The 230,686-nt window shown below is 31.0% G+C and carries 188 protein-coding genes, 3 pseudogenes, 4 riboswitches and 2 other annotated features (2 of these 197 running past the window's edge); of the genes and pseudogenes, 94 read left to right on the forward strand and 97 right to left on the reverse strand.

Going from position 1 to position 230,686, the window contains the following annotated elements; translation table 11 throughout:
• From CKL_RS07415 to CKL_RS07530, 23 genes and pseudogenes are all read left to right on the forward strand, one after another.
• On the forward strand, positions 1-279 hold the final stretch of the coding sequence (locus tag CKL_RS07415; RefSeq protein ID WP_012101896.1) for a (2,3-dihydroxybenzoyl)adenylate synthase. 1,317 nt of this gene lie to the left of the window's left edge; the window shows 279 of its 1,596 coding nt (coding positions 1,318-1,596); its start codon lies off the left edge, out of view; its stop codon occupies positions 277-279.
• 19 nt (positions 280-298) lie between these two features.
• Positions 299-6,517 (forward strand): non-ribosomal peptide synthetase, encoded by a 6,219-nt coding sequence (locus tag CKL_RS07420; protein WP_012101897.1) that lies wholly within the window; start codon positions 299-301, stop codon positions 6,515-6,517.
• A 17-nt stretch (positions 6,518-6,534) separates the two neighbouring features.
• Positions 6,535-7,587 (forward strand): Gfo/Idh/MocA family oxidoreductase, encoded by a 1,053-nt coding sequence (locus tag CKL_RS07425; RefSeq protein ID WP_242649459.1) that lies wholly within the window; start codon positions 6,535-6,537, stop codon positions 7,585-7,587.
• Between the two features lie 7 nt (positions 7,588-7,594).
• Positions 7,595-9,040 carry a condensation domain-containing protein gene (locus CKL_RS07430; protein WP_012101899.1) on the forward strand — a complete coding sequence of 482 codons (1,446 nt, stop codon included), beginning with the start codon at positions 7,595-7,597 and terminating at the stop codon, positions 9,038-9,040.
• 40 nt (positions 9,041-9,080) lie between these two features.
• Positions 9,081-10,568, forward strand: coding sequence for a phosphopantetheine-binding protein (locus CKL_RS07435; protein WP_012101900.1), 1,488 nt, complete (start codon positions 9,081-9,083; stop codon positions 10,566-10,568).
• On the forward strand, positions 10,565-11,641 hold the full coding sequence (locus CKL_RS07440) for a saccharopine dehydrogenase family protein (RefSeq protein ID WP_012101901.1): 1,077 nt from the start codon (positions 10,565-10,567) through the stop codon (positions 11,639-11,641). The genes CKL_RS07435 and CKL_RS07440 overlap by 4 nt, the downstream gene beginning before the upstream one ends.
• A complete protein-coding gene (locus CKL_RS07445) occupies positions 11,642-12,718 on the forward strand; it encodes a Gfo/Idh/MocA family oxidoreductase (RefSeq protein WP_012101902.1) in 1,077 nt (358 codons plus the stop codon).
• Complete coding sequence (locus CKL_RS07450; protein WP_012101903.1) at positions 12,711-18,086, forward strand: non-ribosomal peptide synthetase; 5,376 nt, start codon at positions 12,711-12,713, stop codon at positions 18,084-18,086. The genes CKL_RS07445 and CKL_RS07450 overlap by 8 nt, the downstream gene beginning before the upstream one ends.
• Before the next feature lie 120 nt (positions 18,087-18,206).
• Positions 18,207-19,949, forward strand: coding sequence for an ABC transporter ATP-binding protein (locus tag CKL_RS07455; protein ID WP_012101904.1), 1,743 nt, complete (start codon positions 18,207-18,209; stop codon positions 19,947-19,949).
• Positions 19,946-21,688, forward strand: a complete 1,743-nt coding sequence (locus CKL_RS07460; RefSeq protein WP_012101905.1) for an ABC transporter ATP-binding protein — start codon at positions 19,946-19,948, stop codon at positions 21,686-21,688. Before CKL_RS07455 ends, CKL_RS07460 begins: the two co-directional genes overlap by 4 nt.
• Positions 21,689-21,743: 55 nt before the next feature.
• Positions 21,744-22,327 (forward strand): annotated as a pseudogene (locus CKL_RS21215) (MptD family putative ECF transporter S component).
• The gene (locus CKL_RS07475; RefSeq protein ID WP_012101908.1) at positions 22,327-23,055 is read left to right on the forward strand and encodes an energy-coupling factor transporter transmembrane component T; all 729 of its coding nucleotides are present in this window, start codon (positions 22,327-22,329) and stop codon (positions 23,053-23,055) included. Before CKL_RS21215 ends, CKL_RS07475 begins: the two are co-directional and overlap by 1 nt.
• 15 nt (positions 23,056-23,070) lie before the next feature.
• Positions 23,071-24,537, forward strand: a complete 1,467-nt coding sequence (locus CKL_RS07480) for an ABC transporter ATP-binding protein (protein WP_012101909.1) — start codon at positions 23,071-23,073, stop codon at positions 24,535-24,537.
• Positions 24,538-24,730: 193 nt separating this feature from the next.
• Complete coding sequence (locus CKL_RS07485) at positions 24,731-26,083, forward strand: MATE family efflux transporter (RefSeq protein WP_012101910.1); 1,353 nt, start codon at positions 24,731-24,733, stop codon at positions 26,081-26,083.
• Between the two features lie 60 nt (positions 26,084-26,143).
• Positions 26,144-26,488, forward strand: a complete 345-nt coding sequence (locus CKL_RS21790; protein ID WP_012101911.1) for a glycosyltransferase — start codon at positions 26,144-26,146, stop codon at positions 26,486-26,488.
• A gap of 399 nt (positions 26,489-26,887) precedes the next feature.
• Entirely contained in the window at positions 26,888-27,676 is a 789-nt protein-coding gene (locus CKL_RS07495) for an ABC transporter ATP-binding protein (protein ID WP_012101913.1), read from the forward strand.
• Between the two features lie 5 nt (positions 27,677-27,681).
• Positions 27,682-29,307 (forward strand): hypothetical protein, encoded by a 1,626-nt coding sequence (locus CKL_RS07500; protein ID WP_012101914.1) that lies wholly within the window; start codon positions 27,682-27,684, stop codon positions 29,305-29,307.
• A gap of 321 nt (positions 29,308-29,628) precedes the next feature.
• Positions 29,629-30,327: a 4'-phosphopantetheinyl transferase family protein gene (locus tag CKL_RS07505; RefSeq protein WP_012101915.1), complete on the forward strand. Its 699-nt coding sequence runs from the start codon at positions 29,629-29,631 to the stop codon at positions 30,325-30,327.
• A 4-nt stretch (positions 30,328-30,331) separates the two neighbouring features.
• A complete protein-coding gene (locus CKL_RS07510) occupies positions 30,332-31,039 on the forward strand; it encodes a thioesterase II family protein (protein WP_012101916.1) in 708 nt (235 codons plus the stop codon).
• Between the two features lie 284 nt (positions 31,040-31,323).
• Positions 31,324-37,011 (forward strand): non-ribosomal peptide synthetase, encoded by a 5,688-nt coding sequence (locus tag CKL_RS07515; protein ID WP_012101917.1) that lies wholly within the window; start codon positions 31,324-31,326, stop codon positions 37,009-37,011.
• Positions 37,012-37,017: 6 nt separating this feature from the next.
• On the forward strand, positions 37,018-38,193 hold the full coding sequence (locus CKL_RS07520) for an MFS transporter (protein WP_012101918.1): 1,176 nt from the start codon (positions 37,018-37,020) through the stop codon (positions 38,191-38,193).
• An 80-nt stretch (positions 38,194-38,273) separates the two neighbouring features.
• Positions 38,274-47,492, forward strand: coding sequence for a type I polyketide synthase (locus tag CKL_RS07525; RefSeq protein ID WP_012101919.1), 9,219 nt, complete (start codon positions 38,274-38,276; stop codon positions 47,490-47,492).
• Between the two features lie 53 nt (positions 47,493-47,545).
• On the forward strand, positions 47,546-47,947 hold the full coding sequence (locus tag CKL_RS07530; RefSeq protein WP_012101920.1) for an FMN-binding protein: 402 nt from the start codon (positions 47,546-47,548) through the stop codon (positions 47,945-47,947).
• Between the two features lie 1,145 nt (positions 47,948-49,092).
• Here CKL_RS07530 and CKL_RS21225 read toward each other — a convergent pair.
• Complete coding sequence (locus tag CKL_RS21225) at positions 49,093-49,365, reverse strand: hypothetical protein (RefSeq protein WP_242649460.1); 273 nt, start codon at positions 49,363-49,365, stop codon at positions 49,093-49,095.
• 384 nt (positions 49,366-49,749) lie between these two features.
• On the opposite strand from CKL_RS21225, the gene CKL_RS07535 reads away from it, so the two are divergent.
• The 3 genes from CKL_RS07535 to CKL_RS07545 all read left to right on the forward strand — a co-directional run bounded on the left by CKL_RS07535 (position 49,750) and on the right by CKL_RS07545 (position 52,636).
• Positions 49,750-50,229, forward strand: coding sequence for a flavodoxin (locus CKL_RS07535; RefSeq protein WP_012101924.1), 480 nt, complete (start codon positions 49,750-49,752; stop codon positions 50,227-50,229).
• Positions 50,230-50,347: 118 nt separating this feature from the next.
• A complete protein-coding gene (locus CKL_RS07540; protein ID WP_012101925.1) occupies positions 50,348-51,478 on the forward strand; it encodes a DUF362 domain-containing protein in 1,131 nt (376 codons plus the stop codon).
• A gap of 315 nt (positions 51,479-51,793) precedes the next feature.
• A complete protein-coding gene (locus tag CKL_RS07545; protein ID WP_012101926.1) occupies positions 51,794-52,636 on the forward strand; it encodes a polysaccharide deacetylase family protein in 843 nt (280 codons plus the stop codon).
• 131 nt (positions 52,637-52,767) lie between these two features.
• On the opposite strand, the gene CKL_RS07550 is transcribed toward CKL_RS07545, so the two are convergent.
• Positions 52,768-53,379 carry a TetR/AcrR family transcriptional regulator gene (locus CKL_RS07550; protein ID WP_012101927.1) on the reverse strand — a complete coding sequence of 204 codons (612 nt, stop codon included), beginning with the start codon at positions 53,377-53,379 and terminating at the stop codon, positions 52,768-52,770.
• A gap of 159 nt (positions 53,380-53,538) precedes the next feature.
• On the opposite strand from CKL_RS07550, the gene CKL_RS07555 reads away from it, so the two are divergent.
• The 5 genes from CKL_RS07555 (at position 53,539) to CKL_RS07570 (ending at position 59,315) form a co-directional block, all read left to right on the forward strand.
• The gene (locus CKL_RS07555; protein ID WP_012101928.1) at positions 53,539-54,957 is read left to right on the forward strand and encodes an MDR family MFS transporter; all 1,419 of its coding nucleotides are present in this window, start codon (positions 53,539-53,541) and stop codon (positions 54,955-54,957) included.
• Positions 54,958-55,174: 217 nt separating this feature from the next.
• The gene (locus CKL_RS19775; protein WP_148204832.1) at positions 55,175-55,306 is read left to right on the forward strand and encodes a recombinase family protein; all 132 of its coding nucleotides are present in this window, start codon (positions 55,175-55,177) and stop codon (positions 55,304-55,306) included.
• Positions 55,307-55,354: 48 nt separating this feature from the next.
• Entirely contained in the window at positions 55,355-56,713 is a 1,359-nt protein-coding gene (locus tag CKL_RS07560) for a sensor domain-containing diguanylate cyclase (protein WP_242649480.1), read from the forward strand.
• Positions 56,714-56,852: 139 nt separating this feature from the next.
• Positions 56,853-57,791 (forward strand): magnesium transporter CorA family protein, encoded by a 939-nt coding sequence (locus tag CKL_RS07565; protein WP_012101930.1) that lies wholly within the window; start codon positions 56,853-56,855, stop codon positions 57,789-57,791.
• Between the two features lie 123 nt (positions 57,792-57,914).
• Positions 57,915-59,315: an aminopeptidase gene (locus CKL_RS07570; RefSeq protein WP_012101931.1), complete on the forward strand. Its 1,401-nt coding sequence runs from the start codon at positions 57,915-57,917 to the stop codon at positions 59,313-59,315.
• Positions 59,316-59,384: 69 nt separating this feature from the next.
• Here the strand turns inward: CKL_RS07570 and CKL_RS07575 are convergent, their stop codons facing one another.
• Positions 59,385-60,233, reverse strand: coding sequence for a PHP domain-containing protein (locus CKL_RS07575; RefSeq protein WP_012101932.1), 849 nt, complete (start codon positions 60,231-60,233; stop codon positions 59,385-59,387).
• A 238-nt stretch (positions 60,234-60,471) separates the two neighbouring features.
• On the opposite strand from CKL_RS07575, the gene CKL_RS07580 reads away from it, so the two are divergent.
• Positions 60,472-60,672, forward strand: a complete 201-nt coding sequence (locus CKL_RS07580) for an alpha/beta-type small acid-soluble spore protein (protein WP_012620447.1) — start codon at positions 60,472-60,474, stop codon at positions 60,670-60,672.
• Between the two features lie 109 nt (positions 60,673-60,781).
• On the opposite strand, the gene CKL_RS07585 is transcribed toward CKL_RS07580, so the two are convergent.
• Positions 60,782-61,108 (reverse strand): hypothetical protein, encoded by a 327-nt coding sequence (locus tag CKL_RS07585; protein WP_012101934.1) that lies wholly within the window; start codon positions 61,106-61,108, stop codon positions 60,782-60,784.
• 286 nt (positions 61,109-61,394) lie between these two features.
• Between CKL_RS07585 and CKL_RS07590 the strand changes: the two genes are divergently transcribed.
• The 16 genes from CKL_RS07590 (at position 61,395) to CKL_RS07665 (ending at position 78,638) form a co-directional block, all read left to right on the forward strand.
• Complete coding sequence (locus tag CKL_RS07590) at positions 61,395-61,757, forward strand: phage holin family protein (protein ID WP_012101935.1); 363 nt, start codon at positions 61,395-61,397, stop codon at positions 61,755-61,757.
• A 331-nt stretch (positions 61,758-62,088) separates the two neighbouring features.
• Positions 62,089-62,520 (forward strand): bacteriohemerythrin, encoded by a 432-nt coding sequence (locus CKL_RS07595; RefSeq protein WP_012101936.1) that lies wholly within the window; start codon positions 62,089-62,091, stop codon positions 62,518-62,520.
• Positions 62,521-62,621: 101 nt separating this feature from the next.
• Positions 62,622-62,798, forward strand: a riboswitch (Lysine riboswitch).
• 119 nt (positions 62,799-62,917) lie between these two features.
• Complete coding sequence (locus CKL_RS07600; RefSeq protein WP_012101937.1) at positions 62,918-64,375, forward strand: amino acid permease; 1,458 nt, start codon at positions 62,918-62,920, stop codon at positions 64,373-64,375.
• Between the two features lie 261 nt (positions 64,376-64,636).
• The gene (locus CKL_RS07605) at positions 64,637-66,049 is read left to right on the forward strand and encodes an aspartate ammonia-lyase (protein WP_012101938.1); all 1,413 of its coding nucleotides are present in this window, start codon (positions 64,637-64,639) and stop codon (positions 66,047-66,049) included.
• Positions 66,050-66,168: 119 nt separating this feature from the next.
• Entirely contained in the window at positions 66,169-67,155 is a 987-nt protein-coding gene (gene galE, locus CKL_RS07610; protein WP_012101939.1) for a UDP-glucose 4-epimerase GalE, read from the forward strand.
• A 442-nt stretch (positions 67,156-67,597) separates the two neighbouring features.
• Positions 67,598-69,298 carry an arginine--tRNA ligase gene (argS, locus tag CKL_RS07615; RefSeq protein WP_012101940.1) on the forward strand — a complete coding sequence of 567 codons (1,701 nt, stop codon included), beginning with the start codon at positions 67,598-67,600 and terminating at the stop codon, positions 69,296-69,298.
• Between the two features lie 141 nt (positions 69,299-69,439).
• Positions 69,440-70,237, forward strand: a complete 798-nt coding sequence (locus CKL_RS07620; RefSeq protein ID WP_012101941.1) for a ribonuclease H-like domain-containing protein — start codon at positions 69,440-69,442, stop codon at positions 70,235-70,237.
• A gap of 98 nt (positions 70,238-70,335) precedes the next feature.
• Positions 70,336-70,713: a CBS domain-containing protein gene (locus tag CKL_RS07625; RefSeq protein ID WP_012101942.1), complete on the forward strand. Its 378-nt coding sequence runs from the start codon at positions 70,336-70,338 to the stop codon at positions 70,711-70,713.
• A gap of 129 nt (positions 70,714-70,842) precedes the next feature.
• The gene (locus CKL_RS07630; RefSeq protein ID WP_012101943.1) at positions 70,843-71,568 is read left to right on the forward strand and encodes an HAD-IB family hydrolase; all 726 of its coding nucleotides are present in this window, start codon (positions 70,843-70,845) and stop codon (positions 71,566-71,568) included.
• Between the two features lie 63 nt (positions 71,569-71,631).
• Entirely contained in the window at positions 71,632-72,288 is a 657-nt protein-coding gene (locus CKL_RS07635; protein WP_012101944.1) for a ribonuclease H-like domain-containing protein, read from the forward strand.
• A 294-nt stretch (positions 72,289-72,582) separates the two neighbouring features.
• Positions 72,583-73,617: an N-acetyl-gamma-glutamyl-phosphate reductase gene (gene argC / locus CKL_RS07640; protein WP_012101945.1), complete on the forward strand. Its 1,035-nt coding sequence runs from the start codon at positions 72,583-72,585 to the stop codon at positions 73,615-73,617.
• 25 nt (positions 73,618-73,642) lie between these two features.
• Positions 73,643-74,863, forward strand: coding sequence for a bifunctional glutamate N-acetyltransferase/amino-acid acetyltransferase ArgJ (argJ, locus tag CKL_RS07645; RefSeq protein ID WP_012101946.1), 1,221 nt, complete (start codon positions 73,643-73,645; stop codon positions 74,861-74,863).
• 17 nt (positions 74,864-74,880) lie between these two features.
• Positions 74,881-75,732, forward strand: coding sequence for an acetylglutamate kinase (gene argB / locus CKL_RS07650; RefSeq protein WP_012101947.1), 852 nt, complete (start codon positions 74,881-74,883; stop codon positions 75,730-75,732).
• A gap of 12 nt (positions 75,733-75,744) precedes the next feature.
• Complete coding sequence (locus CKL_RS07655) at positions 75,745-76,917, forward strand: aspartate aminotransferase family protein (RefSeq protein WP_012101948.1); 1,173 nt, start codon at positions 75,745-75,747, stop codon at positions 76,915-76,917.
• Between the two features lie 143 nt (positions 76,918-77,060).
• Positions 77,061-77,960 (forward strand): potassium channel family protein, encoded by a 900-nt coding sequence (locus CKL_RS07660; RefSeq protein WP_012101949.1) that lies wholly within the window; start codon positions 77,061-77,063, stop codon positions 77,958-77,960.
• 180 nt (positions 77,961-78,140) lie between these two features.
• Positions 78,141-78,638 (forward strand): S-ribosylhomocysteine lyase, encoded by a 498-nt coding sequence (locus CKL_RS07665; protein ID WP_012101950.1) that lies wholly within the window; start codon positions 78,141-78,143, stop codon positions 78,636-78,638.
• Between the two features lie 197 nt (positions 78,639-78,835).
• Here the strand turns inward: CKL_RS07665 and CKL_RS07670 are convergent, their stop codons facing one another.
• Positions 78,836-79,594, reverse strand: coding sequence for a tRNA threonylcarbamoyladenosine dehydratase (locus tag CKL_RS07670; protein ID WP_012101951.1), 759 nt, complete (start codon positions 79,592-79,594; stop codon positions 78,836-78,838).
• A gap of 305 nt (positions 79,595-79,899) precedes the next feature.
• Between CKL_RS07670 and CKL_RS07675 the strand changes: the two genes are divergently transcribed.
• The 10 genes from CKL_RS07675 (at position 79,900) to CKL_RS07715 (ending at position 89,801) form a co-directional block, all read left to right on the forward strand.
• Positions 79,900-80,727 (forward strand): carbon-nitrogen hydrolase family protein, encoded by an 828-nt coding sequence (locus tag CKL_RS07675; RefSeq protein ID WP_012101952.1) that lies wholly within the window; start codon positions 79,900-79,902, stop codon positions 80,725-80,727.
• Between the two features lie 146 nt (positions 80,728-80,873).
• Positions 80,874-82,265, forward strand: a complete 1,392-nt coding sequence (locus CKL_RS07680) for a glycosyltransferase family 2 protein (protein WP_012101953.1) — start codon at positions 80,874-80,876, stop codon at positions 82,263-82,265.
• Between the two features lie 88 nt (positions 82,266-82,353).
• On the forward strand, positions 82,354-83,073 hold the full coding sequence (locus tag CKL_RS07685; RefSeq protein ID WP_012101954.1) for a pseudouridine synthase: 720 nt from the start codon (positions 82,354-82,356) through the stop codon (positions 83,071-83,073).
• Positions 83,070-83,234 carry a YpmA family protein gene (locus CKL_RS19780; protein WP_012101955.1) on the forward strand — a complete coding sequence of 55 codons (165 nt, stop codon included), beginning with the start codon at positions 83,070-83,072 and terminating at the stop codon, positions 83,232-83,234. The genes CKL_RS07685 and CKL_RS19780 overlap by 4 nt, the downstream gene beginning before the upstream one ends.
• 111 nt (positions 83,235-83,345) lie before the next feature.
• Positions 83,346-84,221, forward strand: a complete 876-nt coding sequence (locus tag CKL_RS07690; RefSeq protein WP_012101956.1) for a MurR/RpiR family transcriptional regulator — start codon at positions 83,346-83,348, stop codon at positions 84,219-84,221.
• 23 nt (positions 84,222-84,244) lie between these two features.
• Positions 84,245-85,483, forward strand: coding sequence for a BaiN/RdsA family NAD(P)/FAD-dependent oxidoreductase (locus tag CKL_RS07695; protein WP_012101957.1), 1,239 nt, complete (start codon positions 84,245-84,247; stop codon positions 85,481-85,483).
• A gap of 132 nt (positions 85,484-85,615) precedes the next feature.
• Positions 85,616-86,281, forward strand: coding sequence for a (d)CMP kinase (cmk, locus tag CKL_RS07700; protein ID WP_012101958.1), 666 nt, complete (start codon positions 85,616-85,618; stop codon positions 86,279-86,281).
• 11 nt (positions 86,282-86,292) lie between these two features.
• Positions 86,293-88,206, forward strand: a complete 1,914-nt coding sequence (locus CKL_RS07705) for a bifunctional 4-hydroxy-3-methylbut-2-enyl diphosphate reductase/30S ribosomal protein S1 (RefSeq protein WP_012101959.1) — start codon at positions 86,293-86,295, stop codon at positions 88,204-88,206.
• A gap of 260 nt (positions 88,207-88,466) precedes the next feature.
• Positions 88,467-88,847 (forward strand): adenosylmethionine decarboxylase, encoded by a 381-nt coding sequence (gene speD, locus CKL_RS07710; RefSeq protein ID WP_012101961.1) that lies wholly within the window; start codon positions 88,467-88,469, stop codon positions 88,845-88,847.
• A 78-nt stretch (positions 88,848-88,925) separates the two neighbouring features.
• Positions 88,926-89,801, forward strand: coding sequence for a GNAT family N-acetyltransferase (locus CKL_RS07715; protein ID WP_012101963.1), 876 nt, complete (start codon positions 88,926-88,928; stop codon positions 89,799-89,801).
• A 115-nt stretch (positions 89,802-89,916) separates the two neighbouring features.
• On the opposite strand, the gene CKL_RS07720 is transcribed toward CKL_RS07715, so the two are convergent.
• A complete protein-coding gene (locus CKL_RS07720) occupies positions 89,917-91,113 on the reverse strand; it encodes a pyridoxal phosphate-dependent aminotransferase (protein ID WP_012101965.1) in 1,197 nt (398 codons plus the stop codon).
• Between the two features lie 258 nt (positions 91,114-91,371).
• Between CKL_RS07720 and wsfD the strand changes: the two genes are divergently transcribed.
• Positions 91,372-92,853, forward strand: coding sequence for a glycan biosynthesis hexose transferase WsfD (gene wsfD, locus CKL_RS07725; protein WP_012620460.1), 1,482 nt, complete (start codon positions 91,372-91,374; stop codon positions 92,851-92,853).
• A gap of 220 nt (positions 92,854-93,073) precedes the next feature.
• On the opposite strand, the gene CKL_RS07730 is transcribed toward wsfD, so the two are convergent.
• On the reverse strand, positions 93,074-93,736 hold the full coding sequence (locus tag CKL_RS07730; protein WP_012101967.1) for a class I SAM-dependent methyltransferase: 663 nt from the start codon (positions 93,734-93,736) through the stop codon (positions 93,074-93,076).
• A gap of 195 nt (positions 93,737-93,931) precedes the next feature.
• On the opposite strand from CKL_RS07730, the gene miaB reads away from it, so the two are divergent.
• The 6 genes from miaB (at position 93,932) to CKL_RS07760 (ending at position 102,457) form a co-directional block, all read left to right on the forward strand.
• The gene (gene miaB, locus CKL_RS07735; RefSeq protein ID WP_012101968.1) at positions 93,932-95,266 is read left to right on the forward strand and encodes a tRNA (N6-isopentenyl adenosine(37)-C2)-methylthiotransferase MiaB; all 1,335 of its coding nucleotides are present in this window, start codon (positions 93,932-93,934) and stop codon (positions 95,264-95,266) included.
• Between the two features lie 18 nt (positions 95,267-95,284).
• Entirely contained in the window at positions 95,285-97,900 is a 2,616-nt protein-coding gene (gene mutS, locus CKL_RS07740) for a DNA mismatch repair protein MutS (protein WP_012101969.1), read from the forward strand.
• Positions 97,901-97,940: 40 nt separating this feature from the next.
• Positions 97,941-99,770, forward strand: coding sequence for a DNA mismatch repair endonuclease MutL (mutL, locus tag CKL_RS07745; RefSeq protein WP_012101970.1), 1,830 nt, complete (start codon positions 97,941-97,943; stop codon positions 99,768-99,770).
• Positions 99,771-99,783: 13 nt separating this feature from the next.
• Positions 99,784-100,713, forward strand: a complete 930-nt coding sequence (gene miaA / locus CKL_RS07750; RefSeq protein ID WP_012101971.1) for a tRNA (adenosine(37)-N6)-dimethylallyltransferase MiaA — start codon at positions 99,784-99,786, stop codon at positions 100,711-100,713.
• A 126-nt stretch (positions 100,714-100,839) separates the two neighbouring features.
• Positions 100,840-101,088, forward strand: coding sequence for an RNA chaperone Hfq (hfq, locus tag CKL_RS07755; protein WP_012101972.1), 249 nt, complete (start codon positions 100,840-100,842; stop codon positions 101,086-101,088).
• An 88-nt stretch (positions 101,089-101,176) separates the two neighbouring features.
• Entirely contained in the window at positions 101,177-102,457 is a 1,281-nt protein-coding gene (locus CKL_RS07760; protein WP_012101973.1) for a methionine gamma-lyase family protein, read from the forward strand.
• 32 nt (positions 102,458-102,489) lie between these two features.
• On the opposite strand, the gene lexA is transcribed toward CKL_RS07760, so the two are convergent.
• Complete coding sequence (gene lexA / locus CKL_RS07765) at positions 102,490-103,098, reverse strand: transcriptional repressor LexA (RefSeq protein ID WP_012101974.1); 609 nt, start codon at positions 103,096-103,098, stop codon at positions 102,490-102,492.
• Positions 103,099-103,280: 182 nt separating this feature from the next.
• Between lexA and CKL_RS07770 the strand changes: the two genes are divergently transcribed.
• Both CKL_RS07770 and CKL_RS07775 read left to right on the forward strand, forming a co-directional pair.
• Entirely contained in the window at positions 103,281-103,667 is a 387-nt protein-coding gene (locus tag CKL_RS07770) for a hypothetical protein (RefSeq protein ID WP_012101975.1), read from the forward strand.
• Positions 103,668-103,745: 78 nt separating this feature from the next.
• The gene (locus tag CKL_RS07775) at positions 103,746-104,081 is read left to right on the forward strand and encodes a hypothetical protein (RefSeq protein ID WP_012101976.1); all 336 of its coding nucleotides are present in this window, start codon (positions 103,746-103,748) and stop codon (positions 104,079-104,081) included.
• Positions 104,082-104,212: 131 nt separating this feature from the next.
• Here the strand turns inward: CKL_RS07775 and CKL_RS07780 are convergent, their stop codons facing one another.
• Entirely contained in the window at positions 104,213-105,199 is a 987-nt protein-coding gene (locus tag CKL_RS07780; RefSeq protein WP_012101977.1) for a tyrosine recombinase XerC, read from the reverse strand.
• A gap of 294 nt (positions 105,200-105,493) precedes the next feature.
• On the opposite strand from CKL_RS07780, the gene CKL_RS07785 reads away from it, so the two are divergent.
• The 4 genes from CKL_RS07785 (at position 105,494) to CKL_RS07800 (ending at position 109,505) form a co-directional block, all read left to right on the forward strand.
• Positions 105,494-106,402 (forward strand): acyl-CoA dehydratase activase-related protein, encoded by a 909-nt coding sequence (locus tag CKL_RS07785; protein ID WP_012101978.1) that lies wholly within the window; start codon positions 105,494-105,496, stop codon positions 106,400-106,402.
• Positions 106,399-107,496 carry a 2-hydroxyacyl-CoA dehydratase gene (locus CKL_RS07790; RefSeq protein ID WP_012101979.1) on the forward strand — a complete coding sequence of 366 codons (1,098 nt, stop codon included), beginning with the start codon at positions 106,399-106,401 and terminating at the stop codon, positions 107,494-107,496. The genes CKL_RS07785 and CKL_RS07790 overlap by 4 nt, the downstream gene beginning before the upstream one ends.
• Entirely contained in the window at positions 107,477-108,436 is a 960-nt protein-coding gene (locus tag CKL_RS07795) for an acyl-CoA dehydratase activase (RefSeq protein WP_012101980.1), read from the forward strand. Before CKL_RS07790 ends, CKL_RS07795 begins: the two co-directional genes overlap by 20 nt.
• Positions 108,437-108,647: 211 nt before the next feature.
• Positions 108,648-109,505, forward strand: a complete 858-nt coding sequence (locus tag CKL_RS07800) for a YitT family protein (RefSeq protein ID WP_012101981.1) — start codon at positions 108,648-108,650, stop codon at positions 109,503-109,505.
• A gap of 61 nt (positions 109,506-109,566) precedes the next feature.
• Here CKL_RS07800 and CKL_RS07805 read toward each other — a convergent pair whose 3' ends face one another.
• The 9 genes from CKL_RS07805 to CKL_RS07845 form a co-directional block, all read right to left on the reverse strand.
• Positions 109,567-109,788: a DUF3006 domain-containing protein gene (locus CKL_RS07805; RefSeq protein WP_012101982.1), complete on the reverse strand. Its 222-nt coding sequence runs from the start codon at positions 109,786-109,788 to the stop codon at positions 109,567-109,569.
• A gap of 79 nt (positions 109,789-109,867) precedes the next feature.
• Complete coding sequence (locus CKL_RS07810; RefSeq protein WP_012101983.1) at positions 109,868-110,416, reverse strand: hypothetical protein; 549 nt, start codon at positions 110,414-110,416, stop codon at positions 109,868-109,870.
• A 176-nt stretch (positions 110,417-110,592) separates the two neighbouring features.
• A complete protein-coding gene (locus CKL_RS07815; RefSeq protein ID WP_012101984.1) occupies positions 110,593-110,799 on the reverse strand; it encodes a DUF1657 domain-containing protein in 207 nt (68 codons plus the stop codon).
• Positions 110,800-110,824: 25 nt separating this feature from the next.
• Positions 110,825-111,178 (reverse strand): stage V sporulation protein AE, encoded by a 354-nt coding sequence (gene spoVAE / locus CKL_RS20255; protein ID WP_012101985.1) that lies wholly within the window; start codon positions 111,176-111,178, stop codon positions 110,825-110,827.
• A gap of 21 nt (positions 111,179-111,199) precedes the next feature.
• A complete protein-coding gene (gene spoVAD / locus CKL_RS07825; protein WP_012101986.1) occupies positions 111,200-112,201 on the reverse strand; it encodes a stage V sporulation protein AD in 1,002 nt (333 codons plus the stop codon).
• Entirely contained in the window at positions 112,202-112,681 is a 480-nt protein-coding gene (gene spoVAC, locus CKL_RS07830; protein WP_012101987.1) for a stage V sporulation protein AC, read from the reverse strand.
• Positions 112,682-112,692: 11 nt separating this feature from the next.
• Entirely contained in the window at positions 112,693-113,553 is an 861-nt protein-coding gene (locus CKL_RS07835; RefSeq protein ID WP_012101988.1) for a DUF421 domain-containing protein, read from the reverse strand.
• Positions 113,554-113,571: 18 nt separating this feature from the next.
• Positions 113,572-113,778: a DUF1657 domain-containing protein gene (locus CKL_RS07840; protein WP_012101989.1), complete on the reverse strand. Its 207-nt coding sequence runs from the start codon at positions 113,776-113,778 to the stop codon at positions 113,572-113,574.
• A gap of 204 nt (positions 113,779-113,982) precedes the next feature.
• Positions 113,983-114,903 carry a patatin-like phospholipase family protein gene (locus CKL_RS07845; protein WP_012101990.1) on the reverse strand — a complete coding sequence of 307 codons (921 nt, stop codon included), beginning with the start codon at positions 114,901-114,903 and terminating at the stop codon, positions 113,983-113,985.
• 119 nt (positions 114,904-115,022) lie between these two features.
• Between CKL_RS07845 and CKL_RS07850 the strand changes: the two genes are divergently transcribed.
• The gene (locus tag CKL_RS07850) at positions 115,023-115,430 is read left to right on the forward strand and encodes a hypothetical protein (RefSeq protein WP_012101991.1); all 408 of its coding nucleotides are present in this window, start codon (positions 115,023-115,025) and stop codon (positions 115,428-115,430) included.
• 31 nt (positions 115,431-115,461) lie between these two features.
• Here CKL_RS07850 and CKL_RS07855 read toward each other — a convergent pair whose 3' ends face one another.
• The 10 genes from CKL_RS07855 to CKL_RS07895 all read right to left on the reverse strand — a co-directional run bounded on the left by CKL_RS07855 (position 115,462) and on the right by CKL_RS07895 (position 125,678).
• On the reverse strand, positions 115,462-116,415 hold the full coding sequence (locus CKL_RS07855) for an ROK family protein (protein ID WP_012101992.1): 954 nt from the start codon (positions 116,413-116,415) through the stop codon (positions 115,462-115,464).
• A complete protein-coding gene (locus CKL_RS07860; protein WP_012101993.1) occupies positions 116,397-118,094 on the reverse strand; it encodes a glycoside hydrolase family 13 protein in 1,698 nt (565 codons plus the stop codon). The genes CKL_RS07855 and CKL_RS07860 overlap by 19 nt, the downstream gene beginning before the upstream one ends.
• Positions 118,095-118,394: 300 nt before the next feature.
• Positions 118,395-118,616, reverse strand: coding sequence for a FeoA family protein (locus CKL_RS07865; protein WP_012101994.1), 222 nt, complete (start codon positions 118,614-118,616; stop codon positions 118,395-118,397).
• Positions 118,617-119,024: 408 nt separating this feature from the next.
• Entirely contained in the window at positions 119,025-119,159 is a 135-nt protein-coding gene (locus CKL_RS19785) for a FeoB-associated Cys-rich membrane protein (RefSeq protein WP_081427970.1), read from the reverse strand.
• Between the two features lies 1 nt (position 119,160).
• Positions 119,161-121,308, reverse strand: coding sequence for a ferrous iron transport protein B (gene feoB / locus CKL_RS07870; RefSeq protein WP_012101996.1), 2,148 nt, complete (start codon positions 121,306-121,308; stop codon positions 119,161-119,163).
• Between the two features lie 61 nt (positions 121,309-121,369).
• The gene (locus CKL_RS07875) at positions 121,370-121,591 is read right to left on the reverse strand and encodes a FeoA family protein (RefSeq protein WP_012101997.1); all 222 of its coding nucleotides are present in this window, start codon (positions 121,589-121,591) and stop codon (positions 121,370-121,372) included.
• 29 nt (positions 121,592-121,620) lie between these two features.
• Positions 121,621-121,833: a FeoA family protein gene (locus CKL_RS07880; protein ID WP_012101998.1), complete on the reverse strand. Its 213-nt coding sequence runs from the start codon at positions 121,831-121,833 to the stop codon at positions 121,621-121,623.
• A gap of 320 nt (positions 121,834-122,153) precedes the next feature.
• Entirely contained in the window at positions 122,154-122,666 is a 513-nt protein-coding gene (infC, locus tag CKL_RS07885) for a translation initiation factor IF-3 (protein WP_012101999.1), read from the reverse strand.
• A 115-nt stretch (positions 122,667-122,781) separates the two neighbouring features.
• Positions 122,782-124,167, reverse strand: coding sequence for a Na+/H+ antiporter NhaC family protein (locus tag CKL_RS07890; RefSeq protein ID WP_012102000.1), 1,386 nt, complete (start codon positions 124,165-124,167; stop codon positions 122,782-122,784).
• Positions 124,168-124,313: 146 nt separating this feature from the next.
• The gene (locus CKL_RS07895) at positions 124,314-125,678 is read right to left on the reverse strand and encodes an NRAMP family divalent metal transporter (protein ID WP_012102001.1); all 1,365 of its coding nucleotides are present in this window, start codon (positions 125,676-125,678) and stop codon (positions 124,314-124,316) included.
• A 180-nt stretch (positions 125,679-125,858) separates the two neighbouring features.
• Between CKL_RS07895 and CKL_RS07900 the strand changes: the two genes are divergently transcribed.
• Complete coding sequence (locus tag CKL_RS07900; RefSeq protein WP_012102002.1) at positions 125,859-126,539, forward strand: DUF1232 domain-containing protein; 681 nt, start codon at positions 125,859-125,861, stop codon at positions 126,537-126,539.
• Positions 126,540-126,600: 61 nt separating this feature from the next.
• Here CKL_RS07900 and CKL_RS07905 read toward each other — a convergent pair whose 3' ends face one another.
• Positions 126,601-127,419 (reverse strand): purine-nucleoside phosphorylase, encoded by an 819-nt coding sequence (locus CKL_RS07905; protein ID WP_012102003.1) that lies wholly within the window; start codon positions 127,417-127,419, stop codon positions 126,601-126,603.
• Positions 127,420-127,458: 39 nt separating this feature from the next.
• Positions 127,459-128,388 (reverse strand): homoserine O-acetyltransferase MetA, encoded by a 930-nt coding sequence (metA, locus tag CKL_RS07910; protein WP_012102004.1) that lies wholly within the window; start codon positions 128,386-128,388, stop codon positions 127,459-127,461.
• Positions 128,389-129,305: 917 nt separating this feature from the next.
• Here metA (CKL_RS07910) and CKL_RS07915 point away from each other — a divergent pair.
• The 6 genes from CKL_RS07915 (at position 129,306) to CKL_RS07940 (ending at position 136,184) form a co-directional block, all read left to right on the forward strand.
• Positions 129,306-129,833, forward strand: coding sequence for an RNA polymerase sigma factor (locus tag CKL_RS07915; protein ID WP_012102006.1), 528 nt, complete (start codon positions 129,306-129,308; stop codon positions 129,831-129,833).
• 19 nt (positions 129,834-129,852) lie between these two features.
• The gene (locus CKL_RS21230; RefSeq protein ID WP_012102007.1) at positions 129,853-130,101 is read left to right on the forward strand and encodes a hypothetical protein; all 249 of its coding nucleotides are present in this window, start codon (positions 129,853-129,855) and stop codon (positions 130,099-130,101) included.
• A gap of 5 nt (positions 130,102-130,106) precedes the next feature.
• Positions 130,107-131,276 carry a sigma-E factor regulatory protein RseB domain-containing protein gene (locus tag CKL_RS07925; protein WP_012102008.1) on the forward strand — a complete coding sequence of 390 codons (1,170 nt, stop codon included), beginning with the start codon at positions 130,107-130,109 and terminating at the stop codon, positions 131,274-131,276.
• A gap of 112 nt (positions 131,277-131,388) precedes the next feature.
• Positions 131,389-134,019, forward strand: coding sequence for a bifunctional acetaldehyde-CoA/alcohol dehydrogenase (gene adhE, locus CKL_RS07930; RefSeq protein ID WP_012102009.1), 2,631 nt, complete (start codon positions 131,389-131,391; stop codon positions 134,017-134,019).
• A gap of 163 nt (positions 134,020-134,182) precedes the next feature.
• Positions 134,183-134,563: a BlaI/MecI/CopY family transcriptional regulator gene (locus tag CKL_RS07935; RefSeq protein ID WP_012102010.1), complete on the forward strand. Its 381-nt coding sequence runs from the start codon at positions 134,183-134,185 to the stop codon at positions 134,561-134,563.
• A 13-nt stretch (positions 134,564-134,576) separates the two neighbouring features.
• Positions 134,577-136,184, forward strand: coding sequence for a M56 family metallopeptidase (locus CKL_RS07940; RefSeq protein WP_012102011.1), 1,608 nt, complete (start codon positions 134,577-134,579; stop codon positions 136,182-136,184).
• A 54-nt stretch (positions 136,185-136,238) separates the two neighbouring features.
• Here the strand turns inward: CKL_RS07940 and ilvN are convergent, their stop codons facing one another.
• The 4 genes from ilvN to gltB form a co-directional block, all read right to left on the reverse strand.
• Positions 136,239-136,727: an acetolactate synthase small subunit gene (gene ilvN / locus CKL_RS07945; protein WP_041700946.1), complete on the reverse strand. Its 489-nt coding sequence runs from the start codon at positions 136,725-136,727 to the stop codon at positions 136,239-136,241.
• 15 nt (positions 136,728-136,742) lie between these two features.
• Entirely contained in the window at positions 136,743-138,353 is a 1,611-nt protein-coding gene (gene ilvB, locus CKL_RS07950; protein WP_012102013.1) for a biosynthetic-type acetolactate synthase large subunit, read from the reverse strand.
• Positions 138,354-138,463: 110 nt separating this feature from the next.
• Positions 138,464-138,658: a binding site (T-box leader), on the reverse strand.
• A gap of 86 nt (positions 138,659-138,744) precedes the next feature.
• Positions 138,745-138,941: a binding site (T-box leader), on the reverse strand.
• A gap of 240 nt (positions 138,942-139,181) precedes the next feature.
• Positions 139,182-140,615: a glutamate synthase subunit beta gene (locus CKL_RS07955; RefSeq protein ID WP_012102014.1), complete on the reverse strand. Its 1,434-nt coding sequence runs from the start codon at positions 140,613-140,615 to the stop codon at positions 139,182-139,184.
• Between the two features lie 10 nt (positions 140,616-140,625).
• Complete coding sequence (gene gltB, locus CKL_RS07960; protein ID WP_012102015.1) at positions 140,626-145,155, reverse strand: glutamate synthase large subunit; 4,530 nt, start codon at positions 145,153-145,155, stop codon at positions 140,626-140,628.
• A 489-nt stretch (positions 145,156-145,644) separates the two neighbouring features.
• Here gltB and CKL_RS07965 point away from each other — a divergent pair, with 489 nt between their 5' ends.
• Both CKL_RS07965 and CKL_RS07970 read left to right on the forward strand, forming a co-directional pair.
• Positions 145,645-146,142, forward strand: coding sequence for a hypothetical protein (locus tag CKL_RS07965; protein WP_012102016.1), 498 nt, complete (start codon positions 145,645-145,647; stop codon positions 146,140-146,142).
• Between the two features lie 96 nt (positions 146,143-146,238).
• Entirely contained in the window at positions 146,239-146,817 is a 579-nt protein-coding gene (locus CKL_RS07970; RefSeq protein ID WP_012102017.1) for an LOG family protein, read from the forward strand.
• 61 nt (positions 146,818-146,878) lie between these two features.
• Here CKL_RS07970 and panD read toward each other — a convergent pair whose 3' ends face one another.
• Positions 146,879-147,262, reverse strand: a complete 384-nt coding sequence (panD, locus tag CKL_RS07975) for an aspartate 1-decarboxylase (protein ID WP_012102018.1) — start codon at positions 147,260-147,262, stop codon at positions 146,879-146,881.
• Positions 147,263-147,532: 270 nt separating this feature from the next.
• Here panD and CKL_RS07980 point away from each other — a divergent pair, with 270 nt between their 5' ends.
• Positions 147,533-148,324, forward strand: coding sequence for a GDSL-type esterase/lipase family protein (locus tag CKL_RS07980; protein ID WP_012102019.1), 792 nt, complete (start codon positions 147,533-147,535; stop codon positions 148,322-148,324).
• A 26-nt stretch (positions 148,325-148,350) separates the two neighbouring features.
• On the opposite strand, the gene ndk is transcribed toward CKL_RS07980, so the two are convergent.
• From ndk to CKL_RS08000, 4 genes are all read right to left on the reverse strand, one after another.
• Positions 148,351-148,758 carry a nucleoside-diphosphate kinase gene (gene ndk, locus CKL_RS07985; RefSeq protein WP_012102020.1) on the reverse strand — a complete coding sequence of 136 codons (408 nt, stop codon included), beginning with the start codon at positions 148,756-148,758 and terminating at the stop codon, positions 148,351-148,353.
• 132 nt (positions 148,759-148,890) lie between these two features.
• Positions 148,891-149,136 (reverse strand): hypothetical protein, encoded by a 246-nt coding sequence (locus CKL_RS07990; RefSeq protein WP_012102021.1) that lies wholly within the window; start codon positions 149,134-149,136, stop codon positions 148,891-148,893.
• 150 nt (positions 149,137-149,286) lie between these two features.
• Positions 149,287-149,679 (reverse strand): hypothetical protein, encoded by a 393-nt coding sequence (locus CKL_RS07995; protein ID WP_012102022.1) that lies wholly within the window; start codon positions 149,677-149,679, stop codon positions 149,287-149,289.
• A gap of 150 nt (positions 149,680-149,829) precedes the next feature.
• Positions 149,830-150,318 carry a hypothetical protein gene (locus tag CKL_RS08000; protein WP_012102023.1) on the reverse strand — a complete coding sequence of 163 codons (489 nt, stop codon included), beginning with the start codon at positions 150,316-150,318 and terminating at the stop codon, positions 149,830-149,832.
• Between the two features lie 642 nt (positions 150,319-150,960).
• On the opposite strand from CKL_RS08000, the gene CKL_RS08005 reads away from it, so the two are divergent.
• The 3 genes from CKL_RS08005 to metA (CKL_RS08015) all read left to right on the forward strand — a co-directional run bounded on the left by CKL_RS08005 (position 150,961) and on the right by metA (CKL_RS08015) (position 156,558).
• Positions 150,961-153,129 carry a YhgE/Pip domain-containing protein gene (locus CKL_RS08005; protein WP_012102024.1) on the forward strand — a complete coding sequence of 723 codons (2,169 nt, stop codon included), beginning with the start codon at positions 150,961-150,963 and terminating at the stop codon, positions 153,127-153,129.
• Positions 153,130-153,149: 20 nt separating this feature from the next.
• On the forward strand, positions 153,150-155,315 hold the full coding sequence (locus tag CKL_RS08010; protein WP_012102025.1) for a YhgE/Pip domain-containing protein: 2,166 nt from the start codon (positions 153,150-153,152) through the stop codon (positions 155,313-155,315).
• 78 nt (positions 155,316-155,393) lie between these two features.
• Positions 155,394-155,499: riboswitch (SAM riboswitch) on the forward strand.
• Between the two features lie 144 nt (positions 155,500-155,643).
• On the forward strand, positions 155,644-156,558 hold the full coding sequence (gene metA, locus CKL_RS08015) for a homoserine O-acetyltransferase MetA (protein WP_012102026.1): 915 nt from the start codon (positions 155,644-155,646) through the stop codon (positions 156,556-156,558).
• A gap of 82 nt (positions 156,559-156,640) precedes the next feature.
• Here metA (CKL_RS08015) and CKL_RS08020 read toward each other — a convergent pair whose 3' ends face one another.
• Complete coding sequence (locus CKL_RS08020; protein WP_012102027.1) at positions 156,641-157,822, reverse strand: trans-sulfuration enzyme family protein; 1,182 nt, start codon at positions 157,820-157,822, stop codon at positions 156,641-156,643.
• 99 nt (positions 157,823-157,921) lie between these two features.
• Complete coding sequence (gene metK, locus CKL_RS08025; protein WP_012102028.1) at positions 157,922-159,133, reverse strand: methionine adenosyltransferase; 1,212 nt, start codon at positions 159,131-159,133, stop codon at positions 157,922-157,924.
• 141 nt (positions 159,134-159,274) lie between these two features.
• A riboswitch (SAM riboswitch) is annotated at positions 159,275-159,388 on the reverse strand.
• A gap of 605 nt (positions 159,389-159,993) precedes the next feature.
• Between metK and CKL_RS08030 the strand changes: the two genes are divergently transcribed.
• A complete protein-coding gene (locus CKL_RS08030; protein ID WP_012102029.1) occupies positions 159,994-160,758 on the forward strand; it encodes a CAP domain-containing protein in 765 nt (254 codons plus the stop codon).
• Between the two features lie 347 nt (positions 160,759-161,105).
• Here CKL_RS08030 and CKL_RS08035 read toward each other — a convergent pair whose 3' ends face one another.
• The 11 genes from CKL_RS08035 to CKL_RS08085 all read right to left on the reverse strand — a co-directional run bounded on the left by CKL_RS08035 (position 161,106) and on the right by CKL_RS08085 (position 172,516).
• Positions 161,106-161,708, reverse strand: coding sequence for a thiamine phosphate synthase (locus tag CKL_RS08035; protein WP_012102030.1), 603 nt, complete (start codon positions 161,706-161,708; stop codon positions 161,106-161,108).
• Positions 161,705-162,811: a 2-iminoacetate synthase ThiH gene (gene thiH / locus CKL_RS08040; protein WP_012102031.1), complete on the reverse strand. Its 1,107-nt coding sequence runs from the start codon at positions 162,809-162,811 to the stop codon at positions 161,705-161,707. The genes CKL_RS08035 and thiH overlap by 4 nt, the downstream gene beginning before the upstream one ends.
• A gap of 11 nt (positions 162,812-162,822) precedes the next feature.
• Positions 162,823-163,587 carry a thiazole synthase gene (locus CKL_RS08045; RefSeq protein ID WP_012102032.1) on the reverse strand — a complete coding sequence of 255 codons (765 nt, stop codon included), beginning with the start codon at positions 163,585-163,587 and terminating at the stop codon, positions 162,823-162,825.
• Between the two features lie 55 nt (positions 163,588-163,642).
• Positions 163,643-164,443, reverse strand: a complete 801-nt coding sequence (thiF, locus tag CKL_RS08050; RefSeq protein WP_012102033.1) for a sulfur carrier protein ThiS adenylyltransferase ThiF — start codon at positions 164,441-164,443, stop codon at positions 163,643-163,645.
• Between the two features lies 1 nt (position 164,444).
• On the reverse strand, positions 164,445-164,645 hold the full coding sequence (gene thiS / locus CKL_RS08055) for a sulfur carrier protein ThiS (protein ID WP_012102034.1): 201 nt from the start codon (positions 164,643-164,645) through the stop codon (positions 164,445-164,447).
• A 208-nt stretch (positions 164,646-164,853) separates the two neighbouring features.
• Positions 164,854-164,962: riboswitch (TPP riboswitch) on the reverse strand.
• 701 nt (positions 164,963-165,663) lie between these two features.
• A complete protein-coding gene (locus CKL_RS08060) occupies positions 165,664-166,635 on the reverse strand; it encodes a permease prefix domain 1-containing protein (RefSeq protein ID WP_012102035.1) in 972 nt (323 codons plus the stop codon).
• Positions 166,636-166,639: 4 nt separating this feature from the next.
• The gene (locus CKL_RS08065) at positions 166,640-166,975 is read right to left on the reverse strand and encodes a PadR family transcriptional regulator (protein ID WP_012620482.1); all 336 of its coding nucleotides are present in this window, start codon (positions 166,973-166,975) and stop codon (positions 166,640-166,642) included.
• Positions 166,976-167,256: 281 nt separating this feature from the next.
• Entirely contained in the window at positions 167,257-168,507 is a 1,251-nt protein-coding gene (locus CKL_RS08070) for a sensor histidine kinase (RefSeq protein ID WP_012102037.1), read from the reverse strand.
• A gap of 6 nt (positions 168,508-168,513) precedes the next feature.
• Positions 168,514-169,209 carry a response regulator transcription factor gene (locus CKL_RS08075; protein ID WP_012102038.1) on the reverse strand — a complete coding sequence of 232 codons (696 nt, stop codon included), beginning with the start codon at positions 169,207-169,209 and terminating at the stop codon, positions 168,514-168,516.
• Positions 169,210-169,276: 67 nt separating this feature from the next.
• Positions 169,277-171,817 carry an ABC transporter permease gene (locus CKL_RS08080; protein ID WP_012102039.1) on the reverse strand — a complete coding sequence of 847 codons (2,541 nt, stop codon included), beginning with the start codon at positions 171,815-171,817 and terminating at the stop codon, positions 169,277-169,279.
• Positions 171,818-171,841: 24 nt separating this feature from the next.
• Entirely contained in the window at positions 171,842-172,516 is a 675-nt protein-coding gene (locus tag CKL_RS08085; protein WP_012102040.1) for an ABC transporter ATP-binding protein, read from the reverse strand.
• A gap of 398 nt (positions 172,517-172,914) precedes the next feature.
• Here CKL_RS08085 and CKL_RS08090 point away from each other — a divergent pair, with 398 nt between their 5' ends.
• Entirely contained in the window at positions 172,915-173,538 is a 624-nt protein-coding gene (locus tag CKL_RS08090; RefSeq protein ID WP_012102041.1) for a helix-turn-helix domain-containing protein, read from the forward strand.
• A 32-nt stretch (positions 173,539-173,570) separates the two neighbouring features.
• Here CKL_RS08090 and CKL_RS08095 read toward each other — a convergent pair whose 3' ends face one another.
• From CKL_RS08095 to CKL_RS08115, 5 genes are all read right to left on the reverse strand, one after another.
• Positions 173,571-173,954 (reverse strand): hypothetical protein, encoded by a 384-nt coding sequence (locus tag CKL_RS08095; protein WP_012102042.1) that lies wholly within the window; start codon positions 173,952-173,954, stop codon positions 173,571-173,573.
• A complete protein-coding gene (locus CKL_RS08100) occupies positions 173,951-175,030 on the reverse strand; it encodes a radical SAM/SPASM domain-containing protein (protein WP_012102043.1) in 1,080 nt (359 codons plus the stop codon). The genes CKL_RS08095 and CKL_RS08100 overlap by 4 nt, the downstream gene beginning before the upstream one ends.
• 288 nt (positions 175,031-175,318) lie before the next feature.
• The gene (locus CKL_RS08105) at positions 175,319-176,014 is read right to left on the reverse strand and encodes an RsiV family protein (RefSeq protein WP_012102044.1); all 696 of its coding nucleotides are present in this window, start codon (positions 176,012-176,014) and stop codon (positions 175,319-175,321) included.
• Positions 176,015-176,077: 63 nt separating this feature from the next.
• Positions 176,078-177,550, reverse strand: coding sequence for an MFS transporter (locus tag CKL_RS08110; RefSeq protein ID WP_012102045.1), 1,473 nt, complete (start codon positions 177,548-177,550; stop codon positions 176,078-176,080).
• Entirely contained in the window at positions 177,547-178,008 is a 462-nt protein-coding gene (locus CKL_RS08115; protein ID WP_012102046.1) for a MarR family winged helix-turn-helix transcriptional regulator, read from the reverse strand. The genes CKL_RS08110 and CKL_RS08115 overlap by 4 nt, the downstream gene beginning before the upstream one ends.
• Before the next feature lie 145 nt (positions 178,009-178,153).
• Between CKL_RS08115 and CKL_RS08120 the strand changes: the two genes are divergently transcribed.
• Positions 178,154-179,239, forward strand: a complete 1,086-nt coding sequence (locus CKL_RS08120; RefSeq protein ID WP_012102047.1) for a UvrB/UvrC motif-containing protein — start codon at positions 178,154-178,156, stop codon at positions 179,237-179,239.
• A gap of 276 nt (positions 179,240-179,515) precedes the next feature.
• On the opposite strand, the gene CKL_RS08125 is transcribed toward CKL_RS08120, so the two are convergent.
• The 9 genes and pseudogenes from CKL_RS08125 to CKL_RS08160 form a co-directional block, all read right to left on the reverse strand.
• A complete protein-coding gene (locus CKL_RS08125) occupies positions 179,516-179,704 on the reverse strand; it encodes a helix-turn-helix domain-containing protein (RefSeq protein WP_012102048.1) in 189 nt (62 codons plus the stop codon).
• A gap of 303 nt (positions 179,705-180,007) precedes the next feature.
• A pseudogene (locus tag CKL_RS19790) lies at positions 180,008-180,274 on the reverse strand (ATP-binding protein); the annotation flags it as partial.
• 37 nt (positions 180,275-180,311) lie between these two features.
• Complete coding sequence (locus CKL_RS21505; RefSeq protein WP_278184436.1) at positions 180,312-180,437, reverse strand: hypothetical protein; 126 nt, start codon at positions 180,435-180,437, stop codon at positions 180,312-180,314.
• A 209-nt stretch (positions 180,438-180,646) separates the two neighbouring features.
• Complete coding sequence (locus CKL_RS08135; RefSeq protein WP_012102049.1) at positions 180,647-182,965, reverse strand: PEP/pyruvate-binding domain-containing protein; 2,319 nt, start codon at positions 182,963-182,965, stop codon at positions 180,647-180,649.
• A 44-nt stretch (positions 182,966-183,009) separates the two neighbouring features.
• Positions 183,010-183,657 (reverse strand): TetR/AcrR family transcriptional regulator, encoded by a 648-nt coding sequence (locus CKL_RS08140; protein ID WP_341271435.1) that lies wholly within the window; start codon positions 183,655-183,657, stop codon positions 183,010-183,012.
• Positions 183,658-183,724: 67 nt separating this feature from the next.
• Positions 183,725-184,063 (reverse strand): arsenate reductase family protein, encoded by a 339-nt coding sequence (locus CKL_RS08145; protein ID WP_012102051.1) that lies wholly within the window; start codon positions 184,061-184,063, stop codon positions 183,725-183,727.
• A 14-nt stretch (positions 184,064-184,077) separates the two neighbouring features.
• Positions 184,078-185,400, reverse strand: coding sequence for an ABC transporter permease (locus CKL_RS08150; protein ID WP_012102052.1), 1,323 nt, complete (start codon positions 185,398-185,400; stop codon positions 184,078-184,080).
• 12 nt (positions 185,401-185,412) lie between these two features.
• Positions 185,413-186,732: an ABC transporter permease gene (locus CKL_RS08155; RefSeq protein ID WP_012102053.1), complete on the reverse strand. Its 1,320-nt coding sequence runs from the start codon at positions 186,730-186,732 to the stop codon at positions 185,413-185,415.
• Between the two features lie 158 nt (positions 186,733-186,890).
• Complete coding sequence (locus CKL_RS08160; RefSeq protein ID WP_012102054.1) at positions 186,891-188,075, reverse strand: RNA-guided endonuclease InsQ/TnpB family protein; 1,185 nt, start codon at positions 188,073-188,075, stop codon at positions 186,891-186,893.
• An 86-nt stretch (positions 188,076-188,161) separates the two neighbouring features.
• On the opposite strand from CKL_RS08160, the gene CKL_RS19795 reads away from it, so the two are divergent.
• On the forward strand, positions 188,162-188,320 hold the full coding sequence (locus CKL_RS19795) for a ribbon-helix-helix domain-containing protein (RefSeq protein WP_012102055.1): 159 nt from the start codon (positions 188,162-188,164) through the stop codon (positions 188,318-188,320).
• Positions 188,321-188,365: 45 nt separating this feature from the next.
• On the opposite strand, the gene CKL_RS08165 is transcribed toward CKL_RS19795, so the two are convergent.
• The 16 genes from CKL_RS08165 to CKL_RS08240 all read right to left on the reverse strand — a co-directional run bounded on the left by CKL_RS08165 (position 188,366) and on the right by CKL_RS08240 (position 208,672).
• A complete protein-coding gene (locus CKL_RS08165) occupies positions 188,366-189,043 on the reverse strand; it encodes an ABC transporter ATP-binding protein (RefSeq protein ID WP_012102056.1) in 678 nt (225 codons plus the stop codon).
• 414 nt (positions 189,044-189,457) lie between these two features.
• Positions 189,458-190,519, reverse strand: a complete 1,062-nt coding sequence (locus CKL_RS08170; protein ID WP_012102057.1) for a GAP1-N2 domain-containing protein — start codon at positions 190,517-190,519, stop codon at positions 189,458-189,460.
• Position 190,520: 1 nt separating this feature from the next.
• Positions 190,521-191,798, reverse strand: coding sequence for a TRAFAC clade GTPase domain-containing protein (locus tag CKL_RS08175; RefSeq protein ID WP_012102058.1), 1,278 nt, complete (start codon positions 191,796-191,798; stop codon positions 190,521-190,523).
• Between the two features lie 50 nt (positions 191,799-191,848).
• On the reverse strand, positions 191,849-192,496 hold the full coding sequence (locus CKL_RS08180; RefSeq protein WP_012102059.1) for a hypothetical protein: 648 nt from the start codon (positions 192,494-192,496) through the stop codon (positions 191,849-191,851).
• A gap of 29 nt (positions 192,497-192,525) precedes the next feature.
• Positions 192,526-194,853, reverse strand: coding sequence for a hypothetical protein (locus tag CKL_RS08185; protein WP_012102060.1), 2,328 nt, complete (start codon positions 194,851-194,853; stop codon positions 192,526-192,528).
• Positions 194,854-194,904: 51 nt separating this feature from the next.
• Entirely contained in the window at positions 194,905-198,315 is a 3,411-nt protein-coding gene (locus CKL_RS08190; protein WP_012102061.1) for a tubulin-like doman-containing protein, read from the reverse strand.
• 36 nt (positions 198,316-198,351) lie between these two features.
• Positions 198,352-200,094 (reverse strand): vWA domain-containing protein, encoded by a 1,743-nt coding sequence (locus tag CKL_RS08195; RefSeq protein ID WP_012102062.1) that lies wholly within the window; start codon positions 200,092-200,094, stop codon positions 198,352-198,354.
• 2 nt (positions 200,095-200,096) lie between these two features.
• Positions 200,097-201,548: a hypothetical protein gene (locus CKL_RS08200; protein ID WP_012102063.1), complete on the reverse strand. Its 1,452-nt coding sequence runs from the start codon at positions 201,546-201,548 to the stop codon at positions 200,097-200,099.
• Between the two features lie 45 nt (positions 201,549-201,593).
• Entirely contained in the window at positions 201,594-204,254 is a 2,661-nt protein-coding gene (locus CKL_RS08205) for a GAP1-N2 domain-containing protein (protein WP_012102064.1), read from the reverse strand.
• Positions 204,255-204,263: 9 nt separating this feature from the next.
• Positions 204,264-205,442 (reverse strand): hypothetical protein, encoded by a 1,179-nt coding sequence (locus CKL_RS08210; protein WP_012102065.1) that lies wholly within the window; start codon positions 205,440-205,442, stop codon positions 204,264-204,266.
• A gap of 36 nt (positions 205,443-205,478) precedes the next feature.
• A complete protein-coding gene (locus CKL_RS08215; protein ID WP_012102066.1) occupies positions 205,479-206,483 on the reverse strand; it encodes a hypothetical protein in 1,005 nt (334 codons plus the stop codon).
• Between the two features lie 38 nt (positions 206,484-206,521).
• Positions 206,522-206,707, reverse strand: coding sequence for a tautomerase family protein (locus CKL_RS08220; RefSeq protein WP_012102067.1), 186 nt, complete (start codon positions 206,705-206,707; stop codon positions 206,522-206,524).
• Between the two features lie 168 nt (positions 206,708-206,875).
• A complete protein-coding gene (locus tag CKL_RS08225; protein WP_012102068.1) occupies positions 206,876-207,136 on the reverse strand; it encodes a spore coat protein in 261 nt (86 codons plus the stop codon).
• Between the two features lie 20 nt (positions 207,137-207,156).
• Positions 207,157-207,363, reverse strand: a complete 207-nt coding sequence (locus tag CKL_RS08230; protein ID WP_012102069.1) for a hypothetical protein — start codon at positions 207,361-207,363, stop codon at positions 207,157-207,159.
• Between the two features lie 132 nt (positions 207,364-207,495).
• Entirely contained in the window at positions 207,496-208,341 is an 846-nt protein-coding gene (locus tag CKL_RS08235) for a DUF1129 family protein (protein ID WP_012102070.1), read from the reverse strand.
• Positions 208,334-208,672 carry a PadR family transcriptional regulator gene (locus CKL_RS08240; protein WP_012102071.1) on the reverse strand — a complete coding sequence of 113 codons (339 nt, stop codon included), beginning with the start codon at positions 208,670-208,672 and terminating at the stop codon, positions 208,334-208,336. The genes CKL_RS08235 and CKL_RS08240 overlap by 8 nt, the downstream gene beginning before the upstream one ends.
• A gap of 202 nt (positions 208,673-208,874) precedes the next feature.
• Here CKL_RS08240 and CKL_RS08245 point away from each other — a divergent pair, with 202 nt between their 5' ends.
• From CKL_RS08245 to CKL_RS08260, 4 genes are all read left to right on the forward strand, one after another.
• Positions 208,875-209,252, forward strand: coding sequence for a PH domain-containing protein (locus CKL_RS08245; RefSeq protein WP_012102072.1), 378 nt, complete (start codon positions 208,875-208,877; stop codon positions 209,250-209,252).
• 206 nt (positions 209,253-209,458) lie between these two features.
• Complete coding sequence (locus CKL_RS08250; protein WP_242649485.1) at positions 209,459-210,037, forward strand: VanZ family protein; 579 nt, start codon at positions 209,459-209,461, stop codon at positions 210,035-210,037.
• 387 nt (positions 210,038-210,424) lie between these two features.
• On the forward strand, positions 210,425-210,967 hold the full coding sequence (locus CKL_RS08255; protein ID WP_012102074.1) for a sigma-70 family RNA polymerase sigma factor: 543 nt from the start codon (positions 210,425-210,427) through the stop codon (positions 210,965-210,967).
• Positions 210,968-212,185, forward strand: coding sequence for a DUF4179 domain-containing protein (locus tag CKL_RS08260; protein ID WP_012102075.1), 1,218 nt, complete (start codon positions 210,968-210,970; stop codon positions 212,183-212,185). It begins immediately after the preceding gene.
• 148 nt (positions 212,186-212,333) lie between these two features.
• Here the strand turns inward: CKL_RS08260 and CKL_RS08265 are convergent, their stop codons facing one another.
• The 6 genes from CKL_RS08265 to CKL_RS08290 form a co-directional block, all read right to left on the reverse strand.
• Positions 212,334-213,701: a HAMP domain-containing sensor histidine kinase gene (locus CKL_RS08265; protein WP_012102076.1), complete on the reverse strand. Its 1,368-nt coding sequence runs from the start codon at positions 213,699-213,701 to the stop codon at positions 212,334-212,336.
• Positions 213,685-214,374, reverse strand: a complete 690-nt coding sequence (locus tag CKL_RS08270) for a response regulator transcription factor (protein ID WP_012102077.1) — start codon at positions 214,372-214,374, stop codon at positions 213,685-213,687. Before CKL_RS08270 ends, CKL_RS08265 begins: the two co-directional genes overlap by 17 nt.
• A 54-nt stretch (positions 214,375-214,428) precedes the next feature.
• The gene (locus CKL_RS08275; protein ID WP_012102078.1) at positions 214,429-215,589 is read right to left on the reverse strand and encodes an ABC transporter permease subunit; all 1,161 of its coding nucleotides are present in this window, start codon (positions 215,587-215,589) and stop codon (positions 214,429-214,431) included.
• Positions 215,582-216,511: an ABC transporter ATP-binding protein gene (locus CKL_RS08280; protein WP_012102079.1), complete on the reverse strand. Its 930-nt coding sequence runs from the start codon at positions 216,509-216,511 to the stop codon at positions 215,582-215,584. Before CKL_RS08280 ends, CKL_RS08275 begins: the two co-directional genes overlap by 8 nt.
• 151 nt (positions 216,512-216,662) lie before the next feature.
• Positions 216,663-217,241 (reverse strand): hypothetical protein, encoded by a 579-nt coding sequence (locus CKL_RS08285; protein WP_012102080.1) that lies wholly within the window; start codon positions 217,239-217,241, stop codon positions 216,663-216,665.
• A 135-nt stretch (positions 217,242-217,376) separates the two neighbouring features.
• Positions 217,377-218,735: an MATE family efflux transporter gene (locus CKL_RS08290; protein ID WP_012102081.1), complete on the reverse strand. Its 1,359-nt coding sequence runs from the start codon at positions 218,733-218,735 to the stop codon at positions 217,377-217,379.
• A 573-nt stretch (positions 218,736-219,308) separates the two neighbouring features.
• Here CKL_RS08290 and CKL_RS21240 point away from each other — a divergent pair.
• Positions 219,309-219,974: pseudogene (locus CKL_RS21240) on the forward strand (histidine phosphatase family protein).
• A gap of 278 nt (positions 219,975-220,252) precedes the next feature.
• On the opposite strand, the gene CKL_RS08300 reads toward CKL_RS21240, so the two are convergent.
• The 9 genes from CKL_RS08300 to CKL_RS08340 all read right to left on the reverse strand — a co-directional run.
• A complete protein-coding gene (locus tag CKL_RS08300; protein WP_012102085.1) occupies positions 220,253-222,277 on the reverse strand; it encodes an oxidoreductase in 2,025 nt (674 codons plus the stop codon).
• Positions 222,278-222,301: 24 nt separating this feature from the next.
• Positions 222,302-222,727, reverse strand: a complete 426-nt coding sequence (locus CKL_RS08305; protein WP_012102086.1) for an oxidoreductase — start codon at positions 222,725-222,727, stop codon at positions 222,302-222,304.
• 232 nt (positions 222,728-222,959) lie between these two features.
• Positions 222,960-223,451 carry a GNAT family N-acetyltransferase gene (locus CKL_RS08310; protein WP_012102087.1) on the reverse strand — a complete coding sequence of 164 codons (492 nt, stop codon included), beginning with the start codon at positions 223,449-223,451 and terminating at the stop codon, positions 222,960-222,962.
• 80 nt (positions 223,452-223,531) lie between these two features.
• Positions 223,532-225,121 carry an ABC-F family ATP-binding cassette domain-containing protein gene (locus CKL_RS08315; RefSeq protein ID WP_012102088.1) on the reverse strand — a complete coding sequence of 530 codons (1,590 nt, stop codon included), beginning with the start codon at positions 225,119-225,121 and terminating at the stop codon, positions 223,532-223,534.
• A gap of 303 nt (positions 225,122-225,424) precedes the next feature.
• Positions 225,425-227,095: a dihydroxy-acid dehydratase gene (ilvD, locus tag CKL_RS08320; RefSeq protein WP_012102089.1), complete on the reverse strand. Its 1,671-nt coding sequence runs from the start codon at positions 227,093-227,095 to the stop codon at positions 225,425-225,427.
• A 137-nt stretch (positions 227,096-227,232) separates the two neighbouring features.
• Positions 227,233-227,919, reverse strand: coding sequence for a FadR/GntR family transcriptional regulator (locus CKL_RS08325; protein WP_012102090.1), 687 nt, complete (start codon positions 227,917-227,919; stop codon positions 227,233-227,235).
• A 219-nt stretch (positions 227,920-228,138) separates the two neighbouring features.
• Positions 228,139-228,957, reverse strand: a complete 819-nt coding sequence (locus CKL_RS21510; RefSeq protein ID WP_012102091.1) for a methyl-accepting chemotaxis protein — start codon at positions 228,955-228,957, stop codon at positions 228,139-228,141.
• An 80-nt stretch (positions 228,958-229,037) separates the two neighbouring features.
• Positions 229,038-230,042, reverse strand: a complete 1,005-nt coding sequence (bioB, locus tag CKL_RS08335) for a biotin synthase BioB (protein ID WP_012102092.1) — start codon at positions 230,040-230,042, stop codon at positions 229,038-229,040.
• An 81-nt stretch (positions 230,043-230,123) separates the two neighbouring features.
• Positions 230,124-230,686, reverse strand: the 3' portion of a protein-coding gene (locus CKL_RS08340; RefSeq protein WP_012102093.1) for a YibE/F family protein. 610 nt of this gene lie beyond the right edge of the window; only the last 563 of its 1,173 coding nucleotides appear in the window; its start codon lies off the right edge, out of view; the stop codon is at positions 230,124-230,126.

The raw sequence follows: 230,686 nt of genomic DNA on the forward strand, positions 1-230,686 counted from the left end.
AAAATTATACCATCTGAAATAGAAGAAGTTTTGCTTCAAAATAAAGACATTATAGAGGTTCAAGTTGTAGGAGTCCCTGACGAAATTTTAGGTGAAAAGATTGGAGTTTTTATATTAAAAAACGATAAAGAAATTGATTTAAATAAAATAAGAACGTATTTGAAAGAAAAGGGACTTGCATATTTTAAATTACCGGATTTGGTAAGATATGTAGATAGTTGGCCGCTGACGAGTGTTGGAAAAATAAATAAAGATAAACTTAGAAATTTAGTTTTGTAATAATGGAGGTCAGTTAAAGATGAAACAAAATATCATAAGTGATCAAGTAATGGATTCTATTAAAAATCAAGTAAAAGGAGAATTGAATGTTTCTGATGTAAATAACAAAGATAATCTTATTGAAAAAGGATTAAGTTCAATTATGATAATGAAAATTTCAAATGCATTAAGAAAGTTTGGAATTGGAGTATCTTTTGCAAAACTTATGGAAAACCCTACCATTGAGAAGTGGGAAGATTTGGTGATGAACGCAGCGGTGAGAATAAGAAAAAATAAAGATATTTTCACTATTAAGGACAATGCTGATGAAGAATTCCCATTAACTGACGTTCAATATGCCTATTGGATCGGAAGAGAAGACGATCAGGTTCTTGGTGGTGTAGGCTGTCATGCTTATTTAGAGATAGATGGAGAGAACATTGATGTTCACAAACTAAAAGAGTCATGGAATATATTACAAAATACAAACCCAATGTTAAGGGTGAAATTTAATAAAAACGGAACACAGCAAATTATGAAAGCTCCGTTTTCAGAAGAAATAGGTATATACGACTTTCGCTTATTTAAACAAGATGACATAGACACTGAGCTTGTGAATATGAGAAATAAGCTATCGCACAGAAAGTTACAAGTAGAAGATGGCCAAGTATCAGGGCTAAATATTGTACTACTTCCTGATAATAAATACAGAATATTTTTAGATGTAGATTTACTTATTGCTGATGTTATGAGTTTAAGTATTTTAATTGATGAACTTTCTAAAATTTATAATAGAGAGATTGAAACTTCAGCACCTGAATACACGTTTAAAGATTATATTAGAGATAACTATATTGATAAAAAGACAATAAAAGAGGATGAAATCTTTTGGAAAAATAAAATATTGTCATTTCCAAAAGAATCTCCGAATTTACCTTTAAAGAAAAAACCTGAACTTATAGGACAAACTTTGTTTTCAAGAAGAAAGAAAGTAATAGACAATTTCTTGTGGACAAATATAAAAAGGAAATCTGCAAAATATAAAGTAACACCAGCTATGGTGCTTTTAGCTTGCTATTCATTAATTATTGAAAGATGGACTAATCAAGACAAATTTGCAATAAATATGCCTTTATTTAATCGTGATACAGAAAATGGAAATGCAAAGAATATGATTGCTGATTTTACAAATTTACTTTTGGTTGAGTGTGTAAGAAAAGAAAATGAAACAGTGCTTGGAAGAATTAAAAGGCTTGGTGATGTTTTTTTAGAAAATGTTTCACATAGCTCTTATTCTGGTGTGCAAGTTCAAAGGGACATTTATAAGGAAGTAGGGAAAAATAATAATGTTGCCCCTATCATCTTTGCGTGCAATATTGATTACCCTTTAGAAACGGAGAAGTCTAAAGAAATTTTAGGAAAAATTACTTATATGCTTTCTCAAACTCCACAAGTATGGCTTGATTTTCAGACATATATAGTAGATGGAAATCTTGTAATGTGCTGGGATGCTGTAGATGAGCTGTATCCCGAAGGAATGATTGATGACATGTTTACAGCATTACAAGAATTACTTGAATTTTTAGTTGATAATAATAATTGGGATATATTATATGATGTTTTGCCTAAAAAACAAAGAGTTATTAGAGAGAGGGAACTAAAGGATATATTACCTTTAAAATATACTAATAAAACCTTATATACAGATTTTATAAATATGGCAAAATTAAACCCTAATTATGTAGCTATTATAGATGCAGAAACAGGGGACAAAATAACTTATAAAGAATTATGCGATAAATCTTTAAAACTTGCAGCCCAACTTATTCAAAATGGAGTAAAAAAAGGCGATTATGTGGGGATAACATTGCCAAGAGGCTATGTGCAGATTATAGGGTTGCTTGGGATTTTGTTCGCAGGGGCAGTATATGTTCCTATAGGAATAAATCAACCTAAAGAAAGAAGAAAGAAGATTTGTGAACAAATAGGAATTGAATATGTAATTTCAGATAAAGACACTATTAATAGAGTATCTATTAATAGTGAAAATGTCATATATGTTAGTATGGATGACATAGGTGATAAAATAGCGTTGAATTCTCCTGTAGAAATTAAGTCTTCGGATTCAGCATATGTAATTATGACATCTGGAACAACGGGTGTTCCTAAAGGGGTAGAAATATGTCATTATAGTGCTATAAACACAATAATTGATATTAATGAGAAATATAATATTGTGAATAGAGATACTATTATTATGGTTTCAGCAATTGATTTTGATTTATCTGTTTATGATATATTTGGTTTGTTGTCAGTGGGTGGAACAATCATTGCATTAAATGAAGATAATTTTAAAAATCCTGATTTATGGATTGAATTAATAGAAAAATATAATGTAACATTGTGGAATTCCGTACCTATACTATTTGATATGTTAATAACTATGGCAGAAGGTAAAGATGTAAGCCTTCCACTCAGAACAGTATTACTTTCAGGGGATTGGATAGCAACAAATTTACCAAGGAGATTTTATGATAGGAGTAAGAATTCTGTAGTTTTAGCTATGGGTGGAGCAACCGAAGCGTCTATTTGGTCAAATTATATCAATGTTCCCAAAGAAATACCGAAAGACTGGATTTCTATCCCATATGGAAAAGCATTAAAGAATCAAGTTTATAGAGTAGTAGATGACTTTGGGAGAACTTGCCCCAACTATGTACGAGGGGAACTTTTAATAGGTGGTATAGGAGTCGCTAAATGTTATAGAGGTGATGAAGAATTAACTAGAAAGAAATTCATTTATAAAGATGGCATCAGATGGTATAAGACAGGAGATACTGGAAGAACTTGGAACGATGGGACGATTGAATTTTTGGGAAGAAAAGATAATCAGGTGAAAATAAAGGGACATAGAATTGAGCTTGGAGAAATTGAAGATGCCATTACAAAATATCCTGATATAAAGAATGTTGTTGTTGATGTCACAAGAGTGGGAGTAAATGAACAGTTAACTGCTTTTTTGGAACATAATGAATATATGTATGAAACTGTATCGGAGTTTGAAGAAAAATTAAAAGAACGAATCGTTAACACCAGCATTAAATATAATGATTTTTCCATTTATTTAAGGAAACTGAACAATTCCATTATAACATTTATTTTTGATTTATTTAAATCTTGGGATATATTTAACGACCATAGAAAATATACATTTTCTGAAATTATGGAAAAGGGAGAATTCAAAAATGATTATGAACAATTAATTTTACGTTGGCTATCTATTTTAACCAAATATAATATTTTAAACGTAAAAGATGGGAAATATTCACTGAATAGGAAGGACGAATTAACAGTTCAGTTATTTTCAGAAAACGAAAAAGAAACTCATGTTTTAAAAACACTTAAGCCTGAAATAATACAAGTATTACAAGGGAAGAAAAATGCAATTGAGGTGTTTTATAATGAAGAATTAAAATTAAGTCCTACAAACTTTTTGAGAGGATTAAAAAACTATAATGAAAATATACAAAGGATAGCAGAGATAATAAAAGAGATATCTAACAGTCAGAGTGATAAATTTAAAATATTAGAAATAGGAGGAAGAGATGCTAAATTTACTAATGCAATATTAGAAATTATGAAAGGCTCTATAGATGAGTATGTGTATTGCGATAGTTCAAAATTCTTTGAATATGATTTCGAAAGAATTGAATCTGAATATAAATATTTTGAATATAGAAAAGTGAATTTAGAAAATGATTCATCTTACATTTTTAAGGCAAATGAATTTGATTTGGTAATATTATATAATTCACTACATCGTTTTAAAGATATTTCTGAAGAAATGGTGAAAATAAAACATATTGTAAATGATGGAGGGTTTATAGTTGGAACAGAGATTAATGACAGAAACCTTTTATCAGAAATAAGTGCTTCTGTACTTGAAAAAGGATTTAACAATTATGATTTAGAAAAAGTAAGTAACAATATTATTCCTAATATTCAGACAATTAGAGATATCTTTAAAAATAATTATTTGAAAGAAATTTATACTTCCAAATGTGAAGAGATTGAAAATACAGGGAATATGTTATTTGTGGCAAGGAAAGAAAATATATTATTTTCGCCACATAAGTTAAAAGAATTCTTAAAAGAAAGATTACCTGAGTATATGATTCCTATTTCCTTTGTTCAGGTTGAGCGGATGCCGTTGAACCAAAATGGTAAAGTAGATAGAAAAAAATTAAAAGAAATTACTAATAAGGGCAGTAAAGATAAAGAAGCTGTCTTAATAGAAAATACCATTATAGAGCAGAACGATGAAATAACAATAGCTTTGATAGACATTTGGAAAGAAATATTAGACGAAAAGAATCTGGGAATAAATTCAAACTATTTTCATGTAGGCGGAGACTCGTTACTTGCTACACGATTGGTATCTAAGATAAAAGAAGATTTTGGTATAGAGCTTTCAATAGGAGATGTTTTTGAACATCCGATATTAAGTGATTTATCAGTTTACATACAAAAAAAAGAAAAAGGGAAAGAAAAATCTGAAACCATAAAGATTATAGAAACAAATCCTAAAAATGAAAATGATCCTTTTGATCTTACTGATGTGCAATTTGCTTATTGGGTTGGAAGAAGTGGGGCTTATTCTTTAGGGAGAGTATCAACTCATTGTTATTTTGAACTGGATTGCTTTGACATTGACATAGGAAAGTTACAAAGAGTTATTAATCATATGATAAAAGAACATGGAATGCTTAGAGCAATTATTTTAAATAATGGAAAGCAACAGATATTGAAATATACTCCTCCGTATATATTAAATATTAATGATATTTCAAGTTTTGATGAAGATATACAAAAAGAAATATTGTTAAATATTCGTAAGGAAATGTCCCATGAAGTATTAAAAACAAATCAATGGCCATTGTTTAATTTTAGAGGAACATTTATAAGTAAAAATAAGCTGAGATTTCATGTGAGTTTTGATAATCTTATTTTGGATGGCTGGAGTATGTTCCATATTTTAGAAGAAATAAAACGAAGATATGATGATGAAAGTTTTACTTTATTCAATATAGACGTTTCATTTAGAGATTATGTACTAGCACTTAGTAAGATGAAAAAATCTTTAAAATATGAAAAAGATAAAACATATTGGCTTAATCGTTTGGATGGTTTTTTGGAAGCACCGAAGTTTAAAGCTATAAAATCTGAATTTGAAATAGAAAACCAGTCTTTTAATAGAAGAGAAAAGTATATTGAATCAAATGAGTGGGCAAGTTTAAAACAATTAGCAAGGAAAAACAACATTACACCTACTATACTATTAATTACAATGTTTTCTGAAGTTTTAAGAAAGTATAGCATAAATAAAGAATTTGTTTTAAATATTACACAGTTTAACCGAGAACAAGTTCATCCAAAAATTAATGAAATTGTTGGAGATTTTACAACTTTAACCTTGCTAGAAGTTAGAATATCAAAAGAAAATACAATACTGAAACGTGCAGAAATTTTGCAAAAACAATTAGCAGAAGATATTAATCATAGTCTATATAGTGCAATAGAATTTGGGCGAGAACTTCGTTTAAAAACAAATAATGAGAAAAGGTCCTTAATGCCAATAGTTTTTACAAGTGGTTTAGGGATTAATCAAAATACTTCAAAAGGTTGGTTAGGCAAATTGATTTATAATATTTCTCAAACTCCACAAGTATGGCTTGATCATCAAGTGCTTGAAGAAGATGAAAAGCTTAAATTGATATGGGACTCTGTTGAAGAAATATTTCCACATGGTTTACTAGACAATATGTTTAATGATTACATAGAAAGCATTGAAAATTTAGCGAGGAATCAAGATGTTATTTTTGAAGAAATTGAGATAAAAGACAGTAATAAATATTTGTATGATTTAGACAACAAAGACAAGAATACTTCAAAATCAATTAATAAAAAAACAAAAGAGTGTGATATAAAAAACTTGGTCAAAATATGCAAAACAAAAGAATTTAGAGTTTTATTAAACGAAATAAGTGGAATTTGGGAAGAACTTTTAGGTATTAAATCGATAGAAAAAGATGACAATTTCTTTTCGCTAGGAGGGAACTCTTTAAATATGATTCAATTATCTAATCTTTTAATAGAGAGATATAACTATCAAATGGATATGACTGAATTTATGGAAAATTCAAATATTGAATATATTGTAGAAAGCTTGATGAATCATGAAGCAAATACAAGGAGTTAGGAGAGGGAGTGTTAGCAGTGTTAAAGGCTATTGTATGCGGAACTATATTTGGACAATCATATATGAATGCACTTAAAATGGTAAACGATATTGAATTAGTGGGTATTTTTTCACATGGAAGTGAACGTTCAAAAAAATGTGCTAGACAATATGGTGTGCCTTTATATACAGATATTGAAAATATTCCTAAAAATATTGATATTGCATTTGTCATAATAAAATCTTCTGTACTTGGAGGCATAGGGACAGAATTATCTAAGCATCTATTAACAAGAGGAATTTATGTTATGCAAGAACATCCTGTTAATTATAAAGAAGTGGAAGAGTGTTATAAAATAGCAAAGAAAAATAACATAAACTATCGAATTGGAAATTTATATAATTCTTTGGAATCTGTGAGTAAATTTATTCGGTCATCATATTATCTCAATAAAACCGATAAACTTGAATATGTGGATGTACTTTCATCTTCTCAAGGATTATATACATTGATGAGTATTTTAAGTGAATCTTTGCCTAAGTTTAGAAATTTAAACATGGTTTCAAACAACCAAGAAAAGAGATATCCTTTTAATGCATTTATTATGACAAATGGCGATATTGATGTTGATTTTCGAGTTCACAATGAGGTGTCTGACATTGATGGAAACAATCATATGCATCTTTTGCATAAAATAACCTTTTTTTATGAAAGTGGAAGATTAGAACTTGAAGACACTTTTGGCTCTGTAATTTGGAGATCTCGAATGGATATTGCTGATTCTTTAATATTTGAGGAGGGTAAAAAAGATATTAATACAGATAAATTGATGAATTTAAAAATATTTGACGAGAAAGAGATAAGTTTTTCTTTATTAATATCTGATGTTTTTTCTAAGGCAATTGAGAAAGAAATAGAATTTTTTTTGGAGGAAATAAAATCTTTGAAAACTAATATTTCAAACGTACAAAAAGAAATTTTAGTTTCTAAAAAATGGAGTTTAATAACTGAAGAAATTGGATTTCCTAAAGCTATTACTTTTAAAGGAAATTACCTTGATCATGCCAATAATTTGAGAAGGATAAGGTGATGTCTATATGGAGTTTAAAGAAAATATAACAGATTTAGATATATTTAATAAGATAAAAAAATTAGAGCAACAAGGAGTTCAACTCTATCTTGATGGAAGTAAATTAAAATATAGAGCTTTGAAAAAATATTTTGATAAAAACATATTACATGAAGTGCGAAATCAGAAAGATATCATAATACAATATTTAGATACAATTAAAAAGAATACAGTTGAATTAAGCTCATTACAATTAGCTTATATGACAGGGCAATCTGAAGGGCAGATTCTTAATGGAGTGAATGCTCATTACTATATTGAATATGAGAAAGAAGATATAGATATAGAGAGATTACAAAATGTTATAAATTTATTAATTTCAAATAATGATGCGTTGAGATTGGTTTTATTATCAAGTGGAAAAGGGCTTATTTTAAAAAATATTCCAAAGTATGTAGTTAAATCATACATTTATGAAAATAAAGAAGATAGGCTTAATATAAGAAGAGAATTTTCACACAAAAAATATAGTTTTGAAACTTGGCCGATGTTTAGTTTTATTGTTGGAAAAAGTATTAAAGTAAAAGATGTTCTTCATATAAGCTTTGATTGCTCAATACTAGATGCATGGAGTGCTAGTAATATGATTGATAAACTTTTCAAATTGTATGATGGTAAAACAATAGAATTTTCAAAGTATACTTATAAATCTTATATGGAAGATTTGGAAAGGTATAAGAAAAAAGATGTAAATAAGAGAACATTGAATAAAGCGAATGAATATTGGAAACAACAAGTTGAATTTATTCCAAAAGTACCAAGCTTAAAGATGAAAAAGAAAATAGAAGAACTAAATACGACAACTTTTACAAGGCAGGAACACATGTTTTCTGCTGATATTACCGTTGCTTTGGAAAAATTAGCTAAGGAGCAAAAAGTTACATTATCATCAATTATAATGACAGTTTATATGAAAGTGCTTTCGTATTTTAGTGGTGGTGAAAATATAACAATAAATGCCACGTTGTTTGGAAAACTTCCAGTTAATGAAGAAGTTGGAAATTTACTGGGGGAATTTACAAATATCGGATTGATTCAGTACAAGGATGAAAATAAATCTTTTTTAGAAAGTATAAAAGAAATACAGAAACAAATTTTTAAATTATTGGAGTTTAGAATTTATGATGGAGTAAATATTATTAAAAAAGTTTATGACAAAAACCATGATAGTACAGGCTTTCCGGTTGTTGTTACTTGTATGATTGGAGAAATATATAAATCAAAACAAAGTGGATTTTTAGAAACATATTCTTTAAGTCAGACACCGCAAGTAATTGTTGATCATCATATTAGAATTATTGATGAGAGAATAAAAATATCTTTTGATTATATTGAAGAATTATTTGAAGAAAATTATATAAAAAAAATTATTCAAAAATATGTTGAAATAATAGAGAACATTAGTAAAGCGTAGAATTAGAAAAAGGTGAATTCATATATGGGAGGTTAAAATAATGCCAGATACTCAGGTAGTAAGTAAAGTTTATAAAATTGAAGAAAATGGTGAAATCTATAAAAGCAGATATAAAGTGATAAATTTTACAGATGATTTTAATGTATTGGCAGTATCGCCAGAGTTACATGAATTTGATGAAGATAAAATGTCATATTATGTAGCAGAAGATGAGATAATTGATGATGCCCAAAAAAGAGAATATATTGTGAAAAAATTTATATTTGAACTTATAGAAGAGATAGAATATGGAGGTTTAATTGTTGATCCAACAAATGAAAAAATAATTTCTTTTTGGAAGGACTATATAAGTGATTTTTCAGTAGATGACCAAATGGATAGTTTAGTAAAAGAACATACTTTAAATAAAGGCTTATCAATAAAAAAACAATTATTTCGAGATATTATTAAGGATAACCATAACAAGAATAGTTTATTGTTAGATAAAGATTTATCTCCAGAAGTTTTAGGTTTAAAAAGCGAAGGAACACAGGTTTTGTTAAATAAAATGATTGAGGAAATTTGCAATTGTTCTAAAAAAGGTATAGATGTTGCTATCATTCAGTCGGGTCAAGGACATATGGTAGACTATTTAAAATCTAAGTTGGATAATTTGAAAAATATAACCTTATTTGATAGTTCTATTAGTATGTTAAATCAATCTAGAGAAAAATATGGTGAGGATGGCTTTTTATATGAATTATATAATTATGACTTTCTTGATGAAACGCATGTGGGCAACTATGATCATGTAGTTATAATTAATACTATACATCAGTTTGAGCATCCCCAAGAAGTTATTAGATATGCCAATATAATGTTAAAAAAGGGTGGTAGATTGCATCTTATTGATTTTACTAAGACAGATGCAGTGTCTATCCTTGTAGCGATATTTTTTCAAGAAAGATATTTGAATGTAGAAAACGAAATTCGACATATGTTTTTCTATAAAACGGGTTATTTAAAACAGATAGTAGGCAAATACTTTAAATCAAAAAAGATAACATCTCTTAAAAATAATGATGCGTATTATATTATATCTGAGAATGTCGAAGATTACAAGAATATTGTAAATGAAATGATAAAAGCATTAAATTTGAAGATTGAAAAAGTTATCATACTTCCTAAGAAGTTAGATATCAACGGTAAAAATTTATATTTTGAAAAATTGAAAAAATTTATATTAGAAGGAAATAATGAAATAAGAAGCAAGCAATCATTTGTAGAGAATGATAAATTTTATATTGAAAATATATTAAAAGCCATATGGAAAGAAAATTTAGAAATAGATACATTATCAGATGAATCTAATTATTTTAAATTAGGGGGAAATAGTTTGTCAGCAACAAAAATGGTTGTTGAAATAAACAAACAATTGAATTGTAAGATAAACCTAAAGGAAATATTTGAGAATCCATCATTTAAGGCTTTATTGAATTTGATACAGGAAAAGCAACTTAATCCTGAAGTAATAGAAGGTGAGATATGATTGGAATTGTTGGAGGAAAAGGTGAAATAGGACTAGAGTGTGTCAATCTGTTAAATGATTACGAAAGAGAACCTATTAAAATTGGAATAAGAAATAGTAATGCAATAGTTGATGAAAAAAATAAGTTATATGAATTTATTGATATCAAAAATAGAAAGTCTTGTTTTGAATTTGCAAAAGACTGTGATTGTATTATAAATTGTACAAATGTTAGAGGATCCGATATTTACAATTTAATAGATGCAGCAGGTAAGTATAAGGCAAAGTTTGTTGACGTGAATTATCATAATTCACAAGAAAAGATAGAGATTTATAACACAACAATATACCATGGTGTAGGAGCTTCTCCTGGATTAACAGAGGTTTTACCCAAAATAATTGCTAATAAATTTGAACAAATAACAGAGTTGAAATTATATTATACAACTGTCGGAAGATTTACTTTTTCTGCTGCAAAAGAATACTTAAGATATATAGAAAGCGGAGAAGTTTACTCTGCAACTGTACTTAAAAATGGCGATATTATTCCGTGTGCAAATGATAGACCAGTAATTAGTCTTCCGATTGGAAATGAAAAATGGAATACACTTCCATATATCGATGAGAGAACAGTGGCTATGTGCAAACAATTAAATTTAGAAAATGCTGGATTTTATATGTGTATTCAAGATGGGTATACTTACGAATTTTTAAAAAACATTTGGTTAAAATACAAGGATGACAAGGATAAGACAGCCCAAGAATTGGTAAAAGCATCAGAAATTGATTGCTTACATCAAGAAACATATAGTGGCTTTGTGTTGGAAGCAGAAGGGATTATAGACCAGTGTAAATGTAATATGAATTTGATTATGAAAAGTCCATCTGCGTCTAAATTAACAGCTTTGGCTGTTACTGCAACTGCTTTGTTATCTTTAGATAGCAAAGAGGAGTTTTGTGTATTAGATATGAGTGCTGTACCGTTTGTAGATTTATTACTTGATAAAATGTCGGAAGTCGATCCATTGTTTTTCCATAAAATTTATAAGAATAAAACACTAAGCTCAATTAATACCTTTGAAGGAGAGATATAAATGAGTAAAAAAATAAATGCAATAGTATGTGGAACGACTTTCGGGAAATATTATTTAAAAGCACTTAAAAGAGCAAATAAAGATTTTAACGTTGTTGGAATACTTGGAAAAGGGAGCAAGAGATCAAAACGAGTAGCTTTAAGTTATAAAGTACCATTATATAGCAGCGTAGAAGAGTTACCTGAAGGTATAGAACTTGCTTGTGTCATTGTTCGCTCAGAAGGTGTTGGTGGTGAGGGAACTGATTTATGTGTAAATCTTTTAAATAGAAATATTAATATTATCCAAGAACAACCGGTTCATCAAAGGCATTTAGAAAAGTGTTACAAATTGGCAAAAGAAAGAAATTTATTATATATGACAGCCAATCTATATTCATATTTACCAAATATAAAAAGCTTTATAGCATATGCAAGAAAGTTAAATTTATTATCAAAGTTAGAATACATTAACATATCTTTTTCAACGCAAGTATCGTATACTGCTTTAGATTTATTGATTTTGGCTGGAGTATCAGGTTCTCTAAAATTAAATAAAGATATAATAAAGCATCTTGGACCTTTTGATATTATATATGGAGAAATAGGCCGTGTACCTATATTAATTGAATTTAATAACAAAATTAATCCTGAATTTCCAGATTACAATATGCACCTAATGCATAATTATCATTTTTATTATAATGATGGAGTTTTATCATTGGAAGATACTTTTGGTTCAGTTATTTGGAGGCCTAGAACGTATATTAAACCCACAAAGAATAACCTTGGAATTTTTAATGAACCTATTTATTCAATTTTAGATGGATTAAGAACAATAAACATTAATGATTTTTTTAGTTCTTATTGGATTGATGCAATTAAGGGAGAATTAATAGAAGCAAAAACATATATTGAAAATAAGGAACTTAATTACTGTCGAGTTAATAGAGAATTGAGTGCTTCTAGAAATTGGAGAAAATTACATGATATAGCGGGATATTCGGAATTTACAAATGAAAACAAAGAAAAATTTCTTTTGCTCAAAGAAATAGAAAATTTTAAAAGTAATCTAAGGAGGGATTGTAGAGATGATTAAGGATTATAAAGCAATCGTAGAAAATTGTTATAGCCAAGGTATTGAATTATATGTAGAGGATGGGAAATTAAAATACAAATCAATAAGTGGAGCATTATCCAATGATATATTAAATGAATTGAAATCAAGTCGAGAAGGCTTGATTGAGTTTATTAGTATTAAACAAGAAAAACACAATGACAAAAATTTATATTCTCCATTTCCGTTATCTCCTGTACAATCATCTTATTTGTTTGGAAGAGGTGATTTATATTCTTATGGAAATGTTTCTTGTCATATCTATCAGGAATTTTCTTATAATGAATTAGATGTCGAAAAAGTACAAAAAATCTGGAATCATCTGATAAACAAACATGATATGCTTAGGGCAGTAATCTATCAGGAAAATTATCAAGAAATATTAGAAAAAGTGTCTGAATATAAATTAAAAACAGATGACAAGATGACAATTAGAAAAGAACTGGAAGAAAAAATATATCCATTAGGTGAATGGCCAATGTTTGATATTGGGATTTCTAAAGATGATGGAGAATCAATTTTACATTTTTCAATGGATTTTTTAATAGCAGATTGGTCGAGTATTTGGCTATTATTAACTGAGTTTGAAGATATGTATTTTGATGATTTTTATAATAATGAGTCCTCAAGTTTATCTTTTAAAGATTATAGAATTTATGAGGAAAGAAAAAAAGAATCCCTAGAGTATGAAAAAGCTAAGGAATATTGGAAAGAAAAAACTGTGAGTCTAAAATCTGCTCCTACACTGCCAATAAAAAATATTAGAGAAAATGAAATTCCTAAATTCAAAAGAATTTCTATGACACTTAATAAAAAATATTGGCAAAAGTTTAAAGAAATTGCCCAACAGAAAGAAATTACACCTACAGCAGCGGTATTAACAGTATATAGTGAGATATTAAAAAAATGGAGTACAAATAAAGACTTCAGTTTGAACTTAACATTATTCAATAAAAAACAGATTGGTAAAAATATAGGTAGTTTAGTTGGAGATTTTACAAATACCTCTATAATCTCTGCGAAAGATAAACAGATTCCTTTTAAAAAGTTGGCATCGGAATTTAATGAAGAAATATTTAGTAATTTGGATCACAGCATTTACTCAGGAGTGGAAGTATTAAGAGATCTTGCAAAAATAAATGGTAATAAAGAATTTCTTCTCCCATATGTATTTACGAGTGCAATTGGACTTATTCAGAAAAAATTAAGAGGTAAATACAGATATGGTATTTCTCAAACACCACAGGTGTTTATTGACTGTCAAGCTATGGATACAGATTTGGGACTACAAATAAATTGGGATATTCGTGATAAATTATTTGAAGAAGGCCTTGTTGAAGATATGTTTAAAGTCTTTGAAGATACGCTTAACCAATTAGCAAAGTCTGAAGACATATGGGATAAAAAATTGACGATTTCTATTCCAAACTGGCAAAAAGAGGAAAGAATGAATGTTAATGATACAGAAAAAGTATTTTTAAAAAACACACTAATTTTTGACTTTTTAAAAAATGTTATAAATGATCCTGAGAAAATAGCAATAATTGATTCTAAAAAGAGTCTATCGTATAATGAAGTTTACAAAAAAGCGGTCGAAATAGCGATTACATTAAGAGAGAAATCAATTAATAAGGGTGATTATGTAGTTGTAAAACTTCCACATAATGCAGATCAAGTTTCTTGCATATTAGGGATTTTAATGATTGGGGCAGCCTATGTTCCTGTTGATATTGACACAAGTAAAAAGCGATTTGAGAGCATTGTTAAACAGTGTAATAGTAAGGTAGTTATAACTGATAAAGAGTTCAATGAGAAGTTTGCTGAGATAATAAACGTTAAAAATATAGAAGTTGAAAAAGATATGATTGAGACTTTTAAAGTTGAAGATATAGATCCATATAGCATAGCATATGTAATATTTACTTCAGGGACAACAGGAGTTCCAAAAGGTGTCTTAATTAGTCATTCTGCTGCATTAAATACTATATGTGACATCAATGAAAGATTTGGAGTAACAAAAAAAGATTCAATATTAGCTATATCAAAACTTAATTTTGATTTATCAGTTTACGATATTTTCGGAATGCTTTCAGTTGGTGGGACAATTGTATATCCAAATGAAGAAGATTATTTGAATCCAATTCACTGGGATGAATTGGTAAAAGAGTATTCTATCAGCGTCTGGAATACAGTTCCGGCGTTAATGGAATTATATGTTAGTTTTTTAAAAGAAAAATCAAAGAGCAGAGAGTCAATGCAGTTGATTTTATTATCTGGAGATTGGGTGCCACTTAAGATGCCTGACACTTTAAAAAAAGCATTTCCAAAATCAAAAATTATAGCATTAGGTGGAGCGACTGAAGCATCAATATGGTCAAATTATCATGAATATAAAGAACTTGAAGATTGGTGGAACAGTATTCCTTATGGTAAACCCTTAAGTAATCAGCAGTTTTATGTATTGGATGAGAGATTAGAAGATTGTCCAGTATACTGCGAAGGAAACTTATATATTTCGGGCAGTGGGTTAGCAGAAGGATATTTAGGAGATGAAAAACTAACTAAAGAGAAATTTTTTATACATCCAAAAATAAACTTAAGATTATATTCAACAGGGGATTTAGGCAGATATCTACCGGGTGGAGAGATTGAGTTTCTTGGACGAAAAGATAATCAAGTAAAGATAAGAGGATATAGAATAGAACTTGGTGAAATAAAGAATGCATTAATTGAACAAGACGAAATCAGTGATGCTCTGGTAAGAGTAAATAAGCAGAAGCAAGATTTACCAATTGAAGCGATAGTAACTCTTAGTGTAGAAAAAGATAATATTCATAATATATTTAATGAAAAAATTAAGGATTTAAATGCTGTTACTAGCTTATATGAAAAAGTTTTAAGTAGTTCTAAATATAACGAAATTTGTAAAACAAGAGATGAGATTTGTTTACATGCATTATTAAATGCCTTGTTAGAATTAGGTATTTTTACAAAAGTGGATGATGCTAAGTATAATTATGATGAAGAAAATATTAAGAATTTAAGTTCAAAGTATACATGGCTGCTAAACAGATGGATAAATCAATTGGAAGAATCAAATATTATATATAATGAAAAAGATAATTGTTATACTATTCCTAAAACTTTAGAGAAAAATATTATTAATCAGAAGTGGGATGGGATTTTTTCTAAATGGGAAAATGCTTATGGAGATATAAATTTATTTCATTACATTAAAAACAATATAGATAATCTCATAGGTTTATTGCAAGGAAAAATTGATCCTGTTGGAATACTGTATCCTGAAGGTTCAGATATATACACTAAGGCACTTTATGAAACTAGTATAAATTCAATTTTAATAAATGAGTATTATTGTAAATTTTTAGAAAAATATATCAAAGAACAAAAAGGTAGAAAGATTAGAATTCTAGAAATAGGAGCGGGTACAGGTGCTACAGCAAAGAAACTGATAGATATATTAGGTGATGAAGATTATGAGTATCACTTTACAGATTCTCAGAAATATTTTTTACCTGCTGCAAGAAATTATTTCAACAATAATAAAAAGGTATTGGTATATAAATTTAATGTTGATGAAGACCCTATTGAACAAGGCCTTGAATATAATTATTTTGATATAATAGTTGCGGCCTATGTCTTGGAAAATGCAAAAAACATACCGAAGAGCTTAAAACATATAAGAAATTTAGCAGCACCCAAAGGATATTTACTATTTTCTGAACCAGTGAAAAATGAACCATGGATACTTGTATCGCAAGCGTTTATGATGCAAGAACCGTTGGATGATTTTAGAGAAAATATATTTTTCTTAACACCCGAACAATGGTTAAAATTATTGTCTTTAGAAGATGATAGTTCTAAGAGTTATATTTTCCCGGAAGAAACATTTTTGCTGTATAATTTAGGAGCGATTTTGTTTATAAAACAATTTAAAAAGAATTATACATTAATAGATAGAGAAAAAATATACGATAAATTAAATATATATTTGCCGCAATATATGATTCCTTCCAGTATATTATTTACAGAATCATTTAAGTTGAACCGTAATGGCAAGGTAGATATACTTAAAAACTTTGAACTAATGCCGAAATTAGATAAAGATACTTTTGTTAAAATCGAAAAAATTGAAGAAAAGTTAGATTCATTAGAAGAAGAAATTATGATAATTTGTTCAAAATTATTTGGTAATCAGCAGTTGAACCGAACTTCTAATTTCTATGATTATGGAGCGGATTCATTAATTTTGGCGAAGGTTGCAACAGAATTAAAAAATAGTTTAAAGTTGTCTATTCCATTTGAGGTATTATTAAGAGGACTTATTAATAATCCGACTGTAGCGGACACATCATTGTTTATAAAAGGATATGTGCATCCTATAAACAATGATATAAAGTATAAAACAGATGAGTTTATATACACAAAAATCTACAAAATGTCTGGCACAAATCAGGAACAAAGAATAAGAATATTAATACATGGAGCATTTGGGAATTTAGAAAATTTCAATAGCCTGGCGACTGAGCTAGCTCAACAGAATCAAGGAGATATTTTAGTAGTAGGTGTGTCCGATGTTGATAAATATTTGGATATGAAACCAATAGATATAGTTCCTAAGTTATCTGATATTTATTATGAGAAGATAATGAAGCATGGATTTAAAAATGTGCAGATAATAGGATATAGTTTTAGTGGCGTTGTTGCAATAGAAATAGCTAGAAGTTTACTAGAATCTGGAATAGAAATAGATAATTTATCTATTATTGAAGGAGGCAGTATATCTGAAATTAATTATGATGAGTTGATTTTAGAATTTGTCTTTTTGAAGGCTTTTAAAATAAGTGTTTCTGATTTAAAATTGCAACAAATTAGTATATTAGATGACATATTTAAAGACTCGTATAGTTATGAAAATGTCTTAACAGTTACTAGTGTTTTGAGTAAATTAAGATTAGAAAGTGATCGAGAAATAATTAAGAATCTAAATCATAAAATTCAGGAGGAGAGATTTGACACATACTTTAGAGTTCTAGAAGAAAAAAAAGAAAAAATACTGTCAAGAAGATCTTTTTCAGAGTTGTATAAAATATTTAAAAAATCTTTTGAGGCTCAAATGTATATTCCTGATATGTATTTTGGAGATATTGATTACTATATTGCACAGGATAATACAGGAGCGTATAAGCATTTTAATTTGCTATTAGACAACTGGAGAGATAATGTGATTGGAAATATCAATAAATACTATATACCGGGAGATCATTATAGTGCGGTACAAGATACTGAGAATGCAAAAATTTTGGCGGAGCTTCTAAAAATAAAATAGTGAAGTCAAGTGTGTTAAAGTAGTGCATAAAGTATAGAGAAGATATTTATATGTATTTCAGTAAAAAATTATTTTTAATGAAGGGTTAGCCTAAGCAAACTTCAAAGGAGGGGAATTATCATGAATGAAAAGAGCCCATTGTTAAGACTTTGGGAGTTAGGAAATAGTGAACATACTCCATTGAAAAAATCAATTTTTTTAGCTGTAATTGGTGTACTGTTTGGTATGCTTCCGTACTTTGCAGCTGCACAAATTATTATTTCACTAATGAAGGACAGGCATGATTACAAATTTTATGTTGTAGGGGCTATTGTTGCTATATTGGGATATTTATTAAGAGCTGTACTTTATGCTTTGGCTCTCTCCGTATCACATAAAGCCACTTTTTCAGTATTGAAAAGTATTCGTGAGAGCATACTTGAAAAGTTACCTAAATTACCTTTAGGGACAATTATAGATACTTCAAGCGGCGAAATGAAGCAAATCATTGTAGATCAAGTGGAAAGCATGGAACGCCCGCTTGCCCATCTTCTGCCCGAAATGATAGCAAATATATTGGGGCCGGTATGTATTTTAATCTATCTGCTTATTTTGGATTGGAGAATGGCATTACTTTCTATCATATCAATACCTCTTGGCAGCATTTTTATGGGGGTTGTTATGAAAAACTATGCTGCTCAATATGAAGGCTCGGTAAAAACAAATAGCGAGATGAATACAGCGATTGTGGAATATATTAGCGGAATTGAGGTTATAAAGGCTTTTAATCAAGGAAAACAATCTTACGCTAAATTTTCAAAAAAAATAAAAGCAAATGCTTTCTATTTTTATCACTGGATGAAAAGCTGCCAGTTTTTTGTATCACTTTCTAAGTCAATTGTTCCGACTACATTGATTACAATACTTCCTGTTGGATTTTTGCTTTATCAAAAAGGAAGTATTGGAGTGGATGTTTTCATTACTACAATTATTCTTTCTCTTGGTATAGCGGGGCCAATTATTGCGGCAATGAATTTTGTGGATAGCCTTGCGAAGGTGGGAACGATAGTAGGCTCAATTGATGTGATCCTCAAAAGCGAGGAGCAGCAACATGGAAAGGAAAAGGTGGAGTTGCCGGATGCAAGCATATATATGGATAATGTTTCGTTTGGATACCATGAAGATAAGGAAATATTGCATCAAGTCAGTTTGCAGATACCGTCGGGAAGCTTAACCGCATTTGTCGGACCCAGTGGAAGTGGAAAATCAACTATTGCAAAACTAATTGCCGGCTTTTGGGACATAAAGCAGGGGTACATAAAAATAGGTGGAACTGATATAAAAGATATACCCTTATCACAACTTTATAGTGAAGTATCCTTTGTTTCTCAAGATAATTACTTATTTGATGAAACCATTCTGGAAAACATTCGTATGGGTGATACAAATGCCAGCGATGAAGATGTGATTAGGGTGTCAATAGCTTCCGGTTGTGATGATTTTATTAGGAAGCTTGACCAGGGCTATAATACGGTTGCCGGAAGTAAAGGAACGCATTTATCAGGAGGAGAGCGACAACGTATTTCAATAGCAAGAGCTATGCTAAAGGATGCACCGATTATTATTTTTGACGAGGCAACTGCATATATTGATCCGGAAAATGAAGCAATCATTCAGCAGGCGGTAGGAAATCTGATAAAAGATAAAACGGTTATTATTATTGCTCATAGACTTTCTACTATCATTGATGCAGATCAAATCTTTCTTATTTCTGACGGAATAGTAGATGACCATGGAAAACATGATGAATTGCTGCAAAGAAATTTTTTATATAAAACGATGTGGCAGGCACATATAGGAGTAAAGGATGGTGATGAACTATGATCAGTGCATTGAAAAAAATATGGGAGTTTTCCGGTACGGAAAAGCACAATATCAATAAGTCTATCCTTGTAGGGTTTATATTTGCAGTTTTCTATATGTTTCAAGTTGCTGCAATATATTTTATCATTGTTGCATTGGTAAATAAGGAAAGTTCAAATAATGTCATTTGGATTTCACTATGGCTTCTTATTGTCAGCATTTTAGGGCGAACCGTTACAAATTATTTTGCACAGTTACAGCAAACACACGCAGGATATTTTATGGTTGCGAATAAAAGAATCGCTATCGGAAATCAGCTAAAAAAGGTACCGATGGGATACTTTAATAACAACAATATTGGAGAAATAACAGGTATCACCACTACCGTATTAGATGATGTTGAAAATACAGCTCCGATGGTACTTGTAAATATGTTAAGTGGATTTATCAATGCTGTCATTTTTACACTTATGGTGTTGTTTTTTGATATTAGGTTGGGAATAATAGTCATCATAGGAAGTGCAATCTATCTTTGGATTACATCATCTATGGAACGAAAATCCGCCAAGTTAGCACCGAAACGTCAACAATCTGAAGCCAAATTAGTTGAAGCAGTCATTGAACAGGTACAAGGAATGCACATTGTTAAATCTTTTAACCTTACAGGGAAAGGAGATAAAAAAGTGCGTGATGCCTTAGAGTATAACCGTAGTTCTAATCTGAAGCTGGAAAGGCTTTTTACCCCGTATACGATTGCCCAAGAAATGGTATTACGCTTATTCAGTGTTTTGATAATGGTTATTTCAGTATTGTTATATTTAAATGGGCAAATGGCATTGGCAGATGCTTTAATGGGTGTGGTTATATCCTTTATGATATTTGCTCAAATAGAATCTGCTGGAAGTACTATGTCGGTTTTAAGAGTGGTAAGCAGTTCTATTGATCATGCAAATCAAACGGACTCTATTCCGGAAATGGATAATGAAGGGAAAGAAATTGTTCCTAAAACACATGAAATAGAATTTGAAAATGTCTGTTTTTCTTATGATAAAAAAAGGATTTTAGAAGATATTTCTATTACTTTTCCAGATAAGGCTATGACTGCCATTGTGGGACCCAGCGGAAGTGGAAAGACAACGATATGCAATTTAATTGCAAGATTTTGGGATGTGGATAGCGGAAGGATAAGCATAGGTGGAAAAGATGTTAAGTATTATACATTAGAGGTTCTAATGGATCAGATTAGTATGGTCTTTCAAAATGTGTACCTTTTTGCTGATACCATCGAAAACAATATCAAATTCGGACGACCTGATGCCAGCTATGAAGAAGTCGTACAAGCAGCAAAGAAGGCTTGTTGCCATGACTTTATTACATCACTGCCGGATGGCTACAATACTTTCATAGGAGAAGGGGGAAATTCATTATCTGGAGGAGAAAAACAACGAATCTCAATAGCGAGGGCTATGCTGAAAGATGCACCTATCGTTATTTTCGATGAAGCTACAGCAAATGTTGATCCTGAAAATGAGGATAAGTTGCAGTCTGCAATAGAGGAACTTACAAAGAACAAAACGATTATTATGATTGCACACAGATTAAAAACAGTAAAAAATGCGGATCAGATTTTGGTAATGAATCATGGGAAGGTAGAACAACAGGGGAAACATGAAGAATTGCTCATACAAAATGGTGTTTATTCCCAATTTATCAATGCAAGACAGGAGGCAATAAGCTGGAAGGTTGGAGTAAGTAAATAAAATAGATTTATACTTTTTATGAGTCAAATATAAAAAATTAAAGGAGGCATAGAACATGCAAAAAAAAGGTTTAACAGCGAGGGATTTAATTAATGTAGGAATTTACACTGCTATTTATTTGGTAATTTTTTTTGTAACAGGAATGTTGGGTGCGATACCATTTCTGTACCCTGCACTCTATATATTGGTACCAATCGTTACTGGAATTCCATTTATGTTATTTCTAACAAAAGTTAAGAAATTTGGAATGGTATCAATTATGTCAGTTATAGCAGGTGTTTTTGGTATTTTATGGGATATACATGGTTACCAATTGTTGTATTTATTCCTTGTGGAGTTATTGCAGATTTAGTATTGAAATCAGGAAATTACAAGAGTTTTAGGAAAAATGTTATTGGATTTTGGTTGTTTTCTTGTGGAATGATAGGTTGTCAAGCACCTATGTGGGTAATGGCAGATACCTATATGGCAGGTGTTAGTCAATCAATGGGAGAACAATATGCAGCAGGTCTAGCAAAATATATGCCTCCTTGGATGGGAATTGCAGCAGTGGCAATTTTATTGGTAGGATCAATTTTGGGCGCTTTGTTAGGTAGAAAGATGTTGAAAAAGCATTTTGAGAGAGCAGGTATAGTTTAATGGAGGTATGTGAGGCATATATGCCTCATAAAAATAAAGGATTTTATCTTGATCCCCGCACAAAGATATTATTTATGGCTTTTATTACAACATTAATGTTCTTTGTGCACGAGAATATTTTAATGGATTTGGCGGTAGTAGTAATATCATTGTTGCTACTACTGTCCAATCATCAGCAAAAAACGGCCCTTATATATGGAGGATTGTTTGCACTTGCTATTATTGCAAAATTGACACAGGGATTATATGCATTGCCAACATTGATTAATATGATTTTTGTATTATTAGTAGCTTTAGTAATACGGTTATTTCCTATTTTTATGTTAGGATACTATATTATAAAATCAACTAAAACAAATGAATTTATAGCGGCAATGGTGAAATGGCATATTCCTAAATCATTTATCATACCAATTTCTGTGGTATTTCGCTTTATTCCAACTTTGGCAGAAGAACATTCTTCTATTAAAAATGCAATGAAAATGAGAGGAATTAAATTTGGAACAAAAAAATTTTGGAGAAATCCTACTATATTTTTAGAATATAGAGTTATTCCTTTAATGATTTCAGTAGTTAAAATTGGAGATGAATTATCAGCAGCTGCATTGACCAGAGGATTGGGAAGTATGAAAGAAAGAACAAGTGTCGTAGTAACAAGATTTTGTATCTATGATTTTATAATAGGAATGATATCGATAGGATTATTAGTAGGGGCATTTATTTTATAAGGAGAGTATGTAGAATTGATAGAATTAAAAAATATAACATTTACGTACAAAAGTGATGAACGACATTCAGGAATTTATGACTTGAATCTTATAATACCCACAGGACAAGTGGTAATTCTTTGTGGGCAATCAGGATGTGGAAAGACCACATTGACAAGATTGATTAATGGGTTAATACCTGAGTATTATGATGGGGAATTAGAAGGGAATATTATTATTAATGGTAAAAATGTTAAAAATAATTCTATTTGTGATTTAGCGGGAATAGTCGGTTCTGTATTTCAGAATCCTCGTTCACAATTTTTTAATGTTGATTCTACAAGTGAAATTGCATTTGGTTGTGAGAATATGGGAATTGCAAGAGAAGAAATTTACAATCGAATCGGAAAAGTATCTCAAGAACTAAATATAAAATCTCTTCTTGATAGAAACTTATTTGATATGTCAGGAGGAGAGAAGCAAAAGATTGCTTGCGCATCTGTATCTGCCATGAAACCGGATATATTTGTTTTGGATGAACCATCTTCAAATTTAGATATTAAAACAATCAGTGATTTAAAGACAGTCATTAAAAAATGGAAGAAACAAGGGAAAACAGTAATTATAGCAGAACATAGATTGTATTATCTTATGGATATTGCAGATAGAGTTATATACATGAAGGAAGGAAGAATTGAAAATGATTTTTCTGTTGATGAATTTAAAAATCTTTCAGAGAAAGAATTACATCAAAAGGGGTTACGTTCAACAAAGTATGTGAAATTTTTGGAAATGAATAATAATAGTAGCACAGAAGAAATTCGGATATTAGATTTTTCATATAAATATGATAAAAAAATATTTTTGGATATACCAAAATTAGATATACCCAGGAATTCCATAGTAGCTATATTGGGCTTTAATGGAGCAGGAAAATCAACTTTTGCAAGATGTCTTTGCGGAATTGAAAATAAATCAAAAGGAGTTATTGAGGTTGATGGAACAGTGTTGGAATCAAAAGATAGGCTGGATAAATGTTATATGGTTATGCAGGATGTCAATCATCAACTCTTTACAGAGAGTGTGGAAGAAGAAATATTACTTGGTTTAAACGATACTGAAGAAAAAAATCAAAAGGATATTATAAATAACATTCTTCAAACATTAAATTTGGATGAGTTTGCTAATTTTCATCCTATGTCATTATCGGGAGGACAAAAGCAAAGAGTTGCAATAGCAAGTGCAATGGTATCTAATAGAGAAATTTTGATTTTTGATGAACCTACATCGGGATTGGATTATCAACATATGATAGAAGTATCAAATTGCTTAAAAGATTTAAGTGATTTAGGAAAAACAATATTCGTTATTACTCATGATCCTGAGTTAATAAAAGAATGTTGTACTTATTTTATGTATTTAGAGAAAGGAAAAGTGGGTTGGAGCGGTTTTTGGACACATGAAAATAAAAAGACCTTGGAAAAATTTTTTATGTATAAATAAAAAGTAACTCATGACTTTGAATTAATGGATAAACTTTATAATTTTATTATACTATTACAAAAAAGAAGGTTAAGTAGTCAGGATATCTAAATTATAAAAAAAACAATTAAATGAATTTTTTAATTTATAGTAAAGCGTTAACTCTGAAAATGAATATATAAAATACTTAAAAAAATAATAGGGAGTGATAAAAATGACAGATAAAAGGCAGGAACTACTAACAAAGTCTCCTGTGAAATTGATGTTTGAGCTTAGCATACCTGCAATTATTGGTATGGTGGTAATAGGGTTATATACATTTATGGATGGAGTTTACGCAGGACAGATGGTAGGAGAAAATGCCATGGCAGCTATTTCAGTTGCATATCCTATTACTTTTATTAATAGTGGTATTTCCACATTGATTGGAGTAGGTTTAGCATCTGTACTATCCCGGGCCATCGGAAAAAGAGATAAAGAAACTATAGATAAAATCATGCCAAATCTTACAGGACTGGTCTTAGGAATTTCAGTACTTATTACAATATTAGGAGTTACATTTGCAAGAGAAGTTTTAATGTTAACTGGAGCAAAAGGTGAAATTTTAGAATTGGCTACTAATTATTTGAGAATAATTTTTTGTGGCTCTATTTTTGTAAACTTTACCCAAAGTTCAAATATGATTATGCGTGGAGAAGGTTTAATGAAAAAGGCTATGATGATTATGGGATTTGGAGCAATTTTAAATATTATATTAGTTCCTATTATGATTAAACTACTTCCTGACAGAGGTGTGGAAGGAGCAGCAATAGCAACTATTATATCTCAAACTATACAGGCATTTGTCACACTATACTATTTTTTGAAAAAGAGCAAAAATGTAAAGTTAAATGGCATAAAAATAAATATAGAATTGAGTAAAGAAGTATTTTCAATTGGAATATCTGCTATGCTTATGCAAGTGCTTACCATGGTACAACAAATGCTGCTTTTTAGAATGGCATTTAAATATGGTGGAGATACTAATGGAATTATTATGAGTGCTTCCCTGAGATTACAGGCTTTTACCTTTATACCACTTTGGGGTATGAGCCAGGGATTACAACCAATTATAGGGACAAACTTTGGAGCAAAGAATTTTGATAGAGTGAAAAAATCCACAAATCTATTTTTAATGGGATCAACTGTAGTAGCCTTAATATTCTGGATACCAATGGAGTTATTTCCACAAACATTCCTGGGATTATTTATAAAAGATAATGCAATTGTAGTGCAAGGCATAAGTAAATTCAGAATTTTTTATTCAGTATTCATTTTATATGGGATGATGATTATGTTAATGACTTTTTTCCAAGCTATAGGAAATGGGAAGAAAGCAGGGCAATTGGTAATGTTTAGACAAGTAATTCTATTCATTCCATTAATTCTTTTATTGCCTAAAATATTGGGAGAACCTGCTGTTTGGTATACACAACCAATGGTAGATTTTCTTGTAATTCTATTGGGATTTGTATTTCTTAATACTGAATATAAAAAACTAAAAGGGAATTTAATGTCGGTATCGTAAAGGAAAAGCGATGTACTGTACATCTAATATTTTCAGTGATATAATTAGCACACATTGATAATGAATATCAGCATCAACGCGTGTTCAGCTTACTGTGGTGATTTGTTATGGACTAATGAAGCTTTTAAAATCGTAACAGAGAGTTTAAGCAAAACAAATCAACGTGCTATAATTTCATCTGGCTGGAATAATGTTCAAACAAATCAATTAACCAATAATATATATTTTGTAAAATTCATACCGCATACATGGCTTTTTCGGCATGTTGCAGCCGTAATTCACCATGGTGGAGCAGGAACAACGGCAGCAGGACTTCGGGCAGGCTTACCTACATATTGTAGTGCCATTTGGTGTAGATCAACCTTATTGGGGAGAATGTGTATATCGATTGGGAGTTGGGCCTAAACCCATCCCTCGTAATAAATTAAATGTTAAACGCCTATCTTCTGCCATTTTACAGGTTATGACAGATCAGAAGCTAAGAAATAACGCATTAATATTAGGGAAAAGGCTTAGTGTGGAAGATGGAGTGGGAAATGCTATCGGAATTATTGAGCATTTATCTCGACATCATTATTAATTGAGTTTTTTATAGCTTATATGAAATGATGATTATGTTAATGACTTTTGTTTTTTAAGATAGAAGGTTATACTTTCTATCTTTTTATTATGCTAAAATAATTATCGTATTATGTATATATTATTATTAAGTTTCTGAAAGTTTGTTACAATATAATTAAAGCACACTCATGCAGCATAATATGATAAAATCTACCTAAAGGAAAACAGACTGGAGTGATATTATTGGAAAACAAAGAATTACCTTTAATAAGTATAAAAGATTTGAAAATTAGATTTGGGGAAAAACAGGTGTTAAAAGGGGTGAATTTGCAGGTATATAAAGGTGAAATTATAGGATATATAGGACCTAATGGTGCAGGGAAAAGTACTACGGTGAAAATAATGCTTGGACTCATAGGGGAATATGAAGGAGAGGTAAGAATTTTAGGACAAGACATAAGTAACGGTAATATAGAATATAAAAGAAAAATAGGCTATGTACCTGAGACAGCAGAAATATATGATAGTCTTACAGCCAGGGAATACCTAACTTTTATAGGAGAACTCTATGGCTTAAATTATAATGAAGTAGATAAAAAAGCAGAAAGACTTATGAAGATATTTGGTATAGATGAAGTTTACAATTCAAGAATAACTTCTTATTCTAAAGGTATGAAACAAAAAGTACTTATAATATCAAGCTTACTTCACAATCCAGACATACTATTTTATGATGAACCTTTAAGTGGATTAGATGCTAACAGCGTTATTGTAGTAAAAGAAATACTTGCAAAACTGGCACTTCAGGGCAAAACCATATTTTACTCATCTCATATAATGGATGTAGTAGAGAAGATAAGCAACAGAATAGTACTTCTTAATAATGGTGAAATTATAGCTGATGGGACTTTTGAGGATTTAAAAAATAAATCGGAAGAAAAATCACTGGAAAGAATATTCAATAATTTAGTAGGATTCAATGATCACAGGTCCATAGCTGAAGAATTTGTATCTATAATTGAAGAGAGGTAGCAGTTATGAAAGATTTCAGAGTATTAAAGTTTTTGGATAAGTTTCAGGGTGTATTTGAAAAATATGGTATAGATTACATTGTAATGAGAAGGATACTACAGATGAAGATTCTCATGGATGGAAGACGAGTGCCTACAATATTAAAAAATTCTTCTAAAAAGAAAAGTGAAAATGAAAATAATTTGAAAAAGTCTTTGTTATTTTATGTAATTATAGGGATAATTATGGTTCCCTTTGTTGTTATGGATAAAAATTTTATGTTTCAAATGAGTTTTGTATTTGGAATTCTCATGTTTATGCTTATGACTTCCTTAATCTCTGATTTTTCTTCCGTACTTTTAGACATAAGGGATAAAAATATTATATCTTCAAAACCAGTACATAATAAAACTTTAAGTACTGCAAAAATAATTCATGTATGCATATATATGTTTTTAATAACCATTTCAATTTGTGGGACAGCTTTGGCAGCAGCCTTAATAAAACAAGGATTTTTATTTTTTTTAATATTTTTTCTTGAAATAATTCTATCCAATCTATTTATAGTAATAATAACTGCCTTGTTGTATCTGGTCATATTAAAGTTTTTTGATGGTGAAAAATTAAAGGATATAATAAATTATGTTCAAATAATACTATCTATAACCATAACTTTAGGATATCAATTTATAGGGAGATTATTTAATATTGTGGACTTAAAGCCAATCTTGACTCCCAAATGGTGGCAGTATTTTTTACCACCAGTATGGTTTAGTGCTCCTTTTGAATTGATATTGAAGCATAATTACAGTCATTTTACTGTGATATTTTCTGCATTAGCATTAATTGTACCCATAATTTCAATAGTTATATATGTAAAATTTATACCAACTTTTGAGGAAAACCTGCAGAAGTTAAATAATAATAGTGTCCGGGGAAAAAAAGCCAAAGGTAAATTAGCTGTAGCTTTATCCAGTATAATATGTTCAAATAGAGAAGAAAAAATATTTTTCAAATTTGCCTCCTATATGATGAAAAACGAAAGGGAATTTAAGCTTAAGGTTTATCCATCACTGGGATTTTCATTGATTTTTCCATTTATATTTATATTCAATAGCATAGGATATGAAAGCTTATCTAACATAGCTTCTAGTAAAATGTATTTGAATCTATATTTTTGTACATTAATACTTCCCTCTGTAGTCATGATGATGAAATATTCCGTAAACTATAGAGGTGCCTGGATTTATAAAGCTATGCCCATTAAAAACACAGCTTCTATATTTAAAGGAACTTTAAAAGCTCTCATTGTAAAGCTTATGCTTCCGGTATATGTTTTGGAATTTATACTGTTTGTATTTATATTTGGTATCAGAATAATTCCGGATATATTTGTATTGTTTTTTAATATTTTGCTGTTTACAGTTATATGTTTTAAATTGATGAAAAAATCCCTGCCTTTCTCAGAAAAATTACAGACTTCAGCACAGGGAGAAGGATTGATTTTAATTGTTCTTATGATATTGTTGGGTGTATTAGCGGGAATACATTATTTCTGTACTTTTATAAGTTATGGTATATATGTATATTTAATTATATTGATTATATTGGTCACAGTCTTATGGAAAAAAGCTTTTAATGTATCTTTGTAGATTCTTTAATACAACAATTAACTAGAACTAAATTTTATGTCGTATATTGAAATATAAATTTAATTTGATGTAATTTTGTGTAAATATTAGTCATATTAGTTAATTACACGTTAATTCTATGTTAATATTTGTCATTTTGCAAGTTGGATTATTGACTTATATATTTCCAAAAATATATAATATATATGTTGTATTTCTCTAAATCTTAGAAGAAGTTATCAAGGGGTAACATGCTTATCCCTACTTTAAAGAAGATGAGGGGCTAGCTAATTACAGCCTTCAAGTAAGTTTTAAAAGGTTTTGTATCTGGAGGAATTCCATATGGTTAATATCTATGCAATTAATTTAAGTGGCAATATGAATTGCTATGAATTAGATGAGTTAATGTCGTTTATTTCTGAAGAGAAACTTTACAGAGTAAAAAAATTTCATAGATTGGAAGATTTAAAAAGAGGAGTAATGTCTGAAATATTAGTAAGATTTATTTTATGTAAAGACTTCCATGTAAGAAATAAAGATTTAAGTATTACAAAAAATTATTATGGAAAACCATTGTTAAGCTATCCCGAAAGTATTCATTTTAATGTTTCTCATTCAGGATACTGGATAGTTTGTGCAGTACATAATCTACCAGTGGGTATTGATATTGAACAAATTAAACCTATTGATTTTAGTATTGCTGAGCATTTTTTCTCTGAAAGTGAATATGAAAGTATTCTAACATCAGATGAAGGTCCTAGATTGCCTCTATTTTATGAATTTTGGACTTTAAAAGAAAGTTATATTAAAGCTGTTGGAAAAGGTCTATATATGGCACTTAATTCATTTAATATAAAGCTTTGTAATGATGATATACAGGTTGAAAGAGAAGGCAGTTTTGAGGATTATTATTTCAAACAGTATGATATAGATAAGAATTACAAACTTTCAGTATGTGCCAGAACCAATAACTTTTCAGATAGCATTATACTATGGAGTGACTTGGAATTGTATAAAATGTTCAAGACCCTTGTGAGGTGATAAAATGGATAAAATTAAATTAATCTGCCTGCCTTATGCTGGTGGCTCATCAATGGTTTACAGTAAATGGACAAAATATCTTAACAGATCTATTGAAATATACAGAGTTGAACTAGCGGGAAGGGGAAGAAGAAAAAACGTACCTTTATATGCAACCCTTGAGGATTCAGTTAATGATGTTTTTTTATCAATAAAAGATTTTTTAAATGACTCTTCATATGTAATATTTGGACATAGTATGGGAAGTATAATTGCCTACGAACTAAGCTGCAAAATTAAACAATCTGGCCTAAATAATCCTCTTAGTATAATATTTTCAGGTTCTAATGCTCCACATATTAAAAGTAAGAGAGAACTTTGTTACAGGCTGCCAGAAGATAAGTTTAAAAATATTGTCCTAGAATATGGTGCTACTCCTGCTGAAGTTTTTGAAGATGAAGTATTGGCCAGCTATTTTGTTCCAATACTCAGGGCTGATTTTAGAATTATTGAAACATATCAATATAATGGCGAAGAAAACCCATTTGATTATCCCATAACTATTTTTTATGGTATGCGTGATAAATTGGTAGATGTCCAAAAAATAGATGAATGGTCAGGTTATACAAGAAAGCAATGTAAAAAATATGCCTTTCAGGGAGGACATTTCTTCATAAATGATAATGTGAAAAGTGTGGTTGAAACTATAAATCATGTTATAACAAGTCTGTAAAATACTTAGAGCAAACTCCACCTAAACCCAGGAATCACTTAATAAAAAAGCATAGCCAAACTCTAAAATATAGGTTGTATTCAGGAAAATTAACTTATATAAAGAGTTGACTATGACAAATAACCAATAATATATTACACCAAAATTAGAAAAAATGCTATGTAAAATTTTATCTATGTGGCTTGAAAAAAACTAAAAGATTTAATGTGAAATGAAAGTATATTTTATCAGGATAACTGTCCGTAAGTCAGATACTTTAATAACAAATGGAAGGGGAATTTAAAGTGTGTATTAATCAAATAAATCCAGCGGATATGAAAGTGCAAGTATATGAACTTATATCAAATGTAACTGGGCATAGAATTGAAGATCTTGATTGCGAAATGTTTCTTGAAGGTGACTTGGGAATTGATTCAATTAAAATGGTAACATTGATGAACCAGCTGATGAAGCTTGTACCTACCGAAGGATTAGATGAGTTTACATCTATGTATCCTATAGCACGGCTCATGTCATTGCAAACAATAGGTGAAATTGTCCTTATATTCGAGGAATTTTACAATGGGAAGGAATCAAGTCAAAGTGAAAAAGATAATTTAGTAATTTTGAATGCTCAATATCCATTTTTGGTATCTTATTGGTCTGTGGGGACATTAACTATTTGTTCAGGTGTAAAAATTGAGGGTCCACTTTATTTAAATCAGCTTCAGGAAAGTTGGCTCGAATTAGTAAGGAGGCATCCTAGTTTACGGGCGGAATTTGATGTTTGTGAGGGAGCAAAAAGCTTTAAGGACTATAGTCTTAAAGTATTTAGTAATCCTACATTACCTGAAATAGAGGTACAGGATATAAGACACATGTCTGCTCAGGCTAAAAGCCAGAGAATTAATCAGATTATTGAAGAAATTCTAAACAACTCCTTTGATATTTTTGTATATCCGCTTCATAGATTTATGGTGATTCAGATAAATGACACTGAATATGAACTAATACTGGCAAATAATCATCTGGTTTCAGATGGATTGGGAAATCAGCAAATCCTTAGAGAGATACTTGAGATATATGCAGCAAAAATACAGGGTGTCAGTGTAAAGTTATCAGAAAGTTTATCCCTAGGCGATTATAATAAGGTAATTTCAGAAATAAATAATTGGAATGATCCTGAAGAAAATAAAAACTTAGATAGTTATTCTCAAGTTTGCGGGAAGGCAAAGTATAGTTTTAATCCTTTTGGCAGTGGTAATTCTGATAATGAATTTGCCCAGGTTAAAACTAAGAAATACTGGATAGGTGAAAATATTACCAGGCTTCTTATGGACAAATCAAAAGCATGGAGAGTATCTTTGTTTACTCTTATGGTTAGTGCTCATTTGAAATCCATAACACAGCTGGATGAGGACGGTGAGCAAATTATATTAAATTTACCTACAGGTGGAAAGGTATATCCTAATATTGATGCAACAGGACTTATAGGGTGCTTTGCCCAGAATATGTCAGTAAGCTTTAATTCGAAAGAGGCTGATGAGGATTGGGTTACATTAGTAATGAGGGTGGATAAAGAGATAAAAGATAAAATATCTTCAGGAATAGACAGGGCTCAAACCTACATTGCTGCTAAAATGGCAAAAGATGAGGATATGCTTGAAGATGGAAAGATGGCTAAGACAACGGCGGCTTTTGTGCGTTCCAGCTTAAAATCAAACTTATATCTTTCTTTTGTTGGAGATACTCATATAAAAGAAGAATATGGCAACTTAAAAATAGTTGATTATGAAGCATATACATCAACTAATTCAGGAGCTATAGATAATATTATTGAATTATTCCAAAATCAAATCTTTATCTCATCCAATTATGATAGTCTGCATTTTCATGAAGATGATATAAATTTGTTAATCAGAAAATTTATAGATAATCTCTATTTTCTTGCAAATTATAAAATGGAAAATGAGGATAAAGTATTAAGGCTAGAAGTTTCGGAAGATAAAATGTTACTTGGAGAACTCCAGAAAATAGCCGAGGAAATTTGCTGTACAACTATCTGTGAAGAGGATGTACATAAGGATCTGGAGACAGATTTTGGAATCGATTCTCTGCAATGTATTCGTATAATAAGAAGATTGTGTAAACTTCATGAAGGGGTTGATAAAAACTCTCTTTTTGGATGCAGGACTCTAAGTGAAATGGCTTTATTAGTTGAAAAAAATCAAAGCTTAACAGGAAACTACTCTGGGGAAGAAGAACAAATTCCATATAGGCAAATTGTAAAACAGTGCAGGGCTACGCCTGATGCAATAGCTATTATGTATAAGGATGAGAATATAACCTATAAGGAATTAGACCACATATCAAACAGGATTGCTAATTATTTAAAAAGTCAGGGTGTTAAAAGAGGTTCTCTTGTTGGAATAATGGTATTTCCAGGTCCTATTATGTTATTTGGAATGATGGGTATTATGAAAGCAGGTGCAGCTTATGTTCCAGTGGATCCCAGTTATCCAACAGAAAGAGTTCAATATATACTAAATAACTCAGATATAGAAATTTTACTTACTGAACATGGGTTAAAAACGTCATTAGAACAATTAATAAAGGAGGATTCTGTCATAAAAGCCCTTATGTATTTGGACTATGGCACTTTTTTGGATTCAATATACAACTACAAGCAGATCTTAAAGGAACAATGGATGGCTGCCAATGATGGTGAGCCTGAAGTTATAAATTCTCCTGATGATTTAATGACAGTTCTCTATACTTCAGGTTCAACTGGAAATCCTAAGGGGGTTATGCTGGGGCATAGAGGTTATATGAATAGGTTAAAATGGCATCAAGATACTTTTAAGTTAAAGCCTGGAGAACGGGTGGCACAGAAGACATCTTGTTGTTTTGATATATCTGTCTGGGAACTTTTCTGGCCTTTAATGTATGGAGGTATAGTATGTCCTGCTAGTAAGGAAACTGTAAAAAATCCATGGAGTTTAGGAAAATGGCTGATAGATACAAAGATAAATATAATGCATTTTGTACCATCCTTATTTGGTGAATTTGTAAATGCTTTAGAGGATGATGATTATAGCTTTAAGGATTTAAGATGGTTAATTTTTAGTGGCGAAGCGCTGCCAATGGCCACAATACAAAAATGGATAGATAAGCATGGTTTATCAATAGGGCTTGCAAATCTTTACGGACCTACTGAGGCATCCATTGATGTTACTTGTCACATAATTGACAAAAGGCCTGGAATTAATGGAGAAAACAGTATTCCAATAGGTAAACCTATTGACAATGTGTTCATCAAAAATTTAGATGAAGATATGAAAGAACTTCCAGATGGGGAAATGGGGGAACTTTGGATTGGGGGTATTCAGCTTTCCAGTGGCTATATGAATAATAAGCAGAAAACAGAGGAAGCATTTAAGCCTAATCCTTTCAAAGATGTTCCAGGTGATTATTTGTATCGAACAGGAGATCTAACCTCCAGAAGGCAAGATGGGAGTTATGAGTATCATGGACGTAAAGACAATCAGGTGAAGATAAGAGGATTTAGAGTTGAGCTGGGAGAAATTGAAGCAGTGCTTGGAACTCATCCTTGTGTAAATGAAACTGCTGTAATTGCAGTGGACTATATCCAGGGGCAGAAGCAATTATTTGCATGGGTTTCAGGTAATAAAGTGGATGATAGTGAATTAAAAAGGTGTATAACAAAGAAGCTCCCTTATTACATGGTTCCCCACCGCTTTGAATGGGTGACTGTTTTACCAAAGACTCCTAATGGGAAGCTTGATAGAAAAGTTTTGAATGAATTATCTCAAAGGAAACTAAAGGGCAATGTAGTTGAAGATGCACTAATCAGTGAGATACCACTGTCACCCGCACAGAATTGGCTAATGAATTATTTTGATTATCCATATCAGTGGACTGGATATACAAGGTTTTTATATAAACAGCCTTTAGATTATAATTTGTTTAACAAAGCCCTTTCAATATTAACTGATAACCATGATGTTTTAAGAAGTGTATTAGTTAATAAAGGAGAAAAATGGCAGCAGAAATTTTTGCCTTTAGGACAAAATGTGGAAGCAGATTTTTATGATGGTTCTCATATGGAGCGTAAAGAGAGAGATAAAGAGGTAAAAAATTTAATTGATAAAATTATTTTAGATTTAAAAGTAGACAAATGGCCTCTCTGGAAAGTGGTTGTTGTAAGGGTAAATAGTTCTCTTTATGATATTTCTGTAATTGGACATCACCTTATTTCTGACGTTATAACAAATCAACTGTTGTTTAAGGATATATGGAAAATATATAGACAACTTATTCTAACTGAAGATATTAAACTTGAAAAATCCAAATCATATAGGGATTTTATTTTGCGAGTTAATGAAGAAAAGAAGAATAAAGGCCTGGAATTTGTAGATTATTGGAAAAAACAATTTCCTTCAGAATTTTATTCCTTTAAGATTCCTGAGGATTTTAACCTGGGTAGTAATACTGAGCAATCTGCCAGTTCAGAAATGTTTATTTTAGATAAGGCTAAAACACAGCAGTTATTGACTACTGCAAAGAAATGCTTCCAAACAAGTGTATATCCCATTTTACTGGCACCGCTTTATAAAATGCTGCAAAGGCTTTATAACAAATCATGGATAGTAGTAAGCCATAGAATGAATGGAAGGGATCTGGGTAATAATATATTTTTCCAGACTGCAGGAAATTTTGCAATAAATTATCCACTGGGAGTTACTATAGGACACAATGAGGATTGGAATGAAATAGTCAATAAGATCACAAATGCTATGAATGGAGTTCCAATGAACGGTGTAAGTTATGATTTAATTTCAGACAATTTGCCTTCATATCTATATCCTGATTTGAATTTAGCATCTATACGGTCAAATTATCTGGGAAACAGGGATATACCTCAATACGATACATTTGAATTTTTTTCAAAGGATGATATTGACAGAAGATATTCCCAGCCTGATCAAAAGAGAATTTCATCAATTGAATTCTTCTATTCTATAGTAAATGGTGAGTTGAATTTGGAAATAGAATATTCTAAGAATATGTACAGTGAATCTACCATAAAGCATCTTGGAAGTAAATATATGAGAGCTTTTATGGAGATGATCTCCTACATCAATAATAAGAAGAATCCGAAATATAACAGTACTTTAAAGCCTCTTTCATTAATAAGGGGAAGTAAAAAGGAGGGCTTTTTATCAAACAAAAGTGTAATTGTAACCGGTGGAGGAAGAGGTATAGGAAAGACTATTGCCATTGAAATGGCTAAAGAAGGTGCTGAGATAGCTATTATATCAAGGACAGCAGGTGAATTGGAAGAAACGGCAGCAGAGATTAAAGGAATTGGCAGTAAAGTTATGACTATAACGACGGATATTAGCAGTTATAATGATATCTGTGATGCTGTGAAAAAAATTGTTTCTGAGTTTGGTAAAATAGATGTTCTTGTAAATAACGCAGGAATAACAAAAATGGCTCCTTTCACGGATATTAAAGAAGAGGAATGGAAGAGAATTGTAGAAGTCAATTTGTTTGGAACATATAACCTGTGTTATTTGACTATACCTCATTTTGTAAAACAAAAATCAGGAAAAATCATTAATTTAGGTTCTGATTCATCTTTTATAGGATATCCTTTGATGAGTGCCTATTCAGCATCTAAGCATGGAATTATTGGATTAACTAAATCTTTAGCAGAGGAATTTAAAGCTAGTAACATTCAGGTAAATGCAATTTGTCCGGCTATGGTAGATACAAATATGGCTCCAGGTGCATTTAAGAAAAATGCTATGTCACCTAAAAAAGTTGCTGATTTAGTTTTATTCTTATCTTCAAATAAATCAGATTATATTACTGGAGAAGCTATTAAAATTTTCGGAAAGCAGGATATGTACTGGTTCGGATCCCATCATATACCAGCTCTCAGAGCTGCATTGAGTAAAAGATAAGGAGGCATGGCAAATTATTATGAATTTAAGAGAAAATGCATATTTGCTGTTTCAAAAAAAAAATGGGTACTTTATATTGTAGGTTTATTCCTGGGAACTGCAATGGGGATCATAAATCCCCTTGCATCCACTCACCTAGAAAAAAATAATGTGGGAAACTTATATATTGGGATAATTTCATCATCTTTTTTTCTTTTTATGTCAATAGGTTCTATTCTAATGGATAAAAGAATGAGAAATAAGGACATAAAAGGAGTTATGTTATTAGGGGCATTAATTGCTGCAGGGGCCTGTGGTATTTTTCCTTTGGCTACAAACTTATTTCTCTGGCTTTTTTTAATGGTAATTATGGGATTTGGCATAAGTGCTGATATGGTTGGAGTACAAACAATGCTCCATAATTTAACAGAGGATAATACAAGAGGTATAGTCAGTGGCTTATATTCATTTTGTTTTGCCATAGGTTTTATATTTAGCTCTGTTACAGGTACGCAGCTATATGTATATAGAACCTGGTTTCCTTTTATGGTTCCTATAGTTGCGCTCATATTGTGTCCAATAATTATAAGATTCAATTTTAAGGAAAAACTAATATTTCCAGAAAAGCCAGAGGGAAATGTATTAGGAAAGGTATTTATTGGACTTCAGGGGGCGTTTTTATATGGCTTCACAGAAACCACTCTAATTACTCTCTATCCTATCTTTCTTCTCCACGAAGAATATGTCCTTTCATATCTTGGATATGCTCTGGGAATATTTGTAGTGGGAAGTATTGTAGGTACTATACCTATGACTTACATTTCAGATAAGTTGGGGAGAAAGAAAACTTTGATAGTTATTATTCTTATTTCTGTATTTACGGTTTTAGGAATTATAATTTTCAATAATTTTGCTCTAAGATTAATTTTCTCATTTTTATCTGGTGCTGCTATTGGACCTATATATCCATTATCTCTGGCAGTTACAGTTGAAAACCTGGACAAAGAAGACATACCTTCTGGAACCTCATTATTTACTTTCGCCTATGGAATTGGCTCTACTATAGGTCCTGTGATCTCATCTACAGCTATGAGTCTGTTTGGAAATGACTATATTTTTAGTGTATGTCTATTAATTTTTGTTGTATTTCTTTTTACAGTCTATGTTAAAAGAGGTAAGTATGAAGTAAAGCCAACTCTTTAAGGTATTCGAAAATAAATAACAAGTCAAAGATGCTTAGATATGATTATAATTTGAGAAACTATGATTAAGGGGATGATTACATGAATAATGAAAAAATGAATAAAGCTAAAGATAACACAAAAATGTCAATTGTCTGCGGCAAGCCTATAACAGGCAAGTATTGCAGTAAAATAAATATTGGTAACTTATTAATAGAAGCTTCAGAAAATCAGAAGGATAAAGGGATATTGTTTATACAAGATAATAATGCAGAAGTTTTTTTAACCTATAAACAAATACTTGAAAAGGCTGTTTACTGTTTAGGAATGCTTCAACAAAATGGTTTAAAACAAGATGATTTTGCAATTCTTTCCTTTGAAAATAATATTGACTTTGCCATCAGCTTTTGGGCTTGTATACTTGGTGGAATTATACCTGCACCAATTTCCTATCCTTCATCTTTCAAGAGAAAAAATGCTTCTTTAGAAAAGCTCATAAATGTGTGGAATACCCTTGAAAAACCTGTAATAATAAGTGATGCTTCCATGATTGGAAGTATGAAAAATAATGAGTTATATGAGGATTGTAAAGATATGTTGATGCTGGATGTATCAATTTTAAGGCAAAGTACAGTAAAAGGTTCAATAAATTTGTCACCATCAGAAAAGCCTGCTTTTATACAATTTAGTTCAGGAACTACCAGTAAACCTAAGGGAGTGATTTTAACACATAAAAATTTATTAACTAATATAGAAGGAATTATTGAAGGTGCGGGTTTAACTTCAGAGGATAGATTTTTTTCATGGATGCCTTATTATCATGATATGGGTTTAATTGGCAATCATTTGACATTAATTGCTTTAGGTATATTTCAGATAAACATGCATCCTGTAAAATTTGTAAGAAGACCTGCTCTTTGGTTTGATTTAATTTCCAAGTATAAAATTACTGTAACTTCCAGCCCTAACTTTGGCTATAGATTACTGCTTAGAAAAATTACAGACAAACATCTTGAAGCTTGGGATTTAAGTTCCCTAAGGTTAATTTTTAATGGAGCAGAACCCATTTTTGTACCCCTAGCTAAAGAATTTATGGAAAAATTAGCTGTATGTAATTTATCTGAAACAAGTATGTATATGGTGTATGGAATGGCTGAGGCTTGTTTAGCGGTTACTTTTCCAATTGCAGGTACTAAACCAGAAAGCCATTGTATTAGCAGAAATAGCCTTGTAAATAATTTAATAGCTGAAGAAATTGATGAAGGTAATTTTGATTCATTTCAGATGGCCAGTGAAGGATATCCTGTTCCTGGAACGGAAGTTCGTATTGTAGATGAGCAGGGAAAAGTAGTTTTAGAAAAACAATTAGGGGAAATTCAAATAAAAGGTGACAATGTTACCTCAGGTTACATTAATAATCCAGAAGCAACCCTTAAGTCTTTTCAGGATGGGTGGCTAAAAACAGGTGATATTGGTTTTATGATTGATGGAAAGCTGTGTGTAACAGGGCGTATGAAGGACATAATTTTTGTTAATGGACAAAATTTCTTTGCACATGATATTGAGTTTAAATTAGAAGAATTTGAAGGAGTAAAACCAGGAAAAGTTGTAGTATGTGCATGGCATGATGAGAAAGAAGGAAGAGAAAAGGTTGCCTTATTTTCTGCACTTCGTATCAATAAGGATAATTTAAAAAGCTTTTATGCAAATATACTTAGTAAAATAAATGAAATTTTTGGTATTGTCATTGAATATGTTGTTTTGATTAAATCTATTCCTAAAACCACCAGTGGTAAAATACAGCGTTTTATGTTGGTACAGTCATTTTTAAATAATGAGTATGAGGGTGAAACATTTACCTCAGATGAGTTATTACTTAATGAGATAGAAAAAATAGAGAAAAGTGGAACATCCAGGTCTTTAATATCAGGACAAAATATAGATAAAATACGTGAAATTTGGTCAAAGGTACTGGACAGACCTGCAGAAAGTATAGGATATAATCAGTCATTTTTATCATTAGGAGGAACTTCGGTAAAAGCAGTGCAAGTTTTAGGTATGTTAGAAGATGAATTAGAATTAACTTTAAGCCATGATATACTTATCAATTGTGAAACTATAAGTGATATGGATGAATATATTAGAAGATTACATGAAGAAAATACCTCAGAAATTAATGTGACAAAGATAGCTCCATCCCTAATAGATAAGGATGATGACATAGCAGTAATAGAAATGGCCTGCCGTTTCCCTGATGCATCAACTCCTGAAGAGTTCTGGAACAATATTGTAAATGGAAAGTGCAGTATTGATGAAATACCTGCAGATAGATGGGATATAGATAAATACTATAGTCCGAATGTTGATGCAATAAAAACAAATTGCCGTACAGGTGCTTTTATAGATAAACCTTTTGATTTTGATGCTGAATTCTTTAATATATCTGATGAGGAGGCCGCTGTTATGGACCCTCAGCAGCGAATTATGCTTGAATTAGTATTTGAAATATTAGAGAGGGCAGGGTATTGTAAGAAAAAAATAGGTGGGAAAAATTTGGGATTATTTATTGGAGCTGGTACAAATTCCTATTATGAATATCATTTAAATACTTTAAATATGTCAAATCTCAAAAGCTTTGATAGTTTTAACTCACTTACAAAAGAAGAACAAGAGTCTATTCTTGAGGAATGGAAAAATAAGCTTGGTATAACCCATTTCCATCCTAATTTACTTGTGGATAATATTTTGAATATGGTTGCAGCTAGAACTTCTCAGGAATTTAATTTAAAAGGGCCTAGTATGGTGGTAGATACAGCCTGCTCATCCTCAATAGTGACTATTCATCTGGCCTGCCAGTCTCTTCTTAGAGGTGAATGTGAATTTGCCCTGGCAGGAGGAATTAATCTTTTACTCACTCCTACTCCATATATATATTTTAGTAGTGCAGGTGCCCTGTCAACAAGCGGACTGTCAAGAGTTTTTGATTCTCAAGCTGATGGTTTTGTTCCAGGAGAAGGTGCAGGTCTAGTTTTGCTGAAGCCTTTGAAAAAAGCTTTGAAAGATGAAGATAATGTTCTTGCAGTTATCAAAGCAAGTGCGATAAATAATGATGGACATTCTATAGGAGTTATGGCACCTAACCCTGATGGCCAGCGTGAAGTAATTGAATCCTTGTATGTAAATAATGGTTTCAATCCTAAGGATATACAATATGTGGAAGCACATGGCACTGGTACAAAGATTGGGGATTTAAGTGAAGTTAGAGCTCTAGACAGAGCTTTTAAAAGGTGGAGTCCTGAAGCTAATTCCATAGCTATAGGGTCAGTTAAATCAAATATTGGGCATCTTCTCAGCGGTGCGGGTATAGCCAGCTTTATTAAAGTGGTATTAGCCTTAAATAATAAAATTATGCCTCCTAATGTGAATTTAAATGAGCTTAATCCTTCTATTAAATTTGATAGAACTCCTTTTTATACTATTTTTAAGGCAAAGGAGTGGAGTGTTTCTCCAAATATAGCCAGACGGGCTTCTATTAATTCCTTTGGATTTGGAGGTACTAATTGCCATATGGTTATTGAAGAGACTCCTGAGTTAACTAAAACAAAGTCCGAAAAAATATATGAACATTCTAAGCATGTTCTGTGTCTTTCTGCAAATACAAAAGAATCATTAAATCAAAAAATAAAAAATTTAGTAGAACATCTTAAAACTAATAATGAAAGTTCCTTGGGAGATATATGTTATACAGAAAATGTCACCAGGACACTGCTTAAATATCGCTGTAGTGTGGTTGCAGACTCTTGTGAGGATTTAATGAGTAAGCTTCAAGAAGTGAAATTAGATAATATTGATGGTAAGGCATTTCCTAAAATAGCATTAATGTTCACAGGTCAGGGCTCACAATATGTTGGCATGGGAAAACAACTATATGAAAATCTGCCTATTTTCAGGACATATATTGATGAATGCTCGGAGGTGTTTTATCCTTACCTTAATGAAAAGATAACTGATTTGATTTATAGTGACAAAGCAGATGAAATACTTCTTGCAAGGACAAATATTACACAGCCGGTGGTATTTACCATTGACTATGCTTTTGGAAAGTTCTTTATAGATTTAGGGGTTAAACCTGACTATGTACTTGGCCATAGTATTGGTGAGTGGTCAGCAGCTTGTCTCTCGGGCATAGTAAGTCTGCAGGATGCTGCGAAGATAGTAGCAGCCAGAGGCAAATTAATAGAAGAACTGCAATCATCAGGCGGTATGTGTGCAGTGTTTACTTCTGGAGACAAACTCCAAGGGTTACTTGAAGCTTTTGAAGGTAATGTTTGGATTGCAGCATACAATGGAACCCATCAGGTTATATCAGGGGAAGTAAATGCAATAGAAAAATTTGGTGAAGTACTGTTAAAAGAGGGAATAGGATTTAAAAAATTAAATGTTTCCCAGGCTTTTCATACGCCGCTTATGAAGCCAATGCTGAGTGATTTTAAGGCAGTATTAGAGGGGGTAACCTTTAATTCTCCTAAAATACCTGTAGTATCAAATGTCACAGGAGAAATAATGAATAAACCTTTTGATGCTGAATACTGGATCCAGCATATTCTTCAACCTGTAAAGTTCGAGCAAAGTTTAAAATATTTATCAAACAACTCTGTAGATACCTTTATTGAGTGCGGACCTGATAAGATATTATCAGGAATGGCAAGAGGTATAAAAACTAGCAATACTAAAATAATTTTGACAGCTTCAGACCGCAAGAAGGATTCCTGGGATACCTGTTTAGGCACACTGTCTTCACTGTTTTGCTTAGGGATTAATATAAATTGGGAAAAATTTGAGCAGGGTATTTGCTATAATAGGGTTCAATTGCCGTCATATCCATTCCACAGGAGTACATATAGGCCAGATTTTGGAATGGAAAATATAAAGGTACCAAACAGCTGGTTTTATAGCTGGAACTGGAAAGCTGAATTAGACAACTCTCTTAGTTCATTGCCAGCAGGGAGTGTAGTAATATTTGATGATGGAAATGGCATTGGAGAAGAATTTAAATCAATGTTTGATGAAAAAGAAAATAAAATTTATGTTGTTAGCTTAGGAAGTGAATACAGCTGGGATTCCAATAAAAATTTTATAATTAATCCATTGGTGGAGAAGGATTATATTGAGCTATTTAAAAACATTCCAGAACCTATAGCTGCAGTGATACATTTATGGAATTTAAAAAGGGAAGCATGGAAATCAGAATTTGTATTTGATGGCAGGGTGATTCAGGAAGATATTTACAGTATATTGTGTATTGGAAAGGCTTTAAAAGAGCTTAATGCAGAAAACATAAGATTATTGCTGGCTACAAACAGCGGAATATCTGTAACTGAAAATTATAAAATTTTTAATCCACATCAATCTATTACTGTAACTCTGGCATTAGCTTTAGATCAGGAAAATACTTTTATAAATTCATGTTGTATAGATATAGATAAAAAAGAGTATAAATCTAATAAAGAACTTGCTGAAATACTATTTAATGAAATAGGGAAGGAAATAAATGATGAGGGTATATTAGTTATCAGAGGTGGAATAAGGTATGTAAGAGATTTAATCAACACAGGTGAATTGAATAAATACTCAAAAATCCAGTTTAATGATGGCGAAACCTATTTGATTACGGGAGGTGCAAGTGCTGTAGGAGGTGAAATTGCCAAAGCATTTGCTAAAAAAGCTAAAGTTAATCTGGTTTTAACAGGCCGTGAGAAATTACCATTAATAGAAGAGTGGAATACACAAATATCTAATAATGCTAAATGTGCTAAAAAGATTGAGTTAATTTTAAGCCTTGAAAAACTTGGGGCAAATGTTACTTATGAAGCTGTAGATGTAACAAAAATTAACGAAATGGAAGTTCTTATGGAAAAAGTAAATAATATATATGGCTCTATTCAAGGTGTAATTCACGCAGCTGGTACCTGGGATTTTTCAAGCTTTAAGCTTTTAGATAAAAGTATTGATACAGTGAATAGTGTCATAGAACCTAAGGTGCAGGGAGCGGTAATAACTGATTATGTTACAAGAAAGGAGCCTTTAAAGTTTTTTGTTATGCTCTCGTCAGTATCTTCCTCCAAAAAGATTTGGTCAGCAGGACTTGGCGATTACGCTGCAGCAAATTCCTTTTTGTCAACATACAGTTTTCATAGGGCATCTGAAAATGCACCGGGAAAAACCATTGCATTAAATTATTCTCTATGGGCTAAAACTGGAATGGGTGCTAATCTTGGTAATATGGCTTCAATGGCAGTAAAAGTTCAAGGCTTAAATCCTCTTCCTGCCGAGAAAGCTGTGGAAGCACTGATGAGGGTATTGTCAGATGGGAGCCAAAGAGTAATACACATTCTAGATAAGCTTGAAATAACACAGGAAAAGAAACCTCTTTCAATTAAAGTTAATACACTAGATTTTAAAAAATCCCAGAATATCAGAGAGACTGTCTGTAAAATTATTGCTGACCAATTGCAAGTTCATCAGGAAGAACTGGATATAGGACAGAATTTTCTGGAGTTAGGCTTGGATTCACTGGGAGCAGTTAAGGTTATGGAAAAGTTAGGACATAATCTTGGAATAGAATTGTATCCTACATTAATATTTGAATATCAAACTCCTGATTCATTGGCACAATATATTGAGAAAGTTTATTTTGGAGATTCTGATGGAGTAACAGCACAAGAAATAGATATTTCAGAAAGAAATACTTCTTCAATGGAAAAAATAAAGGATATTGCAATAATAGGCGCCAGTGTTAGAATACCAGGTGCAAATACTTTAGATGAATACTGGAGTATTCTTGAAAGCGGCAAATGTATGATAAGAGAAGTGCCATCAGAAAGATGGTCATTAAAGGATTATTTTAGTACAGATGTAAATTCTTTGTATACTTCTTATTCTAAGTGCGGTGGATTTATAGATAAGCCCTACGAGTTTGATCCTATGTTCTTTGGTTTGTCCCCAAGTGAAGCTGCTGTTACTGATCCGCAGCAGAGAATTTTTCTGGAGATTGCTTGGGAAGCATTACAGCAAGCTGGCTATGGAGGAAGATATGGCTCAAATAATATTGGAGTTTTTGTAGGCTGTGAACAAAATACCTATGCAGAACACTTTGCAAATTATGGAATTTACATGAAACTAAAGAATTATTTATCAAGTAATCACACATTTAATAACATAGGGCATGTAGAACAGGATAAAATAATGAACAGTATTTTTAATGTGTTGAAACCAGCAGAGATGGTGCCTGATTTTGTTGCAGGAAATAGTTTAAATGAGGTAGCAGCTCGGGTAAGTCACTGTCTGAATTTTACTGGGCCAAGTTTAACAATTAATTCAGCATGTTCATCTTCCCTGGCAGCACTACATCTAGCATGTGAGAGTATTAGAACAGGGCAAAGTGAAATGGCCATAGTTGGAGGGGTGAATTTGAATCTTTCGCCTACTCCATTTGTAGGTTTAAGCAGAGTAACGGCCTTATCTAAAACAGGAGTTTGTTACCCATTTGACAGCAGGGCAGATGGTATGGTAATTTCAGAAGGAGCAAGTGCAGTACTGTTAAAACCACTAGAAAATGCCATGAGAGACAGAGACAATATACTGGCTGTAATTAAGGGTTCTGCCATGAATAATGATGGACATTCTCAGGGTTTAACAGCTCCTAGACCTCAGGGACAGGCAGATGCTATAAGAAAAGCGTATTTAGAAGCAAATATCAATCCAGAAACCATATCTTACATTGAAACTCATGGTACAGGTACACCCTTAGGTGATCCTATTGAAATCCAAGGTATGAATCACGCTTTTCGTTCCTTTACATCAGAAAAAGCTTTTTGTGCTATTGGGTCAGTTAAATCTTCCATAGGACATATGTTATCCGCATCTGGAGTTACAAGTTTAATAAAAGTAGTTCTTGCACTTAAAAATAAAAAAATACCACATACTGTAAACTATGATAAGTCAAGAAGTAACCCTAATATAGATTTTGCTAATTCTCCATTTTATGTTGTTAGTGGAGAACCAATGGAATGGAAAAGTAATAATATAACTCCTTTAAGGGCAGGAGTGAATGCCTTTGGCTTTGGTGGAACCAATGTTCATGTGGTTCTGGAAAAAGCTCCGGACATGAGGGAATATGAAGAAGAAAGACCTCCATACCTGTTACAGTTAACTGGTAGGAATGAAAATGTGGTGAAACGCATAGCTGCTAATTTAAAGAATCACATAAAACAGCATGAAAATTTAAGTGCAGCTTCAATTTGCTTTACTGTAAATAGTGCTCAAAAGGAATTAATCACTAAGACTGCAGCGGTGGTGAAATCAAGGGCGCATTTATTGGAAGTGCTTACTTCACTTGAAAACGGCAGTAGCATTGAAGGAGTTTATAAGGGACGTTCTCACCCAAATCGTGAAAACCAAGCTTACCTTATGCTGGATGATAACATAAAGATTTTTGAAGATTGTAAACATGATTTATGTTCCCGTTTTGCTGCCTTTGATACCGCATACAGAGAATGCATGGATATATATAAGGAGCTGAAAAATGGATATAGTGAAGAAATTGAACCTATTGATTCTTTTGCAGTTCAATATGCACTTGGTGTTCTTTTAAATGATTTTGATTTAAATATTTGCGGAATAATTGCACAGGGTACGGGTATTTTAACTGCAGCGGTTTTAACAGGTTTAATAAATTTAGAGCAAGCTTTGGGGCAGCTTATTCATATCAGCGTTATAGAAGATGGTAATTATTCTAAGAGTAATGAAAATGCCGTGTATTTAAATTATCCTATATTAACACCTTCAGGAGCTATTGAAGAATTTTTGGATATTCCAATAAAGGTTATAGAAAATATTAAAAGTTTAGATGGATTTGTGAATAAAGATCAGGTAGTTATTTATCCTGGTAAAGTTGATAAAATTAAGAATAAAGAATTTTATGATGATAGGCTGTTTAACTGGGTTGAGATGAATATAAATGAAAATGCTGTAGAATCTATTATCACAGTATTTGCTAAGCTTTATGTATTGGGAGCTAGGTATAACCCTAATAAATTCTCCACGGGTAAGGAGAAAAAGGTGGCACTTCCTACCTATCCCTTTGAAAATGAAACCTACAAAATATCTTTTCAAGAAAAGGCAGTTGATTTAGAGTTAAATTCAGCCGCTGCAGAACAAAAAGGATTATTAAAGATGGATAGGTATTATACACTTTCTGATATGGAAAGAAAATCAAGTTGTAATGGCTTAGCCAATGACTTGAAGAAGTTGATTATTTAAAAAATATAACTATCAAAACAAACAGTAAAAAATTATGCGAAGGGGGATTAGGCATGTCAAACGTAAAAAAGATAGTATTTAGTGCAGTTTGTATTGTGATTCTGGTTGTGGGCATTATTGGGGGAAAATATTTGATTTCTGTGCAGAAGTATAAGAAAGCAATTAGAGAATTAAAAATTAGTAATGTGGATTTATCAAAGATTTCTGATGGTAAATATACAGGTTCCTGTGATGTGGGGTATTTGGGTGCGAAAGTTGCAGTTACAGTTAAGAATAACAAGATTGTAGATATAACCCTGATAAGTCATAAAAATGACAGAGGAAAGCCAGCAGAAGTTATTCCAGAAAAGGTGGTAAAGGCTCAAAATCTGCGGGTAGATACTATTTCAGGGGCAACAAATAGCAGTAAAGTAATTTTAAAAGCCATTGAAAATGCATTGGAGTCTGGTGAATAATCAATTATTGGGCTGGTGGATATGTATATTTTTTATCCTAGGCTGCAGCTATAGTTTATTTAAAAGGTTCAAAAGTATTTGTCCCAAGATAAATTTACCTGCTAAAAATTTATTAAATTTCCATTGTATTTTTTCTATAATAGCAACAATTCTAGCCTTTATCCATGCTGGAAACAACTTATACCACATTAGATTTTCCACTGGATACATTAGTCTTCTGTTGATGGTTATGGTAACATTAATTGGAATACTTATGAAGTATTTTAAAAAAATATATGTGAGGCATAAAATGTTTTGGTTATATACGCACATATTTTTAACTATCATATTAATTGGAACCATTTCACTGCACATATTTAGGTATTTACTTTTACAATAATAATTTTTAACCTTCGTGAGGAAGCAATGGAAAGTAAAAGTATTGGGTAATTTTTAGGTTCAGGTGAAGTTCATGAGGAATGTTTTTCCTTACCTGAACCTCTTTCTCAATTAAGCAGCCATACTGTTCTTCTAATTTTGCAGTTTTGTCATTGATAGTGCAGAACTTACGTCAAATTTTTTCTAATTACCAGAGCTGGAACTGGCAGTATAATAAGTAAAAGATGTCTGTTTCTATGAGTTCAAGCATGGCAAACAGGCATCTGAAATAGTGTGCAAAACTAGATTCCACATATCTATGTTGTGCAAACATGGTTTTTCTCTAACAGGCCTTTCTGCCACGAACTGTTCGGATTACAGAAAAATAATTTTGTACGCATTTCTCCGTTGACATCATATTCTATACGTTCTGGAAGTTGGAACTCTGTTCCATTACCCGTAAGGATCACTGGAAAAAGTTCCTGAAATACTTTAATCCCAAGTTTTTTCGATAGAGTGTCAAAAACTTCAATGACACATTCCTTTGTTTTTTTTTCAGCACAAAAATTATCATAAGAGAGCAGTTGCGAAAAAGATAGTAAGAAAGGTCTGCTTACTGTTTCCTCGTCCGCCTTCTACAGTATCTAATTCCACAATAGAAATTCCAGGATTCCCTTTTAAAAATATACAGAAGTCATCATAGGTTCGGCCGATACGGAACTTTCTAGCCGAAAGGCTTATTCGGGTACCTTTCTTGCGCTCCTTGCATTTGTAACGAACACGTCTTCTTAAATCAATATTTTTGGCAGTAAAAACTCCCCTGTCAATATAATTGTAAAGAGTCCTCCGGCTGCAAGGGATTTCATGACCATGATGAGCATAAATATGAGCGAATGATTGCCCTGCTTCAGTAAGGGAGAAATAAGCTCATCAAGCAAGGCAATATCAGCGGGTGATTGATTAATACCATCTCTACAAGAGACCAGAAGGTCATGAGAAGATTCATCAGCCTGCTGGGGCGAATAAAGTGCATGTTGCAAATCACAACGGCGAAATTTCAAGCAGCCATTGCAAACGTAGGGTGCCTTTTGAAGCTTAGGAAAGATGGTTTCTTGATAGTCAGGACAAATAAGGGAACACTGTCTAATGCCAAGCTTTGTATCATAGCAGAGTTTACATGATCTGACGAAATCTTTATTCTGGCAGAGGAAGCGCATATGACAACTTTTAAAATGAGCACACTGTAGCACTTTTTTAGGATCCTTTCTTCGTGGAAAGTAACGGTATTCTTTTACCTCACACGAATTAAGTAGTGCAAACAAGAATTTACTTTTTCATTTTACTAAAAATTTAAATAATGCGCTTGACTTAGAGTTAACTCCAAGTGGTAAAGTATAAATAGTTATATTTTATATAAACCCTATAAAAAAAAGGAGGATTTAAAGATGTCAAAAAGTCTTATTGCATTTTTTTCATATTCGGGAAACACAGAGGTTATTGCAAATATCACAAAAGAAAATGTTGGTGGTGAGCTTTTCCAAATAAAAACAGTTGAATCTTATCCAACTAATTATAATGGAGTTGTGGATAAGGCCAGACAGGAACAAAATGCCAACTACATACCGGAACTATCAATAAACGTCACTGGTATGGATTCTTATGACATAATTTACATTGGTTATCCTAATTGGTGTAGTACAATACCAATGGCGGTATTTACATTCTTTGAGTCATATGATTTTTCTGGAAAAACAATCATACCATTCTGCACACATGGTGGAGGCGGCATGGGCAGAAGCACAACAGATATCAAAAAACTTTGTCCAAATTCAAATGTCCTAGAAGGCTTAGCAGTCAGAGGAAGTAGTGTTAATAAGGCAGGAAAAGATGTGTCAGCATGGTTGAGTGAAATTGGTGTTATTTAAGAACGCTAAGTCAAACCTTTGAAAACTTTCTTAACTTGGAGCTAACTTCAAATAGTAAGATTTGGATATTAAAATTGAATTCATTAAATCATATTTTTTAAAACAGGAGTGATTAAATATGGAAAAATCAAAAGTTTATTTTACAGATTTTCGTACGAAACTTGGAGAGGGTTTACCTACCAAGCTAAAAAGGCTGATTAAAGATGCAGGTATCGGACAAATCGATATGGATAATAAGTTCGTTGCCATCAAGATGCACTTTGGAGAGCTTGGCAACTTAGGTTATCTTCGCCCAAATTATGCTAAAGCTGTAGCCGACATGGTGAAAGAACTAGGGGGTAAACCCTTTCTAACAGACTGCAACACCTTATACCCTGGCAGCCGTAAGAATGCCCTTGAGCATTTAGAATGTGCATGGGAAAATGGATTCACCCCTCTTACAGTGGGATGCCCTGTTATTATCGGAGATGGATTAAAAGGGACTGATGACATCGCGGTACCTGTAATAGGTGGTGAATATATAAAAGAGGCTCAAATTGGACATGCAATCATGGATGCTGATGTGTTTATCAGCTTAACTCACTTTAAAGGTCATGAAATGGCTGGTTTTGGTGGTGCCATTAAGAACATTGGAATGGGCTGTGGTTCCCGTGCTGGAAAAAAAGATCAGCATATTAATGGTAAACCTCATATCATAGAGGAGCAATGTCGAGGATGCCAAAGGTGCCAGCGAGAATGTGCTAATAATGGTCTATTTTTTGATGATGTAAAAAAGAAAATGACTATCAACATAGAAAATTGTGTTGGCTGCGGTCGTTGCCTAGGCGCATGTAATTTTGATGCAATCGAGTTTGCAAACTGGTCGGCCAGTGAAGAATTGAACTGCCGTATGGCAGAATACGCCAAAGCAGTAGTAGATGGTCGTCCTTGCTTCCACATTTCCCTTGTGGTGGATGTTTCGCCTAACTGTGACTGCCACAGTGAAAATGATGCTCCGATACTTCCAAATCTAGGAATGTTCGCTTCATTCGATCCTTTGGCACTGGATCAGGCATGTGTGGATGCCTGTATGGAGGCTACCCCGCTAACTAATAGCCAGCTGTCCGATAACATAGCAAAATCCAACTTTGTTGATCATCATGACCACTTCACTAACTCTACACCGGAATCAGAGTGGCGTACTTGTCTTGACCATGCAGAAAAAATAGGAATCGGTACTCGTGAATATGAACTGATTGTTGTTAAATAAGATAAGCTGTGTACAAAGATTACCGCAATCCTGAAAAGCAATAAATACTAGAAGCTAATGAATAACAATCAACAAAATAGTCCCCGAATGATTTGGGGGCTATTTTGTTGATAAAATCCATGTCTCAAATAAACAGTTTATAAAAATCTAAAGAACAAAAAAAGCATTTCTGCTCTTAATGTTATACAATGTAAGAATATTATACTCAATTATTAGTATGAAAATAATGTTATAATACTTGATATGTTATGGCTCCACTAACAAAAATCAATTAAATTCATATTATATAAATATAAATTATTTAGGGGAGTTCTCATGATACCATATATTATAAAACCCACAGATACAATGAATTTAATTGGTACTAATCCTTATTTAAATCCTCTATACGTAAGGCCTGGAATTATAATATTTATGCCTTTACCTTTATATAGATTTGTTACTTATGATATTCTTGGAAGTACGAATAAAATGAGTAAAGCTCAAATGAATAATTTAACTATATGGAGAAAATATATCGTTCAGCTTGCAAAAAAACATCCCAATGAAATGTATATTAATGGACCAACAATAGAAAATAATGTAAGTTTAACATTTGATGATGGCCCTGATTCATCAGTAACACCTAGAGTATTGGATATATTAAAAAGTAATGATGTAAAAGCTAATTTTTTCTTTGTAGGAACTCAAATAAAGTATTTTCCTAATATAGTAAAAAGAGCTTATGATGATGGCCATTTAATATTAAACCATAGTTGGAATCATCCGTATTTCACCAAAATAAATATTGAAACAATAAGAGAAGAAATTATTCTTACTGAAAATAAAATAAAGGACATCATTGGCAAAAGGCCAGCTTTAGTGAGACCTCCATATGGAGCAACAGATGAAAAAGTTTTAGCTGCAGTCAGTGGAACAAACAATAAAATTGTTATCTGGTCTGTTGACTCCATGGATTGGGTTCAGAATATAGACAAACAAACTATTGTGAAAAATATACTTGATAATGTTAGACCAGGTGATATTGTTTTAATGCATAGTAGTGTGGGACATAAAATAGATGTGGAGATTTTACCAGAAATTATAGATGGATTAAGAAGAAAGGGTTATAGAATTGTTGATTTAAGCGTATTGCTAAAAATAAAACCATATAAGTAAAAATTAAGTTTACGACAACAAAAAACACAACAGTTGTACCCAAAATATTCGAAAAACAGCTTGCAAAAACCGTTGTTGTGTTTTTATGGTCTCGATTTGCCTTCCCGATCATGCATTTGTGAAAGATTCTGCTATTGCTGTGTTGCATGTATAAGTGGCATAAAAATGTCGTCTACAATCTCCGCTATGACTTCGTCGGATATGGGTTTCAGCTTTGTAATCAGCTCGTACTGCAACAGATCCACCGGCAATGAGATGATACGGGGCGTCAGCTTCTCAAGTCGGATTTCTCCGCGAAGTTCCGCGTTTTTCAAAATCACCGCCATAGCCGCCGTCAGCTTGCTCTCTGATCTCCGCTCGATCATTTGCGGCATGGATGCGGTGATCATGCGCCACACCAGTGGTTCCATCATAAGTCCCCTAATCGTCTCCGTGCCGATTGTTTTCAGCGGTTCAACACGCGCATGCAGATAGGCATACACATCGCCGCGCAGGTTTCCGGTATTCGGTATCTCATTTGTAATTTTAGGAAAATAATATTTACGCAGAGCAGCAATTACAAGCTCAGACTTATCGGCCCAGCGGCGATAAAGGACGGATTTGTTTGTCCCCGCCCGTGTTGCGATGCTCTCCATCGTCATATGCGTGTAGCCGGTTTCAGTGAGTTCCTCCCATGCGGCATTCAGGATTGCTTCTTCCAGAACTTCTCCGCGGCGGCGCTTACCTTTCTTTTGTTTATCCATGTTTTGTTTCCCTCCGAACCTCAACAATAAATGTACCTCTGTCATAGAAATATATATAAAAAACTTAAAGTTTCCTATTGACAAAGTTCTATATTTATTATATCATAGTCTGAAAAGAAACTCAATGTTTCTTATTGTGACTATGAAAGGAGTTTTCTCATGAGTACAGAAAATGTAAAACCGGCAAAAGAAAAACTCGATCCTGTCGTACTCAGGGCCGCCATTGTCCTAGTTGTCGGTGCGCTTGCGCCGCTATTTGATTCAACGATGGTTAATGTGGCAATCCATACGATTGCGGTTGATATGAAAACAACCATTTCCACCGTACAGTGGGTCGCGACAGGATACGTTCTGGCGATGGGGCTGACCGTTCCGATTTCAGGCTGGGCCACCAAACGATTTGGATGCAAACGATCCTATATATTTTCATTGGCGCTTTTTTTCATTGGCTCTGTATGCTCTATGCTGTCATGGAACATAGGAAGCATGATTATTTTCCGGGTCATTCAGGGTATCAGTGCTGGATTAATGATGCCGGTACTGCAAACAGAGCTGGTACAGATCTCCGGGGGACGCAATCTCGGACGAATTATGTCGATAGTCAGCATTCCCGCTATGCTTGGGCCGATCCTTGGCCCGGTGTTGGGAGGAATTATCGTCAACAGTCTGAACTGGCGTGCTATCTTTTTGGTTAATATTCCGATCTGTATTGTGGCGATTCCGTTAGCCTTGTGGGGAATACCAGCCGACAAGCTTTTGGAAAAGAAAGCATCCCTTGATGTGATTGGCTTGCTTTTGCTCTCACCAGCGTTTGCACTTCTGATCTATGGAATTGCCCAGATTGCCACGCACAGGGGATTAAATAGCAGTGCAGTCTATGTCCCGCTCATCATCGGCATTGTTTTGATGGCATCTTATGTCGTCTATGCTCTGAATACGAAACGGGAACCAGCTCTGAATCTGAGGCTGTTCAAATCCGTCAATTTTTCCGCTTCCAATATCCTGCTGATTTTCAGCGGCATCATTACGAATGGGGCTTTGTTGATGCTGCCGCTCTATTACCAGGAGGTGCGCGGTGCAAGTGCCCTGTCAGCCGGCTTGTGGCTACTTCCTCAGGGAATAGGCATGCTGCTCACCAGAAGTTGGGCTGGAAAAGCGGCGGATCGTGACGGCTCGCGCAATATTGTACTGATGAGCCTCGCTGCCATTGTAATGGGTACATTGCCGTTTGCTTTTGCGGGTACGGATACAAATATGATTCTTTTGGCTGTCGCCCTTTTGATCAGAGGGTCAGGGCTTGGCGGTTTGTTTATTGCAATCATGGCATCCGCCCTCATTGGACTTCAAAGAGATCAGGTTCCACATGCAAGTATAGCCACAAGGATCTTTCAAACTATCGGAGGGGCTTTCGGGTCGGCCATTCTTGCGACTGTCGCCGAGCAGCAGATGGCGGGCCACGTGCAGTCTGATCTTCATGCGATTGCATATGCATACGACGTCTCGTTCTGGTGGGCGATTGGCTTTGCAGTGGTAGCAGCGATCCCTGCGCTGTTCTTGGCGGTGCGTAAAAAATCGTAGCAGGAAACAGGTGCTGTCTATAAATGGGCTGCGTTTAATGAAGTACAATTTTTATTTTTAAATGAAGAACTACAAACGGTCGTTTTTAGTTCTTTTTTCTAATAGAACTAAATGCCGTTATTATATGAGAAAGTCAGCATCATAAATATGACCTAAATTAAAGTGCCTTTATTGCTTAATAAAAATGTTTATGGTACTATCACGTTGAGGTGATTAAATGAAAATTGGATATGCACGAGTATCAACTGCAGATTGGTCAATGGATCGACAACTTGATCAATTAAAAGAAATTGGCTGTAAAAAGATATTTATATGCATAAATAGCTCTAAATTATCAAGTGACTCTTAGTTTCAGATGGAGTTTTTTAATTTGAAAGGGGCTAGCAATTAATTGAATATGAAAAAATTAAAAAGAATAATTTTAGATAATGAGGAAATTCTCATAGAAAAAATTTTGAAATATGCAAAAGAACGAAATTATGTAAAATATACTTCAACTTTAAAAGAGGCATGGCGAATGTCAATGTCAGGACTTTCGGAATCCCTTATAAAAGCCATTGAAAAAAACAACTCTATCCCTGAGATGGGGCCAGATGATGATTTCACTAAAAGTGAAGTTGCTAAATTTGGGGTTTTAGAAGCGCAAAAACATCGTTCAAGGGGTGTTACATTAGGCATGTTTCTAGGACTTATGAAATATTATCAACAAGTATATATAGATATTATTGATGAAAGTAATTTTTTACCTAAAGAAAAGAAACACTTTTCCCAGTATATTAAAAGATATTTTGACCATATAGAATTGGGTTTTACTATAGAGTGGGCAGGATTATCTGGAAAACAAAAGTTAGAAGAGCTTCAAAAATCAAATAGAGAAATGACAAATGAAAAGAATAAATACCTAACTGTTTTTGAAAGTATTTATGATCCTATTATACTTGTAGGTAGAAATACTAATATTGAAAATATAAATTATAGAGCAGCAGAAGTTTTCTTAAATGTAGTTGTTCCAGGAACAAAATATTATGGAAATGTGAATATAGACGGGGAATTATCATGGATAAATGAAGAAATTAGTAAATTTGTTGATTCAAATAAAGATGAAATTTTACAGGAGAAAACAATTGAAACTAAAATTGGTGAAAAAACTTTTTTAGTAAAATTTAAGAAAATGCTTGATGTAAGTGAAAAGTATAGAGGGACTGTTATTATATTTAATGACATAACCCAAAGGATAGAAATAGAAAGAGAATTAAAAATTAAACATGAACAACTTAAATATTATGCATTTACTGACTGTATGACAGGAGTTTTAAACCGCAGAACAGGGCTTATGACATTGGAAAGGGAACTATCTCTAGTATGTAAAGGGGATAGACCTTTATCTGTATGTTTTGTAGATGTAGATGGGTTGAAAAAAATTAATGATACCTATGGTCACGTAGAAGGAGACTGGGTGATTAATTTTATTGTTTCAAATATTGAATTAATGGTAAGAAAGACAGATACGGTGAGCCGCATGGGTGGAGATGAGTTCCTCATAATTTTTCCGGATTGCTGTGAAGAGGATGCTGAAAAAATAATTGAGAGGATATGTTGTAGATTGAAGCATCATAAAAAGCCTTTTAAATGTTCTTTTAGCTATGGAATAATAGAAATAACAAAAGATAGCAAATTCAGTGTTAATGATGTGATTAAAGCTTCAGATGAAAAGATGTATAAGAATAAATTATCGAAAAATATATCAAGGGAATGATGAATTATTTAGGTTTAAAATTAACACACTAATATAAACTGAACTTATCATAGATAACAAATATGTAAACTGAAATCATGTGAATTTTAGTTTTAGGGGACTAAATAATAGGCTATAGTTTTTATTGGTGGTGTTTTTTGTGAGAATATTAAATATAGACAGTAATTTCCAGGAAATTAATGGGGATATTGAATTTATGGATAACCATTATTGGATAATCTTATCTATAGATGAAATTGACAGACTAGATAATTTTATATCTGTAGATAGGGAAACCATAAATGAGTGTAAAAGTTTTTCACAGGTACCAAAAATAAGTTTTTTTGATGGATATATTTTTTTAATATGTAATGTACTTAACTACGTAGAGGAAATAGTGATAGCTAAAGAATTAAATGTATTTTTAAGTAGAAATTATATTATAACTGTATACAAGGACAGAATTGATATATTAGATATTCTAATAAAGGATATAAACGATTCTAAAAATTGTTTTGTACTGAAAGACAATCCAAAGGTGTGTATACTTCTCTATTATATTTTAGACAGGATAGTAGTTAGAAACCATGATATAATATCTGAACTGGAAGTTGAAGCAGACAGAATTGAAATAAGTATTTTGAAAAATCCAAGACATGAGCAAATAGACAATTTAATAACTCTTAGAAGGCAGGTCTATAAGATAAGAAAATATTTAAGTCCTCTTATATACATAGGAGACAGTTTAGTTATAAATGATAATCTTGTAATTGATAAAGAGAGCATGAAGTATTTTATAAATTTAAATAAGAAAATAGAGAAACTTATGTCTTCTCTTGAAAGTTTGGTTCAAGATTTAGCTTTGGTTAGAGAAGCTTTTGAATCAGAAATATCCAATAAGACCAATGAACTTATGAAAATTTTCACGGTAATAGCAACTATATTTTTGCCTTTAAATTTAATAAGCAGCATGTATGGTATGAACTTAAAAGGAATACCATTTGTAGAACGGGATAATGGATGCCATTATGTAATATTAATTATGGTAGTTGTAGCCATAACTCTAATATGTGTATTTAAGAGAAAAAAATGGCTTTAAATTAATTTAACAGTATTGTAATAAAATTATTGTGATAAAATATAAATGGTAATAAAATGAATGTTACCATTTGTTTTTTTTCATAGTATTATGTAAGTTAAATATAGATAAGGAGAGATAGAAATGTCAAAGGATTTAACTAAAAAGTATAAATATGCCTGGGATAAATATTCAAAAAAAGATTTTAAGCTCCTTTTTGAGTTATCAGATGGATATAAGGATTTTATGTCCAGGTGTAAAACTGAAAGAGAATGTATAAGGGAATTTATATTAAGAGCTGAAAAAAATGGGTATAAGGATTTGGAAAGTATTATAAATGAAAAGGCTGTCTTAAAACCAGGTGATAAAGTTTATGCCAACAATAAGGATAAAACTTTAGCACTTTTTATAATTGGAAATAAAGATATACAAGAGGGTATGAGAATACTGGGGGCTCATGTAGATTCTCCAAGAATTGATTTAAAACAAAATCCTCTTTATGAAGATATGGATCTGGCACTTTTAGATACTCATTATTACGGGGGTATAAAAAAATATCAGTGGGTTACAATTCCTCTTGCCATTCATGGGGTAGTAGTAAAGAAAGATGGCAGTAAAGTAGAAATAGTGGTGGGAGAAAAAGAGGATGAGCCTGTAGTTGGAATATCTGATTTACTTGTACATTTATCTTCAATCCAAATGGAGAAAAAAGCAAACAAAGTAATAGAAGGAGAGGATTTAAACATATTAGTTGGAAGTATTCCAATTCAGGATAAGGAGGCTAAAGATAGGGTAAAACAAAATATTTTGAGGCTATTAAATGATAAATACAAAATAGAAGAAGAAGATTTTGTATCTGCTGAACTGGAGGTAGTTCCTGCAGGACCTGCCAGGGACTTTGGCCTGGATAGAAGTATGATTATGGCTTATGGACAGGATGATAGAATATGTGCATATACTTCTTTTGTCGCAATGATGAATATAAATAATCCTGATAAAACCTGTGCTACTCTTTTAGTAGATAAAGAAGAAATAGGAAGTGTAGGGGCTACTGGAATGCATTCAAGATTTTTTGAAAATACAGTGGCAGAAATTATAGCACTTTGTGGAGATTATAATGATTTAAAATTAAGGAGAGTTTTAACAAATTCAAAAATGTTGTCTTCAGATGTTAGTGCTGCTTTTGATCCTAACTACCCTTCTGTTATGGAAAAAAACAATTCAGCTTATTTTGGCAAGGGGATAGTATTTAATAAATATACCGGCTCTAAGGGTAAATCTGGATGCAATGATGCAAATCCAGAATATATAGCTGAACTAAGGAATATAATGGAAAAAGATGATGTGTACTGGCAAACTTCAGAACTTGGAAAGGTGGATCAAGGGGGAGGAGGAACCATAGCCTATATATTGGCACGATATAATATGCAGGTTATAGACTGCGGTATAGCACTACAAAATATGCATGCACCTTGGGAAGTTGCCAGCAAAGCTGATATATATGAGGCTGTAAAAGGGTATACTGCTTTTTTAAATAGAATATAACAAAAAATGCTGTATAATTTGAAATTTTTAGTTATACAGCATTTTTAGTACATGTAAAAATTAGTATAGTTACATACTATTTAGTTTATCTAAAAATATATTTATTCCATCCTCATCTAAAAAAACTTCACCTATGGCATGGGAATGTTTTAAATTTTTATCTTTTTGTGAAATGCTGCCATGGAAATCAGAGCCTGCAGTTATTATTTTGTTGTATTTTTTAGCATATTCTATAAATTTATTTGTATCTTCTGTACTATTGTTAGCATAAATTGCTTCTATACCGTGGAAAGGAAACCTGATTAGTTCTTCTATATCAATATCTTTTATAAGTACAGGATGGGCTAATACAACTAAAGCATTTAATGATTGAAGCATTTTTATGCCTTCTAATGTGGAAAGCTTTTTATTGGGAACATAAGCGGCACAGGATTCGCCTATAAAGTTTTTAAATATATCTTGAAAACTATAATTATATCCCTCATCTATAATAGCTCGAGCAATATGAGGTCTTGTAATAATTCCATGAGCATTTTTTACTATATTCTCATAAGAAATATTTATATTAAAAAATTTATTTAGATTATGAACTATTTTTTTACCCCTTTCTACTCTGTACGAATCCATTTCTTTTAAAAAATTTTTAAATTTCAATGATATAAAAGAGGGGTCTTTGAAATAGCCTAATATATGGACACTTTTGTTATTATATAAGGTAGATAACTCAAGGCCAGGAATAACCTTTATATTTACCTTTTCTCCTTGGTATAAAGCGCTGTCTATACCAGATATAGTATCATGATCCGTTATAGCTATTATATCCAAACCTGCTTTTTTTGAATTAGTTACTATTTCCGCAGGAGATAGTTTTCCGTCAGAAGCAGTTGTATGTAAATGAAAATCTCCTTTTTTATACAATAAAATCACCTACTTGTTAAAATTTAATATATATAAATTATACTTTAAAAAAGAAATATTTTATATAAAATATTGGATTAATATAATTTTTATATATAAAATATTTCTATTTGTAATAAATATTAACTTATTTTCATATAAACTTATAGTGTAATAATTTTTATATGGAGCAAACTTATAATGTAATATAAAACAAAGAATATAAAAAAGAATATAGAAAAAGAGGAGGAAATTAATCATGGCAAGTAACAGAACAAATAGAGTTTTAGTTCCGCAGGCTAAAGAAGCCTTGAATAGATTTAAAATGGAATCAGCAAGGGAAGTAGGAGTGAATTTAAAAGAAGGATACAATGGAGATCTTACTTCAAGAGAAGCAGGTTCTGTAGGTGGAAATATGGTTAAAAAAATGGTTCAGGCGTATGAACAGAACTTAAAATAGAATAAACATGAATTAAAGTCAGATGAAATAAATTTCATCTGACTTTTTTAATGCAATTTAATATACTTTTTAAATATTTTAGTAGAAATATATAAATTCATAGAATAAATTATTTTATGCCGCTTATTTTACCTCTAAGGGCTTTTATTCGTCCATTTACATAGTTTAAAAGTTCAGGTTTATTGTCCTTTATATTCATTGGGGCATTGGAAACTATACTTATAACATTTAATCTGTTGGAGTTTATTTCACTGGCAATTTCATGAGCTAAATGCTTATCTTTGGTTTTCCAATAAGCATTATTGAATTCGTTTGCTTGTTTTTTATTATAGTATCCTTTTTCAATGCCGAATTGAAATAAATCGGCAGCAGATTCTAGTTCATCCAAATCTCTGGATTTTAAAGTTTCATCAATAAGAGTTTGAAATGTTTTCATTATTATACTCCTTTTCAATAAATTGTTGGAACTAATATATCTATACTTTTAAACTTGAAATTTGTTCTATATAGACAATATACTTATACCTTTTTTCTGTTATTTTGTCAATATTGATTTTAAATATACATAATGCGAGTGTTTTATATATAAAATATTGCAGATTATATATTTTTTTGTCAATATGTTAAGTTTAAAAAGATTTTTATTTTTAAATATTTTTTGTGATTTAGGTAAAGACTATGTTTATGTAAAATAAATATTTTATTGAAAAGGAGTGACTTTCGTGGGTGATACAAAAAGAGAGTCAGAGAAATCTTCTATAGGTGGTTATATAGTAAGGTTTATTTTAACAGTAATTGTACTGGGGATAACTTCATTTTTAACACCTGGTTTTAGAATAGTGGGACTATGGTCTTATTTAGTAGCAGCAGTTGTTATAAGCTTAATAGACTATTTTGTAGAAAAATTTATGGGTGTAGATGCATCTCCTTTTGGAAAAGGAATAAAGGGTTTTATAATTGCAGCTATAATATTATATTTAACTCAATTTTTAGTGCCTAATATGAGTGTATCTATATTGGGAGCTATTATTGCATCAGTTGTTATAGGAATATTGGATGCTGTAATCCCTGGAAGAGTAATGTAAAATGTTGTTTTTTTAGATTTAATTCTTAATAATAATATAAATTACAATCTAACAATAAAATTTAATATTTTTGTTTAGAATAATTTTTACACACCAAAATAGATAAATTACTTCAATTTTGGTGTGTTTTTGTATTGAATAATATTAATATTTAATTACTAATAGAATGTTTAGTATTTTTTAATTTTTTGTTATAATTAAAAAAACAATATTTACTTGGAATTGTTTGCTTATAAATATTAGACAAAAATATGTTAAAATTTAGTTTGAGTTTAATAGACCAATATTTATATATAGGAGATAAATTAATTAGAGATGGGGGGATAACAAAATGTTTGAATGGAAGGATGATTACAATTGTGGCATTAAAAGGATAGATGAAGAACATAAAAGACTCTTTGAAATAGGTGAATCTGTATACGATCTTATAATAAATGAAAACCATGCAGATTATTTTGGAGATGTTTTAAATTTAATTGATGACCTTAAAGAATATACTGTGTATCATTTTGAAGATGAAGAAAGAATAATGAAGCTTTATGATTATCCCGAGTACAAGGAACAAAAAAAAGCTCATGATGCCTTTATAAATAAAATCGAAAATTTAGATTTGGAAGAACTAGATGAGGACATACAAAAATCTGTATTAAAATTATTGGATTTTATTTATGATTGGATATCAAAACATATACTAGGTATGGATTTGAAGCTAAAAGATTATTTTGATAGTCTAAAACCTAAAAAATCAAGTAAATCAATTTAAAATATATTTTGCTCTTTGTCATAATGAGTAGAGAAATGTATTAAAATACCATTGACTAATATTTACTTATAGTACATAATGTATTTGTACTATAAGTGAATATTTAAGATAGAGGTGCAAAATTTATAAGTAAAGTTTTGGAGGCAAGCACAATGAAGGGACTTAAAAGGAAATTTTGCCGAAGTGTTCAACAGATGCTTTGATGTTGAATTAACTGGTTTTGTATAAAATATATACAAGACTGTCACAAATATAATTTGTGAAGAGCTATCATTCATTGTGGAATTAATATATTTTTATATTTATAACCTTGGGTGTACACTCTCAAGGCTATTTTTATGCTTATCTTACTTACTTCACTTATGGGGATTTTGATACCGATAAGGGGGAGAAAAAAATGGAGAGCTCAGTAGAACAAAATAATGAGCGTGATAATGAACTAAAAAGAGGACTTAAGACTAGACATTTAAGTATGATTGCCATAGGAGGAGCTATTGGAACAGGAATATTTTTAGCATTAGGTGCTACTATTAATCAGGCAGGTCCTGGAGGAGCACTAGTAGCTTATGGCTGTATAGGAATTATGGTTTATTTTTTAATGACGGGCTTAGGAGAAATGGCTACTTATATGCCGGTTTCAGGCTCTTTTGGTGTTTATGCCACTAAATTTGTAGATCCAGCTTTAGGATTTGCATTAGGATGGAATTATTGGTACAATTGGGCAATAACTGTAGCTGCAGAAATGGTAGCAGGAGCACTTATAATGAAATATTGGCTGCCAGGTGTACCAGCTATTGTGTGGAGTGTGTGTTTCTTAGCTGTAATAGTTTTATTAAATTTATTATCTGCAAGAGCCTATGGAGAATCGGAATTTTGGTTTGCAGGCATCAAAGTAGTAACCGTTATCGTTTTTATATTAGTAGGAGTAGCAACTATTATAGGTATATTTAATGGAAATCCAGTAGGATTTAAAAATTTTACAGTAGGAGAAGCACCTTTTGTAGGAGGTTTTAAATCTATATTCCTAGTATTTTTGATTGCAGGTTTTTCTTTTCAGGGTACTGAATTAGTAGATATAGCTGCGGGAGAAAGTGAAAATCCAGAAAAAACCATACCGAAAGCTATTAATAGTATATTTTGGAGAATACTAATATTTTATATAGGAACAATATTTGTAGTAGGTGCCATAATTCCGTATATGAATGCAGGAGTTGATACAAGTCCTTTTACTTTGGTATTTAAAAAGGCTGGTATAGCAGGAGCTGCATCTCTTATGAATGCAGTTATATTGACTTCAGTGCTGTCGGCAGGAAACTCTGGAATGTACGCTTCAACTAGAATGTTGTATTCTATGGCTAAAGATAAGAAAGCACCTGCCTGGCTGGCAAAAGTTAATTCAAGAGGAGTGCCTGTAAATTCATTGATACTTACAACAATAGTAGCATCTGCATGTTTTTTAACAGGGCTTTATGCCGAAAGTACAGTGTATGTTTGGCTGGTAGCAGCTTCAGGTCTTGCAGGATTTGTAGCATGGCTTGGTATAGCAATTTGTCATTATCGTTTTAGAAAAGCTTATGTTGCTCAAAATAGGGATTTTGGAAGATTAAAATATAGGGCTAAATTATTTCCATTAGGACCTATAATAGCATTGGTGCTTTGCATTATAGTTATCTTGGGACAAGGTGTTACTTATTTTGAAGCTAACAACATAGATTGGAGTGGAGTAACCTCATCTTATATAGGACTTCCTCTATTTTTAGGATTGTGGATATGGTATAAGAAAAAATATAGCACTAAGGTAATAAAGCTAGAAGAAGTAGATTTTGATAGTATTGAAGAGGAAGTAAAATTATAATAGATACTTTAATTGATTAATTGCTGGAGAACAGTTGTGTTTTCCGGCAATTTTTTATTTTGCATATTTAATTAATGTATATTTAGAACAAATAGCGTACAGCAGGTTTGTTCTTATTAGATATACAAAACATATTGATGTTATGATAAATTATTAATAATAAAATTATTAATTTAGAATAAATGCTTATTTTTTATTTTTAATATATCAACAAATTTCTGAAACGACTATTTTTAATCTTAGTTAAAGGGGATGGATATTATGGATTTTAGAATTGAAAGTGATTCCATAGGAGAAAAAAAGGTTCCTAAAAGTGCATATTATGGAATAAACACTTTAAGGGCTGCAGATAATTTTAAAATTACAGGACTTAAAATTCATGAGGAATTTATAAAAAGTATTGTAGAGATAAAAAAGGCCGCTGCTATAACTAATGAGGGTATTGGACTGCTTGGTGAACATATTAAAGAGACAATTGTAAAAGCTTGCGATGAGATAATAGAGGGTAAATTTAAAGATCAGTTTATTACAGATCCTATACAAGGTGGGGCAGGTACATCTATAAATATGAATGTAAATGAAGTGGTTTCAAATAGATCCATTGAATTATTAGGAGGAGAAAAGGGAAATTATAATATTGTCAATCCAAATGATCACGTGAATATGGGGCAATCTACTAATGATGTTATTCCAACAGCAGGTAAAATTACAACTATAAAACTTATTTTAAGGTGTATAAAACAGTTGAAAATATTGAAAAAAGTGTTTAAAGAAAAAGCTGAAGAATTTAATGATATTATAAAAATGGGTAGAACTCAGCTTCAGGATGCAGTACCTATTAGATTAGGACAGGAATTTAATGCCTATAGTTCAGTGATAAAAAGAGATATATTAAGATTAAATCAGGTTATAGAAAGCTTAAAAGAAGTCAATATAGGTGGAACAGCCATAGGGACAGGCATAAATACAGATATGAGGTATCAAATAAAAATAATACCTAACCTTAGTAAAATTACACAAATACAATTAAACCAGGCGGAAGATTTAATTGATTCAACTCAAAACTTGGATAGTCTCGTAATAACTTCATCAGTCATAAGAACCTGTGCAGTTAACCTATCAAAGATAGCAAATGATTTAAGGCTCATGTCATCAGGACCGAGAACAGGCTTTGGGGAAATAAATCTTCCGGCAAAACAAAATGGCTCTTCCATAATGCCGGGAAAGGTTAATCCTGTAATACCAGAGGTAATTAATCAGATAGCTTTTAATATTATTGGAAATGATGTTACCATTAATATGGCTGCAGAGGCAGGACAATTAGAATTAAATGCCTTTGAGCCAATTATGTTTTTTAATTTATTTCAGTCTATAGAAACTCTGACAAATGGTATTAATACCTTTGTTGAAAACTGCGTTCAGGGTATTACAGCAAATAGAAAAAGATGTAAGGGACTTTTAGAAAACAGTATAGGAATACTTACAGCTCTTTGTCCTTATGTAGGATATAAAGAAGCTGCTGAAATTGCCAAAAGGGCTATGAATACTGGAGAATCTGTAAGGAAGATTATTTTAAGAGAAAAAATTTTAGATGAAAGAGAAGTTAATAGTATATTAAATACTGTAGACATGACAAAACCTAGAATATCAAGGAAATATGCAGTTTATAAATAGAAATATTAGTACTTAATTGTGAATAAATATATTTATAGTTTAATCCTTTATTAACACAAACTGAAAAATAATTGTAGTAGAATATATAATAAATAAAATATTGTATTGGAGGTTTTAAAATGTCAATTTTAGTTTGTGGGGGAGCAGGGTATATAGGGAGCCATATGGCAGCAGAGCTTTTGGAAAGAGGAAAAGAAATTGTAGTATTGGATAACTTTGAAAAAGGACATAAATCTGCTGTACTTGGAGGCAAGGTTTACCAGGGCGATTTAAGGGATGAAAATGCAGTGGATAAGGTGTTTGAAGAAAATAACATTGAATCAGTAATAGATTTTGCAGCTTACTCTCTGGTGGGAGAAAGTGTAGAGGAACCTCTTAAATATTTCGAAAATAATGTTGTAGGTACTTTGAACTTATTAAAGTCTATGAGAAAATATGGAGTAAAATATATTGTATTTTCTTCCACTGCTGCAACTTATGGAGAGCCTAAAAACATACCTATTTTTGAAGATGATTCAACATATCCAACTAATCCCTATGGAGAATCCAAGCTTACGGTAGAAAAATTGTTAAAATGGAGTGATAGGGCATATGGTATAAAATATGCTGCACTAAGATATTTCAATGCGGCAGGTGCGCATATTTCAGGACTTATAGGAGAAGATCATAACCCTGAAACACACCTGATTCCTATAATACTTCAGGTGGCTTTAAAAAAGAGAGATAAAATATTTATATTTGGGGATGACTACAGTACAGAAGACGGAACCTGTATTAGAGATTATGTTCATGTTATGGATTTAGCTAATGCCCATCTTTTGGCATTGAATAAAATTATTGAGGATGGGAAAAGCGGAATTTATAATTTAGGTAATGGCAGAGGCTTCTCTGTAAAAGAAGTAATTGAAGTTTCACGAAAAGTAACTGGACAAAAAATAAAAGCTGAAATTGCTCCTAGAAGAGAAGGAGATCCTGAGACACTTATAGCTTCTTCTAAAAAAGCAGAAGAAGAACTCAATTGGAAACCAAAATATAATTCACTTGAGACAATTATTGATACTGCATGGAAATGGCATAAGGAACATTTAAATGGATTTGAAGAGTAAAATATATTAATGGTTAATTATATATTGACAAAAAAATGTTAATAGTAATATAATAAAGTGTAGGTTCTGTGATTTTATTCATAACGCTTGCATAAAGTGTTATAAGCTAGAAATATAATAGATAGGCTGTATACCTATTATTTAGATATTGTGATAGGAGGAGGCCGTCTCTTAAGATAAAAGAGGCGGTTTTTTATATTATATAGTAACTTAGGATTTTTAGTTTTTATCCAAGCGCTGCCATTGATAAACTCTCATCTTCTTCAAAAGTTAGGGATAAGCAATGCTGTGCGTCTGGATAAGTTCTTCTAAGGTTCAGATGGAGATAAGCATTTCTTATAACAAACTCCACCTGAATATCTGAATCACTTGATTTAAAAGAATAGAAATGGGAGAGGAGCTGAAAAGTGTTAAATAAAGGTATACTTATTTAACTGTTAATATGGATTTTAAAAAGTTAGCGGCAGAAGAGATTAAAAAAAATATAGATTTGGAATTGAATTTTATAGAAGGTTTAATAGAAGTACCACCAAAACCTGAAATGGGAGATTACGCATTTCCATGTTTTCAATTGGCAAAAGTATTGAAAAAGGCACCAAATATAATTTCTAAGGAATTAAAAGATAAATTACACAGCAAGTACTTCGAGAAAATTGAAAATTTAGGACCTTATGTGAATTTCTTTGTAGATAAAAAAATATTTACTGAATATACTTTAAAAGAAATATTATTAAAAGGAGACAGCTATGGAAGTTCAGACATGGGAGAAGGAAAAAATGTAGTTGTAGAATATTCATCACCTAATATTGCGAAACCTTTCCATGTAGGACATCTTTTTAGTACGTCTATAGGAAATGCCCTATACAAGATGATAAATTTTCAAGGATATAATTGTACGAGAATAAATCATCTGGGAGACTGGGGAACTCAATTTGGAAAGCTTATAGCAGCTTATAATAGATGGTGCAATGCAGAGGAGTTAAATAGAGACCCTATAAAGGAACTTTTAAGAATATATGTAAAATTTCATGAAGAAGCGGAAAAAGATCCCTCACTTAACGAAGAAGGTAGAATGTATTTTAAAAAATTAGAGGATGGTTCGGAAGAGGAAATTAAACTTTGGAAAAAATTTAAGGATTTAAGTCTTAGGGAATTTAAAAAAGTATATGATTTATTGAAGGTAGATTTTGATTCCTATGCAGGAGAGAGTTTTTATACTGACAAAATGGATGCAGTTGTAGAAGAAATAGATAAAAAGGGACTTCTTGTTGAAAGTAACGGTGCAAAAGTGGTACTTTTAGACGAGTATAATATACCTCCTTGCATTGTAAAAAAATCAGATGGAACAACCATATATGCAACTCGTGATTTGGCTGCAGCTATATATAGGAAAAAAACCTATGATTTTTATAAGAGTATATATGTGGTGGGACTTGACCAATCTCTTCATTTCAAGCAGGTATTTACCACACTCAAATTAATGGGTAAAGATTGGGCGGACTCATGTAAGCATGTAGGATTTGGATTGGTTAGATTTGCAAATAAAAAACTTTCTACACGAAAAGGAGATGTAATATTTTTAGAAGAACTTTTAAATAAATCTGTAGAGAGAACTCTTGAAATAATAAATGAGAAGAACCCTAAGCTTGAAAATAAAGAAGAGGCGGCTAAAAAGATTGGTATAGGAGCTGTGATATTTACCTATCTGAAAAATAATAGAGAGAAAGATATAGTATTTGACTGGAATGAAATGCTGAGTTTTGAAGGAGAAACTGGTCCTTATGTTCAATATAGCTATGCAAGGGGAAAAAGTATTCTTAGAAAATCAGAAGAAGCATCCTATGATGAAAATCAGATAGACTATAGTAAATTGGGCAGCAAAGAGGAATTTGAACTTGTAAAGATCCTTGAAAACTTTAATAAATCTATAATAAATGCCATAAATAGATTGGAACCATTTATAGTTACCAGGTATGTAATAGATGTGGCCAAAGCTTTCAATAAATTTTACAATGCTCATAGTATTATGAATGCAGCAGATGAGAATATTAAAAAGGCCAGATTGTATTTGGTAAAATGTACCTGTCAGGTGTTGAAAAATGGATTAAATCTAATGGGGATAGAAGTAGTGGAAAAGATGTAGATGAGATTTTAAATATTTTATCTGAAGGCTGTCAGAGCTATACTGGCTCTGAAGCTTGTCGAAGGTAGGAGTAAATATTGTTATTTCACCGGGTAACCAGATAATATAGAAAGGAGAAGTTACGTTAAAGTAACACATATTATGGAAATTAAAGAATATGATCGTCTGGTAAATGTAGAAGGTAATGTATTTTTAAGTTGTGATATGGGAAATATAGCCTATTTTGATATAGAAACAACTGGTTTCGATAGAGAATGTGATAATATAATACTTATATCTCTTGGGAGGTTTATTGATAAAAATAAATTGTCAATAAAACAATATTTTGCAGATACTCTACAGGATGAAAGTGAAGTATTATATAATTTTGGCATGGATATATTAAAATATGATAAATGGTGTTCTTATAATGGAATAGCCTTTGATGAGCCTTTTGTAAAAGAGAGAATGCACCGGAATAACATATACTTTGAGTTTCCTAAATATCATGTGGATTTATACAGACTCATAAGGCCTTATTACAAGCAGTTGGGTATGGAAAGGTGTAACTTAAAGACTGTGGAAAAATATTTGGGTATAAACAGGAAAGATAAGATAGATGGGGGAATTAGTGTAGATTTATATAGAGAATTTTTAAAATCTAATACTAAGGATATAAAATATACCATAATGCTTCATAATTATGAAGATGTTTTAAATCTGCCTAAAATACATGAATTTGCTTTTAAAGTAAGAAATGATAAGTTACTGGTGAGAGAAAATTGTATTACGGAAAAACAAAAAAGATATTTAAAAATTCTTTTAAAGAAAAATAATGTAGATTTAAATATACAATTTGAAAAAATATCTAAAAAAGTTGCATCACAAATTATAGATTATCTGATAAAAGGGGAAAAGGATGTAGAAAAATTTGATAATATCATAAATGGGAGTTATTGATAAATGTTTAATTCAAATTAATAATATATTTAACTTTTGGAAAATTTTTAGACTTTTAAAAAAAAACATTGTATAATTAAAAAAGGAGGGGTGTTGTTATGGTTCAGGAAATAATGAAATCAAATATTGTAAAGTTAAAAAAAGAAGATAGTCTGTGTAAAGCTTTAGATATGATGGATGATCATAATGTAAATGGGGCACCTATAGTTGATGAAGATGGACAACTGACGGGCATGATAGTAAAGGCGGATATATATAGATTTTTGATGGAGGAAGGTCATTATGATACCTGTCCTGTAGATTGGGCAATGACAAAGGATGTAGTTGTGGCTAAGAGTGAAGAGGATATTATGACTGTGGCAAAAAGAATTAGAGAAAATAATATAGTAGCCATTCCTGTAATAGACGATAAAAATGTGGTAAAGGGTACCGTTTCTATCGAAGATATAATGGATTATGTAATTAAAAAGTCTTGATTTTATTATCAGGACTTTTTAAAAAATATATTTAATATTTTTTATTGGAGTTGCAAAACTAACTTACATAACATATAAGATAGTAATATTGTGTATTTTAATTTTAATAATATATAAGGAGAATGGAATATGAGTATTGCAGCTTTTTTTGATATTGACGGTACTTTATATAGAGAAGGTCTTATAACGGAAGTCTTTAAAAAGTTAGTAAAATATGAAATAATACCTGGAGAAAGGTGGTATAAAGAAGTAAAACCTGAATATGAAAGATGGGATAAAAGAAAGGGGAATTATGACAACTATCTTTTGAAAATGGCAAATATATATATAGAGGCTATAAAAGGACTCCATAGATCTCAAATAGAATTTATAGCTAAAACTGTAGTGGCTCAGAAAGGAGATAGGGTATATTCTTATACTAGAGATATGCTAAAATGGCATAAAGAAAATAAACACATAGTAGTAACTGTATCTGGAAGTCCTGTAGAGCTAGTTAGAGAAATGGCAATTAAATATGGATTTGACGATTATGTAGGAGCTGTATATATAAGGAATGAGGATAATATATATACAGGAGAGGTAGTTCCTATGTGGGATAGCATTAGCAAAGAAAAAGCTATAAAGATGTTAACTGAAAAATATAGTATAGATTTAGGAAAAAGTTATGCTTATGGGGATACTTTAGGTGATTTTTCTATGATGAAGATGGTAAAAAATCCAATTTGTGTTAATCCGACCAGAGAACTGGTGAGAAAGGTGTTAGAAGACCCTGAGGTAAGCAGCAGGGTAAAAATAGTAGTTGAGAGGAAAGATATGATATATAAGCTCGGAGCTTCTTGTATAAAGGAAATCTGAATCTTATATATCATATAGTATATAAAACTGTGTGGCTAAAAGGAATTGGAAAAGAGTGGTAATGTGATAGAGAGACTTAACAATGTAGATGTTGAAAGACCTATAGTAGAAAATTCATTAAAGATAGAGAAAAGCAGGTGTATTTTTAGAGATGCTATATTTTTTGATTTAGAACACTATATATACAAAAAACCTATATGTATAGGGGTGTTTGGATGCTGTTTTTATGACTATAAAAATGAAGTGTTAAAAGTGACACAGTATATGATAGAAAATAAAAAGGATACAAAATTAATACTAAGATTGGCAAAAGAATACTTTGAAAATATGATTAAAGAAAATAAAAAGTATATAGTAACTTTTTCGGGAAATAATGATTTTACGGTTATAAATTATCTTTTTGAAAAATACAATATGGAATTTAATAATATAGAAGATTATTTTATAAGTGTAGATCTGCAAAAACAGTATGAAAAAGAAATTCATAAATCTATAGGACTTAAAGCATTGGAAAAAGAATTTGGAATTACAAGAGAGGATAAAGTTATAAGCGGTTCAAATTTAGCTAAAACCTTTAGTAAAATAATTAAAGATAGTGAGTATATAAATAGAATGCCTGAGGTAAAAAAGGAAAAAATATTATTATACAATGAGCAGGATATAGTAAGCTTGTTTAACATATATACAAAATGGAATAATGTATTTATAGGCAATAAATAGTAAGTTAGTAATAATTATATCTGTGATATAAAAGTTTTTGTACATTTATAAAAACTTTTATTTTTTATTATTGTATATTTATAATGAAGTAATTATAAGGTTAGGGGGGAGTTTACTCAAGAAAAATGCTTTTTCATATGAATTTTTCAAGCACTTATAAAAAAATATTAAATTAATTTTTATAAAAAAATATTGCATATTTATTTATAAAGTCATATAATAACTACATATTTAAAAAATATGTAGTTATTATATTTTTATAGGCAATTATGATCTAAAAGGAGGTAAATTGATTTGGTACAAGTAGGCGTTATTGGGGGAACAGGTTATGTAGGAGCAGAATTAATAAGGCTCTTATCAAATCATAACAAAATAAAAATATCAGGTATATCATCTACAAGTTATGAGGGAAAATCTATTAATAGCCTATATCCAGGTTTTTATGATTTAAAAGAACTTGTATGTGAAAAGGATGATGAAGTTATAAAAAGAAGTGATTTGATCTTTTTAGCTCTGCCTAGCGGAGTAAGTGAACCTATTGTAGAAAAAGCAGTGGCCAAAGATAAAATATGTATAGATATGGGTGCAGATTTTAGATTTAAAAATGAATCTTCATATAAAAAATGGTATGGTAAAAATTTTATTACACCAAAATTGCATGAAAGTTCTGTGTATGGACTTCCAGAGTTAAATAGAGAATATATAAAAAAATCCCGAGTTATAGGAAATCCAGGATGTTATGCCACTTCTGTTCAAATTGGTGTTTTACCTCTTATTTCTAAAGGATTAATAGAAGAAAAAGGTATAATTGCAGATTGTAAATCAGGATTAACTGGTGCGGGGAAAACTCTTAGTGAAAGTAGTCATTTTGTAAATTGTAATGAGAGTTTTAGTGCTTATAAAGTTGCAAATCATAGGCACACTCCAGAAATAGAGGAAAATTTAAATAGTGTATCAAAAGAGGGGGTAAAGCTTACTTTTATTCCACATTTAATTCCAATAAATAGGGGTATTTTGTCCACCATATATACAACTCCTAAGGATCCGATAGATATAGAAAAAATACACCAGAAATATTGTGAATTCTATAAAGAGGAACCTTTTGTAAGAATTCTTCCTCTAGGTAAAGTATCTAAGATAAACAATGTAAGACTTTCTAATTATTGTTGTATTTCTATACATTATGATAGCGAAAATAATAAACTTATAATCATATCATGTTTAGACAATATGATAAAAGGAGCAGCAGGACAGGCAATTCAAAATATGAATATTGTATTAGGTTTCGATGAAAAAGAAGGACTTACTGCCCTGCCAGCTGTTTTTTAATTAAATTTTAAGGAGGACATTTAAGATGAATTTAGAAATTATAGAAGGAGGAATTACCTCTCCTAAAGGTTTTACAGCTTCGGGAATTAGCTGTGGCCTTAAGAAGAATAATCTGCAGGATTTAGCTCTTGTAATGTCAACTAAACTTTGTAATTCAGCAGGGGTATACACTAAAAATATAGTTAAGGGGGCACCTCTTTTAGTAACTAAAGGTCATTTAGAAAATAAAAAGGCTCAAGCCATAATTATAAATAGCGGAAATGCCAATACCTGTACGGGGGAAGATGGAATAAATCATGCAAAAGAAATGTGTAAATATACAGGAGAAGAATTACAAATTGAAGAGGATAATGTACTTGTAGCCTCCACAGGAATTATAGGTGTAAAATTAAATATTGGTATTATAAAAGAAGCTATTCCACGACTTGCTAAAAAGTTAAATAAAAATGGTGGAAAGGATGCAGCAAGGGCTATACTTACCACAGATACATTTAAAAAGACATTAGCTGTAACCCTGGAACTTGGAGGAAAAACTGTGGTAATTGGAGCTATGGCCAAGGGTTCTGGAATGATACATCCTAATATGGCAACTATGCTTTCTTTTATTACCACAGATGTAAATATAGATGCTAGTCTTTTAGACAAGGCGTTAAAAGAAAGTGTAAAAGTAAGCTATAATAGAATTTCTGTAGATGGAGATACTTCTACAAATGACATGGTGCTTGTCATGGCCAATGGATTAGCTGAAAATCCTATTATAGATGAGGAAAATGAAGATTATAACACCTTTTTAGAGGCATTAAAAAAGCTAAATATAGAATTAGCTAAAATGATTGCAAAAGATGGAGAGGGTGCTACTAAATTAATAGAATGCACGGTTATGAATGTATCTGGAGAAAAGGAAGGTGAAATTTTAGGTAAATCTGTAATATGTTCAAGTCTTGTAAAAACCGCCCTATTTGGACGAAATGCCAATTGGGGCAGAATATTAGATGCTATTGGATATTCTGGAGTAGACTTTGATATAAATAAACTGGAAGTATCCATGGAAAGTTCAAAGGGAAGTATATTGGTATTTAAAAATGGTAATCCTGTAGATTTTTCAATTGAAAAATCTGTAGACATACTTTCAGAAAATACAGTGGGCATAGTTTTAAATTTTAACTCTGGAAATTATAGTGTATGCTGCTGGGGATGTGATTTAACCTATGATTATGTAAAGATTAATGGAAGTTATATGTCTTAAGGGAGGTACGGGAGGAATTGAATTATAATGAGGTGGCAAAAATATTAGCGGAATCACTGCCATATATTCAAAAATACAGAGGGAAAACAATAGTTGTTAAGTATGGTGGCAGTGCTATGTTGGATGAACAGCTTAAAAAATATGTTATAAATGATTTAGTACTTATGAAATGTGTGGGAATAAATTTAGTAGTTGTTCATGGTGGGGGTCCATTTATTTCTTCTTATTTAAAAAAGTTAAACAAGGAAAGTGTTTTTATAGATGGACTAAGATATACAGATGAAGAAACCATGGATGTGGTTCAAATGGTACTTAGTGGAAAGGTAAATAAAGATTTGGTAAAATTAATTCAAAGTTATGGTGGAAAAGCCCTTGGACTTTGTGGAATAGATGGAGCCATGATAAAAGCTGAAAAAATCTCCAAAGGCGTGGATTTGGGGAAAGTAGGAGAGATAACAGATATAAATACTGAAATTATTATAAGTTCTATAGATAATGGATATATCCCTGTAATAAGCAGTATAGCTCTTGGGGATGATAATGAAACCTATAATATAAATGCAGATACATGTACTTTTAAAATTGCGGCAGCTTTAAAAGCACAAAATTTAATACTTCTTACAGATGTACCTGGAGTTATGAGGGATATGGATGATAACTCTACTTTAATTTCAGAATTAAGGTTAAAGGATATTAAAGCTCTGTATGAAGATAATATTATAAAAGGAGGGATGTTGCCAAAAATCAATTGTTGTGTTGAGGCCATTAAGTCGGGAGTTAAGAGTGCACACATTATTGACGGTAGAGTACCTCATTGTCTTCTTGTGGAATTATTTTCAAAAGAAGGTATAGGAACTATGATTTATTAGGAGGAGATTAATTTGGATTATTTAAATTATGCAAAAGAATATCTTATGAATACTTATAACCATCTTCCTGTGGTATTCACTCATGGAGAAGGGTGTAAGTTGTTTGATACGGATAATAAGGAATATCTGGATTTTACATCAGGTATTGGCGTAATGTCTCTAGGCTATGGAAATAAGAACTGGATTAAAGCTGTAGAAGCCCAACTGGAAAAAGTAGTTCATACTTCTAATATATTTTTGAATATTCCTGTATTGGAACTAGCCAAAAAATTTACTGAAATTTCAAATATGACTAAAGTGTTTTTTTGTAATTCTGGTGCAGAAGCTAATGAAGGAGCTATAAAATTAGCAAGAAAGTATAGTTTTGATAAACATGGAAAGGCTAGAAATACTATACTTACATTGAAAAAGAGTTTTCATGGAAGAACTATAACTACATTAAAAGCAGGAGGACAGGAAAAGCTTCATAAATATTTTTATCCTTTTACTGAAGGTTTTAAATATGCAGAGGCTAATGTAGAAGAGTTAGAAAAATCCATAGATTCATCAATTTGTGCTATTATGATAGAACCTATTCAGGGAGAAGGAGGAATAAATCCACTAAGTGAAGAATTTGTTCATAAGGTTTTTGGGATAGCAGAGAAGGAAGATATCTTGGTTATATGTGATGAAATTCAATGTGGTATAGGAAGAACAGGAAAGATCTATGGTTTTAATAATTATGGTGTTTGTCCAGATATTATATCCACTGCAAAAGGTCTTGGAGGAGGATTACCTATAGGTGCTGTGCTCTGTAATGAAAAATTGAACAATACTTTTGAATATGGAGATCATGGCTCTACTTTTGGAGGAAATCCTGTTTGTGCAGCAGGTGCTCTAGAAGTATTGAACATAATAAGTGAGAATTCTTTTTTAGAAGAAGTAAGTGAAAAAGGAAAATTTGTTAAGGAGTATTTTAAAAGTAAAAATAAAAAGAATATATTAGAAGTTCGTGGAATGGGACTTATGATAGGAATAGAAATTGAAGGGGAAGCATCCAGGGTACAAAAGAAAGCTCTCCAAAAAGGTCTTCTTGTATTAACCGCAGGACCAAATGTAGTGAGATTATTGCCACCGCTTATTATTTCAAAAGAAGAATTAGAAGCGGGATTAAATACACTATATGAAATTATAGAGGAAGAGTAATTTATATATTTAAATCAAGCAAAGGAAATCTGCTGTGATTCAAGTAGATTTCTTTTTATTTTTATAATAAATAAATGTGATAATAACCTCTTTGTAAAAGTATAAATAGATATATCTATTTTATTAATATAGAGGTTACATTTATGAGGTGGTTTATTAATTTACATAAGCTCGAGAAAAAGACTATTTTACTTATGTTAGCATTGCTTTATGTTAGCATATTATTTTCTTTTGGATTTATTTACTGGGATATAGCCAATGATTCTCAGGGGGAATTTTTTATATTTCAAAATGATGTGAACATGAATACAAAGGTAGAAGCTTTTAGAAAAAGTTTGAATATCCCCATATATAATAAGGAATTTAAAGATATGGTAAAATATTTAATATCCTCTAATGAATATAAAAGACCTATTGCAAAACTAGAAACCCCTGGCTCCTCTTTTTCTACAAACATATTTGCCTTTGATAAAATCTTAGGAGAAAATTGGGCTAATTATTATTACCTTTTATTTCAAAGTCAAGATATTACTCATATAAGTATAGAAGACTTAGGAGAAGATAAAGTGAGCAGTAAATTTAATAGTAATAAGTTAAAAATATGTTTTTACAAGATAAATGAGGAGGAAAAATATAAGGATTTTAAGAGCTATAAAAAAAGTGATAAGAACAAATTTGAAAAAATAGATAGCAAATATGTTTGGGTAAATAATTATACTTTACTTTATAATGAAATTTTTAGAAAGGAATATTTTTATTATCCTCTAAATTTTTATTTTCCAAAGCTTATAGAAAACTCCATATCTTTTTTAGATGATAGTCCTTTGGCATTGAGATCTATAATAAATGGAAATTTCAAATATCCAATATGGAATTTTATGTATTTTAGTGCTGTTACTATGACTACATTAGGTTATGGAGATATTTTGCCCAATTCTATGGTTGTTAGGATATTGGTTATGCTTGAAACCATATTTGGAGTAATTATAATAGGAGTATTTGTATCCTGTTTGTTTTGGAATAAAAAATCAAGTGATTCTTAGGTTCAGGCGGAGTTTGCTGTAGAGAAAGGCTTTTCTCCACCTAAACTTATGGAATTTTGAAACTAGAATATTTACATTATATATATTATGTAAATTTAAAATTAAAGTAAACAAACAGCATAGAAAAATATAAAGATATATACTATAATTATAATAATAAAAATGGAATGGAGAGAAAACATGGAAAAAATCACTAGTTTTACAATTAATCACTTGGAACTATTGCCTGGAGTATATGTTTCAAGGAAGGATAATATTAATGGAGCAATAATAACTACCTTCGATATTAGGATGACAAGACCAAACTTTGAACCAGTAATGAATACGGCTGAACTTCATACTATTGAGCATTTGGGAGCGACCTTTTTAAGAAATCACAGCGAGTATGGCAGTAAGATAGTTTATTTTGGTCCTATGGGCTGTAGAACAGGATTATATTTATTATTAGGAAGTGATAGAGGATTTGAATCAAAAGAAATTATAGGTTTAGTTAAAGAGATGTTTCAATTTATTGCAGAATATGAGGGTGAAATTCCAGGTGCACTGCCAAAAGATTGTGGAAATTATCTTGATATGAATTTACCTATGGCTAAGTATTTAGCAAAAAAATATTTAGAGGATGTGCTAGATAATATTAGTGAAAAAAATCTTAATTATCCTAAATCAAGTGATTCTTAGGTCCGGATGGAGTTTGCTTATGAGGAATATGCTTTCATTTGAATCTTATTAACAGTATTTTTAGTGTCTTTAGCACTTAGAATACGTTATCCTTTAGGGGAAGAACTTATAAAGGCGCTAAAATCAGCTAATCCCCCAGCTTCTTTGGGAATTAGCTGATTTTAGCGTTTGGGTAAGTTCTTTTCTAAAGATGAAAGTTAATTCAATGACAGTATATCTTTAATTACCTCACCTGCTATTATCATTCCTGCCACGGGAGGAACAAAGGAATTGCTGGAAGGTATTTGACGTTTTGATAGGCATTTTTTTGAGCCCCCAGTGCATACACAGCCTTCCTTGCAAGTTATGACTTCTTCTATTTTTGGTTTTTTAGGTATTTCCTCGGAATACAATACCTTTAAGTTTTTTATTTCTCGTTTCTTGAGTTCATGTCTCATTACTTTAGCTAGGGGACATATTTCTGTATCATAAATGTCAGATATCTTAAATTTAGTGGGATCTAGTTTATTTCCCGTACCCATACAACTAATTATATTTATATTATGATTTTTACACCATACTATAAGGGATATTTTTGAAGATACTGTATCAATGGCATCTATTACATAATCTGCGGAAGGAGGTATAATACTATCTATATTATTTTCATCTGCAAATACTTTATAAGATTCCACCTTGCAATTGGGGTTTATATCTAAAATTCTATCTTTTAAAACATCTGCTTTATACTTACCTATTGTATGGAAGTTGGCATGTATCTGTCTGTTTATATTTGTTAAACAAACAGTATCATCATCTACTATGACAATATGACCTATACCTCCTCTTACCAGAGCTTCAAGGGTAAAACTTCCCACACCACCTAACCCAAATAGTACTATAGTACTATGTTTTAATTTTTCTAGAGCTTCTTTTCCAAACAGCAGTTCGGTTCTGGAAAGGGCATGTTGTTTCATTAAATGATCTCCTATTCATAATAGTTTAATTATTTTTAACTTAAATGACAATATTAAAATTATATAATGTACAGTATTTTTAATCAATAGTCTTATAGAACTAAGTAATTCTTATTTGGGCGGAATTTTCTATAATGTGAAGTATCAGCTTTTCAATAGATTAGTAAATTGTATCTTAAATATTAAATTTTTATCTATCATTGAATAGTCCACAATAATAAACTATAATTAAGGGTATATAATAATTGTAAGGATTGAAGTGTTATAAGCAAATACATGAGGTAATTAAAAGAGGGTGTTTTATTGTGAAAATAGGTTTATGTCAAATGATGGTTTTAAAGTCTTCAAAAAGTGACAATGTAAAAAGAGCAAAGGAAGCTATATATAAGGCTGCAAATAAAGGAACTGACATAGTAGCATTACCGGAAATGTTTAATTGCTACTATAATACTAAGTATTTTAGAGAATATGCAGAAAAGGATGATTGCAAGGGAGAAACCTTGAGTATGCTGTCATCTGCGGCTAAAGAGATGGGAATATATATAGTTGGAGGCTCTATACCTGAAATTGATGATAAAGGAAATATATATAATACTTCTTTTGTATTTAATGAAAAAGGAGAATTAATAGGGAAGCATAGAAAAATGCATTTATTTGATATAGATATAAAAGATAAAATAACATTTAAGGAATCAAATGTTTTAACTCCAGGAGACAAAGTTACTGTAATAGATACAAAGTGGGGGAAAATAGGTGTAGCTATATGTTATGACGTGAGATTTCCTGAACTCATGAGGCTAATGGCACTTCAAGGGGCAAAAATCATATTTATTCCAGCTTCTTTTAATACTACTACGGGACCATCTCATTGGGAACTGTTATTTAGAAGTGCTGCAGTAGAAAATCAACTGTATACCGTAGGAATATCACCAGCAAGAAATATAAATTATTCTTATGTGGCTTATGGAAATTCTCTTGTAGTAGATCCCTGGGGAAAGATATTAAATATATTAGATGAAAAAGAGGGAATACTATTATCGGAGATAGATTTGGAATATATATATGAAGTAAGAAAATCTATACCTGTATTTGAGCATAGAAGAGAGGATTTATATGAAATTACTTTAGTATGAAAAGAAAAAATATGTAGATTTTGTTAGTCAGAATATTTCGACATATACCACATAAGTAAAAATCTGTGGTATCATGATATACGGTATTTTATATATATTTGTTTCAGTATAATAGAATAAATATATTATAAGGAAGGATTTTTGTGATGAAAGAGTTTATTTTTAATTTTACAGCTATTTTTCAAATATCAATTTTCACAATCACAATGTATTACCTAATACTTTCTTTATTTGGACTCTATAAAAGAAGAGATAATGGTGCAGAAAAATGTATGCCTAAAAATACTTTTGCCCTTTTAGTAGCAGCTCATAATGAAGAGATGGTTATTGCAAAAATAATAGAGAGTTTAAAAGATATTGACTATCCCAAAGATATGTATGATATTTTTGTTATTGCGGATAATTGTGATGATGATACAGCATCTATAGCAAGAAAATATAATGTAAATGTATTTGAAAGAAAAGTTCCGGATAAAAAGGGAAAGGGATATGCACTGGAATGGATGTTCAATAAAATATTTAAGATGGATAAACAATATGATTCTATAGCCGTTTTTGATGCAGATAACTTGGTCTCAAGAAATTTTCTAATGGAAATGAATTATAAACTATGTCAAGGGTATAAAGTTGTTCAAGGCTACATAGATAGTAAAAATCCCAATGACTCATGGATAACAGGTTCTTATTCAATTTCTTTTTGGACTGCCAACAGGCTTTTTCAACTTTCTAGGTCAAATCTTGGATTATCAAATCAAATCGGAGGTACTGGCTTTTGTATGAATACGGAGATACTAAAGCAGCTTGGATGGGGTGCTACTTGTTTGACTGAAGATTTAGAATTCACCTGTAAATTAGTATTAAATGGATATAAGGTAGGATGGGCTCATAATGCTGTAGTATATGATGAAAAGCCTTTAACACTAAAACAATCCTGGCATCAAAGAAAAAGATGGATGAAAGGATTTACTGATGTTGCATCAAGGTTTTTCTTTAAGCTTATAAAAAAGGCACTAAGAGATAAAAATCTCACTGCACTTGACTGTGCCATATATACTGTGCAACCTTTTGTCACATTGCTAATAGGGCTTTCGGCTTTTATAACTATTCTGCAGAATACTCATGGGTTAAATATATTTGTTATAAATATATATTTTATACCTATAGTATGGAAAACATTTAGTATAGTTCAATTTCTAGTAACCCCTTTTATAATGATGTTAGAAAACAAACTGTCAAAGAAGATGTTTTCTATATTTGTTTTATATTCCTTCAATATAGTAGTACTTGCGCTGATGTTTGATTCACCTACTCTATTAGAGACGGTATCTGGAAGTATTTTATATCTTCTGATATTTGTAATAGGCATATCCTTATTAGGAGGTAAAAATTCTCTTAGAATATTTATATGGTATCTGCTCTATGGTATATATACTTTGACATGGATACCAATAACAATACAAGGAATATTGGACAAGAATAACAAAGAATGGAATCACACTAAACATATAAGACAAATAAGTATACAGGAAGTAGAATAATAAGATTAATCCTCAATGTATGACTGAGGATTAATTTTATTATTTAAATATACTATAATACATTTAATATGTGAGTAGGATGATTAATATGATAGAAAGATTACATAAATACATGGCTGCCTGCGGGGTAGCGTCAAGAAGAAAATGTGAACATATAATATCGGAGGGAAGAGTAAAAGTAAATGGAGTAGTTGTAAATAAACTTGGGACAACAATTGATGATGAGAGAGATGAAATTCTGGTAGATAATAAAATAATAAAGAAAGAAAATAAAAAGGTGTATATATTATTAAATAAACCGAGAGGATATATATCTTCAGTTAAAGATGATAGGGGACGCAAAACACTTCTTGATATAGTAAAAGTAAATGAAAGGGTTTATCCCATAGGAAGGCTTGACTATAATACATCAGGAGCCATAATACTTACCAATGATGGGGAAGTATATAATAATATAGCTCATCCAGGAAGCAATAAATCTAAGATATATATTGCTGCAATAAAAGGAATACCTTCTAGTGAGGAGATAAAACGATTTGAAAATGGCATAGATATAGGAGGATATATAACAGCTAAGGCAAAATTTGATTTTATTAGTTCAAATAAGGAAAGTTCAAAGGTAAAAATAGAAATACATGAAGGAAAAAACAGACAGGTTAGAAAAATGTGTGATGCCATAGGCCATCCTGTAATAACTTTAATGAGAATTGCTATAGGAGATATAAAACTAGGCAATCTCAAGGAGGGAGCATGGAGATATTTAACTGAAAAGGAAATACAATATATAAAAGGTGGAAAGTTATTATGAAAAATGAATTAAAATTAATTTCATCAAAAGAATTTAGTGACTATGAAGATATGTATAAAATTGTGGATTTTTTGAATAAAAATTTAAATATTTATGGTTTTACTTTTGGAATATGCGAGAAAGATAATAAAAATATAATAAATATTTATAAACATGATTGAATAGTTAATTGAATAAACAATTGAATATTATATTGATAATTTACTCAATAGATGTTAAAATGAAACAAATATTGCAAAGTTAACATGGATGGAGAGAAAGGAATGAAGTAAATGGAAAGCACTAATAATCAGGACTTAATAAGGACAATTCAAATTAAATTTCCAAGATTGAGTAAAGGTCAAAAATTAATAGCTGAATATATTCTAAAACATTATGACAAAGCTGCCTTTATGACAGCTGCAAAATTAGGGGTAAATGTAGGAGTAAGTGAATCAACTGTAGTTAGATTTGCAAATGAACTTGGATTTTCAGGATATCCTAAATTGCAGAAATCTCTTCAGGAACTTATAAAAAATAAACTTACTACGGTGCAGAGAATTGAATTATCAAATGATTTTGTAAGTCAGGAAAGTCCACTGAAAAGTGTTTTAAAATCTGATATGGAAAATATAAGAGCTACTCTTGAAAAAATAAATCATAAGACTTTTGATGATGTAGTAAACAGTATATTTAAGGCAGATAAGATATATATAATAGGACTTAGAAGTTCCACTGCTATTGCAGATTTTCTGGGTTTTTATTTAAATCTGATATTAGACAATGTAAAAGTTGTAGGATATGGAATAAGTGATATTTTTGAACAGATGATAAATTTAACCAGCGACGATCTGGTAATAGGCATAGGGTCTCCTAGATATGCTGTGAGAACTATTGAAGCTCTAGCTTTTGCCAAAAGCAGAAATGCTAAGGTGGTAGCTATTACGGACAGCCTTTTATCTCCTCTGGCAGCCAGGGCAGATTATACCTTGATTGCTCAAAGTAATATGACTTCTTTTGTAGATTCACTAGTAGCTCCATTAAGTGTAATTAATGCACTTATTATTGCTGTTGGATTGCAGGAAAAGGAAAAAATTTCCTCTACTTTTTCGGATCTTGAAACTATATGGCAGGAATATCAAGTATATTCATTAAAGGATCAAAATTAGTTGGAAATAGGGTGTATGAATTAATGTCAAAGGTAATAGTAATTGGAGGAGGTCCATCTGGAATGATGGCAGCAATAACTGCTGCAAATAGAGGATTTGACACTACCTTGGTTGAAAAAAATGAAAAGCTTGGGAAGAAGATGTTCATATCTGGAAAGGGAAGATGTAATATAACCAATTCAAAGGATATAAGTGAATTCTTTGATCATATTCCTGTAAATTCTCATTTTTTGTATAGTTCACTTTATTCTTTTACAAATAAGAATACTTTTGAATTTTTTGATGATTTAGGAGTAAATTTAAAGATTGAAAGAGGGGGAAGGGTTTTTCCACAGTCTGACAAATCCTCTGATTTAATTAAAGCTATGGAAAAAGAATTAATAAAGAAAAATGTAATGATAAGGTTTAATTCTAAAATTAAGAAATTTATTTCCAAAGATAACTTTATAAGAGCAGTTCAACTTGAAGATAATTCAATTATAGAAGGAGATTTGTTTATACTCTGCACAGGGGGCATGTCTTATCCGCAAACGGGTTCTACTGGAGAAGGATATAAAATGGCTGAAAGTTTAGGTCATACAATAACGAAAATTACACCGGCTCTTGTTCCTATAGAAATTGAAGAGGATTGGATAAAAATATTGCAGGGACTTTCTTTGAAAAATATAGAATTAAGTATAGTGGATTCTAATAATAATATCTTATATAGGGAATTTGGAGAAATGCTTTTTACCCATTTTGGAATTTCAGGACCTGTTGTTTTGAGTTCCAGCAGGGTAGTAAAAAATAATAGAAATTTAAAGGCAGTTATAAATTTAAAACCTGCTCTTGAGTTTCAGGAATTGGATAGAAGATTGCAGAGAGAATTTTTAAATTATTCAAATAAAAGTTTTAAAAATTCTTTAGGGGGATTACTTCCTAAAAAACTTATTGGCATAATTTTAGATTTATGTAACATAAAATTAGATAAAAAATGCAATTCTATAACTAGAGATGAAAGACAGGATTTAGCTGGATTATTACAAAATTTTACTATGCACATAAAAGGTCTTAGACCCATAGAAGAAGCCATAGTTACATCTGGAGGAGTAAGTGTTAAAGAAATAGACTCTTCTACCATGAAGTCTAAAATAGTTTCGAATTTATATTTTGCAGGGGAGATAATAGATGTAGATGCAAATACAGGAGGATTTAATATGCAGATTGCATTGTCTACTGGATTTTTAGCAGGAAGTAAAATTAAAAATGTATTACAAATTTAATTAAATCAATGATAATATAAATAAAGGATTTTATGTTTTTTTATAGAATATATAAGTAGGATTTTAATATGAGTAAGATTCCTCATGTAAATTTGGATATGTTTCTTGAGCAGAGAAAGGCGGAATGACATTTTGAATATATCTGTAGCAATTGATGGACCTGCAGCTGCAGGTAAAAGTACTATAGCAAATATTATAGCCCATAAATTTAATCTTATGTATATAAATACAGGCTCTATGTATAGGGCTGCTGCACTTTTATGTATGAGAGAAAGAGTATGTTACAAGGATGTAGATAAGGTATGTGAAATTGTAAAATCACTTAAAATGCATTTTGAAAAAGATAGACTTATTGTAAATGGTGAAGATTTAACAGAGGGTATAAAGCATCCTGATGTAAGTAATAATGTATCTAATTATGCTGCTATTTTTAAGCTTAGAAAGTTGCTTGTAAAATTGCAGCAAGATATGGCGGGAAATTTTAATGTGATTATGGATGGAAGGGATATAGGTACTGTAGTTTTAAAAAATGCACCTTTGAAGTTTTTTCTCACAGCTAGTGCCAGTGAAAGGGCAAAAAGAAGATATTTGGAATTAAAGAAGAAAGGTATAGATGTGGAGTATAATGAGATATTGGATGAGATAATTAAAAGAGATTATATAGATTCCCATAGGGAATCTTCACCCTTTATAAAAGCAGAAGATGCTATAGAGATAAATTCATCTGGACTTTCTATTTATCAGGTGGTAGAAATTATTTCAGGTTATATAAGAAATTACATTAAAGAACATAACTAAAGGTGAATAGTATGAATATTATATTAGCAGATAAGTCTGGATTTTGCTTTGGGGTGGAGAGAGCTGTTACCGAGGCTATAAGTGCCAGAGAAAAATTTAAAAAGAAGATATATACTTTAGGTCCTTTAATTCATAATAGTGATGTAGTAAATAATTTAAAGAAAAAAGGTATATATCCTATAGAATTAGATGATATATGTAGTCTCAAAGAAGATGATGTAGTTGTAATACGTTCTCATGGTGTAGCAAAAGACATATTGACTCTTTTGGAGAATAAAAAGATTAATGTGGTGAATGCTACCTGTCCTTATGTTTCTAACATACAGAAAAAAGTGGAAAAATACTATAAATTAGGGTATAGTATATTGATAGTGGGTGATATTAACCATCCAGAGGTAGTAGGTATAAATGGATGGTGTGAAAATACTGGCATTATATCAAAGAATGGTGTCGATTTAGATAAGTTACCTTTAAAAATATGTATAGTTTCACAAACTACAGAAAAACAGTCTAATTGGGAAAAGGTGTTGAATATAGTAGCTAAAGAGTGCAGGGAATTTATTGCATTTAATACTATATGCAGTGCCACAGAGTTCCGTCAGAAAGCTGCAGAATGCATATCAAAAAAAGTAGATATGATGGTAGTAATAGGGGGTAAAAATAGTTCTAATACCACCAAGCTTTATGAAATATGTAAAAGTAATTGTAATAATACAATTCATGTTGAAAATTCAGGAGAAATACCTGATAATATAATTAAGACTAATAAAATTAAAACTATAGGTGTTACAGCAGGAGCTTCAACACCCAATTGGATAATAAAGGAGGCAGTTTTAAAAATGAGTGATGACAAAAATTTAGAGTTAAATGAACAGTTATCTTATATGGACAAAAATGATACCCAGATAATATTAGGGGAAAAAATTAAAGGTATAGTAATATCTGTGAATTCTAAAGAGGCTTTTTTAAATATAGGATATAAATCAGATGGCGTACTTCCAAAATCTGAAATAACAAAGGAAGAGGATAACAATTTAGAGGAACTAATTCATATTGGAGATGAATTAGATGTTAAAGTAGTAAGAAGGCAAAATGAAGATGGATATGTGGTATTATCCAAATTAGAATTAGATAGAGAAAATGCTTATAAGGAATTGGAAGATGCCAATATAAATAATACATGTTTAAAAGTTACAGTAAAAGAAGATGTAAATGGAGGATTAGTAGCCAATTACAAAGGAGCTAGAGTTTTTATACCGGCCTCCCATGTGGAACTATATCATGTAAATGATCTTTCTCAGTATGTAGATAAGGAATTGGAAGTTAATATAATTGAGTTTAAGCAGGAGAGAAAGGGAACTAGAGTAGTAGCTTCGAGAAGGGAAATTTTAAGAATTGAAAGAGAAAAAAGGGAAGAGGAAACTTGGAACAGGCTTGAAAAAGATATGGTGGTAGAAGGAGAAGTTAGAAGATTAACTGATTTTGGCGCATTTGTTGATGTGCAGGGGGTTGATGGACTTCTTCATGTATCTGAACTGTCCTGGGGAAGAGTTAACAAACCAGGAGATGTACTGAAAATAGGTGATAAAATTCAAGTTTATATATTAGATGTAAATAGAGAAAAGAAAAAGTTATCTTTATCCCTGAAGAAACTTATGGAGGATCCATGGAATAATGTGGATATAAAATATCCAGTTGGAAATGTAGTTCTGGGAAAAGTAGTTAGATTTGCTAATTTTGGTGCATTTGTAGAATTGGAACCTGGAGTGGATGCATTAGTACACATATCCCAAATAAGTCACAAGAGAATAGATAAGCCTTCAGATGCACTGGAAATAGAACAGGAAATAAAGGCTAAAATTTTAGAAGTAAATAAGGAAAGTGAAAAAATAGCTTTAAGTATAAAAGAAGTAGATGAAATTTAATATTTATTCTAGAAAATTTTCACATTTACCATCAAAATTTAATACCCAAAGATAAAATATAGGTTATTTTACAAATATATTTACTTAAATTTAAGTAAATACTATATTTTTATATGATATACATAGGAAATCAGAGAAATCTTTTAAAAAACAGAGATTTTAAAAGTAAATTTTTAATATTAGCATTATATATTGACTTTTCTATTATTTTTGATAAAATTTAATTGTTATATTTTTTTCAAAGGGGGTAAATGTGAAAAATGAATGAATTAGGGAGACATATTTTAGCAGAGATTTATGGATGCGATGGCGAAATATTGAATAATAAAGACTTTATAGAGAAGATAATGGTAGATTCAGCTTTAAAGGCAGGGGCAGAAGTAAGGGAAGTTGCATTTCATAAATTTAGCCCTCAGGGCATAAGCGGGGTAGTTATAATATCTGAATCCCATCTAACTATTCACACCTGGCCTGAACTTGGCTATGCTGCTGTGGATGTGTTTACTTGTGGAGATAGAATTAATCCTTGGGATGCGTGTAACTACATGACTGAAAAATTTAATGCAAAAAATATGACGGCAACTGAAATAAAAAGAGGTATATTTGAACAAGTTGTAGAAGTGAAAGCCTCAAATATATAGGAGATCATCGCCGGAGGATGGTCTCTTATTTTAAAGTCCATTTATTATTCTAAACAATGGGTTTAGGGGAAAATTTATATGTATGAATGTGTATCACTGGTAAAGAGAAATTTAAATTGTTTTAAAAAACTAAATTCCAAAAGAACACTGTTTAATAATTTAAATAAAGATTTTTTTGAAATTTATGATAAATCTAATTTTGCTAAGCAGATATTCTTGAGAAGAACAGTAAAATTACTTAGAAATAACTTTGATTATATAGGTTATATTTGGACTGATATAGTATGTAAAAATGTTTATAATATAAATGCTATGAATGTGTCCTTTATTTCTAATAAGGAATCAGATAGTGTACCCTATATACATTTAATAAGTACTATAAAGAAACATTGTGTTTTAAAGTATTTGTGCGAAGACAATAATTATAATTCCACACTACTTGAAGATATAGGTTTTGAGAAAAAAGAAGGTACTTTAGTTCTTTGTAGGGAATTACATGAGAGTATAGATATAGGTATTCATGAAAACTTAAAGTTTGAAATGTTTAAAAAGGGGAAAGATGAACAAAAAAGATGTAGAATACAAAATGAGATATTCCAGGAGCATAATAGAATACCTTTGACTTTAGAAGATATATATGTGGAACAATTGCAGAGTTACTATTTTGAAGAGGGAGCTGTTTTTTTAAAAAGAAATGCGGAATATATAGGATACGGTCAGATTATAATAGAAAATAATATTCCCATCATAGTTAACTTCGGTATAATAGAAAAGCATAGGGGCAGGGGATATAGTAAATATCTTTTAAATTATCTTTTGAATATAATATATCAAAATGGCTTTCATAAAATAATGATAAAGGTACGGGATTCTAACTATATAGCATTAAATTTATATAGAAGTGTTGGATTTAAGGTTAAAAAAGAAAGATTTAATTGGGAACTAGAGAAATAATTCTTTTATTATTAGAGTAGTACGAAGATTTTCATAAAATAAATAAGAGTTTACTTTGAGGTTAAAGTAAACTCTTATTTATTTTATATTAAACTGCTAAGCGTTAAAGATATATCTATTTTTTAGTTTTTATATATTCTTCAAGAGCTATTTTTAATAAATCCATAGCATCTTTCAAATCATCGCAATTTAAGCAGTAAGATATTCTTATTTCATCTTTTCCAAGACCTTCAGTGGCATAAAAACCGTCAGCAGGAGCAACCATTACAGTTTTACCATCTTTATTAAAATCAGTTAGTAAAAATTTTGCAAAATCCTGTGCATCTGATATAGGTAATTTGGCAACTATGTAAAAAGCACCACTAGGTTTTCTGCATATGATACCCGGAATTTTTTGAAGACTTTCCATTAATATATTTCTTCTCTTTTCATACTCTTTTCTTGTTTCCACAAAATAGCTGTCAGGGGTATCCTTTAAGGCTGCTGCTCCAATTTGCTCTACTGTAGGAACACATAGTCTAGTTTGACACAGCTTCATTATGTTATGCATAAATTCTTTATTCTTTGAAGCTACCAGTCCAATTCTAGCACCACAGGCACTGTAACGTTTAGATATGCTGTCTACAATTATTACTCTGTCAGCTATATCCTTTAAAGTAAGTGTAGAAGTGTATTTTAATCCATCATATACAAATTCCCTATAGACTTCATCTGCTATTAAGTATAAATCATGTTCTTTAACTATATCTGCAAGCATTCTAAGTTCTTCAGCCGTATATACAGTCCCCGTAGGGTTACCAGGATTTGAAATCATAAGTGCCTTTGTTCTAGGGGTTATTTTGTTTTCTATTGATTTTTTGTCTGGCAGGTGAAAGCCATCTTCAGCTTTTGTTAAAAATGGAACCATTTTGGCAGAAGCTGATTCTGCAAAGCCATTATAATTTGTATAGAAAGGCTCAGGGGAAACTATTTCATCTCCTGGATCACATATTGTCATAAAAGTTAACATTATAGCTTCACTACCACCGTTAGTTACTATCAGTTCTTCTTTAGAAAACTCCGTGCCCCATTTTTTGTAATATTCTATGAAGCTTTCCTGAAGTGCATCCATACCTTGTGAATCTGTATATTTTAATACGTTTTCTTTAAAATTTTCAATTGCTTTAAAGAAAATATCTGGAGTTAGTACGTCCGGTTGACCAATATTTAAATGGTAAACTTTAATACCTCTTTTTTTTGCTTCTGCAGCATAAGGTGCCAGTTTACGAATAGGTGAAAACTGCATATTTAAAATTCTATTTGATAATCTCATATAAATGTCCATCCTCTCCTAAGTTCTAATATATTATATATACAATGATATAGTTTTCGAAGAAATTTTTCAACAATAATTTTTATTTCAAGCCGACACCCATATTTTATTTAGAATAGAGCATAGGTATTGATATTAAAATATTTATATTCAATGGGTATTATTATTGAAAAAATATTAAATTTTTTGTTTTTAGCAGGAGTTTTCTGTCATTTTGAAGAAATATTTAAATATCAAAAATAACGGAGTTTAAATGAAATGAAATGGTTGATGAAAAAATTAATTTATATTAAAAATAATTATATAATTCAGCTAATAATTTTATTAGCTATAGGAATAATTTTGTTAAATACCCTTTTTGTATATCCCATTATAGGAAAATGTGATAATGGAGACTTTGGAAGACTTCTCCTATATGGGGGATTGTGGGATTTATCCACCACCTATGAGGGGATTTATGATAGATTTGTACATTTAAATTATATAATATCAAAATCACATATGTTCATATTTTTTGGCAAAAACTGGGTTTCCGGAAGTATATTATTAAAATTGGCAGTATTTATATCGCTGTTATTACATCAGTTTGATAATAGGCTATTTAATATAAGATATTTAGCCTTTGTTTATTCTGTGATATTTTTATGGGGAATATTTCTTATAGTTAATTTTAAAAGATTATCTACTTTATTAAAGGCAGCAGTGGGGATATGTATTATTTTGTTTTTTACAGATACATCCTATATATCTTATTTTAATTCTTTTTACGGAGAAGCAGGCACTATTGTATTCTTTTTTTTGAATATAGGTACGTATCTTAATTTAATAACTAAAGAGAAACCTTTAATAAGGCATTTTGTATATTTTTTCATTGCTTCTGCAGGTTTTTTAACTTCTAAAGCACAGGAGCTGCCGCTGCTTGTTTTTATGCTTATAATTTATGCAGGATTATTTATCTATTATAAAGAGAAAAATTATAGAAAATGTATTATAATAGGATCATTGTTAGTCACCATACTTTGTAGTGCATCTTATATTTCATTAACAGATAGAATGAATCAAAATAATATATACCAATCGGTTTTCTTAGGAGTTTTAAGGGGTTCTTCCAGTCCTGAAAAAGATTTGGAAGAACTTGGGGTGGATAAAAAATTCATGGTTTTTTACGGGAAATCTTTTTATAATAGACATTCTGGACATGACCCTGTGGGAGAGGAAATGTTAAAGGAGTTTTATCCCAAGGTTTCTCCTTTGAAAATATTAGTTTTTTATATTAAGCATCCAAGCCGGCTTTGGCAAAAAATTGTGGAGTCTGCAGAGGGCGCTTATGCTTTTAAAACACCAGGTCCTTGGAATTTTGCCAAAGGACAATATGCTCCAAATAAAGCAGTGAATACCTTTAGAACTAATCTTGTAAATAATTACTCCAAAATACATAGAAATATCTTTGTTTTTATTCTGTTTTCACTAATATACTTTACCATAACATTGACTTATTTTATAAAAAATAAAAACAGGGATTTACGTCTTCTTATATTAATGTTATTATTTATTCTTTTATCGGGAGCATCTCAACTTATTTTGCCAGTTATAGGTTCAGGGCATGGTGATTTTGGAAAACATTTGTTTCTGTTAAATTTTTGTTACGATATTATGGTGGTAATAGCTTTAGTATGGCTTGTGCATATTATATTAAAAATTATCAGGAAAAATAAATTTTTAGATTTAGTTAGAAAGTAGGTATTTAAATTGAAAAGCTATTTACCAACTATATTCTGTTTTTTATTAATAATTTTTTTAGTTGTATTTTTATTATATGGAACAATAAAACATTCTATTATTAAAGCTATAAAGGAGTTAAAAGAAAAAAATATTCTGTGATTTTATCCGGTGAATAGATGAGGTGGAAAATAGTATTTTACAATATATTAATATTTATACAGGTAAAATCCATTAAATCTTATTTGATGCACTTAAAATAAACCATTGATTTTTGATTATCAATCTCAATATTAGAGTACAGTGAAGATAATTTTAATCTTAATTCTTCAATGGATTGAAAGGGCGGTGTAAACCAACCTTTTTTTGCCAGTAGAGAGTTGACGATGAAATCTGTGAGTTTACATTGTCCTTTAATGTAAAAACACCCGCAAAAGATACCACCTTTTTTTAGAACACGTGTTGTCTCTAAAAATGCTTTTTCTTTATCAGGGAAAGCGTGGAATCCATTCATGGAAAGTATAATATCAAATGTTTCATTATTGAATTCTAGGTTTCCCACATCACCCTGCATATAATTAATATTTTTAAGTTTACTATGGGAAAATCTTTTTTTGGCTTGAAGAAGCATATCCTCTGAATAATCTACACAGGTTATTTGGGCATTTGGTAACATGCTGTATTTATTTAATGTGAATACCCCAGTGCCAACTGGTACATCAAGCAATTTTCCGGCAAAATCATCTGGAATCATTTTCAAGACCTTATTAGCGATTTCTATATCTTTTATACCACCCCAAAAAAACCATATATACAGTTTAGACCACCATTTTGTTTGAGTCAGTGTATCATCATAAATGTTTTTCGAAATTGCATATGCTTTTTTAATTTTGCTTTCATTCATGTTTTCACCCCACTGTAATGCAAATTTCACAGCTACCTTCAATGATTATTATATCAATAATAGCAGATTTTTATGGATAAATAAAGGCATACCTTCTTTTTAAAAATAAACATAATCTTAGTCTAGTATGTTTATTTTTTATTAATTATTGTGTTATAATACAGTGTGAATTTAATGCCATTGGAGGTAACATGCATGGAAGATAAATTTAGAAATAAAAGTTTCTTTATTTCTACATATGGATGCCAGATGAATGAAGAGGATTCAGAAAAATTATCTGGAATACTAAAAAAGATGGGATATAAAAGAGCAGAAAATAAACTTTCTGCGGACTTGATCATATTTAATACCTGTTGTGTAAGAGAAAATGCAGAACTTAAGGTATATGGAAATTTGGGAGCTTTAAAAAAATTAAAAAAGCAAAGGCCTGAACTTATAATAGCCTTATGTGGTTGTATGATGCAGCAAAAAGGCATGGCAGAAAAAGTAATAAAGAAATTTCCCTTTGTAGATATAATATTTGGAACTCATAATGCATATAAGTTTCCAGAGTATTTAAATAGGGTAAACCATCAGAATGTATCCGTAATAGAAATACAAGATAAAGAAGATGGAATTGTAGAGGGAGTTCCAATAGATAGAGAAAGCAGTGTAAAAGCTTTTGTGACTATAATGTATGGCTGTAATAATTTCTGTGCGTACTGTATAGTACCTTATGTAAGGGGACGTGAGAGAAGCAGAAAACCAGAGGATATTGAAAATGAAATAAAAGAATTGGTTTCAAAGGGATATAAGGAAGTTACGCTGCTGGGTCAAAATGTAAATTCCTATGGAAAAAATCTAAATCCAAGGGTGAATTTCAGTGAACTTTTAAGGAGAATTAATAATGTAGATGGAATTGAAAGAATTAGATTTATGACCTCCCACCCTAAAGATCTAACGGATGATGTAATAGATGTAATATCAGAATGTGATAAAATATGTGAGCACATACATTTACCTGTACAATCAGGTTCTACCCGTATACTTAAAAAAATGAATAGAAATTATTCTAAGGAACAGTACCTTGCCCTTGTAAGTGAAATAAAACACAAAATTCCAGATGCATCTATAACTACAGATATAATTGTGGGTTTTCCTGGTGAAACAGAAGAAGATTTTGAAGAGACATTAAACCTGGCAGAAGGAGTGGAATTTGATTCTGCATTTACATTTATATATTCCAAAAGAGAAGGTACTCCTGCCTATAAAATAGAGGAGCAAATTTCTGATGATGTAAAACATGAGAGATTTAACAGACTTGTAGAGGTAATAAATAAATCTGCTGCTAAAAAAAATAAAGTCTATGAAGGAAGAATAGAAGAAGTATTGGTAGAAGGCCCTAGTAAAAATGACAGTACAAAACTTATGGGAAGGACCAGAACTGGAAAGTTAGTTAATTTTCAAGGAGACAAAGCTTTTATAGGTGAATTGGTAAAGGTTGAAATAACTAAAGCAACTTCTTTTTCCCTTTTAGGTAGACAGATATGATGGAAAGGAGGAAATAAGGTGGGATTGACTCCAATGATGAGGCAGTATATGGAAATAAAAGAAAATTATAAAGATTGTATACTGTTTTTTAGGTTAGGCGATTTTTACGAGATGTTTTTCGACGATGCAAAAATAGCTGCTGCGGAACTGGAATTGGTACTTACAGCAAGAGAATGTGGACTTAAAGAAAAAGCCCCCATGTGCGGAATACCCTATCATGCTGCAAAGTCATATATAGGCAGGATGGTGAATAAAGGATATAAGATAGCCATATGTGAACAACTAGAGGATCCTGCACAGTCTAAGGGTATTGTAAAGAGGGGAATTATTAAAGTTATAACCCCCGGGACTTATATGGATAGCTACTTTTTAGATGAAAATGAAAATAATTATATAATGTGTTTGTACATAAATAATAATGAAGGCAGTAATTGTGCCCTATGTTTTGCAGATATATCCACAGGAGAATTTAATTGTACAGACACTCCCTTTAATTTATCCGTAATTTTAGATGAAATATGTAAGTTTAATCCAAGAGAAATAATAATTCAGGAGGATATAGATTCCAATATACTTCAGGGCATAGTGGAAGTTTTTAATGAAACTTTTAGCAGGGTAGATGAATGTTATTTCCAAAAGGGAGAAGAGGTATTAAGAGAACAGTTTAAAGATTTGAATTTAAGGGAATATACACCTGAAATTATAAAATGTGGTGGTGCTTTAGTTAAATATATAAAGCATACCCAAAAGACCAATCTTTCTCATATAAATAAATTTCAATATTATAATATAGTAGATTATTTAACTATAGACATAAATTCTAAAAGAAATCTAGAAATTGTGGAAAGTCTCAGGGAAAGCAAGAAAAAGGGTTCTCTACTTGGAGTTATAGATAAAACCAATACTTCCATGGGGGGAAGACAACTTAGAAAGTGGATAGAGCAGCCTCTCATAGATAGGAATAAAATAATGGAGAGATTGGATTCAGTGGAGGAAATTTTAAATAATATATGTTATCATGAAGACTTAAAGGAAGCTTTAAAGAATATATATGATATTGAAAGATTAGCAGGAAAAATATCCTCTAAAAGTGTAAATGCAAAAGAATTGAATTCTTTAAAAAGCTCCATAGAAAAGATACCTGATATAAAGGTCATATTGTCTAATTTTGAAACAAGTTTATTAAAGAATATGTATAAAAATTTAGATGAGTTAAAGGATATCTACATGTTATTGGATAAGGCTATACTAGATAACCCTTCTGTTTCTCTCAAAGAAGGGAATCTGATAAAAGAAGGGTATGACAGCGAAATAGATAGGCTGAAGGAGGCAAAAGTTAAAGGTAAAGACTGGATAGCATCTCTTGAGAGCAGTGAAAGAGAACTTACTAAAATAAAATCCTTAAAGATAGGATATAATAAAGTATTTGGATATTATATTGAGGTAACTAAAAGCAATTTAAATCTGGTGCCGGAACACAGATACATAAGAAAACAGACTCTGTCAAATGCAGAAAGGTATATAACCCCAGAGTTAAAAGAAATGGAGGATAAAATTTTAGGTGCAGAGGAAAAGTTGATATATTTAGAATATAATGCTTTTGTAGAAGTAAGGGATAAAGTGGAAAAAGAAGTTACCAGAATTCAGAATTCAGCTAGAATAATTTCAGAGGTAGATTGTTTAACTTCTCTTGCAAGAGCTGCCCTTGAAAATAATTATTGCAAACCTGAAATAACTCTTTCAGACAGAGTGTATATAGAGGAAGGAAGACATCCTGTAGTGGAGAATATGCTTTCTACAGGAGAATTTGTATCCAATGATACAGATATTGATACGGGAGAAAATCAACTTCTTTTAATAACAGGACCTAATATGGCAGGAAAATCCACCTATATGCGTCAGGTGGCCTTGGTTACCATCATGGCTCAAATAGGCAGTTTTGTACCTGCTAAAAGTGCTTCTATATCTATATGTGATAAGATATTTACAAGAATAGGTGCTTCTGATGATCTGGCCTCTGGAAAGAGTACTTTCATGGTTGAGATGTGGGAGGTCTCAAATATTCTTAAAAATGCTACTAATAAGAGTTTAATATTATTAGACGAAGTGGGCAGGGGAACGAGTACCTATGATGGATTAAGCATAGCCTGGTCTGTAATAGAATATATATGCAGAGAAAGTAAGCTTAGATGTAAGACTTTATTTGCAACTCATTATCATGAACTTACTAAATTGGAAGGTAAAATAAAAGGGGTAAAAAATTATTGTGTATCTGTTAAAGAAGTGGAAAACAACATAGTTTTTTTAAGAAAGATTATAAGAGGAGGGGCAGACCAGTCCTATGGTATTGAAGTAGCAAAACTGGCGGGCCTTCCAGAGGAAGTTCTAAAGAGAGCACGGGAAATACTAAATAGTCTTGAAACTGAAAAGACAGAAGAAAGTATGGAAGGAACTAATCTGCCAAAGAAAAAGAAAGAAGAAAAGACTTCCAGTCAGGGAGAGCAGTTAAAATTTTTAGACATAGAAAAAGAAAATTTAATCAATGAAATTAGGGATATAGATATATTAAATATGACCCCTATGGAAGGGTTTAACAAACTTTATGATATAATAAAGAAAGTTAAATCTATTTGATAATGAGAAAGTATTTTTTAAAATAAAGGATTGATTTATAATGAAGAGAATAAATCTTTTGGATATGGATACTTCTAATAAAATTGCTGCAGGAGAGGTAGTTGAAGGACCTTCTTCTGTAGTAAAGGAGCTTCTGGAAAACAGTATAGATTCAGGAGCTAAAAATATTACCATAGAAATAGAAGATGGGGGACAAAAATCTATAAGGGTAATAGATGATGGTGTGGGAATACACCCAGAGGATGTAGAAAAGGCATTTATGCCTCATGCTACCAGTAAAATAAGTACTTTAGAGGATTTAAACAAAATATACACCATGGGATTCAGGGGAGAAGCTTTGTCTAGTATAGCTGCTGTATCTCATGTAATTCTTAGAAGTAAGGTAAAAGATGAGTTTAACTATGGAAGGGAAATTTCCATAAGTGGAGGGGTCTTAAATTACATACAGGATACAGGATGCAATATAGGAACTACGGTTTTAGTAAAAGACCTGTTTTTCAACGTACCTGCAAGAAAAAAATTTCTAAAGTCTCCAGGAAGGGAAGGATCTCTTATTTCTGACATAATAAACAGACTTTCCTTAGCTAATCCCAATATAGTATTTAAGTTCTTCAGAGATGGAAAAAAATCTTTAGTTACCTATGGAAGTGGAGAGGTAATGGATGTTATAAGATGCATATATGGCAAAAATATATATGAAAATATAATACCTATAGAGAATCACAGCGATATAGCTTCAATTTATGGATATATAGGCAATTCAGAAGTAAGCAGGGGAAGCAGAAATAATCAAAGTATATTTGTAAATAGAAGGTACGTTAAGGATAAATCTATAACTGCAGCAGTAGAAAAAGCTTTTAAATCATTTTTAACTGTAAATAAGTTTCCTTTTTTTGTATTGTTTCTAGATCTATTTCCCGAGTTTGTAGATATAAATGTTCATCCTGCCAAGTGGGAAATAAAGTTTAGTGATTCAAGAATGATATTTAAATTTGTATTTGATACAATTCATCAGGCTCTTAGAGAAAGTTTGAAAGATTCTTTTAAAATAGATATAATAGAAGATAAAATTCTAGAGAAAGAAGAAGAATCTGTACAGACAAATAAAATTCAAATTCCTATTGATTTAAGGTCTCCAATTTATGAAAGTTATATAAAAGAGGAATATGGTAATAATGAGAAACAGGAAGATAATATTTCTTTTGAATATGGAAATACTTTAGAGGGAGGTAACACTGCAGAAGAAAATGTAAGGTTAAATGATTCTTTAAAAGAGAGTAAGATTTCTAAGCTTCCCCCCTTTAAAATGATTGGTCAGTTTAACAATACATATATAATAGCAGAGGCAGCTTCTAATCTATATATTATAGATCAGCATGCAGCCCATGAAAAAATTCTCTTTGAAAAATATAAGAGCAATATAGAAAAGAAAGAAGTAATAAGTCAGATATTGATTACCTCTGTAGTTATGGAACTTACTAATGACGATTATGCATGCTACGTGGAAAATAAAGATGTATTTAAGAAGGCAGGATTTAACATAGAATTATTTGGAAATAATACTATAAATGTGAGAGAAGTACCTGTAATACTGGGAAAACCAGATATTAAAAATTTGTTTACAGATATTATAGATAACTTAAAAAATATGGGTTCTGGAGATACTGTCGAGGTAAAGTATCTTTCCATAGCTACTCTTGCTTGCAGGGCTGCCATAAAGGCAAAACACAATCTGTCACAAGTGGAAATGGAGCATCTGCTTCATGAATTAGGATTTTTAGAAGACCCTTTTACCTGTCCTCATGGAAGGCCTACCATAGTGAAATTTACATTAAATGACTTAGAGAAAAAATTTAAGAGGATACAGTAGGGGGAGTAAATACATGAAGAAACTTTTTATACTGGCAGGGCCTACTGCAGTGGGAAAAACAGATATTTCAATAGAAGTGGCAAAAAAAATAGATGGAGAAATAATATCTGCAGATTCCATGCAGATATACAAGTATATGAATATAGGTTCTGCCAAAATTACAAAAGGTGAAATGCAGGAAATTCCCCATTATTTAATAGATATTATTGATCCAAAAGAGAATTTTAATGTATCAAGGTATAAGAATCTGGCTGAAAAAACCATAGAAGATATATATAGTAGAAATAAATTTCCCATGTTAGTAGGGGGAACAGGGCTTTATATAAACTCTCTTATTTGCAATTATGATTTTACAGATGCAAAAGTGGATGTGAATTATAGAAATTATCTGGAGAATTTAGCAAAAGTGCAGGGAAGGGAATATGTTCACTCTCTTTTGAAGGACATAGATGCTGTTTCCTATGAAAGGTTGTATCCAAATGATTTAAAAAGGGTTGTAAGAGCACTTGAAGTACATAAACTTACAGGAAAGACCATAGGTGAGTTTAATAGTAAAGATAGTTTATATGATATACCTTATAAAATATATTACTTTGTGCTTAATATGGATAGAGTTAAATTGTATGAGAGAATAAACAAAAGAGTGGATTTAATGATAGAACAGGGTCTTATAGATGAAGTTAAAAATTTAAGATCCATGGGATATACGAAAGATATGCAATCTATGAAGGGCATAGGATATAAAGAATTAATCAGGTATTTAGAAGGGGACATATCCTTAGATGAAGCTGTATACCTAATTAAGAAGGGAAGCAGAAATTATGCAAAAAGGCAGTTAACCTGGTTTAGAAAAGATGAAAGAGTTATTTGGGTAAATAAAGATGAATTTACCTCAAATAAAGAAATAGTGAATTACATAATTAATACATTAGTAACTTGTTAAAATGTTAAATATTGATATAATATATATTATATCAAACATTTTTTTCTAAAATAAAAAGTAAGTACCAATAATTTTGTTATAGAACTAAAAAATTGCTACAAATAAAGATTACGGAGGGAGAAAACTATGAGTAAACCAGCAAACAATTTACAGGACATATTCTTAAATGGTGCTAGAAAAAACAGGATCCCGGTTATTGTATACTTAACTAATGGTTTTCAGATTAGAGGAATTGTAAAAGGTTTTGATAATTTTACGGTTATATTAGAGTGTGATGGAAAACAAATGATGGTATATAAACATGCACTTTCTACTATTACACCATCAAAAGCAATTCTGTTTAATACTCCTGCAGGAACAGATGACAGGTCATAAACTTATTTTAAAAATCTACACATAGAAAAGGAATAGGCAATTTCCTATTCCTTTTCTATGTGTAGGTAATACTTAGGAGGTAATAATTTTGTTAAATATAACAAAAGAAGAACTTAAAAATAAATACAAAATAAATGATAAAGTAATTTCTCTATATGAGAAGTCAATAGAAGATGTTAAAGGCGAATTCATATATTATGATGAAGTAAGGGAATATAATCAGTTAAAAGTTTTGAATGCGCTTCAGGAAGAGGGGATAAGCGAATCTCATTTTACCAATTCTTCTGGCTATGGCTATGGGGATATAGGAAGGAACTCTTTAGATAGAGTATATGCCAGAGTATTTAATTCAGAAAGTGCACTTGTGAGACCTCATTTTGTAAATGGAACTCATGCACTATGCTGTGCTCTTTTTGGAAATTTGCGTCCGGGAGATACCATGTTATCTGTTTGTGGAACTCCCTACGATACACTGCATAGTTTAATAGGTAGATGCAGTGACAAAAAAGTGGGTTCACTTAAGGAATATGGCATAAATTATCATCAGATAGATTTAACTCTGGATAATAAAATAGATTTTAAAAGTGTAGAGAAATATCTAATAAAAAATGATAAAGTAAAAATAGTGCATATACAGAGATCAACAGGTTATGGCTGGAGAAAATCATTTTCCATATCAGAAATAAAGGAGATAATAGATTTTGTGAAAAAAATTCATCCGGAGTTAATATGCTTTGTGGATAATTGTTATGGGGAATTTATAGATATAATGGAACCTACAGATATAGGAGCGGATTTAGTGGCAGGATCCCTTATAAAGAACATAGGAGGAGGAATAGCACCTACCGGAGGATATATAGCGGGAAAGGAAGAGTATGTAACACAGGCCTCCTATAGGCTTACAGTACCAGGTATAGGAGGAGAATGTGGTTCAACTTTTGGAGTAATGAGATCCTTATATCAAGGATTGTTTCTAGCACCGCATATTTCTATAGAAGCAGTAAAAGGGGCTGTTTTTTGTGCCAGAATCATGGAACTTGCAAAGTTTGAAGTTCTGCCTAAATACAATGATAAAAGAAGTGATATAATACAGTGTATTAAATTTAATGATAAGATAAAATTAATAGACTTTTGCAGGGCCATTCAGAAAGCATCTCCTGTAGATTCTTCTGCACAATGCGAACCCTGGGATATGCCGGGATATTCAGATCAGGTTATAATGGCTGCAGGAGCATTTATACAGGGTTCTTCCATTGAGTTATCTGCAGATGCTCCTATAAGAGAACCCTATATAGCTTATTTGCAGGGAGGGTTGACTTTTGATCATGCTAAAATAGGAATACTCATGGCTTTATCCAGTATAATCTGACAAAGTAATTATTTATCAGGATTAGGTTGATTTTATTCATATTGTCTATAAATGCCTATTAATCTTCCAATTATTTTACAATCATCTACTATAATAGGGGGCATATTTTTATTTTCTGGTTGTAATCTTATATGATTTTCCTCTTTAAAAAACCTTTTTAATGTGGCTTCATTTTCAATGAGAGCTACTACTATGTCCCCATTTTCTGCAGAGTGCACTTTTTCTATTAGGGATAAGTCTCCATCTAATATACCTGCATCCACCATGCTTTCTCCTTTTACCCTTAACATAAATATTTCTCTCTTATTTTTTATATAATCCATGGGAAGTGGGAAATAATCCTCTATATTTTCTACTGCTATAATAGGCATACCGGCGGTTATAGTACCTATTATAGGTACTTCTATCATTTCTTTTTTCTGAGATTTTTCAATAACTTCTATAGTTCTGGATTTAGTGGCATCTCTTTTTATAAAACCTCGTCTTTCTAGTTTTTCAAGATAACTGTGGACGGTAGAAGTAGATTTTAATCCCACAGCAGTACATATCTCTCTAACAGAAGGAGGATAACCTTTTTGTTTAATTTGTGATTTTATAAAGTTATATATTTGAGATTGTCTATTATTACTGCGTTCTGTCATAAGATACACTCCTCTAAATTTATTTATGTGAATTATATCACAAAAGTTGACAAATAGCAAACTTATGTTCTATACTAGTTTTACTGATTCTGAAGTTAATGTTAATATAATAAATATTATGTAAATTAAACAAAAAGTAAACCAAAAATCAAATAATTAAAAAAAAGGAGTTTATTATATTTATGAATAAAAAGCAATGTATATTTAATGAAAAAAAAGCCTGTAATAACTGTAATGAGTGCAATACATGTGATTTAAATCCTAGTAAAAAGTGCAATAATTGCGGTAAGTGTCTGGAATTAGAGGGCTATGATATGAAAGCAATAAAGATTGATACAATTTTAGATGATGAAGATGAATCAAAAGAGTACCAAATTGGAGAAACCGAAATGATGGCATATGACCGGGACCAGAGTGATTCTTACATGGAAGATATGAAAGAAAACACTGTAGAATTCATAGATGATATAGATGGCTTAAGAGAAATTTTAGATAATAAAGATAAATTCAAAAAGATAATTCATGAAGAGTATCCTGGATTGATAAAAATTATAAAAGACAATAAGTAATTACTTTAAGGGATAGCATCGACATTTCCGATGAAATCTGATAAACCCATGCTATAGTAAAGGAGAAAAGAATCTTAAATGCAAGAAGTTGAAAAAATTGAAAAATTTATATCTATAATCGATAAAAAGCTTAGGCCTAATATAGTTATTCGAAGTATAAATTCGGAAAAACCAGTAGTAGTAAAACACATACCAGATTCTTGGAATTTATTAGGCTGTGGTAATTATGCTGCAGTATTTACTCATAAGGCTTTTGATGATTATGTAGTGAAAATATATGCTAAGGGAAGACCAGGATTAAAAGAAGAAGTAGAAGTATATAAAACTATTGGGAATCATCCATCTTATTCATATATTATATACCGATTTTTTATAAATTCACAGTACCTATTCCCAAGTTTATACTTGATTTAATAAGAAAAAGTTATAGAATCTATAAAAAAATCAATGGTTAATATAATAAATATTATGTTGATTAAATAAAAAATAAACCAAAAACAATAAATATAAATAAAGGCAATTGATACAAAACAATTGCCGATTTCTTATTTCTCAGTTATATTTAAAGGATTTGATTTTATAGCTTCTCTAAGTCTTTCATCATCTACATGGGTATATATTTGAGTGGTAGACACATTTTCATGGCCAAGTATTTTTTGAAGGCTTCTTATATCTACATGACCGTATTTATACATAAGAGTGGCTGCAGTGTGCCTTAATTTATGAGGTGTATATTTTTCGCTGTCTAAGTTGGCTTTTTTTAAATACTTCTTTAACATGATTTCAACAGATCTTTTATTTATTCTAGCGTAATTTTTGCTTATGAAAAGGGCATCCTTATCCTTTATTTTATTTAAATATTCATCTCTTGAGGTCAGATAATTCTTAAGTGCCTCCAGGCAGGATTTATTTAGATAGATGGTTCTCTCTTTGTTCCCTTTTCCTATTACAGTGAGGGTATCTTCTTTGATGTTGGATATATTTATACTGCAAAGCTCTGAAAGTCTCATCCCACAGTTTAAGAAAAAAGTTATAATACAGTAATCTCTTTCTTTAAACTTTCCATCAATTGACTCAAGTAAAAGCTTGCTTTCTTTTAAACTTAAGTAAATAGGGTTTCTTTTGCTTATTTGAGGGGATTCTAGCTCCAGAGCAGGATTTTCACTTATTAATTTAGCTTTGCTACAAAGGTATTTAAAGAAAGATTTTAAAGAAGCCACTTTCCTGGCTCTGGCATAACTCTTGTTATGTCTATAGTTCTCTATAAAAGATATAAAAGCAAATAAATCACTTAAGGTTATCTGTTTTATAATATCAATATCAATATCTTTTATTTTTATTTTCTCAAATTGAGAACCCTCTTTTTCTAGTCCTTTGTAAAGCTTTAAAAATCTTAAGAACATAGTCAGGTCAACTTTATAGCCTTCTAAAGTATTCTTTGACTTACCCTTAATTGTACCGAGATAATTTAAAAAATCATTCAAATATCCAGGGAGTTCTGGATTGTATATTTGGTTTAAACTATATTTCATGATATAAAAGGCCCCCTTTTTAATATATAAGATCGCTAAATAATCATTTAACGAAGTTATATATTCTACAAAGGAAGGCAAAAATCCTTTTTATTTACTTTTCTTTGGTTTACTTTTTTTAAACAAACATAATATTTATTATATCAACTATTCTATTTTTATTTTAGTTACTGAATAATTTTCTGCATTTAAGGTAAAATATAGAAATGATATATTAAATACTAAAAAGAACTGGAGGTATTTGCTGCTAAAAAAAATATATATATCAATAATTTATATGCAGCTTATAAATTTATGAAAATAGGACTTCCAAAAGGATTATTATATTGTAAATATCATATTTTTGCAGAAACTTTTTTCAAAGAATTAGGTGCAGAAATAATAACTTCTCCTGATACTAATAGATATATACTAGATATGGGGGTAAAATACTGTGTGGATGAAGCTTGCCTTCCAATAAAAATATTTCACGGTCATGTAGCTTCCATAAAAGATAAATGTGATATAATTCTTATTCCTAGAATAATGCAACTGAATAAAGATGAATTTATCTGTCCTAAATTTTGCGGTCTTCCGGAAATGGTATTAAACAACATACCTGGCATGCCAGAGGCATTAACCTATCCTATATATGCATTTTCTAAGAATAAAATTAGAAACTGGATTTTAAATGCAGGCTTAAAGTTTAGTAAAAATATTTTAGAGATAAACAGAGCCTATGAAAAGGCTATTAAAACTCAAAACTCTCACAACTTATCATCAAATAGATTGAATAATGTAGTTTTTTCTAGAAACATAGCCCTAGTGGGTCATCCGTATAACTTATACGATAGTTTTTCCAATATGAACATAATTAAAAAACTAAATAAATTAAACATAGGTATACTTACTGAGGAAGATATAGATAAAGTACAAATAAATGATGAAATAAAACACTTGTTTAAAAAACCTTTTTGGACCTTTGCCAAGAATTCCTATGGCTTTTCCACTTATGCTGCAAAAACTAAAAAAGTAGATGGAATAATATATGTATCTTCTTTTGCCTGCGGCATAGACTCTGTGGTAATAGAGCTTATCAAAGATAGGTTAAAAAACTTTCCCTTCTTAGTTCTAAAAATAGATGAACAAACTGGAGAAGCTGGTTTTGATACTAGAATTGAAGCTTTCTCGGATATGCTTGAAAGGAGATGTGAAAATTTATGAAAATTACTTTTCCTCATTTAGGAAATACATGTTTTGCAGCAAAAGCTTTATTTGATGGATTAGGAATTGACTATATAATACCTCCATTAAGTAATAAGCAAGCTTTGGAAATAGGTTCATTATATTCTCCTGAAGAGATGTGTCTCCCTTTTAAAATAATGATTGGTAACTACATTCAAAGTATAGAAAAAGGAGCAGATACAATTTTAATAGTAGGAAGCTGTGGTCCTTGCAGATTTGGAGAGTATTGTGAACTTCAAATAAACTTACTAAAAAATCTAGGATATAACCTGAATTTTATAGTTATAGATTATCCTAAAGATATAGGTATAAAAGAATTTATGCGGAGAATAAATCTAATTACATCAAATAGTAAGAAAACTACTGGAGAAAAGCTTAAAATAGCATCCCTAGCATTAAAAATAATTAATTTAATAGATAAGATAGAAAGCAAGGCAAAATTGTTAGCTGGTTATGAAGTCAAAAAAGGTGAATGTAAAAATATTTTAAAAGAATGTAAACAAAAAGCTTTTAAAAGCACTTCTCCAAAGGAAATGCTCAGCATATTAAAAAAATATATGGAAAAATTAAATGGAATTTCTATATGCAAAACTAAAAATCCTTTAAGAATTTCTATAATAGGTGAAATATATACCATCATAGAACCTTTTTCAAATTTATTTATAGAAGATAAACTTATGGATTATGGTGTATCTACATCCAGATGTATCACTCCAAGTTGGTGGGTTAAAAATGCAGCTTTATCTACATTAAAATTAAATTCACTTGATATAAGAAGAGCTTCTAAAGAATACCTTCACCTGTATATAGGCGGCCATGCCCGTGAATGTATAGGTGAAGCCCTTATATCTCATAAGCAAGGATTTGATGGTGCAATTCAAATTTTTCCTGTAGGTTGTATGCCTGAAATTGTATCAAAATCTATACTTCCTACTATATCAAAGGATAAAAACTTTCCTATACTAACTTTAATAGTAGATGAAATGACTGGAGAAGCTGGATACACCACTAGAATTGAAGCTTTTTTAGATTTACTTGAAAGGAGAAAAAACAATGTATTATATGGGAGTTGATGTAGGTTCTGTAAGTACAGATATTGTAATAGTAGATAAAAATATAAATATATTAGATTCTCTGTACCTTAGAACAAAAGGAAGACCTATAAATGCAATTCAGGAAGGTTTTAAACTTCTAAGAAACAAATATAAGGATAAAGACATAAAAGCCGTAGGTACTACAGGCAGTGGACGACATATTGCGTCCTCTATTATAGGTGCTGATGTAATAAAAAATGAAATAACTTCTCATGCTATAGCAGCTTTAAATCTAAATAATTCCGTAAAAACTATAATAGAAATAGGCGGTCAGGATTCTAAAATAATAATTTTAGAAAATGGTATTGTTTCAGATTTTGCAATGAATACGGTATGTGCAGCTGGAACTGGTTCTTTTCTTGATAGACAGGCAGAAAGATTAGATATTCCTATTGAAGAGTTTGGAAACTATGCTTTAAAATCCAGCCATCCTGCCAGAATAGCTGGAAGGTGTGCTGTATTTGCGGAATCTGATATGATACACAAACAACAAATGGGATATAGTAATCCTGATATAATAAAAGGACTCTGCAATGCTTTAGTTAGAAACTATTTAAATAATGTAGCAAAAGGAAAAGATATAAAATCCCAGATATTCTTTCAAGGTGGAGTTGCTGCAAATGTGGGAATGAAAGCTTCCTTTGAGGAAATACTAGGAAAGGAAATAATAATCCCTAAAAACTTCAAAGTAATGGGTGCTGTGGGAGCTGCCATTTTAGCAAAGGAATCTTTAGAAAAAAAGAAATCCCCTACTAATTTTATGGGATTCAATCTAGCAAACGTAAATTTTGTATCTAAAAGTTTTGAATGTACAGGGTGTTCTAACAGATGTGAAGTAGTAAAAATATTAAATAAAGAAAGAACAGTAGGTTTTTTCGGAGGAAGATGTGAAAAGTGGAATAAAATTATTTCAGCATAGAAAATTTCTGTGCTGAAATAATTTTATTCCACTTTACATAATATATTTGACAAAATATAGACTTATAAAATATAATTAAATAAACAGATACTAAATTTTATAACATATCTCATAATCAGATTATAAAAATAATAGTTAGATAAATATAAAATTTATTTTTATAATATGTTAATAAAATAACAATATAATTTATACAAAAGGATGTGGTTTGGTGGAAAAAAAAGGTCGTAAAATATTTAAAGTATTTGTTAAATTCTTGTTTATGCTTATCGGAGCCACCATGGCAGCTGTAGCTCTGGAAATATTTTTAATTCCTAATAGTGTAATAGATGGAGGTGTTACCGGTATATCTATTATGTCTAGTTATCTCACGGGTTTACCCCTAGGGTTATTTATATTCATTTTAAATATACCTTTTCTCATAATCGGATATAAGCACATAGGAAAAACTTTTACAATCTCTACTTTATTTTCTGTAACTGCTTTATCAATTATTGTTTCTTTTCTAGAACCTGTTAAAAGTATAACAAATGATACTCTTTTAGCCTCAGTTTTCGGAGGAATACTACTTGGAATTGGTATTGGATTAATTATGCGAAATGGCGGTTGTTCTGATGGCACAGAAATTATAGCTATAATTTTGGACAAGCGTACTGGATTCTCTATAGGTGAAGTTGTAATGATTATTAATATATTTATATTAAGCAGCGCAGGAATAATATTTGGCTGGGACAGAGCTATGTATTCCATGGTGACCTACTTTATAGCCTTTAAATTAATTGATATAACTGTAGAAGGATTAGATGAATCAAAAGCTGTATTAATAATTACTGATAAGTCACAAGATATAACAGATGCCCTTCTTGCAAGGCTTGGCAGAGGAGTTACTCTATTAGATGGAAAAGGAGGATATACTAACACGCCTACTAATGTGTTGTATGTAATAGTATCCCGATTAGAAATATCTAAATTAAAATCTATAGTTAGTGATTTTGATAGAAATGCACTTATAACTATAGGACATGTAGAGGTTTCTGGAAAAAGCTATAAGAAAAAGTCAATTCACTAAATCCAGGAGTATTTTAACATTGTGTTAAAATACTCCTGGATTTATATTTTATAATAATTATTTAATTCCACATATTTTTAGTTAATGATTCAATATGTTTTTTTCTTTTTTCTGTTTCATCTACATCCATGGTTATTTTATCTCCTTGAATAATAAGGACACATCCCTCTTTTGCATTAGTAGGTAATTTTATTCGTTTTATGTCTATCATAGTTCTATCTTCTTTTTCGCAAACAGCATAAGGACCTTCAAACCTATCTATTATCACCTTTATTTCGTCCATTGCTAAATCCCCCTTTAATACTTTAATAAAAAATATATACACTTGTATTTTTTATACATTATACCATATTTTTCTAAAATTAGTCTACTTTTTTACTTATAAATATATAAACTTGGTTGTTATCTTTTAAAAAATTTATATTAATAAATAATTCCAGTAATACACCTATAAATATCCAAACTATAGAATTAATCAATATATAACTTGTGAAACATGCTACATAATTTAAAGTAAAAGTGAGATTTTTTAATATATATGAATTAGGGTTTATTATGAATATGGAACAAAAAATTCCTAGAGGAACCCATAAAGTTAAAAGTCCTATAAGTATCTCATTTAACTTTATAATAATAGTAGATATTTTTTTTGATTTTCCTTTAAAAAACTTGATATACAAATTCCATTTTATACTTTGAGCCAATATTAAAAGAACGGAAAAACTTATAATCATATATATAACATAAAATAAGAATTCCTTTAATAAATAACCTTGTCTAAAAGTTACACCCTTTATAACTAAAAATATCAATATAAACATAATTATGATCATAAGATTTTCAAAATTAAATATAAACTTTGTTTTTCCTTTAATTTTCATCCTTTCCCATTCTTCATAATTATATTTCATAGCTCCCTCCTATACTAAGTGCTTATTTATATTTATTATATAGTATATGCTATTTTTTGTTAAGTAGGTTTTTTTGGGTTTACTTTTTATTTTATTAACATAATATTTAATATGTTAATAAAATAAAAATCCATAATCAAACCAATTTAACTATGGATTTTTATTTGCGTTATTTTTTAATTTTTATTATATTGGGGTTCCTGCTGCTGTATAAATTGTTGCCTTCCTTTAAGTACTTGCAGCGCTTCATCTAGATTTTGTGCTATATTTTCAAAATCATTTTTAGCATTTTCATCTTGTGTCTCCAAAGCAAAGGTCTTCATGGTTGCACATGCGCTTTGAATTCCAGCTATAGCTTGTTGCATTTGAGTTCCAACTGTCATATTTTATCACCCCCTTCTGAAATATCTATCCTTTGGGTTTAAAAATTAACGCTCCTATAAACCCAAATATTATGGCTGCTGAAATACCTGCACTGGTTACTTCAAAAATTCCCGTCAAAACTCCTATTAATCCATATCTTTCAGCTTCCATAAGGGCTCCTTTCACCAAAGCATTTCCAAAACTACTTATAGGTACAGAAGCACCTGCACCTGCAAATTTTATTAAAGGCTCATATAAGCCAAAACCTCCTAGTATGGCACCCAATACCACAAGAGTAGTTGTAGTATGTGCAGGAGTAAGTTTAAATACATCCATCATTATTTGTCCTATTACACATATTATTCCTCCTACTAAAAATGCCCAAAAAAATTTTTCCATTAAACAAAATGCACCTCTTTTCTATATTTCTATGGACACTGCATGTGCAACGCTAGGTATACTTTCCTTCTGTTGATAGGACATAGGTGACATCAGTGCCCCTGTGGCAACTATTAATATCTTTCCTAATCTTTTTCGTTCCATTTCCTTTAAAAAGTGTCCATAAGTTACTATAGCAGAACAGGCACATCCGCTAGCACCTGAAAATACAGGCTGATCTTTTTTATAGATTAGAGTACCACAATCTTTAAATACTCCCTGTGAAAATTCAAACCCATCTCTTTTTAACATATCCTCTGCTATTTCATGGCCAATTTTACCTAAATCACCAGTAGCTATAATATCATAATCAGAAGGTTTTCTTTTTAAATCTCTAAAATGTGCTTCAATGGTATCTACAGCAGCTGCCGCCATGGCAGCTCCCATATTAAATGGATCTGAAACTCCCATATCTACCACTTTTCCTATGGTAGCTGTGGTAACTTTAGGTCTATCATTAGCTTTTCCAATAACTGCAGCACCAGCTCCAGTTACCGTCCATTGTGCTGTCGGAGGTTTTTGCCCTCCATATTCTGTTGGATATCTAAACTGTTTTTCAGCAGCGGCATTATGGCTTGAAGTTCCACAAAGTACATATTCTGCTCCATTATTATCAATAATAAAAGATGCCAAAGCTAAGCCTTCCATAGAACTTGAACAGGCACCAAATACCCCCAAATAAGGTATCTTTAGAGTTCTTGCTGCAAAGCTGCTGGTAATTATTTGATTCATAAGATCTCCACTTACAAAAAAGTTTATATTTTCATTTTTTAATTTTGAATTTTTTACAGCTAAATCACAAGCTTCTTCTAATAATTTTTTTTCAGCTTTCTCAAAACTATCCTGGCCAATCCAAATATCTTCATGAAGTAAATCAAATTCCTTAGCTAAGGCACCTTTTGCCTCAAAGGGTCCTCCTACAGTAGAACATCCAATTATTGCAGGCTTAGACTCAAATACCCAAGATTGATGTCCCTGAATCATTTAAATCCCACCTAACCATTTAACAATTATCTGTAATATAGCAACTACAAATGCAGCAAAAACTCCAAAAGTTATTACAGAACCGGCTAATTTGAACATATTGCCTCCTACCCCAAGCACATATCCTTCAGTTTTATGTTCTATAGCACAAGAAGCAATAGAATTAGCAAATCCAGTAACTGGTATGGCAGTTCCTGCCCCAGACCACTGTGCAATATGATCAAACACCCCAAATCCTGTAAGAATTACAGAAACTATTATTAAAACTGCAGAAGTAGGATTACCGGCTGTTGTCTCTGTGAAATTAAAATACTTTATAAACATAAATTGGAGTCCCTGGCCTATGGTGCATATAATTCCTCCTACCAAAAATGCTTTAAGGCAATTTTTAAGTACTTTTCTTTTGGGTTCCTTTTCCTTTGCAAGACTTTGATATTCTCTCTGCAGAGGAGTCAACTTTTTAGTCTTTTTATTTGACATATTGTCACCTTCTATCTTAATAAGTAGGGCTTTAATTCCTCTAATACATTTTTTAATATAATAGAATCTTTTTCATAACTGTTCTTTAACTTTTCATCTTCTGTCTCAAGCCCAAAAGACATTAAATCTGACTGAGCTTTTTCTAAGTTAGCATATAACATTTCTCTTACATTACATTTTGGGACTTCAATAACGTCATCAAATAAATCCACATAAAGTTCTCCTTTTGAATTTACTTGACCTATAAACACATTATCTAAGTATACTCCCAATAACTCTAGTTGAGTATTTAGCCACCCTTGATTTAATCCTAAATTGCTTAAGGATTCATTTATTATGTTTCCATCCAAAATTACAGTTTGAGGTGCTCCTTCAGGTGCTACCTGTATTCCCAAATCCTTTGCAGTAACTGGTTTTTTATCCGATTTTAATACTACATTCATATCTCCCGTGGATTCCATTACCGCAAATTCCACATCTGCTAAATTAAATATATTTTTAAAACGAAGTTCCCTCAATAAATCTTCCCCACTATATCTTATTTTACCTAAGTTCTCTTCCATAACTTTTCCTTCTTTTATAACTACAAGTTCCTTGCCATTTATTAGATCATATATAACTTTACTTTTCATACATATATAATCTAAAGCAATAGGTAATAAAAACCATACACCTAGTGCCAACATACCCCATACCCAGTTGTTTATAACATTTACAGAAATTAATGCTACAAGGATTGCTATTACACTATAATTTATAAAGTTAAAAGCATTCATCCTAGCTGAGTGTTTCTTCCCCATAATTCTTATAAAAGCTATGGATATAAAAAATAATAATATAGATTTAACTAAAATTGCAATCCATGGTTTCATATACAATATTCCTCCAAATCAGTTGCCTTTATACTGAGGCTCTTCATACTCCAAAAATTTTAATCTTTTATCTAAATTTTGGGTCACCCCATCAACTTCTTCCAAAGCTTTTTTATAGGCAGCTTTAGCTTTTTTATTTTGTTCTTGAAGAGAATATATCCTCAAAGTACTCTCAATGCTCCTAAGCGTAACCAATGTATTTTTCACTCTTGATCCAACAGTCAATGCACCTACCTCCTTATAACCTCACACTTTCCAACCCATAAATTTATCCGAACGCTTTATACTATTATTAACTTTTCACAAATAGTTTTACCATATTTAAAAGAATTATTACATATAATTAATTTTCTACAAAAATAGACTGATGCAAACTTCGCATCAATCTACCTTAAATTAATTAATTTTTAAAATCCACTACATAATTTTTTATTTAACCACATAATCTCTTATATAATTTTGAAAATCCCATAGATGTAGAAAACGTTCTGCACTATTATACCCTGATTTAAATAATTTCGATCTCATTTCTTTAGAAATATTAAACTCAGTAGCCTTAACTCCAAGAGTTGGGATAAAAACAGTTCTAACTGCATATTTATCTTTTACATATATCTCCTCATTTTTATCAAGCATAGTCTCCATTATATCAAATAAATATGAAATAAAATCCGTTTTTTTAGATTCTTTATAACTCACACTGTTTTCTACTAGTTTAAATCCTATAGTAGGCCAGGCCGGAACTTTTTCCGTATCAAATATCCAAATAGGGAAATTACTAAGTATACCTCCATCAACTATATAACTGCATCCTTCTTTATAATGAAATTTTACTGGTTTAAAATATAAAGGTATACTAATACTCATTCTCACTGCCTCGGATATTTCAAATTTCATAGGGTCTATTCCATAGTTTTTTAAATCATCTGGCAATATCAACATAGTTTTTTTTGTTATATCCGAAGCTATTATTTTAAGAGGAGATTTTCCATCTATACTTATATCTCCAAAAGTTATCTTACCTTTTTTAATCAGTAATTGTCTTATATATTTTTCCACAGCATCTGAAGAATATATACCTTTATCTTTAAAAAATGAAATAGATTTTTTTATCATGGAAAGCTCCCATATTTTTTTCTTCTTGAAAAATATCTTTTCATCCAAATTCATAACGATATCTTTCAATTCTTCCCCTGTATACCCCACTGCTAAAAGAGCGGCTATTATTGCCCCAGCAGAAGTTCCTGCAAATCTATTCCATTTATACCCCATTTTTTCAAAATAACATACTGCCCCTACAAGACCTATTCCTTTCATTCCCCCACCTTCAAATACAGCATCTACTATCAATAAAATCACCTCAATATATAAATATGTAAGTGATCAAAAATAGGCTACTTTAAGAAATTGAATATTATTTAAAATAAGTGGGAAAATACATTATATATTTTATAAGGAGAATGGTAAAAATGAGAATTGAAATTCACTATAGAGGAATAAAAAACGCTAATATTGCAGTAGAAGAACTTAACTTGAATGGTTTTAACACTGCTCTTGATTTAAATGATAATTACATAGACATAAATACTATAGATTCAGATTCGGAAATGAACTTTTCAAATATAATAAATTATAGAAATTCCCTATACAGTTCTCATCCTGGAAGTCCTATAATGGGCGGTTTTGGTAGTTTCAGAGAGATTGAAAACATCTGCTATAAAGTAATATTGGATGCAGATTTTATTACGGATGATGATATTGATAAATTAAATAAAATTGTAAAAGAAACTGGTGGAGAAATTAGAACATCTATTTCACCTACTGCACCACTAGATAACCCAGATGAAACTCCAGATGAGACTGAGGTTCTTTTTTAAATTGATCCATATAATTTATAGAAGAAAAACACTAAAATTTTTCTTCTATAAATGCAAGTGCTGCGGCTCCTATAACGCCTGCATCTGTTCCCAAAAGTGCAGGAAGTATCCTTGTATTTTTACTTACTGTACCAAAGCATCTCCTTTTCACTACTTCATTTATTTTATCAAAGATGATTTTTCCCCCTTTTGAGACTCCTCCACCTATAATCACAGCTTCCGGATCTAAACAAGTAATTATATTCGCTACACATATACCCAAATAATTTAAAGTTGTATCTAGTATATTTTGTGATATACTATCTCCTAATTGAGCTTCTTTAAAGACCTCTTTTGAAGTTATATTTTTATATAATGCAAGGGTGGTATTATATCCCATCTTTACTGCTTTTTTTGCTTCTCTAGCTATAGCTGTTCCTGAAGCCATTACTTCTGCGCATCCAAAATTACCACAATTGCAAAGCGGACCCTGTGCATCTAAGGTCATATGTCCTATTTCCAGAGCATTTTTGGTATTACCCCTATATATCTGTCCATTTAATATTGCTCCTCCTCCTATCCCCGTAGAAACAGTTATAAACACCATATTATTAATTCCTTTTCCTGCACCGAACATGTGTTCGGCTATAGCCGCAGCATTACCATCATTATCTAAAAATATGGGCATCTTAAAATGATTTTTCAAGGGGCTTACAATATTAAAATTTTTAAAGGGCAGGTTTGGAGTACATATAATTTTTCCTTTGTCTATATCAAGAGGACCCGGAGCTCCTAATCCAATACATTTTATTTTTTTACTGCAAACTCCGCCAAAGTTCACTACTTTTTCTATGATTTTTATTATATTATCTAATATATATTTTTCTCCTTCTTCTGCTTTTGTAGGCAAGGTATATTTACATATTATTGTTCCTTTAAAATCCACTAAAGCAGCAGCTATTTTAGTGCCCCCTAAATCAACTCCTATTACATATTTTTCTTCCAAACTGAATCTTCCTCCAAACAATTTAATTTATAAATTCTAGTTTCATAAGGCTTTAATACAAATTCTGTAGCATATTTTTCTTTATCTATGGGATAATTACCTAGTAGAAAATTTGAATAATTTAATTTTATTGTATCATATCTATATAACGCATTAACCACACTTAAATTACATATTACAATGGCCTTTTCACCTTTAAAAGTTCTTGTATATGCAAATATACTCATATGATCTTTTAAAATCATTTTGTAATTTCCGTAGATAAAAACTTTATTTTCTCTTCTAATACTAATCATTTTCTTATAAAAATTAAGTATGGACTTGGAATCCTTCAATTGATTTTCCACATTAATTTTCTTATAATTTTCATTTACACTAAACCAGGGAATACCTGTGGTAAAACCTGCATTCTTTTTATCATTCCACTGCATGGGGCTTCTTGCATTATCTCTTGAGGACAGTCCTAATATTTTCATTACCTTTTCTTTAGGTACTCCCTCCTTTATCTTGGTGCAATAGAATTCCTTGCTTTTTATATCGTTATATTCTTCAATATCCTCTAGCTTTATATTGGTCATACCAATTTCTTGTCCCTGATATATAAATGGAGTACCCTTCATCATAAAATACATAGCTGCAATACAGGTAGCACTTTCTCTTAAATACTCATTATCCCCTAGAATAGAAACAATACGAGGTACATCATGATTTTCTATAAATAGTGCATTCCACCCTTTGTTCTCCAGTACTTTCTGCCACTTAGATAAAATTCTTTTTATATCTAATATACTTATTTTATGATATGACTGTGATTCAAATAAATCCAAAAGTTCAAATTGAAATATCATATTAAATATACCATCTTTTTCATTTACCCAGAGAGGCGCTTGTTCCACAGTAACCCCATTTGCTTCCCCTACAGTAACAATATCGTATTTATTAAGTGCCTTTTCTTTAAGTTCCTTTAAATAATAAAAAATCCCTTGAACGTTAGTATATCTCTCAAAGGCATCTACATACCTTTCGCCCTTAACATAAGGCATTTTTTTATCAAGCACATCTTTCTTAATATGACTTATGGCGTCTATCCTAAAGCCGTCTACGCCTCTTTCAAGCCACCAATTTATCATATCATATATTTCTTCACGCATTTTCCCATTTTCCCAGTTTAAATCCGGTTGATTTTTAGAAAACAAGTGAAAATAATACTCCTTGGTATTTCTGTCATATTCCCAAACAGAGCCTCCAAATATACCTTTCCAATTATTAGGTTCTTTATTTTTTATCCCCTGCTTCCATATATAAAAATTCCTCTTTGAATTATTTCTGCAGCTTCTAGATTCAATAAACCATGGATGTAAATCACTGGTATGATTTATAACTAAATCAATTATAAGCTTCATATCACGCACATGAACCTGTTTTAGAAGATCATAAAAATCATCCAATGTTCCAAACTCTGGTAAAATATCCCTATAATCGCTGATATCATATCCATTATCACAATTAGGGGATCTATACATGGGAGAAATCCATATCACATCAATACCTAAATCCTTTAAATAATCCAATTTTGAAATTATACCTTTTAAATCCCCTATACCATCCCCTGTAGAATCCATAAAACTTCTTACATATATCTCGTAAAATACTGCTTCTTTCCACCAGAGTTGTTTCATTTTAATCACCTCTTGTAATACTATACAATTATATTACAGTTTTATTTAGTATATCCATCTTTTATTGTCTTGTTTTTCTAATTTTATTATACTCAATAATGCAGTGCGGGATACTTATTCCTGTTAAATCCAAAACTTGTTTTACTGTCCTCAATAACAATTAAGCCGATAAGATATGCATATAATCTCATCGGCTTATACTTATAAATTGCCTTTTAAAAATAACATTATTATATAATGACATTGAATTTCATTATCATGAATATATCTATGAAAAAGTGCATCTATTAAATATCTACCTTATACTTCCTTGACTATGACCTTTTGCGCCATTCCCCTTCCCAGTGCAAGTCTGGTTTCCCCTATTTTTATAATTAAAGGTCCTTCGTCATTTCTAACCATCTGTATAACCATTCCTTTATTCAATCCCATTTCCATTATTTTTTTACATATACGCTCACTGCCTTGTATATCGTTAACCTCAGCATATCTCCCTATCGCTACACCGTTTAATGGCATCATACATGGCACCTCCTCCTTTTTCTCATTCATATCTAGACATCATTATCTTGTCCAACTTTAAATTATGTATAAAGCTATTCTAAAATTTAGATAAAGTTCGCTCACAACATAAATAGTACTTTTCTCTATCTAAACTAAATAACTTATCCCAAATCATGCCGATGCTTGTCCTTAAATTTAAACAAGTGGAAAATAATAAAAAACGGCAATCTCCAGATAAATTTCTATTAAAAACATTATAATAATGATATTCAATATCATTTATAATACACAATTTATTATAATATACTAATTTTTTTTTGTAAATACACTACACTATACCAAAGTGTTATTTTTTATTGAATATATTACAGTTTTAAAATATAAAAACAGCTGGACAGATTCTCCAGCTGTTTTTATATTTTAGTGTTAACGATTTTCAGATTTATCGCAGCCAGAGCAACCACAGCCACAACCGCTGCCTCCTTTGTGAGACTTATAAGTTTTATATCCAGCAAATGCTATTATGCCAAATAAAATTACTCCAACTATGACAGTAGACATATTATACCACCGCCTCCTGTTTTTTAGAATCACTAACTTTATTATTAACCTTAACAGGTTTTCTAAATAAGAGGTAAATTAATACACAAACTAAAGCAATAGCAACAACTGTACCTATGCCAAAACCTCTGCCTGCAAATAATGAACCTAATTGATATACAATCAATGCAATGATATAGGCAAATATAGTCTGATAGCCAATAGTAGCCCATGTCCATTTTGCTGAAGCCATTTCATTACGAACAGCACCTATGGCAGCAAAACAAGGAGCACATAATAAATTGAATATAAGGAATGTATATGCTGAAAGAGGAGTAAATGCCGCTTGAAGACTTCCCCAAACCTGTGCACCATCTTCAGCCACTTCTGCAAAACCATAAAGAATACCAAAAGTTCCTACAACATTCTCCTTAGCTATTAATCCAGTTATTGAAGCCACAGCAGCTTTCCAGTCACCCCATCCAAGTGGTGCAAATAAAGGTGCAATTACATTTCCTATACTAGCAAGTATGGACTGTTCTATATCCACCATTTTAAAAGTCCAGCTAAATGAGCTTAGTAACCAAACGCCGATAGTAGCAAGAAGTATTACAGTTCCTGCTTTCTTAACAAATGCTTTTGAACGTTCCCATGTATGAATGAGAACACCTTTAGCACCTGGTACATGATATACTGGAAGTTCCATTACAAAAGGAGCCGGATCTCCTGCAAAAACTCTCGTCTTTTTTAGAATAATACCTGAAACAATAATAGCTGCAATTCCTAAGAAATATGCAGAAGGTGCAACCCACGTGGATCCAGGAAACAAAGCCCCTGCAATTAAGGCAATAATAGGTAATTTAGCTCCACAAGGTATAAAAGTAGTGACCATGATTGTCATTCTCCTATCAAGCTCATTTTCAATGGTTCTACTTGCCATAATGCCTGGAACGCCACAGCCTGTTCCCACAAGAATTGGAATAAAAGATTTACCTGACAATCCAAATTTTCTAAATAGTCTATCCATAATAAATGCAATACGTGCCATATAACCGCAGTCCTCTAATAAAGCAAGACATAAGAATAATACCATCATTTGAGGCACAAAGCCAAGTACGGCACCTACACCGGCAACAATACCATCTAAAATAAGAGAATTCAACCAATGAGCAGTACCTATAGCTGTTAGAAAACCTTCCACTGCATTAGGTACAATATCAGTAAACAAAACATCATTTACCCAATCGGTCATCCATGCTCCTATTGTTGAAATAGAAAGATAATAAACAAGGAACATAACAACTGCAAAAATAGGTAATGCCAAAATACGATTGGTTACAATCTTGTCAATCCTATCAGAAACTGTTAATTTACTTCTATTCTTCTTATGAACAGCTTGTTTTACAACTTTACTTATATAAGAATATCTCTCATCTGTAATAATACTTTCACTATCATCGTCAAATTTTCTTTCACACTCATCTATAACATTTTCTATGCGTTCTTTTATATCATCTGGGAGAGTTATCTGCTCTTCAATTTTCTCATCCCGTTCAAATAATTTTATAGCAAACCAGCGAGAATTTAGTCCATTTAAATTATTTTTTATATTATCTTCAATTTCTGACAGAGCACTTTCTACGGCCTTTGAAAAAGTATGCCCTGGCGAAGAAACAGCCTTCATTTTGGCAAGCTGTATTGCTTTTTCAGCTACTTCCTTAGAACCAATGCCTTTTAATGCAGATGTTTCGATAACTTCACAGCCAATAGCTTCTCTTAGTTTCTTTATATCTATGATATCTCCATTTTTACGAACCATATCAATCATATTTACGGCCATAACCACAGGCACACCAATTTCCATAAGCTGTGTGGTAAGATATAAGTTTCTTTCAATATTTGTACCATCAACAATATTTATAATACAGTCTGGCTTTTCATTAATTAAATAATTTCTTGAAACAACTTCCTCCAGAGTATAGGGAGAAAGAGAATAGATACCAGGTAAATCTTGAATAATAACATCTTTATGACCTTTAAGTTTACCTTCCTTTTTTTCCACAGTAACACCAGGCCAATTGCCCACGTACTGGGAACTGCCTGTTAAATTATTGAACATAGTTGTCTTACCGCTATTTGGATTACCAGCAAGAGCAATTTTAATTGACATTTACATCCCTCCTAATTGGTGTCAATCACTTAAAATTTATAACTTTTGGTGAATTGTTAATCTAACTAACCTCCACTATTAAGGCTTCTTCTTTTCTAAGACTGAGTTCATAACCTTTTACATTAATTTCTACAGGATCTCCAAGAGGAGCTACCTTACGCACATAAATTTCAGTACCTTTAGTTAAACCCATGTCCATAAATCTTCTTTTAATGGCACCTTTTCCATGTACCTTAACAATAGTAACTGTTTCACCACACTTGATGTCTTTTAATGTTTTCATATACTTATCTCCTTTCCCTTATAAATATGCTATACAATAATCCTCTTTGCCATAGATTTATTTAAGGCAATACGAGCATCTTTTACATTTACAATAATATCTCCAGCTATTTCAGCCACTACAGTTACATGTTCCCCAAGAACAAATCCAAGATGTTCCAAGTGGCGGCGAACATCGTCATTACCTAGAATATTCTTAATACTACTTGTCTCTCCTACCTTTATCATTGTAATCGGCATCATAATATACTTCCTCCTCTTCTACAAATTCTACAAAAACCATGATATGAATTTATTCAAAACGTTATTTCTTCATGCTAGGCATTATTTCTTTTAAAAAACATTCTCCCCACAAATCATTATCCATACAATAACTAAATATATTTCAATTAAATTTACGATAATGACATTCAATATCATTCACTATATATTATTTATTATAATACACTAATTTTTTTTTGTAAACAGAGTATGCAAAATTGTTGTATTTTTTGCAAAAAAAATAAAATCAGGACTTAATTCGTCAAGTCCTGATGGAACTTCCTATATTTTTATTAGACCTACTACTTTTTAGGAGCTAAAATCATAAACATATTATTCCCTTCTAATTTAGGAGCTCTTTCTACGGATGCTTCCTCTTCAACTTTACTTAAAAATACATTTAAAACATTTCTGCCTAAATTGGTATAATTATTTTGTCTCCCTCTAAACCTTATAGATACTTTAACCTTATTACCTTTAGCCAAAAATTTTCTCGCATTATTAGCTTTAATCTCTATATCATTTTGCTCAATGGTAGCACTTAGTCTAATTTCTTTCAACTCAACAATTTTTTGATTCTTTTTAGCGAGCTTTGCCTTTTTAGACTGCTCATAGACAAATTTACTATAATTCATTATTTTACATACAGGTGGCTTAGCCTGAGGTGAAACCATCACCAAATCCATACCCTTTTCTCTGGCTATATTTAAAGCTTCTTTAGTATTTATAATAACACTATCTTTTTCCCCTACCAATCTGACTTTCTCTACTCTAATTTCTTCATTTAAGTTATTAACTTTATTAATAATATACACCTCCGTGATTTAAAATTTACCTATTTATTATTATATATAAGGATTTACCCTTCTGCAACTATAAATATACTTATCTATTGTATTATTCCAATATTTACTCATCTAAGACAAAAACTTAAACTCTAAGTTTTTTACAATTCGCCAATTCTCTTCTTGGAATATTTTTTGTAAAAAAACTCAGACATAAAGTAATTATAGGTAAAACATAACATAATAGGGCATAGGGTCCATATTTAATTGATGATATTCCCGTAAGTGCTAGAATAAACAACGAATTCCCATTCCAGGGTATTAAGGGTGCCATCACAACTCCTGTATCGGATATGGTCCTGGCTAAAATATAATTTTCAATTTTTAATTTTTTATATTTATCCCTTAAAAGTTCTCCCGGTAATATTATTGCCATACTCTGATCACAAATTATAGTTAATATAGCGCTTATAATCCCTGTTTTTACAATAATTTCTTCTCTACATCTTACCTTAGAAATCATTTTATTTATTATGGGATTTATAATTCCAGTACCGCTAAATATACTGCTTAAAGCAACAGCCATTATTATTATAAAAAATATACTGATTATTGACTGAATTCCTCCCCCCACTAATATTTTATTCAATTCTAAAGAAGTGGTATTGCCTTTATATCCAAATAGTATATAACTAAAAATTTTTACTAAAGATACCTTTTGACAAAAGATACTTATTATTATTCCTATAGTTACTCCTGTAAATAGAGAATTAACCATTTTTACTCCTAAAAAGCATAACAAAAATATTAAAACCGGTACCAATAAAAGCAGAGGAGACATAAAATAATTTTCCCCAATAGATTTTTGGAAATTACCTAATGCATATTCTTCTATAGTGTAATTTCTGCCCATATAGAAATAAACTATAGATACAATTATACAAGCAGGTAAAGTGGTTCTTAACATATATATAAGTGCTTTCTTATAGGATATCCTAATAGTAGAAATCATAAGATTTACAAGTCCTGAAATCGGTGAAAGTTTATCTGCTAAAAATGCACCTGAAACAATGGCTCCAAGAAGAATATAGTCCGGAACTTGAAACACCTTTCCAAGGCCAAGTAATGCAATTCCTATAGTACTTATACATGCAACTGCAGAACCAATAGAAATTGAAACTAAAGATGTAAATATAAATGCTACAAATATCAAATTTTTGCCTATTATATAATCAAATCCATAAAACATCATAGCAGGTATTATCCCCGAGGAAAACCATATTGGAATAGTTATTCCTATGAGTACTATTAATATAAAAAGTTCTCTGCATTCTATAAAACTATTTATAATCATTATTAAAAGTTCCTTAAAAGTAAAACCACATACTTTGAACATACATAAAGAAAAAACTACGCTTATGAACAGTCCGTAAAATAAAAGCACGTTAAAAACTATACACATTATAATAGGTATAAGTGTAAAAGTTAAAATAAATGTTCTATGCCAAATAGAAATATTATCATTTTTCACCCTGAAACCTTCTTCCTGAATTAAAGCACATCTAAATAAAGATAATCTCATATATTATATTAAATAGGTTATTCCATACTGTACCATGGTATCACGAAAATTCTCAAGGTACAAGTATTTACTTCTATAATTTAACACACCAACATTTATAAAAAACTCCACAAAAGAAGTATAGTTATTCCTATCAGCACTGCTGCAATCATATAAGCTCTTATATTTATAAACAAGCTATTTTTATATTTACCCATAATATCTTTTTTATTTGAAAGCAATATAATAAAAATTATAATAGGAATCATTATAATTCCGCCTATTACCTGGGTAATAAGTGCCATATAATTTAAAGGGAGATTGGGTATTAAAATAATTAGTGCGGCCACAGCTGCACTTCCCACATATACGGCATAAAATTTATGGGCTTCTTTTATTTTATTATTTAAGCTATGGGGCCAATTGAAGGCATCTGCCACACACCAGGAAGAGGATAGTGATATAGTAATTGATGCTAGAAGGCCTGCATTAAATATACCAAGAGCAAATAATATACCTATACCTCTGCCAAAATAATTCGTAAAACCAAGTATCAATTCAGCAGGTGCTGCATTTTCTATATTCTGTACATGACCAGACAATGCCGCTCCAGAGACAAGTATGCAAATAGCGATTATTACCTGAACTATACACCCTATACGAATATCCAGACGTCTTGCAAAAATATGACGTTCTCCTGTACCTCCTTTATCCATATAAGCACTGTTTTGAAAAAATACCATCCATGGAGCTATTGAATTACCTGCAATAGCTGCAGTATACCACACTAAATCATTATTTCCATGAATTAAACTTAAAGACATAAAATTATATGAACTAGTCACTGCACTTGGATGAACAATAAAGGCAATCACAATAAATATCACATTGGAACTACCAATTAAAAGTGCCATTTTTTCTTTCTTCTTATATCCTGCAAATATAATAATTGATAACACAAGTATTAAGCTAATAGCCGTTCCCATCCAAATAGGTATTCCAATAACAATTAAGCCTGCAGTCATACCTATAAATTCCGTGGAAAGCATTAAAATATTTTCAACAATCAAAGCAACTACATGATATTTTACCCAATATCTTCCGTAATATTTTCTGATAAGCTTTATAAGACTGCTCCCACTTATAGTTCCAATTCTCATTGACATTTCCTGAACTGCATAAGGTATTATAATAAGAAAAATGCACAGAGGTATAAATATACTTATGCCAAATTTCATACCTGTTACACAGTAAGATATTACCCCTCCAGCATCATTGTCTCCCATGGCAGCCAAAAGTCCTGGTCCTATAACTGTCCATAATAATGTACTGCGGCTTAAATATTTTTTTTCTTTTCTATCTATAGTATTATAAAATTTTGATTTACCTATATTAAATCCTTCTAATCTATTTTCATTTGAACCATTCATTATATTGTTACCTCCAAAATAGATTACATCTCTAACTGAATCTAATATCATAGTATACTTACATGTAGAAATTGTTTCTTATTTTTCAAATTAACATTGAAATAAATTCAACATTAATAAAATTATTAGAGCCAATTATACTAACATAGTCTCTACTGCATATACTTTAATATAACTAATTATTGATTTTAACTTAAATAACCTTTTAATTAATTAAGGAGTGAGATAAACGTGTATGAAAACAAAAAAAAATCTGAATTAGGCTCCATGATTAGAACTTTATTAAAAGAAAATTCACTTTCCATGCGTAAATTAAGTTCTATAAGTGGAATAGATACTGCCACCATTTCAAGAATCGTAAATGGCAAACAAAGTGCAAACATGAATCATCTTAGGATTCTTTCTAAATATTTAAATGTGCCTATAAAAAAATTATTAATAGCTGACGGATATGACATGACATCCCTAACTGATGAAGATTCCATTGATTCACCTTCCCTTATAAAAAACATCCATGAGCTCTTAAAATTACCTGATTTATTAAATTACAAATGTGATTTGTCAAAAATAGAAGAAGAACTGGAAAAATATAAAGTATATGCTCTTACAGAAGAAGGGAAAAACATCATATATAAAGATTTTAACAAAAAAATAGAAACTGTAAATGGAGATGGTTTTTTTATAGAGGAGTTAAAGGAAATGTACAAAAAATTCTGTGATGAAAGTCTTCCAGAAGAAATTCATGCCCTACTTGGAAGTGGGTTGCTTTATTTTATACTTTCTGTAGATATTATACCTGATTATATATTTCCAATAGGCTATTTAGATGATATTATAGCTATAAAATTAGTACTCCATAATATGCTAGAGGTAAAACAAAAACATGAAAAAGATATGTATAAAATACTTTAAATGTATATTTCCGTTAAAACTATAGACTAAGGCACCAAACCTTTAGATTTAGTGCCTTAGTCTATAGTTCTCTCAATATTTTTCTTAAAAGTAATTTAAAATTTTCAGATACCATAGATGAAGTTTTTATGACCTCCTCGTGACTTAAAGGCTGCCTGAGTATTCCTGCTGCCATATTAGTTATACAGGATATTCCCATAACTTTCATACCACTGTGATTTGCTGTAATGACTTCTGGAACTGTAGACATGCCTACTGCGTCTCCTCCTAGTACTCTTAACATATTTATTTCAGCAGGTGTTTCATAACTTGGTCCACTCATGTATACATATACTCCCTGCTGCAGCTGTATATTTAATTGAAGAGCTGCATTTTTGGCTACTTTTATAAGTTCTTTATCATAGGCCTCAGACATATCTGGAAATCTAGTTCCAAAGTCCTCTAAGTTTTGTCCTATAAGTGGATTCTGTCCAGATAAATTTATATGATCGTTTATAAGCATAAGCTCTCCGCTTTTATAATTTTTATTTACTCCTCCTGCAGCATTAGTAACTATGAACATTTCTACTCCCAATTTTTTCATTACCCTGATTGGAAAAGTTACCTCTTCCATTGAATACCCCTCATAATAATGAAACCTTCCCTGCATTGCAATTACATATTTGCCTCCAAGATTTCCTATAACAAATCTATTCTTATGTCCTTCCACTGTAGAAACAGGAAAATGTGGTATTTCATTATACTTACAAATTCTAGGTTTCTCAATCTCTTCTGCCATATCTCCTAGTCCTGATCCCAGTATAATTCCTATCTTAGGGGTGGCTTTTATATTAGAGTTTATATATTCCACTGTTTCTTTTACCTTCATATTCAAATCCATAATTAATCCCCTTTCCAATATATAAAAATTTTAATTCCATTATAAAAAAGAAGGCGGCATTTCACTTAAATCATAAGGTGTTTCCTGATAAACATAATAATTAAGCCAATTTGAAAACAACAAATCCGCATGACTTCTCCATTTTACTACAGGCTTTCTATCTGGATTATCATCTGGAAAATAGTTTTCAGGCATTTTTATATCTTCGCCTTTTGAAATATCCCTCATATATTCATCTTTTAATGTAAGAGGATCATATTCTGAATGACCTGTTACAAAAATTCTTCTTCCTTTGTTGTCCAAAATCAGATAAACTCCTGCTTTTTTAGATTGTGCCAGTATAGTTAATTCCTTAACTTTTTCAACATCCTCTCTTTTCACTTCTGTGTACCTGGAATGAGGCACATAAAATTCATCATCAAATCCTCGTACTAATTTTTCTTTTTCTTCTGTAACTTCATGTTTAAATACCCCAAATAACTTTTCTTTTAATATGTACTTTGGTATACCATAATGATAGTATAATCCAGCTTGTGCCCCCCAACATATATGCAATGTAGAGTATACATGACATTTGCTCCATTCCATTATATCCTTCAATTCTTCCCAGTAATTAACCCTAGAAAATTCTAACTGTTCTATTGGAGCTCCCGTAATAATTAATCCGTCAAATTTTTCATTTTTTATCTCATCAAAAGTTCTGTAAAAATTGGTTAAATACTCTTCTGAAGTATTCTTACAAACATGAGTCTTTAAATGAAGTAATTCAATCTCAATTTGCAGTGCAGTATTACCTATAAGCCTCAACAATTGAACCTCTGTAGTAATTTTAATTGGCATAAGATTTAAAATAGCAATTTTAAGTGGTCTTATATCTTGATGAAAAGCTACATTTTCAGGCATAATAAATATATTTTCACTATTTAAAATTTCAGCAGCAGGCAGGTCATCTTTTATCTTTATTGGCATAGCATCACCTCTGAAGTTAAATTTCGCTAAACTTTATTATATCACAGCTAATTATATTTGAAAACTAAAATTTTACAAAAAAGCCGCACTATAATAACGATTATAGTACGGCTTTAATTTACTTTCTTTGGTCTATATATTATAGAAGAAGTATATTTGTATACAAAACATAAAGAACACGAGAATTTACCTTACACCAATATATATAATTTAATATCCAATTATAATCTTTTATTATATTGCTATAAGTTAAAAACTATAATTAAACAGTTCACCACCTATATTGATGATTCGTTCAGCCATACAACATACCTACACAGCCATATACAACCCCTTAGCTGTATACAACCATCTCAGCACCCTGAATGACCTTCGCTGAACCTTATACAACAATTTGGGATCCTATTATAATCAATATAATTAACTATAATAAAACCTTTCACCGACATATAAGATCCACCTTTAATTGTATATATGAGATTTTTGACTTTTAGCATGAACATTACAAAAACTTACCAAGAAGTATTTTAAAAGTATCTACTAAATTTCTAAAAAACTATATACAATTTTAGGCTAGCTTATATATATTCTTAAATATAAGAACATATATAAGCTTCGGCTCAATTCTCATGCTCTTTACACTATTTAATATGTCCTGATATAAAAAAATAATTCAATAATTTTTATGTAAATTATGGAATTTAAGCACCGCTTTTATCATTATAAATTATTTCTACAACCATTTCAATCATATCCTAACGTGAATTACACATCATTTTAATGGTATAAACAAATACTTACAATATTGAATTTCCATTAAGAATATTATCAAATAATATCTTTAAATTGTAACTTTTGTGCCATTTTCAACGTCATTATTAGTATAACTAGGTAACTTGTAAAGGGGGTTGTAATTTATGATAGATGATGAAATGAATATTAAGATAGATGACATAAACTCTATTGAGAAGATGTGTGCTGCTACCTGGGAACCACTGTATCGTTTTATATACTTCAAAGTACAAAATCGTGAAGAAGCTGAAGATATTACTCAGGAAACTTATTTCAAGGCTATTTCACATATACGAAAAAATAATGTGAAAGTGGATAAATTTATAGGTTTTTTAAAAATTGTTTCATTAAATATCCTGAGAGATAAATGGCGTAAAAACAAACGTCGAGGCAGCATAGTTAACTTTGATAATATAAATCCGGAGTCAGCATCAGTGGAAGATTGTACAGAGGATATGGCACAACGTGAAATTATACAAAATGCATTAAAGTCTTTAAATGGGGAACAGCGCACTGTTATTGAACTGAGAATATTAAAAGGATTCTCTGTAGAGGATACTGCCAGGCAGATGAATAAAAAAGAGGGCAATATCCGGGTTTTACAATATAGGGCAATACAAAATCTTACAAAAATTCTCAAGGATGAGCATTAAATTATGGAGGTGTAAATTGATGACTGATAAAGAAAAGAAGTTAACGGCTTATATTGATAGTTTAAATAGTGAAAAAAAACCTAAGGAACATGAAAATATGGTAGATGCACCTGAAATGGAGGAACTTTTTGAAACTGTAAGGTTAGTACGCAGCTTAAGAGAACCAAGTCTTCCGGAAGATAATTATGCCAAAAATTTAGCTAATAGTGTAAATAAAAGGAAGGAAAATATTATGTTAAAGGATTGGAAGGAGCTCAAAAGGATGTAATTACTGTGAATAATGGGCAAAAGAAATGGCAGATTCAGCCCGGACAAAAGAAAGTAGAGGTATTAGCTGCTTTTCCAGATTCCTATAGTTTTACATTTGAATTGGGAAAAGAGATAGATGACGTAAAAAATGCACTTGAAACTAAAATTGTAGGTGAAGACAAAGTTTCAGGAAGAACTGCTATTGTAATGGAAGTGACTCCAAAGGGGGGGGATTCTTATAAGATATGGATTGATAAAGACACTAAAATGCCCCTACAAAAACAATCTGCCATGCAGTACTCCATTCAATATAAGGTATGTTATACAAGTATAGATTTTATTGAAAGTATTCCTAAAGAGCTTCTAGCCTACACTATACCAGAAGGGTTTAAAGAAATAGATACAAATACGGAGCAAATTGTAAATAGCCTGGCAGATGTTAAAGAAATCTTGGGATTTACACCTACAATACCTGAAAATGTGCCATCATCATTTATTCAAAACAATATATCGATAGTAAATGATGCTAAAGTTGTTAAAATAAACTATACCTCTAAAGATAACAAAAAGAAGGTTGTGATTTTACAAAAAAAATCTGACAGTGAATTTAAACCAGCCTCTATGGCAGCTTTAGGAAAAGTAAACAACAATGTAGCAGAAATTCAATCGCCTATAAAAAATGAGATAGGAATCCTTCAGGGACAAGTGCCTTATGCGAATATAACAGGTATAAGTTCGGTTAGGTGGAAGCAGGATGGTTTTGAATACGCTGTGATTGGTAACACTTATTTAGAAGAGTTAGAATTATTTATAAAGGGTTCAACTAGTGGTATAGTTGATATATCATCAAAAGAACAGTCATTAGATAAACCACAGGTTGAAGTTCCTGTTGATTTAAAAGTAGAAGAGCAGGAACAGAAAAATGTGGATGCAGGACATTCACCCTGGAAATTAGACCCTGTTTTTGTATCCCAGGTTTTTGCAAGCTTAAAAATTTTACCTGAAGGTATTCAAGGTGAATATCCTATTAAATATGAAGAATTAAAGATAATTAAAAATACTGGTAAAGAGGCAATTATAGAGGTAAGCGGAGATAAAACTACCATAAAAAGAGTATATCTAAAAAGACTCATAAGAGAAGATAATACAGGAATATGGACCGTAGTTGGATATGATCCATTAAAAAATCAATAATAGCATTTTACTTTAAAAAAAGTTGTAGTCCTCTACAACTTTTTTGCATGGGAGAATAAATATACCATACATATGCTAACACTATTAAAAAATTAAAAAAGAGGTGTTGCTTATGAAAGTTACAAATGTTGAGGAATTAATGAAAAAATTACAAAAGGTAAGACAGGCACAGGAGAAATTTTCCACTTATACCCAGGAACAGGTAGATGAGATTTTCAAACAGGCAGCTATGGCAGCCAATAGTGCCAGAATAAAACTTGCTAAAATGGCTGTGGAAGAAACTGGCATGGGAATTGTGGAAGATAAGGTCATCAAAAATCATTTTGTTTCAGAATATGTGTACAACAAATATAAGGATGAACAGACCTGCGGGGTCTTAGAAAGAGATGAAGGCTTTGGTATGGTTAGAATTGCAGAACCTGTAGGTGTTATTGCAGCAGTTGTGCCCACTACAAATCCCACCTCTACAGCAATATTCAAAGCTCTAATAGCTCTTAAAACCCGAAATGGCATAGTTTTTTCACCTCATCCTAGAGCTAAAAGATCAACTGTTGCGGCAGCAAAAATAGTCCTTGATGCTGCAGTTGAGGCAGGGGCACCGGTGGAAATTATAGGATGGATAGATGAACCCTCAATTGAACTTTCTCAGTTAGTAATGAAGGAGGCGGATTTAATTCTTGCTACAGGCGGACCAGGAATGGTTAGGGCAGCTTATTCATCGGGAAAACCTGCCATAGGAGTTGGTCCTGGAAACACCCCTGTTATAATTGATGACAGTGCAAATATTAAAATGGCAGTAAACTCTATACTTCTTTCAAAAAGCTTTGATCATGGTGTGATATGTGCCTCGGAGCAGTCAGTAATGGTACTGGATAGAATATATGAGGAAGTAAAAACAGAATTTTCAGAAAGAGGGGGATATATACTGAAAAATGATGAAATAGATAAGGTCAGAGAGACTATTTTAGTTAATGGAAGCATAAGTCCTGATATTGTTGGACAGAGTGCTCGTAAAATAGCAGAGATGGCAGGAGTGAAAGTGCCTGAGAGAACAAAGATACTCATAGGTGAAGTAGAGTCTGTAGAACTTGAAGAACCATTCTCTCGTGAAAAATTATCTCCGGTTCTTGCCATGTACAGAGTTAAAAATTTCAATGATGGTCTGAAAAAAGCAGCAAGACTGGTTGAATTGGGAGGCATAGGGCATACTTCTGTGCTTTATGTAAATACTATGACCCAAAAAGAAAAAGTGGAAAAGTTCAGTGAAGCTATGAAGACAGGCAGAACCCTTATAAATATGCCATCAGCACAGGGAGCTATAGGAGATCTATATAATTTTAAACTGGCTCCTTCATTGACCCTTGGCTGCGGTTCCTGGGGAGGAAACTCCATATCAGAAAATGTGGGACCAAAACATTTGTTGAATATAAAGAGTATTGCGGAGAGGAGAGAAAACATGCTTTGGTTTAGGGTTCCTGAAAAAATTTATTTTAAATACGGTGCACTTGGAACTGCCCTAAAAGAACTAAAGACTATGCATAAGAAGAAGGTCTTCATAGTAACAGATAAGGTTCTTTATCAATTAGGATATACAGATAGTATTACAAAAATTCTTGGAGAAATGGGAGTAGGCTATAAAATATTTACAGATGTGGAACCTGATCCAACCCTTGCTACAGCTAAAAAAGGTTCAGCAGAAATGCTTCAATATAATCCAGATACTATTATATCAGTTGGAGGCGGCTCCGCAATGGACGCTGCAAAAATCATGTGGGTTATGTACGAACATCCTGAAATAAAATTTGAAGACCTGGCCATGAGATTTATGGATATAAGAAAGAGAGTTTATACATTCCCTAAGATGGGCGAAAAATCCATGATGATTTCGGTGGCCACATCTGCAGGAACGGGATCAGAAGTTACTCCGTTTACAGTAATTACTGATGAAAAAACAGGAGCCAAATACCCTCTGGCGGATTATGAATTAACACCAGATATAGCTATAATTGATGCAGAGCTTATGATGAATATGCCAAAGGGACTAACTGCAGCATCGGGTATAGATGCAATGACCCATGCCCTGGAGTCTTATGTATCTGTAATGGCTTCAGAATATACCAATGGGTTGGCACTTGAAGCAATAAGATTGATATTTAAGTATTTACCGCTAGCTTATGCGGAAGGAACCACTAATGTAAAAGCCAGAGAAAAAATGGCACATGCTTCAACTATGGCGGGTATGGCATTTGCCAATGCATTTTTAGGAGTATGCCACTCCATGGCCCACAAATTAGGAGCTGCACACCATATACCTCATGGAATTGCCAATGCACTTATGATAGATGAAGTTATAAAATTTAATGCAGTAAATGATCCAAGAAAACAGGCAATATTTCCTCAGTATAAATACCCTAACGCCAAGTGGAGATATGCCAGAATAGCTGATTATCTGGAGTTAGGTGGAAATAGTGAAGATGAAAAAGTAGGGCTTTTGATAAAGGCAATAGATGAATTAAAAGAAAAAATAAATATTCCAAAAACCATTAGAGAGGCAGGAGTTGCGGAGAAAAAATTTTATGCCACCCTAGATGATATGTCGGAACAGGCCTTTGATGATCAGTGCACAGGGGCAAATCCAAGATATCCACTCATAAGTGAAATAAAACAGATGTATATAAATGCCTTTGATAAAGTAAGTCCCGTTGTAGATGAGGAAGAAAAACTAAAGGTATCTTTGTTATAGGGATAATAATTAAAAATAATTTTACCCCATTCAATCTGAACACAAAAATTTCATAAAATTTTTGTGTTCAGATATAAATTCAAAAATAAAATCATTGACAAATTCCTATTACAAATGTAATATATTATTATATATTACATTTGTAATAGAAGGAGGCTAAATAATGAATACACCTAAAATCTCTGATGCCGAATGGCAGGTTATGAAAGTAATCTGGTCCTATAAACACTGTACAGCAAAAGAAATAGTAGATGAACTATCAAAAACTACAAGCTGGCAGCCCAATACCATAAGAACTCTAATAAATAGACTTCTGAAAAAGAAAATGATAGACTACAGAATTGATGAAAAAGACAATAAAACATATCACTATTTTGCCCTTGTTTCTGAAAGTGAATGTATAAAAGTAGAAAGTGAATCTTTCCTGAAGCGTGTATTCAATGGTTCATTAAATATTATGCTGGAAAGTTTCATAAGTGAGAGTAAATTATCAGAAGAAGAAATTGACAAATTGAAACAAATTCTAGATAAAAAGAAAGGTTAAATGGTGAACAATAATGCTGCTTTTATCTGTATTTGAATTTATAATACACTCCACAGTTATGGGGAGTATATTTGCCCTTTTTATACTTATTTTTAAATTTTTATTTAAAAAAAATCTGCAAATTAAATTAATAAATTGTCTCTGGATTTTTTTTATAATCAGACTTTTAATACCCTATGCCCCCCAAACTCATTTTAGCATATATAATTTGAACCCTTTATTTCAAACTAATATTATACAGGAAAATAATATAAATAAGTATCCCCAACATATATCCTCTACAAATAACTTAACTGATAATCTAATAGAAATTTCCAATAATTATAATTCATTAAAAAATAAAAATGTCAATATAGCCAAATCAAATACTTCTAAAAATGGACTGCCTTGCCTTGAAATATTCGCTATTATATGGATATCAGTATGTATTATTTTAATTATGAGTACTTTTACAACAACTACAGCATTTTATGTTAAATTACGAAAAGAAAAATCAGTTAGCAAAAGTGAACTTATTGAAATTCTCAATAACTGCAGACAAAAAATGCACGTAAATAAATGTGTGCAAATTATAAGCACTGATATTGTAAAAAGTCCTGCAATTTTTGGACTTATCCATCCTAAAATACTGCTGCCTTTAAATATCAATGATGTAGTTAACACTGAACAATTATCCTGTATTATTTTTCACGAACTAGCCCATTTAAAAAGGAAAGATATAATTACAGATTTTGTAGTTTCCATATTAAAAATAATGCATTGGTTTAATCCAATAATATCATATGCTTTTTTTAAAATGAACCAGGATAAAGAACTGGCTTGTGATGAAATAGCATTAAATTACTGTGACTGCAATAAATATGGACATACAATTATAAAACTTTTAGAAGTGTATAAAGACTCTAATCCCACTTATGGATTGGATTGTATCATAAATAATAAACAGCAAATTGAAAGGAGAATAACCATGATTACATTATTTAAAAAAAATTCCCGCGGATTGACTTTAGTATCTATTGCTGCCTTACTTTTAATTGGCGGTATAACATTAACCAACCCTAAAAATATAAAATCAGTTTACAAAAATAGTGCTGAAAAATCATCATTCAATACCATAGAGGAATTAGGTATAGCCACCAGAACCTTTAGAGGAAAAATACTTGTGATAAAAAATCCCTCTAAAGTTGAAGTAGGTTATACTAAAGAACTTTTAAGAAACAATAAAACCACAGATGAACTTGCAAAAGAAAATAAAGCTCTCTGTGCCATAAATGCCAGTTATATTTCAGCTAAAGCTGATATTAACAGTAAACGCTCACTTCCTGAAACTGAATTTGGCATAATAGTTCATAATGGGAATGTAATATACAAAAATTCTGGAAATACAAAATATAATATAGCAGGATTTACTGATAAAAATGTATTGATTTCCGGCGAATATTCCATAGGCGCTTCCTTATATCAGTTACAGCAAATTTTACTTGAAAATGGAGCCTATACTGCGGCAGTGCTGGATGGAGGAATTTCTTCCACAATGTATTATAAGGGCAATATTATAAATAAACCAGCGTCTGGAGTGCAGAGTCCTATATCCTCCATATTTATGATTAGTGAGTTATAAACTAAAAAGAGAAGCATTTTTACTTCTCTTTTTGATTCAATTTATGAATTTAAATTATGCTTTACATCCTCCTCTTTGGAGAGCTGTAAGTCCTGTACGTACAATTTCTTTGATCCCATAAGGTTTCATGATTTCAATAAAAGCGGATATTTTATCTTCATCTCCAGTTATTTCAATCATCATACTCTTTTCATCCATATCAACTATATTTCCCCTAAAAGTATTTACAGTCTCCATAATTATCAATTTATTACTTGGCTCTGCAGACACCTTTACCAGTGAAAGTTCCCTATACACTGAAGGATCATCTGTTAAATCTATTATTTTTATAACTTCAATTAACTTATTCAGCTGTTTACTAATCTGTTCCACCTCATAGTCATCCCCAATAGATACAATAGTTATCCTTGATATTTCAGGATCCTCTGTGATTCCTACTGTAAGACTGTGGATATTATATCCCCTTCTACTGAACAGGCCAGCTACTTTACTTAAAACACCTGAATGATTTTCTACTAATACTGATAATACATGTTTTTTTATGGTACTCACCTCTTCCTAAAAAGTTCTTTCATGTGGATCAACAATACACTCTATTAAAAATGCTCTGTCTGAATTTAAAGCTTCCTTAAAAACTTCCTCAAATTCATTATCATTTGCCACTCTTTTTGCTAGTAATCCATAGGCTTCCGATAGTTTAATAAAGTCTGGATTGGTTCTAAAGTTAACCCCAAACTCATCAAGGGATCTATTATTTTGAATTTCTCTAACCATACCAAGTCCTGAATTATTAAAAACCACTATAATTAGATTTACATTTTTTTCAGTAACGGTACCCAGTTCAAATACACTCATCTGGAATCCGCCGTCACCTGCAAAAGCTATAACTCTCTTATCTGGACAAGCAAGCTTGGCTCCAATAGCTGCTGGAAGGGAATATCCCATGGTACCAAGTCCACCAGATGTCAAAAGCTTTCTATCTCCTGTTATTTTAAAATTACGTGCACACCAAAGTTGATTTTGGCCTACATCTGCTGTTAAAATAGCATCTTCTTCTACCATATCAGATACAACTTTTAAAACATATTTAGGGTTTACCTTATCTGTAGGTTTTCTGACTACCTTCAAATTCTCTTTCCATTCTTTAATCTCATCCAGCCAATTCTTAGTTTCTATAGGTGTTATTTCCTTTGTTAAATCTGCTATAATATTTGCACAATCTCCAACTATTGGAATATAGGTATCCAAATTTTTACCTATTTCCGCAGGATCAATATCTATATGAATTATATCTGCCTTCTTGGCAAAAGTTTTTACCCCAAAGGTAGTTCTATCTGAAGCTCTAGCTCCAATAAGTATTAAAACATCTGAGTTTTCAGCAGCCTTATTTGCATAGGCAAAACCATGAGTTCCAATTAAGCCTACATAATATTCACTATTTTCATCCATACTACCTTTTCCCATAAGAGTATGTATAACAGGTATATGGCATTTTTCCACAAATTGTTTTAGTTCTTTTTCAGCTTTTCCCAGTATAACTCCTCCACCTACACATATAATTGGTCTTTCACTGGTTTTAAGTCTATCCACCACTTTCTTTATTTGTTTAAAATGTCCCTTAGTAGTAGGTTTGTATCCCCTTATATTAACACTTTCAGGATATTGAAAATCCATATCTTCTTCCATTATATCCGTAGGTATATCTATAAGTACAGGTCCTTTTCTACCAGTATTTGCTATATAAAAGGCTTCTTTTATAGTTTTAGGTATGGATTTTGCATCTTTTACAAGAAAATTATATTTTGTAAAAGATTCTGTAGCACCTGTAATATCTACTTCCTGAAACACATCTTTTCCTATTAATACGGACTTAACCTGACCTGTAATGATAACAAGAGGAATAGAATCCATATATGCCGCAGCAATGGCTGTAATAACATTTGTTGCACCAGGGCCTGAGGTAACGACACAGACTCCCACTTCTCCTGTAGCCCTAGCATACCCGCTAGCGCAATGTCCTGCACCCTGTTCCTGTCTTACAAGTACATGTTCAATATCTGATCTCCTAAAAGCTTCATATATAGGAACTACTGTAGCACCAGGATACCCAAATACCATTCTCACATTTTCTTGTTTTAAACATTGGATAACTGCTTCAGCAACTTTCATGGTCATCTCTCCTTGTAAATTTAATTTAATATTTTTAGTAAATTCTATGTAGTGAACATTATGGCAGATTGTAGTCAATATGCTTTTTAAGTACAAAAAAACAGACCTCTTCATGGGGCGAGAAGTCTGTCCGCGGTACCACCCAAATTTTACTCAATTAAATAACGACATATGCCGGCACGACTTACTAAATTTCGGTCTACAGCTTAAGGGTGAGTTTCAGTATAAAGTATCTATGGCTTTTCACCAATTGCCACTCTCTTTAAAATACTTATAAACCTACTTGCCCCTATCATAGCTTTTATACACCCAATTATAATATTTTTAAACATCAATAATATTGCAGTAAATATTCTTTATTATTAAAACAAACATAAAAAAACAGGCTTCCTTATGAGGCGAGAAGTCTGTTCGCGGTACCACCCAAATTTATTACTTAATTTAATAACGATTCAATCGGCACAGCCTACTACTATTTCAGCCTGCAACTCAAGGGCGAGTTCAACACAACATGCCTATGGGATTCCACCAGTTCCCACTCTCTTTGAGACACTCTCCATATCTACTGTTCCCTATCATAGTTTTTACTATTTAAATATGAACTAAGTATAATATAAATCAATTTACATGTCAATAGATTTTTTTAATTTTTATATAATTCTATACATTAAAATATCGTTAAGGAGAAAACAGCAAACTCACTCCATATAGTATTTAACCTACATAAAGTAAGTTTGCTTGAAATAGCCGCATAATCGTCATCAAACACTATGCTTTAAAATTAATTATACATTGTAAATTGTGCATCATGAATTGTGAATTAATTCACTATCCCCTTAAAGATGTTTCTCCCATTAAATATTCGTCCACACTTTTTGCTACTTTTCTTCCATCATTTAATGCCCATACTACAAGAGATTGTCCCCGTCTCATATCACCAGCTACAAATATGCCCTTTTTTTCAGTCATATAATTTTCATCAGCTATTACATTTCCTCTAGCATCAAATTTTACTCCGATTTCTTCCAACATCCCTTCATGTTGAGGATGAAGGAATCCCATAGCTAAAAGAACCATATCTACAGGCTGTTGAAACTCCGTGCCAGGAACTTCCTCCATTATCATCCTGCCATTGTCATTTTTCCATTGAACCTTTACGCCTTCAAGAGCTTTTAATACTCCCTTTTCCCCTATGAATTTTTTAGTGCTTACACACCACTCTCTAATACATCCTTCTTCGTGAGAAGTTGTTACTTTAAGAGTCTTAGGGAATATTGGCCAAGGCATTTTGTCATCTCTCTCCACTGGAGGTTTTGGCATAACTTCATATTGGTAAACAGCTTTGGCCCCTTGTCTTATGGAAGTACCTATACAATCCGATCCTGTATCTCCTCCGCCAATAACTACTACTATTTTCCCTTCTGCAGTTACACTTTTCCCCTTAATAGATTTTTTTGACACTCTTTTATTCTGCTGCTTTAGAAAATCCACTGCAAAATATACCCCTTCAAGTTCTCTTCCTTCAATATTAAGATTCCTTGGAATAGTAGAACCTCCTGTTAAAACTACCGCATCAAAATTTTTCAAAAGTTCACAGGTAGGATAATTTACTCCCACATTGGTATTGGTTTTAAAAACTATTCCCTCTTCTTTCATTATATTTATTCTTCTAGCTACCACATGTTTTTCCAGTTTAAAATCAGGAATACCATACCTTAGTAATCCCCCTGGCTCATCCTCTCTTTCAAATACAGTAACACTATGACCTACAGAGTTAAGTTCTGCAGCTGCAGCAAGCCCAGAAGGCCCTGAACCTATTACAGCTATACTTTTCCCCGTTCTTACCTTTGGAAGAACAGGTTGTACCCAGCCTTTCTCAAAAGCTTTTTCTATTATATTAAGCTCTATTTCCCTCACTGATATAGGTTCTCTGTTTACTCCAAGAGTACAAGAGCCTTCACAAAGCGCAGGACATATCCTTCCCGTAAATTCCGGAAAAGTATTGGTAAGAGAAAGTCTCTCAAATGCTTTTTTCCATTCACCTTTATATATGAAATCATTCCAATCTGGAATTAAATTTTGAATAGGGCACGCCCAGTTGCAAAAAGGAGTGCCACAATCCATACATCTTGCTGCCTGTAAATTCAATTTATCCTCTGGAAATTTATAATATACTTCCTTATAATCTTTAATTCTTTCTTCTACTGCCCTCTTCTTTGGATTTTCTCTTTCATATTCTTTAAAACCAGTTAATTTTCCCATAATATACCTCCTACATATTAGAAGCAGCAGCTGCTTCTGATTTTTGTTGTTCAAGTATAAGTTTATATGCAGTAGGTATTACCTTCTTAAATTTGGTTTTATAAGTATTCCATTGATTAAGAATCTTTTCAGCCTTTGCACTATCTGTATATTTATAATGTTCCTTCAACAGACTATCTATCATTTCCATATCGTCGCTATCTAAATTCTCCTGAATTTCTACCATTTCCATGTTGCATTTATCATTGAAAGAATTATCTTCATCTAGTACATAGGCTATGCCGCCACTCATACCAGCTGCAAAATTTCTGCCCATTTTACCTATAATAACTACTACTCCTCCAGTCATATATTCACAGCCGTGATCTCCAACACCTTCCACTACTGCCAAAGCCCCACTATTTCTTACAGCAAATCTTTCTCCTACACTTCCATTTAAGAACAGCTTTCCAGATGTAGCTCCATATAGAATAGTATTTCCCGCTATAATATTATTTTCTTCTACAAAAGTTGCTTCTTCTGGAGTTTTAATAATCACTTTACCTCCTGATAGTCCTTTGCCCACATAATCGTTAGCATCACCTTCCAATGTCAAAGTAAGTCCACGTACTCCAAAAGCGCCAAAGCTTTGTCCTGCAGAGCCCTTAAAATTTATTGTAATGGTATCTTCAGGTAGTCCAACACTTCCATACTTTTTAGCAATTGTACCACTTAACATTATGCCTACTGAACGATTTACATTTTTTATCTCCATGTTAATATCAACTTTAGATTTATCTGCTATTGCTTTCTTTGACATTTGGATAAGTTTATAGTCTAGTGCTTCACTAAGCCCATGATCCTGAGGTATTACACAATAAGATTTAATTCTCTTTGGCATATATGGTTTATACAAAATTGAAGATAAATCCAATCCCTTGGCTTTCCAATGATCAATAGCATCCTTTGTTTCTACCATATCTACCCTTCCAACCATTTCATTTACTGTTCTAAAACCAAGTTTAGCCATATATTCTCTTACTTCCTGTGCAATAAAAGTAAGGAAATTTATTATATATTCAGGTTTACCTTTAAAATTCTTTCTAAGTTCCGGATCCTGCGTAGCTATACCCATGTCACAGGTATTTTTATGACATTTTCTAAGCATAGTACATCCCATTACTACAAGAGCTGTAGTTGCAAATCCAAACTCTTCTGCTCCAAGCAGGGCTGCAATAATTACATCTCTCCCTGTCTTTAACTGTCCATCAGTTTGAATCCTCACCCTGCTTCTTAAATCATTTAATAAAAGTACTTGCTGGGTTTCTGATAACCCAAGTTCCCAAGGTATTCCCGCATGTTTAATAGATGAAATTGGTGATGCTCCTGTACCGCCATCATGTCCACTTATTAATATCAAATCTGCATGAGCCTTTGCCACTCCTGCGGCAATTGTTCCTACCCCTACCTCTGAAACCAATTTAACACTGACATTTGCTTGGGGGTTTACATTTTTTAAATCATATATAAGCTGTGCCAAATCCTCTATAGAATAAATATCATGATGAGGAGGTGGTGAAATAAGATCTATTCCCGGCGTTGAGTGTCTTGTCTTTGCAATATATTTATCTACTTTTCTCCCTGGAAGCTGTCCACCTTCACCTGGTTTTGCCCCTTGAGCCATTTTAATTTGAAGTTCATCTGCATTAACTAAGTATTCAGTAGTTACTCCAAAACGTGCTGAAGCCACTTGTTTTATAGCACTTCTTTTGGAATCACCATTAGGTTCAAGTATATACCTTTCAGGATCTTCTCCCCCTTCTCCTGTATTACTTCTTCCCCCTATTCTATTCATAGCTATAGCTATGGTTTCATGAGCTTCCTTACTTATAGAACCAAAAGACATAGCTCCAGTACAAAATCTTTTAAGTATTTCACTCGTTGGTTCAACTTCTTCTATTGGAAGTTCTTTTCCTTTTTTAAGTTTAAATAGTCCTCTTATTGTACATAAATGCTCATCTTGATTATTTATTATATCTGCATATTCCTTATAAAGTCCATAGTTATTGGTTCTAGATGCAACTTGAAGCTTATATATGGTATCAGGGTTAAAGAGGTGAAATTCTCCTCCTTTTCTCCAGGAATAATTACCCCCTACATCCAGCTGCGAAACAGGTTTTCTTATTTTATTAAATGCATTGTTATGTCTTGTAAGTACTTCCTGAGCTATTACGTCAATGCCAACTCCCCCTATTCTAGAAGGCATTCCTTCAAAATATTTATCTATAAACTCTGAATCCAATCCTATAGCCTCAAATATCTGTGCCCCATGATAACTTTGGAGAGGAGATATACCCATTTTTGATAAAACTTTAAGTATACCTTTATTTACAGCTTTAATGTAATTTTTCTTTGCCTCCTCCGGTGTAATATCTTTCATATCACCATCTTTTATCATTTGATCTATAGTCTGATATACAAGATAAGGGTTAACTGCTGAAGCACCACAGCCTACAAGTAGTGCAAAATGCATGGTTTCTCTTGCTTCTCCTGTTTCTACTATAATTGAAACCTTTGTACGGCTCTTTTCCCTGATAAGGTGATGTTGTACAGCTGACACTGCCAGAAGGCTTGGTATAGCCGCTTCATAGGAATCTACATTCTTATCGCTGAGCACTAGTATATTGTAGCCTTCCTTTATTCTCTTTGACGCCCTCTCACAAATCTTTTTAAGAGCTTCTTTAAATCCCTCTATCCCCATATCATATTTAAAAGTAATAGGTACTGTTGTAGTCTTGAAATTTTTATCTCTTAAACTCTTTATTTTTGATATTTCCTCATCTGTTAATGTAGGACTGTATATTTCTATAAAAGGATCAATTGAAATTTCAGTATTTAATACATTTGCCTGAGTAGAACCTATATAATTAAAAAGTGACATTACAAGTCTCTCCCTCATGGGGTCTATAGGAGGATTAGTCACCTGGGCAAAAAGTTGCTTAAAATAAGAAAATAATAACTGACTTTTATTTGAAAGCACTGCAAAAGGTGCATCATTTCCCATAGAACCCACTGGTTCTTTACCATCCTTTGACATAGGCTCTATTATCCTCTTTAAATCTTCAATAGTATATCCAAAAGCTTGTTGTTTTTCCTTTAATACATCTGGAGTTATTTGCTCTTTTTCCTTAACAGAACTGAACATGTCAAGGGTAAACCTTAGCTTTTTCAATATTTCCCCATAAGGCTTCATTTTACATATTTTTTCTTTCAATTCCTTATCCTTAATGATTTTTCCTTTTTCAGTATCTACTACAAACATTTCTCCTGGTTTTAATTTTCCTTTTTCAGCTATATCACTTTCTTTAAATTCAAGTACTCCAACTTCCGATGCCATTACTACCAGTCCACTTTTTGTCACTATATATCTTGCAGGCCTCAAGCCATTTCTATCTAGGGTAGCACCTACTTGTATGCCATCCGAAAAAGAGACCGCAGCGGGTCCGTCCCACGCCTCTATTAATGAACCATGATATTCATAAAAATCTTTTTTGTACTGTTCCATATGATGGTTTCCAAGCCATGCTTCCGGTATAAGCAGCATAAGTGCATGTGGAAGAGACCTTCCATCTTGATATAACAATTCCAGTGCATTATCAAGAGAAGCAGAATCACTACTCTGGGAATCCACTATTGGGAAAAGCTTCTGTATATCCTTCCCAAAAGTATCAGATTTAAGTACACCTTCACGCGCCTTCATCCAGTTCCTATTTCCTCTTATAGTATTTATCTCTCCATTATGGCCAAGATATCTAAAAGGTTGTGCCAAATCCCAGGTAGGGAAAGTATTGGTACTATACCTTTGATGTACCAGTGCAATAGCACTCTTAAAATTTATATCATTTAAATCAATATAGAACCTTTTTATTTGTTCTGCCAGCAATAATCCTTTATAAACTATAGTTCTACTTGAAAGGCTGCATATATAAAAGGATTTTACTGTATCGCCAAGAAGTTTTCCTACTTCATTTTCCACTCTTTTTCTAATTACATATAATTTTCTTTCAAATGCATTTTGATCTTTTAAATTTTTCCCTATAAATATCTGTCTTATAATAGGCTCTGTGCCTTTTGCTGTTTCTCCTATACTTCTGTTGTCAGTTGGAACGTCTCTCCATCCTAATACCTTTTGTCCTTCTTCTTCTGTCACTCTTTCAAGTATTCCTTCACACTGCAGTCTTAAAGCGGTTTCTTTAGGAAAAAACACCATTCCAACAGCATACTCTCCAGACTTTGGCAATTCCATCCCCAAATTGTCACAGCTTATTCTAAAAAACTCATCTGGAATTTGAACAAGTATGCCTGCCCCATCTCCAGTTTTAGTATCAGAACCTACTGCCCCTCTGTGAGTTAAATTAACTAAAATTTGAATACCTTTTTTTACAATATCATGGGTTTTTTCACCTTTTATACTGGCTATAAAACCCACTCCACAAGAATCCTTCTCATATCTAGGATCATAAAGCCCTTGTTTTGAAGGAAATCCCAAACCATAATTCATATCGTCAGCCCCTATCTAAAAAACTTTTGAATAAAAATGCATTTCTCTAAGCCCCAGAAATGCACCTCAAACCTATTCTTCTTTATTATCAATAAATACAATAATATCTTTAAATTTTAATTACCTCATATTAAAGCTATCATAAATTTATTAATATTTTAATAATGATTTTATCACATTTTTTTATAGTATGCAAGTTTTATAAATTATAATTTCACTTTTTTATACAAATTATTTAGTGTCTCAAATCATTTATTTGCACAGAAGTTTTTATTCTTCTACTATTATATATATATTTATGTTATAATAATAAATAGTGGTTAATTTGTCTTCAAAAATAAATACAAAAATTCTAAATGAAAAGTAGTATACTCTTGTTATTTATGCAAAAATCTATAAATTTAAAACTTTAGCTTTAATATATAATCTGTATTGATATACCGCCATTAAAAGGTGGTTTTTTATATATAAATAAAAAGGAGATATGATATGTATAAAAAAAATTATAAAATGAAGAAAACAATATCAATGAAAATGTTCATTGCTGAATTTGGAAAAAACTTTTCAGAGCATATGAAAAAAAGATTAATGGAACTAGATGTAAGATGTGTGTTGACTAGAAAGGAATATGAGAATGTACTTGATTTTAAACACGTTGAACACACTATGTTTGATTGCACCCTAGATTCTACCTTAGAACCTTGTCAAAAAGAATATGCTTATGGTCAGCTTATTGTAGTTGAAGATATATTGTATTTTTCAGAAAAATGCATAGAAAACGATAAGGTTATGCAATCCTCTATTGTAAATGAAATCTATAATTCTTTAGACAGCAAGGATATAATAGTTTTCAATGACACCAACGCAAAAAAGATTGATGACACAAATATTGATTACGTTATTGATACCATGCTCACAGTCTATCCTGAAGTATCTCAGAAATATAAAGATATTATAAAACATATGAGCTTATATGATAACAAATAATAATTTAATAAAAACTGCTGTAAGTTTATTAAGGACTTATTCATATAATATAAATAATATTGAAGTTTAAAAATGCATTTCAGGAGGTTTATATAAATGAAAACAATATGTGTTTATTCCGGTTCTAATCCCGGTTTGCACCCGGAATATCAAAGAAATGCCAGACTCCTTGGCAAAATATTAGTTGAAAATAAAATAGAATTAATATATGGTGGTTCAAGCGCAGGACTTATGGGAGAAATATCAAGAGAAGTTTTAAAAAATAACGGAAAAGTTACAGGAGTTATACCAAGAGGACTTTTCTCAGGTGAATCAGTTCATAAAAGCGTAACCAGACTTATTGAAGTTAAAGATATGCACGAAAGGAAAAAAGTTATGTCTGACTTATCTGACGGATTTATAGCCCTTCCTGGAGGCCTTGGCACTTATGAAGAGTTATTTGAAGTTCTCAGCTGGGCTCAACTTGGCATTCATAAGAAACCTATCGGATTGTTAAATGTATTAAACTATTTTAATCCTCTTATAACTATGCTTAACACTACTTGTACTGAAGGCTTCATGAATCAATCCAGCTTAAAAATTATTTCAATATCGGACAACCCTCTCTCATTAATAGAAAAAATGAAAAACTATACTCCTCCTATAATGAAAACTAAATGGCGTGAGTTCTCTTAAAATTAAATGAATGCAAAAAATTAAGCCTACTTAATAAATAGGCTTAATTTTATCTAAATTATCATTTTACTTGTCCATGTTTTTCATAATCAGTTATTTGAAAAATCGAATTATTTTCATCTAAAAATATCACTATGGGTTTATGAATTTTAGCCTCTTCTTCATCCATTTGACAATAAGTCATTAAAATAACCTTGTCTCCTGGCTGTACATGTCTTGCAGCAGCTCCATTTAAACAGATTACCTTACTTCCCTTTTCTCCTGCTATAACATAAGTTTCAAGTCTGTTTCCATTATCTATATCTACAACTTGAATCTTTTCATACTCAATTATGTGGGCACTTTCCATAAGTTCTCTATCAATTGTTATGCTCCCTACATAATTAAGATTTGCTTCTGTAACAGTAGCTCTATGAATTTTAGACTTCAGCATATTTAACTGCATTGTTTTCCTCCCATAAAATAAAGTGTAGTTCAAACTTGATACTACCCAGCTTATTTTAACATATACAAGGCATGTATTCAAAAATACATTTAAAAACAACAATTTTTTTATTAATATCTGATTTTCCTTGTAATTTTTATATATTTTTTAAACAATTTTTTCAATAACATGTTATTCTAGTTATATAACTAAATTTATAGAAGTATATTTAGTTTAATTTTATAAAAAATAAATATATAAATTTAAAAATTGAAGTAGGAGAGATAATATATGAAAATTAAAAAAATTTCAACATTGACTATATTCACTCTGATATTATTAATTATTTTACTAAACTGTAAAGAACATATTGATAAAATATATACACCTTTCAGCTCCACATCTTCAAATTCAAATTCCAGTTATTTAAATAATGCTGCCACTTCTTCAAATTCAAAAGATATGGCGCAAATGGCCAACATAAATTTAAGTACTGATATTTATCAACAATATTACATAAACAGAGTAACCACTTTTATGAATACATATAGCGGCCATGGAAAAATAATATTCTTAGGAGATAGCTTGACAGACATTGCTGAATGGAATGAACTATTGAATAATTCCAATGTATTAAATCGAGGTATAAGTTATGATACAACTTCTGGTGCATTAAACAGAATAAGTGAAATAACAAGATTAAAACCCAGCAAAATTTTTATTATGCTTGGAATAAATGATATAGGCAAGGGGTTAACATCAAGAAATATAATAAATAACTACTCTAAAATACTAGAAAGCATAAAAGAGAATTCCCCTGATACTACCATATATATTCAAAGTGTATTACCTATAAATAAGGATTTATTTAAAACTACCACAAATAGCAGAGAAATAATAGAGCTAAATAATTCTTTAAAAGAACTTTGTAAAAATTTTGATATTAAATACATAGACTTATATTCTCTTTTTACTTTACCCAATGAAAATAAGCTTTACAAAGAATATACAGTAGATGGATTACATATAAACGGAAAAGGATATATAGTATGGAGGGATGCAGTTAAAGATTACTGTAAATAAGGCGGTGTAAATAATTCTTCTTAAAGTTAACTTCTATCAGAAAACCATATTGCTATCTCACGTGCTGCACTTTCTACGCTATCGGAGGAATGAACTGCATTTTCAGATTTTGATAGGGCAAACCTTCCTCTTATAGTCCCTGCATCTGCATCTTGTGGATCTGTAGCTCCATTTATCTTTCGAACTATTTCCACTGCATTGTCTGACTCTATAATTAAAGCACAGATTTCACCGCGTGTAATAAAATTAATCAATTCTTGAAAAAAGGGTTTACCTTTATGTTCATTATAATGCTTTTTGGCTATATCTATAGTTGGCTTTACTATCTTTAAAGCAGTTATATGCAAACCTTTTTTCTCATAAACAGATATTATCTCACCCATTAATTTTCTTTCCATGGCATCTGGTTTTATAAGCACCAATGTCCTTTCCATAATATCACTTCTTTCTATTTTTTATAAAATATTCATTAAAATCCATCACATTAAATACCTTATCATCTTACAATAAGTTATATAATATGATGGATTCTATCTATAACTTTCAATGGTAAAATTAATCAGTTACTATTTACCTTTATTTTGTCTTGATTGTTGATTTAGCTTTTTAGTTTCTTCCAAATTATTTACACTATTGGTAAAACCTGTGGAATTACTTTTTTCCCTTGACTGCTGATTTAATTGCCTGGCTTCTTGAATATTTGAACCATTATTTGCTAAAGAATTCATAGGCTTTGATGCATTTCCTTTTTTATTTCTAGATTGTTGATTTAATTGTCTGGCTTCCTGTAAATTCTTATCATTAATATTCATACTTTTATTCTCCTCCCATATTACAAATCTATAGTCTGACACTTTAAAATTACGTTTATATGTTGCCACTATTCTTTTTTATTTATACTGTAATATAATTCACATATTAATTTTTAATACAAGAGAAGAATACTTTTAAAATTTAATATATCAATTGTCTAACATCAGCAAGTATTCAAAAGCTTCATCTACATAACGATTATATGCATCACTATTGTTAAGAATATACACTCCTGATTTCTTAGTATGACTGCCTTCACAATATCTAATTTTATATTTATTTTTATGAACAGATATATTTATACTTTTACCATTATTAGAACTTAATTCAAATTTTTCTCCAGTAATATCCCATTTTATAACACTGCCATAAACTTTAACAGTATTTTCATTCTCATTAACTTCTACAGTAGAATTTTTTACAGAATACCTGTCTAATACATTTTTCATCTCAGCTGCAAAGTTATTAATTGCACTTAGTGCCTTTTCACTGTCAATTGTTTTACTGCATAATTCATAAATATACTTTTCTTTCCAATCCATCAGCAAACATCCCCCATATTTTTGTTTTAATTAAATTATATAATCTTTTTTTCAATATTGGAATAAAATAATATAATTTATTTTTCTTATTTATATTATATGTTTAATATGTACTGACTTAAGATCAAAAAATAAAACTTTTTTACATAATTACTGTTCTTTATTTGTCTCTCCTATATCCTTGTTTTCATCCTGCTTATCCGCCTCTTTGTCTTCATCCTGTTTTTCTACTTCTGTGTCTTTCTCACCTTCTACATCTTCTATCTCATTTACATCTATAACTTCTTGTTCTTTAATGTTCTCCTGTGAATTATCATCACAATTATATGATTCACCAAAAATTTTTGAAAGTTTTTTATTAATTATACCTATACCTATTAGAATACATACAATTCCTCCATATAGGCCAATAAACTGAAATATTCCCGGCAATAATTGAGATGGCACTAATTGCCCAAGCACAACATTTGCAGAATATCCTTGAGCCACATATTGATTTACAGTCTTTCTAAATAATATAATATCATTTACTAATAATGCAATTCCAACTAGCAGCGTCACCAAAGCAGCAATATAAAAAGCAGTCCAGCTGGAAAACTTACTTGATTTTTTAGATACTCTCTTACTTTCAAATTTCATAATAATTTTTCTCCATTTCCGCCAAAAAGGCTTTTATAATAATTTTATAATAATGAATATTATTACATGCTACTAAATAGTTATTACACCTATGTGTCAATATTGTTAATAATTTATAACCAGTAACACAATCACATCAATAACTCTTAGTATTATATATTATATCACATAATCCATAAATTATATGAGTTTCCTATGAGAGGAATTTTTAACACCACCCTGTCCTCAACTATCCTCTTCTCTTAATAGCTGTTCTCTAAAGAGCATATTCTTTTTTATCTAAACTTGTAATAATTGAAACCATCATTACACAAAATAACATTAATATATAATATATCTAAAAAATTAATAAATTTTTGCATATAATTCTTCAAAAGCTATCTTTTAGATGAAATAATATATATAATTTACTTAAATATTAATATTATAGCATATATTAAATAGCCCTAATAACTTTAAACTGCCCATGACTATTTCCATAAGATATTTATGCCAAATGATTTTTAGATTTAAATTTATTGACACTAGTACAAAAAAGATGTTTAATTATATTACTGACTAGTCAGTAATATAATTAATCTGAAGACTGGAATTAACTAATATTCCCATCCTATTACCTAGAGTTTACAGGAGTGTTGAAATATGATAAAAAACATTATAAAAATATTCAAAAGAGATATGAAGAGCATAATAAAAAATCCAATGGCACTTCTTATTATTACGGGTGTGTGTATTATACCTTCATTATATGCATGGATTAATATAAAAGCCGTTTGGGACCCTTATGCAGAAGTAAGAACCCGTAATATTCCTGTAGCTATAGTTAATAATGATAATGGTACAAGTTTTAGAGGTGAAAATATAAACGCCGGAAATGATATCGTCAATAATTTAAAAAACAACCATAAGATAGGATGGAAATTTGTCAATTCTAAAAAGGCTAATATAGGCATTTTAAACGGAACTTATTATGCAATGATAGAAATTCCCAAAGATTTTTCTTCCCGCCTTGTAAGTATAACCTCTGATAATCCTAAAAAACCAGAAATTGTTTATAAGGTAGATACAAAGAGCAGTCCTCTTATATCCAAAATAACCAGTTCTGCTAAAGATACCTTATTGGATTCAGTAAAATCTAATTTTGTATACTCTGTTAATAAAACCATTTTCTCCTTTTTAAATACTATTGGAGAAGATGCAGATAAAAACAAAGAAGATATTATAAATTTAAAAGATAACATTATAAAATTAAATGACAATATGGATCTTATAACCTATGTTCTTGGAAATATAAAAAATAATTCAAGTAACTTAACCCCCATATTAAATGAAATAAAAACTACTTTTCCTCTGATGAATTCAGGAATAAATATTTTATCAGAAAACAATGATAATAATAAGGACTTTATAAACTCCATCCAGCCTTCACTAAATAATGCCTTTGATAATATTGCCATAAATCTTGAAAATGCCAAAAGTGATATTTATAGAACTGAAGCTTTAATAGAAAACTTGAATTCTTTAATTTCAGAATCAAATTCTTCAAGTATAAACTCCACTGTAGATAAAATTGGTTATGAAATTGACATATTGATCAATGAAATTGACCCAATTATTGACTTTTTAGAAAAAATCAATGATTTTAAAAGCACTGACAAAGTATCGAATCTATTAAAGTCTTTAAATACTATACAAAAGTCCTTAAAAAATGAAAAAAATAATATAAAAAGCTTACAAAAAGAACTTACTAATACTAATCAAATTAATGAAGATATGCTAAATTCTATGTCACATAACATAACAAATCTGAAAGTCCAGCTAATAGATGCTCAAAATGAATATAATAAAAACACAAGAAATGCATTAAATTCAATAGCTAAAGAAATTACTGACTATACAGATAATACTTCTTCAATACTAAAATCTGTTCAGGATTTTAACAAACAGGGCGATAATGCCATGGATACTTTAATTCATGGAAGTGAATTAGTTGCTGCTGAATCCGGCAAATTGAACAATAGATTGCTTCAATTTAAAGACAATATAAATAAATTAAGCAATGAATTAAAACTGGTTACAAACAACGATATAATACAAATAATTACTATACTACAGAACAATCCTGAGTTAATGGGAGATTTTATATCAAGCCCTTTTAACGTAAAGGAAGAAAATATATATACCGTTTCTAACTTTGGTTCATCCATGGCCCCTATGTATACGGCTCTTGCCATGTGGGTAGGTTCCATTATGCTTGTAACACTATTAAGAGTAGATGTAACCCCTTTTAAGGGGAGTGGTAATCTTACTTTGAAAGAAAAATATTTAGGCAAATTGCTGACTTTTATAGCTTTAGGTGCAATACAAGGTATTATAGTTACACTGGGAGACAAATTTTTATTACAGGTCCAAATGGTAAATGTTTTTCTCATGATAATGGTTGCACTTGTTTCAGCCATTACATTTACAGTAATAGTATATACATTGGTATCTATACTAGGTAACTTCGGGAGAGCTATTTCTATTATTTTTCTCATAGTACAGATAGCAGGAAGCGGTGCCACTTATCCTATACAGCTTCAATTATTGATCTTTAGAATACTACAGCCTCTATTTCCATTTACTTATTCTGTTAGTGGTTTTAGAGAGGCTGTTGCAGGTCCCCTTATATCAACTGTAGTTTTAGATTTTGTAGTATTAATTTTAATTTCAATATTTTTTATATTAATTGGCTTATTCCTTAAAGAGCCACTACATAATAAAATTCATAAATTTCAAGTAAAATTCAAAGATTCAGGTATAGGAGAATAGGTCAGCTTTGGAGGTAGTATATGAAAACCATATTTAAAATTTTAAAAAGAGATTTAATCAATATAATAAAGAATCCCTCAGTATTTATGGTAATTTTAGGATTTTGTATTTTGCCCTCTCTCTATGCATGGATTAACATAAAAGCTTCTTGGAATCCCTATGCTGAAATCAACACCAGAAGACTTCCCATAGCTGTAGTTAACAATGACAGCGGAAGTACCTTCAACAATAAAAATATAAACATAGGCAATGAAGTTGTTAAAGAGTTAAAAAAGAATACAACTCTTGATTGGGTGTTCATAGATGAATGGCAGGGAAATTACGGATTGAATACAGGTAAATATTATGCATTAATTGAAATACCACAGGACTTTTCCAGCAAAATGCTAACCGTAACAACACAAAGTCCTGAAAAGCCTAACATTATATATAGATCTAATGAAAAATTAAACGCTGTAGCCACTAAAATTACAGACTCTGCAAAAACCAACTTAATAAACAAAATAAAAAGTAATTTTATAAAAACAGCCAGCCAGGAGGTTTTTAAGGAATTAAACTCCTTGGGAAAGGATTTAGAAACAGATAAGCCCCAAATTATACAACTAAAGGATACTATTCCTGAAACTGTTTCTAGTATAAATGACATAAAAAAATACATATCAGAAATAAATACTAATTCAGAAGAATTACAAAAATATTTAAACGCACAGAAATCTGATTTTCCTAAGTTGTTACAGCAAATAAATAGTGTTCAAAATATTTTAGCACAAAGCAAATTATTGGTTTTGTCTACCAAACAGACCTTAAATTCAACACAAAATAATTTAAATAATGACATAAATGAAATTCAATCCTTAAATGATCAAATACAGGATCTTCTAACAAATTTAAATAACATAAACAAGATAGATATTGGTTCAAATTTAAATATTACTGTAATAAATCAATTAATTAATCTGGATAACTCCCTCATTAAAAAAATTAACAATACCCTTGAGATTCTGGATTTCATTAATGATTTTCTCCCTAATAAAGGTGCAAGTAAACTTATAGATTCACTTAATACACTAAAAAATTCAGTACAAACTGAAAAAACATATTTAAATAGATTAAAATCTTTAATTAATAGTAATTCCTCTGAAGATAATATTACTTCAGTTATAAATGAACTTTCTAATTTAAGCAACCAAATATCTATGAATGTTGTCTCTCTATCCAACGCTTTTTATCTGGACACTTATCAGTCAATAGACATTGCCACAGACAACTTAACAAATAGTTTAAATAATATAGATTTCATACTGGAATCCACAAAAGTCCTTGTTCCACAATTAAATACTTTGGCCAATTCTGAAATATTAAGCAGTAAGGCTTCAGTTAGCCAGACTAATAATTTAAATAAGAAATTAGAAGATATTCAAAGTAAACTAAATGAATTAAGCTCTAAGATGGAAAATTTAAATGAAGAAAATTTAAATGAAATAATAGATTTTATGGAGAAAAACCCGGATGAACTTTCAAATTTACTCTCATCTCCCATAAATATAAAAAATATTGAGGTTTATAATTCAGGATTATTTGGATATGCAGTAACTCCTTTTTATACCACATTGGCAATATGGGTAGGGGTACTACTATTGTCTTCTATATTATCTTTTCACTGCAAGGATTTTGACGATAACAAAAAACTGACAGTAACACATAAATATTTTGGAAAATTAGCTCTATTTTTAATATTATCTTTCATACAAACTATTATTACTATACTAGGGGATGTTTATTTGCTAAAAGTTTACCCTCAGAGTATGGGGCTTATGATACTGATATCCCTAGCCTGCAGTGTTACATTTACTATTATAATATATACACTGGCATCCATATTGGGCAACATAGGAAAAGCCATTGCGGTAATAATTATGGTTTTTCAAATTGCGGGGGCTGGAGGAATTTATCCTATAGAAACTCTTCCAAAAATATTTAGTACACTTGCGCCTTTTTGGCCTTTCACTTATGCCATAAGAGGATTCAGAGAAGCCATTGGTGGTCCCTTATGGGAAAATGTATATAAAGATCTTATAGCAATAGCTGGTTTTTCCTGTGTATTTTTACTTCTATCACTTCTAAAACGACCCTTGCATAATTTGATAGAAATTTCAGAGCACAAATTTAGAGAATCAGGCCTTTAAATGAAGTACTTTTCATTCAAAATAAGTTATTGACAAAAATAAGCTTTTAGTATAGAATATAGTGTAAAATCAAATTAAATCTTATCAAGAGCGGTGGAGGGACTGGCCCTATGAAACCCGACAACCAACATTTTATTAAAATGTATGGTGTTAATTCCAGCAGATTATTTCTGAGAGATAAGGAAAATAGTTTTAAATTAGTTTATTATAAAAGTTATTTTTCTTACAGAAAAATAACTTTTATTTATTTAACTCCAAAATTGAAATTTGAATAATAAGATTTTTATTTGATTGCCACTAAAACTATTATAATTTAAGGAGGGATTTTATGCCAATAAATATACCTAACAATCTTCCAGCTTCTAAAGTATTAAAGGCTGAAAATATATTTGTTATGAATGAAAATCATGCAGTAAGACAAGATATAAGACCGCTTAATATAATTATATTAAATTTAATGCCCCTTAAAACCGTTACTGAAATACAACTTTTAAGATTGCTAAGTAATTCACCTATACAAGTTGATATATCTTTAATGTATTTAAAGTCTCATAATTCAAAAAATACTCCTGCAGAGTATTTAATTAAATATTATGAAACCTTTGAAGAGATAAAAGACAAAAAATTTGATGGTATGATAATAACAGGTGCACCTGTAGAAAAATTTGAATTTGAAGATGTTGATTATTGGAAAGAATTAACTGAAATTATGGATTGGAGTACCCGAAATGTTTATTCCACTATTTATATATGCTGGGCCTCTCAGGCTGGACTTTACCATCACTTTAAAATTCCAAAATATACTCTGGAACAAAAAATATCCGGTATTTTCTCTCATACTTTAAACGAAGCCAATATTAAACTTTTTAGAGGTTTTGATGATATATTTTATGCACCACATTCTAGGTATACCTTTGTAAAAAGAAAGGATATTGAAAGAGTTCCTGAACTAAAAATAATTTCTGAATCCAAAGAAGCCGGTGTCTATATAGTAGCTACAAAAGGTGGACGTCAGATTTTTATTGCTGGACATCCTGAATATGATACTTTAACATTAAAATCAGAATATGAGAGAGATATAGCACTAAATTTACCTATAGATATACCTCAAAATTATTTTCCAGATGATAATCCAGATAAAACGCCTTTATCAAATTGGAAAAGCCATTCTAACCTGCTATTTTTAAACTGGCTTAATTATTATGTATATCAGGAAACACCTTATGATTTAAATAAACTCTAATAATATCTCATTATAATAAATAGGAGCAAGATTTATATAAAAATTAAATCTGCTCCTATTTATTATAATTATCATTTACCAATTACTGTAATCCGCATTTTTTTAATGCCTGTTTTAAATCTGCTATTATGTCACTGGCACTTTCCAGTCCTATGCTAAATCTAATGTATCCTTCTCTAAACTGCTCTGGATAAAAATTAATTCTCTCATCATTTGGTCCGGTATAGACAATCAAACTTTCGTCATGCCCTAGTGAAACAGCCTGGGTAATCAATTTCAGTGAATTAATAAATTTATTGTGGGTATCTACATCTGCTTTAAGCGCAAAAGCAATTATTCCAGAATACATATTCATCTGTTTCTTGGCAATATTATGCTGTGGATGGCTTTCCAGTCCTGGGTATGCTACAAACTTTACAACTGGATTGGACTCAAGAAATTCGGCAACCTCTAGCGCAGTATCACTATGCTGTTTCATACGCAGCGGAAGAGTTACAACTCCACGCATAATTAGCCATGCATTAAAAGGACTTATTGTCCCTCCAAGATTAACCATGGCCTCACGTTTTATCTTATCTATAAGTTCTTTTTTACCGATTACTGCCCCTCCCATGGCATCTCCATGTCCATTTATATATTTTGTCAAACTATGTATGACAAGATCAGCTCCAAGCTGTAGAGGTCTTTGTAGAAATGGAGATGCAAAAGTGCTGTCAACACTCAATAGCGCTCCAATAGATTTTACAATTTTAGATATTTCTTCAATATCACTTATTTTAGTAGTAGGATTTCCTGGAGTTTCAATATGAATGAGTTTCGTATTTGGCCTTATTGCTTTTTTTATCTCTTCCAAATTAGAAGTATCCACAAAACTTGTTTGTATGCCATATTTATCCGGAAGATATTCATTTAGCAATCTATATACTGCTATATATGAAACATTTGAACAAATCACATGAGATTCTTTATTTAAAAAAGAAAAAAATACTCCAGCCAGTGCAGATACACCGCTTGCAAGCACCACACAGTCCTCTCCCCCTTCAAGGGAAGCTAACTTCTCCTGAAGATAAACTTGATTGGCAGAAGTGTTTCTTGTATATAGTAATTGATCCGCATCACTCCAATTTATAGAAGATGCATCTTCAGGCAGTCTATAGCAATTTGCCATAGTTATAGGACGTCTTATAGCTCCTGTTTCCTTGTCAATTCCATTCCCTACATGAATACATTTTGTTATAAAATCAATATTGTTGTCATCAATCATTTTATACTTTTCCCTCCAATATTTTATGGATGCATAATGCTGCCCGATATCCTCAGCATTATGCAATATTAATAATTATTCCTTTAAAGTACCAATGAATTAAAAACTGCTTACTAATTCTTGGTAATTCTTCTTATAAATATTTTTTATTTCATCAACTTTGTCAAATCTTTCCCATGGAGCATCTATATCAGTTCTTCCAAAATGTCCATATGCAGCAGTATTTTTATATATAGGTCTCCTTAAATTAAGTTCTTTTATAATAGCAGCGGGCCTTAAATCAAATACTTCATTTATAATTTCCACTATTTGATCATCGCTTATTGTTTTACCTGTACCAAAAGTATCTACACTTACAGATACAGGTGAGGCAACACCTATGGCATAAGCTATTTCTATTTCAATTTTATCTGCTATACCTGCTGCCACTAAATTCTTAGCTACCCATCTAGCAGCATATGCTCCTGACCTATCTACCTTTGTAGGATCCTTTCCTGAAAATGCTCCACCGCCATGTCTGCCATATCCTCCATAACTATCAACTATTATTTTTCTTCCTGTAAGTCCGGAATCTGCTTCCGGTCCCCCTTTTACAAATCGTCCCGTAGGATTAATCAAATATTTTGTATGGGAATCTAAAAGCCCACTTGGTATTGCTGCTTTTATAACTTTATCTATTATATCTTTTTCAATTTCATCATAACTTACATTATCTTCATGCTGGGAAGATACAAGTACAGTATCTATTCTAACAGGTTTTCCTTTTTCATACTCTACCGTAACCTGGGTCTTTCCATCAGGTCCTAAATACGGAATTATATTATTTTTTCTCACCTCTGAAAGCTTTTTTGCAAGCTTATGAGCTAATACTATAGGAAGAGGTAAATATTCAGGAGTTTCATTAGTTGCAAATCCAAACACTATTCCCTGATCTCCCGCTCCAATTGCCTCAATATTATCTTTTTCACCATTTCTAGATTCTAGAGAATCATTTACTCCAAGTGCAATATCTGAAGACTGTTCATCTATAGATGTTATTATGGCACAACTAGCTGCATCAAATCCAAATTTTGAATTACTATATCCAATATCACTTATGGTTTTTCTCACTATCTTGGGTATATCTATATAGGCTCTGGTTGATATCTCCCCCACTAAAATTACAATTCCAGTATTAACAACTGTTTCACAAGCAACTCTGCCATTCTCATCTTTTTCAATAATGGCATCTAATATGGCATCTGATATTTGATCGCAAATTTTATCTGGATGTCCTTCTGTAACGGATTCTGATGTAAATAATCTACTCATTTTTATTACCTCCAATTCATTACTCAATATAAAATAGCGAGTCAATTCTATATATTTTTCATTATCTTATGGGGTTTTAGGTTTACCGTTAAAATAAAAAACTTCCTTGAAGAAACTTCAGGAAGTTTTTATCCTAATCGTCTCTTATCTATCAGGCTTTTCATATTAATACCTGCTGGAATTAGCACCATGAAATAAAAATCTTCTGGTTGCCGGACATCATAGGGCCAGTCCCTCCGTCTCTCTTGATAAGAAATCTATATTTAATTAACTCATTTTTGATTTAAATACACTATAAAGCTTTTGAAATATTTTGTCAATATATTTTATTATAGATAATATATTTTGAATATTCCGATATATGAATATTCTTCCAAAAATATTCATAGAAATTAAATTTTATAGATTAATTATAATTTATAAATAAAATATAAAATTCTATATATATTTTTTTCAAAATATTCATATTAAATTGATATGTTTTAACTTACCATTTACTACTACTTAATCATGAATACACCTACTTAAATTTCACACTTTGATTATATTGTAAAAAATCTTATAACAAGGCTAATTCTACAAAAAGACTTTTCATTGGGGCATTATTAAAATATTACCTGTTATATGCATTAAAGGAAAAAATTATTGATTTTTATTCATATATATAGATGTATATAAAAAATATTACTTTAGTACCATAATATTCTGATAATTTTTAAAAATGTTTGTAATTCATTTATAAAATAGAATTAATTTATTCATATTTATTATTTATACTCTAAGATAAGTTTTTAATAAATATGTAAAAACTTAATATGAAATTTAATATGATTTCATAAAAATTTTAGGGGGTTTACTTTATGAATAAAAAAATCAAATTGTTAATTGCGTCACTAATTATTGCATCAGGCATACCAGCTGTTATTCCTACTATAGCAAAAGCAGCATCAAACACTTGCAGTAATCCAGTAGTACAACAAGTTTCATTGAAATGTAATTTAAGTAACTATTCTAATATTAAGAATTGTCTTAAAAATTGTACAGTTGTCACTTCAAAAAATGCTTGTAAAAATAATAATTCTACTACTAAACCGACAACAAACAACAATGAAACCAGTACTACTAAACCAACAGGGAATACCGGAAATACCGGAAACACCGGTAATACAGGAAATACTGGACAAACTTCCACTACCACTAAACCGACAGAAAATAGCGGACAAACTTCTACCATAGGTGCAGAAGCAAATGAAGTAATTAGATTAGTTAATGTAGAAAGAAGTAAAAATGGACTATCTCCGCTTAAGGCCAATGCTGAATTATCCAAAGTAGCCACAGCAAAAGCTCAAGATATGATTGACAATAGTTATTTCAGTCACACTTCTCCTACATACGGCTCACCTTTTGATATGATGAAGAAATTTGGTATAAGCTATACAGCAGCGGGAGAAAATATTGCTTACGGACAAAAAGATGCAGCAGAAGTAATGAATTCCTGGATGAATTCTTCAGGTCATAGAGCAAACATATTAAATTCTAATTTCACAGAAATTGGAGTCGGAGTTGCTAAAGATAAAAATGGAACTCCATATTGGGTTCAGATGTTCATAAACCCCGGAAAATAAATCCAACAACAAAGCCCAAATTATTTTTTAATATATATCACATAAGATCGCTAAATCACAATTTAGCGATCTTATTGTAATTTATAACAATTTTAACTATAGCTTATTAACAATTGTTGAAATGTAACCTGAATTTTTCCAAAAGCATATATTTAAAAGCTGCCATCATTTAAATATATGTTTTATGACGACAGCTAGTAAATTTAAAACTAAATATCAAGATTAAAATATGATTTGTATTGCTTCTTCCTGCTCCTGAGTGATAGTGCCATCAGATACCAGATTATCTAGTGGATTAGACACTTTATTATATATTCCTTTACTAAATATAGTTATATTATATTATATTATCTTACTAGAAGTAATTTTAAATTTTTAACTACTTTTCCACCATCATTGGTCATTGCAGAAGACATAATAGCAGCGCCACAGGCTCCGTTTGATAAAACATCCTTTAAATTGCTACAATCAATACCCCCTATGGCTATTATTGGTATCAAAATGTTTTTGTGCATTTCCCTAATAAATTCTAAACCTCTGCCTTTTAAACCTTTTTTGCAGTCTGTTTCAAAAATGTGACCTGCCAATAAATAGTTAGCTCCTAAACTTTCTGCTTTTTTAGCTTCCTCAATACTGTGTACCGATACTCCAATTTTTAGTTTTTCATAAATATTATTTTTAAACTTAATTTTTTTAAATATTTCATAGCTGGTGTGAAATCCAAAAGCTTTAATATTTAAAGCTATATCAATATTGCCATTAATAATTAAAGGAACATTATATTTATCTGTGATACTTTTAATTTTTTTACTCATACTTAGTAGGGATGTATAAGATAAATCTTTTTCTCTTAAAATTATACCATCAGCACCATTCTTTACTACATTTTCTACGACATTATAAATGCTATCTTCTTTAATTAAATTTCTGTTTGTAACTACATAAATCATCTTATTGGTTCCCAATCTTTAAATATGGGATTATATCCCATGCTTATTATATCATTTTTAAGTTCTTTTACTGATCTACTATCTGCAATATCAAACTGCCCTTCACCTTTATCATTACTAGAATGACCACCTACTTCTGTAGAAACGCCTGCTGACATTTTGGTCACTCCAATAGGAATTAAATTATTTCTAAATTCTGCTCTTTCTCTTGTAGTTACATTAATTCCTGCTCTTTGAACAAATATTTTATAAGCTAGCATAATCTGAACAATATTTTTATCGGTAACTTCATAGATATCATTATAACTTCCAGCATGAGGTCTTATTCTAGGCATAGATAAACTTAGTTCCACATCTGGATAATTCCTTTCTATGTAAGCTCCGTGCATTCCAGTGAAAAAAGCCTCACTTCTCCATTTGTACAAACCCAGTAGGGCACTTATACTTAAAGAACTGATTTTTGCTCTACATCCTCTTTCAGGAGCATCTAATCTAAATTTATAATCTTTTTTTGGTCCTGCTAGATGAACTTTACTATATATATCTTCATTGTAAACTTCTTGATATACAGTAAGACTATCAACACCTGCATTAACAAGTTCAGCATATTCCTCTGTATTTAATGGATATACTTCTATACATATTGAACTAAAATATTTTTTTAATATTTTCACACAATCTTTAATATAAGATACCGGTGTATGATAAGTAGACTCTCCAGTCAGTATTATAATGTGTTTCAATCCCGTTTTTGCTATTGTTTCTGCTTCATTTTCTACTTCTTCAAGAGTCAACTTTTTTCTTTTTATTTTATTTTCAACATTATATCCGCAGTAAACACATCTGTTTTTACAATAATTTGCTAGATACATTGGCGTATATAATACTATACTTCGTCCAAAATTTCTTAATGAAATATCCCTTGCTTTTTGAGCCATCTCTTCTAGAAAATTTTCAGCTTTGGGAGAAAGTAATGTTAAAAAATCATATTCATCTATTCTATCTTTTCCAAGCACAGTTTTAATTTGATTATCTGTTACTTTTTTAAAACAATTATCAAAGTCAAAATTTCTATAATTCTCAATAACTTCATAAAAACTCATTAAATCACATCCTATCTCAAGAATCCTGTAAGAGGAGATGAAGCTTCTGCCATTAACTTTTCTTGCCCTAATTTAGCTAAGAATGCTTTTCTTCCACTTTCCACGGCAAGTCCAAAAGCTTCTGCCATAAGTACCGGATTTCCTGCACTAGCTATAGCTGTATTAACAAGTACTGCATCAGCACCCATTTCCATTGCTTCTGCTGCCTGTGATGGTTTCCCTATACCTGCGTCAACAACTATAGGAGTTGCAATTTCATCTATTATAATTCTTATCATTTCTTTTGTAGCAATTCCTCTATTAGTTCCAATAGGTGCACCTAGAGGCATTACTGCTGCTGCACCGGCATTAACTAATCTTTTAGTATCCATTAGGTCAGGATTCATATAGGGTAACACGATAAATCCTTCTTTTGCTAATACTTCTGTAGCTTTAATAGTTTCATAGTTATCAGGTAATAGATATTTATTATCTGAGATAACTTCTATTTTGATCCAATTTCCACATCCAGCAGCCCTTGCAATTCTGGCCAACCTTATGGCTTCTTCTGCATTTCGTGCTCCTGATGTATTAGGCAGTAATATACAATCTTTATTAATGTAATTTAACATATTTTCTTCTTTTGAAGTGATGTCAACTCTTCTTAATGCAATAGTAATGACCTGAGATTTAGATTTTTTCAATATTCTAGGTATAATACTATTTGATGAATATTTACCTGTTCCAATAAAAAGTCTACTTTTCACTTCTGTTCCACCAATTATTAAATTGTCCATATTTATTTCCTCCAACACAATCTATTATAGATAATTAAAACTTATCTTTATTAATTTACTCTTCTCCTAAAATAATTCTCAATACTGCATTTGCCTGATGATTTGCAGCTATAGCAACTCTTGGGGCCATTAGTCCACATCCAGGTTTAGCCTCATTTTCACCATCACCAACCAGATAAAAATTATCTTTTATTTTTTTAGTTTTTATTTTATTGCTTGAAAAATATCCTGCCATTCCTGATGCCACAATAATTTTTTTATCTTTTAGTTTACTCAGTGAAATATTTGCAAGCATTGCTTTGCACTTAGGATTGTCAAAAGCTTCAACTATTATATCTACATCTTTGAAAACTTCTACAATATTGCTCTCATCTAAATATATATTTGCCTTTTCAATTTTCACATATGGGTTACAATCTTTTATAATTTGTTCCAATGCATCAGTTTTTTTCATACCTAAATGTTTTATATAGTACTGCTGTCTATTTAAATTGCTTGGCTCTACTACATCAAAATCAACTAAAAGTAATTTGCCTATTCCTACCCTTGCCAAAGATAAAGCTGCATTTGAACCTAATCCTCCAAGTCCTGCAATTCCAACGGTATATCTTTTTATTTTCTGGTGTACACAAGGTGTATGCCTTGCCATAAGCATTGCTTCCATTTCGTCTTCTTTTGGTATTTCACCTCTTTTTATAAATACTACTCTATCTTTTTCTTTTAAAGTATAATCTTTTTTAATGATAAAACCATTGTATACAATTATATCTGCATCATTTTTCATTAATTTTTTTAATTCGTAGACTGTCGTATTTTCCTTTATATTAGCTTTCCTTTCGTTTACATAAATAATCATTTTAGCCACCTCCAACAAAACGTATTATTTCAACTTTTGAATTAGTAGAAAGCTTTGTTGATAAATACTTGTCTTTGGGAATTATTTCAAAATCAATTTCAACTACAACGATATCCAAATTAATTTCCAGACTATTTAGCAACTCTATGACACTAATATTGTCCTCTACTTCTAATTCTTTTCCATTTACAAGAAGTATCATTTTTCTCCTCCTTTCTAAAATTAATTGAGAAATACCAACGATATGCTATTTACGAAAGTGCTTAAACAAAAAAGGAAGCATTATTGCTCCCTCATAACTTTCAAATTTAAATTTGTTAAATTATAATCTGCATTATAGCCTTCTGAAAAAACAAATACTACAATGTTAACAAAAATAATTCAAAAATCACAAATTCATAAGGAATTTGTGATAACAAACCGTATTTCCCTACGTTGGCATTACCCAAATCAGGTTATGAGGGTAAGGGATAACATCCCATTCTCAGACTGTTAATACAGACTCCCCTTAAAGATATTAAATTTTAATTTTTTATAATACCAATTTATCACAATATGGATTTGAAATCAAGTTTATGAATAATTTGTTTACAGATGTATCATGTAAATTCCAATACAAATTTTATTTTTTAAGAAGATATTATAATGGCAAAACAAAATTATTGGGAATTTAAAAAATATGGAGTACAGGATTAAGAAGTTCCAAATATGACAACGAAGCTAAATATGGTAAAGTACTTACCTTGGGAAATATAAGCTGCATATGATGATACTACCTAGTTTCAAACAGCTGAGAATTTATCATTAAACTTATTATATGCATAGAACCAAAATCATTGAGTCACTTACTAATGAGCCTATAGGTTTCAATTCCTTATAGGTAGTCTAAAATCCCATTTATATATTATTATAACAGGGTTTATGAAAATATCAACATGTTAATGAAGTGTTAATAAAAATCACAAACCCTTATTAAATCTTATTTTTTAAGTTCATCGAACCCCCAGTTTTTTTACACTATTGGAGGTGGACGAAAAATCTATTCAGTCCTCTCAAAATTTCTCAAATTAAAATCTATACTATAACTGCACCTTATTTATCCATGAATATTTATTATTAGCCATCGCAACTATATTTATCTTTTTCCTCGTAAATACAATCACTTATATTAATGAGAAAGTTTACATATTAATTGTATCACCATAAAAGAAAATGAAATATTAATCTTTTCGTTTTTTGATAATACTGTAAACTGAGCTGAACATCCCAAATAAAATACCAGTTATAGGGAATATAATCCAATTAATATACCATTTATTAAAAACAAGCCCACTAACTAAAAAAATACACACCGCCAAAGGCCATAGTATAGCAGCAACTGCACCAATAACTTTATTATTTTCTACATTTTCTTTTGAAAAATTATCAATCCTTAAAAGAAATGTAAAACTTTCTTTAATACTTCCATAATATATAAATATAAAAACAGCAATTGCTATTATAATAAGTAAGACAATTACTCCATAGATAGACGCAGTATCGCCAAAAACAGATGCTGCAAAAATTGAAACTGGAGATAAAACACAAAGACACACACCTAGTATTAAAGATACCATATAAGTTGATGTAAAACCATTATATCTCTGCTGCAATAGGGATTTTACAGAAAGGGGCACATTAAAACCTTTTTTCAAATATTTATATCTCTCAGACTTCATACCGGAATAAATAAATAGAGCCACTGCAGGTACGATCATAACAAATAATGTAATAAGGCCAATCATATATCCTGTATCTTCAGAAAATCCTCTGCCAATAATACCTTCATCTACAAGAGTAGTAATTAATATTAATAAAGCAGTACCTGTAATACACAAAAACACACCTATTCCCACTAATATACCTGTTTGTTTTTTCATAGTCATATAATTCTTTACTTCTTCCTCAGTAATAGTTGGAAAATTCATCTCATCTTCATGAAGATTAACTCCAAGTTCACCGATTAATTCATCAATATTGCCAAACTCTGAAATTACAATACCAATAGCTTCATTTTCTGATTTTTTCTCACTTTTTAACTCATTGTACTTTTCCTCCATATTAATCAATAAATCATTTTTTAGTTTAAATAGTTCATCTGTTTTTGGAAGGGCGGCAAATACATTGTCCAAATAATTTTTTATAGTTTCCATTTTGTTAGCTCTCCTTGATAAATTTATTTATTACTTCTTTTGTCAAATCCCATTCCCGACACTTTTCTTTATAATACACTCGACCAAGAGGAGTAATTCTATAATAAGTACGTCTTTTTCCAAAGGTTTCATCCTTATAAAAAGACTCTATATATTTATTTTTTTCAAGTCGATTAAATGTTGAATAAAGAGTAGTTTCTTTTATAATATACTTATCCTCAGATAACCTTCTGATATTTTTTGATATTTCATATCCATAAGATTCATCCTCTAAAAGCATAAAAAGAATGATTATATCATTATATCCCCGGATAACATCACTACTTATCAAAGAATTCACCTCATTTTACTTTATCTGTCGTAGTAATTTTATTATAACACAATTACTACGACAGATAAAGTACTTTTTTAGATTTAAAAAATATTAGCATCTTAAATTCTGTGTGCTATTAATATAGAATGTTATTTATTTGATTTTTTATCTTTAACCACCATTATAACTATAGCGGCACAAATAATTCCTCCTACCAGTAAAAAATCAGAAATCATACACATTCCTTTCTTCAATAATTGATATAATTTATTATATATAATCCTCTTAATTTTTGATATATGGATAAATCAAATGAACCTATTTAAAAAAACAACCTCAAAGGTAGTTCCTTTACCTATTTTACTTTTTACATTAATCATGCCCTGATTTCCTTCAATTATGGATTTTGAAAGTGCCAGCCCAATTCCAATAGATTCTTCACTTCTATTTGTTCTTCCCTTATAAAATCTCTCAAATATATGTTTAATTTCTTCCCTGTGTATTCCTTCGCCATTGTCCTTAACCATTATTCTAGAACATACCTGAGATTTCTCCGTAAATACCTGAACTTTCCCACCTGGTTTAGTGTGCTCAATGGCATTCTTAATTATATTTATAATAGCTTCATTTATCCAATTTGGATCATGATTAACCATAATTTCATTCTCTTCAGGATAAAATTCAACTTTAACATCTGCACTTTCTGACTTTATTTTAAGTGATTCTATAGAAGCTGTTACAGTTTTATTTATATCATTACTTTTTATTTCAAATCTTACTGCTCCTACATCAAGTCTTGCAAGTTGAAGCAAACTCTTTACAAGCCACTGAATTCTATTTAGCTGATTCTGGCTAATCCTTAAAAATTCAATTTTCTTTTCTTCATTTATTTTTCTATTTAAAAGTATGTCATTATATATTATCAAAGAAGAAATAGGAGTTTTTATCTGGTGGGATATATCTGACAGGGTGTTTATTAGAAAATTTTTTTCTTTCTGAATTTGAATTAAGTTATTTTTTAAAATAGTTCTCATATTGTTAAATGTATGAGCAAGCCTTGCAAATATACCCTCAGTATTTTCATAAATACCTACATCAAAATTGTAATCTATTACATTTTTTGCTGCAAACATAAGACTCTCCAGCTTTCTATACATTTTTACATATTCCATGCTATTTATTAAAAATACAATTACAAAAAAACATGCCATAGAAAAAAGCATAGATTTACTCAAAGTACTATAATCCTCTTTTAATCCAGGTAATAAGTTTATATTTAAATTTTCCTTATAATCATACTTATTCAGTATTTTTATTCCAAATTCAACATCTTTTAAGCTGCTTTCCTTTGTTATTACGGGCACCACTTCATCCTCAAGTTCGGGGTGAATTCTTACTATTTTTCCTATTAAAGCTGCATTGTTATTTATATAATCTTTTTTCACCATTTCATAACCTCTATGGAGAATAAAAGAGTTCACTGCTATAAATACCATTGCCAGAATCAATATAATGCATGAACTCCTCTTAATTTCCGGATTTTCATAATACAAAATCATATTATTTTACTCCCTTTCAACTTTTATATCCCACTGGTACCCAAAGCCTCTTTTAGTTTTTATGTACTCAGGATTTGAAGAATCCTGTTCTATCTTTTCTCTTATCCTTTTTATATACACAGAAAGAGTATTTGTGTCAAAATACTCCCCGCTTCCATCAGTTAAATTATCCAATATCTCTTCCCTACTCATGACCCTTTGGGCATTATTCATAAATAGTAAAAGAAGCTTATATTCCTGCATGGAAAGTGCTAAATCATGTCCTTTTTTATAGGCTTCCAATGTTTCTGCATTTAAAACTATATCTTTGCATCTAAATATTTTAGGCTTATAATTATTACTTTCTGTTCTCCTTAAAATAGCTTTAATCCTAGATACAAATTCCTTTACCCTAAAGGGTTTTGTTATATAATCGTCTGCTCCTATATCCAGTCCTAAAACTACATTTACTTCTTCATCACAGGCAGTTAGAAATATAACTGGAACCTGACTTTTTTTACGTACATATTTACATACATCATATCCATTTCCATCTGGAAGCATTATGTCTAACACCAAAATATCAAAAACTTCACTATTGAAAGCCTCTACTGCTTCCCGAGCATATGAGCATTTTACAACATCATATCCTTCATCCATAAGTGTAAATTCAATTCCAAGGGCCAGTGCTTTATCATCCTCAAGAAGCAATATTTTACTCAAATTAGCCACCTCCACTAAAAATTATATTTTAAAATATGTGTTGTAATAATCATCCGATAGATTACAACTAATCTTCTTCTCTTATGACATCTATTATATTTTCTTTTTTAATCTTTGATAGAGGTTTAATTACAGATATGAGTCCTATAAGTATTGCAGCTATTGCACTAATAAATATCATATTCCATGGGATAGTCCATGTAAAATCCATAATTTTCCTCATGGAAAAAGACAATGCATAAGATATTAGGCTTCCTACAATTCCTCCATAAAAAGCACCATATAATCCATATAGAACTCCTTCTGTTAAAATCATAAACCTTATATTTTCATAAGTCATGCCAAGCGCATTTAAAGAGGCTATTTCTTTTCTTCTTAAAGTCAAGTTTGTAGTTATAGTATTTATTATATTAACGGCTCCTATGAAAGATATTACAGCTATAAAACCGTACATAAGAATTAAAAGCTGAAGTGAATCCGCTCTCCTTGACTGATTTATTTTAACTATATCTCTTAATTTTGCCCCATTACTATCACATAAGGGCTGTATGAATTCATTAAATTTATCCTCATTTTCCTCATCTTTCAATGTTACATCTGCTGTTTTAATTGGGAGGTTATCTGTATCTTTTCCGGTTATATTTTTCATAACATCTTTTGTCATTATTATATGGAAAGCCCTATTATCACCATTATAAAAATAATAAGGTTCACTTTCCACTACAGCTGCCACTTTAACCTTAACCATGTTGTAATTTGCTAAATTGGAACCATTATTCTCTTCCGTATAATCTTCACCAGTCATGCCCTTATAAATTATGTTTTTATTTATATAAAAGCTGTCACCAACTTTTAAACTGACAATTGGCCCATTATAATATTTTTTATTTACAGTTATTATATTATTTTTAACTAGGATAACTCCATTTTCCTGTTTCATGTAATCAGTATCCATTTTACCATATTTTATATAGTTTTTAATACTCGTCATTTTATCCTTGTCATATATGTCAATAACCGTATCCAGAGAATTCATATCTTGATTTTCAAAATTTACTTTTTTATATATTTCAGGTGCGTTTTTAACTATATAGCTGTTTCTTTTGTCATCAGAAATAAAAATATTCGATGAATAGGTTCCATAAGATATATATGCTTTATCTACAAAATCATTTTTCTTTATTTTATTTATAATATCAGTCTTAAGGGAGCTATCACCACTTTTATCAATTATACCAATAACCTGAAAATGCATTTTATCACTTTCAGACGGAGCTTCTGTGAAATTTTGCATCATACTTATAAAAGAGGAGAAAAATATAAATAAGGCTATACTTATTACCATGGAAAAAACAGTAACCCTGAACTTTTTCCTATTTCTTTTTATATTTTTAAATGCCATAACACTTTCCACATTTAAAAAATTTTTAAGTATTCTTCCCCTGTTTCTATTTATCTTTTCCCTTGATATATACGCCCTACTGCTTATGGCAGCTAAAGGTGACACTTTCCCTGCAGATCCTGCAGGAATAAATGCAGATACATATACAGCTGCTAATCCTACCAGAACACTTATAATAAGTACATAATATGGAATTACTATTTTTAAAGCCCCAAATAGTGTATCTGACATTATGCTAAATACTTTACTTACCACAAACATTGCAAATATTCCCCCTAGAAGTCCCAGCGGAATCCCCACAATACTTATTATGGAAGCTTCTCTCAAAACTATTTTTCTTATCTGGGAAGGTGTGGCTCCCACGGCCCTCAAAAGTCCAAATTGTTTCATTCTCTCCATTACACTTATTTGAAATGAATTATATATAACTGCTATAGTAGCCATTATAATTATAACTATTACTATTGCTGCCGTAGAATACAGACTTCTATTCAAATCATTGCTGCCTTCGCCTAAGTAATCCAATAGATGCTTATTACTTATGCAGTTTTCCTTAAATTTCTTACTTAACTCTTCTACGGTATCACGTATTCCTGCACTTTTATATATAGTCATATATATTGTTGATCTTTCTATATCAAATTTATTTGAATAGGTCATTCCCAAAGCAGTGCCACTGTACTGAGTTTGAATTTGATTTGGAATAATTCCTGTAATTTTAAAATTTTTTACCTCTCCATCAGCTGTTCTTAATTTTACAGTATCACCTATATTGGGAGAATTGTCCATATATTTAAATATCCAATTCTCAAATGCTATTTCCCCTTCTTTCTGTGGAAGCCTTCCTTTAATCGCTTTATAATAGTCTGGCAAAAGCTCTAGAGAATTTTTATCGAACTTATCAATTTCTATCTTTTTGCCTCCATTTGCATCACATTGAAACCAGTTTTCCTGAATACCTATGCTGTCAATTTTAACATTGTTTTTTAATTCATTATAACCCTCATCACTTATATCTGAAATTTTAACATGAAATCCACCTTCTGATTTTATGGTACTTTCAATAAATGAATTTTGCAAGCTCTTTATAAAAAGTCCTACAGAGGTTATTAGGGCTACAGAAAGTATTATTCCCAAAATAGTAAGCACTGTTCTCTTTTCATTATGTTTTAAATATTTATCTGTTATTTCCTTATAGCTTTTCATGTATTTATCACCCCCTATTTAAATTTACTCATTCCATTTTATCTCCCCATCACTTATGGTAATTATCTTTTCTGCTTGCTCAGCTACATTCATATCATGGGTTATAACAATCAAAGTTTGATTATATTTTTTAGAGGACAATTTTAAAAGTTCTATAACTTCTCTGCCATTTTTACTGTCTAAATTTCCAGTAGGTTCATCTGCCAGAATCAAAGCAGGTTTATTTATAAAAGCCCTGCCAATGGATACCCTCTGCTGCTGACCTCCCGAAAGCTGGGATGGAAGGTGCTTTATCCTATCTTTCAATCCCAGCATACCTATTACTTCATTTAAATAATTCTTATCCACTTTTTCCTTATCTAAAAGTGCAGGAAGAGATATATTTTCCTCCACATCTAAAACCGGTATAAGGTTAAAGAATTGAAATACAAAGCCAATATTTCTCCTTCTGAATATAGCCAACTTTTGTTCATTTAGTTTATATATATCCTCACCATCAACATACACCTTGCCAGATGTGGGCCTATCAAGTCCACCTATGGTGTGGAGAAGGGTGCTTTTACCGGAACCGGAAGCTCCCATTATTGCTATAAATTCACCTCTATTTACAGTAAAGGATACATTTTTTAATGCCTCTACCATGTTTTCTCCTTCACCATAGATTTTTGTTAAATTTTCAACTTTCAATATATCACCCATAGCTTTTCCCCTTTTTCTATAATTTGTTACAGATAATCATCTTTATTTTCATTATATTTTTTCGGCTGCACTATAACAATGACTTCAATCTTACAACCTAAATATGAATCTTACATTTTTGTAATATTTATATTTCCATAAGCTAAATATTTTCAATACTGTTGAATTTACTTTAATTTATGAAAGCTCCGGGAATTCCCAGAGCTTTCATAAATATTTTTACATATTTAGGTATTTGACCAGTACTTATGCCAACCTGTTACTGGAGATATTTTAGACAATTTTCGAGTAACGTAAGTAGCTTTTTTAGAAACTTTTATAATATAATATCTTTTTTAGAAATAAAATATGGTTTTTATTGTATTTATTATAAAATATACTTGGGGGTTGGTACAATTATGAATTTTGCAATGAGACTTAGAGAGCTTAGAGAAGAAAACAATTTAACCCAAGGAGCAATTGCTTCAATTTTAAATCTCACCAAAGCAAATATATCAAAATATGAACTTGGAAGACTACAACCTAATATTGAAACACTGAAGCTTTTATCAGATCATTTTAATGTTTCAATAGATTATCTAATTGGCGTAACAAACATAAAAAAAGTGGAATCCAATTACCTGTCAAGGATTCCTATATTTCAAATTACTAAAAATCATCCATCACTATTTATCGCTGAAAATATCAGCGGATATGAATATTTTGACAAGCCTGAAGAGCTTTCTAAAAATTACTTTTTCTTCAAAATTGAAGATAACAGCATGTCAAATGCCCGTATATTTAAAGATGATTTAGTGTGTATTTATAAACAGGATCATATAGAAGATAATAAATTAATGCTTATACAGGTTAAAAATATGGGTATTATACTAAGGAGAGTATTAAAATGTGGAGATAGCTTAATAATATTACCAGAAAATCATAAATATAGACCTATAGCCTTATCTAAAAAAGATCTAGAAGAAGATTCTTTCAAAGTTATTGGTAAGGCAGTTTATGTTAAATTTTATATACACGAATAGGCAATAATCCAAATTGACTATTCGTATCTTCTCTAATATCCAGCTTCCTTATAAAATATAAAATTTTCATCTTCATAATCAAAATCCATATGACATAAAGTACTATAGATACTACTTATTTCATCTGACACTGAACCTTCATAAAATATAAATTCATCATTACCAATTATTTTCTTATACATATCTGGCAACTCGGAAATATCCTCACATCCGTAATCTTCTAATATTTCATCTAATTTAAATTTTGATGAGTTTGAATAAATAATAGAGGCAAACTCATCAGCTAACCCTCTCAGAAGTGAATCTTCAGGTACTTTCATCATATTTAATATTTTTTCCTTTGTCAGTTCATCTTTTACACCTAAGATAAAACTTGACGAAGAACTATTGGTAACAAAATCCATTCTTATTTTCATAATTTATACATTTCCTCTCTATTGCACAATATAATACTTCTGCATAATGGGCATCCTCCCATGCAATTAACTTTTTCCCTACAATTGGGACAGGATCTTTTTAATTTATTTCTAAAACTTTCAAATATATCACTATTCCAGGCATCACTTATACTTTTACTTTTTAAGTCCACAGACCATTTTAATTCCTGATCAAAACTACAGGGCAGCGCTTTCATATCCGGGGTAATATACATTGACCATCTAGCTGCTTCACAGGTATCAATACTATAAATATTAAAATTACTATTAAAATTTATTAATGCCGGTACACTACAGCTGTCAAAGCCTATTTTGAAAGGATATTTTTTTGACATTATATTACTAAAGAAATTTTTCACAGGTATATCTTCATATTTTAACACTTTATCTTCTCTGCCCATGCCCACAGGCTTATGTAACAAAAATATAACTGCATTTATACCTTTGGGAAAGATATTATTATCAAGCATGTATAATGCTTTTTCAATACTTTTATTATTCAATACATAATGAATATTAACTTTCATGCCAGAATGTATAAACATGTCTATGGCCTTTGTAGTATACTCGTGAAAATACCACGAAACTGCAACTGCACCACAATATTTCTTTGTTAATTCCACTTCTGTCTCATTTAACAAAAATCCTGAGGTAGTGTAATTGGGAACAATATTATTTATCCTTGTATACTTTAATATTTCATCAAAATTTTCATGTTTATTAGGATCACCTCTTCCTCCAAGGGCTACCTGAAAAGTTTTTCCTTTTATTTCATTTATTATTGTAATATAACTTTCTAAACTCATATTTTCATCCTGTATATTCATACCATCTTGATAGCATTGAACTCCTGCCTTTAAGCACAATCCAGATTTCCCATGAACACAATGGCCCATAATTCCTATATCTATAAGTTCGGGAAAAGAAGATTGAAATGCTTCTATTCCGGTGTCTTTTCCCCTGTCATCCAATATTCCTGTTCTCATATAAAATCCATTTTTTGTATTAAATATGGAAATAAAATTACAATTTTTATCAAACTTTTTTAATATCATTAAGCTCTTTACTCCTTTAATTTACTCTCATGAAATGATTCTAAGGCTCAGATGAAGTTTGCTTATGAAGAGTACTTTTTCCAATGGTATATAAATATTATAGTATCTTTTTTAGATACTATCAATATGTTAATAGATATTTTTTCTTAAATAGATACAACGTGCTTAAATGCCACCTAAAATAAGGTAACTATTTTAGCTATGCTGTCACCACAACTTGAATTTTAAACACAGCAAGAAGAGGTATCTAAAATAAGAATACCCCTTTCATTAAAAATATTAGCATTTCTATATCAATTTATTTATGGGACCAACGGGATTTAATATATTTACTATTTTCTCATATGGAATTTCTATTTTAAACAGTCCGTAATAATAAGGTGTATATTCATAAATTTGATAATAAAGCACTAGACTATTAGGAGTTAAATAAAATTGCTGATTTTCAGTGATTCCGTTATATTCATTAATTAAAGTAATGTTATTTTCTTTGATATATTTTTTTGCTAGAGGATCTAAAAAGCCTTTATAATATACCTTGCTATTAAAAAGATCGCTGAAACTATAAATTTGGCCAGTTTTTACATTGGCTGTCATGGAAGAATACAGAGTAATACCGTGAGCGGCCCTATTTACATAAGTATACATACTAAATAATATGCTTAAAATCCCATTCTTATTTAACATTACTTCATAATTTCCAAGTACTTCATTAAAATCTACAACTCCGATTTGAAGCACCTGCTTTTTAAAAAGTTCACTTACCTGATTTATAATTTCATTATTAACTTTATCCACACCACTTCCTTTACAATTTGAAGGGTCTATAAATGGATATTGTATGCTAAAATTATCAGGGGCAAGCTTTTGTTCCTTCAGTTTTATGGATTTTTTAAGATCTTCTTTGTAAGTATCATTACGATAATAAGGCTCTTCAATTTCAAAAGGATATTTATATTTATGAGGATACCTAAAGTAAATCATTCCGGATTCCTTTCATATACACGCTTTCACCCTCTATTATATTCTTCTAATTTAAATAATATGTCAAATTGCATTATCTTCCGATGTTTTTGATTTTTTCATTTTAAGTTTGATTTCATCTCCTTTATTTCGATAAAACCTTAAAGCTGTAATTGCAACTCCCACTAAACATAAAATTCCAGCAGATATATATACCCATCTCATTCCATAGATAAATATATCATCCCTGCCCTTAACATAATCCACTACCCTATATCCAATCCTGTAACTCATTCTATTATACAGAAGTAAAGTGGCAACAGCTGTACCTAAAACCAACCCCAGATTTCTAATAAGTGCATTTACACTTCCGGCTATACCAAGTTTATTTTTAGATACAGTTGACATAACCAGTGAATTATTAGGGGATTGAAACATTCCATTTCCTATAGTCATAACTACTATATATACTACTAAAATAATTAGAGAAGATTTTTCACTTAAACTAGATATTAAAAATAGACCTATGCTTGTAAGCAAAAGACCTATTAATGTAAGTATTTCCGAGCCAATCTTATCTGACATATATCCGCTAATAGGAGCCACTATAGATAATACCACAGGAGATACCATCATAAATAGTCCTGTTGCAGCAGGTGAAAATTTTAATACATCCTGAAAATAAAAGGGTAATATTATATTTGAAGCACCAATACAAATAAAAGAAATAAAGGCACATATTATACTTATAGAAAATAAGCTGTTCTTAAAAATTCCAAGTTCAAGCAGGGGAACTTGTATTTTATTTTCCACAATAATAAATATTACAAAGGATACAAATGAAATAATAAAGGCACTTATTACAAAAGGATTATTGTATCCTATGCTCTGGCCTTGAAGCAGTGCTCCAAACAAAAGTACTATAAATACAGTAAATAGAAGAGAGCCTTTTCTATCTACTTTTTCCTCAACTACATTATGAGATTTTGGTAGTACTTTCATTGCCATTATAAATACAATTATCCCAATAGGCACATTGATTAAAAATATATATTCCCAGCTTACAGCAGAGACAATTAGTCCTCCAATAGGTGGACCTGCCATAGAACCCAGTGCAACAAAAGTTCCTATCAGCCCAAGTGCTCTACCCCTTTCATGTTTTGGAAAAACCTGAGTTATAATTCCTTGATTGGTGGCCATTGTGGCAGCAGCTCCTATTGCCTGTACAACTCTTGCGGCTACAAGTAAAGGTAATGAATCCGTGAGCCCACATAAAAAAGAACCTAATGTGAAAACCACCAATCCAAACTTAAATACTCTCGTTTTTCCTTTTATGTCTCCCAGTCTTCCAAATATTAAAATGGTAGCTGAAATGGTTATAAGGAAACTAGTAACCACCCATGAAATCTGTGCCATATTAACATTTAGTTTATCTGACATATTAGGTAGGGCCACATTTACAATGCTTCCATCCAGCGTGGCCATAAAAGTAGCTGAAATAACAGTAAATAAAATTATCCATCTTTTTTCATAGGTTTGATTTTCAGTCTTATTCAATTCTTTTTCATCCTTTCACAGTTTTTCTCCCTATATTTTTTGCCATTTTCTAAAATTTGTTCTAAAAATTCTATAGATATTTTAACCTTCTTCTTATCATTTCCCTCTATTAAAATATCAATCCAATTGTGAATGGTTTCTATGATTTCAGGAATTATATTTCTCGCTTTATCCGTTATATAGAGTTTATATGCCCTTATATCTTCCTTATTTTCCTCTTTTCTTATATAACCCAAGGATATTAACCTTTTAATGGTTCTTGCAGACATGGATTTATCTACACTAAGCTCTCTGCTTATATCACTTTGACTTATACCTTCCTTTTTACTTAATACAAGTAAATAGGGGTATGTACCTGTAGTAAGATTATATTTTTTTAGTTTTTTATCAATATAAACCTGGGTACATCTATATATATTGTTAGTTAACTTAATTAAAGTTTGTGCTTTATCATTCAATTCTACTTTGCCCCTTTCATTAGATAAAATAACATAATACCGTTGATTAGTCAACCATGTTATAATCTATGAAATTCACTTGTATATATTACAGCTTTAATCTATACTATAATCAGATCATGCATGTGTTTAGGAGAAAATGTCTATGGATTTAAAAGAAAAAATTAAAGAACTTCCTTCTTCTCCTGGCGTATATCTTATGAAGGATTCCCTCAATAGTATCATATATGTAGGAAAATCAAAAAACCTAAAAAACAGAATTGCATCATATTTTCAAAATTCAAAATCACATACTCCAAAAGTTCTAAAGTTAGTTAAAAACCTAAGAGATTTTGACTATATACTTACGGATACAGAATTTGAAGCATTTATGCTGGAATGTAAATTAATAAAACAAATAAAGCCTATATATAACAAACAAATGAAGAATACCCAAGCTTATTGCTATATAAAGATTAACCAGAAATATCCTGATATTAAAATCTCCAATGAATATGTAAAAAATGACGGAAATCTTTACTTTGGACCATACCCAAGTAGAAACACAGTAGAACGAGGCATTCAAGGTATAAAGGAATGCTGCAAAATATTTTGCAGCAATAATTTTAAAAAAGCTTCATACTGTTTAAATTATTCTTTAGATTTGTGTTTAGGTATGTGTTTAGACAGTACTGTAGAAAAGCAGTACTCTACTATTTTGGATAAAATAATAAATCTGCTCAATGGCACTGATAAAAGCATTCTTAAAGAAATGGAATATACTATGAATAAAGCATCAGATAAATTTAATTTTGAAAATGCTGCTAAATATAGGGATTATATAAGTTCAGTAAATTATCTACTAAATAGAGCTAATATCTGTAAATTTGTAAAAAAAAATAAAAATATTGCTTTTCTTGAACATTTAGAACATAATAATATTAAATTTTTTCTTATCAAAGGAAATAAAGTCATTTTTAGTAAAAAATATTATTTGGAAAACATTGATTTTCAAAAATTGAAATCTTCTGTGAAAAGTAATATTTTATTCTACTTTAATAATAAAGCTATAAAAAAGTCCATAGAACTGCATAAGGAAAAAATGGACGAATCTCAAATAATCTATTCCTATTTAAGAAGTAAATCCATCAACCGTACATATGTTGTGATTTCTTCCAAATGGCTTAATAATCTAAATGATACAAGTATAGATAAGGCCATTAATAAATTATTATTTTCTATATCCCATTAGATTCTCCATAAAATCATTCTCCTAGTATAATACTTGTTAATTGCTATGATTTAATATTTTTTCTGTAAATTAATATTAGCTCATAAATAATTTAAATTTGAACTTGTGAAAAAATCATTGTAAACAAAGTTCCCTACAAATTGAGCAAGCCATTTCACGCACTTTATAATTTTCATTACTGCAGCAGGCATTTATAATAAGCGACCTATAAGCTTCCTTATAGTTATTACGCATATAGCATAATACATCTACCTTCCATTTCCAAAGTTCTTATGATTATACAGCCAGTTCACTTACACTCACTGGCTCTAATTGGTTTATATGTTTAAGTAAAGAGAATTGACTTATCTTCAAGTTAATTGGCAGCAGAAATTCATTATAAATTTCTGTTATTGCTTGTGAAGCCCTTCTAATATTAAGACAGTTACAAGGGGATGGTTTCTTCTCATAAATGTTTTTCTCCATAAGCTATCACCTTTCTTGATTTTCGTGTATTTACACTATAGGTATATTCCTTAAATAATGTTTTGTCAAATTGTATAAACCTTTTGTTTATAGTCTGAACCTGTATTTTTAAACTCTTTTACTAATTCACCCAAAATCATTTCCCTTGCTATGTGAAATAATATTTGCCTTGTAATCCACTATGTTTTATAAGTACTATATTATCTATAGTTTATTGTAGATATACACACAAAAAATAGGTTTAATTTTTGAAAAATATGATACAATATTTTAGCCACCTTTCTATATAAGAGCTTTATCTATTTACTCTATTTTAAACTTTATCAAAAATTTAGTTTTTTCTGTAATACTTTCTACAGATATAGTCCCATTATTTTTCTCAACTAATTGTTTAGTAATATACAGTCCGAATCCATGAAGATCATTTTGTTTAACTTTTGTAGAAAAACCTCTATTGAAAATTTTTTCTATTATATTTTCAGGAATAACATCTCCATTATCGCCTATTTCAATACAAAAGCTTCTATCCTCCTTAAAAGTTATAATAGATATTTCCTTATCTCCCGCATCCTAATTTGAATATAGTAGGTATTGGAATTCTTTTACACTACTTAAACAATTCTTCTACATCTACAGTAAATCCAGTAAAAATACTGGATATTATACTGCCACTATTTTCAGCAACATCAAGTTGATCATATAATCCATCATCATTAAGGCTATGTATTTGCACTGTATTAATTATAGGATTTACAATCCAATTTCATATATAGGTTTAGTCTTACTACCAACTCATTCGATTGAATAGTAGTGATTCTAAGGTTTAAGTGGAGTTTGCTTATAAGAAATGCTTTCTCCATCTGAACCCTAGAATCACTCCATTAACTTAAGATTGTAATTACATTTTATCATAGCAATCTATAGCAATCTTCTGACACACAATCAATCATTTTCACTAACAATCTGCACAATTCCATGCCCACCATCAACTATGACTCTATCTCCCGTATTAAGTCTTGCAGTGGCATTACCACATCCAACTACCGCTGGAATACCAAGTTCTCTGGCAACTATGGCAGCATGAGATAATGGTGCACCAATATCTGTAATTATAGCTGCGGCCCGTGGAAAAAGAGGTGTCCAACCCACATTAGTAGTAGCTGCCACTAAAATCTCACCTGTCTTAAATTTTTCTCCATCTTCAGGATTTATGATGATTCTCACAATTCCTTCTACTTTTCCTGCTGCTCCCGCAAATCCCTTTAATGCTTCAGGAGCAGATTGGTCAGCTGCAGCCGCATTAGAATCATAATAATCACTTCTTCTATTTGGATTTTGTAACCAACTAAAAGCATTGAAAGTTCCACGGATAATGGATGGCAGTGGAGGCAATTTTTTATATTTATTATAATTATTTTTTCTTGCAGTAATATGCTTTACTTTAGAATCATCTCCTAAAAGCAGATTTAAAACTTCATCAATGTATAAAAAAAATACATTATCTCCTATACCTGTAAGCTCTCCTGCCTTAAGGGCAAAAGCACGGTTTACTCTAAATGCCCTGGTCCACTCTGAACGCACTGATTCCCTGAGACGTGCTGCTTTATTTGCCTTTATCATTTTTTTCTCAATGCTTCGTACTTTCCGAGGAAAGCGCTTTTTCAATTCCTTCAAAGCATTTTCATATTCTGTCTTCTGCTTATTCAGCAAGCCTTCTACATTTGTATTTGATTTTTTAAATTCTTCTATTTGGTTATTAAGCCAGCTTTCATCCTCCAGAGAATCCGGTATGGATAGTTCAAATTCATGGGGTCCCCTATGGCCGTACTGTATTTTGTATTCATCCCTGCTCATTTCTCCCCTTATAATCTTTGATATTCCTACAATGGGACCAAGACTTTCAAGAGATGAATTTTCCCTGAAATTTGACATTAGTATATTAGTATCCTCAATTCCCACCAGGTTTACAAGTTCATTTTTCAGTTTATTGGCAAGTACCATTTTACGCCCACCTGCAAGCGCAATCCATAAAGCTTTAAAATTATAAGGCAAAAGTTCTTTTTTCCATAAGTTATAAAGCTCTTCTCTGCTTTTTATTTCGCCAATCCTTTTTCTCATATTTATACACCATTTAGGTGAATCTTTTAAATGGTCTGGTATTTTACTGGAACTTTCAATAATTTTTTTTAAACGGTGACCTATTGTAGGAAACATTTGTTTTATCAAACCTAATTTAGAAAATGGATAAATAGGTATCTCTACTCTCTCTGGCATTTGTCCAAATACTTCGCTCATTATTCCCATAAGAGACTTTATACTCTTACCAAAGGCAGGATATATAGACAATGCATAACTTATATTTGTGTATGCTCTTCCATATATATTACCAGAAAATAGGTAATACCCGGGGATCGGAGTTTGTTCTTCATCTAAATCTCTTATAATTGACCAGCTCAGTGGGGTAAAAACATCAGACATTGCCTCTCCCACATTGTTATTGGTCCAAATATAATCTCCATCAAGAGAATCATTCCATTCATAGGTATCTAGATTACTTGTCTTTAAGGTTGTAATGGGCCTTGTCTGAAGTATATATAATTTTCCGCCCTCTACAGCCCATTCAATATCCTGGGGAGCCTTGTATTTTATATGAAGACTGGAGGAATACTTATATAATTTTGAGGCATATTTTTTTAAGTCTGTAGGTCCCTCATACTTTCCCTTAGGTCTTTTAAGTGTAAAAATTTGTGCATTTGATTCTCCTGATACAAGTTTTTCTCCTAATCCATATACAAAATTCCCTACCATATTCACATGACTTCCTGTAATTGGATCAGCGGTAAAGAGCACCCCGGAAATTTCAGATTGTACCATGAGTTGAACCACCACAGCAATCTGATGGGACCTATCTATACCCTGAATAGAACTATATACTTTTACCCTTTCTGTCTGTGTGGATTTAAAAACTATATCTATGGCATTTTTAATCTCTTCATATGTTTTTACATTTAGAACTGTTTCAAACTCCCCTGCAAAAGAAGCCTTTCCTCTTTTCTCTTTAAGTGCATTTAAATAGTACTGTATTTTATTCCAGGCTTCACTGCTAACCTTTCCTTCTTGAAAAGCTGCAGGTAAAATTACAAATCCCTCCGGTACAGGATAGCCCTCCTGAAACATCTTAGATAGCATATATCCCTTACCTCCTGCAAATTTTTCAAGTTCAGGAGTAAGCTCTTTAAAACTTTTAACCATATCCAGCACATGAAACACCTTCTTCCTTTATGAGTTGACTATTTTAAAAAATATTATTTATAAAAACAATTTTTAAGCATTTTTGTATATACATTTATTTCCTCAATGGCTTTTTTATAATCAATTTGCCTTGAAGGGGATAATTTTGCATCTTCCATCAACTTCTCATTGAATCCCTTAAAAGTCCACATAACTATATTTATTGTTTTCTTTACATCCACATTTTCTCTAAATTTAGAAACATCAATATCTTCAAATACTTTACGAGAAGCACTTTCTATGGCTTCTTTGTTTATAATCTCTAAATCATTTTTTACATCATTTGATTCTTCTATATTTGCAACTTCTATGAATTTGAGTATTTCCGGATATTTACTTAATAATTCTAATTTAATTAGTTGAATTTGTCTCAATTTAACAAAAAAATCTTTTTCATCTAAATTAACTTGTTTATAAAATTCTTTCATACTAAGTTCTATACAATAATCATATAAAAATAAAAATAACTGCTTCTTATTTTTAAAATAGTGAAATAACAACCCTTTCGATATATCAGCATCTTTTACAATCTGGTTTGTAGACGCATTTTTATAGCCTTTTTGTGCAAATTCTTTTAATGCCGCATTTAAAATACGCTGCTGTTTTTCCTCACTTAAGTTGAAAAATTTTGAGAAAATAATATCACCTTCTTCTAAATGAATTAATCAAATTGACCACAGTAGTCAATAATGAAATTATATCACCATTGACTACTGTGGTCAATATCTGTTATTCCCAGTTTTTCCATACTTCAGGTTCATATCCAATAGTAGCCTGTTTACCATTTCGAACTATAGGGGTTTTATACAATTTAGGGTTATTTAAAAGTAGTTCTTCTTTCACACTGCTGCTTCTTATCTTGTCCATATTTAGTGTCTTGTATTCTTTCACCTTCATATTGATTAAGTTATTTAAACTTACAGAAGCTTTAACATTTTCAAGTTCCCTCTTGCTAAGTCCTTTTTGGTTTAAATCTATAAATTGATACTTTATTTTTCTCTCTTTAAAATACCTTTCTGCCTTCTTGGTATCAAAGCATTTTTTAGTGCCAAACATTTGAATATTCATAGCTCCCCCCCTTATTATTCATTTCTCAGTGAATCCACAGGATTGAGTTTAGAAGCTCTCCTAGCTGGAACCATACCTGCTGCTACAGATACCAGTATAGTAAATAACAAAGTAAATACAAAAACTGAAATATTCACATCTATTATTTTCATGCCAGGTTGTATGCCTCCTATATTATACACTACCACAATTCTGTTTATAACAAAACCTAATACAAGAGCTGTTATACCTCCAAAAAGACCTCCTATAAATCCTAGACTTCCAGCTTGAACTGTAAACATTCTACTTATATTATTTCTTGATGCACCCTGTGCCTTCATTATGCCTATAGATTTTGTCTTTTCATATACTGCCATGGTCATGGTATTTATTACCCCTATAGATGCTACAAGAAGTACCACTATACCTGCGGCAGTTAAAAGTGCCTTTATTATGGTCATCATGGTTTTTAAGGTTTTAGTGCTTTCAACTTGTGAATTTGTAACATATCCCATTTTCTTAATACTGCTGTCCACACCCTCTACGCCCTCTGTGGTATTTACTTCCACGCTTATATTATTATATCCCTTTTCCTCCATGTAATTTTCTTCTTCTGTATAATATTGTTGAATTTTTGCTGCTGTTTTACTGGAAGCTGTTATTACATTTTTTCCATTGTCATAATTTTTATTTACCACCCCTGAAACTTTTGCATTTATTATAAGAGGCTCTTTTTCAGGAAGTCCTGGAATAGAGGGCAGATAAACTCTCATTTCTATATTCTTTCCAATAATACTTTTATAGTCCTTTATACCAGCTTTATCTGCAAGCCCCTGACCTAAAAGTACAGAATCCTCATCTCCCTGTTTTATAACCTCCCCTGCAATAATAGGCTTATATCCATATTTTTTGCTCTTCTTTTTATCTAACTTTATTTCATTTTGCTGTGAGTTTAAAAATATAGGAAGTTCCAGATTGCTTCCTTTAACATTTACCTCGGAAATTTCTTTTCCATTTATAAAAACCTCCTGTATCTGGGTATCAATAGATGCACTGACCTCCTCTACATTCTTCATACCCTTAAATTTATCAAGTACAGTATTGTCTATCTTTTTAAATTCACTTTTATTTTGCTTCGAATTTTTACTGCTATTTTGTTCAGGTTTTACTTGAATTATTCTCATGGTATCCATCTGTTTTATTTGATCCATGGCTATTTTTTGAATTCCCTGTCCAAAACCTGACATTAACACCACCAGCATTGCCCCTATAGCTATACCAAAGGATGTAAGTACAGTACGAATTTTTCTCCTGCCAAGATCTGAAAATGCCATTTTTAAACAATCTGAAAATTTCATGTAAATTCCTCCTTATGAATTTAAAGCATCTACAGGATTCATCTTTGAAGCTTTTCTAGATGGATAAATCCCTGATATTATAGAAATAGCAATTGAAAAAGCCAAAGTAGCCAGTGGAAGCCAAAGAGGCATATTCAAATTGACAGATTGTGTTATATCCCTGCTTTTCATATACATGTTCAATGCAAACTGAATTATACTTAAATTTATACTGCTAAATACAATTCCCATTATACCCCCTATAAATCCTATTACTCCTGACTGGGTGATAAATATGTTGTGGATATTATTTCTATTTGCACCTAACGCCTTCATTATACCTATAGATCTGGTCCTTTCATATATAACCATAGTCATGGTATTTACAATACCTAAGCTTGCGACAAACAACACTATCAATCCAAGCAGAGCAAGTATCACTTTTATTACCTTAAACGAATTCTGTATTTTTTCTATTATATCCTGATAGCTGACGTATAAATACCCTATTTTCTTTATTGAATTTGTTATAGTAGGAACATTTTTTGAATCCTTTGTATATACAATCACACTGTCATAGCCTAAATTTTCTATGTAATCCTTCTGAAGGGAAGTATAACTGCTGATTTCTGAAGCAATATCTAGCGATGATATTATTCTTTCATCCTCATGGAATTTATCTCCTATTATCCCAACTATCTTTGCTTTAATTTGAAAAGGCTGCAGAGTAATATTAGAATTATTGGTTTTAAACTGTGTAATAAGTACATCCTTTCCCAGAACTTCATTGTAATTTTTTATGCCCATGGAGTCCAGATATTTTTTGCTTACAAGTAATGCTTCCTTATCTGATTTTACTAAATTTCTCCCTGCAATTATAGGTTTTAAGCTGCTGTCTTTATTTTTATCTCTAACAGATGCAATTTTTTCATCTGTAAAATAATTATCGTTATTGTAAAGTGCCGTTATTTTAGTTCCTTGATTATCTTCCTTATTTTCTATCTTTATATTTTCTGCAGATGTATTTACAAATGCCTGTACATTTTCTACATTCTTTATATCTTTAAACTTCTCAACGGTATCTCCACCAATCTTTTTGAACATATCATTCATGTCAATATCACCAGAGTCTGTTTCATACATATCATAATATTTAAAGTTCATTACCTGAATTTGCTTTAACTGTGAAACATCCACCTCTTTTAAAATTAAATTCTCACCTGAGGTTCCGATACTCACAAGAGTCACTATCAGCATAGTTCCAATGGCAACTGCCAGAGAAGTGAGAAAGGTTCTTCCTTTTCTGCTCCCAAGGCCATTTAAAGCCACTTTTAATATGTCTTTAAATTTCATCCTGTTCTACCTGCTACTTAAAATATGGACAAATATATCCATATCAAGATTTTTACTGCTTCAACGTACTCTGTTTTGCCTAAGCTACTCCAGTTTGCACAGCACTCCACAGTCGTTAATTCCCGCATAGCCAACGGTACATATATACATTCGCTTGATTATGCGATTTTGTATATTTCGCAATCTTTCAAATTTAAACTGGCGTTATAGTCTCTATTCTCTGCATATCCACATTCTGGACATATATAAACTCTGTCTGAAAGTTTTAAGTCCTTATTTACATATCCACATTTATGGCATGTTTTACTACTTGGATAAAATCTATCAACTATTCTAAGTTCTATATTTAGCCAATTGCATTTATAGGTTAATATTTTTCTAAATTCACTTAGGTTTTGTTGTGCTACTGCTTTTGAAAGATGCCTATTCTTCATCATTCCTCTAATATTCAAATCTTCAACAGTTATATAGCTTGGCTTTTGCTTAACTATTTCAGATATAATTTTACGAGTATAATCTTGTCTTATATTAGATAATTTTTGATGAAGTTTTTGTACCTTGACTATTTGTTTCTGGATATTTTGTCTAGCAGCAGTCCCTCCTTTTCTTTTATTTTTCTTTAAACTTTCATATTTTCTTGAAAGTCTTCTTTGTTGTCTTTTTAATGATTTTTCTAGTTTCTTTACTTTTTTAGTCTTATTAACATTTTTATAAGCTTCACCATTGCTGCATACGGCTAAATCTTTAATGCCCAAGTCTATCCCTATTCCTTCATTAGTGGACTTAGAGTAATCATTATAATCAGGCAATTCAACTAAAACTGACACATAATATCTTCCTGCTTTATAACTAACAGTTCCACTCTTAACAATTGAATTTACAGGAATATATCCTTTTTCTTTTAATCTAACCCATTTAAGAGTAGGTATTTTAACTCTATGCCTTTCAATAGTCCAGTCAGTCTTGTTGTTTTTAGGGAAATAAGCTTTAACATCTTCATTTTTCTTTTTCTTGAATTTAGGAAATCCACTTTTACCACTAAGAAATCTTTTATAAGCAGTTTCACAATTACAAATAGATTTCTTTCTAGCCTTAGAGCCACAATTATCTATCCATTTAAATTCATTTTGTATTTTAACTTTATTATTGATATATTTATCAAAATCATTTGCACTCATAAAAGCTTGTTTTTTATCTATCAGTCCATCCTTGTATTGTTGATATAATTCTTTGTTATTAGCTAAATAGCCATTGTATAAATATCTACATATTCCAATAGATTGATGAATTATTTGTTTCTGTTCTTCTGTTGGACTAATTTCTGTTTTTAATCCTCTTAACATATTTTCATCTCCATTTATATTATACCGTCAATTATAGTATTTCCAGTTATTTAGTACAAAATGTATAATATTTCTGAGGTGATCTCATGAATAAATATGGTCTTAAAAACAGAACTAGAATATACAATGCGGTAGATACAATACTCTATACTAAACTAATGCAGTTATCTAAAGAAATCATGATTCCTATATCCAAACTTTTAGATAAAGCTGTTGAGTTAGTTCCAAGAGAATATGCTCAATAATTGGTGAGTATATTTTTCTATATTCAAACACATTTATATATGTTTTTAGAAATTATTTAGTACCTCCTGCACTTTACCATCTTTTATACTTATAATTCTCCTTGCCCTTTTTGCCTCCTCCATGTTATGGGTTACCATAATAACTGTATACCCTTTCTCATTCAAATCACTTAAAAGGTTCATTATAAGTTGTCCATTTTTTGAATCCAAATTTCCCGTTGGCTCATCTGCAAAAATTATTCTAGGTTCATTTACAAGAGCTCTTGCTATACTCACCCTCTGACGCTGTCCTCCCGAAAGCTCTGTGGGCTTATTTTTTATCTTATCTTTAAGTCCTACCATTTCAAGGGCCTTTTCCGCCTTTACTTTCCTCTTTCTTTTATCAATACCAGAAAATATCAAGGGCATCATCACATTTTCAAGTGCAGTTTGTGTATTTTCAAGGTTAAAGGATTGAAATACAAAGCCCACAGACTTATTTCTATACTTTGACATATCTTTATCCTTAAGCTTGCTTATATCCTTTCCATCTATAAAGATACTTCCTGATGTAGGTGTATCAAGCCCTCCCACAAGGTGCATCAAAGTAGATTTACCTGAACCTGAAGGTCCTACTATAGCTGCAAATTCACCTTCTTTAATAGTTAAATTCACATTGTCCAGTGCAATTACCTTTTCTTTACCCATATTATAAATCTTTGAGACATTTTTTATTTCTATCATATAATCTTCCTCCATTTTCAAGATAATACTATTCAGATATTCTTCTAGTGTACTATAGTTATAATACACTAGAAGAATATCCGTTGTCAATATAGCTTTATCTTAAGGATGTAATTAGCCAAATCCCCCATCTTTTTCAAGGTGGGGGATACATATCTTATTCTCCAGAAATCAACCAATATCAAGTGATTCTTGGCCAAATTAGGAGTGATACAAATTCAAAAGAAAATCCTACTTACTATAATTTTGAATTAATTTGAAAACAGTTTTGTTTGCATTATTATTATATATTCATCCCATCACCAGTTATAAGGATTTTACTACATTCATGATAAAAGCAATATGGCCTGGAGTATGTCCTGGGGTATAAATTACTTTTATTCCTCCACAATATGGAAGTACATCTTTAAAATTTCACTTATTTTTTAAAAAAGCTAGAAATTTTTTTAATATATTTTTAAAAAAGGAATTACTATTTTTATCTATTAAGGGTTCTACAGAAATTTCTAAAGATACTTCTTTTTCTTTTTCAATAGGTTCTTTAAAAAATCCATCATATTTATATATATCTAATCTATCTTCTAAAAGAACACTATCCACCCTGAAAAAAAAATTTTTTAACTTCTCTATATTTTCAATGCTATCCATAACAAACTCTATAAATTCATGTTTTTCATGGTCAATATCATCTAAATAAAAATCTTCCTTTGAAAGATCAAATACATAACCTGCCTTTATTTCTGTAGAAAGTCTCTTTATACTTCCCCTTGCCAAAAATATAATATTTATTGAATCCTTTATCTTAGGTTCTTTCATATAAGTTATAAAGCCTAAATTTCTCCTCACTTCAAAAGGAAGTACCCTGTATAAATATTTAAGTATTCCCTTTGAAGTAACATTTATATGGCTGTAATCTACATCCAGTAAAATATATATTTTTCTGCAGTATTTAACTGACTTAAAACAGGCTTTAATTAAATATACAAATATTTTTATGTTTATACCAGTGTCAGAAAACATATCCTCTATAGAATTGAAGCAGTCATCCTGAGTATTTAGTGGAATTTTGCTTATCTGCTCCAGTGTGTTTCCTTCTTCTATATCATAATCCCTTGCAAATCCCGAAGCATATATTATTTTTTCGGGGTTTTCTATATAATTTTCTCTTTCTTCTTCTGGAATTATATAACTGTGGGTAAAATAACGATTTCTCTGCCCTGTATAGTCTTTTCCCCCAAAGACAGATTGGCCAATTATCATTTTATTTCCTGTATTTGCACAAAACAGCGCCGCAGGATATTTAAATACGTTCTCTTCTCCTGCAAGGGACGCTGGAGCTTCATAAAAACATAAATTTTGAAGAGTGTTTATTATAAATTCATTTTCAAGTCCAGAACTTTTAGCTACTGTATCATAGCCTGGGGTCTCACTGAATACTCCCTTTCTATCCCTTGTGTAATAATGTTGTTCAATCATTTTATTCCCTTCCCCCATCTAAATAATTCATGCAGTAAAGCAGCCACAAAAAAGGTTCATCCACTCTCACAGGATTTATACTTGTGCTGCTGTCTATTTGAAGGTTATGAGGATTACACCCCAAAGATGACACTGCAAAGTATCCTGTAGTTTTAAAATATGTATCCATGGCTCCTTTGAAAGCACTGTCTACCCTGGCTAAAAATTTTCTCACTTCACCGTCAATATTTTCAAATTCATTTAAATTAAAAAACTTTCTGTGGTTGTAATTTTTAAATATATTACTGTTTTTACTTATGTATTCTTCATCATTTAAATTCTTCAGCATATCACTTTTAGTTATCACTACCGCCGTAGGTATAGGAGTTCTCTCTCTTGACTGCTTAGATATAAAATTTTCAAATAAATATACAATTATATCTTTTGATTCTTGATATTTTTCTGTAAAGTCTCCCTTAAATTCCCTGTTCGCAATATTTATCTTTTTTCTTAGAGCCCTCATCTGCAGGGGATCTACAAGAAATATTATACCATCGGAATTCTTTATATGTTCTCCGTGTTTTTCTATATACCCTTTGTCCGTCATACCCTCTCCAGGTACATCATAAAAAATAAGGGTAATTGGTGGTATTTTATCATCTTTAAATTTAAAATTTTCTATAAGTGGCTCCATATGCTGTTTTGGGGTAGGGTCCGGCATTATATTTCTATCAAAAATTCTTTCCTGGTTTTCTCTTATTTCATCGTTATATGTGGAACTTCCTGCAATCATGGAAGCATCTATTCTCTCGCTAGTATATCTTTCAAGAACATATAAAAGAGTTGTCATATAAACAGACTTTCCTGCCTGGGAGGCCCCTACAACGGAAATAATTTTAGAAGGTCCTCTTCCCGAGGTTATGGGAAGTTCATTATGACAGTGGGGACACAACCTTTCATTAGTACTTATATCGTACTTATCCTTAATTTCTATAAGCACTTTATCTACCCTTGTTTTATTGCTCTCTGGAAGACTTTCTGCCCTGACTACAGGGTTTATTTCTCCAAGCAGCCCCTTTCCTATCTTTTTATTGTATTCATTAAGCACTTCATCTATTGTCTTTTCATATTCAGGGTCTCCTTTTTCAGAGTGAGAGGCTCTAAAAACCACTTGATCGGTTTTGAATTTTTTAAAACAAAAAGGACATTTTATCATAAAAGGCCCCTTTTCATAAGTTGCCTTTATATAATACTTATTTTGTTTTTTTCTGCTTTCAGAAAAAATTTTCAGAAAACCCATAAATTTCACTCCTTTCCTGCAAAGAGGATTCAACTTGAAAGGTATCTCTATTACCTTCCTTTTAAAGTATAGGCATTACCATATTTATTTACATCCTTTATAAAAACTTTTACATATTCATTTTTATTTACCTTTATCTCTGGCATAATATTTTTCCCTGCAGAAATATTATCAATAAAATCAAAGGCTATACCATCTTCTCTATTAATGGGATAAGAATTTGACTTTTTCACATAGCATAATACATCCTTATTTAAAGCTGTCTCTGAATCTATAATAATTTGCAGAACCTTTTCTTTAGAGAAAAAGTTTTTTAAAGACTTTAGCTGTTTTATTTCATAATAGATTTCAGGTTTTCCCGTGTTTATGAGTACTTTGTTTTTCCCATTTTGCTGCTTAAAAAGTAAAATTTCATCTTCTTTTAGGGCTGCAGGAAAAATATAATATGTGTATTGACTTATTTCTTTTACAACTTCAAAGTATCCGTTAAATTCTCTGTATTCTTCTCTAGTATATAGTTTAATATTACTTTCATCCAAGTCATCTAATGAAAAATTATCCAGAGTATTTGTTTTTACTATATACACTATGTCAATATTTCCGGGCCATCTCCATCTTATAGTAAATTTATCCTTATCTAATTCCCAATGTACATTGTATATTTCATCTTTACTGTCTAAAAGTTCAACTATTTTCATAACATTACCTTCCTTTAGATGGTGAAAATCTAAATTATATGAGGCAATAAGTTTATATCAATACCGTGAAGCAGGTATTCATTTTCCAGACAATAGTTATAAAATTCAATAGAAGATTTTACATATATAATGTCCTTTGCCCCAAATCCTCCCATTAGATTCAATTTTTCAATACCGCTGCTTTTTATCTCATGTATATACCCTATTTTATAGTTTCTTGTTTTTCTGTCAAAATCAAAAGCATATTTTATAAAATCACTGCTGTAATCTCCAAAAAAATATTTTTCCTGATACCCTTTTACATCATAATTCATAATGTGACTTTTAAGTGCAGAATTATCCTCAAGTATATTGTACAGTCTGCGGTAAAGTTCTTCCCTTGAAAGTACCTTTAAATTATAGTCAGAAAGACTGATATTGGCTCTTTTATTAAACTCTTCCTCAAAAGACAGTTTAAATTCATCTTCCGTGAAAATATATTTATTGCAAAATGGTATTATCTTTTCAAGTACTTTTTCCCTTCCTTCCCGCAATAACACTGAAAGATTTCCTATATAGTTACCTTCTAAATAAAAGGCTTCACCATAACTTTTTTCAAGATTATCCAAAATATTCTTTACCACATTTTTATAATAAACTTTTACATTTTGTGATGCATAGTCATCTTCATTCTTTATTATGCTGTCTTCATAGCTTTTAATCGTCTCTCCTATGTACAGGAGGTTTTTTGCTTCTTCTGAAACCTCCCCATGGATTTTTAACAAAATGTTCTCATACTGTTTAATTATATTTTTTGAAATATTTAATCTCAAAATTTCAAGCTTTCTTTCGTATATATCTTTAAATATTTTTGTCTTAGCTTCCTTTATCCCTTTACCTTTAATAAAAAAATTTTTAAGGCTGAACCCCTCTATAAATCTTGATTCATATAAGCTGTTGATTTCATTTTTTATGTTATCTATAATTCTATCTATAAATTTTATTTTATCTCTCAGATATTTTACTGTGGGGCCTTCTTCTCCCGTCCAATTTAAAGCACAGTATAACCCAAGCTTAGTGTTGTCTGTTATATTTCCCTTTACCAGAGCTTTAATTTGTGCTTCAATATTTATGGCCTCCAAATTATTTTTAGAAGGTATTATAAAATTTTCTCGAAAAAAATTTTTACATCTGTTTCCATACAATTTTTCTTCAATTTGTTTTAAAGTAAATCCTTCTACTTTTGAAACAGGTGACATCATAATGCCCTTCATATCCATTATGGATATGTGCTTTGGTAAAATATCATCAACTTTTGAATTTAAACCTGACTCATCTATCTTTAGTATTTCAGTTATAAATTCCACTTTTTTCATGGATAATTCATTTAATTTTTCTACAATTCTTTCATAGAAAGCCTTAAGTACTGTTATACAAATGGCACCTCCTGGTCTCTTCACTTTAGAGAGTCCTGCGGTAACATATCTGTTTAAGGAATCTTCCCTTAGTATATTTGCCTTAAACCTTGCATTATCATAATGTTGATTTTCCGCATTTGCAAAGCTGTCAATACTTACACTTCTATTTTTTATAAGATTCAAGTAGGCTATTATTTCATAATTATTCACCATGGAACCCTCTGGTATTATACCCTTTTCATTTTTTTCTTCCAAAACATATGTCATATAGAATACAGCTCCACTAAAACTTACAGAAAGCTCTCTATTCTCTCCATACACATCTATTTTTTCATCAAACTTAAAACCCTCACTTTGCATATATTCTATTTCCCTGAAAAAACTTACTGAAAGGGCTCTTGAAAAAAACTCATCTTCCATATTCTTTTCCTTTACGAGAACATAAAGATCCAAAGTGCCCGTCTTAAATACTTCCAGCATTTTTTTTCTTATTAGCAGAGTTACTTCAGGGACTAATATACTTAAAGGATCATCTGAGGCAGTAACTACAGAAATGCTTATATTTTCAAAAGAATTAAACAAATTTCCGCTAGATAATATTTTATCTCTTAGCATTTTTATCTTTTTATTTAAATTTTCTAATTCTTTCCTGTCACTATAAAATTTTTCCCATATATTTTTTCTTAAGGATTTTTTATCTTTAAAATCAAACTGAAAATTAAAAGAGTCATCTTTGTGTTCCACATTATCTGAAGTAATATTTATAAAAGCTATACCTTCTCCATTATCCCACTTATGCCTTATACTGCTTTCTATATATTCATACGCTTCTTTAACACCATCTCCTAAAAATACAAAAAGTATAGGGTTATTTGCACTCCTGACTACCTCATTATGATAAATTCTTCTTTGAATTATTGAATCATATTCCTCCTTGAAATTCTCCAATATATGTTCCATAAAAATTCCTCCTGGGGAAATAGAAGACAAGGACTCACCTTACCTTCAAAACTATTGTTCCAATTGTTTTCTTACTTCCTGCAGTCTTGAAAGCATTTCATTGTAAAAAGCAAAAAGTTCATCTCCATTTACCAATTGATACTTTCTTATATCCAATTCCCGAATACATTCTTTAAAAGTTTCAAGGAGAGTATCTATATTTAAAATAAGAGTTTTTGTATCCTCTTCCATTGAAAGATTTTCAAGTCTTCTATCAGAGGTTACATCTATAATTACCTTGTCTCTTTCATCCAGTGAAGAATATTTTTTAAATACGGCTTCATGGTGGTATTCTTTTTCTTTTAAAGTATTTATAAAAGGTTCTATACTTACTTTACTGTCATCTCCCCCATTGTAAATATAAAATACTCCCTTTTTCACTATGGTATCTGTATACAATGCCCTTAAAAAATTATCCATGTCTGCCTGAGCCTTACTTAAGCCTTCTATAGTACTCTCAAGCTCTTCTTTTTTAGCTATAATTGCTTCATATTTTTCTACTTCTTGTAATAAAAGTCTGGTAAGTTCAGGAGTTCTTATAAGATTATTTTGTGCTCTTTCCTCATCACTGCTTTCAAATATATAATATTTTTGCATATCATGGTTTTCCACAGGAGTAATTCCCTCTTTTAAAAGTTTTTCAATATCTGTTATGGCCCTTTTTATTTCCCCTATATTAGGTGTATCTTCCTGCATATCAATGCTGTACTGCTCCATAAATTCATCTATATTGAAATCTTTTGTAATAATACATTTATATCTTTCATTGCTTCCTTTTTCCGTATCTATTACACACCCAAGTTCTACTCCTCTTTTAAAAAGTTCCCTTACCTCATCATTATAGTTCTTTACCCTTTCATTTACATAAGTTGTACCCCAGGACTGCTCTGGAATAGGTGAAGGGAGATATATCCAGTTTCTATTTTCACTTTGATATAGGTGTCTTCCTATTCCATCTCTTTCAAACAGTGTTTTTTCATAAATTTCTTCATAATGCTTTATAGGAGCATAGGAATAAAGAGGTACTCCATTTTTGGTGTTGAGCCAAAATATCCTGTTAGTCACTGTACTTTCCTTAATATTAATAGAATCACCCCTGTGGGAATTTCTCTTATACTCTTTAATTCCCTCAAGAATCTTTTTGGCATTTGTAGGTACTGAAACCATGCTCCATGTAGGAAAATTCACAGCCTCCATGTTGTTTATATGGAAAATAGGAACTGCATCCTTGTCAAGCTTTGGTGCTATGTTATCCTTTATTATACTGATAATGGATTTATCCTCTCCATATTGAAGAGATAAAAATTCCTCCATGGACTGGGTTATTACATTTCCATATTCTTCAGATACAAAATTTGAAATTGATCCCACCACATCTATATGAACCTCATCCAACCATTTTTGGGATTCCTCCAAAAGTCTATAGGAAAATTTCCTCATAAGTTCATCTGCAGTCTCCTTATTTACGACCCGCTCTATGTAATCTGTCAAATCCGGCACCCTAACTACCGTCCAGGAATAAGTCCTTCCAAGGGCTCCTTCTATTTCTTCACCTTTTGCCAGTATATCCCCATCTTCTTTAAATATTTTATTTAATTCATTTAATATGTCTGTATATACCTTATAGATTTTATGGTTTAATTGACTTAAATTTTCAATCACTTTTTCATAGAACTCTATCACCCTTACAATTCTTTCTTCTTCTGCTTTTAATATATACTCCTCACTTTTTGCTTCTATGAAATCATTTTTTCTACCTTCTTTAGTGAATAAAATTGCCTTCTTAGCCTGCAGGAACTTATCTTCAGCCAGTTCCTTCTTTAACTTTATTTCTCTGGACATATTAGACAGTCTTTCCTTAAGGGATGTGATTTCCACCTCCAATGTCTTTATGACACAAAAGCCCTTGGAAAATAAAATTCTAGAGGCATAAAAAGGTCCTCTTTTGGGATCTTTAAAAATCCCATCTACTAATTCCCGTGCTTCTTTTTCTACCTGACCCGGATATTGAGTTTTCACTTTATTATATTCATTTATGCAGTCTCTTAAATATTCTTTCATTTCCTCATCAATATTAACTGATTGCTTTTTTATTACATTGCTGTAGTTGTATTTTTCTCTATCTTTGTACCCTGTTATTGGCTTCCTGTTTTGAACCTGCTCTTCGAATCTTTCAATTACCCCATCTTCGTCCAGTTTAAGCCTTCTTATGAACTTATCCACTTCATTTTCCTCTGGAATATTATGAAACATATACTGCATTTTTTCAAAAAGTTTATAGGCAAGATATGTGGTTATTTCCTCAAGAGGCAGTACTGCTGAAGATGCTCCTATAATTACATACTTGTAGTTTGACATATAAGGTTTTGCCATGTTATCAGTATTTTGTTTTAAATTACTTATATAGTCCTGTATTGCAAATACTCCACCGGATTCCCTTACTTCACTGGACATGAAGTTAACGATATTCTCGGCTGTAACATTCATACAGTAATCATAGGCATTACTCATAGGTCTTCCATCTATATTGGTTGCAGAAATCAAGTGACACAGATTAAAAGGGGGCATTGGTGAATCCACAGTAAGTCTGTTTCTATATTTTTGTGTGAATCTCTCGTGTCTGTCTCCTATACCCATAAGATAATCCAATTCTTTAAGTGCTGCAAAACCATTTTTTATAATATAGGATTGTGCTGACTGATTATCTGCAGACCTTGACAAATTCACATCCGGTGTAAACAAATACCCCATTATATTAACCTTGTCATCACCTTTTGAACCATATATATTATTCATTATTCCCCTTACTATATAAGCTATATCTATAAAGGTACCACTGCCCGTTCCCCCAGAAAGCCCGGAAAGTATAAATACATGGAGAGTTTCTTCTTTGTCTTCCTGCAGTAATCTTATCTTCTTTTCAATACAGTCAACAATTTCATTGATTTTTGTAAATAATAAAAGCCTTCCTACCTGTCTTACTCCCCCTGCACCGTCGGTACCGCTTTCAGAAGACAGCTCCGGTGACAGCCACTCCTTTATACAGTCATCCAATATTTTACGATCTTTTAAAATAGATCTTATTTCTGCATTTGACAGCATGACCAATTCACTTTGAGGATCAAGTCCTACTCCTCCATTTCCAGGATATCTTTTATTCTTTTCTCCCTGGTTGGTTTCAAAGCCTAAAAATTCTACCTTTTTAGGCTTATCTTTTCTTGTATTTGAAATAATATCCTCCTCCAGGATAAATCTCTTGTTGATTTGATATTTCAGTCTAAGCATTGCATCTATGCCGGTCCCACCAAGTCCTATTATAAGCATAGGGTTTGGTATGGTTTCTATACGTATTTTATCACTTATAATTCCTCCGCCCCTGCTTACTTCAAGATCTTGAAGATGTTCTCTAATTCTACTGTTCATAATTTATCTTCCCTTCATATAAGTTTACCTTTTAACCTATTTAGCATGAAATTCCACCAGTATGCTTTTTGGAACTTTATTTAAAAGAACTTTTATTTTATTTCCATTATAGAGTATTACTCTTGAACTATTCTCCAGTATTTTTCCTGACTTTTGAAGAGTACAGTTTGACTTATTAACTATCTCTAAACTATCGTCATTTTTGAATACAAATTTTATGGGTTCAGTTTCTGAATATTCTTCTTTAAGTCCTAATACATCAAATAGAGTAAAACTTCCTATATAGCTGTCTAAATTTCTGAATTGTGGAGACAAAGCCTCACCGGTATTTTCATCCATTATGTTTAACTCTATACGGCCAAAACCCCTGATACGTTTTTTCTTTATTACCATAATAATTATATAAGTACAAATAGCTGCCAGTATAATTCCAATTACAGTTAAAGTTATTGGGTTTTTAATAAAAGATTTTGACTGAGTCTTAGACACAGCCCCACCAGTATTGTCTCCTATAACCAGGGTATTGCTTTCCCTATAAAAGCTGTCTCCATCCACCCTTACCTTAAGCTCATATTTCCCCTCTTCCAAATAGGAATACTCCCCTTTAAACAAATTGTCCCCTGAAGTTAAAGGTACTTCCTTAGTGGAATTGTCTTTTAGATTCTTAACAATAAGTTTTGCCTCTACATTTTTATAAAGCTCCTCATCTGCAACCTTATCTGCATTACTGGTAAAATAGGCTTGAATTTTCACCTTGTCTCCCTTAACTGGATTTTCAGGAGTAAAAACTGCCTTCAGCTGAATATCGTAGTTAAATATATAACTTACCTTTATATCATTTCCACTTACTCCTTTAACCTTAACTGTCCATGCTCCCTTTACCGGGCTGATAAGTTTAAGCATTGAATATTTATTAGATGAGGTAAACAGGGTATTTTCAGAGGGTATTAAAACCTCCTTGCCTGAAGGATTTAAAAGTTTTACTTCCACAGGAGTACTTGAAAGCATTGATATATTGGCCTCAAGTACATTTGAATTCGGGATATTCACCTTCAACTCCTGAAAATCTCCACTAGCTTTAATAGTTCCTCCATCTTGAACCTTAAGCTTTGAATTATCTGCATATATATCCGTTAGGATGGCAGGCAGATCCGAAGCTGTATTTGTTATGTAGTCTTTACCTCCAGTTGAACTGGATATGTCACCAAGCTGGGTTTTATCTACAGTTCCATTATAATTAAGTCCTATGGTATATACAGGATAACCTTTACTTTTGCAGATTTGAAGGGCATTTTTCAAATCATTTAAAGACTCATCCTGACTCCTCTCAGGATCATTTTTCCCATCGGATAATAAAATTATAACGGGATTATTTCCACTTTTATGGCCACTTTCCATTAATTTTACTGCTTCTAAAAGTCCCCTTCCTGTATCTGTTCTCTGACCAAGAGAAATATCCGAGGCCATACTCTTTATTCTGTCTTTGTCTTCCGATGAATTTATGCTATCTAAATTATGTTCTCTCACTATGCTGTCTGAATAAGCTACAAGACCTGCCTTGTTACCTTGAATCTGACCCATATCAAGAAACATTTTTATGGCTTCCTCCCGTATTTTTTCAGGGTCGCTTTCCGCCATGGAACCACTGGAATCAAGCACAAAAATCACATCCATACTGGTTCCAGATTGTGCTGCCAAAACACCTGAAAAAGGAATAAAAGCCACCTGAAGTACATATATTAAAGTTACAACTAAAACCCATTTAGCTTTATTTTTCACAATTATACACTCCTCACACTTCCATGTTTCCCCTTTTCTAAAAATTCAAACTCACTATTTGTCTCGCCTAAAATCCACTTTACAACCTCTGCTGCAGCAGTTTCTTCATATGGAAACAAACTGCAGGAAAAGAATTTATAACTTGCAAAATTATATTCAAATTTTTTTATTAGGGCATCTTCTCCCATCTCCCGAAGAAAATCTTCTATAGGTCCATTATACCCAAACAAGTCCATTTTATTTATTACAATCGCAGCAGGTATTGTAATAAGCTTCTTAGGCTGGATTTGATTAATTTCCCTTAATGCCAATATAAAACGATCTATAAAATCATGTATATTTATATCCCTGAACCTGCCTTTTACAGATTCATTTTTCTTAATATACTTTTCTCCCCGGGCCATACACAAGGGATCTATGACAAAAATCAAACCTTCTATATACTTATAGTGCTTTTGTGTCCTTATGTTAGCTCTTGAATTAAAATATTCCCCTCCAATATCATAAAAATATAAAAGTTTTTCATTGAAAAACCTAGATGAATTTATAAAAATATTATATACCTCTGTATGACTGTTATCACTTTTTTCAGGTGGAATACCTTTTTTAAAGGATTCCAAACTTTTTTTAATTTTATCCCCACAATTTTCATTTAGAAATTCTATATTCCATTTTCTCTCTCTTGAAATACAATCCCTTAGAGTATTTATAGTAGAATATATAAAGGAGGTTTTCCCTGAAGATCCAGGACCTACAACAGGTATGCACAGGGGAGAGGATTCTCTGCTTTCAATATCCCCTCCACACACAGGACATATGGCCTTAAGTTTGAATCTTCCTCCTAAATTAGTACAGGGAATTACTTCTTTGCACTTGCACCTTCTTTTAATTATACCATAGGGTCCCGGAGTTAACATTTTATGAATTCTTCCACATTTTGGACATATATAATAAGGTATATCAAACCTGGTTAGACATCTTGGACACACTCCTCCTATTTTCCCTCTTTTGAATTTAAACTTTTCACCACATAACACTATAAAATAAAACAGGTAAATGGGCATACTTATAATGGTTACTATTAAAAAATGTATTGAGACGCAGATTACATTTATTAAATTACCCAATATATATATTACTTTTTGACCAGTTTTTACCCTGTAATATGTAAAATATGATTTTGTATTGAGCTGACTCTTTAACATTAAAATATTACCACTGTTAATGGATTTTGCACTTTCATAAGTATTTGACAAATCCTCATACTGTTTATTAAAAAAATATTTTTCCGCTGCAGGTTCTCCCAATTTTGCCTTGGTTTTTAGTGAATATTTTCTATTAAAACTATAATTGAAGGCTTTAAAATAGCTTAATGCACACTTAAAAAATCCATAGACTATTCCTGCAATTATACCTGCTATACCTAAAAACACCAATGAAATAAAATCAAGCATATCTTTTAAAAATCACCTCCCGGCAGTTCAATTATAGGTTTTTTACTATTTCTTAAAAAATTTAAACCGGCTTTTATTTTTATTTTTTTCATGTACACTGGTCATAATATACTGCCATTTTGTGATGATTTGCTTCACCTGCACAAGCCTTTTAATCTTTTCTGTAAAGTAACTATCATACTCTTTTAATTTTCTTTCAGAAATTCTTGTAAGTATATCTATAATTCTATTATCTAAAATTTCCTCTGCCTCTTCCTCCATACTTTCCATATTCTTAAATACAGCTATGATAAAATCCAAGAATACGGTATATCCCTCTATACCATAAGCTCTTAATACATCTTTGTACTTTTTGGTAAATATAATATCTTCCAGTGTATCCATATATACATTATAAAAAATACCTGAATACACTTCACACCAGAGGATCTTCTTAACTTTAAAATGTTCCCCTGCATTTTTAAGGTATACACATATACTGGATAAAAACCACTTTAGATATCCTTCATATTTATATTCATCCATATTAGAAAAATCAATTTTAATCTTTTTAAGCAGTGTAACTTTATTATCCTCTTTGGAATTTTGAATTTTATTTCCTATATACAGCAATTCTACTGTGCTCAAAGGAGTTTTTATTTTAAACCGATTTTTTATGTCTACAGACTTTTCTATAATATAATTTTCCTTTTCTGCATCTTCTATACCAATCTTTTCTTCAAAATCTGTAAAAAGTTTTTCAAGTACATTTCTACAGATCAAGTTTATTATAGAACCTTTATCTATGTAATCTATTATATTATTATATTCTTCTAGTGGAATATCCTTATTATATAGGTATAACTCAAGAGATTCGGAAAATTTTTTATCTCTGTAATCTTGGAAAAAATAAAACACTTCCTCACAATAATTCACAAAAAAATTCTCTTTATCACTATTCTCTATTAGCTCAAAACTATATATGGAAAACAAAAAGTTTTCTGAACCATTTAACCTGTTTATTTCAGAATATATTTTTCTCTTCCACTGGCTGTTTTTATTTCCTTCATCTATAATAAATCCTGCCAGAATTTTTTCAACTTCATTGCGTCTTTTAGAATAATTATTAATATAATAGGCTCTTAAAATTATCTTTGCAAAGTATTCATAATCTTTTTTAAAAGAGCTTAGTATGTCTAAAATATCTTCTGGAGATTTTATTAGCATTTCCAGACACTTATTAAATAAAATAGTTATATTCTTATTTTCTCCTTCCATACTAAATAGAACTTTTCTGCTTTGGGTATCACATTTATTATTAAAAATAATTATATCTCTTACCAGAGTATTAAAATAGAACTTTGCATGTCTTACTTTTCCTCCCCTGACGTAGATTTCAATATTTTTTATTCTATCTATATCAAGTGAAGCTCGAGCAAACTGCTCTATAGATACTTGCTCTAATTCTCTTATTCTATGGTATAGATCTATTATATCCTGCAGGGGAATCTCTTCAACATCTACCAGAAGATAATGAATAGAATTAAAAAAGAATTCATAAGTTTTTGTCATATATTTCCCATTTCCTGTTTCCAGTCCAGCTTTAAATAAAAATTTTGTTATTATCTCTAAAAGTTCCAAGTCCACCTGGGTACTCATTTTATCAAGATTTGGGTCAAGCAAGTTAAAAAGCTCCTCATAAGCCCTTATAGATTTATAGCTAATTGCAAAACTCAATGCTTTTTTAATGTTTTCAATACTTGATTTTTCTATTCCCCTTTTTACTATGTTATATAGATTTACACAGTTATTTATATCTTTATCCAAAAAATTATATTCAAACTGACCTATAAAATCTATAAAAGGCATGAATATTTCCTTAGAGACTGTATAACCTACTTCAGCCAGTTTTATGAAACTGCTGCTGCAGCTAGTTTCATAATTAAGTTCTCCTGAAAAATTGTGGATATGATACCTATATGATTTCTGACTCTCTTTAAAATTAAATTTACTTCCTTTCTTATCTACAGCACAAATTATATAATTTAAATCCTCAGGATTATAACAATAGGTAGTAAAGCTAAATTGCCTGGCCAATTTCTTAGGAAGACACATTAAAACTGCTCCAATCCAAAAAGGTATGTTATTTTTATCATCACAATATATTATTCTTTTTTTGCTTCCACTGTAATCCAGAACTGACTCCATAAGCTGTATAAATCCTTTTCTCTTTTTATCCACTGCATCTTTTTTAAGAAATTGACTTATGGTATCAAAATTAATTACATTGCCTAGTGGTATTTCTTCCAACTCCGGCAGATAAAGAATTTCTTCTCTATTTTGTTCTTCATCTGTTAGAGATTCTCTAAAAACAGGAGAACCATAAAGTTCTATGGGATAAAAATCCCAGGGTTTTTGAGATATAAGCACATGACAAAAATAATTTCCATACCTTCCCGAATAATCTCTGCCTATATACTTACTGCTGCATATGCAGTATTTATTATTTTTCAGTTTAAAGGAGGAAAAGGATAGTGGAAACAATTCATCTATTTCTTCACAAGAAGGCAGTGTAGGTAGGTTGTCTGGAGGTACATATACACAATAACTTTCAATTTCTTTTCGTTCTTCATCTGTAATACCCTCTGACATAGAATACGTCTGGAATCCCATACCTGAAGATAGCCCCTTTTTACATGAAGTATAAAAAAGCTGCTTAATTGCCATAACTCACAATCACTTCCTTTTTTCTCCCTTTATCAGTTTATATTTATATAAAAGCCACAAAAAAGGATCTTCTACCCTATGAGGTCTTAATTTTGTAATTTTCCCATCTACAGAGTTACATCCCAGAGCAGTTAACCCAAAATATCCATATTCTTTAAAATTTAGGCTGAGCTGCTCTGCAAAATTTTCTCCTCCCCAACTTCTAACTAAAGATTCCATAGTTCCATTCATATCCTCAAAATCTGATAAATCAAAACAGGCCCTGCTTATATGTTTGCTGGGATAATTTATACAGCTTGAAGGGTCTACCAGAGATTCCACTGCATCCACTTTTGAAAAAGCCACAGCCACAGGTATGTCTATGAGTTTACTCATTTTTATACCATTTGCCTTTCTGATTAGATTTGCAGTCCTTGAGAGCAAATCCTCTATTTTTGTATTTTCCTCTGGAAGTGCTGTTCCCTCTGGCAGTCTCTCTCTTACATTTTCCAGCTGCAGTGGGTCAAGAAGAAATATTATACCAGAAGAATTATATATATATCTATTTTCAGTTTTCATAGTATCTTCAGAATCCAGGTCTTCACCTGCAGTATCAAAAAAAGCAATGGTAACTACATTACTTATTCTCCTGCTTTTGAAAAATTTCCCCATAATCCCCTGTTCTTTAAATGTAAGGTTATAGATAAGAGGCTGTTTTACAGAAGAATCTGTCTTAGCAGAACGGGTTACTCTTATAAGCTCATTTCTTTTAAAAACCGGATTATAAAAATCATTTCTATATCTGTTTATGGTAGCATCATTTACTGCAGAAAGACTGCAATTAAAGGCAGAGCCTATTTCATTCATTATTTTATTTATTAAAACTGCAATGTAATGACTTTTCCCTGCCTCTTTTGCCCCAATTACTGCAAATACCAAATCATCATATTGTCCTATGGCAAAAGGCAATTCTGCCTGACAGGTTGGACATATCTTTATATGAGTTCTCTCTCCGCATTCTCTGCAGCATATGGAATCCAGTATTTCATTTTTATTTTCCTCTCTATCTGGCTTCAGTACGATACCTTCTTTGGCATTTTTACATACGTCAGGATCATTTTTACACATAAAGTTCACATCATTTAAACTATGTTTTGAAAAACAATAGGGACATATATAATAATCTTTCTTTTTTAAGTTAAGCTTCATCTGAAATCCTCCTTGGTATGTGCCTTATATTTAAAGTCACTTAAAATACAGTTTATCCTTTGCAGGGGATATTATTCTATACATTTTACTGTTCACATCTTCTATAAAAAATAATTTTACATACATATTTCTTCCTATACTATCAGTAGGTATAGTAAAAGACAGACTCTCATCCTTTGTAAGCATTTCATAATCGGTAGTAACAAGATTTTCTCCCTGGGATTTTTGAAGAGGCATATTCCCTGCTCTGCCTATTAAAACAAGTGGTGGAACATTTATTTCTTTCTTATCTGTAGATAAAACTAACTCCGCAGTTTTCAATTTTCCTAAAATACTTCTTTTTATTTTTATTTCATAGAATATTTCCTCTGGTATTTTATTTACTACAAGCCTTCTTTGTCCCTGAGAAAATATCATCTTTTTACCATGTTCCACTAGGGTATAAATAGAAAAGTAGTAATTTTCCTCCACTACTCTGTCCATTGTATAGTCTCCTTCAGAGGAACCAGCCTTTCTTTCTATTAAAATGTTATGGGCAGAGGAATCTTTAGAACTTAAGGGAAATTTATCCATTCTATAGCACAGCATAACTTTATTTATACCCCGGGGCCATCCCCACTCTAAAGAAAGCTGGCCATATTTCACTTCAGCCCTTACAAAAGAAACTTCTGGAATATTATTTATGTCAAATACTTCCTCTGGTGTATTATAGAAAAGTTCATTTTCTGACATACTTTTAGTCTCAGAGTCCTGAGATACATTATTATGAGGTTTTAAATCCTCTTCTGTACTTTCCATGACCTCTATTTTTTTTATATCTTCATATTGCTTTTCTTCTATAGCTTTGCCATCAGATTCCTGTATATATAGGCTGTCTCCAGTTAACTCTTTTATTTTTTCTCTTATCTCATATTCAGATAATAAGGAGAATTTATTTACAAAATTATTTATTTCCTCTGTAGATATAGTATCTTTGTATGAAAGTATTATATCCACTTCATCACTTAATTCCTCAAGTTCACGTTGTTTTTTCTCCTCCATAAATAATCCCCCTCAGCCTAGTACTGTATTCTAAATGCTTAGAATAATTTACCATTAAACCCCCAGTCACTTACCTCACTAAAAGTTATATATATACTGTCTCCTGGTATATCAAGCTCTTTTTCATAAAGAGAACATATTAAATATGTAGTTATCTTATTAACATTATACGATAAATCCAGAAATTTTGGAGTAGTTTCTACAATATTTATTATGTTTATCAAGTGATTTTTAAATTCAAGTAGAATTCTCCCATAATATTATTATATTTTATTCTTTAAAACAGTTATGGAGCAATATAAATGATGTGCATCTTAAAGAATACACGCATTGAACATTTATACCACTCCATTTTATCCTCAGTGGATTATCCTAGACACTTCATATTTCCACTATTTCAATGAACTCATCATCTGATTAGACTGATCTTTCAATTGTTGTACCTCTGTTGCCTGAGCATCCTTTGTAGGATACCAGCCTTTCTGTCTCATAGTATCAAAAATTTTGTATTGAACATCCTGAGCATTCTTGAAATTATTTACCAAAGTATTTCTTAAATTAACACAAGAAGTTTCTGTTATCCCTGTACTATACGCTGAAATAACCTGTTTTTCACTAGTTAAAAGGTCCTGCATAAGTTCCTTTTCATCCATAATTCTAATTCTCCTCTCTTTTATTGATGTGAATCCAAGTATGTTTTTAAAGAAACAAAATTTTGTCTATGAACTTGAGCAGCCTCACTGCACAAATTCTTTATTTGAATATCACCGCACTTTCCTGAACAATCATTAAATTTCTTATTCATCAGCGCTTCATATCCGATTTGATCCTTTAATACCTTTAAATTGCCAGAATCTAATTGTTTTTCACCAGCTGCCATAAATTTTCCCTCCTTAAACTTTTTTACAAATATATTGTTCCCTTATAAATTAAAATTATATATATAAATTTTACATATTTATTATTGAACTCTCCTTTAAACAATATCAGGTTCAATTAAATAGAAAAATATCTACTTTCCCTTTTTGAAGTTTAAATAGGTCAATCCATAAAAAAGGATTAGCCCAAAAACAGTCAATAATACTATCATGATTTTACCATTATTACTTGATATATAATTTTCCATTAAGGGTAATCTTGAGGCAATCCCAATAACCCCTAAAATCCATACAAAAGGTAAAAAGGGCCACCAAATCTGTCTAATTTGATTATTACGAGTAAATGTGAATACAGTAACACCAATAAGCAATATGGATATTATACAAATTCCTGATAAGTTCGATAAGTATACTGTTAAAATGGAAGGAGTAAATAATTGAATCAATACAAATAATCCTATAATCAAAACAAAAAAGATCCATATAAACAGAAAATCAGTAAATTTTTTTATAGTGATTTTTTTATAAATACCCTTGTGTAATATAAAAAATACGATTCCCACAACCAGAAAACTCAATATTCCATTTAGAATTAATACAAGTATATTTATCCCTTTATCCCTAGTAGTTAATGCACTTAGTAGAGAAAAGAATGAGCTAATAATAAAAACCACACCTATTAATTTAAAAATTTCTTTTTTGCTGGCTTTTCCAAGATTGTGAATTAACTCATCTGCTGCCACCTGCGGATTTTTTCCAAAGAATTCTTCTGCAGATTGTCCATTGTTTTGAGCAGATATTATATCTTGTAAAATTTGTAGTAATAAGCTTTCTATCTCATAATCATCGTAAAATAAACCAGCACTGCGAATATATAACAACAGCTTTTCATAATATTCTTTGTTATTATCTGTTAACTTTTCTCGTAATTGATTATTCCCTTCAATCATTTTTTCTACAGAATTGCCTTGTTTACTCATATAGTTTTTCTCCTTTCAAACATATCAGATTGTTAACAGTAGATGCCAAGTCTTCCCACTGTTCAATAAATCCTTGGCAATGAATCCTTCCTTCCGGAGTTATATGATAGTACTTTCTATCTGGACCCTCTGGTGAAGGTTTTATTGTACTTGAAAGATAACCTTGTTTTTCTAATTTCTGTAATAATGGATACACAGTACCTGCAACTATTTTCCTAAACCCATATTCTTTTAACAACTGTACCATTTCATATCCATATACTTCATTTCCCAAAACAATCAGAAGAACACATCCTTCAAGTACACCTTTCAAAAGCTGAGTTTGCTTCAAAGTATCCCTCCTAACCTCATCTATTATGCATTACATATTAGTTAATATTATTATAAATGAATTCAACTATTATGTAAAGCATAATAGTTGAAAATATTGTCCACTAAAATATAAGCTTTAAAGTATATATTTTGACGTCTAATTCTATATCCTATATAATTGAGTTTAATCATAATATTATAATTAATTGGAGGAAAATTAAATGGGATTATTTGACGGTATAATGGGAAATGCCTCTGAAGTAAATACAGGTCAGGTACAAAAAGATTTTGCTAATATATTGACCTCTTCAGAAAATGTTGAAAAAGCATATAAATTAATTCGTGACATGTTCATTTTTACAGATAAAAGACTTATATTAGTGGATAAACAAGGAGTTACCGGTAAGAAAACAGAATACCATTCAATTCCATATAAAAACATTACTCACTTCAGCATAGAAACCTCAGGAAATTTTGATTTAGATGCAGAATTAAAAATTTGGATATCAGGAACTCAACTGCCTGTACAAAAACAATTTAATAAGAGTCTAAATATATATGAACTTCAAAGTGTACTAGCCCAATATGTATTGAAATAGATTTTGTGAAAGGGTATTTGTTTTAAATGGAAAAATACCCTTATTTCATCTTATGAAGTATTTTACGTTTAAAAATCGTTATATATAATGTAAGACTAAAAATTATACTAATTGGAGATGAAATTATTATGTTTATTACAATTATCAAAGCTTTAGTTTATGAATACCTATGTGTAATATTCTTTTGCGTTATATTTCAAATAATTATGATTAAAAAAGAACATAAAAATGGACATAGGTATAGTTTAAATCATTTTGTATGGGTATACATTTTTTACATATATATAACCCTTGTACTTATTTGTACTGGTATTGGAACTATTTATGAATTTACACGATATACTAAACTACATGAAACCATTTCTATATTAACTCAATTTAATCTGATACCCTTTAACTCTATTTCTGGAGGTATTATGACACATTTGGCAAATATCATAATGTTTATTCCTCTTGGTTTTCTCCTACCATTTATCTGGAGACAATTCAAATCACCTTGGAAAGTAATAGGTACAGCATTACTTTTTTCATTGATAATTGAATTAAGTCAACTTTTGAATATGAGATCTACTGATATAGATGATTTAATAATGAATACAATTGGGGCATTTTTAGGGTGGACAATTTATTCTTTATTGAAAAAATTATTTAAAAATAGACATGAAAAAGAATTTAATAATTCAGATAAAACACAGCTATCTTTTTTAGCTCATTATGAAGCTTGCTTTTATCTCATTCTTTCATTTGCAGGAGTATTTTTACTTTATAATCCATTATTATTCTAACTTTGTCTACAGTCTGAGCTATTCTTAAATTTAAGAACAGCTTCAAAGACAGTGATAATGAAATTTCAATTACTGTTGACAGTAATAAGGATAAAAACTCAAAAAACTAAATGCACTCTCTCAAAATACATTTAGTTTAACTAAAAATTACATTCAATTATAAAAAACCACAATGGCTTCTTTTAACTATATTATAGCACATTTTAAAAAAAGCAAACCCAGTTTTAAAATAAATTATCGTAAACTATGATAATTTATTTTTTATTTAGAAATTTTACTAACTTTTTTAACTTAATAATTGGTATTAAGTGTAACCTTTTATATATTAAGATTGTCTAATTAGTGTATGATAAATTATTCTCAGATGTTTTATAGGGGAGTGAGATAGTGAAAGAAATAGATAAAATTCAAATTCTTGTGAATAATGCTAAAAAAGGGGATGATACATCATTTGTTGAGTTAATAAATTCTTATAAAGAAAATCTTTATAAAATGGCATTTATATACGTTAAAAATGAACAGGATGCTTTGGGTATTGTGAGTGATACTGTATATAAATCTTATATGAATATAAATAAATTAAGAGAATCACAGTATTTTAGCAGTTGGATTATAAAAATACTCATAAATTTATCTATAAATAAATTGAAAAGTAATAAAAATATTGTTTACGTAGATGATTATAATTTATTGGATAAAGATAGCAATATTTCAGAAATGGAATTTAACATATCTAAAAATATTGACTTATATAATGCCATTGATAATTTGAGTATAAAATATAAAAACTTAATTATTTTAAAATATTTTCAGGATATGACTATTCCTCAAATTTCTAAATTTTTGGAATATCCGGAAGGTACGGTAAAAGTTTATTTACGAAGAGCATTAAAAAAATTAAAAGTTGAATTAGAAAAGGGGTATATTTAAATGAAGTATAAGCCTAAAAATGGATTTGAAAAAATTACTATATCGAACAGGCTTGATGGCGTAATTAAAAAATCTATTTCAAAAGCGAAAAGGGATAAAAAAATAAGAACTATAAAACTAAGACTGATTAAGATTAATGTTGCGATAGCTTCATTGATTATTATTTTTATTAGTAGTGTTAATTTTGTGCCTGCTTTTGCAGAGTCATTAAGTGATGTGCCTGTAATATCATCTATAACCAATGCCGTACAATTTCATTATGATAAAAATATAAATAGTGCTGTAAATCAAAATTTATCTCAAGATATAAGTAAAATTCAAAAAGATAAAAATATAAGTATTACTATTGATAATGTAATTACAGATGATAAAGATATATTTATATTATATACGTTAAATGGAACAATGGCTGATAAGGATATCAAAAATCTTTTGTTGGAAAAATTTTCTATAAATGATAACAATGGAAAAACTCTCTTGAGTAGTAATGATTTTAGGTCACAAATACTTCCGCCTAAGCTGAATAATAAAAATGAAGATAGCTTATCGTTAAGCAATACAAATTATAAATGCATAATTTCATCATTAGGTAATTCTATTAAAAATTATTCCCAAAATAAAAAAACTTTTGGTTCAATAGAGTTAATAAGTATAAAGGATATGAAAATACCTGATGAAATAAATTTAATGGTTTCAGGTATTACTGAAGCATATAATATGTCTTACTCTAAAGAAGCTTACAGTAATTTTACTTCAAAATTTAATAGAGAGCCCAAAAATATATCTGGCAATTGGAATTTTGAAATAAAACTTGACAAAAACCTAAAGTCACAAAAACCAGAAGAATATAATAATATTCCATTTTCAATTAATAATACTGATTTCACTTTAAAAAGTGTAAAAATCTACCCTACCCATACTGAAATTAGGATACAATTAGGTAAAAATAGTATTGATAAATCTCAATGTAACTCAATTGGAAGAATAATTGGAGGGGATACTAGCAAATTGCCTTATTTGACAGATGAGAAAGGAAATAAATATAGTATTTCAGGAAATGCTTTGGTAAGTATGGATTCGGAAAATTGTATAAATTTATCATTTGAAAGCCCTTACTTTAACAAAATAAATAAATTATATCTTGTGATAAATCAACTTAATTATTCAAATGGTGAACCTTATGTAAATATAAATCCAACAAAAATAAAAATTAAATAGTTTTTATTAATAAATAGATAGTAAAGAATAAATTATGAAAAAAATATGCTAATTTATTCTAGAGTCTTATTAACTTTTCCTCTTAGTTACAAAGTTTATCAAAATTATGAATTTTATTAAGGAGATACAGAGTTGAACAATAAGGGTTTTATCTCAGGCATGGATGATATATTTTGAATACTAATCTACTACCTTCCCTATAAATTTCTACAAATCCTCCATGAAGCTTCATTATATTTTTAACAATTGATAATCCTAAACCACTACCTTCTTTTTGCCTTGATAAGTCCTTTTTATATAATCTTTTAAAAAAATTTTCTAGATCACTATTGGAAATTAAGTCATAGGGTATATTCGATACCCAAAGTACTGCATAAAATGTATTGTTAAAAATTTCTCTATTAACACTAAACTCAACAGTTGTATTCTGTTTGGAGTATTTAAATGCATTACTTAAGAGATTATTCACTGCTCTTAAGAATAAATTAGCATCTGCTTCAATGTAAATAGTTTCTTGTGGCAGCTTAAGTGAAAGTTTCAATCCTTTTTGAATAAATTCATCTTCCTCTTCTTCAGATATCTGACGTGCCAATTCATTTATCTGAAGTCTCTGTTTTTCCAGGACAATATCATTAGATGAAAGTTTTGAGTATTCAAAGAAATCATCAAGCATTCTTTTTAGATAAAGCCCTTTTTTATCCATTATGTCTATATAATTGTTAAGTTCATCTTTTGACTCATATTTGTCATTCTTAATCATATTTATGTATCCAAGAATAGTAGTTAATGGTGTTCTTAGATCATGAGCTATATTAGTGAAGAATTCATTTCTATTTTTTTCTTCTTTTTCAACCTTTGAAGCCATATAATTTATGTCTTCAGCAAGCTCACGTAGTTCATTTTTATACTTCAATGGAACACGATTAGATAAATTACCTTCTGTAATATTTCTAACTGTTGACTTTATTTTAGATACATAGGATATACGTTTCCATATAAGTAAGAAAAAAATAATTATAAAAATTATAAATATCATTATACCTACCATATTTCCATTTTCTAATTTCCCATAACCAATATATATATAGTATAGATAACATCCGTCTTTTAAATAATCACATCTAGTTATTTTAACTAAGTTGTCCCTATGTGCATTCAAAAATTTAAATGTTTTTTTACCATCTATAATTTTGTCGGCATCTATGCTTTTAATTTCCTTATTATTTGAAGCTATTATTTTGCCATCTTTATGTACTATAAAAATAAAGTATAACATGCTGAATTTTTCATTCATATATTTTTGCAATTTATTAGAATCATTAATATTCATATTTTTTAAGTCCTGTTCAACTTTAGCAATCATATCTTCATGTACATATTTTGTAGTATCTTTAGAATCATTTAAAAAAGAGCCTAAAACAAATTCCTTCAAAAAGACTACAAGTATAACTGATATAATTAATGAAATAATTGCAGAAAAAACTAATTCACTTCTAAGCTTAAATATTCTTTTCAATTTTATACCCTACTCCCCAGATAGTTTTTATATACTTACCCTGCTTAACACTGTCACCAAGCTTCTCCCTTAAATTTTTAATATGCATTGTCACAGTATTGTCGTTTTGCATAAAGTTATCTTTCCAGAGCATTTCATAAAGTATTTTGGTTGAATACACTCTACCTCTATTGTATGCCAGTGTGTATAAAATTTCATATTCCTTGGGAGTTAATACTATTTCCACATTATCCTTTTTTACTGTATGTTCTAAAGTATTGATTTCAATATTTTTAACCTTGAGAATATGATTTTGTACTGCACTACTAATCTTAGTTCTCCTAAGTATAGCCATAACTCTTAATGAAAGTTCAGTAAAATCAAAGGGCTTTACCATATAATCATCACACCCATCTATAAATCCTTTTATTTTGTCTACCTGCTGTCCTTTTGCAGTAAGCAATATAACAGGTATGTTTGAAAATTTCCTGAGTTTAATGAGCATTGTGTAGCCATCCATTTTAGGCATCATCACATCCAGAAGTATTAAAGAGACTGACTTTGATTTTACAATCTGAAGCCCATCTTCTCCATTACATGCAGCTTGTACAACATAACCTTCTTTAGTAAAATAATTTACAAGCATTTCTCTTATATCTATGTCGTCATCTATTATTAATATATTTTTTTTCATTATCATCACCCAATTTAAAATTATATCACTTTTTCATCTCAAGACTGAAAGCAGCTAATCAAAATCTCTCTTTCCAAAGGCATAAGTGCTTAGTAATATGGTAATTAAAATCCATCCCAAACACACCATCAAAACAAAAAATATGTTTATACTGCTAGTAAGTTGTACAGAAATATCTCCACTCAAGGTGCCTATGCTATCAATCATATATGGTATGGGCAAAAACTTTACAAATACTCCATACTTAGCCGATACAATATATCTTCCCATAAACCCTAATATATACCATATTGTTGTTCCCACAATTAGTATAAAGCTTGCAATTGATGAAATAAGTGAATTTTTACAAATAGTTGATATAAAGAGTATTATTGACACAATGGCTGCTGAAATAACTATTACAATTAATATTAATTGTACAATTACACTCCAAAGGGGGATTATTTTCCTACTCCCACTCATATACTTCATTTGTGAAGTTATTGAGCTTAAAATCAATGATTTGTCTAAAACATATCTTGCACCTACATCAAAAGGCAATCTACAATCAGAAAAACCCAAATGAATTCCAGCTTCCACTATAAATATTAAGGTGCTTATGATTATAGTACTTGTACTTAAAATTATTGAAACAATAAACTTAGATATTATAATCTTTTTTCTTGAAATAGGCTTGGTAATCAAAGCTTTAATTGTATTAGGTGAATATTCTCCTGATATCATATCAGATAATAGTACAATAGCAATAAGTAAAAAAATCGGTATAAAGCTCATTAGAATCTCCATAGCTGCATACATTCCTTTTGGTATTAACTCATTTTTTTGTATATTGTGTTTTTTTTCGTATTTTAATTGAAGTAATTTGTATTCATTTTTGGGGTTATTTTCTTTTTCTAATTTTTGAATTTGTTTATCTAATGTTGATTTATCATAGCTATTTATTTGATTTAGCTGTTCTTCCTTGTCCTTTATTTGCTTTTTTGTTCCTAATATATCTCTGGAAAAATCCGCTTTTTTTAACTCGCTATCAGCCTTATCTCTGCCGATTTTTTGATTATTAAGAAGAGCTTTATCGTTTTGAATCTGTACCTCTAAAGTTCTTGTTTTTGAGATACTTATTAATCCAAAAGCTACTGTAATAATAAGAACACCAATAAGCGAAATTTTCTTTTTAATTATAACCCTTTTAAGCTCTTGCCATATATATTTACTCATTGATATTCTCCTCCATCATCTTTATAAATTTATCTTCTAAATTTTGTCTTAATTCAAAGAAACCTTCTATATTTATTCCAGCATCATGTAATTTCTTCAATACTTCAAAAATGTCATGCAGCTTAGTATTTATTAAAATTGAAATACCCTCATTTTCTACTCTCAATAATTTTACACAAGGTATACTTTGAATAATTTTTGATGACTCTTCGGGAGAATTAGTTTTTATGAACATATTTTTTTCACTGCTGATTTTTTTACTATCACTTGCTTTCTGAGCACTAATAATTTTTCCATCATCTATAAATACAACCTTTGTACATATATTTTCTATTTCACTTAAGATGTGAGAAGATATAAAAATACTTACTCCTTTTTCTTTAACCAAGGTATTTATGGTATTTTTAAGTTCAAAAACACCTATAGGATCTAACCCATTTGTAGGCTCATCTAATATTAATAATGCTATGTTTCCCATTAGTGCTTCTGAAAGTCCCAGCCTTTGTTTCATACCTAGGGAATATTTTTTTACTTTTTCATCAATTTTGATTCCCAAATTTGAAAATTTTATAGCATCTTCTATTTCATCTTTTGTTACATCCTTAAGCATACTTGATATATAATTTAAGTTTTGTCTTCCTGTCATATACCCATACATTACTGGTGTTTCTACCACTGCTCCAATATTTCTTAAGGCTTCCTCTCTTTCCGTTTTAAGACTTTTTCCGCAGATTATAACTTCACCTTCATCAGGAAATAACATACTTGTTATAATTTTAATTAATGTAGTTTTACCTGCACCATTTCTTCCTACAAAACCACATATTTCTCCTTTGTTTATGAAAAAATTAATATCATCTAATACCTTTTTATTTCCTCGTTTTTTAGAGATATGTTTTACTTCTAAAATCCTATCATCCATCCTAATCACCTTTTAAATATTTATTTCATATTTATTATAAAATACAAAAATATACTAAAAGTATAATAAAAATAAAGAAAAAATAAATTTATTTTATCAAGTGATTCTTAACTACCAGATAAAAAATTAAATATTTCATTGTAAAATGGCTTTATTCTTCTGAAAGTAATTCACTCCTTCCTTGTGCCTTTAACCATTCCTTGGAATTTGATTTTATTTGTGTTTTTAATCCTAAGTCACGACCCGTATCCTCCATAGCTTTCTCTGCATATTTACGTGGAAACATCTTTTTTATAGATGGTCCATATTCAGTTCCATCCTTAGACTGTTCAAATCTAACAACAGTAAATTTATCTTTATCTTTTCTTAACACAATAAGTGCTGGATTTGACCCTCCACATGAAAAACCAAATTTTCCGTTAGCAAATGCATATCCTTCAACTAGGGTATAAATATAAACATTTATTAATCCATCTTTCTGTTCAATTGAGTATGATTTATGTGCTTCAAAAACCTTATCAGCATTAGTTAATATATGAGAATAGTAATTCTCAATATAATCTGATATCGTTTCATTTATAACCCTTTCAGATTTAGTTTCAATATTTTTATTATCAAATACAATACCAACATTTTTATTATTAGTTATTCTTAAATTGATATACCAAATGCCAATAATAAATATTAAAGAAAAAATTATTAAAATAAAACCCTTAAAATACTTTTTCAACTTTACCTCATCCTCCAATTCTTTCTATAGTCAAATTATAATCTTCGGAAGTTACTATTTTATGGGTAATTATACCAAAATTTTTATATGAGTAATTATTATATTGAACGTTATATTATCAGCTTTTTAAAAGTATTAAACTAATACTTTTAACTGATTCATTTTTTTTATTTCGCCGTATATAAAAATTAAAGATATCATTGCAGTAAAAAAATCAGATAATGGAACAGATACAAAAACACCAGTGACTTTAAGAAATATTGGGATGATTAACATTAATGGTATTAAAAATAAAAATGGTTTCATTATTGATAAAAATAATGCAGGCTTAGGTTTGCCAATATACTGAAAAAAACTTGCAGCAATTACTTGAACACCTACTAAAGGACTCATAAGTATCAGTACTCTTAAAATAGGAACCGTCAATGCTATTAATTCATTATTAGATGTAAAAACACCCGCTATTTTATTTGTAAAACTAATAATTATAACTAAAAATCCCAATGAAATTACAACTGATGTTAAAATTCCAAGCTTTAAGCTTTGTTTTACTCTATTGAATTTTTTAGCACCATAATTAAATCCTATAATAGGCTGAAGAGCTTGTCTAATTCCATACATAGAAACGGTAATAAACCCGAATATACGATTATATATACCAATTGCAGAAATATATAAGTCAGATCCTCCATAAATTCTTATTGAATTATTTAATACTATGGCTACAATTCCATAAGCCAGTTGAGTCATAAACGTGGATACTCCTAAGGAAATGGCTTCCTTTAATAACTTTATATTAATTACTAAATTTTTAACTTTTACTCCTAAAATTTTACTATTAAAACAGATGTATACCAATAAAAATATGAAACATATTATTTGGGAAATGTCTGTAGCAATGGCAGCTCCTTTTATCCCATATTTAAGTCTTGTAACTAATATGTAATCTAACGGAATATTAATTACAGGTCCTATTATCATGCTTATCATAGCAATATTAGCATGTCCTTCTGATTGTATGATGCTATTGGAAACAATACTAAAAACGAAAAAAACACTGCAATATAAAGTAATTTTAAAGAATGTTACAGCATAGGGTAGTATAGTTTCCAAGGAACCAAAAATATACAATATAGGTCTGATGAAAGCCAGTCCTATAACCATAATTAAAATTCCTAATAGAACAGAGGATGTTAATGCAGTACCCACAGCCTTTTCTGCTCTTAGTTTATTTCCGGCTCCAAGACTTCTGGAAATTATAGAAGCAATTCCAACTCCGATCATTTGAGAAAGAGCCAGTATTATTTGTTGAATAGGAAAGACTATAGTTAATGCTGCAATTCCTAAGCTACCATTAGCCTGATTACCTATAAAAATTGCATCAATAAGATTATATAATACATTAGCTAAAAATACACTTATGGCAGGAAGAGAAAACTTAAAGAGTAACGTTTTGATATTACCTTCCAAAATAAAATTTTCAAGTTCAGTCATATTATTACCTCCAAAAAATTTATACCTGTTATACTCACTTAATGAAATACTACTCCCTCTAAATATCATTATTCATAAAAAATACCCCTTTTCTAAATCTAATAAGATTACATTAAAAAAATGCAACAATTTATACATATCTTAATATTCTGTATTATCACAATTTATATTTTATATCTACATTTATTTTACTGCTATATCAGTAATGATGATATTATCCTATATCAATGCCTATATGTTAGAATTATTTCGTCCAATTTAATATACACAAAAACTTTATTTTAGGCTAAAATTGACGATATTAGATGATCTTACCTAATTTTGAATATACTCAAATTTATATATAACAAAACTAACAAACTTAAAATATCTCTAAATCACTTCAAATACCTATATTATACTAATATAGATAAAGACAATTATACTTTAAGCAAAAAAGAGATTAAAGATAAATCCATCTAATACTGTTATAATATATATAAAATTGTAAATTCTAATTAACCTATTTTTATATATTAATCTGCAAGTAAAAATAGTTTATCTTTTGTTAAGTTGTAAGTGAGGAGAATATTTATGGATAGAAAAATAACATTTTATGTAACTAGACATGGTGAAACTATGTATAATATATTGAACAAAGTACAGGGATGGTCTGATACGCCATTAACCCCAAGAGGGATTAAAATAGCAAGACTTTTAGGGAAAGGCCTAAAAGACATAGATTTTGTGGCGGCCTATTCTAGCGATAGTGGACGAGCAGTTGAAACAGCTGAGATTATTCTTAATGAGAGCGGAAATAAGCAGATTAAATTATATCGTGACAAACGATTAAGAGAATGGGGATTTGGAAGTCTATAAGGAGAATCTAACAAAAACTTTTTGAATATTATACTTCAAGAAATACCTGATGTTAGTATAGCATAACTTAATTATAATTTACCACAGATTTCTAAAGTGGTTGTTCGCTCTGACACTATTGCATGGGCAGAAGATTTTTATACAATTGAAACCAGATTGAAATCTATTTTTAAAACCATGGCAGATACAATTTCACCAGGTGGTGGAGGAGATATTTTAATTGTGACACATGCTTTTACAATTAAAACATTAATTTTTATATTTGCAAAGCATCGCTTAAATGAAGTAACAAATATAGAAAATGCAAGCATAACAAAAATAGTATATGAAAATGGAAATTTTTACATTAGTGATATTAACAACACTCAGTACATTGGATAAATAACCTTTGTCCTCAAGTAATTTTATATAAATTTCTCATGAAAGTTGTTCTATGACCTTTGCAATATGCTTATACTGGCTCTGCAACTATTCGTTGAAAATATTGGAGACACCAGATAGCAAATCAGAATTATATCTGGTACCAAAAAGGCTCCTTGTAGGTTCAGGTGGAGTTTTCTATAGAAAACTCCACCTGAACTTCAGAAGAACTTATCCAGACGCATTGCAGTGCTTATCTCCCACTTTGAAGAAGATGTTAGTATTAGCAAGCGTTCGGATTAAAACTCCATAGCTAAGTCGCATGCCTGACGAATTGCAGTGAGAACATTGCCAATGCCCCCAGAATCTCCTATATTACGTACAGAAATGTTTCTAGCTGAAAGTGTATCAAACAGAGATGTATTAGGCTTTGAACCCACTGCTAGTACAATTGTGTCACAGGGAAGTTCCGCCTTAATCACTTCTTTACTTTTTGGATTAGTAGATTCTATAAAAACTTCCTTATTGGTCACTTCTGCTATTTTAGAGAAAGAATATTGTTTTACGCCCAGCCGTTTAAGGTCTTTTATTACAGGCCAGCCGCAGCCAGGATCAAATCCAGTACCAATTTTTGCAATATCTACAATAGCTATATTACGACGGGATGTATTTAACATCATCTTTATTTTCTCACTACTTTCAGATTTTTGAGATTCCATAAAATAAAGTTGTTCCTCAGAGAGAGCGGCTTCATGAGCCAAATACGCTGCTGTTTCACAGCCAACAGAACTGCCGCCAACCACTACTATATTACGACCAGCCATATCTTTACCTTCAAGAATGTCAGAAGAGGTAACTATAGGAATATTGCCATCTCCAGGTAAACTAATGGAAGAAGGAATACTTCCAGTTGCCACTATTACCTCATGAAAATTTCCTTTCTCAATTTCTTCAATAGTAGCTTCCTTGTTAAGCACCACCTTTACACCTATTTTCTTCAACATAGCGTTAAAATAATGCACCAAATTTTGAAATTCCCCTTTTGATGGAGGAGTGCTTGCCAGATGTAATTGCCCCCCAATAGTATCCTTCATTTCCCAAACAGTAACTTTATGACCTCTTTCTGCTGCTCTTATTGCAAGTTCACAGCCAGCAGGACCTGCACCTATAACCAGAATATTTTTAGACGGCTTAGGTTTGGTATCCTGAAGAAGGAATTCTCTGCCGGCATATCCATTTACAAGACATTCCACAGGTTTGTCAAAAAACAAACGCCCAAGGCAGCCCTGATTACATGCGGTACAGCGGCGAATCTCATCTACTCTACCTTCTTTTACTTTAATTGGCCAATCCGGGTCAGCTATAAGCGTACGTCCCACACCGATCAAATCTGCCTGACATAAAGCTAGAGTACGCTCTGCCACAACAGGGTTATTAAATCGATTTGAAGCCATAACAGGAACACTAACTGCATCTTTTACCCCCTGTGCCAGGTACGCATAGCCTCCTTGTGGAACATCTCCTGGCAATTGAGGAATGGTGGTTTCATGCCAGCCTCCGGTTACATTTATCATGTCAATGCCAGCCTTATCTAACATTTTACAAAAGGCCACACAGTCTTCATTTGTATTGCCGCCCTTAATGAAATCATTTCCAGAAACACGCATAAAGATAGGATAATCATCTCCCACTGCTATGCGCAGAGCTGATAGTACTTCCAGTGGAAAACGACAGCGATTTTCAAAACTTCCCCCATATTCATCTTCACGCAAATTAGTAACAGGTGATAAAAACTGGCTAATCAAGTAGCCTGCAGAACCTACGATTTCCACTGCATCAAAACCTGCTTTTTTCGCCCGCAGTCCAGCATCAGCCCAGTGTTTTATAACCAGTGTGATTTCATCCTTTGTCATAGCTCTTGGTGTTTCACCTGTGTAACGAGAATAAACAGCTGAAGGAGCAAGTGCAGCATCATCTCCGGTAATATATTTGGTTCTCCCATATCTGCCGGTATGCATAAGCTGCACTGCTACTTTAGCACCACGTTTATGCATACCATCTGTAAACTCCTTGTATCCCAAAATATAATCATCACTTTCAAGGCTCATGATATCGGAATATCCCCGGTAATTGTCAATAACGCATCCCCCTACAATAATTAACCCTGCACCACCCTCTGCACGCTTCCAATAATATTCATTAAATCTGGCGGTAGCAAATCCATCAGGAGTATAACCGTGATGCATTGCCGGCATTACAAGACGATTTTTTAAAATAAGACCATTTATAGTAATGGGCTCAAACAAATTTCTAAAATTCATCATATTACTTTCCTCCTTGAATATAATTTAAAATTTTATCCTCCAATAGCTTTCCATCTCAAATACAGTTACATCATTATTCTTTGATGCCAAAAATTCTGCAGTTTCAAGACCTGTCATTCCAGAACCTATTACTGCTGCTTTTTTATTATAAATTTCTGTTTTCCCTGATAATACATCCACAATAGTAAATACATTTTTTCCATGAATACCATTTATGGACTCAGGAATTATAGGACTTGAGCCTTCTGCCACAAATACAGCATAAGGACTTAAAAATTGATTGATCAAATATCCATGAGCACCGTGTATTTCAACCCCATCAATACCCGCTGCTTTAACTCTACAGGCAGCATTTATAAAATCCTGTACTAATCCTTCTGCTTCTTTTGTAGTCATTTCCCTTGTTTCCTGGTGTACCACATTACATTGAGTTCTACTTGGTGCCATCATTGACTTGTTACCGATTTCAGCTAACTCATGCTACTATTATAACAGTAATTTTTGATTTATCAATTATGCACTTTTTTGTAATATACTATCCAAAAAGAAAGTTAGTATAAATTAAATCAATTTGAAAGAAACTTAATAAGCAAAAAAAAACAAAAGAAGGTCTCGCTGCAGCAATATCACTCGGCAGAAAACCAAAACTTGACGATAATAAAATCTTGAAATTACTTTTATTTTACTCAATTATCATTTCCATAAAGCCAACTGTAAATGGTAAAAAATCAAATTTTTTAGTACCTTTATGTATAAAACCATTTTTCTGATACCATTGTTTTAAAATAGTATTTTCCTCAATAATACCAATACTTATAATTTTTCCATTTAACCTCTTAACCTTAATTTTTGCAAACACTAACAATTTTTCTCCATATCCATAACGTCTATATTCCGGCAGGACAGTAATTTTTTCTAATTCATATTTTTCTTCACTCTTCTTTTCTAACTGCATAAATCCAACAATTTTATCATCAACATTTATTGAATACATGAAATTGCCTCTGTTTTTATCAGAAACCAATCTACTCATTTTGATAAAAGCGCCATTAGTGGCGCAATTTTCAATAGTTAATCCAAAATCTTTTGCCACTGTCCCAAATCCTTGTCTTATAACTTCTGCACACTCTTCTAATTCATTTAATGATACTTCTTTAATAACATATTCTTTCATACTCAATCCCTCAATTTCAAATAATTTATTATAAAGGCCTGTTTCAAAATGTAAAAACTCATTTTGAAACAGACCATCTACTAACCTTGAATACTCTCTAAATATTCATCATAGGTTAACCTTTTATCTATAAATCCATTATCAGTAAGCTGTATAATCCTATTTGCTATAGTCTGGATAAATTCATGATCATAGGATGAAAATAAAATGATACTCTTATAATCTAAAAGTCCGTTGTTTAATGCAGTAATGGATTCTAGATCCAGATGATTGGTGGGCTGATCCAAAATAAGCACATTGGCATTTTCCATCATCATCTTTGCCAGCATGCATCGTACTTTTTCCCCTCCCGAGAGAATATTCACCTGCTTTAATGCCTCTTCCCCGGAAAATAAAATTTTACCAAGAAATCCTCTAATATAGCTTTCAGATTTTTCCTCTGAAAATTGTCTCAGCCAATCCACTAAATTTAATTCCTGTTCATTAAAGTACTCTGAATTATCCTTTGGAAAATATGACCTGGAGATAGTAACTCCCCATTTATACCTTCCACTATCTGGTTCCATTTCTCCCATAAGAATTTTAAACAATGTAGTTTCTTGAATTTCATTTTCTGATATAAAAGCAATTTTATCACCCTTTGATACTGTAAAACTAACATTATCCAATACTTTTTTTCCATCTATAATTTTTGTAATTCCATCAACTATTAATATATCATTTCCCACTTCTCTTTCAGGCTTAAAACCCATAAAGGGATATTTTCTGCTGGAGGGCTTGATATCCTCTAAAGTTATTTTATCCAGCAACTTCTTACGGGATGTAGCCTGATTTGATTTTGAGGCATTGGCACTGAAACGCTCTATAAATCTTTGCAGATCTTTAATCTTTTCTTCTTTTTTTCTGTTTTGTTCCTTTGCCATCTTAAGTGCAAGCTGGCTTGACTGGTACCAAAAATCATAGTTTCCAGCATATATTTTTATCTTTCCATAATCCACATCCGCCATATATGTACACACTTTATTTAGAAAATATCTATCATGGGATACAACTATGACAGTACCTTCAAAATTAATAATAAACTCTTCTAACCATTTTATAGATTTAACATCTAAATGGTTAGTAGGTTCGTCTAAGATAAGTATACCGGGATTTCCAAAAAGCGCCTGTGCCAGAAGTACTTTTACCTTTTGGGCTCCTGTAAGTTCAGACATCTTTTTATTGTGAAGATTTATATCTATCCCAAGGCCTTGAAGCAGTGAAGAAGCTTCAGATTCTGCTTCCCATCCGTTTAATTCTGCAAATTCGCCTTCCAATTCAGATGCCTTTATGCCATCTTCATCTGTAAAATCAGGTTTATCATAAAGGGCATCCTTTTCTTTCATTATTTCATAAAGCCTTAAATTACCCATAATTACTGTTTCTAAAATCTCATATTCATCATATTGAAAATGATCCTGTTTTAGTACAGACATTCTTATATGCTTTGAAATACTTACTTCTCCTGTACTGGGTTCTATTTCTCCTGATAATATTTTTAAAAATGTGGTCTTTCCTGCACCATTTGCCCCTATAATTCCATAGCAATTACCCTGGGTAAACTTTAAATTTACATCTTCAAAAAGCTTTCTCCCCTTATATCTTAAACTAACATTATTTACATTAATCAAATTATACCCATCCTCTACTGTATTTTTGTCATTATGGAAGGATTATATCATAATTCAACTAAATAAGCATTAAAATTTTTTCTAATATCCCCTATATACCATTTATGCTGATAATACTCTTTTCTTTCATGGTGTTTAATATCTCTTTATCTGTCATTTAAGCACTACCTTTATATTTTTAATAAACAATTCAGATGGAGAAAAGGATTCCTTATAAGAAAACTCCATCCGAACCTTAATTACTCTCCCCTTCCGAGAAGCTTCAATATGGCTATTTACAGTCTTTAAATACAAATTAAAAAACTAGAATTTGGGAATTTCTAGAATAGCCCCTCTGTTTCCTGAAGTTACCATTGATGCATATCTTGCAAGGTAGCCTGTGGTAATCTTAGGTTGTCTAGGTTTCCAATTTGATCTTCTTCTCTCCAATTCTTCCTCACTGATTTCAAAATCAATAGAATTTGCCTCTATATCTATCTTTATTATATCTCCCTCTTCAACCAGTGCAATATTACCTCCTACTGCCGCTTCAGGAGAAACATGACCAATTGCAGCACCTCTTGTAGCACCACTAAAACGTCCATCTGTTATTAATGCCACACTTCCCCCAAGACCTCGTCCCATAATTGCAGAAGTTGGGTTAAGCATTTCTCTCATGCCAGGTCCACCTTTAGGTCCTTCATATCTTATAATAACTACATCGCCAGCTACAATTTTCCCTGTGTTTATAGCATTTAGAGCATCCTCCTCACAGTCAAAAACCCTTGCAGGTCCTTCATGCTTTAACATTTCAGGTGCCACTGCAGAACGCTTTACAACACAGGAATCTGGAGCTAAATTGCCTTTAAGAATTGCAATTCCGCCAGTTGTGCTGTAAGGGTTTTCAACAGGTCTTATTACCTCTTTATTTTTATTTATACAACCTTTAATATTTTCTGCCACAGTTTTTCCCGTACATGTAATCAAATCTGTACTTAATAAATTCAATTTATTAATTTCATTCATAACAGCGTAAATTCCACCTGCTTCATTTAACTCTTCCACATAATTATGTCCTGCTGGTGCTAAGTGGCAAAGATTAGGCGTTTTTGCACTGATTTCATTTGCCATATCCACATTTAATTCAATACCAGCTTCATGTGCAATAGCTGGTAAATGAAGCATACTGTTTGTACTACATCCAAGAGCCATATCCATAGTTAGAGCATTCTTAAAAGCAGCCTCTGTCATAACATCTCTAGGTCTTATATTTCTTTCAAGCAGCTCCATTATTTTCATGCCAGCATGTTTTGCAAGTTTTATTCTGTCAGAATAAACAGCAGGTATTGTACCATTACCTCCAAGTGCCATTCCAAGAACCTCTGTTAAACAGTTCATACTATTTGCAGTATACATGCCTGAACAGGAGCCGCAAGTAGGACATACCTTACTTTCAAACTCTTCTAATTTTTCTTCAGTTATTTTACCTCCGTTGAAAGCACCTACTGCCTCAGATATGCTGCTAAAACTTACTTTACATCCATCTACCTTTCCTGCAAGCATAGGGCCTCCACTTACAAAAATAGTTGGAATGTTAAGTCTCGCTGCAGCCATTAAAAGTCCTGGTACATTTTTATCACAGTTAGGTACCATTACCAGCGCATCAAAAGCATGAGCCATGGCCATAGCTTCTGTGGAATCTGCAATTAAATCTCTTGTAACAAGAGAATATTTCATGCCCTGGTGTCCCATGGCAATTCCATCACAGACAGCAATGGCAGGAAAAACAATTGGAGTACCCCCAGCCATTGATACTCCTGTCTTTACGGCCTCCACTATTTTATCTAAATTCATATGACCCGGTACTATGTCGTTTTTTGAACTTACAATACCTACAAGCGGTCTTTCTATTTCTTCTTTTGTCAAACCTAACGCATTAAGCAGGGCACGCTGTGGTGCACTTTTAGTTCCTTTCGTTATTACATCACTTCTCACTAAAATAACCTCCCTAGTACAATATTATTAAACTATATGTTTTTATTGTAAGTTGTGTGATGTCTGTTGTCAACTATACATTATATATTTTGAAAAAATAAGTGTTAATTTTTATAATTATAAAAATTAACACTATTTTACTCTTCATATATATCCATGCCTCTCATTGCACGTATAATATGAAGCTTCATTGCAGTTTTTGCCCCCTCTGCATCTCTTTTAGATAAAAATTCCATTATCATACGGTGATCATTTAATGTATCTTGTATTACAACTTCATTATCATCTGACAACATAACACCCTTATCAATGGATTTATAAAGTATAGGCATAAGCCTATTCATAAATTCATTATGGGTGGCCTTTGCAATGGATTTATGAAAAGCCCTTTCAGTTTCAGTTCTGTCTTCTTTATTTAAAATTTTCTGTTCTTCTAGTCTACCATAGTGAATTATTCTTTTTATCTCCTTATCTGTGGCCCTCTTTGCAGCATAATAAGCGGTTTCTGGTTCAAAAATCAATCTCATTTCATATAAATCTCTGGCATTTAACTTTATTGTAGAAAGTTCTTCCAGGCCAAAGTTTTCATGGAAACCTTCCTGATTTACTACAAATGTGCCTTTTCCCCTTCTAATTTCAAGAACATTACGGGCAACCAAAATACGAATAGCTTCCCTTAACGTAGTCCTGCTTACCTGCATAAGGACAGAGAGTTCATTTTCATTTGGAAGTTTATCTCCCACCGAAAATTTCTTATCTATAGTAATCATTGAAAATATATCCTCTGCAACACTTTGAGATAAATTCTTTTCTCTCCTTGGCATAAATCTCCTCCTTTTGCCCTCGTATCTCTATAATATAATATAATAAAATATTATGCCTTTCAAGAGAGATGTCATATGTTCCTCTACACATATGACATAGTATTATTATAATAATCAAGTAATTCAGAGGTTTAGATAGAGTTTGCTATAGAGAAATGCTTATCTCCCACCTTGAAAAAGATGGGAGTATTAGCTAATTCCAGCACCGGAATAAAAATTTTATACATTTTTAGTCATATTCACTAATACTTCTGAATTAGAAGTAATTCCCTCTAATGTGGAAGTTATTTCTTCTGTGGATGCAGCCTGTGATTCAGCCATAAGTTTTGTACTGTTTATTTCTTTAATGACTTCATCTATAGCTCCTCTCATTTCTAAAAGTAGTTGTGATATTTTCTTTGCCGATTCCCCACTTATTTGGGAAAGCTTTCGCATTTCATCTGCAACAACTGAAAAACCTCTTCCCGCCTCTCCTGCTCTTGCAGCTTCAATAGCTGCATTTAAAGCCAGCAAGTTGGACTGAGAAGATATGCCTGTGATAATATTCAGTATTCCATCTGTCTCTTTTATCTTTTCTCCTGTGGATTCAGCAGAGTCTACAATATTATTCATTGAACATAAAAGCTTTTGTGAATTAACCGCAATTTCCTCTATACTTGCATTTGTCTGTTGTAATGAACTAAACATACTTTCCGTTGCCTGTTCCACTTTTAAGTGGCCAGTTAAACTCTTGCCTATGCCAACCCCACCAATAACTTTTCCTTGCGAATTTTTAATTGGATATGAAACAGACTTAAATGGTACTCCATATACTTCTTCTGCTACCGTGACAACGTATATTTTACCATCATGAATTGTTTTATATAATGGCTCATCCACAGACAACTTCTGTCCGATTTTAATATGGAGATCAAGAGTATCTCCCCTGCGATAATACAAAAATTCATTAGTATCTGCTACAGCTACTAATAGATCCTCCTGCAAAATATCTTTTAATACAGGTACAACTTCTAAAAATGATTCAAGTATTTTTTCCATGCTTGTTATGCCTCCAAAAATATCTTATTTAGTAGCTTTATTCGATTCATTTTATAAATACTTTAATATTTTCACACCTATTAGAACATCTTTTTTTCCTTATGCACATTTTTTCTGATCTTCAATTTCAATTTATTTATCATCTTCTTATCATCACATATCTTATTTCCCGATGTGGTTAGATAGTTTCCTGTGATTGTAGCATTGGCTCCTGCATAAAAACAATTTTCTCCAAAACCATCTATAAGATTTCTTCCTCCTGCAAGTCTTATAAAAGCTTTAGAATTTACGAATCTAAAAATTGCTATGGTCTTCAATATTTCATTTTGACTTAACTTAGGAGCACTTTCTAGTGGTGTTCCTTTAACTGGATTCAATACATTTATGGGAATGGATTTGGCCTCAAGCTCCTTAAGCTGAAAAGCTAATCTAACTCTATCTTCAAAACTCTCCCCAAGTCCAATAATTCCCCCGGAGCATACCTGAAGCCCTGCTTTTTTCACTGCATTTATAGTATCTATTCTTTCATCGTAGCTATGGGTTGTACATATTTCCTTATAATATTCTCTGCTGGTTTCTAAGTTATGATGATACATTGTTACCCCGCATTGTTTCAATCTAATCAAATCTTCATATTCCAATATACCAAGTGAAGCACACAGATCTATTCTATTCTCTTTATTTAGTTCTTTATATATATCCAATACCTTTTCAAAATCTTTTCCACGAATTCCCTTACCACTTGTAACCAGAGAAAATCTATTTACTCCTTCATTTTCATTTTCCCTTGCCAATTTTAAAGCTTCTTCTTTCGAGACCAGTTCATAATTTTCTACATTGGTTTTATAATGTCCAGACTGGGCACAGAACTTGCAATCTTCAGTACAACGTCCTGACTTTGCATTCATTATAGTACATAGATCTACTTCCACACCGCAAAAAAAATCCCGTATATTATCTGCACTATGGCATAACTGTTTTATATCCCCTACCTCTTCACACTTTGACAATTTCATAGCTTCTTTAAAACCTATATCTTCTTCCTTAAGAATATTTTTCTCTAAATACTTTATAAATTCTTTCATTATTCAAACTCTCCTTAATATATGTAATAAATATATATTAATATAATATTCTGCTATTGTAAACCCAATAAAAATATAAGTTTACAATTTATCTTTCTCGTTTATTTCACCTAAAAATCTTGTAATAATTTCTGCTGAAATAAATGAAACTATGGGAACTGTGAAGATTATTGCCATACTACCAGTTAATCCCTGGATTATTTCTAAACTTACCATATCCATGTTAATAAGTTGATTATAACTTACATTATAAGAATAAATTATTATGAGCATAGTAAGTGATGCCCCTGTAAAAGCTAAAATTAAAGTATTGGCCATAGTGCCCATCATATCTTTTCCTACATTCATTCCTGACTTAAATAACTCTTTTTTATTTACATTAGGATTAGATGTATATATTTCCTGTATAGAAGAAGCTATTGATATACTAAGGTCCATTACAGCTCCTACAGATGCTATTAAAATTCCTGCAGTTAACAATTGATATACTTTCATACCAGATACATTAGAAATCATATTGAGACTTTCAACTCCAGTTAAATTAAGACCTGTCAAATGGGCAAAGTGGCCAAATATAAGTTCAATTATCCCTGCAATTATAACGCCAGATATGGTACCTAATATAGCTGATAAAGTCTTTGCAC

The sequence above is a fragment of the Clostridium kluyveri DSM 555 genome (assembly GCF_000016505.1).
GTDB lineage: Bacteria > Bacillota > Clostridia > Clostridiales > Clostridiaceae > Clostridium_B > Clostridium_B kluyveri.

What these genes read in the sequence shown, in the direction of transcription:
- CKL_RS07560 (WP_242649480.1), top strand. Translation starts at nt 55,355, where the DNA reads ATGAAAAAATTAAAAAGAATAATTTTAGATAATGAGGAAATTCTCATA.
- thiH (WP_012102031.1), bottom strand. Translation starts at nt 162,811, where the DNA reads ATGAGTTTTTATGAAGTTATTGAGAATTATAGAAATTTTGACTTTGAT.
- CKL_RS07665 (WP_012101950.1), top strand. Translation starts at nt 78,141, where the DNA reads ATGGAAAAAATCACTAGTTTTACAATTAATCACTTGGAACTATTGCCT.
- CKL_RS08170 (WP_012102057.1), bottom strand. Translation starts at nt 190,519, where the DNA reads ATGATTGAACAACATTATTACACAAGGGATAGAAAGGGAGTATTCAGT.
- CKL_RS07780 (WP_012101977.1), bottom strand. Translation starts at nt 105,199, where the DNA reads ATGAAATATAGTTTAAACCAAATATACAATCCAGAACTCCCTGGATAT.
- CKL_RS08190 (WP_012102061.1), bottom strand. Translation starts at nt 198,315, where the DNA reads ATGAACAGTAGAATTAGAGAACATCTTCAAGATCTTGAAGTAAGCAGG.
- CKL_RS08205 (WP_012102064.1), bottom strand. Translation starts at nt 204,254, where the DNA reads ATGGCAATTAAGCAGCTTTTTTATACTTCATGTAAAAAGGGGCTATCT.
- CKL_RS07525 (WP_012101919.1), top strand. Translation starts at nt 38,274, where the DNA reads ATGAATAATGAAAAAATGAATAAAGCTAAAGATAACACAAAAATGTCA.
- wsfD (WP_012620460.1), top strand. Translation starts at nt 91,372, where the DNA reads ATGAAATGGTTGATGAAAAAATTAATTTATATTAAAAATAATTATATA.
- feoB (WP_012101996.1), bottom strand. Translation starts at nt 121,308, where the DNA reads ATGTCAATTAAAATTGCTCTTGCTGGTAATCCAAATAGCGGTAAGACA.
- galE (WP_012101939.1), top strand. Translation starts at nt 66,169, where the DNA reads ATGTCAATTTTAGTTTGTGGGGGAGCAGGGTATATAGGGAGCCATATG.
- CKL_RS07850 (WP_012101991.1), top strand. Translation starts at nt 115,023, where the DNA reads ATGAGAATTGAAATTCACTATAGAGGAATAAAAAACGCTAATATTGCA.
- CKL_RS07895 (WP_012102001.1), bottom strand. Translation starts at nt 125,678, where the DNA reads ATGATATTAGATTCAGTTAGAGATGTAATCTATTTTGGAGGTAACAAT.
- CKL_RS08005 (WP_012102024.1), top strand. Translation starts at nt 150,961, where the DNA reads ATGATAAAAAACATTATAAAAATATTCAAAAGAGATATGAAGAGCATA.
- CKL_RS07785 (WP_012101978.1), top strand. Translation starts at nt 105,494, where the DNA reads ATGAAAATAGGACTTCCAAAAGGATTATTATATTGTAAATATCATATT.
- CKL_RS07460 (WP_012101905.1), top strand. Translation starts at nt 19,946, where the DNA reads ATGATCAGTGCATTGAAAAAAATATGGGAGTTTTCCGGTACGGAAAAG.
- CKL_RS08310 (WP_012102087.1), bottom strand. Translation starts at nt 223,451, where the DNA reads ATGAAAGAATATGTTATTAAAGAAGTATCATTAAATGAATTAGAAGAG.
- CKL_RS08105 (WP_012102044.1), bottom strand. Translation starts at nt 176,014, where the DNA reads ATGATTTACTTTAGGTATCCTCATAAATATAAATATCCTTTTGAAATT.
- CKL_RS19795 (WP_012102055.1), top strand. Translation starts at nt 188,162, where the DNA reads ATGAATAAATATGGTCTTAAAAACAGAACTAGAATATACAATGCGGTA.
- CKL_RS08145 (WP_012102051.1), bottom strand. Translation starts at nt 184,063, where the DNA reads ATGAATATTCAAATGTTTGGCACTAAAAAATGCTTTGATACCAAGAAG.
- CKL_RS07510 (WP_012101916.1), top strand. Translation starts at nt 30,332, where the DNA reads ATGGATAAAATTAAATTAATCTGCCTGCCTTATGCTGGTGGCTCATCA.
- CKL_RS08280 (WP_012102079.1), bottom strand. Translation starts at nt 216,511, where the DNA reads ATGGATGATAGGATTTTAGAAGTAAAACATATCTCTAAAAAACGAGGA.
- spoVAC (WP_012101987.1), bottom strand. Translation starts at nt 112,681, where the DNA reads ATGTCAAATAAAAAGACTAAAAAGTTGACTCCTCTGCAGAGAGAATAT.
- CKL_RS08175 (WP_012102058.1), bottom strand. Translation starts at nt 191,798, where the DNA reads ATGGGTTTTCTGAAAATTTTTTCTGAAAGCAGAAAAAAACAAAATAAG.
- CKL_RS08160 (WP_012102054.1), bottom strand. Translation starts at nt 188,075, where the DNA reads ATGTTAAGAGGATTAAAAACAGAAATTAGTCCAACAGAAGAACAGAAA.
- CKL_RS07620 (WP_012101941.1), top strand. Translation starts at nt 69,440, where the DNA reads ATGGAAATTAAAGAATATGATCGTCTGGTAAATGTAGAAGGTAATGTA.
- CKL_RS07695 (WP_012101957.1), top strand. Translation starts at nt 84,245, where the DNA reads ATGTCAAAGGTAATAGTAATTGGAGGAGGTCCATCTGGAATGATGGCA.
- CKL_RS07605 (WP_012101938.1), top strand. Translation starts at nt 64,637, where the DNA reads ATGGATTTTAGAATTGAAAGTGATTCCATAGGAGAAAAAAAGGTTCCT.
- speD (WP_012101961.1), top strand. Translation starts at nt 88,467, where the DNA reads ATGAATGAATTAGGGAGACATATTTTAGCAGAGATTTATGGATGCGAT.
- CKL_RS07795 (WP_012101980.1), top strand. Translation starts at nt 107,477, where the DNA reads ATGTATTATATGGGAGTTGATGTAGGTTCTGTAAGTACAGATATTGTA.
- CKL_RS08085 (WP_012102040.1), bottom strand. Translation starts at nt 172,516, where the DNA reads ATGGGTGATATATTGAAAGTTGAAAATTTAACAAAAATCTATGGTGAA.
- CKL_RS07625 (WP_012101942.1), top strand. Translation starts at nt 70,336, where the DNA reads ATGGTTCAGGAAATAATGAAATCAAATATTGTAAAGTTAAAAAAAGAA.
- CKL_RS08305 (WP_012102086.1), bottom strand. Translation starts at nt 222,727, where the DNA reads ATGATGGCACCAAGTAGAACTCAATGTAATGTGGTACACCAGGAAACA.
- CKL_RS07660 (WP_012101949.1), top strand. Translation starts at nt 77,061, where the DNA reads ATGAGGTGGTTTATTAATTTACATAAGCTCGAGAAAAAGACTATTTTA.
- CKL_RS07545 (WP_012101926.1), top strand. Translation starts at nt 51,794, where the DNA reads ATGATACCATATATTATAAAACCCACAGATACAATGAATTTAATTGGT.
- CKL_RS08090 (WP_012102041.1), top strand. Translation starts at nt 172,915, where the DNA reads ATGAATTTTGCAATGAGACTTAGAGAGCTTAGAGAAGAAAACAATTTA.
- CKL_RS08070 (WP_012102037.1), bottom strand. Translation starts at nt 168,507, where the DNA reads ATGATTTTGTATTATGAAAATCCGGAAATTAAGAGGAGTTCATGCATT.
- ilvB (WP_012102013.1), bottom strand. Translation starts at nt 138,353, where the DNA reads ATGAAAGTTGCTGAAGCAGTTATCCAATGTTTAAAACAAGAAAATGTG.
- CKL_RS07520 (WP_012101918.1), top strand. Translation starts at nt 37,018, where the DNA reads ATGGCAAATTATTATGAATTTAAGAGAAAATGCATATTTGCTGTTTCA.
- CKL_RS08275 (WP_012102078.1), bottom strand. Translation starts at nt 215,589, where the DNA reads ATGAGTAAATATATATGGCAAGAGCTTAAAAGGGTTATAATTAAAAAG.
- miaB (WP_012101968.1), top strand. Translation starts at nt 93,932, where the DNA reads ATGGAAGATAAATTTAGAAATAAAAGTTTCTTTATTTCTACATATGGA.
- CKL_RS08325 (WP_012102090.1), bottom strand. Translation starts at nt 227,919, where the DNA reads ATGCCAAGGAGAGAAAAGAATTTATCTCAAAGTGTTGCAGAGGATATA.
- CKL_RS07630 (WP_012101943.1), top strand. Translation starts at nt 70,843, where the DNA reads ATGAGTATTGCAGCTTTTTTTGATATTGACGGTACTTTATATAGAGAA.
- CKL_RS08125 (WP_012102048.1), bottom strand. Translation starts at nt 179,704, where the DNA reads ATGGAGAAAAACATTTATGAGAAGAAACCATCCCCTTGTAACTGTCTT.
- CKL_RS08150 (WP_012102052.1), bottom strand. Translation starts at nt 185,400, where the DNA reads ATGAAATTTTCAGATTGTTTAAAAATGGCATTTTCAGATCTTGGCAGG.
- CKL_RS08045 (WP_012102032.1), bottom strand. Translation starts at nt 163,587, where the DNA reads ATGGACAATTTAATAATTGGTGGAACAGAAGTGAAAAGTAGACTTTTT.
- spoVAD (WP_012101986.1), bottom strand. Translation starts at nt 112,201, where the DNA reads ATGATTCAGGGACATCAATCTTGGGTATTTGAGTCTAAGCCTGCAATA.
- CKL_RS07955 (WP_012102014.1), bottom strand. Translation starts at nt 140,615, where the DNA reads ATGGGAAAATTAACTGGTTTTAAAGAATATGAAAGAGAAAATCCAAAG.
- CKL_RS07715 (WP_012101963.1), top strand. Translation starts at nt 88,926, where the DNA reads ATGTATGAATGTGTATCACTGGTAAAGAGAAATTTAAATTGTTTTAAA.
- ndk (WP_012102020.1), bottom strand. Translation starts at nt 148,758, where the DNA reads ATGGAAAGGACATTGGTGCTTATAAAACCAGATGCCATGGAAAGAAAA.
- CKL_RS08180 (WP_012102059.1), bottom strand. Translation starts at nt 192,496, where the DNA reads ATGAAAATAGTTGAACTTTTAGACAGTAAAGATGAAATATACAATGTA.
- CKL_RS07450 (WP_012101903.1), top strand. Translation starts at nt 12,711, where the DNA reads ATGATTAAGGATTATAAAGCAATCGTAGAAAATTGTTATAGCCAAGGT.
- CKL_RS19780 (WP_012101955.1), top strand. Translation starts at nt 83,070, where the DNA reads ATGAAAAATGAATTAAAATTAATTTCATCAAAAGAATTTAGTGACTAT.
- CKL_RS08155 (WP_012102053.1), bottom strand. Translation starts at nt 186,732, where the DNA reads ATGAAATTTAAAGACATATTAAAAGTGGCTTTAAATGGCCTTGGGAGC.
- CKL_RS08200 (WP_012102063.1), bottom strand. Translation starts at nt 201,548, where the DNA reads ATGCTTGATTTTATTTCATTGGTGTTTTTAGGTATAGCAGGTATAATT.
- CKL_RS07430 (WP_012101899.1), top strand. Translation starts at nt 7,595, where the DNA reads ATGGAGTTTAAAGAAAATATAACAGATTTAGATATATTTAATAAGATA.
- CKL_RS08230 (WP_012102069.1), bottom strand. Translation starts at nt 207,363, where the DNA reads ATGGCAGCTGGTGAAAAACAATTAGATTCTGGCAATTTAAAGGTATTA.
- CKL_RS08020 (WP_012102027.1), bottom strand. Translation starts at nt 157,822, where the DNA reads ATGATTGATGACAACAATATTGATTTTATAACAAAATGTATTCATGTA.
- adhE (WP_012102009.1), top strand. Translation starts at nt 131,389, where the DNA reads ATGAAAGTTACAAATGTTGAGGAATTAATGAAAAAATTACAAAAGGTA.
- CKL_RS08260 (WP_012102075.1), top strand. Translation starts at nt 210,968, where the DNA reads ATGAAGTATAAGCCTAAAAATGGATTTGAAAAAATTACTATATCGAAC.
- CKL_RS07990 (WP_012102021.1), bottom strand. Translation starts at nt 149,136, where the DNA reads ATGAATATTAATGATAAGAATTTACAGGAAGCCAGACAATTAAATCAA.
- CKL_RS07540 (WP_012101925.1), top strand. Translation starts at nt 50,348, where the DNA reads ATGGAAAAATCAAAAGTTTATTTTACAGATTTTCGTACGAAACTTGGA.
- CKL_RS07880 (WP_012101998.1), bottom strand. Translation starts at nt 121,833, where the DNA reads ATGATGCCGATTACAATGATAAAGGTAGGAGAGACAAGTAGTATTAAG.
- CKL_RS08290 (WP_012102081.1), bottom strand. Translation starts at nt 218,735, where the DNA reads ATGACTGAACTTGAAAATTTTATTTTGGAAGGTAATATCAAAACGTTA.
- CKL_RS08095 (WP_012102042.1), bottom strand. Translation starts at nt 173,954, where the DNA reads ATGAAAATAAGAATGGATTTTGTTACCAATAGTTCTTCGTCAAGTTTT.
- CKL_RS07805 (WP_012101982.1), bottom strand. Translation starts at nt 109,788, where the DNA reads ATGGACGAAATAAAGGTGATAATAGATAGGTTTGAAGGTCCTTATGCT.
- CKL_RS07475 (WP_012101908.1), top strand. Translation starts at nt 22,327, where the DNA reads ATGGAGGTATGTGAGGCATATATGCCTCATAAAAATAAAGGATTTTAT.
- CKL_RS08210 (WP_012102065.1), bottom strand. Translation starts at nt 205,442, where the DNA reads ATGAAGCTTAACTTAAAAAAGAAAGATTATTATATATGTCCCTATTGT.
- CKL_RS07875 (WP_012101997.1), bottom strand. Translation starts at nt 121,591, where the DNA reads ATGAAAACATTAAAAGACATCAAGTGTGGTGAAACAGTTACTATTGTT.
- CKL_RS07980 (WP_012102019.1), top strand. Translation starts at nt 147,533, where the DNA reads ATGAAAATTAAAAAAATTTCAACATTGACTATATTCACTCTGATATTA.
- CKL_RS07570 (WP_012101931.1), top strand. Translation starts at nt 57,915, where the DNA reads ATGTCAAAGGATTTAACTAAAAAGTATAAATATGCCTGGGATAAATAT.
- CKL_RS07995 (WP_012102022.1), bottom strand. Translation starts at nt 149,679, where the DNA reads ATGGATTGGAAAGAAAAGTATATTTATGAATTATGCAGTAAAACAATT.
- metA (WP_012102026.1), top strand. Translation starts at nt 155,644, where the DNA reads ATGCCAATAAATATACCTAACAATCTTCCAGCTTCTAAAGTATTAAAG.
- CKL_RS08035 (WP_012102030.1), bottom strand. Translation starts at nt 161,708, where the DNA reads ATGATTTATGTAGTTACAAACAGAAATTTAATTAAAGAAGATAGCATT.
- CKL_RS07595 (WP_012101936.1), top strand. Translation starts at nt 62,089, where the DNA reads ATGTTTGAATGGAAGGATGATTACAATTGTGGCATTAAAAGGATAGAT.
- CKL_RS08120 (WP_012102047.1), top strand. Translation starts at nt 178,154, where the DNA reads ATGGATTTAAAAGAAAAAATTAAAGAACTTCCTTCTTCTCCTGGCGTA.
- miaA (WP_012101971.1), top strand. Translation starts at nt 99,784, where the DNA reads ATGAAGAAACTTTTTATACTGGCAGGGCCTACTGCAGTGGGAAAAACA.
- thiF (WP_012102033.1), bottom strand. Translation starts at nt 164,443, where the DNA reads ATGATTATTTATGTAAACGAAAGGAAAGCTAATATAAAGGAAAATACG.
- mutL (WP_012101970.1), top strand. Translation starts at nt 97,941, where the DNA reads ATGAAGAGAATAAATCTTTTGGATATGGATACTTCTAATAAAATTGCT.
- CKL_RS07690 (WP_012101956.1), top strand. Translation starts at nt 83,346, where the DNA reads ATGGAAAGCACTAATAATCAGGACTTAATAAGGACAATTCAAATTAAA.
- CKL_RS07440 (WP_012101901.1), top strand. Translation starts at nt 10,565, where the DNA reads ATGATTGGAATTGTTGGAGGAAAAGGTGAAATAGGACTAGAGTGTGTC.
- CKL_RS07580 (WP_012620447.1), top strand. Translation starts at nt 60,472, where the DNA reads ATGGCAAGTAACAGAACAAATAGAGTTTTAGTTCCGCAGGCTAAAGAA.
- argJ (WP_012101946.1), top strand. Translation starts at nt 73,643, where the DNA reads ATGAATTTAGAAATTATAGAAGGAGGAATTACCTCTCCTAAAGGTTTT.
- CKL_RS07705 (WP_012101959.1), top strand. Translation starts at nt 86,293, where the DNA reads ATGAATATTATATTAGCAGATAAGTCTGGATTTTGCTTTGGGGTGGAG.
- CKL_RS07815 (WP_012101984.1), bottom strand. Translation starts at nt 110,799, where the DNA reads ATGACAGTTGGAACTCAAATGCAACAAGCTATAGCTGGAATTCAAAGC.
- CKL_RS07585 (WP_012101934.1), bottom strand. Translation starts at nt 61,108, where the DNA reads ATGAAAACATTTCAAACTCTTATTGATGAAACTTTAAAATCCAGAGAT.
- CKL_RS07860 (WP_012101993.1), bottom strand. Translation starts at nt 118,094, where the DNA reads ATGAAACAACTCTGGTGGAAAGAAGCAGTATTTTACGAGATATATGTA.
- CKL_RS08300 (WP_012102085.1), bottom strand. Translation starts at nt 222,277, where the DNA reads ATGATGAATTTTAGAAATTTGTTTGAGCCCATTACTATAAATGGTCTT.
- CKL_RS07680 (WP_012101953.1), top strand. Translation starts at nt 80,874, where the DNA reads ATGAAAGAGTTTATTTTTAATTTTACAGCTATTTTTCAAATATCAATT.
- CKL_RS08000 (WP_012102023.1), bottom strand. Translation starts at nt 150,318, where the DNA reads ATGAAATTTGAAAGTAAGAGAGTATCTAAAAAATCAAGTAAGTTTTCC.
- CKL_RS07685 (WP_012101954.1), top strand. Translation starts at nt 82,354, where the DNA reads ATGATAGAAAGATTACATAAATACATGGCTGCCTGCGGGGTAGCGTCA.
- CKL_RS07535 (WP_012101924.1), top strand. Translation starts at nt 49,750, where the DNA reads ATGTCAAAAAGTCTTATTGCATTTTTTTCATATTCGGGAAACACAGAG.
- CKL_RS19785 (WP_081427970.1), bottom strand. Translation starts at nt 119,159, where the DNA reads ATGTCTACTGTCATAGTTGGAGTAATTTTATTTGGCATAATAGCATTT.
- CKL_RS07835 (WP_012101988.1), bottom strand. Translation starts at nt 113,553, where the DNA reads ATGAAACCATGGATTGCAATTTTAGTTAAATCTATATTATTATTTTTT.
- bioB (WP_012102092.1), bottom strand. Translation starts at nt 230,042, where the DNA reads ATGAAAGAATTTATAAAGTATTTAGAGAAAAATATTCTTAAGGAAGAA.
- CKL_RS07865 (WP_012101994.1), bottom strand. Translation starts at nt 118,616, where the DNA reads ATGATGCCATTAAACGGTGTAGCGATAGGGAGATATGCTGAGGTTAAC.
- panD (WP_012102018.1), bottom strand. Translation starts at nt 147,262, where the DNA reads ATGCAGTTAAATATGCTGAAGTCTAAAATTCATAGAGCTACTGTTACA.
- CKL_RS07530 (WP_012101920.1), top strand. Translation starts at nt 47,546, where the DNA reads ATGTCAAACGTAAAAAAGATAGTATTTAGTGCAGTTTGTATTGTGATT.
- CKL_RS07790 (WP_012101979.1), top strand. Translation starts at nt 106,399, where the DNA reads ATGAAAATTACTTTTCCTCATTTAGGAAATACATGTTTTGCAGCAAAA.
- CKL_RS21510 (WP_012102091.1), bottom strand. Translation starts at nt 228,957, where the DNA reads ATGGAAAAAATACTTGAATCATTTTTAGAAGTTGTACCTGTATTAAAA.
- CKL_RS08030 (WP_012102029.1), top strand. Translation starts at nt 159,994, where the DNA reads ATGAATAAAAAAATCAAATTGTTAATTGCGTCACTAATTATTGCATCA.
- CKL_RS08245 (WP_012102072.1), top strand. Translation starts at nt 208,875, where the DNA reads ATGGGATTATTTGACGGTATAATGGGAAATGCCTCTGAAGTAAATACA.
- CKL_RS07670 (WP_012101951.1), bottom strand. Translation starts at nt 79,594, where the DNA reads ATGAAACAACATGCCCTTTCCAGAACCGAACTGCTGTTTGGAAAAGAA.
- CKL_RS07550 (WP_012101927.1), bottom strand. Translation starts at nt 53,379, where the DNA reads ATGGATAAACAAAAGAAAGGTAAGCGCCGCCGCGGAGAAGTTCTGGAA.
- CKL_RS08165 (WP_012102056.1), bottom strand. Translation starts at nt 189,043, where the DNA reads ATGATAGAAATAAAAAATGTCTCAAAGATTTATAATATGGGTAAAGAA.
- CKL_RS08060 (WP_012102035.1), bottom strand. Translation starts at nt 166,635, where the DNA reads ATGGAAACTATAAAAAATTATTTGGACAATGTATTTGCCGCCCTTCCA.
- CKL_RS21790 (WP_012101911.1), top strand. Translation starts at nt 26,144, where the DNA reads ATGAATATCAGCATCAACGCGTGTTCAGCTTACTGTGGTGATTTGTTA.
- CKL_RS07600 (WP_012101937.1), top strand. Translation starts at nt 62,918, where the DNA reads ATGGAGAGCTCAGTAGAACAAAATAATGAGCGTGATAATGAACTAAAA.
- CKL_RS07730 (WP_012101967.1), bottom strand. Translation starts at nt 93,736, where the DNA reads ATGAATGAAAGCAAAATTAAAAAAGCATATGCAATTTCGAAAAACATT.
- lexA (WP_012101974.1), bottom strand. Translation starts at nt 103,098, where the DNA reads ATGACAGAACGCAGTAATAATAGACAATCTCAAATATATAACTTTATA.
- CKL_RS08080 (WP_012102039.1), bottom strand. Translation starts at nt 171,817, where the DNA reads ATGAAAAGCTATAAGGAAATAACAGATAAATATTTAAAACATAATGAA.
- CKL_RS08270 (WP_012102077.1), bottom strand. Translation starts at nt 214,374, where the DNA reads ATGAAAAAAAATATATTAATAATAGATGACGACATAGATATAAGAGAA.
- CKL_RS07905 (WP_012102003.1), bottom strand. Translation starts at nt 127,419, where the DNA reads ATGGATTTGAATATGAAGGTAAAAGAAACAGTGGAATATATAAACTCT.
- metA (WP_012102004.1), bottom strand. Translation starts at nt 128,388, where the DNA reads ATGCCAATAAAGATAAAAGATGACCTGCCTGCTGCTGAAATTTTAAAT.
- CKL_RS07555 (WP_012101928.1), top strand. Translation starts at nt 53,539, where the DNA reads ATGAGTACAGAAAATGTAAAACCGGCAAAAGAAAAACTCGATCCTGTC.
- CKL_RS08185 (WP_012102060.1), bottom strand. Translation starts at nt 194,853, where the DNA reads ATGGAACATATATTGGAGAATTTCAAGGAGGAATATGATTCAATAATT.
- CKL_RS08100 (WP_012102043.1), bottom strand. Translation starts at nt 175,030, where the DNA reads ATGATATTAAAAAAGTTTGATAAAAATTGTAATTTTATTTCCATATTT.
- CKL_RS08215 (WP_012102066.1), bottom strand. Translation starts at nt 206,483, where the DNA reads ATGGAGGAGAAAAAACAACGTGAACTTGAGGAATTAAGTGATGAAGTG.
- CKL_RS07770 (WP_012101975.1), top strand. Translation starts at nt 103,281, where the DNA reads ATGAATAAAAAGCAATGTATATTTAATGAAAAAAAAGCCTGTAATAAC.
- CKL_RS07940 (WP_012102011.1), top strand. Translation starts at nt 134,577, where the DNA reads ATGCTGCTTTTATCTGTATTTGAATTTATAATACACTCCACAGTTATG.
- CKL_RS08235 (WP_012102070.1), bottom strand. Translation starts at nt 208,341, where the DNA reads ATGAGTAAACAAGGCAATTCTGTAGAAAAAATGATTGAAGGGAATAAT.
- CKL_RS19775 (WP_148204832.1), top strand. Translation starts at nt 55,175, where the DNA reads ATGAAAATTGGATATGCACGAGTATCAACTGCAGATTGGTCAATGGAT.
- CKL_RS21230 (WP_012102007.1), top strand. Translation starts at nt 129,853, where the DNA reads ATGACTGATAAAGAAAAGAAGTTAACGGCTTATATTGATAGTTTAAAT.
- CKL_RS07775 (WP_012101976.1), top strand. Translation starts at nt 103,746, where the DNA reads ATGCAAGAAGTTGAAAAAATTGAAAAATTTATATCTATAATCGATAAA.
- CKL_RS07500 (WP_012101914.1), top strand. Translation starts at nt 27,682, where the DNA reads ATGAAAGATTTCAGAGTATTAAAGTTTTTGGATAAGTTTCAGGGTGTA.
- metK (WP_012102028.1), bottom strand. Translation starts at nt 159,133, where the DNA reads ATGAGTAGATTATTTACATCAGAATCCGTTACAGAAGGACATCCAGAT.
- CKL_RS07810 (WP_012101983.1), bottom strand. Translation starts at nt 110,416, where the DNA reads ATGAAATATAATTATGAAGAATGGGAAAGGATGAAAATTAAAGGAAAA.
- CKL_RS08010 (WP_012102025.1), top strand. Translation starts at nt 153,150, where the DNA reads ATGAAAACCATATTTAAAATTTTAAAAAGAGATTTAATCAATATAATA.
- CKL_RS07435 (WP_012101900.1), top strand. Translation starts at nt 9,081, where the DNA reads ATGCCAGATACTCAGGTAGTAAGTAAAGTTTATAAAATTGAAGAAAAT.
- CKL_RS07420 (WP_012101897.1), top strand. Translation starts at nt 299, where the DNA reads ATGAAACAAAATATCATAAGTGATCAAGTAATGGATTCTATTAAAAAT.
- CKL_RS07915 (WP_012102006.1), top strand. Translation starts at nt 129,306, where the DNA reads ATGATAGATGATGAAATGAATATTAAGATAGATGACATAAACTCTATT.
- hfq (WP_012101972.1), top strand. Translation starts at nt 100,840, where the DNA reads ATGAGTAAACCAGCAAACAATTTACAGGACATATTCTTAAATGGTGCT.
- CKL_RS07455 (WP_012101904.1), top strand. Translation starts at nt 18,207, where the DNA reads ATGAATGAAAAGAGCCCATTGTTAAGACTTTGGGAGTTAGGAAATAGT.
- CKL_RS07485 (WP_012101910.1), top strand. Translation starts at nt 24,731, where the DNA reads ATGACAGATAAAAGGCAGGAACTACTAACAAAGTCTCCTGTGAAATTG.
- CKL_RS07970 (WP_012102017.1), top strand. Translation starts at nt 146,239, where the DNA reads ATGAAAACAATATGTGTTTATTCCGGTTCTAATCCCGGTTTGCACCCG.
- CKL_RS07935 (WP_012102010.1), top strand. Translation starts at nt 134,183, where the DNA reads ATGAATACACCTAAAATCTCTGATGCCGAATGGCAGGTTATGAAAGTA.
- CKL_RS07720 (WP_012101965.1), bottom strand. Translation starts at nt 91,113, where the DNA reads ATGAGATTATCAAATAGAATTTTAAATATGCAGTTTTCACCTATTCGT.
- CKL_RS08250 (WP_242649485.1), top strand. Translation starts at nt 209,459, where the DNA reads ATGATTAAAAAAGAACATAAAAATGGACATAGGTATAGTTTAAATCAT.
- CKL_RS07445 (WP_012101902.1), top strand. Translation starts at nt 11,642, where the DNA reads ATGAGTAAAAAAATAAATGCAATAGTATGTGGAACGACTTTCGGGAAA.
- CKL_RS07965 (WP_012102016.1), top strand. Translation starts at nt 145,645, where the DNA reads ATGTATAAAAAAAATTATAAAATGAAGAAAACAATATCAATGAAAATG.
- CKL_RS07505 (WP_012101915.1), top strand. Translation starts at nt 29,629, where the DNA reads ATGGTTAATATCTATGCAATTAATTTAAGTGGCAATATGAATTGCTAT.
- argS (WP_012101940.1), top strand. Translation starts at nt 67,598, where the DNA reads ATGGATTTTAAAAAGTTAGCGGCAGAAGAGATTAAAAAAAATATAGAT.
- thiS (WP_012102034.1), bottom strand. Translation starts at nt 164,645, where the DNA reads ATGATACTTCTTGTAAATGGAAAAGAATTAGAAGTAGAGGACAATATT.
- spoVAE (WP_012101985.1), bottom strand. Translation starts at nt 111,178, where the DNA reads ATGGAAAAATTTTTTTGGGCATTTTTAGTAGGAGGAATAATATGTGTA.
- gltB (WP_012102015.1), bottom strand. Translation starts at nt 145,155, where the DNA reads ATGAATTATGGTTTGGGATTTCCTTCAAAACAAGGGCTTTATGATCCT.
- CKL_RS08225 (WP_012102068.1), bottom strand. Translation starts at nt 207,136, where the DNA reads ATGGATGAAAAGGAACTTATGCAGGACCTTTTAACTAGTGAAAAACAG.